This is a genomic window from Bifidobacterium sp. LH_512 (genome assembly GCF_056356435.1).
The window spans coordinates 691,696-922,381 of record NZ_JBKEUE010000001.1 but is presented as its reverse complement, the minus strand read 5'-3'; the positions used below and the strand labels follow the sequence as shown (position 1 = coordinate 922,381).

197 protein-coding genes, 9 tRNA genes and 2 pseudogenes (2 of these 208 running past the window's edge) are annotated in these 230,686 nt (G+C 56.2%); 134 read left to right on the top strand and 74 right to left on the bottom strand.

The annotated features are described in order from the left end of the window. Positions 1 to 94 carry the start of a xanthine phosphoribosyltransferase gene (locus AC1AWD_RS04050; protein ID WP_476563920.1) on the bottom strand. It extends 488 nt beyond the left edge of the window, so only the first 94 of its 582 coding nucleotides appear in the window; its start codon is at positions 92 to 94; its stop codon lies off the left edge, out of view. Between the two features lie 143 nt (positions 95 to 237). On the opposite strand from AC1AWD_RS04050, the gene AC1AWD_RS04045 reads away from it, so the two are divergent. The 3 genes from AC1AWD_RS04045 to rpsD all read left to right on the top strand — a co-directional run bounded on the left by AC1AWD_RS04045 (position 238) and on the right by rpsD (position 5,860). Beyond that, on the top strand, positions 238 to 2,280 hold the full coding sequence (locus AC1AWD_RS04045) for an acyltransferase family protein (protein WP_476563918.1): 2,043 nt from the start codon (positions 238 to 240) through the stop codon (positions 2,278 to 2,280). Positions 2,281 to 2,367: 87 nt separating this feature from the next. Further along, positions 2,368 to 5,010 carry an ATP-dependent helicase gene (locus AC1AWD_RS04040; protein ID WP_476563916.1) on the top strand — a complete coding sequence of 881 codons (2,643 nt, stop codon included), beginning with the start codon at positions 2,368 to 2,370 and terminating at the stop codon, positions 5,008 to 5,010. A gap of 223 nt (positions 5,011 to 5,233) precedes the next feature. After that, positions 5,234 to 5,860, top strand: coding sequence for a 30S ribosomal protein S4 (rpsD, locus tag AC1AWD_RS04035; RefSeq protein WP_476563914.1), 627 nt, complete (start codon positions 5,234 to 5,236; stop codon positions 5,858 to 5,860). A 119-nt stretch (positions 5,861 to 5,979) separates the two neighbouring features. Here rpsD and AC1AWD_RS04030 read toward each other — a convergent pair whose 3' ends face one another. After that, a complete protein-coding gene (locus AC1AWD_RS04030) occupies positions 5,980 to 6,345 on the bottom strand; it encodes a phage holin family protein (protein WP_476563912.1) in 366 nt (121 codons plus the stop codon). Positions 6,346 to 6,480: 135 nt separating this feature from the next. Between AC1AWD_RS04030 and AC1AWD_RS04025 the strand changes: the two genes are divergently transcribed. From AC1AWD_RS04025 to mltG, 6 genes are all read left to right on the top strand, one after another. Next, complete coding sequence (locus tag AC1AWD_RS04025) at positions 6,481 to 7,155, top strand: histidine phosphatase family protein (RefSeq protein ID WP_476563911.1); 675 nt, start codon at positions 6,481 to 6,483, stop codon at positions 7,153 to 7,155. Between the two features lie 93 nt (positions 7,156 to 7,248). Continuing rightward, entirely contained in the window at positions 7,249 to 7,638 is a 390-nt protein-coding gene (locus AC1AWD_RS04020; protein ID WP_476564575.1) for a DUF948 domain-containing protein, read from the top strand. Next, positions 7,638 to 7,865 (top strand): hypothetical protein, encoded by a 228-nt coding sequence (locus AC1AWD_RS04015; protein WP_476563909.1) that lies wholly within the window; start codon positions 7,638 to 7,640, stop codon positions 7,863 to 7,865. The genes AC1AWD_RS04020 and AC1AWD_RS04015 overlap by 1 nt, the downstream gene beginning before the upstream one ends. Positions 7,866 to 7,989: 124 nt before the next feature. Next, the gene (alaS, locus tag AC1AWD_RS04010) at positions 7,990 to 10,668 is read left to right on the top strand and encodes an alanine--tRNA ligase (protein ID WP_476563907.1); all 2,679 of its coding nucleotides are present in this window, start codon (positions 7,990 to 7,992) and stop codon (positions 10,666 to 10,668) included. 10 nt (positions 10,669 to 10,678) lie between these two features. Continuing rightward, entirely contained in the window at positions 10,679 to 11,134 is a 456-nt protein-coding gene (gene ruvX / locus AC1AWD_RS04005) for a Holliday junction resolvase RuvX (protein WP_476563905.1), read from the top strand. Positions 11,135 to 11,146: 12 nt separating this feature from the next. After that, positions 11,147 to 12,340: an endolytic transglycosylase MltG gene (gene mltG, locus AC1AWD_RS04000; protein ID WP_476563903.1), complete on the top strand. Its 1,194-nt coding sequence runs from the start codon at positions 11,147 to 11,149 to the stop codon at positions 12,338 to 12,340. A gap of 90 nt (positions 12,341 to 12,430) precedes the next feature. Here the strand turns inward: mltG and AC1AWD_RS03995 are convergent, their stop codons facing one another. Continuing rightward, positions 12,431 to 12,901 (bottom strand): peptidase A24, encoded by a 471-nt coding sequence (locus AC1AWD_RS03995; protein WP_476563901.1) that lies wholly within the window; start codon positions 12,899 to 12,901, stop codon positions 12,431 to 12,433. A 60-nt stretch (positions 12,902 to 12,961) separates the two neighbouring features. Here AC1AWD_RS03995 and aroC point away from each other — a divergent pair, with 60 nt between their 5' ends. From aroC to AC1AWD_RS03980, 3 genes are all read left to right on the top strand, one after another. Further along, entirely contained in the window at positions 12,962 to 14,149 is a 1,188-nt protein-coding gene (aroC, locus tag AC1AWD_RS03990) for a chorismate synthase (protein WP_476563899.1), read from the top strand. 65 nt (positions 14,150 to 14,214) lie between these two features. Then, positions 14,215 to 15,843: a bifunctional shikimate kinase/3-dehydroquinate synthase gene (locus AC1AWD_RS03985; RefSeq protein ID WP_476563897.1), complete on the top strand. Its 1,629-nt coding sequence runs from the start codon at positions 14,215 to 14,217 to the stop codon at positions 15,841 to 15,843. 102 nt (positions 15,844 to 15,945) lie between these two features. Continuing rightward, entirely contained in the window at positions 15,946 to 16,392 is a 447-nt protein-coding gene (locus tag AC1AWD_RS03980) for a type II 3-dehydroquinate dehydratase (protein WP_476563895.1), read from the top strand. A 643-nt stretch (positions 16,393 to 17,035) separates the two neighbouring features. Here the strand turns inward: AC1AWD_RS03980 and AC1AWD_RS03975 are convergent. Then, positions 17,036 to 18,052 carry a hypothetical protein gene (locus tag AC1AWD_RS03975; RefSeq protein ID WP_476563893.1) on the bottom strand — a complete coding sequence of 339 codons (1,017 nt, stop codon included), beginning with the start codon at positions 18,050 to 18,052 and terminating at the stop codon, positions 17,036 to 17,038. 306 nt (positions 18,053 to 18,358) lie between these two features. Here AC1AWD_RS03975 and AC1AWD_RS03970 point away from each other — a divergent pair, with 306 nt between their 5' ends. From AC1AWD_RS03970 to AC1AWD_RS03925, 10 genes are all read left to right on the top strand, one after another. Next, positions 18,359 to 18,604: a hypothetical protein gene (locus tag AC1AWD_RS03970; RefSeq protein ID WP_476563891.1), complete on the top strand. Its 246-nt coding sequence runs from the start codon at positions 18,359 to 18,361 to the stop codon at positions 18,602 to 18,604. Positions 18,605 to 18,694: 90 nt separating this feature from the next. After that, on the top strand, positions 18,695 to 19,726 hold the full coding sequence (locus tag AC1AWD_RS03965; RefSeq protein WP_476563890.1) for a DUF2142 domain-containing protein: 1,032 nt from the start codon (positions 18,695 to 18,697) through the stop codon (positions 19,724 to 19,726). A gap of 46 nt (positions 19,727 to 19,772) precedes the next feature. Further along, the gene (locus AC1AWD_RS03960) at positions 19,773 to 21,434 is read left to right on the top strand and encodes a CTP synthase (RefSeq protein ID WP_476563888.1); all 1,662 of its coding nucleotides are present in this window, start codon (positions 19,773 to 19,775) and stop codon (positions 21,432 to 21,434) included. A gap of 193 nt (positions 21,435 to 21,627) precedes the next feature. Further along, the gene (locus AC1AWD_RS03955) at positions 21,628 to 23,271 is read left to right on the top strand and encodes a L,D-transpeptidase family protein (RefSeq protein ID WP_476563887.1); all 1,644 of its coding nucleotides are present in this window, start codon (positions 21,628 to 21,630) and stop codon (positions 23,269 to 23,271) included. Positions 23,272 to 23,561: 290 nt separating this feature from the next. After that, positions 23,562 to 25,016, top strand: a complete 1,455-nt coding sequence (gene sufB, locus AC1AWD_RS03950; RefSeq protein ID WP_476564573.1) for a Fe-S cluster assembly protein SufB — start codon at positions 23,562 to 23,564, stop codon at positions 25,014 to 25,016. Positions 25,017 to 25,019: 3 nt separating this feature from the next. After that, positions 25,020 to 26,237 carry a Fe-S cluster assembly protein SufD gene (gene sufD / locus AC1AWD_RS03945; RefSeq protein ID WP_476563885.1) on the top strand — a complete coding sequence of 406 codons (1,218 nt, stop codon included), beginning with the start codon at positions 25,020 to 25,022 and terminating at the stop codon, positions 26,235 to 26,237. A 30-nt stretch (positions 26,238 to 26,267) separates the two neighbouring features. Beyond that, a complete protein-coding gene (sufC, locus tag AC1AWD_RS03940) occupies positions 26,268 to 27,047 on the top strand; it encodes a Fe-S cluster assembly ATPase SufC (RefSeq protein ID WP_476563884.1) in 780 nt (259 codons plus the stop codon). After that, positions 27,044 to 28,321 (top strand): SufS family cysteine desulfurase, encoded by a 1,278-nt coding sequence (locus AC1AWD_RS03935; protein WP_476563882.1) that lies wholly within the window; start codon positions 27,044 to 27,046, stop codon positions 28,319 to 28,321. The genes sufC and AC1AWD_RS03935 overlap by 4 nt, the downstream gene beginning before the upstream one ends. A 46-nt stretch (positions 28,322 to 28,367) precedes the next feature. Next, the gene (sufU, locus tag AC1AWD_RS03930) at positions 28,368 to 28,916 is read left to right on the top strand and encodes a Fe-S cluster assembly sulfur transfer protein SufU (RefSeq protein ID WP_476563880.1); all 549 of its coding nucleotides are present in this window, start codon (positions 28,368 to 28,370) and stop codon (positions 28,914 to 28,916) included. Between the two features lie 86 nt (positions 28,917 to 29,002). Beyond that, positions 29,003 to 29,611 (top strand): metal-sulfur cluster assembly factor, encoded by a 609-nt coding sequence (locus AC1AWD_RS03925; protein WP_476563878.1) that lies wholly within the window; start codon positions 29,003 to 29,005, stop codon positions 29,609 to 29,611. A 91-nt stretch (positions 29,612 to 29,702) separates the two neighbouring features. Here AC1AWD_RS03925 and glgC read toward each other — a convergent pair whose 3' ends face one another. From glgC to AC1AWD_RS03910, 3 genes are all read right to left on the bottom strand, one after another. Next, positions 29,703 to 30,947, bottom strand: coding sequence for a glucose-1-phosphate adenylyltransferase (gene glgC, locus AC1AWD_RS03920; RefSeq protein WP_476563877.1), 1,245 nt, complete (start codon positions 30,945 to 30,947; stop codon positions 29,703 to 29,705). Between the two features lie 251 nt (positions 30,948 to 31,198). After that, positions 31,199 to 32,068, bottom strand: a complete 870-nt coding sequence (locus tag AC1AWD_RS03915; RefSeq protein WP_476563875.1) for a TrmH family RNA methyltransferase — start codon at positions 32,066 to 32,068, stop codon at positions 31,199 to 31,201. 156 nt (positions 32,069 to 32,224) lie between these two features. Beyond that, positions 32,225 to 32,311, bottom strand: a tRNA-Leu gene (locus AC1AWD_RS03910). A 99-nt stretch (positions 32,312 to 32,410) separates the two neighbouring features. On the opposite strand from AC1AWD_RS03910, the gene AC1AWD_RS03905 reads away from it, so the two are divergent. From AC1AWD_RS03905 to era, 6 genes are all read left to right on the top strand, one after another. Further along, positions 32,411 to 33,208 (top strand): 16S rRNA (uracil(1498)-N(3))-methyltransferase, encoded by a 798-nt coding sequence (locus tag AC1AWD_RS03905; RefSeq protein ID WP_476563873.1) that lies wholly within the window; start codon positions 32,411 to 32,413, stop codon positions 33,206 to 33,208. Positions 33,209 to 33,290: 82 nt separating this feature from the next. Beyond that, entirely contained in the window at positions 33,291 to 33,626 is a 336-nt protein-coding gene (locus tag AC1AWD_RS03900) for a histidine triad nucleotide-binding protein (protein WP_476563872.1), read from the top strand. Between the two features lie 122 nt (positions 33,627 to 33,748). Next, positions 33,749 to 34,876 (top strand): PhoH family protein, encoded by a 1,128-nt coding sequence (locus tag AC1AWD_RS03895; protein ID WP_476563870.1) that lies wholly within the window; start codon positions 33,749 to 33,751, stop codon positions 34,874 to 34,876. After that, complete coding sequence (ybeY, locus tag AC1AWD_RS03890) at positions 34,873 to 35,418, top strand: rRNA maturation RNase YbeY (RefSeq protein WP_476563869.1); 546 nt, start codon at positions 34,873 to 34,875, stop codon at positions 35,416 to 35,418. The genes AC1AWD_RS03895 and ybeY overlap by 4 nt, the downstream gene beginning before the upstream one ends. Positions 35,419 to 35,572: 154 nt before the next feature. Beyond that, a complete protein-coding gene (locus AC1AWD_RS03885) occupies positions 35,573 to 36,994 on the top strand; it encodes a hemolysin family protein (RefSeq protein ID WP_476563867.1) in 1,422 nt (473 codons plus the stop codon). Then, positions 36,987 to 37,973 carry a GTPase Era gene (gene era / locus AC1AWD_RS03880; protein ID WP_476563865.1) on the top strand — a complete coding sequence of 329 codons (987 nt, stop codon included), beginning with the start codon at positions 36,987 to 36,989 and terminating at the stop codon, positions 37,971 to 37,973. Before AC1AWD_RS03885 ends, era begins: the two co-directional genes overlap by 8 nt. 111 nt (positions 37,974 to 38,084) lie before the next feature. Here the strand turns inward: era and AC1AWD_RS03875 are convergent, their stop codons facing one another. Further along, positions 38,085 to 40,121, bottom strand: a complete 2,037-nt coding sequence (locus AC1AWD_RS03875) for an AMP-dependent synthetase/ligase (RefSeq protein WP_476563863.1) — start codon at positions 40,119 to 40,121, stop codon at positions 38,085 to 38,087. Between the two features lie 249 nt (positions 40,122 to 40,370). Here AC1AWD_RS03875 and AC1AWD_RS03870 point away from each other — a divergent pair, with 249 nt between their 5' ends. The 3 genes from AC1AWD_RS03870 to AC1AWD_RS03860 are packed head-to-tail and all read left to right on the top strand — an operon-like array spanning position 40,371 to position 43,292. Next, on the top strand, positions 40,371 to 41,522 hold the full coding sequence (locus AC1AWD_RS03870) for an NAD(P) transhydrogenase subunit alpha (protein ID WP_476563862.1): 1,152 nt from the start codon (positions 40,371 to 40,373) through the stop codon (positions 41,520 to 41,522). A 19-nt stretch (positions 41,523 to 41,541) separates the two neighbouring features. Beyond that, a complete protein-coding gene (locus tag AC1AWD_RS03865; RefSeq protein WP_476508463.1) occupies positions 41,542 to 41,847 on the top strand; it encodes an NAD(P) transhydrogenase subunit alpha part 2 in 306 nt (101 codons plus the stop codon). Between the two features lie 17 nt (positions 41,848 to 41,864). Continuing rightward, complete coding sequence (locus AC1AWD_RS03860) at positions 41,865 to 43,292, top strand: NAD(P)(+) transhydrogenase (Re/Si-specific) subunit beta (protein WP_476563860.1); 1,428 nt, start codon at positions 41,865 to 41,867, stop codon at positions 43,290 to 43,292. Between the two features lie 163 nt (positions 43,293 to 43,455). Here AC1AWD_RS03860 and AC1AWD_RS03855 read toward each other — a convergent pair whose 3' ends face one another. Beyond that, positions 43,456 to 44,433, bottom strand: coding sequence for an alpha/beta hydrolase (locus AC1AWD_RS03855; RefSeq protein ID WP_476563858.1), 978 nt, complete (start codon positions 44,431 to 44,433; stop codon positions 43,456 to 43,458). 471 nt (positions 44,434 to 44,904) lie between these two features. Between AC1AWD_RS03855 and AC1AWD_RS03850 the strand changes: the two genes are divergently transcribed. The 7 genes from AC1AWD_RS03850 to AC1AWD_RS03820 all read left to right on the top strand — a co-directional run bounded on the left by AC1AWD_RS03850 (position 44,905) and on the right by AC1AWD_RS03820 (position 55,220). Further along, entirely contained in the window at positions 44,905 to 45,495 is a 591-nt protein-coding gene (locus AC1AWD_RS03850) for a 50S ribosomal protein L25/general stress protein Ctc (protein WP_476563857.1), read from the top strand. A gap of 236 nt (positions 45,496 to 45,731) precedes the next feature. Next, positions 45,732 to 46,859 carry a branched-chain amino acid aminotransferase gene (locus AC1AWD_RS03845; protein ID WP_476563855.1) on the top strand — a complete coding sequence of 376 codons (1,128 nt, stop codon included), beginning with the start codon at positions 45,732 to 45,734 and terminating at the stop codon, positions 46,857 to 46,859. A 334-nt stretch (positions 46,860 to 47,193) separates the two neighbouring features. Beyond that, entirely contained in the window at positions 47,194 to 47,970 is a 777-nt protein-coding gene (locus AC1AWD_RS03840; protein WP_476563853.1) for a trimeric intracellular cation channel family protein, read from the top strand. 324 nt (positions 47,971 to 48,294) lie between these two features. Next, the gene (locus tag AC1AWD_RS03835; RefSeq protein WP_476563851.1) at positions 48,295 to 50,619 is read left to right on the top strand and encodes a dynamin family protein; all 2,325 of its coding nucleotides are present in this window, start codon (positions 48,295 to 48,297) and stop codon (positions 50,617 to 50,619) included. 47 nt (positions 50,620 to 50,666) lie between these two features. Further along, complete coding sequence (locus AC1AWD_RS03830) at positions 50,667 to 54,188, top strand: ATP-binding protein (RefSeq protein ID WP_476563849.1); 3,522 nt, start codon at positions 50,667 to 50,669, stop codon at positions 54,186 to 54,188. Between the two features lie 16 nt (positions 54,189 to 54,204). Further along, the gene (locus AC1AWD_RS03825; protein ID WP_476563847.1) at positions 54,205 to 54,849 is read left to right on the top strand and encodes a DNA/RNA non-specific endonuclease; all 645 of its coding nucleotides are present in this window, start codon (positions 54,205 to 54,207) and stop codon (positions 54,847 to 54,849) included. Next, a complete protein-coding gene (locus tag AC1AWD_RS03820) occupies positions 54,846 to 55,220 on the top strand; it encodes an immunity protein YezG family protein (protein ID WP_476563846.1) in 375 nt (124 codons plus the stop codon). The genes AC1AWD_RS03825 and AC1AWD_RS03820 overlap by 4 nt, the downstream gene beginning before the upstream one ends. A 105-nt stretch (positions 55,221 to 55,325) precedes the next feature. On the opposite strand, the gene rpsT is transcribed toward AC1AWD_RS03820, so the two are convergent. Beyond that, positions 55,326 to 55,586: a 30S ribosomal protein S20 gene (rpsT, locus tag AC1AWD_RS03815; protein WP_476508483.1), complete on the bottom strand. Its 261-nt coding sequence runs from the start codon at positions 55,584 to 55,586 to the stop codon at positions 55,326 to 55,328. 198 nt (positions 55,587 to 55,784) lie between these two features. On the opposite strand from rpsT, the gene lepA reads away from it, so the two are divergent. From lepA to pyrE, 37 genes and pseudogenes are all read left to right on the top strand, one after another. Next, positions 55,785 to 57,665, top strand: a complete 1,881-nt coding sequence (gene lepA, locus AC1AWD_RS03810; protein ID WP_476563844.1) for a translation elongation factor 4 — start codon at positions 55,785 to 55,787, stop codon at positions 57,663 to 57,665. A 240-nt stretch (positions 57,666 to 57,905) separates the two neighbouring features. Continuing rightward, on the top strand, positions 57,906 to 59,174 hold the full coding sequence (hemW, locus tag AC1AWD_RS03805) for a radical SAM family heme chaperone HemW (RefSeq protein WP_476563842.1): 1,269 nt from the start codon (positions 57,906 to 57,908) through the stop codon (positions 59,172 to 59,174). 121 nt (positions 59,175 to 59,295) lie between these two features. Further along, positions 59,296 to 63,861, top strand: a complete 4,566-nt coding sequence (gene gltB, locus AC1AWD_RS03800) for a glutamate synthase large subunit (RefSeq protein ID WP_476563840.1) — start codon at positions 59,296 to 59,298, stop codon at positions 63,859 to 63,861. 2 nt (positions 63,862 to 63,863) lie between these two features. After that, on the top strand, positions 63,864 to 65,387 hold the full coding sequence (locus AC1AWD_RS03795) for a glutamate synthase subunit beta (RefSeq protein ID WP_476563838.1): 1,524 nt from the start codon (positions 63,864 to 63,866) through the stop codon (positions 65,385 to 65,387). A gap of 134 nt (positions 65,388 to 65,521) precedes the next feature. Further along, positions 65,522 to 65,983, top strand: coding sequence for a tripartite tricarboxylate transporter TctB family protein (locus AC1AWD_RS03790; RefSeq protein ID WP_476563836.1), 462 nt, complete (start codon positions 65,522 to 65,524; stop codon positions 65,981 to 65,983). Between the two features lie 189 nt (positions 65,984 to 66,172). Next, entirely contained in the window at positions 66,173 to 67,417 is a 1,245-nt protein-coding gene (gene glgA, locus AC1AWD_RS03785; RefSeq protein ID WP_476563834.1) for a glycogen synthase, read from the top strand. A gap of 249 nt (positions 67,418 to 67,666) precedes the next feature. After that, the gene (locus AC1AWD_RS03780) at positions 67,667 to 68,614 is read left to right on the top strand and encodes an ABC transporter ATP-binding protein (protein ID WP_476563832.1); all 948 of its coding nucleotides are present in this window, start codon (positions 67,667 to 67,669) and stop codon (positions 68,612 to 68,614) included. Positions 68,615 to 68,709: 95 nt separating this feature from the next. Beyond that, the gene (locus tag AC1AWD_RS03775; RefSeq protein ID WP_476563831.1) at positions 68,710 to 68,949 is read left to right on the top strand and encodes a hypothetical protein; all 240 of its coding nucleotides are present in this window, start codon (positions 68,710 to 68,712) and stop codon (positions 68,947 to 68,949) included. Positions 68,950 to 68,969: 20 nt separating this feature from the next. Then, positions 68,970 to 69,221 carry a hypothetical protein gene (locus tag AC1AWD_RS03770; protein WP_476563829.1) on the top strand — a complete coding sequence of 84 codons (252 nt, stop codon included), beginning with the start codon at positions 68,970 to 68,972 and terminating at the stop codon, positions 69,219 to 69,221. Between the two features lie 8 nt (positions 69,222 to 69,229). Continuing rightward, positions 69,230 to 70,285: a tRNA (adenine-N1)-methyltransferase gene (locus AC1AWD_RS03765; RefSeq protein ID WP_476563827.1), complete on the top strand. Its 1,056-nt coding sequence runs from the start codon at positions 69,230 to 69,232 to the stop codon at positions 70,283 to 70,285. A gap of 118 nt (positions 70,286 to 70,403) precedes the next feature. Next, the gene (locus tag AC1AWD_RS03760) at positions 70,404 to 70,961 is read left to right on the top strand and encodes a SixA phosphatase family protein (RefSeq protein ID WP_476563825.1); all 558 of its coding nucleotides are present in this window, start codon (positions 70,404 to 70,406) and stop codon (positions 70,959 to 70,961) included. 709 nt (positions 70,962 to 71,670) lie between these two features. Beyond that, positions 71,671 to 73,980: a 5-methyltetrahydropteroyltriglutamate--homocysteine S-methyltransferase gene (gene metE, locus AC1AWD_RS03755; protein WP_476563823.1), complete on the top strand. Its 2,310-nt coding sequence runs from the start codon at positions 71,671 to 71,673 to the stop codon at positions 73,978 to 73,980. 21 nt (positions 73,981 to 74,001) lie between these two features. Beyond that, entirely contained in the window at positions 74,002 to 74,847 is an 846-nt protein-coding gene (metF, locus tag AC1AWD_RS03750; protein WP_476563822.1) for a methylenetetrahydrofolate reductase [NAD(P)H], read from the top strand. A 208-nt stretch (positions 74,848 to 75,055) separates the two neighbouring features. Continuing rightward, positions 75,056 to 78,229, top strand: coding sequence for a bifunctional [glutamine synthetase] adenylyltransferase/[glutamine synthetase]-adenylyl-L-tyrosine phosphorylase (locus tag AC1AWD_RS03745; RefSeq protein ID WP_476563820.1), 3,174 nt, complete (start codon positions 75,056 to 75,058; stop codon positions 78,227 to 78,229). A 508-nt stretch (positions 78,230 to 78,737) separates the two neighbouring features. Next, a complete protein-coding gene (locus AC1AWD_RS03740; RefSeq protein WP_476563818.1) occupies positions 78,738 to 80,168 on the top strand; it encodes a competence protein CoiA family protein in 1,431 nt (476 codons plus the stop codon). Next, the gene (locus tag AC1AWD_RS03735; protein WP_476563816.1) at positions 80,168 to 82,273 is read left to right on the top strand and encodes a cell division protein ZapB; all 2,106 of its coding nucleotides are present in this window, start codon (positions 80,168 to 80,170) and stop codon (positions 82,271 to 82,273) included. Before AC1AWD_RS03740 ends, AC1AWD_RS03735 begins: the two co-directional genes overlap by 1 nt. Beyond that, a complete protein-coding gene (locus AC1AWD_RS03730; protein WP_476563814.1) occupies positions 82,266 to 83,039 on the top strand; it encodes a hypothetical protein in 774 nt (257 codons plus the stop codon). Before AC1AWD_RS03735 ends, AC1AWD_RS03730 begins: the two co-directional genes overlap by 8 nt. 107 nt (positions 83,040 to 83,146) lie before the next feature. Continuing rightward, on the top strand, positions 83,147 to 83,836 hold the full coding sequence (locus tag AC1AWD_RS03725) for a DUF1819 family protein (RefSeq protein WP_476563812.1): 690 nt from the start codon (positions 83,147 to 83,149) through the stop codon (positions 83,834 to 83,836). 114 nt (positions 83,837 to 83,950) lie between these two features. Next, positions 83,951 to 84,658 (top strand): DUF1788 domain-containing protein, encoded by a 708-nt coding sequence (locus AC1AWD_RS03720; RefSeq protein ID WP_476563810.1) that lies wholly within the window; start codon positions 83,951 to 83,953, stop codon positions 84,656 to 84,658. Positions 84,659 to 84,765: 107 nt separating this feature from the next. Next, positions 84,766 to 88,419, top strand: coding sequence for a BREX system P-loop protein BrxC (gene brxC / locus AC1AWD_RS03715; RefSeq protein ID WP_476563808.1), 3,654 nt, complete (start codon positions 84,766 to 84,768; stop codon positions 88,417 to 88,419). A gap of 67 nt (positions 88,420 to 88,486) precedes the next feature. Continuing rightward, positions 88,487 to 92,116, top strand: a complete 3,630-nt coding sequence (gene pglX, locus AC1AWD_RS03710; protein ID WP_476508505.1) for a BREX-1 system adenine-specific DNA-methyltransferase PglX — start codon at positions 88,487 to 88,489, stop codon at positions 92,114 to 92,116. 122 nt (positions 92,117 to 92,238) lie between these two features. Further along, positions 92,239 to 94,890, top strand: a complete 2,652-nt coding sequence (gene pglZ / locus AC1AWD_RS03705) for a BREX-1 system phosphatase PglZ type A (RefSeq protein WP_476563806.1) — start codon at positions 92,239 to 92,241, stop codon at positions 94,888 to 94,890. A 60-nt stretch (positions 94,891 to 94,950) separates the two neighbouring features. After that, a complete protein-coding gene (locus AC1AWD_RS03700) occupies positions 94,951 to 95,634 on the top strand; it encodes a sce7726 family protein (RefSeq protein WP_476508507.1) in 684 nt (227 codons plus the stop codon). After that, entirely contained in the window at positions 95,631 to 96,662 is a 1,032-nt protein-coding gene (locus tag AC1AWD_RS03695) for a sce7725 family protein (RefSeq protein WP_476563804.1), read from the top strand. The genes AC1AWD_RS03700 and AC1AWD_RS03695 overlap by 4 nt, the downstream gene beginning before the upstream one ends. Next, complete coding sequence (locus tag AC1AWD_RS03690; protein WP_476563802.1) at positions 96,659 to 97,750, top strand: RES family NAD+ phosphorylase; 1,092 nt, start codon at positions 96,659 to 96,661, stop codon at positions 97,748 to 97,750. Before AC1AWD_RS03695 ends, AC1AWD_RS03690 begins: the two co-directional genes overlap by 4 nt. Positions 97,751 to 97,812: 62 nt before the next feature. Further along, the gene (gene brxL, locus AC1AWD_RS03685) at positions 97,813 to 100,032 is read left to right on the top strand and encodes a BREX system Lon protease-like protein BrxL (protein ID WP_476563801.1); all 2,220 of its coding nucleotides are present in this window, start codon (positions 97,813 to 97,815) and stop codon (positions 100,030 to 100,032) included. Between the two features lie 97 nt (positions 100,033 to 100,129). Continuing rightward, the gene (locus tag AC1AWD_RS03680) at positions 100,130 to 101,314 is read left to right on the top strand and encodes a hypothetical protein (protein ID WP_476563799.1); all 1,185 of its coding nucleotides are present in this window, start codon (positions 100,130 to 100,132) and stop codon (positions 101,312 to 101,314) included. Positions 101,315 to 101,362: 48 nt separating this feature from the next. Continuing rightward, positions 101,363 to 102,388, top strand: coding sequence for a restriction endonuclease (locus AC1AWD_RS03675; protein ID WP_476563797.1), 1,026 nt, complete (start codon positions 101,363 to 101,365; stop codon positions 102,386 to 102,388). Between the two features lie 130 nt (positions 102,389 to 102,518). Then, positions 102,519 to 102,854: a rhodanese-like domain-containing protein gene (locus tag AC1AWD_RS03670; protein ID WP_476563795.1), complete on the top strand. Its 336-nt coding sequence runs from the start codon at positions 102,519 to 102,521 to the stop codon at positions 102,852 to 102,854. Between the two features lie 67 nt (positions 102,855 to 102,921). After that, positions 102,922 to 103,287 (top strand): annotated as a pseudogene (locus AC1AWD_RS03665) (DUF4186 domain-containing protein); the annotation flags it as partial. 220 nt (positions 103,288 to 103,507) lie between these two features. Next, entirely contained in the window at positions 103,508 to 104,470 is a 963-nt protein-coding gene (gene pyrB, locus AC1AWD_RS03660; RefSeq protein WP_476564572.1) for an aspartate carbamoyltransferase, read from the top strand. Further along, a complete protein-coding gene (locus AC1AWD_RS03655; RefSeq protein ID WP_476563793.1) occupies positions 104,470 to 104,898 on the top strand; it encodes an aspartate carbamoyltransferase regulatory subunit in 429 nt (142 codons plus the stop codon). Before pyrB ends, AC1AWD_RS03655 begins: the two co-directional genes overlap by 1 nt. After that, on the top strand, positions 104,898 to 106,292 hold the full coding sequence (locus AC1AWD_RS03650) for a dihydroorotase (protein WP_476563792.1): 1,395 nt from the start codon (positions 104,898 to 104,900) through the stop codon (positions 106,290 to 106,292). The genes AC1AWD_RS03655 and AC1AWD_RS03650 overlap by 1 nt, the downstream gene beginning before the upstream one ends. 32 nt (positions 106,293 to 106,324) lie before the next feature. After that, on the top strand, positions 106,325 to 107,287 hold the full coding sequence (gene pyrF, locus AC1AWD_RS03645; RefSeq protein ID WP_476563790.1) for an orotidine-5'-phosphate decarboxylase: 963 nt from the start codon (positions 106,325 to 106,327) through the stop codon (positions 107,285 to 107,287). 108 nt (positions 107,288 to 107,395) lie between these two features. Then, a complete protein-coding gene (locus AC1AWD_RS03640) occupies positions 107,396 to 108,208 on the top strand; it encodes a dihydroorotate dehydrogenase electron transfer subunit (RefSeq protein WP_476563788.1) in 813 nt (270 codons plus the stop codon). A gap of 19 nt (positions 108,209 to 108,227) precedes the next feature. Further along, complete coding sequence (locus AC1AWD_RS03635) at positions 108,228 to 109,193, top strand: dihydroorotate dehydrogenase (protein ID WP_476563786.1); 966 nt, start codon at positions 108,228 to 108,230, stop codon at positions 109,191 to 109,193. Positions 109,194 to 109,268: 75 nt separating this feature from the next. After that, positions 109,269 to 109,964 (top strand): orotate phosphoribosyltransferase, encoded by a 696-nt coding sequence (gene pyrE / locus AC1AWD_RS03630; protein WP_476563784.1) that lies wholly within the window; start codon positions 109,269 to 109,271, stop codon positions 109,962 to 109,964. Positions 109,965 to 110,071: 107 nt separating this feature from the next. Here pyrE and AC1AWD_RS03625 read toward each other — a convergent pair whose 3' ends face one another. After that, a complete protein-coding gene (locus AC1AWD_RS03625; protein ID WP_476563782.1) occupies positions 110,072 to 110,995 on the bottom strand; it encodes a LysR family transcriptional regulator in 924 nt (307 codons plus the stop codon). A gap of 153 nt (positions 110,996 to 111,148) precedes the next feature. Here AC1AWD_RS03625 and AC1AWD_RS03620 point away from each other — a divergent pair, with 153 nt between their 5' ends. From AC1AWD_RS03620 to AC1AWD_RS03610, 3 genes are all read left to right on the top strand, one after another. Next, positions 111,149 to 111,583 carry an LbetaH domain-containing protein gene (locus tag AC1AWD_RS03620; RefSeq protein ID WP_476563780.1) on the top strand — a complete coding sequence of 145 codons (435 nt, stop codon included), beginning with the start codon at positions 111,149 to 111,151 and terminating at the stop codon, positions 111,581 to 111,583. Then, positions 111,580 to 111,735, top strand: a complete 156-nt coding sequence (locus AC1AWD_RS03615; protein ID WP_476563778.1) for a hypothetical protein — start codon at positions 111,580 to 111,582, stop codon at positions 111,733 to 111,735. The genes AC1AWD_RS03620 and AC1AWD_RS03615 overlap by 4 nt, the downstream gene beginning before the upstream one ends. A gap of 68 nt (positions 111,736 to 111,803) precedes the next feature. Next, positions 111,804 to 112,685: an aldo/keto reductase gene (locus AC1AWD_RS03610; RefSeq protein ID WP_476563776.1), complete on the top strand. Its 882-nt coding sequence runs from the start codon at positions 111,804 to 111,806 to the stop codon at positions 112,683 to 112,685. A gap of 122 nt (positions 112,686 to 112,807) precedes the next feature. Here the strand turns inward: AC1AWD_RS03610 and AC1AWD_RS03605 are convergent, their stop codons facing one another. From AC1AWD_RS03605 to AC1AWD_RS03585, 5 genes are all read right to left on the bottom strand, one after another. Beyond that, positions 112,808 to 113,443: an HAD family hydrolase gene (locus AC1AWD_RS03605; protein ID WP_476563774.1), complete on the bottom strand. Its 636-nt coding sequence runs from the start codon at positions 113,441 to 113,443 to the stop codon at positions 112,808 to 112,810. Between the two features lie 136 nt (positions 113,444 to 113,579). Further along, positions 113,580 to 114,572, bottom strand: a complete 993-nt coding sequence (nrdF, locus tag AC1AWD_RS03600; protein WP_476563772.1) for a class 1b ribonucleoside-diphosphate reductase subunit beta — start codon at positions 114,570 to 114,572, stop codon at positions 113,580 to 113,582. 174 nt (positions 114,573 to 114,746) lie between these two features. After that, complete coding sequence (gene nrdE, locus AC1AWD_RS03595) at positions 114,747 to 116,939, bottom strand: class 1b ribonucleoside-diphosphate reductase subunit alpha (RefSeq protein WP_476563770.1); 2,193 nt, start codon at positions 116,937 to 116,939, stop codon at positions 114,747 to 114,749. Further along, positions 116,936 to 117,403, bottom strand: a complete 468-nt coding sequence (gene nrdI / locus AC1AWD_RS03590) for a class Ib ribonucleoside-diphosphate reductase assembly flavoprotein NrdI (protein WP_476564570.1) — start codon at positions 117,401 to 117,403, stop codon at positions 116,936 to 116,938. The genes nrdE and nrdI overlap by 4 nt, the downstream gene beginning before the upstream one ends. A 56-nt stretch (positions 117,404 to 117,459) precedes the next feature. Continuing rightward, on the bottom strand, positions 117,460 to 117,729 hold the full coding sequence (locus AC1AWD_RS03585; RefSeq protein ID WP_476563768.1) for a glutaredoxin family protein: 270 nt from the start codon (positions 117,727 to 117,729) through the stop codon (positions 117,460 to 117,462). 286 nt (positions 117,730 to 118,015) lie between these two features. Here AC1AWD_RS03585 and AC1AWD_RS03580 point away from each other — a divergent pair, with 286 nt between their 5' ends. After that, entirely contained in the window at positions 118,016 to 119,152 is a 1,137-nt protein-coding gene (locus tag AC1AWD_RS03580; protein ID WP_476564568.1) for an SLC13 family permease, read from the top strand. 44 nt (positions 119,153 to 119,196) lie between these two features. Here AC1AWD_RS03580 and AC1AWD_RS03575 read toward each other — a convergent pair whose 3' ends face one another. From AC1AWD_RS03575 to AC1AWD_RS03550, 6 genes are all read right to left on the bottom strand, one after another. Further along, on the bottom strand, positions 119,197 to 121,074 hold the full coding sequence (locus AC1AWD_RS03575) for an NAD(P)H-hydrate epimerase (RefSeq protein ID WP_476563766.1): 1,878 nt from the start codon (positions 121,072 to 121,074) through the stop codon (positions 119,197 to 119,199). 224 nt (positions 121,075 to 121,298) lie between these two features. After that, positions 121,299 to 122,414: a 5-methyltetrahydropteroyltriglutamate--homocysteine S-methyltransferase gene (locus tag AC1AWD_RS03570; protein WP_476563764.1), complete on the bottom strand. Its 1,116-nt coding sequence runs from the start codon at positions 122,412 to 122,414 to the stop codon at positions 121,299 to 121,301. 181 nt (positions 122,415 to 122,595) lie between these two features. Continuing rightward, the gene (locus AC1AWD_RS03565) at positions 122,596 to 124,197 is read right to left on the bottom strand and encodes an ABC-F family ATP-binding cassette domain-containing protein (RefSeq protein WP_476563763.1); all 1,602 of its coding nucleotides are present in this window, start codon (positions 124,195 to 124,197) and stop codon (positions 122,596 to 122,598) included. A 171-nt stretch (positions 124,198 to 124,368) separates the two neighbouring features. Further along, on the bottom strand, positions 124,369 to 125,733 hold the full coding sequence (locus AC1AWD_RS03560) for an MATE family efflux transporter (RefSeq protein ID WP_476563762.1): 1,365 nt from the start codon (positions 125,731 to 125,733) through the stop codon (positions 124,369 to 124,371). 130 nt (positions 125,734 to 125,863) lie between these two features. After that, positions 125,864 to 126,385 carry an NAD(P)H-dependent oxidoreductase gene (locus tag AC1AWD_RS03555; RefSeq protein WP_476563760.1) on the bottom strand — a complete coding sequence of 174 codons (522 nt, stop codon included), beginning with the start codon at positions 126,383 to 126,385 and terminating at the stop codon, positions 125,864 to 125,866. A gap of 119 nt (positions 126,386 to 126,504) precedes the next feature. Continuing rightward, positions 126,505 to 127,347, bottom strand: a complete 843-nt coding sequence (locus AC1AWD_RS03550; protein WP_476563758.1) for a TspO/MBR family protein — start codon at positions 127,345 to 127,347, stop codon at positions 126,505 to 126,507. Between the two features lie 251 nt (positions 127,348 to 127,598). Between AC1AWD_RS03550 and AC1AWD_RS03545 the strand changes: the two genes are divergently transcribed. Beyond that, on the top strand, positions 127,599 to 128,561 hold the full coding sequence (locus tag AC1AWD_RS03545) for a DMT family transporter (protein ID WP_476563756.1): 963 nt from the start codon (positions 127,599 to 127,601) through the stop codon (positions 128,559 to 128,561). A gap of 64 nt (positions 128,562 to 128,625) precedes the next feature. Here the strand turns inward: AC1AWD_RS03545 and AC1AWD_RS03540 are convergent, their stop codons facing one another. Beyond that, on the bottom strand, positions 128,626 to 129,165 hold the full coding sequence (locus AC1AWD_RS03540; protein WP_476563754.1) for a DNA-deoxyinosine glycosylase: 540 nt from the start codon (positions 129,163 to 129,165) through the stop codon (positions 128,626 to 128,628). A gap of 246 nt (positions 129,166 to 129,411) precedes the next feature. Between AC1AWD_RS03540 and uvrA the strand changes: the two genes are divergently transcribed. The 11 genes from uvrA to AC1AWD_RS03485 all read left to right on the top strand — a co-directional run bounded on the left by uvrA (position 129,412) and on the right by AC1AWD_RS03485 (position 144,085). After that, positions 129,412 to 132,351, top strand: coding sequence for an excinuclease ABC subunit UvrA (gene uvrA, locus AC1AWD_RS03535; protein WP_476564566.1), 2,940 nt, complete (start codon positions 129,412 to 129,414; stop codon positions 132,349 to 132,351). Positions 132,352 to 132,387: 36 nt separating this feature from the next. Continuing rightward, positions 132,388 to 134,778: an excinuclease ABC subunit UvrC gene (gene uvrC, locus AC1AWD_RS03530; RefSeq protein WP_476563752.1), complete on the top strand. Its 2,391-nt coding sequence runs from the start codon at positions 132,388 to 132,390 to the stop codon at positions 134,776 to 134,778. A gap of 50 nt (positions 134,779 to 134,828) precedes the next feature. Next, positions 134,829 to 135,755 (top strand): shikimate dehydrogenase family protein, encoded by a 927-nt coding sequence (locus AC1AWD_RS03525; protein ID WP_476563750.1) that lies wholly within the window; start codon positions 134,829 to 134,831, stop codon positions 135,753 to 135,755. 13 nt (positions 135,756 to 135,768) lie between these two features. Continuing rightward, positions 135,769 to 136,749: an RNase adapter RapZ gene (gene rapZ / locus AC1AWD_RS03520; protein ID WP_476563748.1), complete on the top strand. Its 981-nt coding sequence runs from the start codon at positions 135,769 to 135,771 to the stop codon at positions 136,747 to 136,749. A gap of 139 nt (positions 136,750 to 136,888) precedes the next feature. Further along, positions 136,889 to 137,836 (top strand): DNA-binding protein WhiA, encoded by a 948-nt coding sequence (gene whiA, locus AC1AWD_RS03515; protein WP_476563746.1) that lies wholly within the window; start codon positions 136,889 to 136,891, stop codon positions 137,834 to 137,836. Positions 137,837 to 137,966: 130 nt separating this feature from the next. Beyond that, the gene (locus AC1AWD_RS03510) at positions 137,967 to 139,172 is read left to right on the top strand and encodes a phosphoglycerate kinase (protein WP_476563745.1); all 1,206 of its coding nucleotides are present in this window, start codon (positions 137,967 to 137,969) and stop codon (positions 139,170 to 139,172) included. A gap of 93 nt (positions 139,173 to 139,265) precedes the next feature. After that, entirely contained in the window at positions 139,266 to 140,060 is a 795-nt protein-coding gene (gene tpiA / locus AC1AWD_RS03505) for a triose-phosphate isomerase (RefSeq protein ID WP_476563743.1), read from the top strand. 115 nt (positions 140,061 to 140,175) lie between these two features. Beyond that, a complete protein-coding gene (secG, locus tag AC1AWD_RS03500) occupies positions 140,176 to 140,424 on the top strand; it encodes a preprotein translocase subunit SecG (RefSeq protein ID WP_476563741.1) in 249 nt (82 codons plus the stop codon). Between the two features lie 111 nt (positions 140,425 to 140,535). Further along, complete coding sequence (locus tag AC1AWD_RS03495) at positions 140,536 to 141,486, top strand: L-lactate dehydrogenase (RefSeq protein WP_476563739.1); 951 nt, start codon at positions 140,536 to 140,538, stop codon at positions 141,484 to 141,486. Further along, positions 141,483 to 142,316, top strand: coding sequence for an HAD family hydrolase (locus AC1AWD_RS03490; RefSeq protein ID WP_476563737.1), 834 nt, complete (start codon positions 141,483 to 141,485; stop codon positions 142,314 to 142,316). The genes AC1AWD_RS03495 and AC1AWD_RS03490 overlap by 4 nt, the downstream gene beginning before the upstream one ends. A gap of 209 nt (positions 142,317 to 142,525) precedes the next feature. Further along, positions 142,526 to 144,085 (top strand): aminotransferase class I/II-fold pyridoxal phosphate-dependent enzyme, encoded by a 1,560-nt coding sequence (locus tag AC1AWD_RS03485; RefSeq protein WP_476563735.1) that lies wholly within the window; start codon positions 142,526 to 142,528, stop codon positions 144,083 to 144,085. Positions 144,086 to 144,242: 157 nt separating this feature from the next. Here AC1AWD_RS03485 and tal read toward each other — a convergent pair whose 3' ends face one another. Beyond that, positions 144,243 to 145,346, bottom strand: a complete 1,104-nt coding sequence (tal, locus tag AC1AWD_RS03480; RefSeq protein ID WP_476563733.1) for a transaldolase — start codon at positions 145,344 to 145,346, stop codon at positions 144,243 to 144,245. 95 nt (positions 145,347 to 145,441) lie between these two features. Next, on the bottom strand, positions 145,442 to 147,538 hold the full coding sequence (tkt, locus tag AC1AWD_RS03475; protein WP_476563731.1) for a transketolase: 2,097 nt from the start codon (positions 147,536 to 147,538) through the stop codon (positions 145,442 to 145,444). A gap of 302 nt (positions 147,539 to 147,840) precedes the next feature. Between tkt and hrcA the strand changes: the two genes are divergently transcribed. Both hrcA and dnaJ read left to right on the top strand, forming a co-directional pair. Continuing rightward, positions 147,841 to 148,956, top strand: a complete 1,116-nt coding sequence (hrcA, locus tag AC1AWD_RS03470) for a heat-inducible transcriptional repressor HrcA (RefSeq protein ID WP_476563729.1) — start codon at positions 147,841 to 147,843, stop codon at positions 148,954 to 148,956. A gap of 51 nt (positions 148,957 to 149,007) precedes the next feature. Further along, positions 149,008 to 150,156, top strand: coding sequence for a molecular chaperone DnaJ (gene dnaJ, locus AC1AWD_RS03465; RefSeq protein ID WP_476563727.1), 1,149 nt, complete (start codon positions 149,008 to 149,010; stop codon positions 150,154 to 150,156). A 153-nt stretch (positions 150,157 to 150,309) separates the two neighbouring features. Here dnaJ and AC1AWD_RS03460 read toward each other — a convergent pair whose 3' ends face one another. Continuing rightward, positions 150,310 to 151,101 (bottom strand): fructosamine kinase family protein, encoded by a 792-nt coding sequence (locus AC1AWD_RS03460; RefSeq protein ID WP_476563725.1) that lies wholly within the window; start codon positions 151,099 to 151,101, stop codon positions 150,310 to 150,312. Positions 151,102 to 151,331: 230 nt separating this feature from the next. On the opposite strand from AC1AWD_RS03460, the gene AC1AWD_RS03455 reads away from it, so the two are divergent. Continuing rightward, positions 151,332 to 152,213 carry an undecaprenyl-diphosphate phosphatase gene (locus AC1AWD_RS03455; protein ID WP_476563723.1) on the top strand — a complete coding sequence of 294 codons (882 nt, stop codon included), beginning with the start codon at positions 151,332 to 151,334 and terminating at the stop codon, positions 152,211 to 152,213. 157 nt (positions 152,214 to 152,370) lie between these two features. On the opposite strand, the gene AC1AWD_RS03450 is transcribed toward AC1AWD_RS03455, so the two are convergent. Further along, entirely contained in the window at positions 152,371 to 153,219 is an 849-nt protein-coding gene (locus AC1AWD_RS03450; protein WP_476563721.1) for a PAC2 family protein, read from the bottom strand. A gap of 190 nt (positions 153,220 to 153,409) precedes the next feature. Here AC1AWD_RS03450 and AC1AWD_RS03445 point away from each other — a divergent pair. The 18 genes from AC1AWD_RS03445 to purH all read left to right on the top strand — a co-directional run bounded on the left by AC1AWD_RS03445 (position 153,410) and on the right by purH (position 167,117). Then, positions 153,410 to 153,482 (top strand) — tRNA-Gly (locus AC1AWD_RS03445). Positions 153,483 to 153,513: 31 nt separating this feature from the next. Then, positions 153,514 to 153,584 (top strand) — tRNA-Cys (locus AC1AWD_RS03440). A 40-nt stretch (positions 153,585 to 153,624) separates the two neighbouring features. Continuing rightward, positions 153,625 to 153,696: transfer RNA gene (locus tag AC1AWD_RS03435), tRNA-Val, on the top strand. 32 nt (positions 153,697 to 153,728) lie between these two features. Then, a tRNA-Val gene (locus AC1AWD_RS03430) sits at positions 153,729 to 153,801 on the top strand. Positions 153,802 to 153,835: 34 nt separating this feature from the next. After that, positions 153,836 to 153,911, top strand: a tRNA-Gly gene (locus tag AC1AWD_RS03425). A gap of 266 nt (positions 153,912 to 154,177) precedes the next feature. Then, entirely contained in the window at positions 154,178 to 156,214 is a 2,037-nt protein-coding gene (gene thrS / locus AC1AWD_RS03420; RefSeq protein ID WP_476563719.1) for a threonine--tRNA ligase, read from the top strand. Positions 156,215 to 156,368: 154 nt separating this feature from the next. Then, the gene (locus AC1AWD_RS03415) at positions 156,369 to 156,980 is read left to right on the top strand and encodes an HIT family protein (RefSeq protein WP_476563717.1); all 612 of its coding nucleotides are present in this window, start codon (positions 156,369 to 156,371) and stop codon (positions 156,978 to 156,980) included. 9 nt (positions 156,981 to 156,989) lie between these two features. After that, complete coding sequence (locus tag AC1AWD_RS03410; RefSeq protein WP_476563715.1) at positions 156,990 to 157,640, top strand: CDP-alcohol phosphatidyltransferase family protein; 651 nt, start codon at positions 156,990 to 156,992, stop codon at positions 157,638 to 157,640. 105 nt (positions 157,641 to 157,745) lie between these two features. Beyond that, positions 157,746 to 158,501 carry a YebC/PmpR family DNA-binding transcriptional regulator gene (locus AC1AWD_RS03405; protein WP_476563713.1) on the top strand — a complete coding sequence of 252 codons (756 nt, stop codon included), beginning with the start codon at positions 157,746 to 157,748 and terminating at the stop codon, positions 158,499 to 158,501. Positions 158,502 to 158,507: 6 nt separating this feature from the next. Continuing rightward, positions 158,508 to 159,089 carry a crossover junction endodeoxyribonuclease RuvC gene (gene ruvC / locus AC1AWD_RS03400; protein WP_476563711.1) on the top strand — a complete coding sequence of 194 codons (582 nt, stop codon included), beginning with the start codon at positions 158,508 to 158,510 and terminating at the stop codon, positions 159,087 to 159,089. Positions 159,090 to 159,141: 52 nt separating this feature from the next. Next, positions 159,142 to 159,756 (top strand): Holliday junction branch migration protein RuvA, encoded by a 615-nt coding sequence (gene ruvA, locus AC1AWD_RS03395; protein ID WP_476563709.1) that lies wholly within the window; start codon positions 159,142 to 159,144, stop codon positions 159,754 to 159,756. Positions 159,757 to 159,766: 10 nt separating this feature from the next. Continuing rightward, positions 159,767 to 160,819 carry a Holliday junction branch migration DNA helicase RuvB gene (ruvB, locus tag AC1AWD_RS03390; protein ID WP_476563707.1) on the top strand — a complete coding sequence of 351 codons (1,053 nt, stop codon included), beginning with the start codon at positions 159,767 to 159,769 and terminating at the stop codon, positions 160,817 to 160,819. Positions 160,820 to 160,901: 82 nt separating this feature from the next. Beyond that, entirely contained in the window at positions 160,902 to 161,309 is a 408-nt protein-coding gene (gene yajC, locus AC1AWD_RS03385; protein ID WP_476563705.1) for a preprotein translocase subunit YajC, read from the top strand. Positions 161,310 to 161,408: 99 nt separating this feature from the next. Then, positions 161,409 to 161,990 (top strand): adenine phosphoribosyltransferase, encoded by a 582-nt coding sequence (locus tag AC1AWD_RS03380; RefSeq protein ID WP_476563703.1) that lies wholly within the window; start codon positions 161,409 to 161,411, stop codon positions 161,988 to 161,990. Between the two features lie 46 nt (positions 161,991 to 162,036). Beyond that, entirely contained in the window at positions 162,037 to 163,230 is a 1,194-nt protein-coding gene (sucC, locus tag AC1AWD_RS03375; RefSeq protein WP_476563701.1) for an ADP-forming succinate--CoA ligase subunit beta, read from the top strand. A 5-nt stretch (positions 163,231 to 163,235) separates the two neighbouring features. Beyond that, complete coding sequence (gene sucD, locus AC1AWD_RS03370) at positions 163,236 to 164,156, top strand: succinate--CoA ligase subunit alpha (protein WP_476563699.1); 921 nt, start codon at positions 163,236 to 163,238, stop codon at positions 164,154 to 164,156. After that, positions 164,153 to 165,538, top strand: a complete 1,386-nt coding sequence (locus tag AC1AWD_RS03365) for a cell division protein PerM (RefSeq protein WP_476563697.1) — start codon at positions 164,153 to 164,155, stop codon at positions 165,536 to 165,538. The genes sucD and AC1AWD_RS03365 overlap by 4 nt, the downstream gene beginning before the upstream one ends. Then, on the top strand, positions 165,486 to 167,117 hold the full coding sequence (purH, locus tag AC1AWD_RS03360; protein ID WP_476563695.1) for a bifunctional phosphoribosylaminoimidazolecarboxamide formyltransferase/IMP cyclohydrolase: 1,632 nt from the start codon (positions 165,486 to 165,488) through the stop codon (positions 167,115 to 167,117). Before AC1AWD_RS03365 ends, purH begins: the two co-directional genes overlap by 53 nt. A gap of 378 nt (positions 167,118 to 167,495) precedes the next feature. Here the strand turns inward: purH and AC1AWD_RS03355 are convergent, their stop codons facing one another. Continuing rightward, the gene (locus AC1AWD_RS03355; protein WP_476563693.1) at positions 167,496 to 168,530 is read right to left on the bottom strand and encodes an MIP/aquaporin family protein; all 1,035 of its coding nucleotides are present in this window, start codon (positions 168,528 to 168,530) and stop codon (positions 167,496 to 167,498) included. A gap of 160 nt (positions 168,531 to 168,690) precedes the next feature. Here AC1AWD_RS03355 and AC1AWD_RS03350 point away from each other — a divergent pair, with 160 nt between their 5' ends. The 3 genes from AC1AWD_RS03350 to AC1AWD_RS03340 all read left to right on the top strand — a co-directional run bounded on the left by AC1AWD_RS03350 (position 168,691) and on the right by AC1AWD_RS03340 (position 171,822). After that, positions 168,691 to 169,461, top strand: coding sequence for a pseudouridine synthase (locus AC1AWD_RS03350; protein ID WP_476563692.1), 771 nt, complete (start codon positions 168,691 to 168,693; stop codon positions 169,459 to 169,461). Continuing rightward, the gene (gene der, locus AC1AWD_RS03345) at positions 169,458 to 171,587 is read left to right on the top strand and encodes a bifunctional cytidylate kinase/GTPase Der (RefSeq protein WP_476563690.1); all 2,130 of its coding nucleotides are present in this window, start codon (positions 169,458 to 169,460) and stop codon (positions 171,585 to 171,587) included. Before AC1AWD_RS03350 ends, der begins: the two co-directional genes overlap by 4 nt. Positions 171,588 to 171,745: 158 nt before the next feature. Further along, positions 171,746 to 171,822: transfer RNA gene (locus AC1AWD_RS03340), tRNA-Pro, on the top strand. Between the two features lie 92 nt (positions 171,823 to 171,914). On the opposite strand, the gene AC1AWD_RS03335 is transcribed toward AC1AWD_RS03340, so the two are convergent. Continuing rightward, positions 171,915 to 172,121, bottom strand: a complete 207-nt coding sequence (locus AC1AWD_RS03335) for a helix-turn-helix domain-containing protein (RefSeq protein WP_476563688.1) — start codon at positions 172,119 to 172,121, stop codon at positions 171,915 to 171,917. A 45-nt stretch (positions 172,122 to 172,166) separates the two neighbouring features. Here AC1AWD_RS03335 and AC1AWD_RS03330 point away from each other — a divergent pair, with 45 nt between their 5' ends. Then, positions 172,167 to 173,435 carry a tyrosine-type recombinase/integrase gene (locus tag AC1AWD_RS03330; RefSeq protein WP_476563687.1) on the top strand — a complete coding sequence of 423 codons (1,269 nt, stop codon included), beginning with the start codon at positions 172,167 to 172,169 and terminating at the stop codon, positions 173,433 to 173,435. A 22-nt stretch (positions 173,436 to 173,457) separates the two neighbouring features. Here AC1AWD_RS03330 and AC1AWD_RS03325 read toward each other — a convergent pair whose 3' ends face one another. From AC1AWD_RS03325 to AC1AWD_RS03300, 6 genes are all read right to left on the bottom strand, one after another. Further along, the gene (locus tag AC1AWD_RS03325; RefSeq protein ID WP_476563685.1) at positions 173,458 to 173,916 is read right to left on the bottom strand and encodes a hypothetical protein; all 459 of its coding nucleotides are present in this window, start codon (positions 173,914 to 173,916) and stop codon (positions 173,458 to 173,460) included. Positions 173,917 to 174,316: 400 nt separating this feature from the next. After that, positions 174,317 to 175,477 (bottom strand): protein rep, encoded by a 1,161-nt coding sequence (locus tag AC1AWD_RS03320; RefSeq protein ID WP_476563683.1) that lies wholly within the window; start codon positions 175,475 to 175,477, stop codon positions 174,317 to 174,319. Beyond that, on the bottom strand, positions 175,474 to 176,244 hold the full coding sequence (locus AC1AWD_RS03315; protein WP_476563681.1) for an FtsK/SpoIIIE domain-containing protein: 771 nt from the start codon (positions 176,242 to 176,244) through the stop codon (positions 175,474 to 175,476). The genes AC1AWD_RS03320 and AC1AWD_RS03315 overlap by 4 nt, the downstream gene beginning before the upstream one ends. Next, positions 176,241 to 176,606 (bottom strand): hypothetical protein, encoded by a 366-nt coding sequence (locus tag AC1AWD_RS03310; protein WP_476563679.1) that lies wholly within the window; start codon positions 176,604 to 176,606, stop codon positions 176,241 to 176,243. The genes AC1AWD_RS03315 and AC1AWD_RS03310 overlap by 4 nt, the downstream gene beginning before the upstream one ends. A gap of 83 nt (positions 176,607 to 176,689) precedes the next feature. Next, positions 176,690 to 177,010 (bottom strand): hypothetical protein, encoded by a 321-nt coding sequence (locus AC1AWD_RS03305; protein WP_476563677.1) that lies wholly within the window; start codon positions 177,008 to 177,010, stop codon positions 176,690 to 176,692. 303 nt (positions 177,011 to 177,313) lie between these two features. After that, entirely contained in the window at positions 177,314 to 178,234 is a 921-nt protein-coding gene (locus AC1AWD_RS03300) for a helix-turn-helix domain-containing protein (protein ID WP_476563675.1), read from the bottom strand. A 140-nt stretch (positions 178,235 to 178,374) separates the two neighbouring features. Here AC1AWD_RS03300 and AC1AWD_RS03295 point away from each other — a divergent pair, with 140 nt between their 5' ends. The 4 genes from AC1AWD_RS03295 to AC1AWD_RS03280 all read left to right on the top strand — a co-directional run bounded on the left by AC1AWD_RS03295 (position 178,375) and on the right by AC1AWD_RS03280 (position 182,813). Then, positions 178,375 to 180,903: a bifunctional DNA primase/polymerase gene (locus AC1AWD_RS03295; RefSeq protein WP_476563673.1), complete on the top strand. Its 2,529-nt coding sequence runs from the start codon at positions 178,375 to 178,377 to the stop codon at positions 180,901 to 180,903. Between the two features lie 143 nt (positions 180,904 to 181,046). Beyond that, positions 181,047 to 181,457: a hypothetical protein gene (locus tag AC1AWD_RS03290; protein WP_476563672.1), complete on the top strand. Its 411-nt coding sequence runs from the start codon at positions 181,047 to 181,049 to the stop codon at positions 181,455 to 181,457. A 373-nt stretch (positions 181,458 to 181,830) separates the two neighbouring features. Then, positions 181,831 to 182,256, top strand: a complete 426-nt coding sequence (locus AC1AWD_RS03285) for a Panacea domain-containing protein (protein ID WP_476563670.1) — start codon at positions 181,831 to 181,833, stop codon at positions 182,254 to 182,256. A gap of 149 nt (positions 182,257 to 182,405) precedes the next feature. Beyond that, positions 182,406 to 182,813 (top strand): hypothetical protein, encoded by a 408-nt coding sequence (locus tag AC1AWD_RS03280; protein WP_476563668.1) that lies wholly within the window; start codon positions 182,406 to 182,408, stop codon positions 182,811 to 182,813. 204 nt (positions 182,814 to 183,017) lie between these two features. Here the strand turns inward: AC1AWD_RS03280 and AC1AWD_RS03275 are convergent, their stop codons facing one another. The 6 genes and pseudogenes from AC1AWD_RS03275 to AC1AWD_RS03250 all read right to left on the bottom strand — a co-directional run bounded on the left by AC1AWD_RS03275 (position 183,018) and on the right by AC1AWD_RS03250 (position 185,612). Further along, entirely contained in the window at positions 183,018 to 183,143 is a 126-nt protein-coding gene (locus tag AC1AWD_RS03275; protein WP_476564648.1) for a hypothetical protein, read from the bottom strand. A 60-nt stretch (positions 183,144 to 183,203) separates the two neighbouring features. Further along, positions 183,204 to 183,287: pseudogene (locus AC1AWD_RS03270) on the bottom strand (DNA methyltransferase); the annotation flags it as partial. A 100-nt stretch (positions 183,288 to 183,387) separates the two neighbouring features. Then, on the bottom strand, positions 183,388 to 184,296 hold the full coding sequence (locus AC1AWD_RS03265; RefSeq protein ID WP_476563666.1) for a hypothetical protein: 909 nt from the start codon (positions 184,294 to 184,296) through the stop codon (positions 183,388 to 183,390). Positions 184,297 to 184,457: 161 nt separating this feature from the next. Further along, complete coding sequence (locus AC1AWD_RS03260; protein ID WP_476563664.1) at positions 184,458 to 184,940, bottom strand: hypothetical protein; 483 nt, start codon at positions 184,938 to 184,940, stop codon at positions 184,458 to 184,460. Beyond that, positions 184,940 to 185,128 (bottom strand): type II toxin-antitoxin system RelB/DinJ family antitoxin, encoded by a 189-nt coding sequence (locus tag AC1AWD_RS03255; protein ID WP_217739923.1) that lies wholly within the window; start codon positions 185,126 to 185,128, stop codon positions 184,940 to 184,942. Before AC1AWD_RS03255 ends, AC1AWD_RS03260 begins: the two co-directional genes overlap by 1 nt. A gap of 184 nt (positions 185,129 to 185,312) precedes the next feature. After that, positions 185,313 to 185,612, bottom strand: coding sequence for a hypothetical protein (locus tag AC1AWD_RS03250; RefSeq protein ID WP_476563662.1), 300 nt, complete (start codon positions 185,610 to 185,612; stop codon positions 185,313 to 185,315). A gap of 363 nt (positions 185,613 to 185,975) precedes the next feature. Between AC1AWD_RS03250 and AC1AWD_RS03245 the strand changes: the two genes are divergently transcribed. The 8 genes from AC1AWD_RS03245 (at position 185,976) to AC1AWD_RS03210 (ending at position 197,527) form a co-directional block, all read left to right on the top strand. After that, on the top strand, positions 185,976 to 187,133 hold the full coding sequence (locus AC1AWD_RS03245) for a hypothetical protein (RefSeq protein WP_476563660.1): 1,158 nt from the start codon (positions 185,976 to 185,978) through the stop codon (positions 187,131 to 187,133). Between the two features lie 768 nt (positions 187,134 to 187,901). Continuing rightward, entirely contained in the window at positions 187,902 to 189,296 is a 1,395-nt protein-coding gene (locus AC1AWD_RS03240) for a UTP--glucose-1-phosphate uridylyltransferase (protein ID WP_476564565.1), read from the top strand. Between the two features lie 137 nt (positions 189,297 to 189,433). Further along, the gene (locus tag AC1AWD_RS03235) at positions 189,434 to 191,350 is read left to right on the top strand and encodes a helix-turn-helix transcriptional regulator (protein ID WP_476563658.1); all 1,917 of its coding nucleotides are present in this window, start codon (positions 189,434 to 189,436) and stop codon (positions 191,348 to 191,350) included. Between the two features lie 11 nt (positions 191,351 to 191,361). Further along, entirely contained in the window at positions 191,362 to 191,679 is a 318-nt protein-coding gene (locus AC1AWD_RS03230; protein ID WP_476563656.1) for a hypothetical protein, read from the top strand. 23 nt (positions 191,680 to 191,702) lie between these two features. Continuing rightward, the gene (locus tag AC1AWD_RS03225; RefSeq protein ID WP_476563655.1) at positions 191,703 to 194,294 is read left to right on the top strand and encodes a DEAD/DEAH box helicase; all 2,592 of its coding nucleotides are present in this window, start codon (positions 191,703 to 191,705) and stop codon (positions 194,292 to 194,294) included. Positions 194,295 to 194,385: 91 nt separating this feature from the next. Then, positions 194,386 to 194,733, top strand: coding sequence for an RNA polymerase-binding protein RbpA (locus AC1AWD_RS03220; protein ID WP_476563653.1), 348 nt, complete (start codon positions 194,386 to 194,388; stop codon positions 194,731 to 194,733). Positions 194,734 to 194,834: 101 nt separating this feature from the next. Continuing rightward, the gene (locus AC1AWD_RS03215; RefSeq protein ID WP_476563651.1) at positions 194,835 to 195,551 is read left to right on the top strand and encodes an HAD hydrolase-like protein; all 717 of its coding nucleotides are present in this window, start codon (positions 194,835 to 194,837) and stop codon (positions 195,549 to 195,551) included. A gap of 128 nt (positions 195,552 to 195,679) precedes the next feature. Next, positions 195,680 to 197,527 carry a DUF262 domain-containing protein gene (locus AC1AWD_RS03210; protein WP_476563649.1) on the top strand — a complete coding sequence of 616 codons (1,848 nt, stop codon included), beginning with the start codon at positions 195,680 to 195,682 and terminating at the stop codon, positions 197,525 to 197,527. Positions 197,528 to 197,559: 32 nt separating this feature from the next. Here AC1AWD_RS03210 and AC1AWD_RS03205 read toward each other — a convergent pair whose 3' ends face one another. From AC1AWD_RS03205 to AC1AWD_RS03085, 25 genes are all read right to left on the bottom strand, one after another. Next, complete coding sequence (locus tag AC1AWD_RS03205; RefSeq protein ID WP_476563647.1) at positions 197,560 to 197,985, bottom strand: hypothetical protein; 426 nt, start codon at positions 197,983 to 197,985, stop codon at positions 197,560 to 197,562. A 44-nt stretch (positions 197,986 to 198,029) separates the two neighbouring features. After that, positions 198,030 to 198,467 (bottom strand): FHA domain-containing protein, encoded by a 438-nt coding sequence (locus AC1AWD_RS03200; protein WP_476563645.1) that lies wholly within the window; start codon positions 198,465 to 198,467, stop codon positions 198,030 to 198,032. 5 nt (positions 198,468 to 198,472) lie between these two features. Next, positions 198,473 to 199,303, bottom strand: coding sequence for a DUF881 domain-containing protein (locus tag AC1AWD_RS03195; protein ID WP_476563643.1), 831 nt, complete (start codon positions 199,301 to 199,303; stop codon positions 198,473 to 198,475). A 3-nt stretch (positions 199,304 to 199,306) separates the two neighbouring features. Further along, positions 199,307 to 199,639 carry a DUF1290 domain-containing protein gene (locus AC1AWD_RS03190; protein ID WP_476563641.1) on the bottom strand — a complete coding sequence of 111 codons (333 nt, stop codon included), beginning with the start codon at positions 199,637 to 199,639 and terminating at the stop codon, positions 199,307 to 199,309. 4 nt (positions 199,640 to 199,643) lie between these two features. Then, positions 199,644 to 200,420 (bottom strand): DUF881 domain-containing protein, encoded by a 777-nt coding sequence (locus AC1AWD_RS03185; RefSeq protein WP_476564563.1) that lies wholly within the window; start codon positions 200,418 to 200,420, stop codon positions 199,644 to 199,646. 181 nt (positions 200,421 to 200,601) lie between these two features. Further along, entirely contained in the window at positions 200,602 to 201,231 is a 630-nt protein-coding gene (locus AC1AWD_RS03180) for a CDP-alcohol phosphatidyltransferase family protein (protein ID WP_476563639.1), read from the bottom strand. A 9-nt stretch (positions 201,232 to 201,240) separates the two neighbouring features. Further along, positions 201,241 to 202,092, bottom strand: coding sequence for an ATP phosphoribosyltransferase (hisG, locus tag AC1AWD_RS03175; RefSeq protein WP_476563637.1), 852 nt, complete (start codon positions 202,090 to 202,092; stop codon positions 201,241 to 201,243). A gap of 133 nt (positions 202,093 to 202,225) precedes the next feature. Then, the gene (locus tag AC1AWD_RS03170) at positions 202,226 to 202,489 is read right to left on the bottom strand and encodes a phosphoribosyl-ATP diphosphatase (protein WP_476563635.1); all 264 of its coding nucleotides are present in this window, start codon (positions 202,487 to 202,489) and stop codon (positions 202,226 to 202,228) included. A 30-nt stretch (positions 202,490 to 202,519) separates the two neighbouring features. Continuing rightward, positions 202,520 to 203,185: a ribulose-phosphate 3-epimerase gene (gene rpe, locus AC1AWD_RS03165; protein ID WP_476563633.1), complete on the bottom strand. Its 666-nt coding sequence runs from the start codon at positions 203,183 to 203,185 to the stop codon at positions 202,520 to 202,522. A 33-nt stretch (positions 203,186 to 203,218) separates the two neighbouring features. Continuing rightward, positions 203,219 to 204,193 carry a prolipoprotein diacylglyceryl transferase gene (gene lgt / locus AC1AWD_RS03160; protein ID WP_476563631.1) on the bottom strand — a complete coding sequence of 325 codons (975 nt, stop codon included), beginning with the start codon at positions 204,191 to 204,193 and terminating at the stop codon, positions 203,219 to 203,221. A 204-nt stretch (positions 204,194 to 204,397) separates the two neighbouring features. After that, positions 204,398 to 205,264: a tryptophan synthase subunit alpha gene (gene trpA, locus AC1AWD_RS03155; protein ID WP_476563630.1), complete on the bottom strand. Its 867-nt coding sequence runs from the start codon at positions 205,262 to 205,264 to the stop codon at positions 204,398 to 204,400. A 25-nt stretch (positions 205,265 to 205,289) separates the two neighbouring features. Further along, entirely contained in the window at positions 205,290 to 207,383 is a 2,094-nt protein-coding gene (locus tag AC1AWD_RS03150; protein WP_476563626.1) for a bifunctional indole-3-glycerol phosphate synthase/tryptophan synthase subunit beta, read from the bottom strand. A 114-nt stretch (positions 207,384 to 207,497) separates the two neighbouring features. Continuing rightward, positions 207,498 to 207,884: a phosphoribosyl-AMP cyclohydrolase gene (gene hisI / locus AC1AWD_RS03145; RefSeq protein WP_476564562.1), complete on the bottom strand. Its 387-nt coding sequence runs from the start codon at positions 207,882 to 207,884 to the stop codon at positions 207,498 to 207,500. Between the two features lie 21 nt (positions 207,885 to 207,905). Beyond that, positions 207,906 to 208,676, bottom strand: coding sequence for an imidazole glycerol phosphate synthase subunit HisF (gene hisF / locus AC1AWD_RS03140; RefSeq protein ID WP_476563624.1), 771 nt, complete (start codon positions 208,674 to 208,676; stop codon positions 207,906 to 207,908). Positions 208,677 to 208,789: 113 nt separating this feature from the next. Then, complete coding sequence (gene rlmN, locus AC1AWD_RS03135) at positions 208,790 to 209,989, bottom strand: dual-specificity RNA methyltransferase RlmN (protein ID WP_476563622.1); 1,200 nt, start codon at positions 209,987 to 209,989, stop codon at positions 208,790 to 208,792. 40 nt (positions 209,990 to 210,029) lie between these two features. Continuing rightward, positions 210,030 to 211,031, bottom strand: coding sequence for a phosphatidate cytidylyltransferase (locus AC1AWD_RS03130; RefSeq protein WP_476563620.1), 1,002 nt, complete (start codon positions 211,029 to 211,031; stop codon positions 210,030 to 210,032). A gap of 109 nt (positions 211,032 to 211,140) precedes the next feature. Next, positions 211,141 to 211,695, bottom strand: coding sequence for a ribosome recycling factor (gene frr / locus AC1AWD_RS03125; protein ID WP_476563618.1), 555 nt, complete (start codon positions 211,693 to 211,695; stop codon positions 211,141 to 211,143). Between the two features lie 94 nt (positions 211,696 to 211,789). Continuing rightward, positions 211,790 to 212,536, bottom strand: coding sequence for a UMP kinase (pyrH, locus tag AC1AWD_RS03120; protein ID WP_476563616.1), 747 nt, complete (start codon positions 212,534 to 212,536; stop codon positions 211,790 to 211,792). Between the two features lie 134 nt (positions 212,537 to 212,670). Beyond that, positions 212,671 to 213,114, bottom strand: coding sequence for a PH domain-containing protein (locus AC1AWD_RS03115; protein WP_476563614.1), 444 nt, complete (start codon positions 213,112 to 213,114; stop codon positions 212,671 to 212,673). A gap of 208 nt (positions 213,115 to 213,322) precedes the next feature. Then, complete coding sequence (tsf, locus tag AC1AWD_RS03110) at positions 213,323 to 214,174, bottom strand: translation elongation factor Ts (RefSeq protein WP_476563612.1); 852 nt, start codon at positions 214,172 to 214,174, stop codon at positions 213,323 to 213,325. A 75-nt stretch (positions 214,175 to 214,249) separates the two neighbouring features. Then, positions 214,250 to 215,056 (bottom strand): 30S ribosomal protein S2, encoded by an 807-nt coding sequence (rpsB, locus tag AC1AWD_RS03105; RefSeq protein WP_476563610.1) that lies wholly within the window; start codon positions 215,054 to 215,056, stop codon positions 214,250 to 214,252. 292 nt (positions 215,057 to 215,348) lie between these two features. Then, positions 215,349 to 215,831, bottom strand: coding sequence for a peptide deformylase (gene def, locus AC1AWD_RS03100; protein WP_476563608.1), 483 nt, complete (start codon positions 215,829 to 215,831; stop codon positions 215,349 to 215,351). Positions 215,832 to 215,841: 10 nt separating this feature from the next. Beyond that, positions 215,842 to 217,881, bottom strand: a complete 2,040-nt coding sequence (locus tag AC1AWD_RS03095) for an AMP-dependent synthetase/ligase (protein WP_476563606.1) — start codon at positions 217,879 to 217,881, stop codon at positions 215,842 to 215,844. Positions 217,882 to 217,932: 51 nt separating this feature from the next. Then, positions 217,933 to 218,481 (bottom strand): hypothetical protein, encoded by a 549-nt coding sequence (locus tag AC1AWD_RS03090; RefSeq protein WP_476563604.1) that lies wholly within the window; start codon positions 218,479 to 218,481, stop codon positions 217,933 to 217,935. A gap of 202 nt (positions 218,482 to 218,683) precedes the next feature. Then, positions 218,684 to 219,805 carry a GuaB3 family IMP dehydrogenase-related protein gene (locus tag AC1AWD_RS03085; protein WP_476563602.1) on the bottom strand — a complete coding sequence of 374 codons (1,122 nt, stop codon included), beginning with the start codon at positions 219,803 to 219,805 and terminating at the stop codon, positions 218,684 to 218,686. A 137-nt stretch (positions 219,806 to 219,942) separates the two neighbouring features. Here AC1AWD_RS03085 and AC1AWD_RS03080 point away from each other — a divergent pair, with 137 nt between their 5' ends. Further along, positions 219,943 to 221,160: an NADP-dependent isocitrate dehydrogenase gene (locus tag AC1AWD_RS03080; protein WP_476563600.1), complete on the top strand. Its 1,218-nt coding sequence runs from the start codon at positions 219,943 to 219,945 to the stop codon at positions 221,158 to 221,160. 142 nt (positions 221,161 to 221,302) lie between these two features. Then, on the top strand, positions 221,303 to 222,940 hold the full coding sequence (locus AC1AWD_RS03075) for a type 1 periplasmic-binding domain-containing protein (protein ID WP_476563598.1): 1,638 nt from the start codon (positions 221,303 to 221,305) through the stop codon (positions 222,938 to 222,940). A gap of 100 nt (positions 222,941 to 223,040) precedes the next feature. Here the strand turns inward: AC1AWD_RS03075 and AC1AWD_RS03070 are convergent, their stop codons facing one another. After that, a complete protein-coding gene (locus tag AC1AWD_RS03070; RefSeq protein WP_476563596.1) occupies positions 223,041 to 224,855 on the bottom strand; it encodes an AMP-dependent synthetase/ligase in 1,815 nt (604 codons plus the stop codon). A 150-nt stretch (positions 224,856 to 225,005) separates the two neighbouring features. Next, a complete protein-coding gene (locus AC1AWD_RS03065) occupies positions 225,006 to 225,608 on the bottom strand; it encodes a M23 family metallopeptidase (RefSeq protein ID WP_476563594.1) in 603 nt (200 codons plus the stop codon). A gap of 158 nt (positions 225,609 to 225,766) precedes the next feature. Here AC1AWD_RS03065 and AC1AWD_RS03060 point away from each other — a divergent pair, with 158 nt between their 5' ends. Then, positions 225,767 to 226,144, top strand: a complete 378-nt coding sequence (locus AC1AWD_RS03060) for a transcriptional regulator (protein WP_476563592.1) — start codon at positions 225,767 to 225,769, stop codon at positions 226,142 to 226,144. Positions 226,145 to 226,243: 99 nt separating this feature from the next. Here the strand turns inward: AC1AWD_RS03060 and AC1AWD_RS03055 are convergent, their stop codons facing one another. Both AC1AWD_RS03055 and AC1AWD_RS03050 read right to left on the bottom strand, forming a co-directional pair. After that, positions 226,244 to 226,999: a carboxymuconolactone decarboxylase family protein gene (locus AC1AWD_RS03055; RefSeq protein WP_476563590.1), complete on the bottom strand. Its 756-nt coding sequence runs from the start codon at positions 226,997 to 226,999 to the stop codon at positions 226,244 to 226,246. 27 nt (positions 227,000 to 227,026) lie between these two features. Then, positions 227,027 to 227,464 carry a cupin domain-containing protein gene (locus AC1AWD_RS03050; RefSeq protein ID WP_476563588.1) on the bottom strand — a complete coding sequence of 146 codons (438 nt, stop codon included), beginning with the start codon at positions 227,462 to 227,464 and terminating at the stop codon, positions 227,027 to 227,029. 108 nt (positions 227,465 to 227,572) lie between these two features. Between AC1AWD_RS03050 and AC1AWD_RS03045 the strand changes: the two genes are divergently transcribed. Genes AC1AWD_RS03045 through AC1AWD_RS03035 form a run of 3 tightly spaced genes read left to right on the top strand, consistent with a single transcriptional unit; the run spans position 227,573 to position 228,612 of the window. After that, positions 227,573 to 228,031 (top strand): MerR family transcriptional regulator, encoded by a 459-nt coding sequence (locus tag AC1AWD_RS03045; protein WP_476563586.1) that lies wholly within the window; start codon positions 227,573 to 227,575, stop codon positions 228,029 to 228,031. Between the two features lie 48 nt (positions 228,032 to 228,079). Continuing rightward, positions 228,080 to 228,436 (top strand): methylated-DNA--[protein]-cysteine S-methyltransferase, encoded by a 357-nt coding sequence (locus AC1AWD_RS03040; RefSeq protein ID WP_476563584.1) that lies wholly within the window; start codon positions 228,080 to 228,082, stop codon positions 228,434 to 228,436. Further along, on the top strand, positions 228,328 to 228,612 hold the full coding sequence (locus AC1AWD_RS03035; RefSeq protein WP_476563582.1) for a methylated-DNA--[protein]-cysteine S-methyltransferase: 285 nt from the start codon (positions 228,328 to 228,330) through the stop codon (positions 228,610 to 228,612). Before AC1AWD_RS03040 ends, AC1AWD_RS03035 begins: the two co-directional genes overlap by 109 nt. Before the next feature lie 218 nt (positions 228,613 to 228,830). Here AC1AWD_RS03035 and AC1AWD_RS03030 read toward each other — a convergent pair. The 4 genes from AC1AWD_RS03030 to rimI form a co-directional block, all read right to left on the bottom strand. Then, positions 228,831 to 228,903 (bottom strand) — tRNA-Asn (locus tag AC1AWD_RS03030). Positions 228,904 to 228,962: 59 nt separating this feature from the next. Further along, positions 228,963 to 229,035: transfer RNA gene (locus AC1AWD_RS03025), tRNA-Asn, on the bottom strand. A 135-nt stretch (positions 229,036 to 229,170) separates the two neighbouring features. After that, on the bottom strand, positions 229,171 to 230,214 hold the full coding sequence (tsaD, locus tag AC1AWD_RS03020; RefSeq protein ID WP_476563580.1) for a tRNA (adenosine(37)-N6)-threonylcarbamoyltransferase complex transferase subunit TsaD: 1,044 nt from the start codon (positions 230,212 to 230,214) through the stop codon (positions 229,171 to 229,173). Next, positions 230,211 to 230,686, bottom strand: the 3' portion of a protein-coding gene (rimI, locus tag AC1AWD_RS03015) for a ribosomal protein S18-alanine N-acetyltransferase (RefSeq protein ID WP_476564561.1). The gene runs 94 nt beyond the window's last position; 476 of the gene's 570 nt are visible here — the last part of the coding sequence; its start codon lies beyond the right edge, outside the window; the stop codon is at positions 230,211 to 230,213. The genes tsaD and rimI overlap by 4 nt, the downstream gene beginning before the upstream one ends.

Here is a 230,686-nt window from a genome sequence, read left to right as displayed (position 1 = left end):
CATCACACTGGTGGTTAAGAAAAGCGTCGACCTTCAGCACATTGCCCGGTTTGACCTTGCCCTCCAGGCGAATGCGTTCCTCAAGCTCCTTCATGAAACCCCTTTGAATAGTTGTTGATGAGCTATGACTGCTTTCACGCGAGCAACGCTCGCGTATTAAGAACTTCCAGCATACTCGCGTGAGATGACGTGATAACACCCTTACGCAATACACCGTGTTTCATAACACGCTGGGGCATGGCGAGAACGCGTACGTTGAGCAAACCCGAGGTGGACTCGGGCATGTTCGGCACGGCTGCGACTACCATATTCAAGGTCCACGGCGCTGAAAGCGCCGCGAGTATTAAGGAGAAACAAGAAGTCATGTCGCAGCGGCAGCGCTTCCATTGCATCGACGGCATCAAAGGCATCGCCCTTGCTGCCATCGTCGCCTACCATTTTTCGATTACCGGCGAATCCGGCGGTTTCCTCGGCGTGGAAACACTGTTCACGATTTCAGGATTCCTGCTGACATGGAGTATGCTCAATGAATACGAGGAACATGGCGGCATACGATTCGGACGATACTATCTGCGCCGCATCGTGCGCTTGCTGCCAGCAATCGTTCTGCTAATTCCCGTGGTCGCATTGCTCAGCGCCGCAATCGATGCCGATGCATTGGTCAAATACGGTGCGGAAAGCCTCGCCGCAATCACTTTCACCTACAACTGGTATGGCATCGCAAGCGGAACCAGCTATTTCGCGACAACCGCACCTCAGCCTCTGCAACATCTTTGGTATGTAGCGGTGTTCGCACAATTCGCGGTACTGCTGCCGGTGCTGGTGCTGCTGATTCGCAAATACGTTCCGGAAAAAATACAGTGGCTTGTTCCCACCTGTCTTGCCGCTATGAGCGCGGTGTTGATGGCAGTCATATATACGCCAGGCGAGGATGCGACCCGCGTCTATTATGGACTTGACACACATTCGTTCGGATTACTGGCCGGCGTGGCTTTCGCATGGGTATTGCACGGCAATCTGCATGTCGCATTGTCGGAACGCTTCGTCAACATTTGGCTGAAAGCCAGCCCATGGTTGGCTACCGCGGCATTAGCGGCGTTCCTCACCTTGACCCGATATATTCGACAGGATGCTTCGGCGTTTCGTTGGGGTTTGGCGTTGTCCGCAATACTGACGATTCTCATGCTGGTCGGTTCGATTGGCGAAGACTCTTGGATGAAAAGCCTGTTCGAATGGCAGCCGCTGCGTCTGATAGGCCGATATTCGTACGGCCTGTATCTGTGGCATTGGCCGCTGTACGTGCTTATCGGACGTCTGCTGCCGTCGACCGTTCACGGCGCGCAGCCGCAATTGCTGTTGTGGATTCTTGCCGGTAGCCTGACCGTGGCATGCGTCGCGTTCTCATGGCGTTTCGTCGAACAGCCGGCAGCGCGCATTCTTGAAGGTTGGCGTCCGGATTTGAAAGACGCACGCGATCGCTTGCACGTGATTATCGCTATTGTCGTCGCAGCGGCATTATGCACGGGATTCGCCTATACGATGCATATCGCGCCCGATAAAACCAAAGTGCAGCTCGCCTTGGAACAGCAGAAGGCATTGCTGAAGGAACAGCAGCGCAAGACAATTCAGTCCACTCCACAACAGGAAGAACCACATAGGGAAGCGCCATCCGACGGCAAACCCAGCGGCGGCGGATCAGCAAAGGATGAATCATCCGAAAAAAACGCTGGAAACAGCGGAGCGCCAGGTGAGACGAAAACTGCTCAGCGTCCGCCCGCGCCAATCGAACCCGTCAATGGCAGTGACGTCATCGCCATCGGCGACTCCGTCATGCTCGGCGCATCATCAGCATTGTCCGCAGCTCTTCCCGGCATTTATGTCGATGCCAAGGAATCACGCAGCATCATGGCAGTCCCCGATTTGATCGCAGCATATAAGGCGAACGGCCAACTCAAAAAGTACATCGTCATCGCGGCGAATACGAATGGAGTGACCACCGTCGAACAGTACGAAAAAATCGCATCAATGGCGGGCCCCGGCCACATATTATGTATTATCAGCGCCCACGGCGACCGAACATGGATTCCCGTTTCCAATCAGGCGTCACGCGACTATGTGGACGCTCACAGTGACTCATCGCTGCTGATCGACTGGGACGCTGTGGCGGCACCACATCCGGAAGCGTTCTATTCCGACGGCATCCATACCATGCCGGACGGCGCGAATCTGTACGCGGCCACCGTACGCGACGCACTCAACGCTTGGTCCGCGCGGCACTGACGTGCTTGTGTGATAGATATAAGAAGCCCTATCAAATAGGCAGCAACAAACGCTAGAAGCAACAAACCCAGGGGGAGGGCCACGCCAGTGCAGCAGGATCCTGATTTCATCGCGCGGCATGCCGAGGAACTTATCGGCGACTTGAATCCGCAGCAATCGCAGGCCGTACAATATGCGGGCCCGGCGCTGTTGATCGGCGCCGGCGCAGGCTCCGGCAAGACGCGTGTACTCACACGTCGCATCGCATGGATTCTGACGCAATTCGGTGCATGGCCCAGCCAGATCCTCGCCATAACCTTCACCAATAAGGCCGCGGCCGAAATGAAAGAGCGCCTTTCCGCTCTAATCGGGCCAGTCGCCGAGCGCATGTGGGTGTCGACCTTCCACTCCGCCTGCGTGCGCATTCTGCGTCGCGACGGCAAACAAATCGGACTTGATTCCGGCTTCTCCATTTACGACACCGCCGACTGCGAGCGACTCGTCAAACTAATCGGCGCCGATCTCAACATCGATTTGAAGCGTTACACGCCGCGCGCAATCCTGTCGCGAATCTCCGACTACAAAAACAATCTGACCGACTGGCGCACGCAGCTCAAGCAGCATGCGCCCGACTACCGTCCAGGCCAGCGTGGCTATCAAATCGGACGCATCGGCAATGTCGAAGAACTGTATGCCGTCGTGTATGCCGAATACCAGTACCGTCTGGCACAGGCCAACGCCGTCGATTTCGACGATTTGATTTCGCGCACCGTCGAACTGCTGCGCACCGATCCGATGGTCGCCGAATACTACCGACACAAGTTCCGCTATATTCTCGTCGACGAATACCAAGACACCAATCATGCGCAGTATGTGCTGGTGCGTGAGCTTGCCGGCGTGGACTCCGCGGAAGAAACTTCTCCCACTGCCGTCGCCGCGGGCAAGACAGGCCCCGCATGGATTACCGTCGTCGGCGATTCCGACCAGTCCATCTACGCTTTCCGAGGTGCCGACATCCGCAATATTCAGGATTTCGAACAGGATTTCCCGAATGCACGCACCATCATGCTGGAACAGAACTACCGTTCCACACAGACCATTCTGGACGCCGCCAACGCCGTGATCGCGCGCAATGAAGGCCGCAAGCCGAAGAAACTGTGGACGGCCTTGGGCAAGGGCGATCCGATTGTCGGATACGCCGCCGATAACGCGCAGCAGGAAGCCGCGTGGATTGCCGGCGAAATCGCGCGCGTACATGCCGAAGAGGGCGTCGCCTATTCGGATATGGCTATCATGTATCGTGCGAACGCGCAGTCGCGTTCTTTGGAAGAGGCGCTGATTAATGCGGGATTGCCGTATCAGTTGGTCGGTGGCACGAAGTTTTATGAACGTCGCGAAATCAAGGATGCCGTCGCGTATTTGCAGGCCATCGTCAATCCTTCCGACAGCGTCAACATGCGTCGTATTCTGAACGTACCGAAACGTGGCCTTGGCGCACGTGCCGAAGCATTGATCGCCTCCTATGCGGATGCGCATATGGGCCCGTTCTGGATTGGCATCGAACATGCCGACGAATTGGAAGGCATTACGGCGCGTACGGCGAAACCACTACGTGAATTCCGTGATTTGATGATCGGATTGCGCGCATTCGCCGCCGAACATGATGCGAAGCCGTCGGAAATCGTGGCTGAAGTGCTTGATAAGACGGGCATGTTGGAAGAGCTGCGACGTTCGGAAGACCCACAGGATATGTCGCGTGTGGAGAATCTTTCGCAGTTGCAGTCGGTGGCTGCCGAATTCGAACAGAACACGCCGGACGCCACATTGGCCGCCTTCCTCGAAACCACGGCATTGGTGGCCGATTCCGATCAGCTGCCAAGCGAGGGAGAGGATTCCGGCAAGGTCACATTGATGACGTTACATACGGCCAAAGGTCTGGAATATCCAATCGTATTCCTGACCGGCATGGAGCAGGGAACCTTCCCGCATTCGCGTGCGATGGAAGATACAAGCGAACTTTCGGAAGAGCGCCGTCTCGCATATGTCGGCATTACACGCGCGAAGCGCCGCCTGTATGTGACGCGCGCCGCCGTACGCGCGCAGTGGGGACAAGCTAATGAAATGCTGCCGAGCCAGTTCCTTGATGAGATTCCGGACGAGCTGATCGATTGGAAACGTCGCGAAACCGGCATGGAGCGCATGCAGGGCGGTTGGCGCAACGCAGGTTTCTCCGATGGCTTTGATGATGATTTCGGAGGATGGCGCGATGATGACGGGTTCGGATCATCATTCGGTGGCTCGTCCTATGGATCGTCTTCGTACGGATCGTCGCGCCGCGGGGGATCGTACGGCTCTTCTTCGTATGGTTCCTCGTATGGTTCGTCCGGCTCGTCACGTCGTCGTTCCGGAGGCTCCTCATACGGCTCGTCCTCGTCCTATGGGTCCCGTGGCGGATCCTCGTATGGTTCGTCCGGCTCATCGCGCTCCTCTTCTCGGTCCGGCAAGGTGACCACGCGTCGCGTCACTCCACTGGATAAGCCGAAAACCGCTCCGGCATCCGCATTGAGCCAAGACAATGCGCTTAACATCGCCGACTTCCATGTCGGAGACAAAATCACGCATGACCGCTACGGCTTGGGCACCGTGCTCGATACGCAAGACAAGGGCCGCAACTCGGTGATCACCGTCGACTTCGGTACTGACGGCGTCAAACGTCTGATGCTGCGTGTCGCTCCCATCGAAAAGCTGTAGACGACACGGCAAAGTCCGTACCCGTCGTGTATAGTTATCGATTGGTGTTTTTCCTCGAAAAACATCGTCTGGAGCCTTAGCCCATCAGCGGGACGGCGGCCAGGCCGCAAGGCCAGACCGTTCATGTCAACCATGACAAAGCGCTGGAGAGGCCGGCTCAACGCGAAACCTCACGTTTCGCGTTCCGTTCAGACAACGACAGAACAAACAAAGGATTAAACCAATGACGAACGTTCAGCGTTCTCGCCGTCAGGTGCGTCTTTCCCGCGCCCTCGGCATCGCACTGACCCCGAAGGCTCAGCGCATCTTCGAAAAGCGTCCGTATGCTCCGGGTGAGCACGGCCGCACCCGCCGTCGCACTGAATCCGATTACGCAGTGCGTCTGCGCGAAAAGCAGCGTCTTCGCGCTCAGTATGGCATCTCCGAGAAGCAGCTTCGCGCTGCTTACGAGAAGGGCACCCACACCGCCGGCCAGACCGGTAACGCCATGCTGACCGATCTCGAAACCCGTCTCGACGCCCTGGTCCTGCGCGCCGGCTTCGCCCGTACCACCGCCCAGGCTCGTCAGTTCGTGGTTCATCGTCACATTCTCGTTGACGGCAACATCGTGGACCGCCCGTCCTACCGTGTCAAGCCCGGCCAGACCATCCAGGTCAAGCCGAAGAGCCAGACCATGGTTCCGTTCCAGATGGCCGCTGAAGGCGTGCACCGCGATGTGCTGCCGGCAGTCCCGGGCTACCTGGACGTCAACCTGGCTTCTCTGAAGGCCACCCTGACTCGCAAGCCTGAAGCCGAGGAAATCCCGGTGCAGGTCAACATCCAGTACGTGGTCGAATTCTACGCCCGCTGATCTGGATTCACATACTGTAAAAACATACAGTGTAAGGACATACATACAGCAAGAGCCTCGCAGCACATCTGCGAGGCTCTTCGCTTTCTTCCCAATCTTTTTTCGGTTATGTAATCGGACTATTCGCCAATCACCGCGCCGACAATGCTTGACACAATCGACATAATCAGCGATCCGATCACCGACCACCAGAAACCGTCGATGACGACGCCGACATCAAACAGACTTATCGCAAGCCACGACGCCAATTCCATGAACAACCAATTGATGATCAGCGCAATCAAACCGAAACTCAAAATCGAAAACGGCAATGCCAGCATCTGCACAATCGGCTTAATCGACGCATTAATCAAAGCCATGAACAAAGCGAAAGCGGCGACACCGAGAATCGGCGGATCGCCGACCACTTCCATACCTGGCAATAGTGCGACCATAACGCCCGCGGCGATCGTCAGCACCAGCCAACGTGAAATAAAACTACCCATAACCGATATCGTACCGGCAATAACGGCGGATTCCGCGCGGGTCACCCCTGAAACGTCCCTGAATGTAACACGACATGTTCGTTCGATTACAGAATGGCGCCCTTTATCCAAGCGACGATGCGCTAATCTGAAGGCATGTTATTGCATCTGTATGTAGTCCGCCATGGGCAGACCCTGTTCAACCGATATAATCGCCTCCAAGGATGGAGCAATTCGCCGCTGACCGAATCCGGCATCGCCGACGCCGAACGAGCAGGTGAAAAACTACGCGGTATTCAATTCGCCGGCGCATTCTGTTCCGATACTACGCGCGCCATGGTGACGGCGCAGCGCATCCTCGATATCAACGAAGCCGCAGGGCATACACGTCCGGGATTGGTCAACGACATGCATTTTCGTGAACAATGCTACGGATATTTTGAAGGACAGGACATGTCGTTGGCATGGACGGCTGCAGGCGGGCCTCATGGGGCGAAGGACTACAACGACATCGTGCGCCGATTCGGGCTCGGCGCCACACGCGATTTCCTGAAAGAAGCCGATCCCTTCCATGATGCGGAATCAGACGCGGAATATTGGCAGCGCGTCGAAGACGCATTCGCGTTGATCGCCGCCGACCAGCGTTTGTGCGACGGCGATGATGTGCTGATGATTTCGCATGGCAACACGCTGCTCAGTCTCATGCATCGATTCGCACCGGAAGGATACGACTTAAGCGAGCGTCCGGCGAATGGATCCGTGACACGATTCGATTTCGATACTGACCGTGCATTCGATGAGGCGATAACCGTCATATCGTATAATCAGTAGGTTATGCTCAGCCTGTAGCGTCTGGGGCGTTCGTTAGGCTGGTGCGGGTATTGTGGTCGCGGTGCTGTGCCGTGATACAGAAAGAGGTACATGATGGGTGTAGGAGAGATTGCCGGTCTCATCGCCGCCATCGCGTTCGCGATTCTGGCCGGATTCATGATCTACCCGCTGATTCGCTTGGGCAAACTGTTCGACCAGCTCGCCCAAGTCGTCAAGGAAACCGGCGATCATGCGATTCCGGCACTTGACGAAAGCGTGACGACCATACAGCAGGTCAACAAGTCGCTTGATGACGTGAACAAAATCTCCGCGGCCGCTTCGGCCACCGCCAGCAACGTCAGCGCTTTAAGCGATTTGTACGGCTCGTTCCTAGGCAAGCCTGTCATCAAAATCGCCTCTGCCGCGTATGCGGCGAAGTCCACCGCCCAATCGTTCCTGCAGCACAAAACTGAGGGACGTGCGGATTCCGCTAAGGGGGAGTGATGTTCAAACGTCTGTTCTGGGTGGGCGTCGGCATTGCGATCGGCGTGATTGCAGTGACCAAGGCGCAGGCTTATGTGAAGGCCAACACCCCTGATAAGGCGCGTCAATTCCTGTTCGGCCCCGAGCAGGATCATGTGACGATGCGCACGCTCGAAGGTTTGATCAACGAATTCAATGCCACGCGCCGAGCCCGCGAGGCTGAACTGAACTCACGATACGCCCGCTGACATCCGCAGCCGCGAATGCGATAGCGGATGCTGTCGGCTTGATTACATCCATCAGGCGGCACAAGTCATAATCACGACAAACGGGACTATCCCCGGTCCCATCCATAAAGGAGCTCAAAAACACATGCGCACTTCTGAAATCGCGAAGCGCTATCTCGACTACTATGACCGACACGATCATCTTGTCGTGCCGTCGGCATCGCTGATCTCCCCGAACCCGACCACGCTGTTCACCATTGCAGGCATGGTCCCGTTCATCCCGTACCTGATGGGCGAGCAGACCCCGCCGTCACCGCGTATGGCATCGAATCAGAAGTGTGTACGTACCCTCGATATCGACGAAGTCGGTAAGACCACGCGTCACGGTACCTTTTTCCAGATGCTGGGCAACTTCTCCTTCGGCGACTACTTCAAGGAAGAAGCGATTCACTATGCTTACGAGCTGCTGACCACCCCGCAGAGCGAGGGCGGTTATGGTTTCGATCCGGAGAAGCTGTGGATGACCACCTTCACCGACGATGAGGAAGCCCGTTCCATGTGGCGCAACGAAGGCGTCGACCCGGAGCATATCCAGATCATGGGCATGGAAGACAACTTCTGGACCACCGGTGGCCCTGGCCCCGGCGGCCCGTGCTCTGAAATCTACGTCGACCGAGGCCCGGAATACGGTGTCGAAGGTGGCCCGATCGCGGACGAAAACCGTTATATCGAAATCTGGGATCTCGTGTTCGAAAACTACGAGGTCGACAACGTCAAGTCCAAAACCGACCTGCATATCGTCGGCGAATTGGAAAACAAGAACATCGATACCGGCGCCGGCCTCGAACGTCTGGCCTACCTGCTGCAGGGCAAGCAGAACATCTACGAGACCGATGAAGTCTTCCCCGTGATCGAAGCCGCGCAGGCCATGTCCGGCCGTCACTATGGCGATGACGAAGCAATGGATGTCAAGTTCCGCGTCGTGGCCGACCACGTGCGTTCCGCTTTGATGATTATGAGTGACGGCGTGCGTCCGTCCAACAACGGTCGTGGCTATGTGCTGCGGCGCCTGCTGCGTCGAACCGTCAAGGCCATGCGCGCCCTCGGCGTTACCGACCCGGTGCTGCCGACTCTGTTCCCGGTGTCCAAGAACGCCATGGTTCCGAGCTATCCGGAACTGGAAGACACTTTCCATGATGTTTCCGAATCCGCGTACGGTGAGGAGGACGCATTCCGTCGTACCCTCGAAGCCGGCACCGAAATCTTCGACATGGCCGTTTCCAAGGCCAAGGAAGCCGGCAAGAGCGTTGTCTCCGGTGACGACGCATTCAAACTGCACGATACCTATGGCTTCCCGATCGAGCTGACCCTCGAAATGGCCGAAGAGCAGGGCGTCAAGGTCGATGAGGCAAAGTTCCGTGAACTTATGGCCGAACAGAAGTCCCGCGCCCGTGCCGATGCTCTGAAGAAGCGTCACAACGTGGACCTGAGCGTTTACGACGATTTCAAGAAGACGCTGGCCAAGCCGCTCGACTTCCTCGGCTATACCGACTTCTCCGCACGCGCCCGCGTGCTCGGCATCATGCAGGAAGGCAAGGGATCCGTTCCGGCCGTTACCGCTCCGGCGACCATCGAAGTTATCCTCGACCGCACCCCGTTCTACGCGGAAGCCGGCGGCCAGCTGGCAGATGAAGGCGAAATCCTGTCTGATGATGGCGCAGTGCTCGAAGTCGACGACGTGCAGAAGCCGATCAAAGACCTCATCGTCCACCAGTGCCGTCTGACCGAAGGCACCTTGGTCGTCGGCACAGAAGTGAACGCCACCATCGACCTTGATCGCCGTGGCGCCATCGCCCGTTCCCACACTGCAACCCACATGGTGCACAAGGCATTGCGTGAAGAGCTCGGTCCGCAGGCCACCCAGCGTGGTTCCGAAGACGCCCCGAACCGTCTGCGTTTCGACTTCCAGTGGTCCAAGGCTCCGACCAAGACGGTGATGAGCGCCGTCGAAGCGCGCGTCAACGACCGTCTGCGCGACAACCTCGCCGTCACCACTCAGGAAATGAAGTTCGACGACGCCATCGCGCTCGGCGCGATGCACCTGTTCGGTGAAAAGTACGGTGACATCGTGCGTGTGGTGTCCATCGGCGAAGACGGCTGGAGCCGTGAGCTCTGCGGCGGTACCCACGTCGACCATGTCGGCAAGATCGGCGCCATCAACATCATGTCCGAAGCCTCCATCGGTTCCGGCGTGCGCCGTGTCGACGCTCTGGTCGGCCAGAGCGCATACGAGTACAACGCTCGCGAGCATGCGCTGGTCTCCCAGCTGAGCGACAAGCTCAACGCTCGCCCGGATGAGCTGGCTGAACGCGTGAACGCGTTGCTCGCCAAGCTCAAGGAATCCGACCGCCGTTTGGCCGCCATGTATGAAGGCCAGCTGGCAGCCGCAGTCCCGCAGCTCGTCTCCGACACCAAGGCTTCCGCAGCTCCGGTGAAGGTCGCCGCGAAGAACGTTGGGCATTTCGGTTCTTTCGACGCACTGCGTAAGACCGTTCTGGACGTTCGTGGCCAGCTCGGCGAAGACGCTCCGGTCGTCGTCGCACTTGCCGGCATTTCCGAAGATGATAAGCCGATGGTTGCGGTGGCCACCAATGAAGCCGCTCGCAAGGCCGGCATCAAGGCCGGCGATCTGGTCCGCGGCGCTTCCAAGATCCTCGGCGGCGGTGGCGGTGGCAAGCCGGACTTCGCCCAGGGCGGCGGTAGCGACGCGACTAAGATCGATGAAGCCGTCGCGGCGCTTGCTGAGCAGGCGATGAAGGCCTGAGCATACCCGCATGGTATGGCTTGGCATTGATTTGGGCGATGCCCGGGTCGGACTTGCATTGTCCGACCCGGGCCTTGCCCTTGCCCATCCCGCAGGAAACGTCCAAGTATTCGGTGATTCTTTCCGCGCAATCGATGACGTTATCGATATCATCGAGGATGAGCAGATTGAACACGTTGTTATCGGATTGCCGCTGCAATTGGATGGCACAGAAGGTAAAAGCGCGAAAAAAGCCCGACGTTGGGCTGCCAACCTCGAAAAGCGACTCAAGAATTGGGTTGAAGAAGGAGAGGTGGTCCTTGATCAGATGCCGACGGTGGAACTGGTCGATGAACGTTTGACAACAGTGGCTGCGCATAGGCAGTTGCTTGATGCTCATGTCGGCAGTCGGCAGCATCGTCCGAAGGTCGATCAGCAGGCCGCGGTGGTGATTTTGCAAACGGCATTGGACCGCGTGGAGAAATGAGGGAAGCGATCGATGTCACAGGATTTCGAGGAGTTCTTTGGCGAGAATGTTCGATGGGAAACAGACGGTACCGGTACCGCCGTCCCGATGCAGCCACCATCGCCTCCGCGATCTCGCCGAGACATGCGTCGTCAGCGTGAACGGCGCAAGCGCCGCAAGATGCTCACTATTACCGCAATCGTCCTGGTCGTTGCCTTGGTATTCGTTGGAGGCTATTTCGGCTATCGCAAGCTGATTCAATGGCGCGACGCCAACAATTCGTCCGAAACCGTTATCAAGGATTATCCGGGTCCGGGCGAAGGCGAAGTGCAATTCACTGTCGAACAAGGGCAGGATGCCACCACGATTGCCGAAAACCTGTATGCAGCCGACATCATCAAATCTCCGGAAGCATTCACCAGCGTTGTCATGGCAAATAACAGCGTGCTATATCCGGGAACCTTCTCGCTGCTGAAGCATATGAGGGCCGCAGACGTCGTCGCGATTCTGTCCGACCAGACTCAGGCCAGCGGCTTTCTGGAAGTGCGTTCCGGCGAACGAGTGTCCGACGTCATCGCAGCGGCCGTGGAACTGTCCGGATTGTCTCAATCCGACTTTGACGCCATCATCAACGGCGGCGGATCCGATATTCTGCCGGCTGAAGCGAACGGTGACTTCGAAGGCTGGTTCGAACCGGGCAGCTACGACGTGCAGAACAAAACCGCTGAGGAAATCATTTCCGCAATGGTTGAATCACGAATCGCAAAACTCGACTCCTTGGGAGTGCCCACAGGCGAAGAGCGTGAGCGTATTCTCATCATGGCATCGATTGCGGAATCCGAAGTGAATTCGCCCGAATACTACGGCAAGGTCACGCGTGTGATTCTCAACCGTCTGGAACAGGGCATCACGTTGGGTATGGATACGACCGTGGCCTACGGTTTGGGCATCACCGCAGACGAATTGACCGACGCCATGCTGCAGGACGACTCGAATCCGTACAATACGCGCCTTCATACAGGCCTGACTCCGGGACCGATCAGCAATCCCGGAGACAACGCCATCAAAGCGGCATTGAATCCCGAACAAGGAGATTGGCTGTATTTCGTTACTACGAATCTGCAAACCGGTGAAACCAAGTTCACCACCGGCACCATGGACGAGCAGAACGCACAATTCGAGCAGTACGTGAACGAATACAAGACGACCAACGAAAACGCCAACTGATAATCACACTGATATCAAGCGAACGGCATAGCAACATGAGCGTGTGATGGAATCATCGAATTTCATCACACGCTCATTGTCATATTGCAATCACATTATTGTCGACACCAGCAAAGCGACAACGCCAGCCAGTACGATAACCGGCGCAAATGGCGTTTTCCCCGCATACTGCGTGCCGTGTTGCGGATCAAAGCGCGTCCAAAACGCAATCCACAACACGCCAAGCAATCCCATAGCAAGCCACCAAATGACAATCGCCTGCAAACCGCACAAACCAACGGCCAAACCAATCACCAACGTCGTCGTCACATCTCCGAATCCCAAAGCGCCCGGCTTCATCAAAGCCAACGCCACCTGCACTGCGGCACACAGCAATGCAAACAGCAGCGACTGCAACACAACAAACAAATTATTCGTCAACAATGCGTACATGCATGTAGCAATCAACTGTGCGGCAACGCCGACCGCAATCCAAAGGCGCGGCACGCGACGGCAGCGAATGTCATTGACTGAGACGGCAAGTCCACAAATCAGACTTGGTATGCATGCTAGATACCACATAACGCTAAAATAGCCCGAAGTTGCACCGAAGGTGTGCATCAACGACGAAAAGGAGAAGGCATGTTGCGTTGGCAGACTGCAGGCGAGTCGCACGGCGAAGCGCTTGTCGCCATGATTGAAGGGCTGCCGTCCGGCGTCCGCATCACCACCGACGATGTGGTCGGCGCATTGGCACGTCGCCGTTTGGGCTACGGGCGTGGTGCGCGCATGAAATTCGAACAAGACAAGGTGCGTCTGCTCACAGGCGTGCGCCATGGTCTGACACTCGGATCTCCCATCGCCATTGAAATCGCCAATACCGAATGGCCGAAGTGGACGGAAGTCATGAGCGCCGATCCGCTCGACCACGAACTGCCGCGAGAAGGCCGCAACGCGCCGCTGAGCCGCCCGCGGCCGGGCCATGCCGATCTGACCGGCATGCGAAAGTATGCCTTTGACGATGCACGCCCTGTGCTGGAGCGTTCCAGCGCCCGCGAAACCGCGTCTCGAGTCGCTCTCGGTGAAGTCGCACGCCAATTCCTTGAGCAGTCGCTTGGCATTCACACCGTTAGCCATGTAATTTCCATCGGCGGGGCTGGCATCGAAGGCGAATATGACATGCCAACCGCCGACGATGTCGCCGCACTCGATGCTTCTCCTGTTCGCACTTTGGACAAGGACGCGGAAGCCCGCATGATTGCGCGCATCGACGAAGCGAAAGCCAACGCCGACACGTTGGGCGGTGTCGTCGAAGTCATTGCATACGGCGTGCCCGCAGGCATCGGCACTTATGTTGAATCCGATCGTCGACTTGATGCTGCCCTCGCAAGCGCACTGATGGGCATTCAAGCCATCAAGGGTGTGGAAATTGGCGACGGATTCCTTGAAACCGAGCGCCCTGGCTCCGCTGCACACGATGAAATAGCCGTTGGCGAAGACGGACGTATCACACGACTGACCAACCGTGCAGGCGGCATTGAAGGCGGTATGTCTGACGGCATGCCGATCCGCGTGCGTGCTGCGATGAAGCCGATTCCGTCAATCCCGCGCGCGTTGCGCACCGTTGACGTCGCCACTGGCGAGGCGGCGCAGGCCATCAACCAGCGTTCCGACTCCACCGCAGTGCCTGCGGCGGCTGTCGTGGCCGAGGCCATGGTGCGCCTGACCTTGGCCAAGTATGTGCTCGAAAAGTTCGGCGGCGACAGCATTGAAGAAACTCGTCGCAACGCTGAAGCATATAAGGCCTCCTGGCCGGAGCATATGCGCTGAACGTCGGGTTGGCGTTTCATTGAAATCGGTTTGACGTTTTCGCTTAAGCAAGGGGAAGGAATATCGTGACTTACACCCGTCCAGTGGCCGTGATCATCGGCATGATGGGGGCCGGTAAGACCCGAGTCGGACGTGAAGCGGCTCAAATGCTGGAACTGCCGTTCGCCGATGCCGACAATGAAATCGAACATGAAGTCGGAATGACGATTCCCGACTATTTCGCACAATATGGTGAGCCCGCATTCCGCAAGGTGGAAAACAAACTCATCTGCGACATGCTGGAGGATTTCGACGGCATCCTTTCCCTCGGTGGCGGTGCCCCGATGACGCCGGCAACACGTGAAGCGTTGGCCGAATACGTGCAGGACGGCGGGAAAGTCGTGTATTTGATGGCCGACCCCGAAGAGGCGATGGAACGCGCGCGCCGCAGCGGAGGCCGCCCCATGCTGGATGGCGATGCTGATGCGCGTTGGAAAAAACTGTATAAAGAACGCGATCCAGTATTCTGTGAAGTCGCCAACGTGCACGTGCGTACGCATGGTCAGACGCCACAAGCCGCCGCAAAGCGTCTGATCAACATGCTGCAGGAACGCTGCGTGCACGTGGACGGCAGCGGCATCGAGCCGTATGACGTGCGCATCGGAGAAGGCGTGATGCTGCATCTGGCCGAAGTGTTGGGATCCAAGCCCGTCAAGGTCGCCCTGATCCATACGCAGCCGGTGCAACGCCATTCCGACCACGCCCGAACCATGCTGCGTCAAGCCGGCTATGAAGTGCTCGACATTGTGATTCCGGACGCTGAAGCCGGTAAAACCATCAACGTTGCCAACGGTATTTGGGCGCGTCTGGGCAAAGCCGGATTCACCCGTTCCGACGCGATTGTCGGCCTAGGCGGGGGAGCGGCCACCGATTTGGCCGGATTCGTCGCGGCAACATGGATGCGCGGCATCCGCTACGTAAACTGCCCGACCTCGCTGCTGGCAATGGTCGACGCTTCAACCGGCGGCAAAACCGGGATCAATACCGACGCAGGCAAGAATCTGGTCGGTTCCTTCTATACGCCGGCCGGCGTGCTTGCCGATATGCGCACGCTCATGTCGCTGCCCAACGACATCTTCATTGAAGGTCTGGGCGAAGTCGCTAAATCCGGCTTCATCATGGATACGGAAATCCTGAACATTTTGTCCGCCCATGCCGGTCAGCTGCGCAATTTTGATGGGCACGAATTCGTCGGCAGCCCATTGGAGGATGTGGTCGCCGAACTGATCGAACGTACCGTGCGAGTGAAGGCGCATCATGTGTCCGCGGATTTGAAGGAAGCCGGCTTACGTGAATTCCTCAACTATGGCCATACGCTCGGCCACGCCATCGAAAAGCTGGAGCATTTCCGCTGGCGTCACGGCGATGCAGTGGCCGTCGGCATGGTATATGCTGCCGAACTTTCCTATTTGCTGGGGTATATCGGCGAAGACGTGGTCGACTATCACCGTTCGTTGCTGTCTTCTCTCGGCCTGCCGATTTCTTGGAACAACGGCAGCTGGGACGAAGTTCTTGCCTTGATGCATCGCGACAAGAAGGCGCGCGGCAACAAACTGCGCTTCGTGATATTGGACGAGATTGGCCATCCGATGCATTTGGACGATCCGCCCGCGGACGCGGTGCATGAAGCGTTCGAACGCATTCGCAATTGGTGACGTCTGCTGGCTGTCCGCTGCCGGCGGTTTTCCGGCAAAACGGCGGCGGAACAACGTCGGCACAACCTCGACACAGCCTCAGCACAACGGAAGGAATGATCTATGCGTAAGATAATCGTTGTCAATGGTCCGAATTTGGGGCGCCTTGGCGTTCGCCAGCCGGATGTGTACGGCCGTCAGGATCTGGAGACGCTTCGTCGCCTATGCATTGAATGGGGCGCCGAGCTGGGTCTTGAAGTGGAAGTGCGTCAGACCGATGACGAGGCCGAGATGATCGGCTGGATGCATAAGGCCGTCGACGAGAAGACGCCGGTTGTGATGAACCCCGCCGCCTTCACCCATTACTCGTATGGCCTGTCCGACGCCGCCCACATGGTGGGGGATGCCGGCCTGCCGCTGATGGAAGTGCATATCTCCAACCCGTCCGCACGCGATGAGTTCCGCAAGCGTTCGGTGATCTCCCCGGTCGCCACCGGCACTATCACCGGCATGGGCTTTTACGGCTACAAACTGGCCTTGGAGGCCGTCGCCCATCTGCTGGAAGACTGACTTCCCTCTGTTCATCGGGCATCTCAAAACCTTCGAGAGGCCGTTGCTCATCTGTCGGAAGACTGACTTCCCATTCAGCTGACGTTTTACTCCTGTTTGTCAGGTAGCGGCTTTCCTCTGTCGCTGCCTCTGTGAACTTGGGTATCCGATGTCGTAAGCGGCATCTTGTGGAGCATAATCAAAGGCCCTGCTCCACAAAGTGCTGCGAAAATTCCCTTTTGCAGCACTTTGCGGAGCGTCCCAGCCTTTTATGCTCCGCAGCGTGCCACAATGGAGCCGTTTTGCGGCAATCGGTACTGCACTGAAAGTTCAGTACCTTTTATTCTTGATGCGGCCCGATACCTCGTTGTTATTCCCCTGCCGATCCGTCTCCTCCGCGACGAAATGCGGAGGCCAAAACAAGGCCATCCTCCCCAAACCGTCGCGAAACACCATGTTCGCGACGGTTTGGGGAGGGCATAATGCCCGCGACCTCCGCATTCAGTCACAAAACACCACCTTTGCGACTGAATGCGGAGCTTACTCCGATTTTGTCCTCCGCAAGCCGTCACAAAAGAACAGATTCGCGGCAGCTTGAGCAGTCAGCAGTGAAAACATGCGCGGCGGAAGCCAGTCTAAAGCAATTACTGTTTGTGAAAGTGTCCTACGCCAGCGGAGGCTTTGGAATAGAGCGGTATCCCGGCCATGGAACACCCGCATTACGTAAACTGACCACTAGTGGTGTGCGCTGCATCGCTTCCTTATATGTGCAATGAATGATTTTGGTCACGCCAAACTGCCGCAATATATTGTCGCGTTCCATTTGATCGCCGACAACTTGTTCCACTGTGCGTTTATTGGTCATGCGAGGATTCGTGTACTTCTGCATTCCATCAAATTCAAGAACGATTAGACGACCATCATGCAATCGCCATATATAGTCGACTCGGAAACGTGTCGCAGGACAATCCGGATCGTAAAATTCAACCTGTAATTCTGGTACTGCAAAGCCTTCAAGAATAATGACGCCACGTACTAATGATTCACCACCATTTTCACTGGCGGCGTCTGCATAGTGCAGCAAAGTTTGTACGATCGAACAATTTGCTTTCATTTTGCTACATTCGGTCAGGATTGCTGTTGGCGATATTTTTTGCCGCAGGGCACAATCGAACATGCCGAGTGCATATTCAAAAGGTATACGCAATGCGCAATCGACTAGTGTACGTTCCGGTGACGTTACTAGGAGACCGGATTTATTGATAACGGGTATTTGTGTCATACAAATACGATTGAGATCGATTGCATTTGAAACCTGTAAAGATTGCGCTGACCGATGAGAACGTGGGGCTGCGTGATACTGATCTGCAATTGTTATAGCGTTGTTATGAAGATATCTTGCATGCCAGAAGCCGTATATGTCAGCTGCCGTAAGTCCTGCGAATACCCATTCAGGATGTTGCAGGGTAAGAGCGCGAGTGACGTACATTATTTGCTGACATTCATTCAATGCATTCCAGCATGATGCTTCGATATAAAGGCCGCGATATGGCGAGATGATTTCTCCTGATCTGCGGCGTCGTCGCAGAGCGCATTGGACAGCGTTATTCGTGGCGACGGCGCATCGTTGCTGTGCAGCCGCTTCCGCCAGAATGGATGTAACCTCGGCATGCTGTCTCATAACATGACGGTACAGGTAAACGAGGTATGCGCGCAACCGCTTCCGGCAAATGTGGATAACTCTATGAGTAGGGTATGTCTCACTATTTTCCAGCTATAAAGATCTATTTCTCGATGCTTCCCAGTCTGGTGATTGCTGCAACGGCTACTGAAATTGATATTTTTGAGGATTTTGTCTGGGGGGGGGGTAGCCTAAAGCGAATTGATGGGAGTGTGCTGTGACAAAGATGTTCATGCTTAAAGACTTGCCCCTTTACGAGTGAGAGGATGCGAGTAGTCAGAGTCATGGCCGGCAACTGGATTTTGCATGATGGAAAATACTTTTTTCGATAGATTACGGTGTTTCATGCCATTGATTGTCGCTTTAGGAACGCTGCTTATCGGTGGATGTTTTATGTTGCTCGCAATTCCGGGACACATTCCGGATGTTTGGGCGCATATATACCGTATTGATGGCATATTGAACGGGGATTTGCTCGCACGTCCAGTATCTTCAAAAAGCATGCTTCATGGAGGATCCGGTAATGTCGGCGGTCATGTGGCATGGAAGTGAATTGATTTTTCGCAGCAATATTACGATGGATACGATCCCAACGTTGTTCTACCGGAAACGATTACGGTGCAAGATTCAATAGGCGCGGACGTGCCCTATAACAATACAGCGACGAATACTCCGTTTGTATACCTGCTGCAGTTAATTGGTTTTGTAATTGGAAAGTTTTTCAATTTGCCGGCACTGATTACGTATAGGCTGACTGAAACGATTACGTTGCTGGTATATGCGGGGTGTATGGCAGCTGGGGTTGCGCTGTTACCCCATTGGCGTGTTTTTGTGGGACATATAATGTTGTGCCCTTTGATGCTGTTTCGTTATTCTTTTGCGATTTCAGCGGATTCAATGACACAGGCGCTGACTTTTCTTCTTTCCTGTATGATTTTTCGTACTCTGTATTGTCGAGTATCGGCATTGTATTGCATTGGCATCGTTGCGGTATGTGTAGCGGTGTCGATGTGTAAATTTATATATTTGCCCATTGTTGTGCTGATATTGTTCATTCCTTGGAACCAGCGTTGTCTTGATAAACAATCTGGTTTTGTGAATTACCGCAAGCAGGATGGAAAAACTTCAATCTCCGACAGTGTTCTATATGATATACGCACCTGGATATGCTGCGTAGGTGATACGCTTGCAATTGGATGGGTGTTGATTTGGCTAAAGCTGACTGGATGGTTTGTAACAACCCCAATGATTGTTTCATACGAAGAAATGTCGGCGCGCAAGCATGCTTTGATGACTGATCCGCAGGCGATGATTCATGCTCTACGGTCGATTGGATTGTCGATTTTAGAAGCCAAATCAAATCTCGACCGGCCTTTGGACAGTTTGCTGATTCGAATTTTCTGGATTTTATTTATTGTGATGCTGATTATTTTGATTGCTGCCTCTGTAAAACAGATTCAGAATCGCGAGCATGTTCTATTTTGGTGGGCATCCGTTTTGGTTGCTGGGGGAATTGTGCTCTTGACATATTTGGCCCTCTGGTTGCAATATACGTCATCAAATGCTGCAGTGGTAGAAGGCATGCAATACCGCTATTTTGTGCCTTTATCGGTGCTGTGCGCCTTGTGTATGTTCGAATGCGTACGAGGATTGGTGAATGAATCCGCAGTGTAAGATGTGCAACACGCCGCGTCACATGAGGGTGATATGCTGAAATTCCATGGTCAGAAGACAACATGGTAATTCTCAGGAACACGTCACCAAGCATATCTTCGTCACCGGTGGTGTCGTTTCATCTCTTGGCAAGGGCCTGACGGCCTCTTCTCTTGGACGTCTGCTTCGCTCTCGTGGCATCCACGTGTTGCAGCAGAAGCTTGATCCGTACATCAATGTGGATCCGGGTACGATGAACCCGTTCCAGCATGGCGAAGTCTACGTTACTGAAGACGGCGCCGAAACCGATTTGGACATCGGCCACTATGAGCGTTTCCTTGACGTGTATCTGAGCCAGAAGGCGAATGTCACCACCGGCCAGATCTATCAGGAGGTGCTGCGTAAGGAACGCGCCGGTGAATATCTCGGCCAGTGCGTGCAGGTCATTCCTCACATCACCAACGAAATCAAGTCGCGCATGCGTGCGCAGGCTTCCGACGATGTCGATGTGATCATCACCGAAATCGGCGGCACTGTCGGCGACATCGAATCCCAGCCGTTCCTTGAGGCGGCCCGCGAAGTTCGTCGCGATCTGGGCGCCGACAACTGCATGTTCGTGCATGTTTCCCTTGTGCCGTACATCGCCGCCGCTCATGAGCTCAAGACCAAGCCGACCCAGCACTCCGTCATGATGCTGCGACAGCTGGGCATCTCCCCGGACGCATTGGTGCTGCGTTCCGACCGTCCGCTGAACCAGTCCATCAAGGACAAGATTTCGCTGATGTGTGACGTGGACGCCGAAGGCGTGGTCAATTGTGTGGATGCTCCGAGCATCTACGACGTCCCGAAGATCCTGTTCGATGAAGGCCTTGACGCCTATGTGGTCCGTGAGCTCGGTCTGCCGTTCCATGACGTAGATTGGGATGAATGGGAGGACCTGCTGGAACGCGTCCACCATCCGAAGCACGAAGTGAACATCGCCATCGTCGGCAAGTACATCGACCTGCCGGATGCCTACCTGTCGGTCACCGAAGCCATCAAGGCCGGTGGTTTCGCCAACTGGGCCAAGGTCAACGTCAAGTGGGTCGCCGCCGATAAGTGCGCCAGCCCCGAAGGCGCTGCAGCAGCGCTCGATCAGGTCGACGGCATCTGCATTCCGGGTGGCTTCGGCATCCGCGGCATCGACGGCAAGATCGGTGCTCTGCGCTTTGCCCGTGAAAACGGACTGCCGGCGCTTGGTCTGTGTCTCGGTCTGCAATCGATGGTTATCGAATACGCTCGTGACGTGCTTGGCATCGAAGACGCGAACTCTTCCGAATTCGATCCGAATTGCGCGAACCCGGTTATCGCCACGATGGAAGAGCAGAAGGACATCGTCGCTGGTCATGGCGATATGGGCCACACGATGCGCTTGGGCTCCTATCCGGCGGAACTGCTCGAAGGTTCGATCGTCGCCGAATTGTACGGCACCACGCATGTCACCGAACGTCATCGTCACCGTTACGAAGTGAACGTGGCATACAAGGATCGTCTGCGTGAAGCCGGACTGGTTATTTCCGGCCAGAGTCCGGACGGTGAGCTGACCGAATTCGTTGAGCTGCCGCGAGAAGTGCACCCGTTCTACGTTTCGACGCAGGCACATCCGGAGTTCAAGTCGCGCCCGACGAAGCCGCATCCGCTGTTCGCCGGTCTGGTGAAGGCCGCACTTGATCATCAGCGCGAACGCTGAGCCGTGCGCGAACACTGAGCCGCACATGATTGAAGCTAGACATTTTCAATTGAATAGTCAGCTAAATCACACAATATAAGCGTCATGGCCATGGATTTTCTCCACGAAAATTCATGACCATGTTGCATAATTGGGGCGTTATCGGGTGATGTGCGTGCAGCACAAACAGAACGCAAACCTTTAGGAATTGCAGATGAGTGAAGCACAGGGGAGCGCAGCGGAGTTTCCTGAGGAAAACCGCAACGCGATGAATGATGAACAGACTATGAGCGACGCCGATACCACAAGCGTGTTCACTCCGATTAATGTTGTCGGAGACGTACAGCCGCTTGATTTTGCCGACGACGAAGCCTTGGCCACCAAGAAGAAGCGTAGTTTGCTGTGGCTGTGGATTCCGCTGACGATTGTGGTGGTGTTGGCTGCGATAGGTGCTGGTGGTGTCTGGTTTTTCCAGTCGCACACGCTTCCGGGCGTGAAATTGTGGGGCACTTCCATGCTTGGCCGCACGCAAAGCCAGATTGCGGCTAAAATCGATCAGCAGGTGTCTGATGTCGGCATGCAGGTGTCATACAACGATATGACGGTGAAGGTATCGCTGGAAGATTTGGGCTTGTCGGTCGATTCTGATGCAATCGCTTCCGAAGTGTTCGAAGCGAAGCGTGATCTTCCCTGGTGGCAGCAGTTCGCTTTCTGGAATACCATTGACATTGCCGACGCCCCGTTCAACGCGAAGGCCGCGGTTGCGGACGCGCTGAATGAGAAGCTGGACATTGAAGAGGCCAAGCCGGTCGACGCGTCGGTGCGATTGAACGCCGACGGCACCGGTTTCGAAACCGTCGCCGCTCAGCAGGGCGAAGGTCTTGGCGTTACGGATATCGCCGAGGAAATGCGTGACGTCATCGAATCCTTTGGAAGCCATGACGCGCAGACCATCGCGTTGAAGAAGCAGACCATCGATCCGGCCGTCACCGACGACATCGCCGATCAGGCGAAGAAAACGCTGAATGATTTGGTTGCCAATCCGATTCAAATCACCATCGACGACCATGCAATCGCCACATTGGACGCCCCCGCGCTATTCGCTTCCATGCGAATCGACGCGAACGATAACGCCGTACTCGCCAAGAACGAAACACGTAACGGCTATGTCGTATTCAATGCCGACAAATTGCAGCAGTATTATTCGGACAGCATCAAGCCAAATCTGAAAACGGGTCGCGAAGACCGCGAAACCATTGTCAATAATAATGGTGATGTGCTGGAAACCATTACGGAAGGCCATGATGGTGTGACTGTGGCCGACGGTGCCGACGCGAATATCGGCGTTCAGGGCGTTGAAGCGCTGGCGAATGGTGGTGGCAACATCGAAGTCGAAGGCACAGTCGACCCGATGAAGGAGATTACGACGAAGCGCCATGTCGTCGTCGATCTGTCCGATGGCAAGGTATATGCCTACGAAAACGACAAGCTGGTCAAGACGATGAGTATGTCCGCGGGCGAAGGCAATAATCGCGCCACTGGCGCATGCACTGGCGACCTGTGCACGCCGACCGGTGATTTCACCATTTGGCTGAAGTACCAGTCGCAGGACATGAGCGGTAATCTGACTCTGTCCGATGGATCCACGTCACAGTGGGATGTCAAGGATGTCGGATTCGTCAATTACTTCTCGAAAACCGGTTGCGCGATCCATCGTATCGTCTCCCCGATGACGGATGCGCAGATTGCCGCAATGAACGCCAACACTTCCCATGGCTGCGTCGGCATCGGTTGGGATGTTGCCGAATGGTTCTACGGTTGGTGTCTGTATGGAACCAGCGTGCACGTGCAGCAGTAGCCGTATGGTCCATGGGTGAATGCGGAAAGCCTCGCATGCGAAAGCGCACAAACAGTAAGCCCCGCCATGTCGCGGGGCTTACTGCATGTCAGAGAAACCGCTGCCATTGCACATCCATGTGGCTGTGTGTAAGCATGTGTTAGGTATGTCACGCTGTAGGCGAATCGTATTTTGCACTGAATACTGGCGTGGCCGTATAAATTCTGTTAGTTTGATTCAGGACTACATCGTGATTGGAGGCAGCGTAGGTGAGTGAGAACCAAGCGCCAAACGCGGCGGCAGACGTGGAGATGAGCCAGTATGTGGCAGACCGCGGCCGTGTGAATGAGGAAAAGCTTCGTCAGGACGAAGAGATCATCAGCCAGTTCGGCGATTACACGTATGGCTGGCATGATTCAGACGCTGCCGGCGAAGCCGCGAAGAAGGGCATCAGCGAGCAGGTCGTTCGTGAGATTTCCGCCGATAAGAACGAGCCGGAATGGATGCTGGAAAAGCGTCTTGAAGGATATCGTGATTTCATCAATCGCCCAATGCCGAAGTGGGGCGTTGATTTGGATGATTTCAACGCCGATGACTTCAAGTATTATGTCAAGCCGATCGATAAGCAGGCTGCGACGTGGGAGGACCTGCCGGACGATATTCGCAAGACGTATGACAAGCTTGGCATTCCTGAAGCCGAGAAAAGCCGTCTTGTTTCAGGCGTTGCCGCCCAGTATGAATCCGAAGTCATTTACAATTCGATTCAGGAAGATCTGAAAAAGCAGGGCGTCATCTTTGTGGATACCGATACCGCCGTGCAGGAGTATCCGGAACTTGTGCAGAAGTATTTCGGCAAGTGCATTCCGAGTAATGACAACAAGTTCTCCGCCCTGAACACGGCCGCATGGTCGGGCGGCTCCTTTGTATATGTGCCGAAGGGCGTACATGTCGATATCCCGCTGCAGGCGTATTTCCGTATCAACACCCCGAATATGGGCCAATTCGAACGTACGCTGATCATCGCCGACGAAGGCTCCTACGTGCATTATGTCGAAGGCTGCACGGCACCGATCTATTCCACTGATTCGCTGCATTCCGGCGTTGTCGAGATCTTCGTCGAACCGCATGCCCGCGTGCGTTACACCACCGTGCAGAACTGGTCGAACAACGTGTACAACCTGGTGACGCAGCGCGCGTATGTGCGCGAAGGCGGCACGATGGAATGGGTTGACGGCAATATCGGTTCGAAGGCCACGATGAAATATCCGGCCTGTATTCTCGCTGAGCCATATGCCAGCGCATCCACGATGTCGCTTGGTTTCGCCGGCACAGGTCAGTATCAGGATACGGGCGCGAAAATGATTCATCTCGCGCCTCATACAAGCTCCACGATTGTGGCGAAGTCCATTTCCCGTGGCGGCGGCCGTTCCGCGTACCGTGGCCTGGTCAAGATCGTCAAGGGCGCTGAGGGATCTTCCTCGAATGTGGTCTGTGACGCACTGCTGGTCGACGATTACAGCCGTACCGACACGTATCCACATGTGGACGTGCGCGAGGACGACGTTTCCATGGCTCATGAGGCCACGGTGTCGAAGGTGTCCGAAGATCAGCTGTTCTATCTGATGAGCCGTGGCCTTGAAGAAAAGGAAGCCATGGGCATGATCGTGCGTGGCTTTGTCGAGCCGATCAGCCGTGAGCTGCCGATGGAATACGCGCTTGAGCTGAACAGACTTGTGGAATTGCAGATGGAAGGATCGGTGGGCTGATCTATGGCAGCAGAAACCGAAATCAACATTCCCGTTGCGGGAAAGAACGACTCGTACGCGAATCCGGCCGGCATGCCGTCCAGCGCCGACCGTGCTCCGCGTTCGTTCGAATTGGATGATTTTTCCATGCCGGAACGCAATCAGGATGACTGGCGTTTCACTCCGGTCGATCGTATTTCTGAATTCTTCGACGTATTCGAGCCGAGCGGCCATACCGAAATCACGGTAGGCAATGTTGATGGCACGTCGTTTGATCCGGCGATCGTCAATGTGCAAACCGTGCGTATGGGAGAGATTCCCACGGGAACCGTTTCCAAGCCGAATGATCGAGCTTCGGTTGTGGAATGGCATTCCGGTCGCACCGCCACCGTTGTGCGCATCACCGCCGACACGCAGCAGCCTGTGCTGATCAACGTTAAGGGCAAGGATTTCGACTTGGATGCGCTGCACCTGGTCATCATCGCCGAAGCCAATGTGCACGCCGATATTGTCGTTGAGCATAATGGCCCGGCGTGTCTGGCTGAAGGCGTCGAAATCGTCACCGGCAAGGATTCACACGTGTCGACTACGTTCGTTCAGGAGTGGGAGCCGGGCAGCAAGCATGTCGGCAACCATCGCATTCATGTGGGGGAGGCCGCATCGCTGCGTCATTCGGCCGTGACCTTGGGCGGCGATTTCGTGCGCATTCGCATGGACCAGGATTTTGCCGGTCCTCAGGCGGATCTCAATATGCTGGGCATTTACTTCGTCGATCCGGGAGAACATATCGAACATCGCACGATGGTCGTGCACAATCAGCCCGAATGCAAGTCCCGCGTGGTCTACAAGGGTGCGCTCTCCGGCAAGGGCGCGCACAGTACGTGGGTCGGCAACGCTCTGATCGAGCCGAATGCGCCGGGCACGGATTCCTATGAGCTGAACCGAAATCTGGTGCTTACTCCGGGTGCAATCGCCGATTCCGAGCCGAATCTGGAAATTGAAAACGGCAATATCGTCGGCGCCGGTCACGCCAGTTCGGTGGGCCGTTTCGACGATGAGGAGCTGTTCTATCTGCAGTCGCGCGGCATTTCGGAAAAGGAAGCCCGCAAGCTGGTGGTGCGCGGCTTCTTCGGCGAGTTGGTTGAAGAGATTGGCGTCGACGCTATTTCGGAACACTTGATGAACGTGATCGATCGTCGTCTGACGCGCAGCGAAAACGTGAACGCTGCCGATGCGGCGTGAATTTGAGACTTGAATTGGAGGAAATACAGCATGTCAACTCTTGAAATCAAAGACCTGTACGCCTCGGTGGAAACCAAGGAAGGCCGCAAGCAGATTCTGAAGGGCGTGAACCTCACCGTCAATTCCGGCGAAGTGCACGCGATCATGGGCCCGAACGGTTCGGGCAAGTCCACGCTGGCTTACACGATTGCCGGCCATCCGAAGTATGAGATCGATTCCGGCCAAGTGCTGCTTGACGGCGAAGACCTGCTGATGATGACCCCGGACGAGCGTGCCAAGGCCGGCCTGTTCCTGGCCATGCAGTATCCGGTGGAAGTGCCGGGCGTGTCCATGACGAACTTCCTGCGCACTGCGAAGACGGAGATAGACGGCAAGGCCCCTGCGATTCGCACGTGGACGAAGGAACTGACCGAGGCGATGAAGCGACTGAAGATGGATCCGAAATTCGCCACCCGTTCCGTGAACGAAGGCTTCTCCGGCGGCGAGAAGAAGCGCGCCGAAGTGCTGCAGCTGGAATTGCTCAAGCCGAAGTTCGCCATTCTTGACGAAACCGATTCCGGTCTGGACGTCGACGCGCTGCGCATCGTATCCGAAGGTGTAAATCGCGCGAAGGAAGCGAATAACTTCGGCGTGCTTATGGTCACGCACTACACGCGTATCCTCAAGTACATCAAGCCGGATATCGTGCACGTATTCGCCGACGGCCACTTTGTGCGCACGGCAGGCCCTGAGCTGGCCGACGAGCTGGAAGAGAACGGCTACGACCAGTATCTGCCGGAAGGCTCCGATTCGGAATCGGCTTTGGCATGAGTACAGATCTTGCTTCCATCCGAAGCCAATTTCCGATTCTGCATCAGCTGATTCATGGCGTGCCGCTGGATTATCTTGATTCGGCGGCCACCGCGCAGAAACCGGAATACGTGATTGATGCGGAAACCGAGTTCTACCGCACCATCAACGCCGGCGTGCACCGTGGCGCTCATGAATTGGCGGCCCGTTCCACCATGGCGTTCGAAGATGCGCGCGCGACCATCGCACGTTTCGTCGGCGCCGAATGGCAGGAAGGCGGCGAGGAAATCGTCGTCACTTCCGGCGCCACAGGCGGATTGAATCTGTTGGCCAATGCATTCGGATTGGCATCCTTAGGCCGTGGAGGCAAGCTGGCGGAACGGTTCACGTTGAAGCCGGGCGATGAAATCGTCGTGTCCAAAGCGGAACATCATTCCGTGTTGCTGCCCTTCCAGGAGTTGGCCGCCCGCACCGGTGCCACGCTCAAATGGCTGGATCTTGACGTTGAAGGGCGCATCCGTACCGATGCGCTTGAATCGACTATCACCGAACGCACTCGCGTCGTCGCCGTCACTCATGTAGGCAACGTCACTGGTGCAATCACTGATATCGTACCGATTGTGCGGCGCACACACGACGTGGGCGGCCTGTTCATATTGGACGCCTGCCAGTCCGTTCCGCATCTGGCTGTCGACATGCATGCTTTGGACGTCGACTTTGCAGTGTGGAGCGCCCATAAAATGTACGGCCCGACCGGCGTGGGCTTCCTGTATGGGCGTCGCAGTCTGCTGGAGGCGTTGCCGCCTGCGAATTTCGGCGGGTCCATGGTGGAATTGGCTTGGATGGACGCACCCGCGCAATACATGACTCCTCCTGCGAAATTCGAAGCGGGAACCCAGCCTGTGGCTCAGGTCGTCGCGGCGGCCGCAGCCGCGAAGTGGATGTCGAATATCGGCATGGATGCCATCGAAGCGCATGAACGTCAAATCACCGATCAACTGCTGAAACTGGGTGATATCGATGGTGTACGTATCCTCGGTCCTCGTTCGGCCGAGCGGCGTATCGGCACGGTCGCATTTGACGTTGAAGGCGTGCATCCGCATGATGTCGGCCAATTCATTGATGCGAAGGGTATCGCCATTCGCGTCGGCCATCATTGCGCACAGCCTGTGCACCGTCATTTCGGCATTTACGCGTCGAATCGTGCATCGACGGGCGTATACAACACGGTTGAAGACGCCGAGAGACTGATTGATGCGGTCGCTCAAGTGCGGGACTTCTTCGGCGCCGCATAATCACAAAACACAGCGACTCCGAGACAGATAACGAAATGGCAGGAATATGAACGATTTCGGTATAGGTGACGCGGATCTTGAACAGATGTACCAGGAAGTCATCCTGGAAGCATCGAAGGATCCGCATGGTAAGGAGCATTTTGCGTCTGACCTTGCGCAGGAGGGCGCGTCGACGGGAACAAACAGCACCATGCGCGCGTTGCATGAGTATTGCGTACCCGGTGAATCACATCAATTCAATCCGACCTGCGGCGATGAGGCGACGGTTCATGTTGAAATTTCAACGGACGAGCCGCATCGCATCAGTCGTATCGTCTGGGATGGCCACGGTTGCTCCATTTCGCAGGCAAGCCTGTCCATTATGGTCGACCTTATTGAGGGGCAGACAATCGATGACGCGATGGCATTGGCCGCCGATTTCCACAAATTGATGGAATCACGTGGCGCAGGTTTGAACAATGAAGACGCTGAAGAACGATTGGGTGACGCCATCGTATTCCAGGGAGCCTCCAAATATCCGATGCGTATCAAATGCGCGTTGCTTGGATGGGAAGGCATGAAGGATTCGGTGGTAAAGGCGTTGGCGTCCGCCTGATACACGATTTCGGCTTTGTGTGACTGGCATGTCGCAAGGCGGTCGGATATGGTGGATACGACGTCAAGAACGATAATGGAGTGACAATGAGCGACAATCTGGTTCCGGAACCCTCCGCAACGGTATTCGATTCGGTGAACAAGGTGATCGGCAACGAAGACGCGGCCCGTCGTGTTATGGCCAATCCGAATCTGGCTGCACTGTATACGTCGAGCGATGACGGCAATCATGCTGCAGCCGCCGACGCTGCCGATAGCCGTGCCTCGGGCGGTTGTGGATGTGGCGGTCACGAGCACAGGGGAGAGGGAGCTTGTTCCTGCCAACAGCAGGAAGACGGCATCCCGTTGAAAGCCGTTGACGAAATCGGACGTGCCACGGCTGCGGATGTGCGTGAAGCACTGCATCAGGTCATCGACCCGGAATTGGGTATCGACGTCATCGATTTGGGTTTGGTATACGGCATTGAAATCGACGAATTGGGACGCGCCATCATCACCATGACGTTGACCACGCCGGCCTGCCCGTTGACCGATCTAATCGAAGATGAATGCGCCAGCACACTTGCCGGGCTGGTTGACGAATTCCGAATCGACTGGACCTGGCAGCCGCGCTGGTCGACGGCGAAAATCACACCGGAAGGTCGCGAACAGCTTGCCGCATTGGGCTTCAATCTTGATGCAATGCCGCAATACTGATCACCAAGCACCAAGCGTTATGGCATTATATTAAAATCGGCATAAAAAGTGGCGCTTCGAATAATCGAAGCGCCACTTTTCCATAAACACGTCAGTCGTCGACGACCGTACCCTTCGGCACAACGGTGATGCCTTCCGGAGTTACTGTGAAGCCGCGGGCGAGATCGTGCTCCGTATCGATGCCAACCGTGGAATTCTCGGTCAGTACGACGTTCTTATCAAGAATCGCCTTGTATACGCGCGCACGACGGTTGATTGTCACGCCGTCGAACAGAATTGAATCGACGACTTGTGACCACGAATGGATATGGACGTTCGGGGAGAGCACCGAATGATGCACTTCACCGCCGGAAACGATAACGCCAGGGGAGACGATCGAATCAGTGGCATGGCCGAGACGATCGCGGCCGGCATGCACGAACTTTGCCGGCGGCAGATTGCCGGACATCGTGTAGATAGGCCATTCCATGTTATACAGGTTGAATTCCGGCTCATACGAAATCAAATCCATATGCGCATCGTAGAACTGGCGGAGAGTGCCCACATCACGCCAGTACGCGTGATCGGTCGTGGTGGAACCTGGAATTTCATTCGTTGTGAAATCGTACACGCCGGCCTCATGGCGGGACGCGAAGTATGGGGCGATGTCGCCGCCCATATCATGCTTCGTGTTCTCGGCCTTCTCATCCAACGACAGAGCTTCGAACAGAGCATCGGTGTTAGCAACATAGTTGCCCATCGAGGCAAGGATCGAATTCGGGTCATCCGGCAGGCCTGTAGCGGTTTCCGGCTTCTCCTGGAAGGAACGAATCATATTTGGATGGTCGGGGTCAACATCGATCACACCAAACTGATTGGACTGGCTGATCGGCTGGCGAATACCGGCGACGGTGAACTCGGCTCCGGATTCGATATGCTGTCGCACCATCTGTTGGAAGTCCATGCGATACACGTGATCGGCTCCGACGATGACGACGATATCAGGCTGAACATCCTCGATGATGTTCACAGTCTGATAAATGGCGTCTGCAGACCCCAAATACCAATGCTTGCCCAGACGCTGCTGTGCCGGAACGGGGGACACGTAGTTGCCCAGCAACGGCGAGAAACGCCAAGTAAGAGAAATATGACGGTCCAGAGAGTGCGACTTGTACTGGGTCAGCACAATCACATGCTGGTATCCGGAGTTCACCAGATTGCTCAGCGGGAAATCAATCAAGCGGAACACACCACCGAATGGAACCGCCGGCTTAGCTCGGTCGCGGGTCAGAGGCATCAGTCGTGTTCCTTCGCCGCCTGCCAACACAATGGAAAGGATCTTGGGATTCTTTACCATCATTACTCCTCTCTAAGAGCGTCTTTCGACACCGCACTACGTTTGTCCTGCATCAGCCCGCATCGTTGCTGGCCAACCACACGCACAATAATTGCACAAAAATAAGTTGGGACAGGGAGATTTGATCGCGCGTCGAAAGATTTTCATCGAGATTTTGTTTATTCGACAAAATCAAAAGGAGAATGTGTGATTTTGTGCATATTAGCGCACAAAATCACACTGTATATCGCCAATACAATATGTGCAGCTGACTATTGATTGCGCACGGCGGTCGCGTAGAATGCAACGGCGCTGGATGCCGCCACATTCAAACTGTCGACATCGTGATACATCGGAATTTTCACCGTTAAATCGGCGCGTGAAATCGTATGATGCGATAGCCCGTCGCCCTCCGTGCCGAAAATCAGCGCAAGCTTGTCGATGTAATCAGGCGCTGTGGAATCAGTGTTCAAACGGCGAACTAGCTCATCCAACGAAATGGAATCGTCTTCCAACGCCATCGCAACCGTCGTAAATCCCAAATCATGTAAAGTCTGCATGCCAACGAACGGCCAGTCGTTCTTTTCCTTGCCGATACGCGTCCACGGCACTTGAAACACCGTACCCATCGAAACGCGCGCGGCGCGGCGGTACAGCGGATCGCCGCACGACGGCGTCACCAACACTGCATCAACGCCAAGAGCGGCCGCCGAACGCATCAGAGCGCCGACGTTCGTGTGGTCGACGATATTCTCCATCACCGCAATACGCCGCGCATTCCGGCACACATCCTCGACATTGGGCAGTGGCCAGCGTTTCATCGCCGACAGCGCGCCACGATGCAAACGATAGCCGGTCAAACGCTTCAGTTGTTCGGGGGAGGCGACATATACGGGAATATTCGTACCCCAACGTTCTTCAATCACCGCGAAAGTATCAGCCATGCCTTCAATCCACGGCTCTTCGACCAGCAGGGAAATCGGTTCACGACCGGCTGCCAGCGCACGGTCGATCACCTTCGGGGATTCCGCGATGAACAGGCCCTTCTCCGGTTCCAAACGATTACGCAGCTGCATCTCAGTCAGATTCACATACGGAGCGACGCGTTCGTCGTCAATGCTTTCCAAAGTGATGAATTGCATGCCACTGCCTTTCCCATGCCGAATGTTTCGCGTCGATTATTGCATCGGAGCGGTTTCGCCGAACGGTTCTCGAAGTGTCGAACGGTTTCACGAGACGTGAATTCGTCGGTAATGTGAAAGGCCGGCTCCCAATCTCTTGGGAACCGGCCTTACCTGTGTCCGGAGCGGGACTTGAACCCGCACGCCTGTATAAATAGGCACTAGCACCTCAAGCTAGCGCGTCTACCATTCCGCCACCCGGACTTATCTGCTGCTTTGCGCGGCAACGAGTTAAAAATATACGCGAGAGTAGCGGGTTGCGCAAATACGGCGTGTCGCGCTTCTTCTGTGTAGCCTGTAAGCATGACGAATCCTTTGTTTTTGCTTGATACCGAACATGATGACGTGCCGATTAACAGCGATGGTATGCATGCTGGATGGAAGCTGACGCTGCCGGCGTCCGTAAAACGTCACGCCGTGCAGTCGATGCGTTTGAAGGCAGGCGATGAATTGCAGCTGTCTGATGGCAAGGGATTGCGTGTACGCGCCGTGCTTCGTGACGAGCAGCAGGGTATTGCGGAGGTACTTGAATTCGGCAGGGAGCCGGCTCCGAAAGTCAGGCTGTCGCTGATTCAGGCATTGGCGAAGAACGGCCATGACGAGCAGGCCATCGATGTGGCCACGCAGATTGGTGTTGATGAGGTGGTTCCTTGGCAGGCTGATCGTTCGATCGCCAAATGGAAGGTGGGGCGTACCGACCGCAAGTGGAGTCAGGTATTGCAGGCGGCAACCGAGCAGTCTCGTCGCGCGTGGATGCCTGAATTGGGGGAATGCGTTTCCTCAAAGCAGGTCGTGGCGATTTGCCGGCGCGCCTGCGTGCGTGCAAGCCTGGTGATTGTGCTGCATCAGGATGCGACGCGCACATGGGATGAAATCGACGATCGGATTCGCGTGCTGTGCGACCGTTGCCTGCAAGACGGTCAGGAACGCACCATTTATGTGGTGGTAGGGCCGGAAGGCGGCATCAGCGATCAGGAGGTCGGCATGTTTACGGATGCAGGCGCGGAGGTATGCGTATTGGGCGCGAATATTCTGAGGGCTTCCGCTGCTGGTCCCGTCGCATTGTCGTTGCTGGCGCGTTCGGTGGGACGTTTTTCCTGAAAACGAAATGATCCCGCGCGTTATCCGCAATGCGCAATAGCATGGGTTGCGTAAATGCCATTGACTTGGTGGAGGGAGCATCATGACTGATTCGGATTGCCTGTTCTGCAAGATCATCGCTGGTGAGATTCCGAGCGACAAGGTGTATGAGGACGACACCACGTACGCGTTCAAGGACATTAATCCGCAGGCCAAGGTGCATGTGCTGATCGTTCCGAAGTCGCATTGCGAGAACGTCGCCGCTTTGGCGGATTCCGACAGTGTGCAGCTGTCCCATATGGTCGAAGTCGCGCAGCGGATCGCCGATAAAGAATTCCACGGCGCGTATCGCCTGATTTTCAACACTGGTTTGGACGCCGGCCAGTCCGTATTCCATGTGCATGCTCACGTACTGACTGGCGAAAAACTAGCGGAGTAGCTGACAATGGTCGGCTTGCGGTGCGCGGCATAAGCGCAGCATAGACGAACGCGGTATAAACAACGCAGCATCGACTACGACATCAATGCGGCAATACGCATAACGACATAAGAAGAGGTTCAGTGGCAACAACGACACGTACCATTACGATTCCTCAGCAGCTTAATCCGGTTACGGTTTTCGGTCCGGGTGATGAAGTGATTCGCGAGGTCGAACGCGCTTTCCCTGATTTGACGATTGTCATTCGAGGCAATCGCATCGGTGTTATGTCTCGTTCGAAGCAGACCGAGTCGCAGGCGGCGCAGGCGCAGCATGTGATTGAAGACATCATCCAGGCAGCATATGTGGCGCCGATGGATGCTGATACGGTTCGTCGTTTGATGGATCAGCGTGTGCTGCGCAATGATGTGCGTCGCACATATCCGGGACACGGCGAAAAAATGGAGCAGCTTCGTATGGATGCGGAGGATCGTCTTCCGCAGGCACGCACGACGGAGGATGGTCTACGCCGTAAGCCGCAGGTGCCTGGTGTGATCGCCTTTGCCACTGGCAAACCGGTTCGCGCAAAAACCGCTGGTCAGGTCGCGTATGTGAACGCCATTGAATCGCATACGATCACATTCGCGATTGGCCCCGCGGGTACGGGCAAAACCTATCTTGCTGTCGCCAAGGCAGTGCGCGCGTTCCAGGATCGCCGTGTGCGCCGCATTATTCTGACACGTCCCGCGGTGGAAGCGGGTGAGAACCTCGGCTTTTTGCCGGGCACTCTGAATGAGAAAGTGGATCCGTATCTTCGCCCGTTGTATGACGCATTGTCCGATATGCTTGGTGCCGATCAGCTGCATCGTTATATGGATGACGGTACGATTGAAGTTGCGCCGCTTGCCTATATGCGTGGCCGCACGCTGAACGATGCGTTTGTGATTCTTGACGAGGCGCAGAATACGACCGAACAGCAGATGAAGATGTTCCTGACGCGCTTGGGCTTCAATACGACGATGGTGATTACCGGCGACATCACTCAGGTTGATTTGGCGGTGCCGCGCTCCGGCTTGGCATCGATCGAGCATATTCTTGACGGCATCGACGATATCGCCTTCGCGCATTTGCAGGCCGAGGATGTTGTACGTCACGCTTTGGTGGGGCGCATCGTCGCCGCGTATGATCAGCATGCTGCAATCGTCGGCGATCATGGACGTGAGTATCGCCGCAACCTGGCGAAGCAGAATAATGAGGAGGATGCTCAATGAGCGTCGAAGTGACAAATGAAACCGTTTGGCAAATTGATGAGAAAGCATTCTCCGATTTGGGTGTGTGGGTGATGGATCAGATGCGTGTGAGCACGCAGTCTGATCTGACGATTATGTTCGTCGACCCTGATCCGATTGCGCAATTGCATATGCGTTGGATGAATCTGGAAGGCCCGACCGATGTGATGAGCTTCCCGATGGATGAACTTCGCCCGGGTGATGGCCGTACCGTTATGGAAGGCGTGTTGGGCGATATCGTGATTTGCCCATGGGTGGCCGCACAGCAGGCTGCGGCTGCGGGTCACAGCGTTATGGATGAAATGCTGCTGTTGACGATTCATGGCATCTTGCATTTGCTTGGATATGATCATGTGACGCCGGAGCAGGAACGTCAGATGTTCGGCTTGCAGCGTCAGCTGCTGCTGACATTCTTCGCGTTGAGGCAGGGCGCTGGTGCGCCCGCGGTTTTGCCGTCCGGCGCACGCGACGAGTTGACGCTGTGGGATGAGGAGCATGGCGGCAAACGTCAGTTTTTCAAGTGATCCGTGATGATGTGTGATTCATCGGACGCCGTCATTTGCGGCGTCTGAGATTCGCGGTTGTTTGTGCCTCCGATGCTAAACTGTTGCACGGTCCTTGTGAAGGGCTGCGAGAAGTCGCATTTTCGCCAAAACTATATGAAGGATTTACAACACGATGTATGACAGTACGACGATTACGTTGACTGTAGTGCTGAGCGCGGTGGCGCTGCTTTTGGTTTGGTTTTCATTGTCCATGGCTGCGACGGAGGGCGCTGTTGCTCGCGTGACCAGGGCAAGTTTGAACAATCTGATTCTGGAAGCACAGACGGATTCCGAAATCACACAGTTTGTTCGAATGAAGAAAATCGATCGCATTCATAAAGTGCAGAAGCTGATTGCGAATCGTTATGCCACGTCCGGTTCCTGCGCGTTTTTTCGCATCGTCTGCAATGTGCTGGATGGCGTGCTGGTCTCGTGCATCGTGTCGCTGTACGATGCGCCGCTGTGGATGGAACTGGTGTGCGGCGTGGCATTTGCACTGATTGCCGCAGTTGTTTCGATTCTTGTTCGTCCGCGTTCCACTGGCATGTCGAAGCCGGTCGACATTATGCTCAAACATGCTGGCATCGCCACGATTGCCGTTGTACTGACGCCGTTTTCCCGTGTCGGAGGTCAGGCGGATTCGCGTCGCCATAGGAATCAGGATCTTTCCGACGATGAGGAATTGGAGAAGCTGCAGATTGAACAGGGCCGCGCGATGATCGACCGTTTGGTCGAGTCGAATGATTTCGATCCTGAGCTTTCTGAAATGATGCGTAATGTGCTGTCGTTGTCGGAAACGTTGACGCGTGAAATCATGGTGCCGCGCACCGATATGATTTGCATTGGCCGCGACGATACGTTAGAAAATATGCTGAAGCTGTGCTCGCGTTCCGGTTTTTCGCGTGTGCCAGTGATTGGCGAGGATGTCGACGATTTGATTGGCGTCGCCTATTTGAAGGACGCTGTGCGTGCGACGGCGTTCAATCCTGCCGCGATGACGCGTGATGTCGCGTCGATTTGTCGTGAGCCGATGCTGGTTCCGGAATTGAAGCCGGTTGATGATCTGTTCCATCAGATGCAGCGCACACGACAGCATGTCGCCGTTGTCGTTGACGAATACGGTGGCATTGCCGGTATGGTGACAATTGAGGATGCGATTGAACAGATTGTCGGCGAGTTGGAAGACGAGCACGATCGCACGCAGCATTTGGAGCCGGAAAAGGTCGGCGAAAACCGTTGGAGTGTGCCGGCGCGTACTCCGATCGCCGATTTGGAAGAGATTTTCGAAATCGATATCGACGAAGATGACGTCGATACCGTGTATGGGCTGCTCACCAAACTGATCGGGCGTGTGCCGATTGTAGGTGCCACGTCGGTGACGCGTGGACTTCGTCTGACCGCTGTCGATTCCGCCGGACGTCGTAAGAAGGTGTCGACGATTTTGGTCGAGCCGGCGCACGTCGAGGCCGACGAGGAAACTGGCAGCGTGGATAATGGGTCCGAAATGGACCAGAACCATACATTGAATAAAGAATCCAAGGAGCAGCATGACTGATAGCCAGCAGCACACGACGAACACGGATACGGAATCGAACGCTTATCGTTCCGGATTCGTGGCCGTAGTCGGCCGCCCGAATGTGGGCAAGTCGACGTTGATCAACGCGTTGATCGGCACGCAGATCGCCATCGCATCGTCTCGTCCAGAGACGACCCGTAAGGCCATCCGCGGTATTCTTACCACCGAAAACGCGCAGATTGTGCTGGTTGACACTCCTGGCATCCATCGTCCTCGTACGCTGCTCGGTCAGCGTTTGAATGACGTTGTGGACGAATCTCTGGCGGACGTGGACGCCGTTGCGTTCCTGCTTCCGGGCGATCAGGAGATCGGCCCTGGTGACCGTCGCATTCTGAGCCGTCTGCGTTCCAATTTCGCTACGAAACGCGAAGATGGCACCTTCTCTTGGAAAGTGCCGCTGATTGCTATCGTGACGAAGATCGATGAATTGGATCGCGAGCAGCTGATTGCAAAGCTGATTGAGATCAACGAATTCGCTGATTTCGCTGAAATTGTTCCGGTAAGCGCTTTGAAGCATGACAATTTGGAAGAAGTGCGCAATGTGCTGATCGCCAACATGCCTGAAGGCCCGCAGATGTACCCGGCGGAGATGATTACTGAAGAGCGTCCGGAAGATACGATCGCCGAACTGATCCGTGGTGCGTTCTTGGAAGAATTGGATGACGAATTGCCGCATTCGTTGGCCGTCGTCGTTGATTCCATTGAATACCCGCAAGACAATGAGACAGGCGAAGGCTATGACGGCAAGGCCATAGTCATGGTGTCGATTTATGTGGAGCGTGATTCCCAGAAGCCGATCATCATCGGTAAGGGGGCGGAACATCTGGTGCGCATCAAGAAGAAGCTGCGTACCCCGGTGAACCGTATCATTGGCTGCAAGGCGAAGCTTGACCTGCATGTGAAGGTTGCCAAGGGCTGGCAGTCCGATCCGAAGCAGCTGGAACGTCTCGGCTTCTGACGCCCTGATTGTTCTCAAACGCGCAGATACGAGAAGGGGCGGGCGCGCGGATTTGATTCCGTGCGCCCGCCCCTTCTAGCGTTAAGCCATAAGGGCTTAATCTCTTCGAGGCTACTTGCGCTTGGTGTACATCTTCGTGTTCAGCAGCGTTGAGTAACGCTTGATGACCTTTGGACGAATCACCTTCATGGAGGCGGTCATCAAGCCGTTCTCCTGGGTGAATTCTTCAGGCAGCACGATGAATTTGCGCACCGATTCGGCGCGGGAAACACCTTCGTTGGCCCTGTCCACCCATTTCTGAATCTCGGCACGGACGGCGGCGTTTTCGGCGGCGTCCTCCGCCGACATGTTTTCATCAAGTCCCTTGGAGGCAAGCCATGGACGCAGTGCTTCTTCGTCGAGGGTGATCAGCGCGGAAATGAACGGACGCTTGTCGCCAAGCACCAGGGCCTGGGATACCAGCTCGCAGCGCCTGATTACTTCTTCGATCGGGCCTGGGGCGACGTTCTTGCCGCCTGCGGTGATGATCAGATCCTTCTTGCGGCCGGTGATGTACAGGAAGCCGTCGTTGTCCAAGCGTCCCAAATCACCGGTGGCATACCAGCCGTCTTCGGTGAACGAAGCTTCGGTCGCTTCCGGATTCTTGTGGTAACGCGGGAACACGGACGTGCCCTTGACCTGAATTTCCTCATCTTCGGCGATACGCAGCTGGAATCCCGGGAAGGCGATGCCGACGGAACCCTGGTGGAACGGCGTTCCCAACGCGCTGAATGCGCAAGGAGCCGTCGTTTCGGTCAGGCCGTAGCCTTCATACACAGGCACGCCTGCGCCGCGGAAGAACGCGAGCAGTTCCGGATCAAGCGGAGCGCCGCCGGCGACGATCCACTTGGCGCGGCCGCCCAGCACTTCACGCAGTGCCGAATAGACGATCGGATCGTAGGCTGCGCGCCGGGCACTGGTCAGACGTCCCGGCTTGCCCTTTTCACTGGATTCCTGCATGTACTTCTGGGCGGCGACCACCGCGGAGGCGAACACGACGCCCTTGGCGCCGTGGCCGGCCTTCTGGGAGGCTGCGTTGTACACCTTTTCCAGCACACGGGGGACCACGATCATCACAGCCGGCTTGGCGACCTGAAGATCGGAAATCAGGGTCTTGATGCCCTGTGCGATGTAGATGCGCAGGGCACTGGCCACCACGATATAGTTGACGGCACGTGCGAAGGAATGCGCCTGGGGAAGGAACAGCAGCACGGAGCCTTTCTTGTCGTGCAGCAGCTGCGGCATGTAGTTCGGCAGATTCAACGCGGTATTACAATAGTGTTCGTGTGTCATTTCCACGCCCTTCGGCGCGGCGGTGGAACCGGAGGTATACACGATGGAGCACAGGTCGGTTTTCTTCACCGAATCGATGCGCTCATCCAACTCTTCATCGCTTATGGAAGCCCCATACGCCATCAGCTCTTCCAAGGCTCCGGTTTCCAAGCACATCACGCGTTCCAGCGTCGGGCATTGCTCTTCGGCGTCAGCGGCTTCATCGCGCATGTCGGTTGTTTCGACAACTAGCAGTCGCGCATCGGAATTATCGACGATATTGCGAATCTGATCGGCTGAATCAGTGTCGTAGATGGTCGCCAGCACGCCGCCGCATGCCATCACGGCAGCGTCGAACACATCCCATTGATACGAGGTGCGGCACATAAAAGCGACGCCGTCGCCCTTCTTCAGGCCATAGTGCAGCAGGCCCTTGGCCACCGCGCGAATGTCGGCAAGCACTTCGTTACCGGTTTTGGTGATCCACTCATTGTTGACTTTATACGTATAGAGCGGGTCGTCGCCCATACGATTGGCGCGGTCGGCGTAAATGTCGTAAATCGACGTGCCTTCGTCCAGCGGAGGATTGCCTTCGGTGGACGATGTCAGCAGACCGGTCTGAGGGTCGATGAAGGTTGTGGTGGGGAATCCGGGGCCCCACTCGTCGGTGTGAGGCAACGCGATGCTGCCGTTTGGGGTCGAGTACTCGCCCGGGTCCACATAATCAGGGGTATTACCGGAGTCATCGCTGACCGGGTGGACGAAGTCACCTCCCAGACGCAGCGCCTTCTGCACCAGATTCGCAGCCTGCTTGTTCAATGAGGTGATAACAGACAAAATAACTCCCTTTACCGCATAACGATCTTTCTCAGCTAATGAATATTAATCGTTTCCGTCCGGTTCGTCACCTTACGCTACCGTAGGCAAGCGAACATCCAGGCATCGACGCATATGTTTGACGAACACGTAAACCAAGTTTGCAATATTCCGTACAACGAAACGAAAAACAAGATTTCGTCGAATTTGCCGCTAGACTGTGTGACGTCCATTACACATTTCTTCGAGAATACAGAGGAAAGGGCTCACATGGCTCAAACACCAGAAGCCACCGTGGTCTTCGGCGTCTTGAATGAGACGAGCGAGAACGAGTCCCGCGTTGCTTTGACGCCGGACATCGTGACTCGTCTACGCAAGGCCGGGATCACATGCCTTATTGAAAGCGGCGCAGGCGCCGCAGCACATTATGTCGACGCAGACTATGCGAAAGCCGGAGCTGAAGTCGTCTCCGCAGATGAAGTGATCACCCGCGCGGACGCGCTCGGATTCGTCAGCCGTCCAAGCCTCGATCTGGTCTCCCGCATCAAGCGCGGAACCTGGATCGTCGGCATGCTTGGCTCCTTCACCGATGCCGACTACGTCGTCGCACTGGAAAATGCCGGATTGGTCGGAGTTGCCATCGAAAAGCTGCCGCGTCAGCTCAGCTCCGCGCAGTCGATGGATGAGATGACCTCCCAAAACTCCGTCATGGGATACAAGGCCGCACTCGTCGCCGCGAACGCCTACGGATCTTTCTTCCCGATGATGACCACCGCCGCCGGCACCATCCGCCCGGCGAAAGTGCTGATCTTGGGTGCCGGCATCGCAGGCCTGCAGGCCATCGGCACCGCACGTCGTCTGGGTGCCGTCGTCACCGCATACGACGTGCGTCCGGCATCCCGCGGCGAAGTCGAATCCTTAGGCGCCAAGTTCCTTGACTTGGGCTTGGACTTCTCCTCAGGTCAAGGCGAAGGTGGCTACGCCCGCGCGCTGACCGCTGAAGAGCAGGCTCAACAGCAGGCTGCTGTCGACACGAAGGCTGCGGAATTCGACATCATCATCACGACCGCGAAAGTTCCGGGGCGCAAGCCTCCGGTTCTGCTGACGAAGGCCGGTGTCGACGGTCTGCATCGTGGTGCGGTTATTGTCGACTGCGCCGCCAGCGATTTGGGCGGCAACGTCGAAGGCTCCATCGTCGGCACGCAGGTCACCGCAAACGGCGTCACCATCATCGGCGCGCCGTATCTGGCAAGCGGCGTCTCCACGACCGCCTCCAATTTGTTGAGTCGCAACGTTGCCGACGTGCTGGTGCACTTCGTCAAGGGCGGCAAGCTCGGCATGGATCTGAGCGAAGAACTCGACAATGCGCTTGTGGTCGCCGGCCGCACCGAAACCGTCGCCTCCAACGAAACCGCAGCGTAAGAAAGCGAGAAGTGAGCACATGGATATTGTCGTAGCAATCACCCTGTTTGTTCTGGCGCTGCTTATCGGCGTCGAAGTCATCGGCAAGGTGCCTGCAACCTTGCATACCCCGCTGATGTCGGGCGCGAATTCCATTCACGGCATCGTCATTGTCGGCGTCGTCATCGTCGCTGCACACGCCACTTCGCCGCTCGCCTGGGTGTTCATCTTCCTGGCCGCGGTGCTGGGCACGATGAACGTCGTCGGCGGATACGTGGTCACCGACCGCATGCTGGAGATGTTCAAGTCCGATAAGTCAAAGAAGAAGGACGGAGAGGCCAAGTAATGGGTACGCTGTCTGAAATGCTGAGTGCACCGCTCGGCGTCATTGAATGGTTTGTCTATCTGTTCGCGGCCGTGTTGTTCGTCATCGGCCTGCATTTGATGAACTCCCCGAAAACCGCCCGCAAAGGCAATATGGTTTCCGCGATCGGCATGATCATCGCCGTCGTCATGGCGTTCATCGTGCTATTCGCCGATGAGATCGGCAACGGATTCCAGCATGGCGTTGCCGTCGTACTGCTGATCGTCGGCATCGCGATCGGCGCCGTAGCAGGTGTCGTCTCCGCCAAGAAGGTCAAGATGACCGACATGCCGCAGTTGGTTTCCATCTTCAACACCGTCGGCGGTGGCGCCGCCGCACTGGTCGCGTTGAACGACATCCTGACCTCCGAGGAACTGCCGACCATCGTCGTGCTGACCACCGCGGGCCTGGGCATCCTGATCGGTTCTGTCACCTTCTCCGGCTCTCTGATCGCCGCCGGCAAGCTGCAGGGCGTCAAGTTCCTGCGCAAGCTGACTTTGCCGGCCAAGGGCGTGTGGAATATCATCTTCATCGTGCTGACCGTGGCCTCGTTCGTCATGCTGTGCGTGCAGCCGCAGCAGCGTCTGCTATGGAGCATTCTGACCACCGTGTTCGCCCTGTGCTACGGCCTGGTCTTCGTCATCCCGATCGGCGGCGCTGACATGCCGGTCGTTATCTCCGTTCTGAACGCCTGCACCGGTACCGCAGTCGCTATGAGCGGTCTGGCCATCAACAACATCGCCCTGATCGTGGCTGGCGCCCTCGTCGGCGCAGCCGGTGTGACCCTGTCCATCGACATGTCGAAGGCCATGAACCGTCCGCTGATGAGCGTGCTCGCCGGCGGGTTCGGCGGTGGCTCCGCAGCTGCGGGCGACGCCGAAGGACCTGAAGGCACCATGAAGGAAACAACCGCGGATGACGTCGCCGTACAGCTCGTCTACGCGGAGAAAGTCATCTTCGTGCCGGGCTTCGGCTTGGCTCAGGCCCAGGCGCAGCGCGAGCTGGCAGACCTAGGCGAACTGCTCAAGGGCCATGGCGTCGAAGTCTCGTACGCCATCCACCCGGTGGCAGGCCGCATGCCAGGTCATATGAACGTGCTGCTCGCCGAAGCGAACGTGCCGTATGAGGAGCTCATCGACCTGGATGACATCAACCCGCAGTTCCCGTCCTCGAACGTTGCGCTCGTCGTCGGCGCCAACGATGTGACCAACCCGGCCGCACGCCGTCCCGGCACTCCGGTTTCCGGCATGCCAATCCTCGACGTCGACATGGCGCAGAACGTGGTCGTGATGAAGCGCGGCCGCGGCAAGGGCTACGCCGGCATTGAAAACGAACTGTATTTCAAGGACAATACGCAGATGCTGTTCGGCGACGCGAAGGCAGGCCTGCAGGCCGTCATCGCAGCCGTCAAGGAGCTGATCGCGTAACATCCGCGCATCCCGATAGTGCGCGCGCATATACGCATATAATGGCGCGCATATAACGATGTGGCCGCCCTCCGCTTGGAGGGCGGCCACATGCATTTGAAGCGGCATTGCGAATCAATCGCAATCAGCAGCCTGCAATGATCATTCAATGATCAATCAATCTTTATTTTCTTGCAAAGACGCGCTCCATAAAATGCGTCACCTTCCGCCAATACAAATCGGGCGCGGCAATGGCGCCCTGCGCGTGCGCGGCGCCGGGAATCAGCAGCATGTCGCGGTCAATCGACGAGCACGCATCATAATTGCGCCGCATCTGGGCGGGGGAGACGAATATGTCGCCGCCTCCATGAATGAACAGCATCGGAACGGTGGCGTGCCGCAAGGCATCCGCACAGGAAGCCTGCCGAAAATCGTATCCGGCCCGGCGTTTGCACAACAGGCTCGCCATATCAACGCAGGCGACGGCAGTGAGATGCGGCATATGCGTGGTGCGTTGCAAGCCGAAAATCAACTGGTCGCGGGCGCTTGCATAACCGCTGTCGGACACCGCGGCGACAACATTACGAGGAAGGCGCGGGCTGCCAGCGGCAATCATCGCCGCCGTCGCCCCCATCGCATTGCCATGCAACACGATTCGCGCATCCTCATCGGCTGCGACGACCAATTGAATCCAACGCAGCAGGTCGTCGGATTCCAGGTAACCTAATCCGGTATAGCGGCCTTCGCTCAGCTCATGCGCGCGTTGGGCCGGCACAAGCACCGTACATCCAAGCTTCGCATAATGGTGGGCCCAAGGCGCCATTATGCGCGGCTCCTCGCTGCGGCCATGCAGGCAAATCGCATAACGATGCGTGTCTTTGCAAACGCAATCCGGGTCGAACAACCACGCATGCAGACGCAACCCATCCGAACTGGTAAGCGTCACTGATTGCCTCGTTTGCGTAAACCAGACGTCAGTCTCCTCATCGGCGGCGTTGACATGTGTACTGGTATGCAGCGGAGCTTCAATGCCATCACGCAAATCAACGATGCGGCGGAAGAATTTGTCTGCGCCGACATACAGCGCGCCGGCGCAGATTGCCGTCGCGACGCCTGCGCCGGCGGCGATGTCACGAATAATAGTTGAAGTGGAACGCGTCATTGCTGCCCCTTCTTGTAATGCTTCGAAGATTCGAGTATTCGGGAATCTTGTTTCATTGTACGGTTTGCGCGCGGCGTTGCGGCGGAAGGAAACGCAGCATGAGGGCATTGCATGGGGCGGTGTGGTTCGTAATGACGTTGATTGTTGACGCGATGATGTTCGGATGGCGTATTGAGATGGTGTGACGATGTGACGTTGCGGCGTTGTGTTGCTGCGTTGCTGCACATGACGGTGCGAAACAATGATTTGTCCGAAGCATGATTATAATTAGTGACCGTTGTCTGGAAGCGACCTCAAATATTTGAGATCGGATGACGGATGACTGCTTTGGCGAGGGAAGCGCTATATGCGCGTTGTGCGATATGTGGCGACTTCCGTTATCGACTCGGCGTGTGCTCCACTCCTTTGCTGGTGTTCACGGCTCGTTGATGCGCCGAGAATGAAATAGACCAACCAGTAAAGGAGACCATTATGGCTACCACTATCACTCTTGAAGGTGCTGCTCGTACCGAATTCGGCAAGGGCGCTGCTCGTCGCATGCGCGTCGCCAACCTGATTCCGGCCACCATTTACGCCGGTGGTGAAGCTCCGGTGTTCGTGCAGCTGCCGATGAAGGAAACCACCCTGTCTCTGCGTCACACCAACGCTCTGTTCACCATCAAGTACGGCGAAGAATCCAAGATGGCCGTCGTCAAGGATGTTCAGCGCAACCCCGTCAAGCGCATCGTCGAGCACGTTGACTTCTACGAAGTCAAGGCTGGCGAAAAGATCGACGTCGAGGTTCCGGTCTTCGTCGAAGGAACCCCGAAGGGCGCTGCCATCGCATTCGTCGACATTCAGGAGCTCAAGGTCCGCGCCGATGTTGCCAACCTGCCGGAACGCATCGTGGTCAACGTTGACGGCCTGATGGATGGAGCCAAGATCTTCGCCAAGGACGTCGTGCTGCCGGAAGGCGTCGAACTCGACGTTGCCGATCCGGAAGAATCCGTCGTGAGCGTCACCGTTCCGGAAGACGCCGTTGAAGCTCCGGCTGCTGAAGCCGAGGCCCCGGCCGAAGCCTGATTCCAGGTCTTCCAGCTGTAAGCGATTGAATCGAGCCCGTCGCGTGTGCGCAAAGCCGCCGCGCGGCGGGCTCGATTCGTTCAGGCGCGGTTCATTTTCATATTATGAACGCTTACACCTGGTACGCAGTCTGCTTGTGGTTAAAGTATCAACCGGAACTTGCGCCACAAGCGCGAAATAACATAACAGAACGCAACGCCGTCATCTGGACGGCGGACCGATAAGAAGAAGTGACAATGACTGAGCAGAATCATCACGATCCGGCAGAACTTGACAAGCTCGCTGAAAAGTTCACCGTGCTGCCGAACGACAATCCGGCATCCGACGCCAAGCGTGCCGAACTGATCGACAAGCCGGCTTTCGGACAGCTGTTCTCCGACAATATGGCGCACATTACCTGGACGAAGGGCGAAGGCTGGACCGACCGCCGCATCGAACCGTATGCGCCGCTCAAAATGGATCCGGGCGCTTCCGTGCTGCATTACGCACAGGAATGCTTCGAAGGCTTGAAGGCCTATCGTCATGCCGACGGTTCCACATGGCTGTTCCGCCCGGATGCGAACGCTGAACGCTTCCAGAATTCCGCCAAGCGCCTGTATCTGCCGGAACTACCAATCGATGATTTCATCGGTTCCGTGGCTGCCCTCGTTAAGCGTGATGTGAACTGGGTTCCGTCCCGTCGCGAATACACGTTGTACATGCGTCCGTTCATGTTCGCTTCCGAGCCATTCCTGGGCGTGCGCGCCCCGCAGGAAGTCGAATACTGCGTGATCGCTTCCCCGTCCGGCCCGTACTTCCCGGGCGGCGTGAAGCCGGTGAGCATCTGGGTCGAGGACAAGTGGTTCCGCACCGGTCCGGGCGGCACTGGTTTCGCCAAGTGCGGCGGCAACTATGCCGCGTCCCTGCTCGGTGAGTACAAGGGCATCGAGAACGGCTGCGAACAGGTGTGCTTCGTGGATGCCGCCACCAAGACCTACTTGGAAGAACTGGGCGGCATGAACATGATGGTCGTGCACAAGGACGGTCATGTGGAGACCCCGTCCCTGACCGGCAACATTCTGCCGGGCGTGACCCGTCGTTCCCTGATTCAGCTCATCCAGGACAACGGCCATGACGTGGTCGAAACCATGATCGCCCTGGATCAGCTGCTGGAAGACATCAAGTCTGGCGAAGTCACCGAAGTGTTCGCCTGCGGCACCGCCGCCATCATCACGCCGATCGGCCGCTTCAAGTCCGACAAGTTCGATGTGACCGTCGCAGACGGCGGCTCCGGCGAGTTCACCTTGGCCCTGCGTAACCAGCTGCTCGGCATCCAGCTTGGCGAGATCGAAGATCCGCACAACTGGATGTGGAAAGTCTGCTGACGTTTTTTTAATATATTGTCAATAATACGCTAACGGTGGCCTCTGCGAATGCACATCATTCGTAGAGGCCACTTCCGTTTTGTTCCGCTCATGCCTGCTGCAATCACTTTTGCTGATATTGATGCACTCCTGCAGCAAATGTGACCGCCAACCGTCCACAAAAGCCGAAATTCACATTCCATGAATTTCGGCGTTGACATAAGCTGTGACGTTGTAGGCTTTTACGTGGTTGCAGACCGCAAAATTCATGCGGCTGACACAGCCGAAACGGGAAAGAACGCGGGCTCAAAATGGCGCGATGAGACAATGAGGGAAGACTGGGGGAAGAACGGCCATGGAATTGGCTTTGGAAAGCAATGCGTTTCTCATGGGCGTCGAATATGTGGCCGTGTTCTGCAGTGGGCTTATGGGCGGGTTGTCCGCGGTAAAAAAGAACTATGACGTGTTCGCCATGCTTATCACTGCATGGCTGACCGCGTTGGGCGGCGGCATCATTCGTGACGTGATGTTGGGGTCGCTGCCGCCGGTCGGTATCGCAGACAGAGGCTTCGTCATTACAGCATTGGTTTCCGGTTTGGTGATTGCAGTCATTCATCCGGAAGTCGACGAATTGAAGTGGTCGATGCTGACGATTGATGCGCTGGCTGTGGCGATGTTCGCCGTCAACGGCACGTCGAAGGCGATGCAGATGGGCACCTCAGGCATGACGGCCGCTTTCATGGGCATGTTCACCGCGTTGGGCGGCGGTCTGATTCGTGACATGCTGATCAATGAGGTACCGATGGTGATCCGTGACAAACATTGGTATGCCGTACCTTCAGCGGTCGGATCGGTGCTGACGGTATTCGTGTGCAAAGGCATGCAGGCCGGCTACATTAATTTTGAAATGGAAGTTGTGCTCGACGTCGCCATCGTTGTACTGGTCGTGGCGATGCGCCTGTTGTCCGTCAAATTCAACATTATGCTGCCCGGTGCATTGGAACGGCATCACACGTATTTGCCGAGTGATCTGCCGTATCTGAAACGTCCTGACTTGCATCTTCATGTAGCGAATGACGGCGAAAAGACAGGAAATGGAGATGAGCACTTTGCAGACAAGCCGAGACAGTAAAGCATCGCGAAGCATTAAGGCACTAATCTTCCAATCGGCATAGCTTGAATCACATCTTCGTGATGATAGGATGGACGCTGCCGTATGACTTATGAGAGAGGCAATGATGACCGCGGTCAAGATAATCAGCGACGCCTATCGACAGCAGACCTCATTTCAAAGCAGGAATGAGGCCGCTGAAGAATGGTCGGATATTAATATCCAGATCAATGCCGGCAGCAAACTGCTGCGCGACGAATTCAGAAGCGGGTTTTTCCGTTCAAGGCGAAGCAGATCGTTGACATCATCCTGGACGAATATGGGGACGGGCAGCAAGCCGTCGATGTGGTATTCGAAGGCACGGATGATGAATTCCGCGAACTCGCAGCGATCTGCAGCAGCGAGGATTATGCGGGAAGAATCAAAGCGGAACGCTCGTCGCGAGCATTGGAGAATGCCCGCGATATTCTGCCCGACGCCATCGAAACGTTCAGAAGACTTGAGCTGGTGTTCACCGACAGCAGTTTTCAGAAAGGCGATATACAACAGGATCTGAGGAAGTTCTCCGAGGCGTCCAATGAGACGATACCGGTTTGTGTGATCGGAAACTACAGTTCGGGCAAATCCACATTCATCAATGCTTTGATCGGTTATGAGCTGTTGCCAAGCAGCGATGAGCCGACCACTGCGAAAGTGTATAGGATTTCGCAATCGCTGCAAAGCGATCGGGCATTGATTTCGTTCCAGTACAACGGCGCCGGCGTTCGTTTGGAATTCACCGACGTCACCTGCAATGTCAGAACGGAATGCGATTCATGTGATTTCCTCGACAAACTTCGCGACCTGTGCGAAAGTCTGAATGAAACACCGATCAAGCATAAGCTTCATACGATTCTGACGTTTGTCAATCAGGAGGCGAATGCGACGACGGATGATTCCATTTCCGATCTGATCAGCATTGAAACGCCATTCGTCCGCGACAATTATGCGGAGATGTCATTGCGTCAATTCGTTATCTTCGATACGCCGGGCTCGAATTCCGCGTCCAATGAGAAGCATTATCAGGTGCTTCAGGATGCCATGCGGAATCTGTCGAACGGCCTGCCGATCTTCGTCTGCGAATACGACACGTTGGACAGTACCGATAATGATAGGTTGTATCAGGAGATTCATGGACTGAAGGAACTTGACAACCGTTTCACGATGATTATCGTGAACAAGGCGGATGCTGCCGCGTTAAGCAATGACGGCAAAACGGATGAGGGGCGCAGACGAATCCTGAATCTGGCCATTCCGCGCAAGCTCTATTCGGGCGGCGTGTATTTCCTGTCTTCGGTGATGGGATTGGGCGCCAAGAATCGCGGCGATTTCATCGACGATCACAGTGCGGAGATCTATGAGGATCAGTACAACAAGTACACCAATTCGGAATCGCGTTTTTACAAGCAGCTCTACCATTATGATATTCTTCCCGAGCAGATTCGCCGGGAATATGTGAAGTCCGCTGAGGCGCAAAGCAACCTGCTGTATGCCAACAGCGGCCTGTATTCGGTGGAGCAGGCCATCGTCACATTCGCCGACAAGTATGCGCCGTATAACAAGTGCCGGCAGTCGGAACTGTTCCTGAATAAGGCCATTGAAACGACCAAGCAGGCCATTGAAGACGCGAAAAATCAGCAGGCGGAAACACGTGATGCGGTGCGTGCGAATATGGAACGCGATAAGAGGATGCTGATTGAGCAGTTGGAACGGCGTCGTGATGAATTGGAGAACAATTTCAATACCGAATATCCGGATGAGATGACTCAGCATGCTTCCGAAGTGGAAGAGATTTTCAAAACGAGCGAGAACAAGCTGAAAGAAACGGAGAAGCAGTTCCTCGAACTACAGACAAGCGAGCATCATGTCGAAGACCAAAAAAGGCAGGTCGACAATGCGTACAAGGCCTTGAAAGACAATTTGACCGGTAATTTCGCGGATGTGGCCAATAGGCAATCGTTTGACGCAGTGAAACGTATGGGGGCAGATCTCGCTGCCGACGCGCACAACGTTATCAAGAATTTCGGCGAATTGAAGAATACGCAGAAAATCGTCGACCGTGAAGCTTCCGACGATTTGTTGGCACAAGTACGATCGCAATTCGCTGACGCCAGAAATCACGTGAGCCAATCGCTTGACCGGAAGTCCCAGGAATTCTGGAATGACTGTACTGCGCAGCTACGTGCTGAATTGTCCGCGATCGTCATGGGCTCCGAAAAACTGACCGAAGAAAAACGCATGGAAATCAATGAAATCATTCTTCGGCATCAGGCGATGGATTTCAGCGACAATCTCAGCCAGATCTTCAACAGGTACAAGTTGCAGAAGTTCCTCGGCGACGGTTTGGATATACGACGGATCGTCCAAATATACAACAACGAACTTCAACGTTGGCTAAAGCAGGTGCAAACCGATCTGAGCGGAGAGCATGCCGATGGCTTTCATCGTTGGACTCAGGAGTTGTTGGACGATATCACCGCCAATATCGAAGAGTACAATCCTCATCTTCGCAGCCAGAACCAGGCTATCAGCGATTTGGAACAGCGAATCGCCGAGCTGGAAGGCAAATGGCAGCAGATCAACGACGAAAGACGGCATATCACTGAACTGATGTCTTGGATGGAACGTTAAGGTCACCGGCATTGCCGTGGATGCAGGTGTGAGCGCAGGAGAGAATCATGGGAATCGGTAGGATCGTATCGCGTGTCGGCGCGAAAGCGGCTGACACCGTGGCGCGTGCTGCGTCGTTGAGCCCGGAGCAATTGCGTGACGTTGAACGCAAGCGCGAGGAATATCTGCAGCTCAAGCCGGATCCCATGGATCCGACCGCCCAGAAGCTGACCAAGCGGCTGCTGTCGGCAAGCGGCATCGAAATATTCCATGCATATCTCGAACAGTTGCACGAGCTTTACGTTCCGGTACGCGACGAGCAACCGTTTGACAGCGAACGTAATATTCGCTTCTTCAACATCACCTCCTGGGTGACGGACAAGAACGAGAACAGTCTGGAAAAGCTCGTCAACGTGTATGAAGTACTGTCGGGCGAACATTGCAACATCGCGTTGGTGTTCCATCGTACCCACGATGCGACACAGGTTTATCTTGCCGTCGTCAATACATGGAATGCCGACAACAATGTCGACGTGCGCAGGTATAGGCACCTGCTTGCCGGAGCTCTTGCAGGCAATTTTCCCGGAGCGCAGTGGGACGACTCCGAGCAGTCGGGAAAATTGCCGTGTCTTGATGATGACGTCGCATATTCCGTGGCAGCCGTATCGAATGTCCCCACAGAAAAATCGGAGAAATTCGTCAGCCAGACCATAGAAAAACTGTTGGACGGCATCGTTCCCGATACCGTGGAGCAGGACTATACGCTTATTCTGTTGGCGACGCCGATAGCGGATGTCAAAGAGCGGAAAACCGTTTTGGAAGGCTTGTATTCCGCACTGAAGCCATATGAATCATGGAGTACGCAGTTTACCTGCAATGAGAGCAATTCCATCGGATCGTCGGCCACTGTCAGCGTGAACGTCGGTGTCAGCGCAGGAACCCAGCAAAGCAGTTCGCAAGGCACCGGCAGCAGCACCGGCACGACACAGTCATCGGGAACATCGCAGGGATATACGGAAGGCACCGGTACCTCCGATACGACAGGCACGCAATACACCGACACGACCGGGCAAAGTACGGGCAACAGCATCGGGCGTTCGCAGTCGGATAGCACGGCCGTGGGCGTGAACGCGAATGCGTCTCTTGGCTCAAAGGACATCGGCAGCATCGGAATCGGAGGAAGCTACACCGATACCGCAACGGTCGGGGAAATCCTCACGCAAACAGTTTCCGACTCTATAAGCCATGCGCAGGGGAGTTCCCTTGCTCATGCCGTCACCAACAATGTGGCGCATTCCATCAACAATACGTTGGGACTCGCCGTGAACGCCGCAAACACGATCACCAATGCGGCATCCAAGGCTTTGAACGTCGGAGCGAACTTCGGTCTCGGCTTCGCGCGCACTTCGAATGTGACGGCGACCATCGGCAAAAGCGAAAGCATCAGCCAGAATTTCACGAATTACAGCATCAAACATGCCCTCCAATTGTTGGAATCCCAGATGAAGCGCATGGATCTCGGTTCAGCGCTGGGCATGTGGGATTTTGCGGCGTACGTGCTAAGCGAAGACCAGAACATCGCCAATAACGTCGCCCATTTCTATCTGGCGCTGACGCAAGGCGACGGATCGTTCATGTCGGCTTCCGCGGTCAACGTGTGGCGTGGCGACATGCCCGAACAGGATGATGCCGCCCAAACCATCTACTCGTATCTGCGTGATCTTCGCCACCCTCTGTTTGGTCTCAGGCCGGACGTCCTCGAACAGGGGGAGGACGGCGAAGTCTCGGATTTCGCAGCCTACCCGGCGAGCGTAACCGCAACTGCGATACTGACGGGTAAAGAGCTGGCCTATTCGCTGAATTTTCCGAAACATTCCGTTCCAGGCCTGCCCGTTCTCGAATGCGCCGGATTCGGGCGCAGCATCTCCACCTATGATGACGCATTCACATCCGGGCATGAACATTTCCATATTGGTCATATCTTCCACATGAACCATATGGAACCGACTCCGGTCCGGCTGAACAAAGCATCGCTGTCCGCGCACACGTTCATCACCGGCAGCACGGGATCAGGCAAAAGCAACACCGTATACACGATTCTTGAGGAAGCCCGACGGCATCACACCACTTTCTTGGTCATTGAACCGGCGAAAGGCGAATACAAACAGGTATTCGGCATGGACCCGGATGTGAACGTCTATGGCACGAATCCTGTAATGGGGGCATTGCTTCGTCTCAACCCGTTCTCGTTCCCTTCGGAAATCCACATTCTAGAGCATCTGGACCGTCTGATCGAAATCTTCAACGTGTGTTGGCCGATGTATGCCGCCATGCCTGCGGTATTGAAGCAGGCGGTGGAACGCGCTTATGAGGAATGCGGATGGGATTTGATGAATTCCACCAATTCGTATGGCGAACGCCTATATCCGACATTCGATGATGTCGCACAATGTGTGCGCAGCATCATCGACGACAGCGAATATGACAGCGACAATAAGGGCGCCTACAAGGGGTCGCTGCTCACCCGTCTGCAATCGCTATGCAACGGCATCAACGGCTTGATCTTCACCAGCGAACAGCTCGACACCGAACAGCTGTTCAATCACAATACAATCGTCGATCTGAGCAGAGTCGGCTCCAACGAAACGAAATCGCTGATCATGGGTATATTGGTGCTGCAATTGCAGGAGCACCGAATGTCTGAACATGTCGGTATGAACGCGCCGCTTCGCCATCTGACCGTTCTGGAGGAAGCGCATAATCTGCTGCGCAGAACCTCGCCTTCCGCTTCTGCCGATGGCGGCGACCTACGCGGCGCAAGCGTGGAAATGCTGTCCAACGCCATTGCGGAAATGCGCACCTACGGTGAGGGTTTCATCATCGCCGATCAGGCGCCAGGTCTGCTCGACGCTTCGGTCATTCGCAACACCAACACGAAGATCATCATGCGATTGCCGGATTTCTCCGATCGAAAACTGGTTGGCGAAGCGGCGAATCTCACCGAAGACCAGATAATTCAGTTGGCGAAATTGCCGCGAGGTGTGGCCGCCATATATCAGAACGAATGGGTCGAACCGGTATTGTGCAAGATCAACCGTCATGATGGGGGAGAGGCATACATGCCGGCACCTTCTTCGTTGCCGTCTTCCGACAATCAGGACAAGGCCTTAAAGGATACGTTGCTGTATTCCTTGATGAGCAAACTGCTGTTTGGTATGGATGATCGCAATGATCTGCTGCGCATGAAAGAGGATGTTCTCGCTTCACGATTAAGCACCAAAGTCAAAATCGAATTCATGGATTATCTGAATGCCGACGCTCGGAATTTCGAGGAACTTTCTTCGACTTTCGGGCGGTTCGCATACGAATTCCTCGATATGGAGCCGATTTACCAGAAAGCCCGCCGCTATACGCAGCCAAAGGAATGGGAAGAGCATCTGCTTGAGGAGATCAGACCATCTCTCGACGATTTCTCCTGCGAACAAGTCGACCGTATCATCGAATTGATGACGCGCGAACAGGTTTGGCGCGATGCCATATACGGAGAGTATCTGCAACGCTTCATGGATTTCCGAAGCCACATCGCGTGAAAGGAAAAGCAGCAGTATGGGCGAAATGCACAATACGTCCGACGCTCAAGGGCTTAACCGGCAAGCGGAGCGACTGGACGTCAAAAAACCGGAACAAAGTGTAGGCGTCGAGCAAGCCTTAGCCAATGTCGAATCCTCGGTTCCACATAATGTGGCCGAAGCGGAACATATGGCCAAGGAAAAGGTCTATCATGACGACAACGGCGAAATATATCGCATCGGCAACCAGCTCAAGCCGAATGCGGAATTCACCCGGAATGGATACAACTACGAAACGGATGAGTTAGGTCGAACAAAATCCGTGTCCGGAAAACTCAGATTGCCGGAGCAACTCAAAAATCGCAACATGGATAATATGGAAGCCGTGGCAAACGGTTCGAATTTGCCGGATGATCAACGAGGTCATATATTCGGGCGCCTGTTCGGAGGCAGCGACGGCATAGAGAATCTTGTGTCGATGAATAAAGAGCTGAATCTCAGTGACTACAAGAAAATGGAAAACAAGCTTGTCGGAGCACTTCAGGCTGGTAAAGAAGTATATCTAAAAGTGGAGCCGGTATATACGGATGATTCCAAACGGCCTACCAGTTTCACGGCGACATATTCTATCGACGGTGAAAAAACTATAACTACATTCTCGAATGAAGGAAAGCAATCATGATGGATGAAACAATCTACCAGCGTATTCTCGACGAATTGGCACAGTATCTGCCTCAGGATTGGCAGAAACTGGTTGTCTACCTTGAATACGGGGAAGCGTCGTATACCATCGCCTTTTTCGTCAAGCAATCAGGCAAATATCGTAAATGCTACGACCTTGCCGGCGTTTCCGATGCTGAATTACTCACATCCTTCAAGTGCATCAATGAATTCGTTGCGCCGGCACGCAAGAACGCTCCCGGGGGCAAGTGGACGACGATGACGATGGTGGTCGATGATACCGGCGACATGCATACGGATTTCTCTTATGAGGACTTGTCTGAAACTTCCTACGAGTACGAGCAAGAGTGGAAGAAGCAGTATCTGGTGTAATGCTGCTCGCCAAACGGGCAGCATCATCGTCACAAACAAAAAGTTGTCCCCGCAGATTCTTTCGAATCTGCGGGGACAAATATAAAAGCGACTTATTCAGTCAGATCACATAGCGTTGATCTTCACAGCCAGACCGGACTTGCGGTTGGCGGCCTGGTTCTTGTGAATCACGCCACGGCCTGCAGCCTTGTCGAGCTTCTTGGAAGCGACCTGGAAGGCGGCTTCAGCGGCGGCCTTGTCACCGGAGGCGATGGCCTCACGGGTGGCGCGGATCGCGGTCTTCAGGGCGGACTTCACCATCACGTTGCGCTTGTGCGCCTTCTCGTTGGTGAGGACGCGCTTCTTCTGCGACTTAATGTTTGCCACTATTTCTCCAAACGACGTTTACATATAAGGACATACAAGCAAATATGATAACACGGTGCACGGATAAACCACAGCGCCTTCAGGAGTGTCGCCACGCGGATGCCCATGGTTGCGGCTAAAATCGTTCCGTTACGCAGTTCGCGGCATGTTTGCGCCGCGTAAGTTCGCAGTACATGCAGTATATACGAGGAGGATGGCGTGGGCCAGCAGCATAATCAGCCCGGATACACCGATCAGTCGCTGATACGTAATTTCTGCATCATCGCACATATCGATCACGGTAAATCCACTGTGGCGGACCGTATTCTGCAATTGTCGGGCATCGTGCCGGAACGTGAGATGCACGACCGCTTCCTCGACCGCATGGATATCGAGCAGGAGCGTGGCATCACCATCAAGTCGCAGGCGGTGCGCGTGCCGTGGACGTTCGACGGCACCGAATACACGCTGGGCATGATCGATACCCCGGGCCATGTCGATTTCACGTACGAGGTCTCCCGCGCACTGGCGGCATGCGAAGGCGCTGTGCTGCTGGTCGACGCGACGCAGGGCATCGAAGCGCAGACGCTGAGCAACCTGTATATGGCCATCGACCATGACCTGGCCATCATCCCGGTGCTGAACAAGATTGATCTGCCGAGTGCGGAGCCGGATAAGCATGCCGAAGAAATCGCCGGCCTGATCGGCTGCGACCCGTCCGACGTGTTGCGTGTTTCCGGCAAAACCGGCGAAGGCGTCGCCGAGTTGCTCGACCGCATCGTCATGGATATCCCCGCACCGACCGGAGACCCCGACGCCCCGGCGCGCGCGCTGATTTTCGATTCCGTATATGACTCGTACCGCGGCATCGTCACCTATATTCGTATGGTCGACGGCGAGCTGAAATCGCGTGAAAAGCTGCACATGATGGGCATCGACATGACGCATGACCCGATTGAAATCGGTGTGATCAGCCCGGAAATGATGCCGACGAAGGCGCTTGGCGCAGGTGAGGTCGGTTACGTGATCACCGGCGCGAAGGACGTAAGCCAATCGAAGGTCGGCGATACGATTACGACGGCGAAGGACGGCGCCGCCGAGCCGCTTGCCGGCTATCGCGATCCGCAGCCGATGGTGTATGCGGGCCTGTTCCCGATTGACAATGCGCAGTATCCGGAACTACGTGAAGCGCTCGACAAGCTCAAGCTCAACGATGCGGCGCTCATCTATGAGCCGGAAACGTCGGTCGCGTTGGGATTCGGTTTCCGCTGTGGCTTCCTCGGCCTGCTGCATATGGAGATCGTCTCCGAACGCCTGAGCCGCGAGTTCAACCTGGATCTGATCTCCACCGCCCCGAACGTGCCGTACACGGTTACCGCCGAAGACGGTTCCGTGCATCGCGTCACCAATCCGAGCGAATTCCCGGACGGCAAGATCAAGAAGATCGTCGAACCGATGGTCGCCGCCGATATCATCACGCCGAAGGAATTCATCGGCGCGGTGATGGACCTGTGCCAAGACCACCGCGGCATCATGGGAACGATGGAATACATTTCCACCGACCGCGTCGAAATGCACTACCGCATTCCGCTCGCCGAAATCGTATTCGATTTCTTCGATCAGTTGAAGAGCCGCACGAAGGGCTACGCGTCGCTCGATTACCATGAGGATGGCGAGCAGTCCGCCGACCTGGTAAAGGTCGATATCCTCATCCAGGGCGAGAAGGTCGATGCGTTCAGCGCCATCGTGCACAAGGACAAGTCGTACAGCTATGGCGTGATGATGACGAAGAAGCTGCGTGAACTGATTCCACGCCAGCAGTTCGAGATCCCGATTCAGGCCGCGATTGGTTCGCGCATCATCGCCCGAGAGAACATTCGCGCGCTGCGCAAGGACGTGCTTGCCAAGTGCTATGGCGGTGATATCTCGCGTAAGCGTAAGCTGCTGGAAAAGCAGAAGGCCGGTAAGAAGCGCATGAAGATGCTCGGCCATGTCGAGGTGCCACAGGAGGCGTTCATCGCTGCATTGTCCACTGATGACGGCGCAAACGACCGTGATACGAAGGACAAGATTCGCGCCGCCCAGAAGACCGAAGGCTGATATTGCCAGCGATGCCGTCATCCGCACCATACTGTGGGTGGCGGCATATTTTGTGGACGATGCGATCCATGCGTCATCTCGAATCGCAATATCGAACGTCACCATTTGAATACCGGTATATCGCGTATTGCCGCGTCGCAATTGTCTTGCAATCATTTTGCAATCAGTAACTATCAATCATCAACCACCAATTTCAATCCTCACTCGCAAAACCGCGAAATATCAATATTGGAGGACACCATGTCGCCGAATCCTTTCGAAGTCTACGTGCATGTGCCGTTCTGCCTGCGCCGCTGCGGATACTGCGATTTCAACACGTATACGGCCGTCGATATGGGTGGAGGCGCCTCGCGCGGCAATTACGCGAATATGGTGATTCGTGAAATGCGTCTGGCCCGCCAATGGCAGTTGGATCATGGCATTGATGAGCCGCCTGCGGATACCGTGTTTTTCGGTGGCGGTACGCCGACGATTTTGCCGGCGCGTGACTTGAACGCGATATTGCAGGCGATCCGTGATATTTGGGGCGTCGCCGACGATGCGGAAATCACGACGGAGGCGAATCCGGATACGGTGAACGCCGATTATGTTCGCGAACTCGCGGACGGCGGCTTCACGCGCATTTCGTTTGGTATGCAGTCGGCTGTGCCACACGTGTTGGCCACGCTGGACCGCACGCATACACCGGCGAATGTCGAGATTGGCGTGCGCGCGGCCGAGACGGCAGGATTGCGCTCAAGCGTCGATCTGATTTACGGCGCGCCGGGGGAGAGCCTTGACGATTGGCGCACATCGGTTGAGACTGCGATTGGTTTGGGCGTCAATCATATTTCGGCGTACGCGTTGACGGTGGAACCGACGACGACGATGGGACGCAGGATTGCGGCCGGATTGCTGCCGAAACCTGATGACGACGATGAAGCCGCGAAATATGAGATTGCCGACGATTTGCTGAGCGCGGCGGGCCTGCGATGGTATGAGATTTCCAATTGGGCGAGACCGGGATTTGAAAGCCGTCATAATCTGGGATATTGGCGCAACGTCGATTGGGCTGGCATCGGGCCGGGCGCGCATAGCCATTATATGATACCGCAGTCGGCGGGGCAATCGCAGCAGGACGCATCTGATGATGACGCTGCAATGAGCGACGCCGTAATGCGCCAATCCGCGGGATTGCGCAGCTGGGATATCGCGCATCCGAAATTGTGGGGTCTTGCTATTGGGGAAAACCGTCTTCCGTGGGCGGACAGTGAAACGATCACCGCTGGCGAAAATCTGGAAGAAACCATCATGCTGGGATTGCGTTTGCGTGAAGGCCTGTCGCTGATGCGTGTTCGTAATGCGATGCGTGCCGCCGGCATTACACGCGATATCGATATGTCACACCTTGATGGCATGACGCAATCCGGCCTCGTCATCATAGACGGCGACCGCATCATCCCAACCAGAAAAGGCCGCCTTCTCAACGACGCTATCATCAACGATTTCTTTGACATATGCGGATTGTAAATGCCGAAATCTCCGTCATATGGACACCGAAACATTTCCGTCATATGTGTGGGCGTACCCTGTGAACGCATTATTAAAGAACCGCAGTTTCGTCTGCCAAAATGAGAAAAGGGTGGTTTCGGTGACTTTCCACGCTCCGCTTGATTTGACGATACACAGATCCGAAGGATTGTATGATCCCGGAGCTGAGCATGACGCTTGTGGCGTCGGTATGGTTACGACGCTCAACAAGCGTGCGGAGCGAAAGATCATCGATGACGCCATCGAGGTGCTCGTCAACCTGAACCATCGTGGCGCCGTTGGCGCGGAAGAGAACACCGGTGATGGTGCGGGTATCCTGATGAGCATGCCTGACGAATTCATGCGCGCCACCGTCGGCGTCGAGTTGCCCGAGGCAGGCCATTACATCGCCGGCATCGCGTTCCTTGACCGCGATATCGCCATTTCCGGACAACAGGAGCAGGCCATCGCCACAATCGCACGAGAGGAAGGCCTCGAAGTGCTTGCATGGCGTGTTGTACCGACCAATCCGAACGGCCTTGGCCTGCAAGCGCTGGCTTCGATGCCGTCCTTCAAGACGCTTGTCATGTCCGATGCGGAAGGTGCGCTGGGCGGCGTCGAACTGGATCGTAGGGCGTTCCGCGTGCGTAAACGCGTCGAACATGAGGTCGGCGTGTATTTCGCATCACTGTCGAGCAGCACGATCACGTACAAGGGCATGCTGACCACCATGCAGCTGCAGCCGTTCTTCCCGGATCTTTCCGATGAACGCATGAAGGCGCGCATCGCCATCGTACATTCCCGTTTCTCCACGAACACGTTTCCGAGCTGGCCCTTGGCGCAGCCGTTCCGTCTGTTGGCGCACAACGGCGAAATCAACACCATTCAGGGCAACCGCAATTGGCTCTCGGCGCGTGAAGGCAAGCTTAGCTCGAAGCTGCTCGGCGAATTGAAGCCGCTGCTGCCGATTGATACGCCCGGTTATTCCGATTCGGGCACCTTCGACGAATGCTTGGAATTGCTGTATCTGTCCGGACGCACGCTGCCGCACGCGATTTCGATGATGCTGCCGCCGGCGTGGGAGAAGAACACCGAGCTTGATCCGGATATTCGTGCGTTCTATGAGTACAACAACACGTTGATCGAACCGTGGGACGGCCCGGCGCACATTATTTTCACCGATGGCACGCAGGTCGGTGCGCTGCTTGACCGCAACGGCTTCCGCCCGGGACGTTGGCAGCTGACCGACGACGGCACGGTGGTGCTCGCTTCGGAGACCGGTGTACTGCCTCAGGTCGGAGAAGACCACATCGTCGCGAAGGGCCGACTGGAACCGGGCAAGATGTTCCTTGTCGACACGGCCGAAGGTCGTATGATTTCCGATGAGGAAATCAAGAAGACCCTCGCCTCCCGACATCCGTACCGTCAGTGGATCGAAGGCAACAGCGTCGATCTGAGCGAACTGCCGGCCCGCGAGCATGTGAGCCATTCCGGCCAGTCCGTGCAGCGCCGCCAGCGTGCATTCGGCTACACGGAAGAGGATCTGAAACTGATTTTGGCTCCAATGGCCAACACCGGTAAGGAGCCGCTGGGCTCAATGGGCAACGATGCGCCTTTGGCCGCATTGTCGAATCGCAGCCGCATGCTGTTCGATTATTTCACGCAGAAGTTCGCGCAGGTCACCAACCCGCCGCTCGATTGGGAACGTGAGGAAATCGTCACTTGCCTGGAATCCGCCATCGGTCCGGAACCGAATCTGCTGGAGGATTGCGAGCTGCATGCCAAGAAGATTCTGATTCCGCTGCCCGTCGTCAACTCCGAAGAAATGGCGCAACTGAAGCGTCTCGATCGTGCGAAGATTCTCGGCGGCTATTACAAGCCGTATGTCGTCAAGGGCCTGTACCAGGTGGCCGGCGGTGGCAAGGCTTTGGCGGAACGTTTGGAGGAGATTTTCGCTGAAATTGATGAGGCGATCGCCGAAGGCAAGAACTTCCTCGTGCTCTCCGACCGTGATTCGAACCATACGTGGGGCCCGATTCCGTCGCTGCTGCTCACATCCGCAGTGCAGCATCATCTGCTGCGCCGCCATACGCGTACGCAGATTTCCATGGTCGTGGAAGCTGGTGATGTGCGTGAAATCCACCATGTGGCACTGCTGATTGCCTACGGCGCGGCCGCGGTCAACCCGTATCTGGCGTTCGAATCCGTGGAGAACCTCGCCGCCGAAGGCTATCTCAACGTGGACGGCAAAACCGCGGTGAAAAATCTGACGAAGGCGCTTTCCATCGGCGTGCTCAAAATCATGAGCAAGATGGGCGTGTCCACCATCATGAGCTACCGCGGCGCTCAGCTGTTCGAGGCGGTAGGCCTGAACCATGACGTCATCGACCGTTATTTCACCGGCACCACCTCTCGCGTGGAGGGCGTCGGTCTCGACGAAATCGCCGAAGAAGTCGCCATCCGTCATCGCGTCGCCTATCCGAATCGGTGGACGGCCCGTCCGCATCGCAATCTGGAGACTGGCGGCGACTACAAGTGGCGTCGCACCGGCGAAGAGCATCTCAACGATCCTGAAGCCATCTTCCTGCTGCAGCAGTCGACACAGCGCGGCGACTATGGCATGTTCAAGAAGTATTCCGAACATATCAACGACACTTCAAACCGTCTGATGACGCTGCGCGGTTTGATGAAGTTCCGTCAAACGCGCAAGCCGATCGATATCGACGAAGTGGAACCGGCCAGCGAAATCGTCAAGCGTTTCTCCACCGGCGCCATGAGCTACGGCTCCATTTCGCAGGAAGCGCACGAAACGCTCGCCATCGCCATGAATCGCATCGGTGCCCGTTCCAATTCCGGCGAAGGCGGCGAATCCGACGACCGTATCAACGATCCGGAGCGTGTCAGCCGTATCAAACAGATCGCATCGGCCCGCTTCGGCGTCACCAGTGATTATCTGGTGCATGCCACCGATCTGCAGATCAAGCTCGCCCAAGGCGCCAAGCCGGGCGAAGGCGGACACCTGCCGGGCGCGAAGGTCCCACCATGGATTGCCAAGGTGCGTCATGCCACGCCGGGTGTGGAACTGATTTCCCCGCCGCCGCATCACGACATCTATTCCATCGAGGATCTGAAGCAGCTGATCAACGATGCGAAGATGGCCAATCCGAAGGCACGCATCCACGTTAAGCTTGTCTCCGAATTCGGCGTCGGCACCATCGCCGCAGGCGTGGCCAAGTGCCATGCGGACGTCGTGCTGATTTCCGGCTATGACGGCGGCACGGGTGCGGCTCCGCTCAACGCCATCAAGCATGCGGGCACCCCATGGGAGATCGGTTTGAGCGAAACGCAGCAGACGCTGATCCTCAACGGCCTGCGTTCTCGTATCACCGTGCAGTGTGACGGCGAATTGAAGACCGGTCGCGACGTGATGGTCGCAGCGCTGTTGGGCGCTGAGGAATTCGGTTTCGCCACTGCGGCGCTGATCGTCGAAGGCTGTGTCATGATGCGCGCCTGCCAGAAGAACACTTGCCCGCAGGGCATCGCAACCCAGGACCCTGAGTTGCGTGCACGTTTCCGTGGCAAGCCTGAGCATGTGATCAACTTCTTCATGTTCATTGCCGAAGAAGTGCGCGAGCTGCTCGCACAGCTCGGCTTCCGTACGCTTGAAGAGGCCGTCGGCCATGTTGAATGCCTGGATCAGAACGAGGCGATTCGCCGTTGGAAGTCCGATGGCATCGACCTAAGCAACGTGCTGATGCAGCCGGGGCCGGTTCCGGGAACGATTCTGCACAATACGGAACCGCAGAACCATGAGCTTGACAAGGCGCTCGACAACCAGCTGATAGACATGGCCAAGCCGGCGCTCGACAACCGCGAGCCCGTGCGCATCGACATGCCCATTCGCAACGTGAACCGTACACTCGGCACGATGGTCGGCTATGAGATTACGAAGCGTTACGGCGCCGAAGGTCTGCCGGATAACACCATCGACATGACACTGCACGGCTCCGGCGGCCAGTCCATCGGTGCATTCATTCCGCGAGGTGAAACGATGCGCGTGTACGGCGAAGTCAACGATTACGCCGGCAAGGGTCTATCCGGCGGTCGCATGATCGTTCGCGCGGAAGACGGCGTCACCTTCGATCCGCATACGAATGTCATCGCAGGCAATGTGACCGGCTTCGGCGCTACTTCCGGTGAAATGTTCGTGGCCGGCCGCGCAGGCGAACGTTTCGCCGTACGTAACGGCGGCGCCACCTTCGTGGTGGAAGGCGTCGGCGATCACGGCTGCGAATACATGACCGGCGGTACCGTCGTCGTGCTCGGTTCGACCGGTCGCAATTTCGGCGCAGGCTTCTCCGGCGGCCATGTCTACATCCTCGATCTGGACAACACCAAGGTCAATCCGGAAGCAGCCGAACATTCGCTGCGTTTCGAAACGCTCGACGAAGTGACCGAACCGATTGTGCATGATCTGGTCAAGCGTCACGCCGAAGAAACCGGCTCCGCATTCGCCGCCGACCTGCTGGCTGACTGGAGTGAGACCGTCAAACGTTTCACCCACATCGTGCCCAAGCAGTTCGTCGCCATGACCGATGCGATGCGTGATGCTGAGAAGAACAATATCGATTTCAATACGCCTGGCGTTTGGGAGCAGGTGTACGAGCAGGTAATGCAAGGAGTGTGAACATGGGTGACCCGAGAGGATTTCTGAAAGTCCGCACCCGTCGCGAATTGGCCGAACGCCCGGTTGAGGAACGTATCAAGGATTGGTTCGACGTGCATGCCGAATCCGGCATGCAGCCGTGGACCAGCGAGCAGGCCGCCCGATGCATGGACTGTGGTACTCCGTTCTGTATGACCGGCTGCCCGTTGGGCAATATCATTCCGGAATTCAACGATCTGGTCCGTCAGGAACAGTGGGAGGACGCGTACAACCGTCTGTCCGAAACGAATAATTTCCCGGAAGTCACCGGCCGCATTTGCCCGGCGTTGTGTGAATCTGCCTGCGTGCTTGGCATTTTCCAGCCGCCGACGATGATCAAGAACGACGAGTGCACGATCATCGACCAAGCTTGGGATTTGGATTATGTCAAGCCTCTGCCGCCGCAGCGCCTGACCGATCAGACCGTTGCCGTGGTCGGCTCCGGTCCGGCAGGTCTTGCCTGCGCCCAGCAGCTGACTCGTGCAGGTCACACAGTGGTCGTCTACGAGCGTGACGACGCGATCGGTGGCCTGATGCGTTACGGCATCCCGAATTTCAAACTTGACAAGCATCTGCTGGACCGTCGCGTCGAACAGATGAAGGCGGAAGGCACGCTGTTCCGCACCGGTATTGAAATCGGCCGCGATATCAGCTGGGATGATCTTCGTTCCCGTTACGATGCAGTGGTCGTCGCCATCGGCTCCACCGTGCCGCGTGACATGAATCTGCCCGGTCGTGACCTGGATGGCATTCATTTCGCCATGGAGTACCTGCCGGATGCCACACGTCGCGTGTATGGCGTGAAGCCGGTCAACGACATCACCGCCGAAGGCAAGCATGTCGTCGTTATCGGCGGTGGCGACACCGGTTCCGATTGCTTGGGCACCGCCTTGCGTCAGGGCGCCAAGAGTGTCACCGTGCTGCAGATCATGCCGAAGGAGCCGTCGGAACGTCCGGATAATCAGCCGTGGCCGACGTTTGCGCGCCTTTACCAGAAGACCACGTCGATGGCCGAGGGCGGCGAATACCTGTACAATACGGATTCGGTGAACTTCGTCGGAGACGACGACCGCGTCAACGTGGAAAACAGCGCCACCGCAGCTGGTTTCGTTGCCGATAGCAATGGTCACGTGACTGGCTTGAGGATCGTTGACGTGGCTCCCGGCGAGAACGGCCCGTTCACCCGTCAGCCGGGCACCGAGCGTGTTATTCCGGCTGATTTGGTGTTGATTTCCGTTGGCTTCCTGCACCCGGACACCGCTACGCTGGTCGATCAGCTGCCGGTGGAGTTGGACGGCCGTGGCAATGTGGCTCGCAATGACGATTTCGCTTCTTCCCAGGACGGCGTGTTCGTGGCCGGTGATGCCGGCCGTGGTCAGAGTCTTGTGGTGTGGGCGATTGCTGAAGGCCGCTCCTGCGCCGCCGCAGTGGACCGTTACCTCAACGGTAATACGGAATTGCCGGCGCCGATTGTCGCTTCGCAACGTCCAATGGCGTTGCCGCGATGAATGCAGAACCGCGAAATCTGATTGTACGACTGTAATATGACTGCAATTTTGGCTGATTAGCCTATTCGACGGATGACGCCGAGGTACAGTATTGCCCAGTGTCATCCGTCGATTCGTATATGAAGGAGAAAACGATGCCGAATCGGGCAGAACGTCGCAGGGCCGCACGTGACAGCCGTAGGGGAGTGCCGCAGCAGTATGACCAGACCCGCGGACGCGCCAGGGCTGGCATGATTGACGAATACGCGTTGCAGGAAAAGTCCCGCCGTCTGCAGGAAGGCACGGATGGCCCGTGGAAGCCGGCCGGCGCAACGGTTGAGGACGCGGAAATCCTGCTGACCACGAATCCGGATTACATGAATCCGAAGATGTTTAAGGCCCCACATTCCACTCGTCAGTGGTTCCGTCTTATCAGCTGGCTGCTTATCGCCATTTCCGTAATCGCGTTCTTCGTGGTGATGTGGCTGCCGAACCATCCGATTTGGCTGATTGTCACCGTTTCCGCTGTCTTCATCGTCGGCGTGCTGAGTCTGTTCTTCACCGCCGGTGATTCGAAGCACAATCCGAATCTAGACCAGAACGGTACCGCTGTGTGATCGTTCGCACCGTCGCGGTGCCTACATGCGTTGTTCCCTAACGTGTTGTGGTTCGTCAGAATCTGACGAACCACAACACGTTTTTGTTGCTTTTATGCGTGACACGACACTGAAAGCCACGTGTTTCACGGTCTTGTCGCCTAAAGTGGGTCATGGTCCCAACCGTTTGACTCATAGAGGAGCACAGCCATGAGAGTTGACATCCTGACCCGTGAATATCCGCCGAAAGTCTATGGTGGCGCAGGCGTGCATGCCGAAGAGCTTTCCAAGGTTTTGGCCGAACGTGTTGATGTGACCGTTCGTGCCTTCGATGGCCCTCGCACCGACGCTGATACTCCCACCATTCCGAGCAAAAATCCGAAGGGCTCTCTCAAATTGGTCGGCTATGATACTCCAGCCGAATTGAGGAACGCGAACGCCGCTTTGAAGACCTTCGGTGTGGATTTGCAGATCGCCAATGACGTCGATGCCGACATTATCCATGCGCATACGTGGTACGCCTGCCTGGCCGGCTATTTGGCCAAGATGTTGCACGGTACGCCGCTGGTCATCACCGCGCATTCGCTGGAACCGTTCCGCCCGTGGAAGCGCGAACAGCTGGGTGGCGGATACGAACTAAGCTCCTGGGCTGAAAAGGACGCCTACGAACATGCTGACCGTGTGATTGCCGTGTCCGCCGGCATGCGTGAAGATATTCTCACCGCCTACCCGAATATCGATCCGGAAAAGGTCGTTGTCGTGCACAATGGCATCACGCTGTCCGATTTCGCCACTCCTGCCGACGACGACCCGGGCTGGAAGGTGTTTGAACGTTACAACATCGACCGCAGCAAGCCCACACTGCTGTTCGTTGGTCGAATCACCCGCCAGAAGGGTTTGCCGTATTTGCTGCAGGCGCTGCATTTCGTCGACCCAGGCGTGCAGGTCGTGCTGTGTGCGGGCGCTCCGGATACTCCGGAAATCATGGAAGAAGTCAAGAACGCATTCGCCAAGCTTGACGAAGAACGCGGCAACATCATCTGGATTGAGGAAATGCTGCCGAAGCCGGAACTGAACGCACTCGAGCATGGTTGTGACGCGTTCATCTGCCCGAGCATCTACGAGCCGCTCGGCATCGTGAATTTGGAAGCCATGGCCTGCGGCCTGCCGGTCGTTGCCTCCGCAACGGGCGGCATTCCGGAAGTCGTCGTCGACGGCGAAACCGGTTATCTTGTGCCGATCGACCAGCTGCATGATGGCACCGGAACACCGACCAATCCAGACAGGTTCGTGCATGACATGGCTGACGCGATCAACAGGATTATGGCCGATCCGGAACTGGCCAAGAAGATGGGTCAGGCCGGCTACGAGCGCGCCCGCGACAAGTTCAGCTGGGAATCCATCGCCGACAAGACCGTCAAGGTCTACGAGGACGTGCTGGCTGAGCGGAAGTAATCGCAAACGGTAATCAATCGTAAGCACTGCTGAGCATACGCAAAGGCGGCCTCCCGACGTCGGGAGGCCGCCTTTGCGCGACCAAAACTTGGTCGCCAACAACATTCCTGCTTGAGAAGTGTCATTTTCGTCGCTGGTCGTAACCTTCTTTGGGGACAAGCATCGTTCTCGACCAGGTTTTCAGTCGAAATGATGACACTGTGAGACGCCGAGCGACATCGCACGCGGCACATGATTAGAATCACAGCCATGACGCAAAATGATTCCGCACAACACCTCGCCGTGCAGGACAAGCAAGTCGTGCAGGACGCTTTCGAACAAGCCGTCGCAAATTATGACGCCAACGATTCCAATCGCATCGTCCTGCAGCTTGACAATGTCGAATTCCGCCGTAATAGGCGTGTTATCATCACCGATGTGAATCTGACCATTCGCGCAGGGGAGAGATGGGTATTGTTCGGGCCGAACGGCATCGGCAAATCCACGTCCGTGGGCATGCTGGCCACGCGCACATTCCCGTCGGAAGGACGCGTTTTCGTACTCGGACACCAGCTCGGCAAATACGACGTATTCAAACTGCGCACACGCATTGGCCTGGCATCAGCCGACCTCGGCCGCCAATTCCCGGATTTCGAAGATCCGTTGGACGCCGTCGTCACCGGCCTAAGCGCGGTGACGGGCCGTTGGCAGGACATGTATTCCGATGAGGATTACGCGCGTGCACGTCAATTGCTGAAGGATTTCCATGTCGGATATCTTGAAGGCAAGCAGATGTGGCGCTTGTCGGAGGGTGAGCGCACGCGTGTGCTGATCGCCCGTGCGCTGATGGGCGACCCCGAACTGCTGATCATGGACGAGCCGACAACCGGCCTTGATTTGGGAGGTCGCGAACAGGTGATGCGTACACTGAGCCGCATCGGGCGTGAGGATTCCGAACGTGCCGTCGTACTGGTGACGCATCGACTTGAGGAGATTCCCGAAGGATTCGACCATATCGCCATTATGGGCCGCAAGCCGGTTTCCACCGAAGATGCGACCAATGACGGCATCGATGCGATGGGCAATCCTTCCGCCGGCACGATTGTCTACGCAGGATCTTTGGAAAACGGATTGACCAACGAACGCCTGTCGGAGCTGTTCGGCATGCCGATTGAGGTGGAACGCTCTCACAACCGCTGGTCCGCCTACGCCGTATAACATATGTGACCGTTTTAGGCCGGCTTTTCGGTCGCATTTGCTGAAGGGATGCGTTTAAATCAGCATATGTGACCGTTTTTGCGGGACTGAAATCTATGAAATCGAATCTGAAAGGTACTATGCCGAACAGAACAGACGACCGTTGGGCGCGCGCGTTGCAGGCTAAAGGAATCAGTACCGTGCGCGACGCCGGGAAACACAACGCCCACAGCAGTTGCAACAGCAACAAAGTCGCATATAGCGCCGCACAAAAGAAAGTGAATAACAAGGCGACGCGAGCGATGCCATTCAAAGCCACCGGCCACAAAGGCGGCATCAGTCGGCAGAACGGCTAAACCACACTTTGCTGACGCGGATGGCGAGCAGTGTGGAGTCGAAGAAGACCACCGGCGGCTCTTCGCTACTGGTGCCAGTCCGCACGTTGGCCGGTTCCATCGACTCTGCCATGTTCGTCGGCATCATGAGATCGCTGAGCGCGGTTTCCACTACTATCTATGGTGATGGCGCGATAATGCATTGCATGAACGTCTTGGCCTTGTACATGACGGCATGCCCGGTTGTATTGTTGCCGCTTTCGATTTTCACAGTCAGGAATACTCAGAAGTGAGGAGCATCATGCGTCGTGGACCGTTGCAGGCGGGGGAGAAGGTTCAGTTTACCGACCGGAAGTCCAACAAAATCACCGATCAGCTGGTTGCGGGCGGTTCCACACAGACTTCACACGGTCTGATTCTGCATGATGACGTGATCGGCAAAACCGAGGGCGTGGTCGTCGTTACGGTTACGGCGAAACGTGAGGCGCAGGTCAACCAACAGCATCCCGAGCGTGATGCGAACAAGCCGTGGAAGGGCACGCGCGCGATCGGCGGCTGGGAGTATGCGGTGATGCGTCCGCGCATGGCGGATTATGTGCTGTCGATGCCGCGCGGCGCGCAGATCATGTATCCGAAGGACATCGCGCAGGTGATTCAGCTTGGCGATATCCGTTCCGGTATGCGCGTGCTTGAATCGGGTGCGGGCTCTGGCGCGATGAGCCTGAATCTGTTGGATGCCGTGGGAGAGAACGGTCGGCTGACGACGATTGAAATGCGCAGCGAATTCGCACGCGTGGCCGAAGCGAATGCGACGCTGTATTACGGCGCCCGCCCGCAATGGTGGGATCTTTTGGCCGGTGATTTCGATTCGGTTGCCGCCGGCCTGCTCGAACATTCGTTTGACCGTATCATGCTGGATATGTTGGATCCTTGGAATCGCTTGGAACAGGCGTATCGCGTGATCGCCCCTGGCGGCGTACTGATCTGCTACGTGACGACGACCACGCAGATCAGCCGTTTGACTGAGGCGCTTCGTGAAGCCGGCTGCTGGACGGAGCCTGAGATTCAGGAGACGATGGAACGCAACTGGAAGGCGCAGGGCTTGGCGATTCGTCCCGATCATCAGATGATCGGACACACGGGCTTCCTCGTGGTCAGCCGTGCGATGGCCGAAGGCTGTACGGCGTTGCGCAAACGCGACCGCGCCACGAAGGACACTGTAACGGATGTTGATTCTCTGACCGCCGAGGAGCGCGCTGAACAGCTCGAAGAGCTGGAATTGCGCGATATTTCCGACCGCAAACTGCGTAAGGTGCTGCGTGATTTGGACGCTCAGGTGAACGCGTTGGATGAATAATGCGGAAATTGCAGACGACACGTGCGTTTCCACGCGCATTTGCCTGCAATAATGCAGTTGTAGAATTTGTAGAAGTTTTGTGTTCGCCTGTTCTTACGGCGGGGATGGAGCGTACGGCATGTCCGTGAACGTTAAGAAAAAGGCTAAGAAGGCCAAGAATTATCCGTATGTGCTGATTGTGATGCGTCATGCGAAAACCGAGCCGGCGAACTCGGGCGGCGATATCGAACGTGAACTGACCGATAAGGGCTTGAAGCAGGCGAAAACCGTGGCCAAGGGCTTGATCGGCATGGATTTGATGCCAACCCGCATCGCCTGTTCGGGAGCCACACGAGCACGCCAGACGTGCGAACGCATGTTAAAGGTGTTCGGCGATGACCCGAAGGTTGACTACCGTCAGAGCCTGTACGCAGAAGGCATTCAGTCGGTGTTCGACGAGCTGAAGCAGACGAAGGACAAGCATCACGTGCTGATGGTGTTGGGCCATGAGCCGACGGTATCGTACGCATGCCAATGGTTGGCGAGCGACTCGTCGGATCCGGCACTGCTTGACTTGCTGAATCTGGGTATGACGCCGGGGTCCGTAGTGATGCTCGGCTCGGATAAGCCTTTCAACCAGTGGCAGACACATGACGGCGAGGTGTTCGCCATCATTTCCCCAAAGGATTTCGAATAATTCAAAACGCGATTGCGGCTCGGTGGATGTCATCGCCGGACCGCAATCGTTTGCGTGTGCCTGAGCAATCCTGCGCGGTCCCGTGCCAGTCGTAAGCGTCAGTCGCAAAACCAGTTCAAAACCAGTCGTAAACTTCAATCGCGCGTATAATCACAACATCAATCCTGCACCAACCCCGCATGATCATCATATCTTTCGCATTGCCTCACCCGACGCAGAATCAGCTGAGATTATTTGTTGCCGCGATACTCGCCGGTCATGTCGGCTTCATGCTATTGGCAATGTGAAGTCACGTTTCATTCGATGATGCGCGGATTTTTCTGGTCTGTTTCAACTATTTCTCGGCATCAGAAATGGCTGTCGCCTTCTCGGTGACACAAATCTGTAGATAGATATTTTTTGCATGTCACTGACGTGAGCTCAGTGACATGCTAAACGGATTCTACCTACAAATTAGTGTCACTGAGAAAGCGGAGGATAAAAAGGGGAAGTAGGGAAAGACGCAAGAAGGATAGGGAGAATAAAAGGAGGAAAAAGGGAAGGGGAAGGAAAAGAGGAGGGAATGAAGGCGGATGTATCAGGGGAGGGAACCCAGATATAAGCTCAAGTTATAACGACACTCCGATTCAGTTGATGACTTATATCAAGGGGTTTTCTGTTAGTCTGACGGCAACGCACAACGAAGTTCCACTGCCGTCAGGAGGCCCACATGTCCACCATCACTTCCGTTTCCGGATTCCCACGCATCGGGCGCGACCGCGAGCTGAAACGAGTTATCGAATCGTATTGGAAAAGCGAGGCCACGCTTGACGATGTGCGCGCCACATCCAAGGAGCTGCGCGCCGCACACTGGAAACTGCAGGCCGAAGCCGGCATCACGCTGATTCCGAGCAATGATTTCAGCCTGTACGATCAGGTGCTCGACATGGCGTTGTTGATCAACGCGGTACCGCAACGCTACGCGCGTCTCGCATTCGAACAGCCGGAAGATATGTTGTTCGCCATGGCCCGCGGCTACCAGGGGGAGCGTGGCGACGTGACCGCGCTGCCGATGAAGAAATGGTTCACCACCAACTACCACTACCTGGTTCCGGAAGTCGATGAAGCAACCGACATTCGTCTCGTCGGCACGAAGCCGTTCGACGAATTCAACGAAGCCAAGACCTTGGGCATTCTGACCAAGCCTGTACTGATTGGCCCGTACACGTTCCTTAAACTGGCACGCAATCCGCAGGCGAAGGAATTGGAATATGATTTCGGCCTGATCAACGCGGTCGCCGCGGCCTATGCGCAGATCGTGGAACGGTTCGCCGAATTGGGTGCCGAATGGCTGCAATTCGACGAACCATATCTGACGCTCGACAAGGAGCCGGGGGACACGGAACTGTTCAAGAGCCTGTATGCGAAGATACTGCCGGCACGTCGAGGCAAGGTGCGCTTGCTACTCAACACGTATTTCGGCCATATCGCCGACATTTACGAAACCGTGAACCTGCTTGGATTCGATGGCATCGGCCTTGACTTGGTCGAAGGTCGCGATGAGAATCTCGCTGCCGTTGAAAAATATGGCGTCGCCTCGAACACGACGCTGTTCGTCGGAGTCGTCAACGGCCGTAATATTTGGCGTAACAACTATGCCACAAGCCTCGAATTGATCGACGTGCTGCGCAAGGCCACACCGAACATGGCCGTTTCCACCGCCTGCTCGCTGCTGCATGTGCCGTTCAGCGTCGCCGGTGAAACCGGTCTTCCTGAAGATGTGCGTCAGCATTTCGCATTCGCCATCGAAAAGATCGATGAATTGCGTGAAATCGCCGCGCTGTACGACGCCAATGCCGCAACGCGCACAGACGCCAATGTTTTCAAGGCCAACCAAGCCTTGTTCGACGGTACGCGTGTCGACGCCGACGTGCAGGTCGCCGCGCGACTTTCCGCCCTGCACGACAGCGACTTTACCCGCACCCCGGCCCGGGCGGAACGCCAGAAGCTGCAGCGTGAAGCACTCGGCCTGCCGGACTTGCCGACCACGACGATCGGTTCCTTCCCGCAAACCGCCGAAGTGCGTGCAGCCCGCGCACAATACCGCGAGGGCGATATCAGCCGAGACCAGTACGTCGACTTCGTCGAATCGCAGATCGACGCCTGTATCAAGCATCAGGAGGAAATCGGCCTCGACGTGCTCGTGCATGGCGAATTCGAGCGTAACGACATGGTCGAATACTTCGGCCAGCATCTCAACGGTTTCTTGTTTACCGACAACGCGTGGGTGCAGTCGTATGGCACGCGCTGCGTCAAGCCTCCGATTGTATGGGGCGACGTGTCCCGCGCCAAGCCGATTACGGTGGCATGGTCCGCGTATGCGCAAAGCCGCACGAATCATCCCGTCAAAGGCATGCTGACCGGCCCGGTCACCATTCTCAACTGGTCGTGGCCGCGCGAGGACATCACCCATGAGGAGCAGACCAAGCAGCTGGCCCTTGCTATTCGCGACGAAGTGCTCGACTTGGAGGCAGCCGGCATTCGCATCATCCAGATCGACGAGGCGGCATTGCGCGAAAAACTGCCGCTGCGCCGCTCCGACTGGCATAAGAAGTATCTTGACTGGGCGATTCCCGCATTCCGCCTCGTGCATTCCGGCGTCAAGCCGACCACGCAGATCCACACGCATATGTGCTATTCGGAATTCAACGACATCATCCGCGACATCGACGATATGGACGCTGATGTGATTTCGTTCGAAGCGTCCCGTGGCGATCTGGTCGTGCTCGACGCGATTTATGAGGCGAAATTCGAAACCGAAGCGGGCCCGGGCGTGTACGACATTCACAGTCCGCGTGTGCCGTCCGTCGCCGAAATCAAGGAGCGAATCTACGAAATCCTCAAGCGCATGGACGCCGGCAAAGTGTGGATCAACCCGGATTGCGGTCTGAAGACACGCGGCAATGCCGAAACATGGGCAAGCCTGGCCAATCTGGTGGAAGCGGCACGTGAGGTGCGCGCCGAAATCGGCAGGGCGTAACACTGGTAAGGCGCAGCAATCATGGCGAACAAACCGATTTTCTCACTGGAAGTGTTTCCGCCCAAACGCACGTCGCCGATCGGTGCGATCTACGATACGCTCGACGGCCTGCATGGGTTGGAACCGGCGTTCATTTCAGTGACGTACGGCACCGGCAAATCGGCCGACCGCACCGCCACGGCACGCATCGCGAACACGATCCGTTCCGAATACGGCATTCCGGCCGTCGCCCATCTGACCGCGCAGTATCTGGATCTGCAGACGGTCGACGAGGCGCTTGACCTGTTCGACCAGGCGCATGTGGCCGGCATACTGGCTCTGCGCGGCGACCGTGTGGAAGGCCGCGAACCGATCGGCGAGTTCAAGCATGCCAGCGATTTGGCGGCATACATTCGCGAGCATCGGCCCGACATGCCGATTTACGGCGCGTGCTACCCGGAGAAGCACCCGCAGGCGTCCACTTTGGATGAGGACATCGATTTCCTGAAACGTAAGGTCGATGCCGGCGTCACACATTTGATCTCGCAACTGTTCTATTGCAATGATGATTTCCTGCGATTCCGAGACAAGGCTCGTGCGGCAGGCATCGACGTGCCAATCGAGGCCGGTATCATGCCGATCACCACGCCGGTGTCGGTCAGACGCATGGCGGGCATGTGCCAGTCGCGCGTCCCCGCGGAAGTGGAGACGATGCTGCAACGGTGGGGCGACGACCCCGAAGCCTTGAAGGAGGCGGGCATCATCTACGCGTCCGAGCAGATCAACGGGCTGATGGCGCACGGCGTCGACGGCATCCACCTGTATACGATGAATCATCCCGTCGTGAGCCGACGTGTCTGGGCCAACGTCAAACCGTTGTTCGCGTAACATCGCCGGGCGTCACTCGCGAAAATCGGCGGACACATTGCGTATGTGGTATGCGGACACAACCCGCATACCACATACGCGTATTCGTTCGCCCCCAATTCACGCCTTCACGCCCACGTTCGTGGCTCCGCGCCGACATGCAACGGATTTTTCCATGCAATCACGCGTATGGCACGTCTTGCGGGTGGATGGCTAGTACATTGGAATCATGGAATCATCTGAAACGACGTATACGGCACTGCAGTTCAAAGCGATGGACCTCATCCGCGCGGGATTGCAGGACATCGATACAGCACGGGACATGTTGGGGGAGCTTTCCCGGAACGGCATCGACGACGACCGTCTCCGATATCTGCTCACGGCTCTTGGACGCTCCTGCGATCCGGACATCGCATTGCACAATTTCGTCGATATCATCCATGCTGCCGCAACGTCAGACGATGTCGCATTCGCCACCATCATCAACGACGACGATGCCTTCGCACGACTCGTCACCGTGCTCGGCGCATCCGACGAAATGGGCAAATACATGCGATTCCGCCCGGAAGCCGTGGAAGCGGTCGCATATGATGCCTGCCATAGCCGCGACTTCACCCACGATGAGCGCCGCGCGCATATCCTCAACGCCGTCGGCGCCGATCCGGCCGACCGCAAAGCACCACGCGCGACGCTGCCGCTGGCCGAAGCAACGACCGCATTACGCCGCACCTACCGCAAACAACTCGCATCCATCATGGCGCAGGATGTGCTCGCCGAAGATCCCGTCGAAATCCAACCCATGATCAGCGGCAAGCTGTCCGATCTGGCCGACGCCGCACTGGAGGGAGCGCTGGCCATCGCCCGACATGAGGTCTCCGGCAGCAGACAGGTCCGTTTCGCCGTCATCGGCATGGGCAAGCTGGGCGCACGGGAATTGAATTACGTGTCCGACGTGGATCTGATCTATGTCGTCGAACCGGCCGTGGAAGACGTCGATGGCGTGACTCTGACCCGTGTCGGCACGAAGATGGGTGTCACGCTGCAACGGGTCTGCCAGTCGGTCATCATGGGCGTCGCCGAACCTGCATTGTGGCAGATCGATGGGGGTTTGCGGCCGGAAGGCAAGGACGGTCCGCTCGTGCGCCGGCTCGAATCGCATCAGGCCTACTATGAGCAGTGGGCGGAAAACTGGGAATTCCAGGCATTGCTGAAGGCACGCCCCGTGGCGGGGGATTCGCAGCTCGGCCAAGCCTACATGGATATGACACGGCCGTTCGTCTGGACCGCGTCGAAGCGTGACAATTTCGTGCACGACTGCCAGCAGATGCGCAAGCGTGTCGAAGATCTCATCGCGCAGCCGTTGAAGGACCGTGAAATCAAGCTTGGCCGCGGCGGACTACGCGATGTGGAATTCACCGTGCAGATGCTGCAGCTGGTGCATGGCAGGTCGGACGAAACGCTACGCACCCGTGCCACGCTCGAATCCTTGCAGCATCTCGCCGCGGGCGGCTACGTGTCACGCAAGCAGGCGGCAAGGCTTTCATGGGATTACCGGTTCGAACGCGTGCTCGAACATCGCCAGCAAATGTGGTCGCTGAAACGCACGCACCTGTTCCCGGACCTGGGAGCCGCCAATGCCGGAGGACTTGACCGCAAGCGCGACATCGATCCGGATGAGCTCGGCCGCAACGCCGAACTGCGTAGGCTCGCCCGCGCATTCCATATGCATCCCGAAGAGCTCGTCGCCAAATACGATGAAGTGCGCCGCGAAGTGCGCCACCTGCACATGGACATCTATTACCGGCCGATGCTGCCGATCGCAGCGGGTCTGGATGATGAGCAGGTCACGCTCAGCTCGCAGGCCGCGCATGACCGTTTCGAATCCATCGGATTCGCCGACGCGGATGCGGCCATGCGTCACGTTGAGGCGCTGACCGCGGGCATCACGCGCGCCGCGAAGATCAATCGCATCATTCTGCCCGCCGTGCTGCAATGGCTTGGCGAAGGCCAGAATCCCGACATGGGATTGCTGAACTGGCGTAAACTGGAGGAGAATTTCGGCGACGAAAGCGAATATCTGGGATTCCTGCGCGACTCAATATCAGCCGCGCAACGTCTGTGCCATATCCTGTCGAATTCACGCTTCCTTGGCGACGCGCTCAACAAATCCGTCGAATCGGTGACATGGCTGGGCCATGAGGAACGTCTGCAGGCCCGTTCGCGCGAAAGCCTTGACGTCCAATGCCGTTCCGCATTGGAACGGCATCCTGATGTCATCGGCGATTTCGCGAATTCGATACGTTCGATGCGTCGGCATGAGATTGAACGTATCGGACTGGCATGGATGAGCGGCGTCATCGACGACGATGCATCGTTGCGTGGCATGACCGATGTGTATGACGCGATTTTGGATGCGTCGCTGGATTGGGCGATACGGCATCGAATGCGTGAACGGCTTGCGGGGTCGAGTCCCGATGGGGGCAGCGACGTTGAGAATGCTTCGAATGCCGAGGAAGTCGCAGCCCCGCCGGCTACTATCGCCATCATCGGCATGGGGCGCTATGGCGGGCGTGAAGTGAATTTCAGCTCCGACGCGGACGTGATCATCATCTACCGTCCGACCGAAGGCGCGAATGACGGTGAAGCGAACCTGTTCGCACGCAAGGTGCAGGAGGATGTGCGCGCCATCCTGCAAGGTCCGGTCAGTCTGGAGCCGAAGATCGAACTCGACATGGACCTGCGTCCCGAGGGCAAGAACGGGCCGGTGGTGCGCTCGTATGCCTCCTGTGAGGAATACTACCGCTCGTGGGCCAGCACGTGGGAGCATCAGGCGTTGCTGCGCGCGCGTTTCGCGGCGGGTGACGAACGGTTGGCGGACGATTTCCTCACCAACATCGCCGACCCGCTGCGATACCCGTCATCTGATTTGACCGACGGCGAATTGGGGGAGATTCGCAAGCTTAAGGCACGCATGGAGGCGGAGCGTCTGCCACGTGGCGTGCGTCGCGAACGACATCTGAAACTCGGCAAGGGCGGTCTGAGCGACGTGGAGTGGACCGTGCAATTGCTGCAGTTGCAGCATGCCGGCACGGATTCCGCGCTGCGTGTCAACTCCACGCTGGACGCGTTGGACGAGTTGGAATGCAAACGCTTCATCCGCAAGGACGACGCCATGGTGCTGCGCAAGGCATGGCGCATGTGCACCGCGGCCCGTAACGGCAACTACCTGTGGAGCGGGCGCGCCGCACAGGCCGATATTCTGCCTGACGATTCGTATTCGCTGGGCGGCATCGCCGTCTACTTGGGGTATGGCGCGAATCATGGGCAGCAGTTCGAGAACGATCTGCTCGCCGTCATGCGCCGCGCCCGCGACGTGTGCGAACGCGTGTTCTACGGGTTGTGAACGTGGAGAATGGGGAAGATCTCCTTCGACATTTACCCACGGTTATGGTGGACCTCCTTTTCAAATTCGGCATGTCTTCAGAACATGCCGAGTTTTCGAAGCCATCTTGCGATTGTGTGTACATGGCCGATGCATTAGGACCTCGAGACGTACGATTCCCCGCGGAATTCCAATGACGGGAAATCCGCTTCACTCGGTCCAGGTACACACAATCGAAAAATACCTTCGAAAAAATAACGTTTTATGCCCGGAGCCACACCGCATGGAAGCGAAATGCCGTCTACGTGTGCAGGGCCGATTCTCCGACCTTGCCTGTCCAAGGCATATCGCCACTTGCCCTCGTGCCATAACAGTCCATCAGCCCGTTCGCCTTATAGGCTGCTGACAGCCGTCAGCAGCCTACAGGAACACTTACATGTTGGGAATGTTCGGATTATCTCCCGCCGTTACATATGCTCGCACTGTATGATGAAAAACATTCAGTGCCGACGAAGAAGGGGCGGAAAACATGGATGTGGCCGTGCAGATGATGCCTTCAACGGCATCGCAGTTGGTCACTGCAGAAGAGACGTGCGAGCGGTATACTCGACGGAAGCCAAAACAGATTCGCTTCATCTGCCCATGTTGCGGACGACCGGTAGACGCTTTTGCTTTCCACAACGACATACGATCATCTTTGCACGGACATAGGTCGGCAGGCACTCAATCACCGCATTTCCGACATCGAAAGAATGATGATTGGGCGAAAAGCTGTGAACTGTATCGGACAGGAGTCTCACGCGAGTCCAACAACTACATTCCGCCTCTGCTCATGTTCCTACGCAGAATCTCCCCGTCTTCCAATCATTTCCGCATTGAAATCGGATTTCGCAGGCGCGGCATTCGCAAACTGCATCATCCTTTTCGGGAAAACGATGTCGTAACGATCGACGATGCCGCATATTCGTTGGTAACTTTGATGCAGTCACGCTCGAATCACGTTGTCATCAATAATCCGACATTCGATTTGCGAGAACGCATCACGATTCCAGCATGTTGGGAGAAAACGGTGGGCAGGGTCGAGAAGGCTTCCGACGTATTCATTTTCTCGGATGCTTTCGGCGGGAATGGCGGCCGTCGTCTACCGTGGGGATCCAGCATGATGCTGGGCGAATATTATTTTCTTGTTGTTGAACGTTCGCTTGAGCGCAAAATGTATTCGCTGTTCCGCAGCGCTTTGCCTGCTGGTACGATCCACCGCGATCGGTCCGGCGATCTTGGCGTATATCGCGTTCGTATTCAACCGGATGCCGGCAATATCAGAGATATTGATGATTGGCTGTATGACCGTGGATACAACCTTGCCGGCTTTAACAGGGAGGCACGTTTGCTGTGGCCCCCAAGCTTGCAAGCTTCCGGCATAGACGAGCCGTTGTTCCTGGAATCCGATCCCGTCTATCAGGCGCCGTTCAGAACCGGAACGAATCGTGATAAAGGTGGGAGGCTTGTTCGGAAGGATTTTACTGGTGCCCGCCAATCCGTTCTGCGTGCGGTCAAGCTTCTTGATTGCGATTTCGGTCCATCGTTCCGCAGCGAAATGCTTGGCGATTGCCTTCTATTCAGTCCTGGAGAATTCCTGCCTTGGAGCGCGGTCAATTTAGCGCACGCACAGCCGGATGAGATCCATCCAATGTCTGTGGACCAGCATATGGGCCAGACTATAGGCGATACCGCAAACCGCAAGGAGTCGCAGCCATCTGAATCCATCAAGTCAGATGCCGGCTCCGCAACTGATAACGGCAATATGGCAGAAGCGCCAGCTGTTACGAGCTCAATTGCCGCTGCGATATCTGTATACAGTCGAAGCATGTACATTGCGCGTCGACGCAACGGCGAAGATGTCACTTATGCAACGCCAATCGAAGTCAGCGTCGCGCAAAGACGAGGGGAGTCTGTTTGATGGTTTGGACGAATGATTCGCAGTTCACACGAGAATCAGTGTGTTTGGCTCTGCGCAATTCACACAGCGAAATCAACTGTTTGGTGCGCATCATGGATTACCGCACTGATTTGCAAGGCAATCCTTCCTATGAATGGGTGTACAAGCCCGTCTCGTATGGAGAACTGCAAAACGGCAGCGGCATTGCCGATAATCCGTTTTCCTTGTACAGCCGTGAATTGGTCGAATCCGTGGAACGTGCCGACACAGATTTCGCATTTGTGCAATGGGGACCGCGCGATGATGCGCCGAATCGTCCCTTAGTGCGGCCGATACCTGACCAGCCTTATGCGGATATGCCGAAAATCTATGAAGTGATCGATTGCCCTGCAGTCAATTCGTCGGCCGAACTTCGTGCCGCGCTTCAACGAGGCTGGGAGTATGACGGACTTCCTACCGACCAGGTGCTGTTCATCTATGCCGAACATGATGAAGACCTCGATGCTGCGCTTATCGACCGCACTTCATTGGATGCTTCCAATGGAAGAATTCGTTTGCGTGGCCGCGGCCCGGTAGATGTGCCTCGCTATACGTTTTCAAGGAAACATGTGAAGGTCTTGCCTAAGCATCTGTTCGGCAACCGCCTGGTATTCGATAGCCCTGTTCTTCCGGCCAGTGAAGGTAAGGTGCTGCTGCGGCCGTTTACGGAATATGCAGATGATTATGTGCAATGGTTTTTCGAGCGGGAAGGCATTCCTCTGAGTGAGCTCGAACTAGACCATGTACGCGTGATTCTGGATACCGCGTTGAATTCGCCTTCGCGATTGGAAGAATATACCGGTTTCCGCCCGTCTAATGCCGATAAGGCAGAGCTGAATACATTAGTGGCCCAATCGGTTGAACGTGATGGGTTGATGGATTCTATGATTCATGAATCATTGCAAAACAACGATGCGTTTGCGAATCATTTTCGTAATGAGCTGCTTGCCGGCTTGGATGAGAAGATCAATGCCAAACAGCAGGAGCTGCAGACGATTGAGAATAATGTGCGGCATGCCTCTGCCGACAATGAGCAGCTGATGAGCCTGCATGACGAACTCCAGCAGGAAATCGACAAGCGAACTACAGAGCTTGCCCGGCTGCGGGAAGAGCAGGATTCCTTTACCGACCGCTTCGAATCGGATATCGCATTGCGGCTAGGATTGAAAACCATCGCCAACGCGGTTGTGCGGACAAACACGCAGGCCGGAAGCAGCAACAGCGGTTCGCCGACGAAAAGACCTGTGGCGGCAACAGATATGCGATTACAGCCGCAGCCCTTGCGGTCATATACTTCAATTTTCGAACGAAGCACCGTTGACACGGCATTCAAAGAAAACATGCGTGCCGTAGGTTTGACGTCCGCGAATAAGGACGTGCTTCAGCGCGGCGAATTCGCGTCGAATATGATGCTCACGCTGCAGCATTGCCGCATTCTTGCTTTGGATTCGGCAATCGTCGCCCCTGTCGCCAGCGCATTATCATATGCGCAATATGGCACGGCCGCGCAGCATGTCAGTATTCCTCATGATTGGAATGACACCGGCGACCTGAATCATATGTTGAAGAACATTGAAGGGGGAGTACTTGTTCTGGACAATGTTTTCGATACCGTCAACGAAAGCCTGCTGTTCACTCTGGCACGTTGCAATCCTGCCGCTACGCTGATTGTGCCAATTGGCGCCTATGACAATCTGAAGCTGTTCGCCAAAGAAATCTGGAACAGCATATTCTATGTGCCGTCTGAACAGTTCATTCATATACCGGTGCATCCGAAAAACATGGCTCAATCGACTTTCAAACCAACCGCGGTGAACTTCGACGCGAAAGAAGTCGCGGGAATAACCAAGCAGCTGTACAGAGGCAAGCTAAAGACCGCTCTTGCAATGTCGTCTTTGGTAATGCCGGCATCCATTGTCAGCTCGTTTGCTGATCGCAATCAGGGTCTGCGTTGGATCACTCCGCATATAGCCTTGCAGCTTCGTGCTACCGTCGGCGCGCAGCAGGCTCGCGAAATCATGCAACAATGGGAATACGACGAGGGGTGTATGCTGCTCGACCGCATTGGGGAGAACATACATGAGTGACAGTCTTATCGATGATATGGCGCTCGATCTGCGTATTCGGCAGGCTGATGGCGAATCCTTTGATCATTTCAGCTGCCGCGTAGCATGGTCCAGCATACGTTTTTGGATGCAGGCCTACTGTTTGGATGATGGATATGGCGGCATCTACGGCGTAAGCCGCAGCACCATCGAGCGTAAAGCCGCTCGCTGGCTCAACAATCTTGCCGACAGCTACCCGGCAATACGCGAATGGTTCGAGCTAAAAGCGACCAAATCGCAATGTACAAGAAATATTTGTTCCATGCTGATTGCGGCAGGCGATTTGAAGTCCACGCCTGAAAATCTGTACCGCTGCACGCAGCCGCACACTACACCGATTACCGAACATTATGATGCGATACTCGGATTGACCGATCCCACGCATATGACCATGCCGGCATATCAGATATCCGGCATGGTGTATGCGACGCCACGTCATTCGGACACAAACAAAACCGACGCTGCGCAAGTGTGGAAGACTGCCCTTGCACAGTCACATTGGGAGTCGCGTTCATGGGCAAACTCCAGCAATTTCAAGAAGGCGGAATTTCAATCGGTAGATTCGCAGCACCTGCAGATTACACTGCCGAGAACGCTGCAGTCTCTGCCGGAAAAGCAACAACTATGGATCGCCATGATGACCTGGCCATACGAAAATGCCGCCGATCAGACAACACGATGGCTGCGCTCGCAGTATGAGCCGATTGTGCGGGAGTTGCTGGCACAGTGTGGTGTTGGCTGCGCCTAATTGCTTCCGAAGCGGAGCTAGACTAACTACTTTGTTGTCAGCAGTTGTAGTCGTGGGTGTATTCTGAAATATTTCGTGGGATTACAGTGACATAGAGGAGGAACCGGATGGCAGCCACTTATGGTGCTGAGAGGCCGGATACTGAACGGTATCGTTTGTCGTTTACCGTTGGCGGGCTGCTTACGGAACAAAGCAGAATCATTGCGCGGTTATTCCTCGAAGATCAGCCGGCACAAGACCTGCAGTCAGACGAGGCCAGCAGCAAATCTAATGTTGAGCTGGGGGACAGGATATGTGTTGTTCGGCAGCGAGCCATCAAGGAAAACGTATTAGCGATTCGCACGCAAACGGCAACGAGCCGTACGGTCAGTGAAGTACTCAAACGTTTGAGCGCACTGACTATCAAGGAGCTTGCAGCACTGGCCGACGGCGATACTTTCGCTCCGGATTGCCGCATTCTGATGTGGGTGGCGATGTGTCGTTACTACGCTTTCATCGGGGACTTCGCCGAAGAGGTGCTGCGTGAACGCTATCGAATCGGCGAAATGACCGTCGCATATGACGAGTATGAACGGTTCGTTTTCTCCAAGTCGATGTGGCATTCTGAATTGGACGGATTAAGCGAAGCGACGAGGCAGAAGCTTCGCGGCAACATTTTCAAGGCCATGCGAGAAGCGGATCTGATTGAAGCCGACGCCAATACGATTACGCCTCCTGTGATCAGCCCCGGCATGCATGATTTGCTGTCGCTCAGGCCGGAATCTTTTCGATTTTTGCCATTAAGAGGAACCTTTTAGGCAAGGCAGCGCAGTACATGAACAACACTTGCCGCCATTGAAGCATGTCAGCCGTTTAATATGCTTCAATGGACTATATTTATACGGTTATGAACTGACGCACAGGAGAGAACGATGACTGATTCCACGCCGGGATTGGATGCAGTGATAAGCGAACGGCGTGATCTTGACACCGAATTCAGCCAGCTGTTCGGCATAATGACGAACCGCAGCTTCCGCAACGGCACCAATATGGGCGGCGAGCAGGCATTCTATATTTACGATTATCCGCCTGCACAAGAGTTGGAAGCTCGCCAACATATCGCAAAGCTGTCTTCGCGATTGCAAGCCATGATCCCGGAAGATCCCGAAGATTATGCACCCAAAGTGTTGACCATCGACTTATATGACGTTGCAATTGATGTTCTTGAACAACGTGGCGTTCTGAATAAGGTGCTGAAGATCGAGCCGAAGCGCCATACAGTCATGTCTTCGGACGTCAAGCAGGATAAATTCTTATACACGTTGGACAATATTATTGGAGCTGACACGGATCCGCTACCTAATGCAATTCGTGATTGCTATGCCGATGCGAAGGAACAAGACAACGCGGATCTCGTGTTCATTACTGGTGTGGGCAAGGTGTATCCGATTGTCCGTGCGCATATGTTGCTGGAAATGTTGCAGGGACGTATTGATGATTGCCCGTTGGTGATGTTTTACCCGGGTCGTTTTGAAAGCAATTCCGTTTCCGGCTCGACAATGAGCTTGTTTGGCTGCGTACCTGCAGAAAACTATTACCGTGCGAGAAGCTTACGGGAGATGATTGCCCATCAAGCATGACACATCTCTTAGCCTGACACAGCATCGACAACAACAACTGATGCCGTAACACATGACAGACGCAAACGTCTCCATCACCCGTTATCAACAATAAAGGAACCTCAACCATGGCAAGCACTTCAACGAATATCAACGCTGATATGAAGCTCGAAGACCTGTTCGTCAAGGATATCGACCAGAAAATCAACGGCGTCATCAAAGCCAATGATGAAAAGGAACTTGACAGTGAAGTGAACGAATACGTGTTGACGCATGAAATTCAACAGAATCTGCGGAATTTTCTGGAGGAATACGCCGATCCGACGAATCATTCGTCCAATGGCGCTTGGATTTCGGGTTTCTTCGGCTCCGGTAAATCGCATTTGCTAAAGATGCTGTCACATATTGTGGGTGATGTGCCGCGCAACTTGGTCAATGGCAATAATGACTCGTTGACGCGTGACGACATTGTTCACAAGTTCATTCGTAAGGCGGATGAACAGAATGATGACATGCTCGCCGGCGCACTGGAACACACGCTGACGATTCCGGCCACGTCCATTCTGTTCAACATTGATCAGAAAGCCAGCCAAAGCAACGACGATGCTCTGCTGTACGCGTTTAGGCGCGTGTTTGATGAAGCATGCGGATATTTCGGCAAGATACCCTCTGTGGCGCAGTTTGAACGCGATCTCGATAATCGTGGTCAACTTGATGAATTCAAACGTCAGTTCGAACTTTATGCTGAGCAATCTTGGGAAGACGGCCGTAGCGATACGATTCTTGTGGATGATGAAATCGGCAAGGCATATGCTGCAGTAACCGGTGGAACGGAACGAGACAACATCATCGAACGATATGAGGACGCGGATAATCATTATGCCATTGATGACTTCACCAATACCGTGAAGGAGTGGCTCGACCGCCAAGCGCCGAACCACAGAATTATATTCCTGGTTGATGAAGTCGGTCAGTTCATCGGCAGAAATACCCAGCGCATGCTGAATCTGCAGACCATCGCAGAAGATTTGTCTGCCAAGACAAATAATCGAGCATGGGTGGTGGTCACTTCGCAGGAGGATATGGACACTATCGTCGGCGATATGGGAAAGGAGCAGAGTCACGATTTTTCAAAGATTCAGGCTCGTTTCGCCATCAAGCTGAAGCTGAACAGCGCGGATGTCATCGAAGTGATTCAGAAGCGTCTGCTTTCCAAGAAAAATAGCGTTATGCCAGCCATGGACGAACTTTGGGATGAGCAGAACGCGAATCTGCGTACCATGTTCGAATTTACCGGCGGTGAGAAGTTCAGCAATAGCCGCGCTTATGAGGCTGATGATTTTATTGCGTCATATCCGTTCGTGAACTATGAGTTTGAATTGTTCCAGTCGGCGCTTCGCGGCATGAGTGACTTCAACATGTTTGAAGGCAAACATGCGTCGGTGGGCGAGCGTTCCATGCTGTCCGTGGTCAGCTCCGCGTTACGCGAATCGAAGAACCGCAAGGTCGGCGACATTATTCCGTTTGACAAGTTGTATGACGGCATTCGCGATACGCTTCGCAGCACGTCGAATTTCCGTATTCATGACGCACAGGAGCGTCTTGAATCGGACGTGAACGAAATTGGCGTACGCATTCTTAAAGTACTGTTGATGGTCAAACATGTGGACAGTTTCGCTGCGACTCCTTCCAATTTGAGGATTCTTCTCATTGACCATTTCGATACCAATGTGGCCGAATTGGATGCGCGGATTAGTAAGGCGTTGGACAGTCTCGAACGGAATACGTATGTGCAGCGCAACGGTAATACGTATTGTTATCTGACCAATGAAGAGCAGGACGTCGAAAAGGAAATCAAGAACACCGACGTCGATCCCGTACGAGTATCGAGAACGATGAACCAAATCATCGTTCAGGATATCATCGGTTCGACGACGGTTCTTTATGGCCCGCAAAAAGCATCGTTTTCTTTCGGTGTGCGCATCGATCAGACCCCGTTTATGTCATCGGCCAAACGTCAAATCTGGTTGGATATCATCACGTCTCGTGATAAGGGCGATAGAGAAAACGCCGTTCTTCAATCATCCGGCGTGCGTGATTCCATCACTTTACTGTTGAGCGACCGTGACGCCACGTTGCTTTACGATTTGAATCAATATGAAAAGACGAAGGCGTTTCTTGCGCATCAGGGAGGCAAGAACCCTTCTGAAACACGCAAACGCATTATCGAAAACCGTCAGACAGCGAATGGGGAGTTGTACAAATCCCTGATAGAACGCTTTAAAGCCGCTATCAGCGAAGGTCAGTTTGCCTATAACGGCAGTTTGGTCGAAATAAAGGCTTCTGATGCTTTGATGCGCATCAATGAAGCGCTGCAACTGCTGGTCAGCAAATATTACACGAATTTCGCCCTACTTGACGGAGCAAAATATGAGGAAAAGGAATTGTCCGCTTTCCTTGCGAATGACGACACTCTCGACATCACCGTCCAGGAGAAGATCGAAACGCCCGCCGCGGAAGTATTGTCGTTCGTTCAGCGGAAGCAAAAACAGGAAAACCTGGATGCAACGGTTAAGACGATTGTGGAGGAATTCTCCAATGCACCGTACGGCTGGCCGTATCCTGCGACTTTGGCGTGTCTGACCTATCTGTACGGGAAGGATCGGCTTACGCTGATGCTGGACGGTAAACCGGTGGAGCGGACGGCTGCCATCAAAGTGCTGCGCGATACAAAAAAGCAGGAATCCATCCACGTTTCATTGCCGCGTACCTTTGATGAGCATCTGGTACGTAAATTGCGTGATTTTGCAACCGAGTTCTTGGACATGCATTCTTCTGACCTGCCCACGTCACCGCTTGACATGGCCATCATGATCAAAAGCGGATTGGAAGCCAAGGCGGAACGTCTATGCACGCTGCAAACGGCGAATTCATCCTTCACGTTCATGGACATGCTGGATGAGCCGATCAGTCGGATCCGATATGCGGCCAACCAGTCTGAAATCTGGCTGTTGGAGACTTTCACCGATACCGCCGACAACGACAATGTGAATGTTGATGAGCTGCTGGATGATAACGACAATATCATTAGGCCAATTTCCGAGTTCATCCATGGCTCGCAGTCCAAAATGCTGAAAGACAGCACCACTTGGCTGCAGAACAATGCCACGAATATCGAGGTCGCTTCCGCGGAAATCCAGCAGTTGAACGAGCAGGCCCGCATTCTTGCCACCGATCGCAATATTTTCCGCGGGAAAAAGATAAACCAGCTGAAAAATACAATTGATGAATTGCGCGAAAAGATCCAGAACTTCGTGGACAACAAGCGCGATATGGCTGTGTCGTCCATGCAGGATTTCCGCTCTCAACTGCAGGATGGCGAAACATTCGTGAACGCCACCGATGAGGTGCAGGCACAGGCGTTGCATTCAGTGGACAAGACCATTGATTCAATCAAACAAGCTTCACTTGTGGTGGTCATGCAGCGTGAGGTTAATACGTTCAAGGAAGTGACGTACCCTAAGCTGATCGATATGCTGGCGAAATCCGCAGAGCCCGTTCTTCCGGAAACACCCGCCGAACCGAATGACGTCTCACCGTCCGCTCCCGCGCCGGAGCCGGCACCGCCTGTTGTGAAGAAGACCGTGACGATTACGCAGATTCACCGTCCGCACACCAAGGATGTGCTGGAAAACGCCGATGATGTGGATGCGTTCCTGAATACGTACCGTCAGGAGCTGATCGCCGCCCTTGACGAAGGCAAGCGCATTCTTTTGATCTGACGCCGCCGGCAAGGCAACACAATAAGCAATATGACCAACCACACGAACCGATGAAGGGCATGGAGTGATGAACACCTCGAAATTACAGTCGTTTGCTATGGACGCTCGTCAGCAGTTGATGCGTGCGGTGCAGGCGAAGCTGAATGCCGCATTGCAGCCGAATTCCTCGGCTCGTGTGGACATGCCGGAGGTTCTCCAACTGCTTGCGAACGAAATCACAATGCATGGAGGCGGCAAAGAAGGCCAGCAGTATGTGGTGGAGCATTACGCGTATCGCTGGTTCAACCGTATTGTCGCATTCCGTTATATGGATGTGCATGATTACACGTCGCCGCATGTGGTGTCCGCGATGAACGTGACGGATACGGTCGCGTTGCCGGAGATTCTGACCGCCGCCAAACGCGGCGAATATGATCCGAATATTTTCGACGATTCCGATAAGGTAAACGCACGGCTGCGCAACACCATCGAGGGTTTGTTCAATGGCACGGTGCAGTCAGATGATCCCCAGGGCCAGGCGTACGGCTTGTTGATGCAGGCAGCCTGCCATTATTGGAGCAAGTCGATGCCGTTCATGTTCGAAAGCAGGACGAATGTGGATCGTGTGGACGAGCTGCTGATGCCTGCGGACTTGCTGGCTCCGGATTCCGCATTGCGCAAAGCTGTCGAGGTGATAACGCCCGAGGATTGCATCGTCGATTATGACGATGCCGATGAAGCCTCCAATGTCGAAATCATCGGCTGGCTGTACCAGTTTTATATCGCCGAGCGTAAAGACGAGGTGATGGCCGGTTTCAAAAAGAACAAGAAAGCCGGTCCAGCTGAAATTCCCGCTGCGACACAGTTGTTTACGCCGGATTGGATCGTGCGCTACTTGGTGCAGAATACGGTAGGGCGTTTGTGGATGCAGAACCATCCCGAATCCGAACTGTATCGTCAGTGGGAATACTATATTCCGCCCACTGATGGGAACACTCAGGACTATTTGCATATCACGTCGCCGGAAGAGCTGACGGTATGCGATCCGGCCTGCGGTTCCGGCCATATGCTCACGTACGCGTTTGATGTGCTGTATTCGATCTATGAAGAGGAAGGCTATAGTCCAAGCGAGATTCCCCAGCTGATTCTGAAGCATAACCTTTTCGGCATGGAGATCGACGAGCGCGCGGCCACACTCGCCAGATTCGCTTTGACGATGAAGGCCCGCGAAAAGTCCCGCCGCTTCTTCCGCAATCCGGTTGAACCGCATATCGAACAGATTACAAAGGTGGAGAATTTCACTGCATCCGAAGTGGACTCGTTGAACGACCATTACGGGGTTATGCTTGGCAGCGAGGAATGGAATCTGTATGCGAACGCCGACATATACGGTTCGCTGATTCAGCCGAGCAGAGCACTGGCGGAAGCAGCAGCGAAAGCCTGCGACACGGAAGAAAATGAATTCGGTACGAGCCATGTTGAAAGCTTCACACTCGTCGACCGCGCTGGCGTTGTTTTCCGACATACCCGATATCTGACGCGCAAGTATGCTGTCATGGTCGCCAACCCGCCATACATGGGTTCGAAGAATATGAATTCTGAATTAAAAAACTTTGTGAATGAGGTTTACACTTTAGGTAATAAAGATTTAATGACCTGTTTTATGCTCAGGGCAAGTATACTTGTTTTGCCGCAAGGATATTGGGGAATGATTAATCTTCCTTCATGGACATCACTATCATCTTTCTCTGAGCTACGTAATCATCTACTGACTACTTCACATATTGATTCTTTTATTGATTTAGGTCGTGGCATATTTGGTTCCGATTTTGGTAGCGTTGCATTTGTAATTCATCAATCAACTAGTGATGAATGCGCTGGACTTTACAGAAGATTATTTGAAAAACATGTCGATGTTCGTTCTGTCGAAACTATACGTCAGCTTTTCTTAAACAAAAAATACAATACTTATATTGTAGACCAACAGGATTTTGCTCAAATTCCTGGCAGCCCAATCGCGTATTGGGTATCTGATACATTTCGTGCCGTCTTCTTCAATAATCCTAGTCTTATAGAAATTGCAGCGCCTAAACAAGGACTGGCAACGGGGAATAACGATCGTTTTCTACGCTTTTGGTGGGAAGTATCGACTAATAATATCGGACTTGGAATGAATTCACGAGCTGCCGCAAAAGAAAGCGGACGCAAATGGTTCCCGTGTAACAAGGGCGGAGACTTTCGTAGATGGTATGGGAATCGAGAATACATCGTCAATTGGAAAAATGACGGATCTGAATTACAGCATTTTCGTCCCCATTCGGTGATTCGTAATGCGCAGTTTTATTTTCGTGGTGGACTAACTTGGAGTACATTATCAACGGGCGATTTTGCAATGAGAATCAGTCCTGAAGGAACACTGTTTGAAACCAAAGGATCCGTATGTTTCCCAAATGATATGAATCAAATATCATATTTGCTGGGTCTGCTCAATTCCTCTGTTGTTCAAGCTATCCTGCAAATATTATCTCCCACAATTGACTATCATGAGGGTCCTCTTGGGAAAGTACCCATTGCCATAGTGGCTCGAGACTACAAAGAAATATCGGCAAATGCCGATCAATCAGCGCAAACTGCAAAAAGGGACTGGAATTCATACGAAACATCGGAGGATTTCCAAAACTCAGAAATTATTTCTGTCGGTTTAAGAAGACTGACGGATAATAATTCATCGGACAAAACTTTAGCCGAAATTATTACGGCCTACACAAAACACCACAATCAATTCGCTGTCGAACAACAATCTCGTGAAATTGAAAATAACGAACTTGTTGCCGACGCGTATGGAGTGCGAGGCGAAGTGCCATGCGATGTGCCGATTGAACGAGTGTCGTTGAAACGTAATCCGGCGTTTACGTATCCGAATAAAACGCCGGAGGAACGCGATGCGTTGTTTGCCGTCGACCTTGTCAAAGAGCTTATCTCCTATGCGGTCGGCTGCATGTTCGGCCGGTATTCGCTTGACAAGCCAGGGCTGATTCTTGCTTCCCAAGATGAGACGATTGCCGATTATCATGCGCGGATTCCTGAACCAACGTTTGAGCCTGACGCTGATAATGTCATTCCGATTACGGCCGATGATTATTTTGAGGACGATATCGTCGCGCGTTTCCACAAATTCGTATCGGTGGTGTTTGGCGAAAATACGCTGCGACAAAACATCGACTATATTGAACAGGCTTTGGGCAAGGATCTGCGTTCGTATTTCATGAACGACTTCTATGCCGACCATGTGAAAATGTATAAGAACCGTCCGATCTATTGGCAGTATTCAAGCAGTTCCACGAATCGTGGAGCGTTCAAGGCCCTGATGTACGTGCACCGGTATACGACGAAGACCCCGAACATCGTACTGAATTATCTTCGCGATTTCGTCGCCAAGATAACGAATCAGGCGGAGCAGTTGGAGAAGTCCGAGCGTATGCAGGACAAGCGCGCTGCCGAAAAACTGCGTAAGGCCATCGCCGAGTGCGAAACGTATGAGGATCAGATTCTGTATCCACTGGCGACGCAGAAGCTTCCCATGGACCTCGATGACGGCGTTCTTGTCAACTATCTGCGTATGGGCGACGCCTTGCAGAAAATCCCCGCCATTGAAAAGAAGCGCAAAGACGTCCAAACCTGGACTTGGCCCCATTACCCACTGCAGCAGGAGCAGTAGGGGAGTATCTGCAGAAAGGCTGAGCATACGCAATACTTTTAGCGAACATGCGATGCCTTAGAATTTTACTGCGACCGGTACAGAAGACGCATCAAACAGGCACGGCAAAAGGAGTTGGAAGAGTGAGCGGAATCGATCAGGTGTCGAAACTGCTGGCGGAGCGATTCGCTCGGCCGGGGGAGCGCGGACGTATCGTATTCTGGCGCGACACCGCTGGGGATTATGCCGACACTGTCAGCGCCATCGTCGGCGAGGAAGCCACTGATCCCGCTCTGCGGAATGTGGAACTGATTCGCCCATACGACACGTTCGACGGGAAAACCACATACACACCTTTCGCCGCCCGTTACCGTATGACGAAGGAAGAGCCGGATAGTAAATTCCTCGTGTATCTGACCGGTCCTGTTCCGGACGCCAAAGACGATTGGCTGCTGGATATGGAACTGGCATACGGACCGGTGTTTTCGGCGGACCGTCTCACCATGATCGCCACCGAACTGTTGCCGGAGGCATCGCCGGACACCAAACGCGCATGGCTGGAGATCATGCAGCGGACAACCGAGTTCTTCACGAGCGATGCGCGCATCAGCAAGCTCGCTGCGCGACTCACGCCACAGGACGATGCACAGCTGTTCCAAGCGAAGATGATCGCCGTGCTGCTTAATCTCGAAAACGGCAAGCACAGTCTGCAGGATATTTGGCGCAAACTGCTGGAACAGTATGCCGATGACGACGATTCCGGCATCCAACTGATCACCGACATGGGTCTTGCCGACTTCCATTGGCAAGGCACCAAGCATATCTACCATTTCGTCGAAAGCGATTCGAAAGACAAGGCGCCTACGCCGGAGCAAATCGTCGGAGATTTCGTACTGTGGATGTTCGACCTTGCATGGCATGGATTCGACGGAGAGAAAACCGGCATCACACCGTATGCGAATATCAAGCGCGATTTTGAAAACTGGTATAACGACCGTACGTTCACAAGCACATTCAAAGAGCTTGCCCGACGTGCGGTGGAAGGCCTGTCACTGAGTTCCGCCATCGTCGACATGAGCGTTGATGAGCTCGTCACACATGACTATTTCGAGGGAGTCGACGACACGCTCGTGCACAAACTGTACGAGCTCATCTCCACACATGACATCAGCAACGAAACAATCCTGAACATCATCCAGCAGCGCAAAATGCGCCTATGGTACGACGAATACGCCAAGGATTATCAGGCCATCGCCCAAGCCAGCGCATTGCACCAGCAATTGGAGTCAAGCGGCGCCATCATCGATTCCATCAACAGCGCCGAAGACGGATTCGAAAAATACCGCAGGCAGCTGTACAAAGTGGATGCGGCATACCGTTCTTTCATCACCGCATGGAATCAGGTCGGCGATGAAAGAACGGCGATCGCCAAAGACCTCGAACACGACTACTGCGTCTATCAGCGGGAACTCAACCAGACATGGCAGTCGCAAATCGAAAAACTGCCGAAATGGGATATTCCGAACACACCCGCACAATCGGACTTCTACATGAACGTCATCATGCCGTTCACAAAATCCGGCCGTAAGATCGCGGTCATCATTTCCGACGCACTGCGATACGAAGTCGCCCGGGAATTCACGGAACGGCTGAACTCCGAACAGCGCTTCACCGTACAATGCGATGCGCGATACAGCGTACTGCCCTCGTATACGCAGCTGGGCATGGCCGCGCTATTGCCGCATTCCGAACTCGCCTTGGATTCGGACCACGAACACGTGCTAGCTGATGGGCGAAGCACCAAAGGCACGGACAACCGCAACCAGATTCTTTCCGAGGTTGACGGCAGGGCAATCCAAGCCGAAGACTTCAAATCATTGGATCGGATCGCGCGACGCGAACTGATGAAATCCTGCAGCGTGCTATATGTGTATCACAACGTCATCGACAGCACCGGCGACAAGGAAGGCACGGAAGGCGAAACGTTCAACGCATGCGAGCGCGCCATCGCCGATCTCATCAAACTGGTCAAGGATCTCGCCAATGCGAATGTGACGAATATGATCGTCACGGCCGATCATGGATTCCTCTATCAGAATTCCAATATCGGCGATGCCGACTGGCTGAGTGAACAGCCTCAAGGCGATGAGGTCTGGGTCAGGAAGCGTCGTTTCAGCATTGGCGCGAATCTGGCGAAAAGCAATGCTTTCCTGACGTTCACCAGCCAGCAGCTTGGCTTGGCTAATGATGCGGCCGAACATGTGACGGTGCAGATTCCCAATTCGATTCTGCGTATACGCAAGCAGGGGACCGGTACACGTTACGTGCATGGCGGCGCATCGTTGCAGGAGATCGTCGTGCCGGTTGTGCATATCAATAAGGGGCGTACCGCCAACGGTGATATTCGACCGGTTGAATTCGATATTCTGCAGCAGACCGACCGTATTACGTCCGGTCAGATTACCGTTGAATTCTTCCAAAAGGAGCCGGTCGGTGGCAAGCATGTCGAGAGGACCGTGTGGGCCGGCCTGTGGGGCGTGAAGGATGGTAAGCCGATGCTTATCTCCAATGAGACGCCTGTCACGTTCAACATGACGAGCAAGCATTCGCAGGATCGACATCAGCGTGCGACGCTTGTGCTTACCAGTGAAGCCGAACAGTTCAATGGGCATAACGTCGAGCTTCGTCTCCGTGAAGACCAGGCTAAGTCTTCGCAGAAGAAGGTGTTGGATCTGAAAGCAAACTACCTGCTGAAGCGCGGCATAATCACCGACGACGGCTTCGATTTCGACTAGTCGGCTTGTTTGCCGGGGATTCAAGGCTATACTTGCTATGAATTCCCGGCAGGAGTCAACATGGTGCGAGACGAGGCTTTTTATCAGGACGTGGTGGCGCGTCGCCTGTTGCTGCGTCCTTCCTGCCGCTTACGTAACATCAAAGGCTTCCGGCAGCTGCATGTGGCTGATTCCATTGCGGATACGGTCATCATCAACGGACATGGAACCGTGTATGAGATCAAATCCGACTTGGATACGTTCGACCGCCTTGGCAAACAGTTAGAGGATTACTACAAAGTGTTCTCCTATGTGAATGTTGTCATTCCGGAGGAAAAACTTACCTGCCTGCAACGCCGTCTCAACGATCTGAACGAGTTCGGCGAACATGTCGGCATTTATGTGCTGACCCGTCGCAATGCGCTGAGAAATGTTCGCAAACCACGCGAATACGACGGCATGCTGAGCGGCGCAGAATTGTTGAAGATGCTGCGCAAGCCTGAGTATTCCGCCATATTGAAATCCGAGTTCGGCAAGCTTCCGGACACCACTCCGGCGTTCTATTACGACGCATGCCGGAAATGGTTTCTCCGGATTCCGGTAGCGGAAGCACAGCAGAAGGTTATGCACGCTCTTAAGCAACGTAATACTTGGACGCGTGAAGAACTGGACCGTTTTCCTGCCGGGCAACGCGTCTCTCTGTACTTTGCGTACAATAGTGCACACAAGGTTCCGAAAGAGGGAGCAGTGCTTTCATCGGAATGATTAACGGGAGGTCGATGATGCCATATTATCCGTACTTGCGCGGTAGACAATACGAATTGTTGGCAGTCAGGGACCTGCTGGAATCCAATCGGCTGACATCAGAGGTTTGTCCCATCATCGAGCCGGTGAAAATGACTCCGCAGCTTCTTCAGCTTATCCAACTGTTTAAAGGCAGAGAGGGATATCAGCTGGGCGTGGTGCTCAACCCTGCGGTCGGTGATCTGACAGAATGCGTGGACTTGGATGCGCAACTGCACATATATTCCGATGTGGCCCAACCATCCTTTTCGGATGAAGAGCAGGGTGATATTCTTCCCGTTGTTCTTCTGAACAATGACGCGACCACTGTTGCACAGCGTGTCAATCAACATGACGACACCTTGCTCAAGGACAAAGGCATCGTTTTTATAACGGACAATGACCGTGCTCGAATCAAGCAACTGAGCAATCTTCCTTTCCATGCAATCGCGACATCCGGCAATGATCGAATCAGCAGGGATCTGGAACGCAATAAAGTCTCTGGTCTGCGCATATCATTCTCCGACCCCTTCATCAAACGTGAAAACAATGCGGCTTACTCGGATGAAGGCTGTCAGGACGAATTCTTCTCAGATGATCATCTGGCATTCATGGAGACGCCGGAAAACACTTTGGGATTTGGCGACTACTCAATCATCGGGGACAATTATAACGAGCATGGTGGCATGCCAAAAGCCGTAGCGATTCACATCGTCTACTTCGATGACGATTGGGCTCTACGAATTCATCATTTCGTTTCACGCGTCAGCAATGATTCGCATGAGACTCCTGCAAAATTCGTTGAAGCAGCGCAGCAATTACGCGATTGGTGGCATGGCTATGAATCGAAAATGGATTCCGCTTATACTCGCATGACATACGGTCTCGAAACGCTCATACGGTATGCGGAAGCCGAAGCATATCCGGGCCTGCCGATGATCAAGAAATTGTCAATGATGCATCATCTCGAACTCATGGGATGGTTCCTCGCAGAAAGGCCAGACCGATGAGTAGTTGCTGTCAACATTGTTTTCAAGATCCGCGTCTGCAAGGCATCATTGCAGTCTCCGGCGCTCGCGGCGATTGCGACTTTTGCGGCGCTACCGATACAGAAATTTATGACCTGCAGCAGCACGACGATATACAACGCCTAATCGCACAAGTATGTTCACTATATGAGCTTGATCCGAATCCTTCTCAACAGCAACAGCCCTATACTGTGCTGACGGCTTTGTGTGATACCTGGCAGCTGTTCAATCTTTCGCATCAGCAAAGCGCGCAACTGTTACAGGGCATGTATGGAAGCGGCAAGAACGGTATTTTCGGAATCGATTTGCCCGCCATGCTACACGAGTCTGTCCATCTCAGAACAGATGACGAACAACCAGAGCAACTGAGCTGGGATAATTTCACGGATCAAATAAAGCATCATAATCGTTTCTTCCCCTCGATTATTGACTTTAAGCATATCGCTCAATACATCACTCATGTCCGTGAAGTCTATGACAAAGGAACCATACTGACAAGAGCGCGTATCGCGCCTGACAGCAACGGTTTCAAACCGGAAGAAATGGGCGCACCGCCACGCACGAAAGCCAGTGCAGGAAGAATCAATCCTGCCGGAATCAGCGAACTATATACGACCATAGATACGGATAAAGCCAATGCCGACGATACCGCCGTACATGAAATACGTGCCGGCATGCACGACTATGTATCATTCGGCAAATTCGAACTCACTCGCGACATCACCATCATCGATTTAACACGCATCTCCACAATCAGCCCATTCGACTTCGATTCAGACGATCTCATGGATCTCGCCGTCTACAAAGACATACTCAACGGCATGGCCAACGATATCTCGAAACCTTTACGGCGTAGTGACAGCCCCTTGGAATATGTGCCCTCACAATATATCGCTGAATTCATAAAAAGCATCGACTCAGAAAACGATGGTCCCTATGATGGCGTGAAGTACAACAGCACATTACAAACAGGCGGCGTTAATCTATGCTTGTTTGACCCGGAAACATGCCATTGCATCGACGTTTATACCAAACAAGTAAGCGAGATTGCATATTCCATGCGAGAATAGCATCCATCATCACAGCAAGCAATGCCAGCAATATGCGTATTTCCCCACTAGTATAAGCAATCATGACGGTTGAAGACGAGAATTCCCCGATGATGCAGGGTTCACCAGCTCTCAGCGAGTTGGATAAGAAAATCACCGACGTGTTTTCCGGATATACGGTGCGCAAAGATCTGGTCAGCGCCGTAAAAGGGAATGCGATGGTGCCGTCATATGTATTGGAATATCTGTTAAGCAAATACGCCACCGTCACCGATCAGGCCAGCATTGAAACCGGCATCGAACGTGTACGCAAAATCCTGACCGACAATTACGTGCATCGCGAGGAAGCGAATCTCATTCAATCACGCATCCGCGAACGCGGGCATTATCAAATCATCGACAAAGTGCAGGTCACACTCAACGAAAAACTCGACCAGTACGAAGCATCATTCGAAAATCTTGGCATCAGTCGCGTCATTGTTTCTCCGGCGACGGTAAAGGATAATCCGAAACTGCTCGTCACCGGCATTTGGTGCCAGTGCAGCATGGTATACGCGTATTCAGGCGACTCGAAGGAAGTACCGTGGCGGCTGCAGCGCCTCGTACCGGTGCAAATGTCGCACGACGACCGCGAGACTTATCTTGCGCTGCGCCCGCAACTTACAGCGGAGGAGTGGATCGACCTGCTTATGCAGTCGATAGGTTTTAACCCGGACCTGTTCGGGGAGCGAGCCAAACTGCTGCACCTGGTCCGTATGATTCCGTTCGTCGAACGCAATTACAATCTGGTGGAATTAGGGCCGAAAGGCACCGGCAAATCACATATCTACTCGGAATTCTCGCCGCACGGCATACTGATATCCGGCGGCGAAGTGACCGCCGCAAAGCTGTTCGTCAACAATGCGAATCATCAGATCGGTCTCGTCGGATTCTGGGATATCGTCGCATTCGACGAGTTCGCCGGCAAAGCGAAGAAAGCTGACCGTGCGCTCGTCGATATCATGAAAAACTATATGGCGAACAAGTCGTTCTCCCGCGGTACCAACGTGATGCAAGCGGAAGCATCCATGGTGTTCGTCGGCAACACGTCGCACAACGTTCCGTACATGCTGAAGAATTCCGATCTGTTCGAAGAGCTGCCGGCACAATACCATGATCCGGCATTCCTCGACCGCATCCACTACTACATTCCAGGTTGGGAATTCGAGCAGATCCGTTCGGAAATGTTTACGCAGGGCTATGGCTTCGTCGTTGATTATCTGGCGGAGATTCTGCATAATCTGCGAGACGTCGATTATAGCTCGTTGTACGAGAAATATTTCACGCTCTCTCCGACATTGTCCACGCGAGACAAGGACGGTATTCGGAAAACGTTCTCCGGTCTGATGAAGCTCATCTATCCGACAGGCGAAGCTACCATGGATCAGATGGAGCCGCTGTTGCGCTGTGCCATCGAAGGGCGCAAACGTGTCAAAGACCAGCTTTGCCGCATCGATCAGACCATGGCGGCAGTCGACTTCTCCTACATGAAGGTCGGTGCCACAGAGCCCGTTCATGTGGAGACCTTGGAGGAGATCGAATATCCGTCGCTGTACCATCGTGGTGCGGCAGGCGTGCAGGAAGAAGCGTCTTTGGAGGAGACGGAACAGACTGAACAGATTATTGCGCAACCTTCTTCCGAATCCGATGCCGCTACTATCGCTACTGCTGAAGCGTCTACCGCTCAGGATTCTGCATCTGCGACCGATGCCGCGGCACAAGAGAAGCAGAACGGGCAAACGCAGTCCGCAGATCCGCTGGAACGATATGCCGCAAAAGCCAAGGCCGGACGTAAAGAGATCCAAGAAGGGCAACGCGGAGTCTCATATAATCAGCTGTTTGGCCCATGGATTGCCGGAGCCACGCAAATCACCATTCAGGATCCGTATATCCGATTGCCGTATCAGATCCGCAATCTCGCCGAATTCCTGGAAACCGTGCTCAGCGTCACTCGCCGCACCGACGAAGTCAAAGTGCATCTCATCACGGGGCAGAATGACGACGAACACGTAGACGAACAAATCGACAATCTGAAGTCTCTACAGGAAAGTTATCTTCAGTTCGGCGTCGCATTCACCTTCGAATTCGGCAACGGTACCATTCATGACAGGTTCATCAAAACCGACACCGGTTGGACCATCGATCTTGGCCGCGGCCTCGACATCTACCAACCAATCGACATGAACTGGTTCAACCCATTACTACGCCAGCAAAGACTGCGCCACGTCAAAGCGGCCACCTTCAACTATTCGAAAAACGAATGATGCGTAGCGGCCCATCATCGGCGATGCCTTTGTTTTATCGTCAGAGGACATAGAATATGACTGCAGTGACGGAATACTGAGTGAACGAGGAGAGACATTGGAATCTTCAAACGAAATCGTGGTCGTGCCGCTCACTCCCACTAGTGGTGAGTTGGATACGGAATCCATGCTGCGCATGCTCCTCAACCGTGATGCCGTCATGATTACGCGTACGAAGGCTACGCATGCCAATGCAGAAGATTCTGGTTTCCTTGCACAGACAGCAGGGGCTTTCGCGCGTGCAATGGGAACGGCTACGCAAACTTTCACACACAATGGGGGAAGCGCAGAAGGATTGTATAAGGTCATTCTGCCATCGGGAGCAACAGCTCGCGATCTGGTTCCGGCCGTAGGCGGAGGTTTTCGCGGCATCGTACGTACAGCCGAATCGACTAAAATCGCCGGACAGGCACGTCTGATTCCAGTCGCCGGCATCAACACCGCCGCTACTCTCGCGGCAGGCCCATTGATCGCCACTATCGCACTTGCCACTGCAAGTGAAATGTTGGCTCAGCATCAAATCAACAAAAAGCTCGACACGATTCAACGCAGCGTGCAGGCAATTCATGAACGTATGGATGAACATGATCGCGCCGTTCTCGACACGGCCAATACGCAGTCGAAGAAAGTCGCAAGCTATCTGCTGGATCAAGCCGAAATTCCCGTCTTCTCCTCAGCGTCACATGCTTTTGGCGAACTAGAAACGCTCACCAATCAATATGTCAATCGACTGGATCGGTGGACTGATAGTGTGAAAAAATATGGCAAAGAGTCACGTGTGAACAGCAAAGAGCTGCTCGAATCTTTGACGGAGGAAAAAGAGGGCTCAATACAGACGCTCGAGACCATGATCATACGCACGTATGAAGCTTTGTCCCTTCATGCGCAAGTCGTTGTTCTGGAGAAGATTGCAGCGGAGTCGCTCAATAAGAATCGTTCACTATCCAGAGTCCAGCAAGTGCTCCATAACGAGTTGTCTGATATCGCACAACGACAGCAGCAGCTTGTAGAACTAGTCGATGACTTGAACGCTCTGCCCCTTGACTCCAGTAAAATCCCCGTCGTGGCTTTCGCCATGCGCAAGACCATTGATATGCGTACCGATTTGGCAAAAATGGCCAAGGCTCTTCATCAAGCGCCTGATGCATTACCCGTATTGAATACTTCAGATCAGATGGTTTTGGACATCGAGGCGACGGCACAGGGATTCTCCATCAAAAAGTCATGTGAAGAAGCTCTGTAAATCACATGCCGGCGGCATGTTCAGACCATCTTGCATCCATCCATTAGGATGAACAATCAGAGCAGACGAACATGCCGCCAAGCAGGGGAGCGAACTGTGGTAATGCCAACTTGGGATCAGACGATGTTTCCGATCATGAAAGAACTATCTGACGGGGAAGTCAAGAATGCGGCGCAGCTTCGCTCCGTCGTAATCGACGTCTTCAACATGACGACTGCCGAGCAGAACGAAACGTTGAAAAGCGGGCAGACGCGCATCTTCAATCGTGTTAGCTGGGGCTTGTCAAATCTACGCAAAACACAACTAATTGAAAACAGCACAAAGCGTGGAACGTACCGCATCACCGACGCAGGCAAAGCGTTCCTAGAGGCGCATGTCAATGGATTTCTGCTGAAGGAATTGGAAACCGTTCCCGCGTTCAGCGAATGGAAGAAAAGTTATCAGAACAAAGACAAGGATCCTGTTTCTTCCAATATGACCGATACTGTGTATGCTTCCAAAAATCCGGCTGCAGCTTCCGATCTTGCCGTCGATGAAATCACGCCGGAAGATCAGATGGAGAAGGCCGCCGAACAGTTGAACGCGGTGCTTGCCAACGAACTGCTCGACCGCATCATGGCCAACGACCCGTATTTCTTCGAACGCCTCGTGGTCCGTCTCGTGTTGAAACTCGGATATGGGGATCTGTCGAAAAGTTCGGCCGAAGTGACGAAGAAAAGCGGTGATGGCGGCATCGACGGCGTGGTCAGATTGGACAAGCTCGGCCTGGATTCCGTATATATTCAAGCGAAACGATGGGGGAACGACCATACCGTCGGCGCGCCCGACATTCAAGGATTCGTCGGCGCGCTGATCGGCAATGGGGCGAGCAAAGGCGTATTCATCACCACTTCGCATTTCTCCAAGGACGCGCACCGATATGTTGAGGAAAGCATGCGTGCCAGCAATGTCAGCGTCGTGCTCATCGACGGCATCACTTTGGCGAATCTCATGATCGAATACAACGTCGGTGTCAACGTCAAAACCGTCTACGAAGTCAAAGCGATCGACAGCGACTTCTTCGACGGTGAATGAAAACGACTCATGCAAGGAAGCCTCAACCACCATGCGTAAACCAAGTCCGAGAATCGCTGCTATTGTGTTGGCCGGAGCATTGGCATTCACAGGATGCGCCGGACGGAATTCCGGCACGGGGGAGGAGAACATGAACACCGGTACATATTCGCGCATTTCCATGGATCAGGCCGTCGAAATGATGCAGGAAGAGACCGACGAAATCATTCTCGACGTACGTACCGTCGAAGAATACGAAAGCGGACATATTCCAGGCGCCATCAACGTTCCGCTCGAAACCATCGGCACGCCCGCGCCGAGCGAACTACCGAATAAGGATCAGCTGATTCTCGTCTATTGCCGCAGCGGCAACCGCAGCCGCCAAGCCTCGCAGAAGCTCGCCAACATCGGCTACACCAACATCGTAGAATTCGGAGGCATCCTCGACTGGACCGGCGACGTCGTCACCGGTTCCAATCCGGAATAGATAAACGAATCATAATTCCATGTTCAGCGAGCATGCTGTGGGATGACGAAAAGCACGTACATATATCATGAGCAATCAGCAATGGGTGGATGCGACGTTGGAGCGGCTGTCGCATTCCGCGTTCCGTTCCAGGTTCGAACTCAGCGACAGGGACCGCGCCTATGCGCGGGCGAAAGGCAAGGCCGTCATCGCACAGCATGCACACGATTTTCTACGCTCCCGCGTGGGTGATGCGGAGCCGTTGCATGACGGCAAGCAGACGCCTTGGCGTGGTCATCCCGTGTTCACCGCGCAGCATGCGACGGCGACCTGCTGCCGAGGATGCATCGAAAAATGGCATCGCATTCCCAAAGGCCGCGCATTGACCGATGAGGAGATCGATCGTCTCACCGCTCTGATCATGACATGGATCGAACGCGATCTGCTGCGCCACATGCCGGCCTCTGTCAGCCGGGCGACTCCACAAGCCGCGGATCAACAAGCGAAGTCTCCGGCACGGCATTCGGCGGCAACGAAGTGAACACGCGGTGAACGGGTGAGTCCCGTTGTCGGTCTATAGTTGGCTAGGTCACTTCCGGTGGCCACCTTCAACCACAAGTTGCATGAAAGGTGAGCCGTTGTCCTCTGAACACGTTTCGGCAGTCGAAACGCCGATGATCGGTAAAAGCGTTATCACGCTTGATGATCTGTCCGTTCCCCAGATTCGTGAGCTGCTGCATAAAGCACAGTACATTGATTCTCATCGTAAGGAAGTGGCGCACACCTGTGATGGCAGGGTGCTCGCCACTTTGTTTTATGAGCCGAGCACGCGTACTCGCCTGAGCTTCGAAACCGCCATGCTGCGTCTTGGCGGCAAGGTGATCGGCTTCGCCGGCGCACAGCTCGCCTCCGTTACCAAGGGCGAATCCATTGCAGACACGTTGAAGACCGTGTCCAATTATGTCGACGTCGTCGCAATTCGTCACCCGAAGGAGGGCGCCGCTCTGGTCGCCTCCCGCGCGGCAAATGTGCCAGTGATCAACGCAGGCGACGGCGGTCACATGCATCCGACGCAGACGTTGGCCGACTTGGCCACGCTGCAGTCTCGTTTCGGTCGCGTCGACAATCTGACGGTCGGCCTGTGCGGCGATCTGACCTTCGGCCGCACCGTGCATTCGCTGATCGAAACGTTGTGCCGTTTCGGCAACGTGAACTTCGTACTGATCAGCCCGGACGAGCTGAAGACCCCGCAGTATGTGCTCGACCGCATCAACGCCACGCCGTCCTGCTCCTACACGGAGGTGCGCGACCTCGTTTCCGTGATCGGCGACTTGGACGTGCTCTACATGACCCGCGTGCAGAAGGAACGTTTCTTCAACGAGGACGACTATCTGCGTCTGCGCGACACCTACATTCTCGACGAAGACAAGATGTCGCTGGCGAAGCCCGAAATGGCCGTGCTGCATCCGTTGCCGCGCGTCAACGAAATCGCCGTCGAAGTCGATGATGATCCTCGCGCCGCATATTTCGAACAGGTCAAGAACGGCATGCTGATGCGCATGGCGTTGGAAAGCACGGTGCTCGGTGATGAACTGCCGGGCTATGAACCGCTCGAAGCCAAGGAGGTACAGGCCTGATGGAGGTCACCAGCATTCACAACGGCATCATCATCGACCATGTGCCGGCCGGCACCGCGTTGAAGGTGTTGGAGTATCTGAAGATCAATCCGGCGAAGACCAAGCTCGCCCTGATCATGAACACGGACAGCCATCTGTATGGCACGAAGGACATCATCAAGATCGAGGACGAATCCGGCATGGAAAGCGTCGATCTTGATGTGCTGGGTCTGATTGCGCGCCAGGCGACCGTCGGCATCGTCCGTGATGGAAAGATCGTCGAAAAGATGCAGCCGACGCTGCCCGAACATGTGGTCAACATTATCAAATGCGTGAACCCGCGCTGCGTGACCACCACCGAACGTGGAATCGACCAGATGTTCCACCTGATGCACACCGAACGTCAGGAGTATCGTTGCGACTACTGCGACGAGGAGGCGAAGTTCTGATGGCGCTCACCCTGCACGACATCACGGTGTGGAACACCGGCGAGGTCATCGACTTGGTCGTTCCCGCCGACGAGGCGCGCGATATCGACGCTTCCGGTATGACGCTCGCTCCGGGTTTGGAAGATCCGCACGTGCATTTCCGCGATCCCGGCCAGACCTATAAGGAGTCGATGGTTTCCGGTTGTGCGGCGGCCGCCTCCGGCGGTTACACGAATGTGCTGATCATGCCGAACACGCTGCCGGCTATGGACGGCGACACGATCGACGCCGACGAGCCGGGCGCCGAGGAGGTGTCGAAAGCCGGTTACGACAACGTCATCGACTATCTGCAGCATTACGAGCAGGTGCACGGCGTCAGGCTGCCGGTGCGCTATGACCTGTGCGTGAGCGCGTCGAAGGATCGTGCAGGGCATGAGGCGTCCGATCCGGCCGATTGGCGTCGTTATATGCCGGGTGTGGATGACGCCACGAAGGATGAGGCGCAGCTGGCTCACCCGGTGACGGCGATGAGCGATGACGGCGCCGCGGTGACGCCACAGATCCTCGACCAGGTGTTCCGGAATTTGAAGGATACCGGTCTGTATCTGATCGAGCATTGCGAGCATCATGACACGGGCGCGGTCAATGAAGGTCCGGTATCGCGTGAGCTGGGCGTTCCCGGCATTCCCGAGGATACGGAATTGCGTATCGTCGAACGCGACATCGAAATGGCGCGCAAGACAGGCGTGCACGTACACTTCCAGCATGTGAGCACGGCCATTTCCTTTGAAGCGATCCGCAAGGCGAAGGCCGAGGGACTGCCGATCACCTGCGAGACCGCCCCGCATTACATCGCGTTGTGCGATGAGGCGCTGCTGGAATATGGCACGCTGGCGAAGATGAATCCTCCGCTGCGCAGCGAGGCCGACCGTCTGGCGACGATCGCCGCCGTCGCCGATGGCACGGTCGATCTGCTGGCCACCGATCATGCGCCGCACACGTTGGAGGAGAAGGCGTTGGGGTTCCTGGAAGCGCCGAACGGCATCATCGGCTTGGAATGCGCATACGGCGTGTGCCACAGGATTTTGGTCGACGGCGGTCATATTTCCGACCAGCGTCTGATCGAATTGATGGCGACCGAACCGGCGAAGCTGATGGGACATACGTCCACGGATATCACAGCCCTGCTTGGCGGCCCCGCCGACGGCGATGGCGCGAAGCGCGTGCTTGACCTGTCCGCCGCGGCCGATGCCGACAAGGCTGATCTGGTGGTGCTGAACACCGCGGAGGAGTGGACCGTCGATCCGGAACAGTTCCGTTCCTCCGCACGCAACACCCCGTTCGGCGGCTGGAAGGTCACCGGCCGTCCGCTTGCCACCGTCATCGGCGGCAGGCTCGCCTTCACCCGAATCTGATCTGGTATTTGACCGAATCTGAAAGGACAGTCATGGATCGTCTGATCGAAGCCATTGAAGCCAAGCAGAATCCGAGCGTCGTCGGACTCGACCCGACCGAAGCGCTTGTCCCGCCGCAGGTGGTGGACTCCTTCGCCGACGAAATCGCCGAACAGGTCGAAGACCCTCAGGAGGCGCCCGCAGCACAGCTGGCCGTCGCGTTCTTCGAATTCAACCGTGCGATCATCGATGCGGTCGCCGACATCGTACCGGCCGTCAAGCCGCAGATCGCCATGTATGAGGCGCTCGGCCCGGCCGGTGTCGACGCGTATACGATGACCTGCGAATACGCGCAGCAGCAGGGCCTGTATGTGCTCGGCGACGCCAAACGAGGCGACATCGGATCCACCGCAGCTGCCTATGCCCACCATCTGAGCGGCGTGACGGCAGGGGAGAGGATGTTCGATCCATGGCATGAGGACGCGCTGACCGTCAACCCGTATCTGGGCACCGATGGCATCACGCCGTTCGTGGATGCGGCGCAAGCCGCCGACAAGGATATCTTCGTGCTGGTCCGCACGTCGAATCCGTCCAGCAGCGAACTGCAGGAGCTGGAATTGGCCGACGGCGCACGCGTGTATGAGCATATGGCCGATCTGGTCGAAGGATGGGGAGCGAACGTCATCGGTTCCCACGGCTACTCCCGCGTGGGTGCCGTGGTCGGCGCGACGCATCCCGAAGAGGGCGCCGCATTGCGGGCGCGCATGCCTCACACGTTCTTCCTCGTGCCCGGCTACGGCGCACAGGGCGGCACCGCCGCCGGAGTGGCCGGCATGTTCGACCGCAACGGCTCCGGCGCGATCGTCAATTCCTCACGCGGCATCATCGGTGCTTGGAGGAAGTCCGGCAAGTACAGCGAATCCATGGACGTCGACTCCGCGCTTGACCTGGTCGCATCCGCCGCACGCGACGCCGCCATCGCCATGCGCGATGATCTGCGCGTCAACGCATACTGATCCGCGTAACGGCATCCACCCCTCATACAGGTGCCGACGTATTACGACATACCGTCGGCACCTCCCGATACACCCCAATCGCAACCATTCATAAGGATGACATCACCCATGAGCACCACGTTCCGAGCCACGGAGGCGGACGCGATCGCGGCGGGATTCGTTCCCAGCCGTCATACCGTGGAAGTGACCCATAACCGCGAATTGACCGACGGCGTATGGCGTCTGACTTTCCGCGATGAATACATCGCAAAGCATGCGAAGCCCGCACAATTTGTCGACGTATACACGTCCGATCCGATGAAGCCGATGCCGCGACCGTTCGGCGTCAGCGAAGTCGACGGCGATCAGGTCAGCCTGATGTTCGCCGTCGTCGGAAACGGCACCGACGAGTTCTCACGCCTGCGGGCAGGCGACCGTATTGATGTGATGGGACCGCTGGGCCGCTCATTCAATATGAAGCAGGACGCCAATTATGTGCTGGTCGCCGGCGGCCTGGGCGTACCGCCGCTGGTATATGCGGCGCAGCATATCGCCGGACTGGAAGGCTCCAGGACCACTGCGGTGTTCGGTTACCGTAACGTGCATTTCGGCGACGAATACGTGGCTCGATACGCCGATGTGGTGCACAGCATCGACGAGTCGGAAGGCAACGTCATCACGCTGCTCGACCGTTTGGAGAACGAACTGGCCGAAGGCGGGCTCAAGCCGGTGATCCTGTCCTGCGGTCCGTTGCCGATGATGAAGGCCGTGGCCGAATGGGCGGCTAAGCGCGACGTGGAATGCCAGCTGAGTCTCGAGCAGCGTATGGGCTGCGGATACGGCACATGCGTACTGTGCACGGTCGACACGAAGGAAGGCCGTCTGAAGGTCTGCACGGATGGACCGGTCTTTACCCGCGAACAGCTGGGATGGGGTGAGTGAATTGAGCGGAACGATGCACATGACACAAAACGGAGAAGACGCCAACGGTACCGTCGTCAACCTGTATGAGCCGCACGAGTGGCGGCATTCCACGCAGGTGGCCGGCGTCACGTGGAAGAATCCGGTGGGTACCGCCTCCGGTACGTTCCAATATGCCGCCGTCCGCTGGTTCTATGACGTGGCCCAGCTGGGCGCGGTCAGCACGAAGGGCGTCTCCCCGGTGCCGTGGGAAGGCAATCCGGGCGTGCGCACCGCCGAAGGCCCCGCCAGCAACATCAACGCCGTCGGCCTGCAGAATCCCGGCGTGGACCATTATCTGGTCGACGACCTGCCGAAGCTGAAGGCCGCAGGCGCGACCGTCGTCGCCAACGTCGCAGGCCACAGTGATGACGAATACGCGGAAGTCGTCGCGAAACTGGATGATTCCCCGGCCGACATGCTGGAAATCAACGTGAGCTGCCCGAACGTCAGCCACGGCGGCATGAGCGTCGGCACCGACCCGGTGACGCTCAGCAAACTGATCACACGCCTGCGCGCGATCACCAGCAAGCCGATGATCGTCAAGCTCACGCCGAACGTCACCAATATCACACTGCCCGCGCGCGCAGCCGTCGAATCCGGCGCCGACGCATTGAGCATGATCAACACGCTGATGGGCATGCGCATCAACACCCGTACCGGCAGGCCGATCATCGACCATGTGACCGGCGGCGTTTCCGGCCCTGCCGTGCTGCCGATCGGTCTTGCCTGCGTATGGCGTGTGCGTGAGGCCCTGCCGACCACGCCGATCATCGGCATCGGTGGCATCGATTCAGGAGAAAAAGCCTTGGAATATCTGTATGCCGGCGCGAACGCCGTCGAAGTCGGCGCAGCCGCATTGTTCGATCCGATCGCGCCGCTGCGCATCGCCCACGAGCTGGAAGTGCTGCTCGACGAGCGTCCGGAACTGGCGGCGAAGCTCGCCAAGGGCGAAACCTGGCGCTAAGCCGCGAATCGCAGCGCTGAAGTCGCATCATCCAAATCGTAATGTCATTTCAATCTTGTGACGAAAGGACAACCAATGACCGATAGTCTCGATATTCGTTTCACCCGATTCCTGCTGGAATCCCAGGCACTGAAATTCGGCGAGTTCACGTTGAAGTCCGGCCGTAAGTCGCCGTATTTCATCAATGCCGGCGCGTTCAACGACGGCCGTAAGATCGCCACGCTGGGCGCATTCTATGCGGAGAAGATCGTCGAGGAGATCAAGGCCGTCAATCTGCCCGCCGACATCGACACCATCTTCGGTCCGGCATACAAGGGCATCCCGCTGGGCGTCTCCACCGCGATCGCATTGACTTCCGCACACGATATGGAAGTCGGATACACCTTCGACCGCAAGGAGAAGAAGGATCACGGCGACGGCGGCATGATGGTCGGCACGCAGCTGACCGACGGTATGAAGGTGCTGCTCGTCGACGACGTGATGACCGCCGGCACCGCCGTGCGTGAGGTGATCCCGAAGCTCAAGGCCGAAGCCGACGTCGAAGTCGTGGGCCTGGTGCTGTCCGTCGACCGCATGGAGAAGACAAAGGACTCCGACATGTCCGCGGTGAAGGCCGTGGAACAGGAATTCGGCTTCCCGGTGTTCGCCATCGCGAACGTGCGTGAGATCTTCGAGGCCGGCCGTCAGATCGAAACCGCCGATGGCACGCCGTACGTGACCGACGATATCAAAGCCGCTGCCGACGCCTATCTGGCCCAATACGGCGCCTGATCGCAGCAGCCGCATATGGTGATGCGCCGTGCACGATGGTCCGTGTGCGGCGCATCACCATATGCGGCATCAGCCACGTGCGATTGGCAGCCGCAATCCAAAACCTACTATTCGATCAGCCCGTATCCATGTGATGCGATCACCGTTTTCAACTGTTTCAGATATCGTTCCGCCTCCCGTGACAGGCGTGCGCGACTGTGGCTGATCCAACCGAGCAACATCGTCTCATCGCTGTCCAAAGGCACTGTCACGATCTTCTCGTTGTTCAGGTCGCCATTATCAATGCCCGTGCACACAGTGTAGCCGTTCAAGCCGATGATGAAGTTCAGGATCGTCGCACGGTCGGTCACGTTGATCTGCTTCGGCGAATATTCCGGCCACACCGCCTCCTCGGCGAAATAGAAGCTACCTTCGTCGCCCTGCTCGTATTGGATGAACGGATATGGCTTCAAATCCTCCATCGTCACCTTGTCACGTGAGGCCAGAGGATTCGTCTTCGACAGGAACACGTGCAGGGGGGCACGGAACAACGGGTGGAAATCGACGTGCTTCTCTCGTAGCAGTTTGCCGATGACATGCTTGTTGAAATCCGACAGATACAGGATGCCAATCTCGGACTGAAGGCCCGCTACCTGATTGATGATGTCGCGCGTGCGGGTCTCGCGAATCGTGAACTCATATTCGTCGGAATCGCTTTCATGAATCATATTGACGAATGCTTCAACGGCGAACATGTAATGCTGTGTCGACACCGAACACAATTGCTTGCGCGGTTTCGCGTTCTTATAGCGCTCCTCCAGAAGCGACGCCTGATCCAACACCTGACGGGCGTACGTGAGAAATTCCACGCCGTCCACGGTAAGGGTGATGCCTTGCGACGAACGGGTGAAGATCTCGATGCCCAGTTCGTTCTCCAGTTCCTTGACGGCCGAGCTCAACGCCGGCTGCGACACATACAGTTCGCGGGATGCTTCGTTCATCGAACCGCATTCGACGATCTTCACAATATATTTCAATTGCAGCAATGTCATATATGTATCGCTTCCTTGGCCGGAATGGACGTTTGTGCGCTGGTTACACGGTAGGGCAGCGGATGGATATTGACAAATCGAAACACAATTTGACTTGAAGCGAACTTCAAATTGTAAGGTGCTGGGTGAATTTTCAAGAAAGGTGTGAAGTCCATGGAATACGAACAAGGATATGTCTACAGGCTCATGGATCAGGGAGGCCCCACCGATGTAAGAGAACCATATTTCGAGGAAGCCGTCGACGAAATGATGCGCGCTCGGACATTATGCGCAAAAGCCAACGCCACAATGCCGGACGACCCATCGTATATGCAGTATCTGGAAGAGCTTTTCGGCAGAAAACTTGACGATGTCCGTATTCTGACGCCGTTCATCTGCGATTTTGGCAATCGCGTGAAATTCGGGAAAAACGTGTTCATCAACCATTCCGCCATCCTGTCGGCATCCGGCGGCATCGAATTCGAAGACGGCGTCATGATAGCCCCGGGCGCGCGCATCGCAAGCATCAATCATGATATGAATGAACGTCACGCAGTGTACAAGTATGGGGGAAAGTCCTCATCAAGAAAAACGCGTGGATTGGTATGAACGTGACGATTTGCCCCGGCGTTACCGTCGGCGAATACGCCGTCGTCGGGGCCGGCGCGGTTGTTGCAAAAGATGTTCCAGACTATGCAGTAGTCGCAGGGGTTCCCGCGAAAGTTCTACGTTACCAAAATCCAACAGAACAAAAGGAATGATAGGCGACGCTTCGTAAACGAAGAGCCAGCAACATAACGATACACGACCCGACCATCAGGAGGAAAGCATGAGCATTACGACCATACTCAATAAAACCCATACGCTGTACAATGGCGTGGATGTTCCGAAAATCGGCCTTGGCACATGGTGCATCGCGGACGACCATGCCGCACAGGCCGTGCGTGACGCCGTGGAAATCGGCTACCGCCATATCGACACGGCACAAGCATACAAGAACGAACGTGGCGTGGGCGAGGGGATCCGCACCTGTGGCGTTCCCCGTCAACATCTCTTCGTCACTACCAAATTGGCGGCGGAAGCCAAAACCTATGACGCTGCCGCCAAGGCGATTGACGGCTCGCTGGAACAGCTCGGACTTGACTACATCGACCTGCTGCTCATCCACAGTCCGCAGCCTTGGGCGATTTTTCGAGAGAACCCGCGCAGCTTTGATGAAGGCAACCGCAAAGCATGGCACGCGATGGAAGACGCTTACAAAGCAGGGAAGCTGAAAGCCATCGGCGTTTCCAATTTCGAGCGGGAGGATATGGAGAACATTCTCGATTCCTGCACAGTGAAACCCATGACGAACCAAATACTATGCCATATTTCCAATACGCCGATGGACCTGATTCAGTACTGCAGGGACCTGAACATCGTCGTGGAGGCATATTCTCCCGTCGCCCATGGTGAGATGCTGAAAAACAAGGAAGTCGAAAGAATGGCGGAGAAATACGGTGTCTCCGTTCCGCAGCTGTGCATCCGCTATGATCTGCAACTCGGCTTGATCGTTCTTCCCAAAACCGAGAATCCGGAGCACATGAAGTCAAACGCGGAATTGGATTTCGTGATTTCCCCGGAAGACATGGGGCTACTCGGAAAAGTGGAGCGGATTAAGGACTACGGCGAATACAGCGGCTTTCCCGTATTTGGCGGCAAGAAAGCATGATGGCAGAGGGGCGGCATAAGACGGAAGCCTGACGAAGGATGCGCCACGAGGGATGAGGTCTTCCCTCGTGGCGCATCCGTTTCATCGTCGCAATGTTATAGCGGTCACACCGATTGTGAAAGTCATAGCGTTACGCCGAGCGTCGACAGGTCGGCGCGAGCCTGCTCGGCCGCAGTGAAGCGGAAAGCGTGCATGCCGACGGCCTGCGCGCCGGTCACGTTCTTGGCGGTGTCGTCGAAGAACACGGACGATTCAGGCTTGATATTGAAACGGCTCAGCGCCAGTTCGTAAATGTCGGCATTCGGCTTATGCATCTTCTCGACGCCGGAGACGACGGTGCCGTCCAGCAGTTCGCTCAGCTGCGGATACTTGTCGAAGGCGATGTGAATCGTCTCGTGCGACCAATTCGTCAAGCCCCAAATGCCGTATCCGGCGGCTTTCAGGTCACGCAGCAGCTGTTCCATGCCGGGCAGCATGCGGGGGAGGGCGTCACCATAATGGTCGATGTAATAGCGGAAAATCGCGGCGATCTCATCACCCTGCTCGCGCACGACATCCGGGAAGATGCTGTCAAAATCCTCGCCTGCATCCATGCGGTCCTCATAGGCGAAGAATTTGCACGGATCGTCGTTAGCGCAGATGCGTTCGACGATGGCGTCATCGAAATGCCCTTCCAGGCAGGCCCTGGTGCGCCAATCCAGCAGCACGCCGCAAAAATCGAACACAACGTCGGTGATTTTCGTATCAGCGGAACCCATGTCATACCCTTCACATAAAGCCCCGACGATCACATCAATGCAATACGAATGCAGCGAATCCACGAATCGTACGGCATCCCAATCGTCGGGGCGATATCATCAGCACGGCCAGTTTATCGTATTCTGCACGCAGGAATCAGAAATCCCAATCGTCGTCGTCGGTTTCGACGGCCTTGCCCATCACGTAGGAGCTGCCGGAGCCGGAGAAGAAGTCATGGTTTTCGTCGGCGTTCGGGCTTAGTGCGGCCAGAATGGACGGGTTCACGTCGCAGATCTCCTGCGGGAAGAGCGCCTGGTAGCCCAGGTTCATCAATGCCTTGTTGCCGTTGTAGCGCAGGAACTTTTCAACGTCCTCTTCCAAGCCGACCGGCGCGTACAGGCTTTCCGTGTATTCCACTTCGTTGTCGTACAGTTCGTTGAGCAGGTCGTACGTGTAGTCACGCATTTCATCCTGCTCCGCGGCCGACACCATGGCCAGGCCTTTCTGATACTTGTAGCCGATGTAGTAGCCGTGCACGGCTTCGTCGCGGATGATCAGGCGGATCACGTCGGCGGTGTTCGTCAGCTTCGCATGTGCGGAGAAGTACATCGGCAGGTAGAAGCCCGAGTAGAACAGGAAGGATTCGAGCAGCGTGGAGGCGACCTTGCGTTTCAGCGGATTGTCGCCCTCGTAATAGTCAAGCACGATCTGCGCCTTCTTCTGCAGGAATTCGTTGTTTTCACTCCAGTCGAACGCGGCGTCGATCTGCTTGGTGGAGCACAGCGTCGAGAAGATCGACGAGTAGCTTTTCGCGTGCACGGATTCCATGAAGGCGATGTTCGTGTAGACGGCTTCCTCATGCGGGGTCAGCGCGTCGGGGATGAGACTGACCGCGCCGACGGTGCCTTGGATGGTGTCGAGCAGGGTCAGACCGGTGAACACGCGCATGGTCAGCGTCTGTTCGGCTTCGCTCATGGCCTGCCAGCTGGGGATGTCGTTGGAGACGGGCACTTTTTCGGGCAGCCAGAAGTTGCCGGTGAGTCGATCCCACACTTCGAGATCCTTGTCGTCTTCAAGACGGTTCCAGTTGATTGCGGTGACGCGGTCGATGAGTTTCAGCGGCTGGCGCGGAATGGAGATGGGGGCCATGATGGTGTCCTTTCAGTGACGTTGCGGGTATGGGGGGGGGGATGTTACGGGTGATCGGGCAAAAGGTGAGGCATGTCGGGAGACAGGGGCGCACAATGCGCGGCAGTATGTGCGCATTGTGCGCCCCTGGAGCACGCGGCTTTGCGGCAGCATGGCGAGACAGGCCTCGCCGTCTTACAACATGCAGCTGACGCAGCCCTGCACTTCGGTGCCTTCCAGCGCCTGCTGGCGGATACGGATGTAGTACAGCGTTTTTATGCCCTTGCGCCACGCGTAGATCTGCGCTTTGTTGAGGTCGCGCGTGGTTGCGGTGTCGGGGAAGAACAGCGTCAGCGATAGGCCCTGGTCGACATGCTTGGTCGCTTCGGCGTAGGTGTCGACGATGGCCTGCCATCCGATTTCATACGCATCCTTGTAGTAGGCGAGATTGTCATTGGTCATGTACGGCGCCGGATAGTAGACGCGTCCGGTCTTGCCTTCCTTGCGGATTTCGATCTTCGAGGCGATTGGATGGATCGAGCTGGTCGAATGATTGATGTATGAGATCGAGCCGGTAGGCGGCACGGCCTGCAGGTTCTGGTTATAGATGCCGTCGCGGATGATGGCGTCGCGCAATGCGGCCCAGTCGTCGGCGGTCGGCAGGGCGACGCCGAACCGTACAAGCAGTTCCCGTACGATTTCGGTACGTGGAGCCAACTCGATTTGGCCGTTCACATACTTGTCGAAGTAGTTGCCCTCGCCGGCCGGCTTCGCATAGTCGGAAGCGGCGAAGCTGGCGAATGCGCGTCCACGTTCCACGGCCAGATCATGCGAGGCCCGATAGGCGTGGTAGGCGACGGTCATGAAGTACAGGTTCGTGAAGTCGAGCGCTTCGTCGGAGCCGTACATGATGCCTTCACGGGCAAGAAAGCCGTGCAGGTTCATCTGGCCCAAGCCGATGGCGTGGCCTTCCTCGTTGGCACGGCGGATGGATGGCACGCTGTTGATGCTGGTGTGTTCCGACACGGCGGTCAGCGCACGGATGGCGGTTTCCACGGTGGAACCGAGGTCGCCGTCCATGGCTTTGGCGATGTTCAGCGAGCCGAGGTTGCAGGAGATGTCGCGGCCGACGTGCGAGTAGGTGAGGTCTTCGTTGAAGGCGCTGGGCTCCTGCACCTGCAGGATTTCGGAGCACAGGTTGCTCATGGTGACGCGGCCTTCGATCGGGTTGGCGCGGTTTACGGTGTCTTCGAATACGATGTACGGGTAGCCGGATTCGAATTGGATTTCGGCCAGGGTCATGAAGAATTCGCGGGCGTCCACGTAGGTTTTGCGAATGCGCTCGTCGGCCACCATCTCACGATAGTGTTCGCTGACCGGAATGTCGGCGAAGGCCTTGCCGTATACGCGTTCGACGTCGTACGGGCTGAACAGGGCCATCGGCTCCTTGTTCTTGGCCAGCTCGAAGGTGATGTCGGGAATCACGACGCCCAGGGCCAGGGACTTGATGCGGATCTTCTCGTCGGCGTTTTCGCGCTTCGTGTCGAGGAATCGCATGATGTCGGGGTGATGCGCGCTCAGATACACGGCGCCCGCGCCTTGGCGCGCGCCCAGCTGGTTCGCGTAGCTGAAGGAGTCCTCAAGCAGTTTCATCACGGGAACGACGCCGCTGCTCTGGTTTTCGATGTGCTTGATCGGCGCGCCAAGTTCACGCAGGTTACTCAGCAGCAGTGCCACGCCGCCGCCGCGCTTGCTCAGTTGCAGAGCCGCGTTGATGCCGCGCGAAATGGATTCCATATTGTCTTCGATGCGCACGAGGAAGCAGCTGACCGCCTCTCCTCGCTGCGCCTTGCCCAGATTCAGGAAGGTCGGCGTGGCTGGCTGGAATCGACCGGAGATGATCTCGTCCACGTAACGCAGGGCGGCCTGTTCGTCGCCGGCGGCAAGTTCCAGGGATACGGCCACTGCACGCTGCGGGAAGTCTTCCAAATACTGCTTGCCGTCAAAAGTCTTCAACGCGTAGGAACGATAGAATTTGAACGCTCCGAGGAAGGTGGAGAATTCGAAGCCAAGGCTGTCGGCATGCTCATAGATGCGTTCCAGGAATTCGGAGGAGTACTGTTCGAACACGCCACCGTTGTAGTAACTGTTGTCGATCAGATAACGCAGACGTTCGACGACGGAGTCGAAATGTACGGTGTTGCCGGCGACGTGCACGGTGACGAATTCACGTTCGGCGGCCTTGTCCTTGTCGAACTGGATGAGGCCGTCCGCGTCATACAGGTTGAGCATGGCGTTCAACGCGTGGAAGTCATGCGCCGGATCATAGCGTTCCGCGGTGGTTGCCACCGTACGGTCGAGGTCGAGTGTGGTGTCGCTGAGGGTCATGTGTTGTCCTTGAAAAATGTGATGATACCGTTGCGTACGGTGTTGATGTCTTCCGCGGTGCCGAGCAATTCGAACCGGTAAAGCAACGGCACGTTGCATTTCGCTGCGATGATGTCGCCGGCCATGCAGTAGGCTTCGCCGAAATTCGTGTTGCCTGATGCGATGACGCCGCGTATCCATGCGCGGTTTTCCGGATCGTTGAGGAATCGTTTGACCTGGATGGGCACGGCCTTACGTGCGACTCCGCCGCCATAGGTCGGCGCGATGAGCACATACGGTTCACGCACGGCGAGTGGCGTATCCTGCGCCATCAACGGAATGCGGTACACGTTGACGCCGTTTTCGTGCAGCGCGCAGGATTCGATGAATCGCGCCGTGTTGCCGGACGCGGACGAAAAGTACACGATCGCACCGATTGCAGGCTGCATATTCGCCGCGTATTCAGGCACGGACGCGACTGTCATCCGTGCGGCGTCTTCACGCCTTACGGCATGTATCGCGATTTCCTTTGACATTGTGTTCACTCCGCCCGCACCGCGTGAATCGGCGCGGCTTTTACAACGCTCGCCGCTTCCAGTCCGCGGATCTTGTCGGGACGGTAGCCGGACCATGAGTCGCTGTCGGTGATGACGACCGGCGCCTGCATGAATCCCGCGTCCTGCAGTTTTCGCAATGCGGCGGCATCCTGCGTGATGTCGACCGTCGTATAGTCGATGCCACGCTTGTTGAACTGTCGCTTGGTGGCGTCGCACTGCGGGCAATGCGGTTTCGTGTACACGGTCACGTGCATGGCTGCTCCTTGGTTGTTTCTTTCGGACAACGGCTTGTTGAATGGATACGATACAGGTAAGCCATCTGAAATCAACACACTATGTTTAGTGGCGTGTCGTATATAAAAACACTAGATGTAGTGATTTTGGCGGTATTTCAGCAAAAAACAAACCCTGACTGCAGCACGCGAGGGAACGCACTGTGGCATTAATCACATACCACGCCGAAGTACAATCGGGAATCCGCCTTGCTACGATACGAATTCGAACAAAGCAAAGAGAGAAAGCCGGACAATGCGTAGCTTGGTGGAATTCGCGAAACGCGACATGGTGATGACGATCGCCTGCATTGCAGCAGTGATCTCCTGTTTCATCGTGCCGCCGGACGCACAATATGTCGGCTATATCGACTTTCATACGCTGGCGCTGCTGTTCTGCCTGATGCTGGTCGTCGCAGGCTTCAAGCATCTTGGCTTGTTCGAAGCGTTGGGCGGCGCACTGGTCAGCCGCATCACGTCGCCGCGCGGCATCGCGTTGGCATTGGTGATGCTGTGCTTTTTCGGCAGTACGCTGATCACGAATGACGTATCGCTGATCACTTTCGTCCCGTTTGCGATGCTGGTGTTAAAGATGATGGGATTGCAGTCGCAGGCTTATCTGACGGTCTGTTTGATGACGATTGCCGCGAATCTGGGCAGTATGCTCACGCCGATGGGCAATCCGCAGAATTTGTATTTGTATGCGTCAAGCGAATACGGTTTGACGGATTTCATATTGCTGACGCTGCCGTATTTCGCGGTCGCGGCGCTGATGCTGGCGGCCTGCACATTTCTGATTCGCAATGATGACCGCCATGACGATTCAAATGCGTCTTCGATTGGAAACAATGCCGATCATGCGACGATGCGTTCGTTGGATGATGTGATCGGCGTGGAATTGTATTGGTATGCGGCGTTGTTCATCCTGTGCCTGTTCGCCGTGGCCAAGGTGTTGCCGGTTTGGATACTGCTGATCATCGTATGCTGCGCGATTGCGATGAAACGCCGCAGTCTGTTGCGCAACGTGGATTACGGCCTGCTGGCGACATTCGTGTTCTTCTTTGTTTTCGTCGGCAACATGAGTCGCATTGACGCGATCAACACGTGGCTGTCCGCGTTGATGGAACAGCATGCGCTGACCGTGTCGATTCTTTCCAGCCAGGTCATCAGCAACGTGCCGGCCGCAGTGCTGCTGTCGCATTATACGGATGATGCCGCGTCGATGATTATCGGCACGAATCTGGGCGGCCTGGGCACATTGATCGCCTCGATGGCGAGCTTGATCTCCTACAAGCAGATCGCTGCGGAATATCCGGAGCGTAAAGGCCATTATCTGCTGGTCTTCACCGTCTGGAACGTCATATTCCTGGCTGTGCTGTGGGGGATGACGCTGGTACTGCGATAGTTTTACTGCAAGCTCTGGCGTCTTTATTGCACAACTTCGGCCGTTTACTGCACCAATTCCGCAAACGCCTGAGGGATTGCCGCGATGATGTCACCAGCCACAATCGGATGACCCAAAGACGAGAACCGCGACTTCGACGAATGGCCGTACAATTCCGGACGATGCCATCCGCGCTGTTCCGACTCCGCCGCCAACGCGCCGGCCAAGCCATGAATATAGGCTGCTGCGGCGGCGATTTCCGGCATCAATGCGGCATCCTCGGCCACCATGTCATCCTGCTGCGCCAATACAGCGCCCGTAATGCCGGCCAGCACGTCGCCCGATCCGGCGGTGCCCATCCAGGCTGGGGCACGGCCTGAAAGAATCACGCGAGTGTCTCCATTGCCATCGGCACCGGCCACAATGGTGACTGCACCCTTTAACAGCACGGTCGCGCCGATCAGCTCGTGGGCGTGGCGGGCGAAATACAGAGGAGAAGCGGTGACGTCATCGCCGGTCAACGTACCGTCCGATTCGTCGTCGATACGGTTAAGCAATCGTGCCAATTCACCCGCATGCGGCGTGATCACCACCTGTGGCGGCACACGGTCGGGCAGCAGATCCAATGCGCCGGCGTCCACGACGATCGGCGGCATGGCATATGCCTCTTCATCCGCATCCTCATCATCTGCATCGCGTGATGCAGAGTCGACGCCGGCTAAAGGTGCGGCATGACGCCCATGCCCTTGCATGTCACTCGTCGCAGCATCCATGTCCATGTCATCATCCGCGCCATCCGACAGCGCGTAATGACGCAATAGACGCGCGATTGTTTCGCTTTGCAAATCGGCACGGCCGTCATCGTCGTTCTGTGCGGGCACGCCGGAGCCGACCACCCACGACTGCACACGTCCCTTGCCGAGCACCACTTCCGGCAACGCGGAAAGTACCATATATCCGGCGCTTTGCGGCCCAAGATAGCGCACCATGCCGGTATTCGCGCGGGCCGCGGCCTTCGCCGAAAGCACGGCCGCACCAGGGTAGCGGTCCGATCCAGTAATCAGGCCGACGACGCCGCGGGAATATTTAGAATCGTCCAACCGCGGCAGACGAATCGAATCGGCGACGAAATCACCGTCCGTCATTTCCACTGCAGGCGTCGCATCGTCAATGTCAAAGCCGAAATCGACCAGTATCGTCTGCCCGCAGGCATATGAGGCCGGAGGTACCATCGTGCATGGCTTCATCGCGCCGAACGTCACCGTCACATCGGCGGGAATATAAGCGCCCGGCAGTGTACCGTCGTCGACGCCGACGCCCGATGGCGTATCCACGGCGACAACCAGCGGCAGGTCGCTGTCCGTCTCATTGTGGGGTAGCGCCGGGCGGTCAGGGGTCTCGCCGTTCAGGCCCAGTGACAAGGCAATGGTGGCCGGAATGCCATGCAAGGCGCCGTTCAACCCGATGCCTGTCATCGCATCGATGATCACATGGGAACTTTGCGCGTGCGCGATTGCGGCTTGCAGGCGCTCTCCGGCTTCGCCAGCAGAAAAGCCGGCTGTGCAGCCTGGAATATCGGCGGCAGGGTCCAACACAAGAACGCGCCCGCCCGCGTGGACGAATGCGTCGAACGCTTCCTCATGCAACGAGCGTCCGACTGCGACTGCGGTGACGTGTGCGCCTTCATTCGCCAGTTCGACCGCCGCATACAGGCCGTCGCCGCCGTTGTCGCCGGCTCCGGCGAGCACGACGATGCGCGCATCCTCCACGGAAAGGCCTTCGTCATCCAGAAGACGCATCGTTGTATGCGCGACGGCCGAAGCGGCGGCACGCATCAACGGCACGCCGTCGTCAAGCAGGGGGCGCTCCATGTCACGCACGGTTGCCGCGCTATAGGCGCTGTACAGTAAGGTACGCAGGCGATCATCGTTGACGATATCCATAAATCCCCCTTGGACGGTTGGCATACACATCCTACTGTAGTCCGGTTCGTATCGAGATGGCATCGGACACGCATCGCGCTGAACTGATCCGCGCATCGCGAAAGGCCCAAAGACGGCATCGGACGGCAAACGGGGTCGCAGGAGGGGAAAGCCCCTTCCTCGACCCCGGGTCGATCATACGTCTTTCGCTCCGCTCACCTGACGGCCTTCGGCGGCGCAGGCCGTCAGTCTTCGCCCCACACGTCCCGGGCAATGGAACGCACGAGTGTGATCTTGGCCCACTGCTGCTCCTCGGTCAGCACATTGCCCTCTTCGGTGGAGGCGAAACCGCACTGGGTCGACAGGCACAGGTGGTCCAACGGCACATACTGGGCGGCTTCCTTGATGCGGGCCTTGATGGCGTCGGCGTCTTCCAATTCCGGTTTCTTCGAAGTAATCAGGCCGAGCACGACCTTCTTGTCGCCGGTGACTTCGGCCAGCGGCGCGAAATCGCCGGAACGGTCGTCGTCGAATTCCAGGTAGTAGGCGGCCGGATGCTCTTCTCCGAACAGCACTTCGGCGACCGGGGCGTAACCGCCGGAAGCGAACCACTGGGACTGGAAGTTGCCGCGGCACACGTGCGTGGTGACCGTCATGCCTTCCGGAGCGGCGTCGATGACGGCATTGTTGATGGAAGCGTACTGGCGCTGCACTTCCTTCGGATCGCGGCCGAACACGGTTTCCTTGAAGGCTTCGGAGACGAGCATGCCCCACGTGCAGTCGTCCAGCTGCACGATGCTGCATCCGGCCTCATGCAGGTCGGCGAGCACCTGGGCGTATGCGGCCACAATGGCCGCGGACAGTTCCTCATCGGTAGTGTACGGGTTTTCGAAATGTTCGGCGGCACCGGCCTGCAGCAGGAACAGCGTCTGGGCCGGGGAGGGGATGGTCTGCTTGGCGACGGTGTTGTCGTCTTCGAACTGCTTGACGAATTTGAAGTGTTCGATGAACGGATGGTTCTCGCCGCTGATTGGACCGCACACTGCCGCGGTCTCCATCACTTCGGCGCCTGCGGAGCCTTCGACGGCTACCGGATTCGTGCCCTTGGCAACGCCCTGCAGGCCCCACATGAAGTCAAGATGCCAGTAGGCGCGGCGGAACTCACCATCGGTGATCACATGCAGGCCTGCGGCCTTCTGCTTGGCGACCAGATCTTCGATGCAACGATCCTCGACGGACTTCAGCGCAGCGGCGTCGATCGCGCCCGCGGCGAAATCGGCACGGGCACGCTTCAGGGATTCCGGACGCAGGTAGGATCCGACGACGTCGGCGCGGAACGGTGCGGTATGGGCATATGGCATGGTGTGCTCTCCTTGTTATCGGTAACAGTGAAATACCTTCGGCACGATACAGAACGCATCCCATGCCAAAACGGCGATGTCCGCATTGAGGACACCGCCGTCTATAGATAAAATCGATACATCGTAATCATCACGAAGCACCGCAAGGCAGGATGGGCATCGCTTCCGATGCAGCCCGCGCCTATTCCTCAGCGACCAACTCCAGATAGGAGTCGTTCCACAGATCCTCGTCACCGTCAGGCATCAGCAGCACGCGTTCCGGATTCAGCGCCTGCACCGCACCCTCATCGTGGGTGACGAGCACGATCGCGCCCTCATACTTTGCGATGGCCTTCAGGATCTCATCACGAGAAGCCGGGTCGAGATTGTTGGTCGGCTCGTCGAGCAGCAGCACGTTCGCACGCGACGTCACCAACGTTGCCAACGCGAGACGCGTCTTCTCACCACCGGACAACACACGGGCCGGCTTCAGCGCATCGTCGCCGGAGAACAGGAAGGAGCCCAGAATGGAGCGGGCTTGGGTGTCGTTCAATTCCGGCGCCACATGCACCAGGTTCTCCAGCACGGTGGCATCCAAATCCAGGGTGTCGTGCTCCTGCGCGAAATAGCCGATCTTGCAGCCGTGGCCGTATTCGACTTCTCCGGTGTCCGGATCCTCCAGGTGGGCGAGCAGACGCAGCGTCGTGGTCTTGCCTGCGCCGTTGTAGCCGAGGATGACCACGCGGGATCCCTTGTCGATGGCGAGGTTCACGCCGGCGAACACGATGTTCGAGCCATACGCCTTGGAGATGTCCTTCGCCATGATCGGCGTGCGTCCGCAAGGTGCCGGCTCCGGGAAACGAATGTCGGCCACTTTCTCCTTCTTCTGCGCTTCCGAGGTTTCTGACAGAAGGCGTTCCGCACGACGCATCATGTTCTGCGCGGCAACAGCCTTCGTGGCCTTCGCATGCAGACGGATGCCTTGCTGCATCAGACGCTCCGCCTTCTTCTCCGCGACTTCACGTTCGCGGCGGCGACGTTCCTCATCCACCGCACGCTGGTGCAGGTAGGCCTTCCATCCCAGCGAATACATATCGATCTGGCCGAGCTGCGCGTCCAGATGCCACACCTTATTCACCACCTCGTCCAGCAGTTCGGTGGAGTGGGAGATGACAAGGAATCCGCCTTCATATTTCTTCAGATAGCCGCGCAGCCATTCGATGGAGTCGGCGTCCAAATGGTTGGTCGGTTCGTCGAGGATCAGCGTATCCGCATCGGAAAACAGGATGCGCGCCAGTTCGATACGACGACGCTGGCCGCCGGACAGCGTGCCGAGCTGCTGGCTCATCACTTCCTGCGGCAGGCCCAGACTCGCCGCCATTGCGGTCGCTTCGGACTGGGCGGCATAACCGCCGGCCTTGTCGAAATCCTGCATCGCCTTGTCGTACCGGTTCATCGCACGCGTCATCACATCCGGGTCGGGGTCGGTCATCTCCTTTTCCGCCTTACGGATGCGGCTGATAATCGTCGCGATGTCGCGAGCGCTCATCATGCGGTCGAGTGCGGTCTGCTCCGGATCGGCGGCGTGCGTGTCCTGCGGCAGGTAGCCAAGCTTACCGGAAACGCGCACCTTGCCGGCGGTCGGCAGCAGGTCGCCGGTGATCACACGGGTCAGTGTGGTTTTACCGGCGCCGTTGCGTCCGACCAAACCGATTTTGTCGCCTTTGGCGACGTGGAAATTTGTGGGGTGCAGCAAAGTTCGCGCGCCAATCTGAATCTCAAGTTCCTGCGCTTCAATCGCCATGGTGTTGTTTCAGCCTTTTCTTCAACCGTTGTCGTCATCAATCACGTTCGCATCGCGGGAATTCATCGTATCCATCCCGCAAATCACCAATGGAACATCATAGCGAATGCCCGCCGACCGGCACAGCGGCGGCGTCGCGGGAAATCACAAGCCACAACACCGCAGGCGGCATCATTCCGACAGCAATGCCGGCGACAACTTCCAAAACAGGAATCCGGCCGTCAATGCGGACGCAATGTCGGAAACCGGCTCCGCCACAAATACACCCAACGTCCCGATGCCCGCGATATGCGGCAGAATCAGCGCCAGCGGCACCAACAGGATGATTTTACGGAAAATCGCCAAAAACAGTGACGGTTTCGCCTGCCCCATGCCGACGAACGCGCATTGCACGACGTTCTGAATGCCGAACACGCCCATGCCGCAGCAGAAAATCGGCAGCATCGCCACAACGATGCCGGCGATGGCGTCGTCCGACGTGAAAACTCCCGCAAAGAACGCCGGGAAAATCATAAACAACGCCACCATGGTGCTATTGATGGCAATCTGCACCACCAATGTGCCGCGGAATGCGCGGCGAACGCGATCGAAGCGACGAGCGCCGAAATTGTATCCGACGATTGGCTGCACACCCTGTGTGATGCCGTTGGAGAATACGGAAATCAACTGCATCAGACTGGTGATGATGGTCATGGCGCCCACATAGGCGTCACCGCCATACCGTTGCAGACTGGAGTTGAAGACGACTTGGATCACGCATTCGGTGAACTGCATGATGAACGGGGAGACGCCAAGCATCAGCACCGGGCCAAGGATGCGTCCGATGCGAACGTTGCACCAGCGTAGGCGGATAACGCTGCGTTTGGATGCAAGAAATGCGATCACCCATACGGCCGACAACGCCTGTGCGATGACATTGGCCAATGCGGCGCCATATACTCCCATGTCGAGTGCGAATATGAACAGTGGGTCGAGCGCCACCGATACGAGCGCGCCGATGAGCACGGACACCATGGCCACGCCCGCTTTGCCCTGCGCGGTGATGAAGGTGTTCAGGCCAAGCGCGAACTGCACGAATACGGTGCCGGAAAGATATACGGTCAGGAATTCCGTCGCATAGGGGACGGTGCTGGCGCTGGCGCCGAATGCCAGCAGAATCGGTTCTTTGAAGATCTGCAGGATGGTCGGCAGAACGACGGCGATGGCGATGAGGGCTGCGACGGACGAGCCGAGGATGCGTTCGGCTTTGCGCACATCACCTTGGCCAAGGGCGATGGAAGCGAGGGGAGCGCCGCCGTTGCCGACCAGGGCGGCGAATGACGAAACGGCCAGCAGAATCGGAAAGCAGACGCCGACACCGGTCATGGCGAGGTCGCCGGTTTCGGGAATACGCGCCAAGAACAGACGGTCGACGATGGTATACAGCGCGTTGCAGGCTTGCGCGATGATGGCGGGGAGCGCAAGAGATACGGCAAGCGTGCCGATGGGCATTGTTCCGAGCCGGTTCCCCTGTTGCGTCTGTGTCGCCGTTGCCATGTGCACCGCCTTTGTGTGTCATAAAAATGCGCATGACGCGCTCATGCGTCATGCGCATACTATGCGCCACTGTCCGACATTTTCGACGTGCGTCGAACGGTGACGCCGCAACGGCGAGTGCCACTTCGTCTTATTGCGTGATTGCCTTCACGTATTCGGCTGCGGCTTCGTTCAAGGTCTCATCGTCGATGACCGAACACCCCTGTACGAGGAACGGCTTAACAAAACGCATGTCAATCTTGCGAGCCACCACTTCGAATGGGCTGAGCAGCTCGTCCATGGTACGCTTGTAGTCGCCGTCCGGACTGAATTTACCGGCTTCGGAACCGGTCGTCACCACCAGCCTGAGCTCCTTGCCGAACAACTTACGAGCGCCGCCGAACGCCCATCCCGCCGTAAGCACGCGATCCTCCCATTCCTTGAGCAAAGCGGGGGAGCTGTACCAGTAGAACGGGAACTGCAATACGATGCGATCGGCCTGTTCCATAAGCCGCTGCTCCGCCTCGACATCGATGGTGAAATTCGGATTCTCGGCATATTCGTCGCGCACGGTCACATTGTCAGGTTTAACCGTGTCCAATGCGGCAATCAAACGGGCATTGACGCGCGACGACCCCATATCAGGATGAAAAAGCAATACAAGCGTATTCATATAGCGCTCCTCTAGCGTGTGGCATTCCGGTCGAACGGAATATTCGTCCGCGCCTCAGCTTAACGCCGTCATCATGACGACGGTGCCGTTCCTTTCCTGGCGAACGCCATCCCTTCGGTTCATGCTCGGAGGCTTCCTGCCCATTCGACGATGCGCCGCCAAGGAAGGTACAGCAGGACCGCACCTGCTACGGACGCGGCCAGCACCACGACGGCGGTGAGGGGAACGACACCCATCAGGCGTACGCCGATGCCGATGCTCGCCCATAGGATGACGAGTCCGAACACCCAATCACCGAACCTATGCTTCATCAGCAGAGCCGCGGCCAGGGCGAACAGCACCAGCGCCACCGTATATACGCTCGACCATGGCCATGAGATCTTGCCACCGGCCGCCCGAGTGGCCACATACGACAGATTCGCGAGCGAGGCGACAGTCGTCCACGCAGCATACACGGACAGTGGCGCCCAATCCCAAATGCCGCCTTTGCCGTTCCTTCCCGCAGACCGATGACGGCTGATGACCCGAAGCACCCATACCGTCGATGTCAGCATCAGTATCACGACCACGCTGGCCGAAAACCAGCGAAACTGCCAGACCGTCAGCCAAAGGACATTAAGCAGGCAGGTCAACACGAACAGCATCCCACGCAGGTCAAGGGGGAGTCCTGGCAAGCGTCTGCCGATGCGTTTCGCGCCGGTGATACGCACCAGCCAGATGGCCAATGCGATGTAGATGATTCCCCAGATCGTAAACACATACCCGGCCGGCGTAAACCAGACGAACACTTCATTCGAGATCTCGGCGGTCGTTCTTCCTCCCAATATGCCGAACTGCGCCAAGATGTTCACGACGAGCATCGCTGCATACGCCACCCACACCACGACCGCCTCCGACACGGTCCCGGTATCTGATCCGCCCTTGTGTGAGAGACCGTTTCGCTTTTCCTGTGCGCCATCCATATGATCACATCCCAACTCATCCCGGAGCCCACGAATCCGGCCCCGCATCGACGTCGGAATCCCGCTTCCTTACGGGATTCCCATCCGCCGCACCATCCACGATACGTCAAATGGTCTCCCGCCGCACGCGGATGCCGAGCAGAAGGCCTTCGCGACGCCGAAGGGTCGTTTCGACACGGTCGACATGGCACACGGTATCGGCTACGTTACGATGGCTCGCTGTAAGCGAGCATAGCGAGTTAGGAGACGATGTGGCATCTCTTCAGAATTCCGTGACTTCGACGACCGATGCCCAAGCGGAGTCGATGCACCGCAAGATGTCGCCGAATACGGCGCGCATCATGCTGATCATCAATGCCGCCGTGTGGGGTTCGGGGTATACGCTGCTGAAGATGATTCAGGACACGATTCCGACGCAGTGGATGATGGCGATCCGAATGTTCCTAGCGATCGTAGTGATGGGACTGGTGTTTCTGCCGCATCTGATGAAACTGGGACTGCGCCGATACGTCATTCCCGGTCTGATTCTGGCTGTCACCTATTGGGCGGGTTATATGTTGCAATTGACGGGGCTAAAGGATATGGCGCCGGGACGTAATACGTTCCTGGTCGACACGTATTGCGTTATGGTGCCGTTTTTCGTATGGGCGTTCACCAAACGGCGTCCCACCTGGCAGCATATTGCGGCTGCGGTCATCTGCATCGTCGGCATTGGATTCGTGTCTTTGGGCGGTGACGGCGCCGCGAACCTGCTGTCGGTGAATTTTGCTGATGCTATCACCATCGCCAGTGCGGTATTTTATGCAATCAATATGGTGAACGTCGGCATGCTGGGAGCCCGTTTTGACGCCATCGGCCTAGTGGTGATGGAATTCTTCTGGTGCTTCGTGCTGTTTCTTGTCGGAGCAGTTCTTACGGAGGGCGCACCTTCGCTGACTTGGGCGCGTTGGGATATCGCTTTGGGATACGCGTATCTGGTGATCGGTTCGACGGTTATCGGCCAAATTTTCCAAACGGTCGCCATTCAGAGCATTCCCACGTCGCAGGCGTCGGTGCTACTCAGCACCGAATGCATCTTCGGTGTTATCGCGTCCATGCTCTTCTACCATGAGCGGCTCGCCCCGCGTTCCGTCATCGGATTCGTCCTGATTTTCGGCGCGATTCTGCTCTCGCAGATCCAATTGAAAAAGCGACATCACACACAAAGCGCCTGAATGCCGCCGATACATAGAGCCCCGCCACAAGACGGGGCCTTATTTTGATGGATTTTCCGAAAAATTACGTCAAGGCAGGCAGTATTTCAGCCTTATACACTTTGGTTAATTGATTCAGATTCATGGCCGCATTGGCCGGGCTTGTCGATGGTAATGCGATCATCGGCATGTTGATATCTGCCTGCTGCAAATAGGGAAGACACAGGCGACGGTATAGTTGTGCGGCCTTCACGCCGGTGGTGAAAATCATACCGATTTCGGACCCGCGAAGCAGCGGCGTCAGATCATTGCCAACGGCGTTGCGGATGCTGGCATCGCTGGCGCCGGCGATATCGCATGAGGCGATGACATCCCATAATGCGATGTGGTGGCGCAGCACGAAATCGCGCCGCGTCTCGACGCTGCTACCTGGCACGTCATCCGGCTTGGCCGGATTGACGAACAACCGCTCCAACACCGGCCAGAATCTATTTCGCGGATGCGCATAGTAGAAACCGTCCTCACGTGATTTCGGACTGGGCATCGATCCTAGGACCAGAATGCGGCTGCTCTCATTCCATACAGGGCCGAATTCATGTTCGACATGCGTGTAGCGTTCGCTCATGCGCGACATCTTACTCATTACATGCTAGGACGATTCTGTTTATGTGAATTATCGTAGGGGCCGCGCACACGGATTCCTCCGTATCATCAGCCTTTATCGCACACAACACACCTCGAACAACTGTTCGAATTCTGGGTGGCGCATGCGGTATTCTTGTTCGAAGACATTATTCGAGCAGGGCGGAGGAATCCGATAGTGGTGAAGCATACGGCTCCCAAAAACAGTGAAGTGACGGTGGAACGCATCATGACCAGCGACGTGTTCCTGTCGCGCGAAATCAAAAAAGCGCCACTGGTCAACACTAATGGATCTCTGGTGGCGGATCTGAAGCATCTGCCTAACGATCTGAAAATCGTCGTCCAAGGTGCACGCGAGCATAATCTCAAGAACGTCGATCTGGAGTTTCCCCGCAACCGTATGGTGGTGTTCACCGGCTTGTCCGGTTCAGGCAAGTCCTCATTGGCGTTCGACACTTTATTCGCCGAAGGTCAGCGCCGATATGTCGAATCGTTGTCCGCTTACGCCCGCCAGTTCCTTGGGCAAATGGACAAACCGGACGTCGATTTCATCGAGGGCCTGAGCCCTGCCGTCTCCATCGATCAGAAAACCACCAACCGCAATCCGCGTTCGACCGTGGGCACGATTACGGAAATCTATGACTATCTGCGACTGCTGTTCGCGCGCACGGGCATTCCCCATTGCCCTGAATGCGGTTCGACGGTCAGCGCGCAGACGCCGCAGCAGATGGTCGACGCTCTGCTGGCATATCCCGAACGCACTCGTTTCCAGATTCTCGCCCCCGTGGTTCGCGGGCGTAAAGGCGAGTTCGAAGACCTGCTGAATTTGTTGAGAACGGACGGCTATGCACGCGCATTGGTCGACGGTGAAATGGTGCAGCTGTCCGACGACATCAAACTCACCAAGCAGAAGAAGCACACCATCGAAGTGGTGATCGACCGTCTGGTCGTCAAGGACGGTATCCGTCAACGCCTGACCGATTCCGTGGAGACGGCGTTGAAGCTGGCCAAAGGCATTATGGTGGCCGATTTCGTCGACTTGGATGCGAACGATCCGGAACGCCGCAAACCCTTCTCGGAAAAACGCGCATGCCCGAACGGCCATCAGCTTGAGCTCGATGAAATCGAGCCACGCACGTTCTCGTTCAACGCGCCGTATGGCGCCTGCCCAGAATGCACGGGCATCGGCTACAACCTGGAAATCGACCCGGAACTGGTGATCCCCGATCCGGAGAAGACGCTGAACGAGGGCGCCATCGAACCGTGGGGCATCGGCAAAGGCACCAGCGACTATTACCGCCATGTGCTTGAAGGCCTTGCCGACGAGATGGGTTTCGATTTGGATACACCGTGGAAGGATCTGCCACAGGATATCCGCAATGCGATCCTGTACGGCCATGATTTCCAAGTACAGGTGTCATACCGCAACCGTTGGGGTCGCATGCGCGAATATTCGACCGGATTCGAAGGTGTCGTGCGTACGCTGATGCGCCGTCATGACGAAACCGATTCCGATCAGATGAAGCAGTATTACGAATCGTTCATGCGTGAAGTGCCATGTCAGGCCTGCCACGGGCGCCGTCTGCGCCCGGAGGTGCTTGCTGTCACGGTGGGAGGCGAATCCATCGCCGACGTGTGCGACATGTCGGCGGAAAAAAGCCTCGCATGGGTGAACGGTTTGGAATTGGAAGGCTCGGCGGCTCAGATCGCCGGCGAGGTACTGAAGGAGATTCGCGCCCGTCTCGGCTTCCTCAACGATGTCGGATTGAACTATCTGACTCTGTCACGCGCTGCGAAAACCCTGTCGGGCGGCGAAGCGCAGCGTATCAGGCTGGCCACGCAGATCGGCTCCGGTCTGGTCGGTGTCATGTATGTGCTTGACGAGCCTTCAATCGGCCTGCATCAGCGCGATAATGAACGGCTGATCGGCACGCTGCATCATCTGCGCGATTTGGGCAATACGCTGATCGTCGTCGAGCATGATGAAGACACGATTCGCAATGCCGACTGGGTGATCGACATTGGACCGGGCGCCGGCGAGCATGGCGGCGAGGTCATCTATTCCGGTCCGGCGAAGCATCTAGTCGATGCTTCGCGTTCCGTCACCGGCGACTATATCGCCGGCCGGCGCGCCATCGAAGTGCCGCGGCAGCGTCGTAAGACGAATCGTACGAAGCAGCTGCGTGTGGTCGGCGCGCGTGAGAACAATCTGAAGAATCTCACTGTGAACTTCCCGCTGGGCGTCATGACCTGCGTCACCGGCGTTTCCGGTTCGGGCAAGTCCACGCTGGTCAATCAGATCCTCTACCCGGTGTTGGCCGACAAGCTCAACGGCGCACGTATCGTGCCGGGCAAGCATACGCGTATCGAAGGCATCGACCAGTGCGACAAGGTGATTCATGTCGATCAGAACCCGATCGGCCGCACACCGCGTTCGAATCCCGCCACCTACACGGGCGTATGGGATAAGATCCGCACCCTGTTCGCCAAAACCCCGGAGGCACAGGTGCGCGGCTACGGTCCGGGACGCTTCTCCTTCAACGTGAAGGGCGGACGCTGCGAAGCCTGCCATGGCGACGGCACGTTGAAGATCGAAATGAACTTCCTGCCCGACGTATATGTCGAATGCGAAGAATGCCATGGCAAACGCTACAACCGCGAAACCTTGGAAGTGCATTACAACGGCAAGTCCGTGGCCGACGTGCTGGACATGCCGATCGAAGAGGCGGCGCAATTCTTCAAATCGTATCCGTCGATTTCCCGCTATCTGGAAACACTGGTGCAAGTCGGTTTGGGCTACATTCGGCTCGGCCAGCCTGCACCGACGCTGTCAGGCGGTGAATCGCAGCGAGTCAAGCTCGCCACCGAATTGCAGCGTCGCTCAACCGGCAAAACCGTCTATATACTCGACGAGCCGACCACCGGTCTGCATTTCGAGGACGTACGCAAGCTGTTGCTGGTATTGCAGGGATTGGTCGACAAAGGCAATACGGTTATCGTCATCGAACATAATCTCGACGTCGTCAAATCCGCCGACTGGATCATCGACCTCGGCCCTGAAGGCGGCGACGGGGGCGGCACCATCGTCGCGGAAGGCACGCCGGAACATGTGGCCCAATGCGAGCAATCGTGGACCGGCAAATTCCTCAAGCCGATGCTCAAAGCGTAGCGAACATGCAGGTCGGGAACAGCGGAAAGGAAAGACGTGTCCTCTGGATTGGTGGAACGGCATAGTCCGGGTGAATGGCGCAAAACGGCGTCCGCATTGCAGGCAGATGCGAGCGCGTCGGTTCACGCCGCCGATACGCAGACGGGTGCGGCGGTCAACAAAAACGGCGCACCGCTGCTGGGTGACACCCGAGACCTGTTCCGTCCCAGAACCAGCGATATCCCGGCACAACCCGGCGTCTACAAATGGCGCGACGGTGAAGGGCGCGTGATCTATGTCGGCAAGGCGAAGAATCTACGTAACCGTCTGACCAATTACTTCCAACCGCTGTATCTGCTGCATCCACGCACGCAGACCATGGTGTTGACCGCCCGTTCTCTTGAATGGACGGTGGTCGGCACCGAATTGGAATCCCTGACATTGGAATACACGTGGATCAAGGAATTCGACCCACGTTTCAACGTCGTGTTCCGTGATGATAAAACCTACCCGTATCTTGCGGTGTCGGCGGGGGAGAACGTGCCGCGTGTGTGGATCACGCGCAGCCGCAAGCGCCGTGACACCCGCTATTTCGGCCCGTATGCGAAAGTGTGGGAGCTGCGGCATAGCCTTGACCGTCTGTTGAAGACCTTCCCTGTTCGCACCTGTTCGGACAGCGTGTTCCATAAGGCGGAGCTGACGAAACGTCCCTGCCTGCTTGCCTCGATCGGCAAATGTTCCGCGCCTTGCGTCGGCCGGGTCAGCGCCAAGGAGCATCGCAGGCTATGCGAACAGCTGGCCGGCGTATTGACCGGTCACATCGGCAAATCGTATATCGCTCAGCTTACGAAAGATATGAAAGCCGCAAGCGCCGAACTTGAATTCGAAAAGGCGGCCCGTATTCGCGATCAGATTCAGATGCTGCAGACCGTCGTCGAACAGAACGCAGTCGTACTTGACGATCAGGTCGACGCCGACGTGTTCGGCATGGACAGTGACGAGCTGGAAGCGTCGGTGCATGCGTTTTTCGTACGAGCAGGCACGATTCGAGGCGAGCGCAATTGGAGTGTGGAACGTGTGGAGGACGTCGGCGATGACGAGTTGATCGCCGACCTGATCGTGCAGGTGTATTCGGATATCGCGTCCGACAGCGTCAACCGCGCCAAGGCGGAACGGCTGCCGACGGCTCAGAGCGCGACGGTGATCAGCGAGCGCCGCAACGCCATCGGAGTCACGCAATCGGCTACCGCCACGGACGCGCTGGCCCGCGCGCAGGCCACCAGAACACGCAATGAGCGTCAGGAGCAAACTGGCCGTGACGATCTGCTTGCCCCTATCGCTCCGGTTCCGCGTGAAGTGATCGTGCCGGTCGAGCCTGCACGCCGTGAGGAGCTGGAATCCTGGCTTAGTTCGTTGCGCGGGGCGGGTGTGACGATCCGCGTTGCCGCCCGTGGCGATAAGAAGCAGTTGATGGATCGTGCCACGGAAAACGCGAAGCAGGCGTTGCAGCGCAGCAAGATGGGTCGCGTCAGTGATATGGCGTCGCGTTCGACGGCGATGAATGATGTGGCCGACGCGTTGGGATTGGAGCAGGCTCCGCTGCGCATTGAATGCTATGACATTTCCAATACGGTGGGTGGCGCTTTCCAGGTGGCGTCGATGGTCGTGTTCGAAGATGCTATGGCGAAGAAAAGCGAATATCGCCGGTTTGCGATTCGTGGCGCCGACGGGCAGGGGGCGTTGGATGATCTGAGCGCGTTGTATGAGACGCTGACCAGACGTTTCCGCCATGGCAATATCGCCGGTGATTCAGGCGACAGCATGGATAACGAGCGACGTGCGGCTTCGGCTTCACTGCAGAATGACGATAATGATTCCGCAGCGGATACCATTCAGCCGACGAACGGGGAAGCAGCAACGTCTGTGCAGCAGAACACGAATCGTCGTCATTTCGCGTACAAGCCGAATCTGGTGGTCGTCGACGGCGGCAAACCGCAGGTGATGGCCGCGGCCAAAGCGCTCGAGGATTGCGGTGTGGATGATGTCGCCGTCTGTGGTTTGGCGAAACGTCTGGAAGAGGTGTGGGTGTCGGACGATGATTACCCGATCATTCTCAAACGTCAATCCGAAGGCATGTATCTGCTGCAGCGGGTGCGCGACGAATCTCATCGTTTTGCGATCACGTATCATCGTCAATCCCGCCGTAAAGGCGCGTTGCGTTCGGCTTTGGACGATATTCCGGGCATTGGCCCGGCATATCAGAAGCGTTTGCTTAATCATTTCGGGTCCGTACGCGCCATGCGCCAGGCCAGCATCGAAGAGTTGGAGCAGGTCAAGGGCATAGGTCAGGCAAAGGCCGAAACGATTTATCAGGCGCTGCATGCCGAAGAGTCCGAAGAATCGCAGGAAGCCAAAGGCAAAACGTCAGCTGGACGGAATCCCTCGTGATTTCGCCTCGGCTGGTAGCATAGGGGAAGTGTTTTTAAGAAGGGGACGACATGTCGAATATCAATCATCGTTGCGCGGTATTGGGCCAGCCGATTGCACATTCGCTGTCTCCCGTTCTGCACAATGCCGCCTACCATGCTCTGGGTTTGGATGATTGGTTCTATGATCGTCACGAAGTCGGGCGGGACGATCTTGATGCTTTTCTGCATTCGCTTGACCCGACGTGGGCCGGTTTGAGTCTGACGATGCCGTTGAAGAAGACGATTCAGCCCTACGGCACGCCTGATGACTTGTGGGCGGGGGAGTTGAAGGTCGCGAATACGGCGATTTTCGACTGGGAGCATCGTCATGAGGACGGATTTCCGTATATTCGACTGTACAACACCGATGTCAAAGGCATCGTCAATGCGATTGGGCATGCCATTGGCGTCACGGCATCCGGCACAACCGCCACGGGGGAGGCTGTGGTTATCGGCAACGGTAACACCGCGACGTCCGCTGTTGCAGCCTGCACCGCACTGTCGAATCCTCTGATCACGCATATCACCGTCGCCGCGCGTCATCCTGACAAGAATATCGAGGAATTGCAGCATGTCGCCGGCATTCTTGAATCCACGCCGCTTGACGCAATCGCAATCGACGATATCGCGCCCGCATTGCAGGCCGCCGATGTCGTTATCAGCACGATTCCCGGTCATGCCGCGGATGCGATCGCCAGCATCATCGAGCAATATGATGTCCGCCCGCATGGTCTGCTGTTGGATGTGCTGTATGATCCTCGCCCGACCGCTTTGATGAAAGCCTGGCGAACCGCTGGAGGCCTTGCCATCGGAGGCGAAGAAATGCTGTTATATCAGGCAATCGGACAGGTTGCCCTTATGACCGCGAGAACCGATGTGAATGACGTATTCACCGATTTCAACGCCGACGCCGCATTGGAAACCTCCATGCGCGAGGCACTCAAGGAGGTGCTGTAATACGATGACGCATATGATGACGCCTACGAGTGGATCTTCCAACGAATCTTCCCCGAACGCGCCGAACGCAGGATATCTCGGAACCCCCGCGCCTGCGGAAGGCTTCGAAGTGCTGCTGATCACCGGCATGAGCGGCGCGGGCCGCTCCCATGCGGCCAACAGTTTCGAAGACATGGGCTGGTATGTGGTCGACAATATGCCGCCGAAGCTTATGGTCCCATTGGTCGACATGATGACGTCTTCGGATTCCGGCGTGCATAAGCTCGCCGCGGTTATCGACGTGCGCACCCGCGACTATTTCACTGACGTTTCCGCCGTGCTCAGCCATTTGGATGATTTGGGCGTCAAAACACGGATCCTGTTCTTGGACGCCAGCGACGAAGTGCTGATCAAGCGATATGAGTCCGTAAGACGCCCGCATCCGCTGCAGCAGGGCAATCGTCTGATCGACGGCATCCTTGAGGAACGCGACATGCTGGAAAGTCTCAAGGAGCGTGCCGACATCATCATCGACACGTCGCAGCTCAGTATCCATCAGCTGTCCACCAAACTGTATGAAGCCATGCTGGGAGCAGGCCCGCAAACGGTTTCAGTGCATATTTTCAGTTTCGGCTTCAAATACGGCATCCCGATCGACGCCGATTTCGTGGCGGATGTACGCTTCCTGCCGAATCCATTTTGGGTTCCCGCATTGCGTAATCTCAACGGACGAGACAAGCCGGTAAGCGATTATGTGCTTTCCAGCGAAGGGGCTCAGGATTTCCTGTCCGCATACGAGAAGGCCATAGCCGTCGCCATTGAAGGCTATGCACAGGAAGACAAGCATTACGTCACCATTGCCATCGGTTGTACCGGAGGCCAGCATCGCTCGGTGGCGATGAGCGAAGCCTTGGCCAAACGTTTAAGGGCCCGTGGATTGTCCGTTACGGTTTCAGCACGAGAACTGGATAAACTGGACGGCGGGCCCAATCACACCACAAAGACCGGATTGTGAGAAGATTCGTCCAAATATAGAAAATCGTTGGGACAGTTGTCCACTACGTTAGGTATCACAGTAAGCCGATAACAACGCGCGACACACCGATATGTTGCGCGGAAAAGACGAGAAGAAACGGGATGGAGGAGGCTGGCTCTTGGCTCTTCTGGATGATGTCAAAAGCGAACTGTCCGCAATCAATAACGAGTTGCCCGCCGCGAAGAAGGCGCAAGCGACGTCGATGATTCGTTTTGGCGGCGGTTTGCATCTGGTACAGCGTCAGATCATTGTGCAGGCGCAATTCGATTCGTTGGACGCCGCGCAATGGCTGCAAGACACCATCAGGAACCTGTATGGCCATGATGCCACATTGACTCAGGTCGCCCGCCAGACCCCTAACGGTGTCGTCCAGCGCTATCTGATCCGCGTTGAGCGCGGAGGCGCGGCGCTGGCGTTGCAGACCGGCCTGCTCGACCGTCGCAAGCATCTTGTGCTCGGTCTGCCCGCCGATATCATCAGCGGCAACATCGCTCAGGTCAAAGCTGCATGGCGTGGCGCATTCCTTGCGCACGGCGGCTTGTCCGACCCGGGCAAGGCCAGCTATCTAGAAATCGTCTGTCCGACCAACGAAGCCGCTTTGGCCTTGGCCGGAGCCGCACGTCGTCTCGGCATCAGCGCCAAGCCACGTCAGCTGCGCAGTTCCGAACGCATCACGCTGAAGGATCCGGATTCAATCGAGCGCATGCTCATCCTTATGGGTGCACCGCGTTCCGCGCGAGAATGGACCGGAAAGCGTTCCGACGGCGAAGCCCGTGGAAAGGCGAATCGTCTGGCCAATTTCGACGATGCCAACATGCGTCGTAGCGCGAAGGCGGCCGCCGAGGCAAGCGACAAGGTCCGTAAGGCTTTTGAAATCCTTGGCGATGACATTCCCGAAAATCTTCGCGCCGCAGGCCAGCTACGCCTCGACCACGGCGACGCCAGCCTTGAAGAGCTGGGCCGTTTGGCTGATCCGCCAATCACCAAGGACGCCATCGCGGGTCGTATTCGGCGACTGCTGCAGTTGGCGGAGAAAACCGAGAAGGCCCGCCGTCAGGATGCCTGACTTTATACATATCCCAAAACACCGTGTCCGTTTTCTTTCGGATGCGGTGTTTTGTTCGTTAAAGCCTGTATTATCATAAATTGGCAAAAATATGCCATTCCACGCATCATGCGGCTAGGAAAGGAAATTCATGAAGACACTCAAGGATCTCGGAGATCTCAAGGGCAAGCGCGTTCTCGTTCGCGCTGATTTCAACGTTCCGCTGGACGGCACCACGATCACCGATGACGGCCGTATCAAGGCTGCCCTGCCCACTATCAAGACCCTGCGCGAAGAAGGCGCCAAGGTCATCCTGATGGCCCACCTGGGCCGTCCGAAGGGCCAGGTCGTTCCGGAGCTGTCCCTCGCCCCGGTCGCCGCTCGTCTTGGCGAACTGCTCGGCATCGAAGTGCCGCTGGCAGAAGACACCTACGGCGAAGACGCACAGGCCAAGGTCGCCGCGATGAACGACGGCGACGTCGTTCTGCTGCAGAATGTGCGCTTCAATGCTGAGGAAACCAGCAAGGATCCGGCCGAGCGCGCCGAATACGCCAAGAAGATCGCCGCTCTCGGCGACGCTTTCGTGTCCGACGGCTTCGGTGTCGTGCACCGCGCCCAGGGCTCCAACTATGACGTTGCCGCCGACCTGCCGGCTGCCGCAGGCCTGTTGGTCGAGAAGGAAGTCACCGCCCTGTCCAAGGCCACCGTTGACCCGGAGCGCCCGCTGACCGTCGTGCTTGGCGGCTCCAAGGTCTCCGATAAGCTCGGCGTGATCGAGAACCTGCTGGGCAAGGCCAACCGTCTGGTCATCGGCGGCGGCATGGTGTTCACCTTCCTCAAAGCCAAGGGCTATGAGGTCGGCACCTCCCTGCTGGAAGAGGATCAGCTGGAGAAGGTCAAGGGCTACATCGAGACCGCCGAAAAGAACGGCGTCGAACTGGTGCTGCCGACCGATATCGTCGTGAATCCGGGCTTCCCGGCAGGCGAGACCCCGATCGCTCCGGAAGTCGTTGCCGCTGACGCCATTCCGGCCGATAAGATGGGTCTGGACATCGGTCCGGATTCCCAGAAGCTGTTCCATGACAAGATCGTCGATTCCAAGACCGTCGTGTGGAACGGCCCGATGGGTGTGTTCGAAATCGCCGAATTCGCCGATGGCACCCGCGCTGTGGCCCAGGGTCTCGTTGACGCCACTGCAGCTGGCGCATTCACCATCGTCGGCGGCGGCGATTCCGCTTCCGCAGTGCGTAACCTCGGATTCCCGGAGGATGGCTTCTCGCACATCTCCACCGGTGGCGGCGCTTCCCTCGAATTCCTCGAGGGCAAGGAACTGCCGGGCCTGAAGGTGCTCGACTGATCGCAATCATCATGAGCTGCGCCCCGGTCCTTGAACGAACCGGGGCGCAGCCTCGTTTATAGCCTGATTCATCCAAGGATTTACACTTTTTCTATGGCATCACAACGCATTCCGCTGGTAGCGGGCAATTGGAAGATGAATTTCGATCATCGCGAAGCCACCTACTTCGTTCAGAAACTGGCTTGGCTGTTGCGTGACGTGCATTTCAACTATCGCGCCTGCGAAGTCGCGCTTATGCCGTCGTTCACCTCCCTGCGCAGCGTTCAGGTGCTGGTCGAAGCCGATGACCTGAACATCCACTATGGCGCACAGGCCGTTTCCGTCACTTCGCAAGGCGCTTTCACCGGCGACGTGTCCGCCGACATGATCGCCCACTTGGGATGCCGATATGTGATTGTCGGCCATTCAGAACGCCGCAAATATCATCCTGAAGACGATGCGACCATCGTCGATCAGGTGCGCGCGGTGCTGGCCGCCGACATGCAGCCGATTCTGTGCGTGGGCGAAAGCTACGAGGAACGCCGTCAAGGCATTGAACTGGATTTCGCCGTCGGCCAAGTGCACGACGTGACCCGCGATCTGTCTGATGAGGAAGCCGCGCGTCTGATCATCGCATACGAGCCGGTATGGGCCATCGGCACCGGCATGGTGGCGACGCCGCAATCCGCACAGGATGCGGCCCAAGCCATACGAGCCGACCTGACCGCCACGTTCGGTCCGCAAGTCGGTGACGTCGTGCGCATTCTGTACGGCGGATCGGTTACGTCGAAGAACGCAGTGGAGCTGATAGGGGAGCCCGATGTGGACGGGTTCCTGATTGGCGGTGCTTCGCTGGATGTCGACGAATTCGCCCGCATCTGCCGTCTCACATTGAAGTCGTCTCGGTAATTCAACCGAATACATACCGTCATGTATTCCAAAAGCAATGTCATTGCGCCCATTTGTTCAATGGGTTGCGCTATTCTTGTCAGCAGTATTTACGAACTGGAGGTTCCTGACAGCTATGGATATCGTCAAGATTGTGCTGCAAATCATTCTCGTGCTCGCCAGCTTGCTGCTCACCCTGCTTATCCTCATGCATAGGGGTAAGGGCGGTGGCCTGTCCGACATGTTCGGCGGTGGCCTGACGCAGAATGCCGGCTCCTCCGGCGTCGCGGAAAAGAACCTGAACCGCTGGACCGTCATCATCGCCCTGATTTGGGTGGCGATTATCATCGCTTTGGGATTGATGTCAAAGTTCGGCCTCATCTGATCGTTATCACTGCTGTACGTCGGCCCATGATTCGTCTAAGAACCATGGGCCGACGTTTTGCGTTTATGCGGTTTGGTTCGTGAATGCAGAGTAAAGAAATGGAGCATCATCGTGGTTACCATGAACAGCAATAAAGTCGTAGTCGTCGGGGCTGGCACGGTCGGCGCCACTGTCGCCTTCAGCATTATCACCCAAGGCCTATGCAATCAGGTCGTTCTTATCGATCCCGCCCAGACGAAGACCTTGGGCGAATGCCATGATCTTGGTGACGGCAGCGAATTCCTTGACCGTCATGTGAAGGTCAAGGTCGGAGACTACAGCGACTGCACCGATGCGGATATCGTCGTCATCACAGCCGGACGCCGCCCTCCGCAGGACGCCAATCGTTTGGACGAGCTCAAATTCACGCTGAGCATCATCGACGGCATCGTCGACGGCATTATGGGATCCGGCTTCGACGGCGTCATCATCATGGTGTCGAATCCGGTCGATGTGATGTCCTGGTATGTATACAAGCGAAGCGGGTTGCCGCGCACGCAGGTGTTGGGCACCGGCACCGCGCTTGATACATCCCGTCTTAAAACCATCGTCGGTGAGGAAACCGGCTTGGATCCGCGCAATGTTGGAGGTTTCGTGATGGGGGAGCACGGCGAATCCCAGTTCGTTCCATGGTCGACGGTTTCCGTGGGTGGCAAGCCTTTCCCGCAGTTCCTCGAAGACAATCGCACCCGTTTCACTTCCGTGTCCACACAGGAAATCGAAAACAAAACCCGTGCGCGCGGCAATGTCATCAAGGAGGCGAAGGGCGGCACGAATTTCGGCATCGCTTCGACCGTCGCCGGCATTGTGCAGACGATTCTATGGGATGAACGCCGCATTGTGCCGGTATCGACATTGCTAGACGGCGAATACGGCCTGCATGACGTGTTCCTGGGTGTACCGACGGAGTTACGCGCGAATGGAGCGAATGAAATCGTGGAATTGTCGCTGACGGATGAGGAAATGGCCAAGCTGCATCATTCCGCCGAGGTCGTCCGCGCCCACTGCGAGGGTCTGTTGTGAGCGACGCCCCGCGTCTGGTAGTTGCCGACCTTGATGGCACGCTGCTGCATGATGGTGAGACTTTCGAGCAGCGTTTCATTACCGAACGCGCGATTCGCACCATCGAACGGCTTCATGAATGCGGCATTCGTTTTGCTGTGTCGACCGCTCGGCCGGTCAGCACGGGATTAGGCATCGTCGAAAAGCTCCCTGTTGACGCCTGCGTATATTTGAACGGCGCATTGATTGATTTCATGCCGTCGAAATCCGATTACGATCTGCTGATCGGTGCGAAATCCGCCGATGAAGGCCACTTGTTACAGATAGGGTTTTCGTCGCGGCGCGCATGCGAGGTCTGTCTGTTTCTGCTGGAGCGATTGCCGGATCTGAAAATCGGTATTGTGATGAATGACATTCGTTATACCAATTTCGATGTCGGTAAGATCTGGCAGACGCAGGCCTGGCAGTATACCGATTTCCATGATGTGCCACAGGGCGTTGCAGACAAGCTGATCATGTTTCCCGAGCCGGAGCAGTGGTCGCAGTTGCGTTCTTTGATTCCGCCGGATTTCGATGTGCATATTTCGGAAGGCTCGCTGTGGATGCTAATGAACCCGCAGGCAAGCAAGGAACATGCATTGAACATTCTGTGTGATCGCTTGGATATTCCTTTGGCGGATACCGTCACCTTTGGCGATGATTTGATTGATATCGCCATGATGCAACAATCTGGCCAGTCGATTGCAGTGGCCAATGCAAATCCTCAAGTATTGAACATCGCTGATGCGATCTGCCCGTCCAATAACGAAGACGGGGTCGCGCAGTGGATTGAGCGACATTTGCTGCACTGATTTTGAACTTTCGCAATATGCCTGCAGTATCGATAATACGATGCTGCAGGCTTTCTTTATGTTCAATATGATACCGCTTCCAAGCCTTTGAACTTTGGTTCAAAGCAACACTTGTTCAACATATGAACTTTGCCTCAGCAGTCACATACTTACCGCATATCGCATGCTAAACTTTGAACTGTTGTTGACCAGCAAACCGGAGGGGCGAGATGACGGATTCACGTTTCGCTGAACGATTGAACCAAGCGATGGCGCTGCGGCAGTTCAAACAAATCGACTGCGTACGTCATGCCTCCCTGCTTGGCGTCAAGCTCGGTAAAAGCCATATGAGCCAGTATGTCAGTGGCAAAATCACGCCACGCCCTGACATCGTTCGCGCGCTGGCACAGATTCTCAACGTGGATGAACACTGGCTGCACGGCGATGACGTCCCTATGCAACGTGGTTCAACACAGCCTGAACAACAGGTTGAACCAGCTGCTGAGTCCACAGTTCAAAACAACAATATGAATACTTCTGTTCAACAATCATTCGAATCTATGGAAGGCACGCCCATGCGTCGTTTTACGAAATCTCACAAACTCGACAACGTTCTGTACGATGTGCGCGGCCCGGTCGTGGAAGAAGCGGCGCGCATGGAAGCAGCCGGCACCCATGTACTGAAATTGAACATCGGCAATCCTGCTCCGTTCGGATTCCGCACGCCGGATGAGGTCATCTACGATATGGCCCAGCAATTGACGGAAAGCGAGGGCTATTCCGCATCAAAGGGCCTGTTCTCCGCCCGTAAGGCGATTATGCAATACGCACAGCTCAAGGGATTGCCAAATGTCACCATCGAAGACATCTACACCGGTAACGGCGTCAGCGAGCTGATCAATCTGTCCATGTCCGCCTTGCTTGACACTGGCGATGAAGTGTTGCTGCCGTCCCCGGATTACCCGCTGTGGACGGCATGCGTGACTCTGGCCGGCGGCACTCCGGTACATTACGTATGCGATGAGGAATCTGACTGGTACCCGGATATCGAAGACATGCGTTCCAAGATCACCGATAAGACGAAGGCGATCGTCATTATCAATCCGAATAATCCAACCGGTACGTTGTATCCGAAGGAGATCTTGGAAAAAATCGTTGAACTGGCTCGTGAGCATCAGTTGATGATTTTCTCCGACGAAATCTACGATCGCTTGGTTATGGACGGTTTGGAACATGTCTCCATTGCGTCAATGGCTCCCGACTTGTTCTGCGTCACGTTCTCCGGCCTGTCTAAGTCACATATGATTGCAGGTTTCCGTGTTGGCTGGATGGTGCTGAGCGGTAATAAGGCCATCGCCAAGGACTATATCGAAGGTTTGAACATGCTGACCAATATGCGCATCTGTTCAAATGTGCCGGCGCAGTCCATTGTTCAAACCGCTCTTGGTGGGCATCAAAGCGTCAAGGATTACATCGTTCCCGGCGGGCGTATCTACGAACAGCGCGACTATATTTACGAGGCGTTGAATTCCATTCCAGGTATCAGCGCGAAAAAGCCGAAGGCGGCATTCTATATTTTCCCGAAAATCGATACGAAGCGATTCAATATCACGAATGATGAGCAGTTCGCTTTGGACTTGCTTCGTGATGAGAAACTGCTGATTGTGCATGGCGGTGGCTTCAATTGGCATGAGCCCGACCATTTCCGTGTCGTCTACTTGCCGCGCATCGAAGTGCTGAAGGACGCCACCGACAAACTCACGCATTTCCTGAGCTACTACCGTCAATGACGAATATAACGGAATGAACACGGCCATGTGTGCCATATGCAATACGCATATGGCACACATATGTTTTATGGCGTTATATATATGAAATGGTCCCCTTGAAGATTGCTTCAAGGGGACCATTCGTTAGTAGGCGAAGCCTACATCAAAGGCGATAGTCTCAGCCGTTGACGCGGTCGATGCCGGCCTGAACGTCGGTCAGGACGGAATCCCAAGACTTGATGAAGGCGGCAACGCCGTCGGCTTCCAACTTGTCGGTGACAGCCTTGAAGTCGATGCCCAGCTCAGCGAGCTTGTCCATGATGGCATGGCTCTCTTCGTAGGTGCCAGCGATGGTCGGAGCGCCATTGCCGTGATCGGCCAGGGCGTTCAGGGTCTTCTCCGGCATGGTGTTGACGATGAACGGGCCGACCAGCTCGTCGACGTACACGCAATCGGAGTAGTTCGGGTTCTTGGTGCCGGTGGAGGCCCACAGCGGACGCTGCTTCTTGGCACCCTTGGCTTCGAGGGCAGCCCAACGCGGATCCTCGGCGAACTTCTTCTCGAACAGCTCGTAAGCCAGGCGGGCGTTGGCGATAGCGGCCTTGCCTTCGAGAGCCTTGGCTTCGTCGGTGCCGATCTCTTCCAGCATCTTGTCGACAGCGGTATCCACGCGGGAGACGAAGAAGGAAGCGACAGAGCCGATGTGCTTGAGGTCGTGACCGTTGGCGTCAGCCTGGGCGATGCCCTCGATGAAGGCGTCGATGACCTGCTCGTAGCGTTCGAGAGAGAAGATCAGGGTGACGTTGACGGAGATGCCCTTGGCCAGGGTGGCGGTGATTGCCGGCAGGCCTTCGAGGGTTGCCGGGATCTTGATCATGGCGTTCGGACGGTTGACCTTCTCCCACAGTTCCACAGCCTGGACTTCGGTGGCTTCGGTTTCGTGGGCGAGACGCGGATCAACTTCGATGGAAACGCGGCCGTCGACGAAGTCGGTGGCTTCAGCGATCTCACGGAAGATGTCGGTGGCGTTGCGAACGTCGGTGGTGGTCAGTTCGCGGATGGCGGTCTCAACGTCGACCTTGCCGAGTTCCTTGAGCTGTGCGTCGTACGGGCCGACCTGACTCAGAGCCTTCTGGAAGATGGACGGGTTGGTGGTGACGCCAACGACGTTCTTGTCCTTGATGAGCTCCTGCAGGTTGCCGGATTCGATGCGGGTGCGGGACAGGTCGTCCAGCCAGATCGAGACACCGGAGTCAGAGGTGCGCTGAGTTGCTTCAGTCATTTGTTTTTCTCCTTGATACCTAATTGGATCAAATCTTTATAAGAATCGGGGAGGGAGGGGCGAGGCTTCGATGCTGCATCGCCCCTCCCGACGAATCACTTGGCTTCTTCGATGGAGGCCTTGGCGGCTTCGACCACGTGCTCGGCGGTGATGCCGAGGTCGATCATGTTCTGGCCACCGTCGCCCTGCAGACCGAACTGCTCGATGGAGACCGGCTTGCCGTAGGAGCCGAGGTACTTGTACCACGGCATGGCCAGGCCGGCTTCGACGGAGACACGAGCCTTGACGGAAGCCGGCAGAATGGCTTCCTTGTACTCAGCGTCCTGTTCCTCGAACCATTCCATGGAGACCATGGAGATGACGCGAGCCTTAATGCCTTCGCCGGCCAGGGTCTTGGCGGCGGCCACGGCCCACTGGACTTCGGAGCCGGAAGCCATGATGATGACGTCCGGGGTACCTTCGGTCTCAACCAACACGTAAGCGCCGTGCTTGACGCCGTCCTTGGCCTTTTCGGCGGTTTCGGCGAGGGTCGGCACACCCTGGCGGGTCAGCACCATAGCGGTCGGCAGCGTGTTCTTCTTCTCGAAGAAGTGACGGTAGGCTTCAGCGGTTTCCCACTGATCGGCCGGACGCACGACTTCAAGCTGCGGGATGGCGCGGAAGGAAGCCAAATGTTCAATCGGCTGGTGGGTCGGGCCGTCTTCACCGAGGGCCACGGAATCGTGGGTCCACACGTACAGGTTCGGGATCTCCATCAGTGCGGCCAGACGCACGGCAGCGCGCTCATAGTCGGCGAACTGGAAGAAGGTGCCGTTGAACGGACGGGTATCGGAGCCCAGCAGGATGCCGTTGGTGATGGCGCCCATAGCGAATTCACGAACGCCGAAGTGCAGCTGACGGCCGTATTCGGAGCAGTTCGGATGCTGGGTGGTGGCGAACTCGGCCGGCACGAAGGAATCAGCGCCCTTGATATCGGTGTTGTTGGAGCCGCCCAGATCAGCGGAGCCACCCCACAGTTCCGGCATTACAGCAGCCAGCGCGTTGAGCACGGCGCCGGAAGCCTTACGAGTAGCGACCTTGGCACCGGCTTCATAGCCGGCTTCCAGCTCGTCGATGGCCTTGTCGAAGTCCTCAGGCAGCTTGCCTTCCTTGATGCGCTCGTACAGGGCGGCCTTGTCCGGGTTGGCGGCGGCCCAAGCGGCGAAGGCTTCGTCCCATTCCTTGTGGGCTTCCAGACCGCGCTCGGCAACCTTGCGAGCGTGGGCGAGGGCTTCTTCGTCGACCGGGAAATCAACAGCCGGGTCGAGACCCAGGGCTTCCTTCAGACCGGCGACGGCTTCAGCGCCGAGGGCGGAACCATGGGAGGACGGATCGTTGGTCTTGCCCGGGGTCGGCCATGCGATCAGGGTGTCGACCTTGATGAAATGCGGACGGTCGGTGACCTGCTGGGCCTTTTCGAGCACTGCGGTCAGGCCATCGAGGTCTTCCTTGTAGGAGCCGTCAGGCTGGATGAAGCTGATTTCGTCGGTGTACCAGCCGTAGGCTTCATAACGCTTGAGCACGTCTTCAGCGAAAGCGATCTTGGTTTCGCCTTCGATCTGGATGTGGTTGGCGTCGAAGATGACGAACAGGTTGCCGAGCTTCTGGTTGCCGGCGAGGGAGGAAGCTTCGCTGGAGACGCCTTCTTCGACGTCACCTTCACCGCAGATGACCCACACATTGTGGTCGAACGGGGAGGTGCCGGCCGGGGCTTCAGGATCCAGCAGGCCGCGCTCGAAGCGCTGACCGTAAGCGAAGCCGACTGCGGAGGCAACGCCCTGGTCCAGCGGGCCGGTGGTCATTTCGATGCCCGGGGTCAGACCGACTTCAGGATGGCCCGGGGTGCGGGTGTCGGCGCCGCCGCGGAAGTACTTGAGGTCATCCAGAGTCAGACCGTAGCCGGAGAAGTACAGCTGAACATACTGAGTCAGCGATGCATGGCCGCCGGACAGGATGAAGCGATCGCGGCCAGCCCACTGCGGGTCGTTAGGATCATGCTTGATGAAGCGCTGATACAGGGTGTAGGCGATGGGGGCCAGGGAAACCGGAGAACCGGGGTGGCCGTGGCCAGCCTTCTGAACGGCATCGGCGGAGAGAGCCTTCGCCATCTTGATGGCGCGCTCATCCAACTCGGACCAGGTGATATCGGTCATAGGTGATCTACTTTCCTTCCAATACTTCGGGAACCAGGCTTTCGGCTTGTGCCGAGCCGTAGGCACCCTCACATTGCTCTTACATACTAGCCACCTCAACCGACTAATTCGTTAACTTTTGACACGATTATGGTCGATTGTGTTCTGTTAACGCTCACAATTGACATATACGCACATTCAATACCCCTAAGGACGAACAGCTAGCACTCTACGCATAAGAGTGCTAAAACATTATCGTGCAGATCGATGCGCGAAAGCGCACAAATTCATTGCTGATTAACACAGCACGGGGGAGGCTCATCATGGCGCAGACACGACGCATGCTGGTGCTTCGTGCAATCGTCGAAGACTACATCCGGTCCCAAGAGCCCGTCGGTTCCACTGCGTTGGCGCGCGACCACAATCTCGGGGTCAGTTCCGCGACCATCCGCAACGATATGGCGGCTTTGGAAGACGAAGGCTATCTCATCCAGCCACATACATCCGCCGGGCGAATCCCCACGGAAAAGGGATACCGTTATTTCGTGGACAGGCTATCCACCGTCATGCCGCTGAGCGAAGCGCAACGTCGCGGCATCAACAGTTTCCTGTCCGGATCGGTCAATCTGCAAGATACGCTGCAGCGCGCAGCGCGACTGCTATCGCAGATCACCGGCCAAGTGGCGATCGTCGCGGCGCCTTCACTGGCGAAATCGGCAATCCGGCATGTCGAAATCGTCCCCGGTTCCACCACTACATTGCTTGCGGTCGTCATCACCGATACAGGACGCGTCGCACAACATATGCTGAGCGTGCCCGCGCTGCCAAGTCAGGAAACGCTCAGCCGCCTTGGAGATGAAACCAACGTCCAATGTGCGGGCATGCCATTGGCGCATTCCGCGGAAACATTACGCGCCATGGCGCTACGCCCCGACTACCGCGACGCGAAATCCCTTATCGAAGCGCTGGCGGAAGCCCTTGCCGGCATGGCCGATGACGAAAAGGCAAGCGAACTGTATATGGCCGGTACATCCCATCTCGCCCATCAGCGCACGCTTTCCGATCTCGCGCCGCTCTTCGACGCCCTCGAAGAGCAGGTTGTGCTGATGAAGCTGATGAGCGCTCTGAGCGAAACCCCTTCGGCGGACGGCGTGGGCGTGGCCATCGGTTCCGAAACCCATACTCCGGGACTGCTGCATGCGTCGGTTGTGTCCAGCGGATACGGAACGGCACGTTCCACAAGCCACGACGAAAACACAGCCGCAGACGGCAACGACGATTGCGACGATACGAACCACAACGAAGTCACGCCCTTGGCGTTCGTCGGATCCATCGGGCCGACGCATATGGATTATGCGGTCACCATGGCCGCAGTACAGGCCGTGGCCCACTATCTGTCGTCCATCATCACGCATGATGACGAACGGCAATCATTCTGACCCCGCCTTATGGCACAATAACTGCGAATCAACAGGAAAAAAGGAACGGCATTGGCAGACTATTACGAAGTTCTGGGCGTGGACCGCTCAGCCAGCGACGACGAAATCAAAAAGGCCTATCGCAAGATGAGCCGCAAATACCATCCCGATATCGCCGGCCCGGAATTCGAAGACAAATTCAAGGAAGTCAACAACGCCTATGAGGTGCTGTCCGACCCACAGAAGCGTCAGATGTACGATGCCGGCGTGGATCCGAACAACCCGAACACCGGCGGCTTCGGCGCTTCCGGATTCAGCGGTATGGGCGATATGGGAGACATCTTCGGCCAGTTCTTCGGTGGCGCATTCGGTGGCGGCTCCCAAGGCCCGGTTCCACGCACCCAGCCCGGACGCGACGCACTGGCCAGTACGACCATCGATTTGAAAACCGCAGTATTTGGCGGCACAGCGCACGTGCGTATCAATACATTCGGCCTATGTCAGGAATGCTCCGGCTCCGGCGCACAGGGCGGCGGCCAGCCAACGACTTGCCCGGACTGCCACGGTCAGGGCTTCATGCAGAAGGTCGTGCGCACCATGCTCGGTCAGATGATGACTTCCGCACCGTGCGAACGCTGCGAAGGGCACGGCACCATTATTTCGAATCCTTGCCCATCCTGCATGGGACACGGACGCGTGCGGACCACCCGTAACGTCGGCGTCACAGTTCCCGCCGGCATCCGCGATAATTCCCGCCTGCGCTTGGCCAATCAGGGCGAAGTCGGCGAAGGCGGAGGCGCAGCCGGCGACCTGTATGTCGATATCCGCATCAAGCCGGATAAGCAATTCACGCGCGACGGCGACGACCTGCACTGCTGGGTGCAGATTCCTATGAGCTGGGCCGTTCTAGGCCATGACGTCGATATCGACACGTTTGACGGCAAGCAGACGATTTCCATTCCTGCCGGATGTCAGCCCGAACAGACCGTCACCATGGATGGCTTGGGCGTCACCAGCCTGCAGTCCGGCGGCGAGCGCGGTGACCTGATCGCCCATGTAGCAGTGCAGATTCCGACCAAGCTCAGCGACGAAGAACGTGATTTGATCGAGCGATTCAGCGCCAGCCATGACACGCATGCCGAGCACATCACGCAAAGCTCCCGCCCGACTGCGGCTTCGAAGAAGAGCTTCTTCTCCAAGCTGAAGGATGCGCTGAGCTGAACTGAATCCGTTGCGGCGAATCCCGCCGTATGGCACCGCAGCGACATCGGCAGCAACTGCAGCACAGCGTAAAAATGGTGGCGTCACCTACATCAAGGTGACGCCACCATTCATATATCGCGCATGACGATTGCTTTGCTCTGCGGCTGACGATCAGTGCAGTAAAGAACGGCACATCGCGCGGTACTGGCTTACGTATCCGCCGCCGAAGAATACACAATGCCCAGCGATGGGGTAGAGCTGCCACAGTGTGGTGCGCTCTTCGTATCCGGCTTTCAACGGATGCACGCTTTGATAGCCTTCCGTGATTTCGGTCATATATGACATGCCAAACAAGTGCAGCATCGCCAGATCCTCTTCGCGATGTCCGCCATGCGCGGCCGGGTCGATCAGCACCGCTTCGACTTCGCCGCCGTCGGCGGCCCACATCACATTGCCGCTCCACAGATCTCCGTGCACACGTGCGGGCTTGTCGTTGGCTGCGCGCCCGAGAATTTCAGGCAGCGCGGCAATCACTTCCTCGGTCAGTTCCATATCGCTTTGACGCAGTTCGCCGCGCTGAACGCCCAGTTCGACCATCGGACGTAGCCTGCCTTCGGCCAGATATGTTGCGACGTCGGTCCACTGCCCGCAATCCATCGGCACAGGATCCTGAAGCGGACCGAAATAGCAGATGCCTTCATATCCGTCCGGGGCGGAGCCGAAATACTGTGCGCCAACGTCATGCATGCGCGCCAGCGCCGCGCCGAATGCGCGTGCGGCGGCAGGCGTGGGGGAGCAGGCGTTCACACGTTCGATATCGAGGTAATCCTTCCCCCATTCATACACGTCGACGACGCGGGGGCCGCCTTGGGCGTGCGCCTGTCCCAACCATTGCAGGCCGCGTCCTTCGCATTCAAAAAAACCTTCGGGGCTGAATGCCCTGCTTTTACGGTATTTCGCCATTGTATTGCCGCCTTATCGTCGATGCTCTTCCAGCGCCACGGCACGCGCATATGGTCAAATCCATACTCAAACGCGGCCGGACGATTCTCGGCTCCCATTGTGGAGACGCTGTGCGACAATCCCGCATTCCTATGTGCGCACTTAGAGGCTAGCCGCTAATCTATGTGTCATTGGCATAGGCACGCATAAGTACGCACACGTGCATACGAATCAACGACAAGAAGGGTCGTATGAATTTTCTCCAAGCTATTTTCCTAGGATTGGTACAGGCGCTGACCGAATATTTGCCGGTGTCTTCCAGCGCGCATATCCGCATTATCGGCGATTTGATGCTGGGCTCGGATCCGGGCGCCGCGTTCACCGCAATCATCCAATTGGGCACCGAACTGGCCGTTATCCTGTATTTCCGCCGCGACATCATCCGCATTCTAAGCGCATGGTTCGGTTCTTTGTTCGGCAAGGAAGGCAAGGATTGGAAAAACCGTCTTGGCGCGCATAATCGCGACACGCAGTTGGGCTGGTTCATCATCATCGGCACGCTGCCGATTCTGATCGCCGGCTTGGCGTTCAAGGACGTGATCGAGACGACGCTGCGCAACCTGTGGATCACGGTTACGGTGCTGGCTTTGTTCGGCGCTCTGTTGTGGTATGTCGATTCCCGTTTCAAGCAGGTGAAGACGATGGAGGAGATGACGGCCAAGGACGCACTGCTGTTCGGCATCGGTCAAATGCTGGCGTTGATTCCGGGTGTTTCCCGCTCCGGCGGTACCATCACATTCGGACGCGCGCTGGGCTATACGCGTGAGGCCGCGGTGCGTGTCAGTTTTCTGATGGCCATTCCTGCGGTATTCGGCGCAGGAATTTTGGAAACCGTTTCCGCAGTGAAGGATGTCGCTGCGGGGGACGCCGGCATGTTCCCCGGTTGGGGCGCGACGATTGCGGCCACCATCGTCGCTTTCATCGTGGGATATGTCGTGATTATCGGATTTCTGAAATTCGTGTCCACATTCTCGTATCGCGCTTTTGCGATTTACCGCATCGCACTTGCCGTCATCGTTGCGATTCTGCTGATCAGCGGCGTACTGTCGCCGATTGAAGCGACCGTCGCCTAGATCGTCCGGCTCATATACGAAGCGGGGTTGGGCGCCGTGCGAAAACCGCATGGCGCCCAACCCCGTTTCGTCATATCAATGCTGATGTAACGGTTCAGGCCTCCCTAAACCGCCCGTTTCGTCATATCAGTACGATTATGACGAAACGGGCGAGCGATTACGCCGTAACGTCGCCCTTGCCGAAACCATGCAAGAATTCTTCGGCTTCCTTCACCAACTGCTCGCAGGCGGGGGCACCCAGCGCAGCGATGTGCTCAGCCTTTTCTCGCAAGTCATAGTCATGTTCCATATGATGAACGAATTGCATCAAGTCATCGCTGCAATGCGTTAGCAGATCCGCACGTTCTTTCCATTGCGCGGCTTTTTGCTCGAGGTCTCCTTCATCCAGTGTCACGCCGAGCACGGTACCCAAGCCACGCAGCAGTCGCAGGGCTCCCGCAGGGCATTCATCCGCATCAAGATATTGGGGGACCGACACCCACATCGTCGCAGTCGTATAGCCCTCTTCACAGGCCATTACGTCAAGCACCGTAGGAATGCCCACCGGGCCGGAATATTCCCGATCCAAATCGCACTGGCACATGCAATCGGTCACGTCCAACGGCAATGGCCTTGTATGCGGGCAATTCGCGAACATCGACCCCATGGTGACGATTTCATCGACCTCGAATTCTTCGGCGAACCGCAGACTGATTCGGCAATAATCCTCCCACCGGTAATTCGGCTCGGGGGCGATTTGCACAAGCAGATGCAGATCGTCCAAAACAGTGACGTCATAGAACGTCGTCTGCGGCCACAGGATGCGGCGACGCCCCTGAACATTGCACAGCATGGGACGTGCCGCCTGATAGTCGTAAAAACCGTCGCGTCGAATATGCCGCACTTCACGCGACTCATACTGCGACACCAGGTGCATGGCCGCCGATGTAGAACATTGTGCCGCGTCGTTCCATCCCTCAAAGGCCGCCACCAATACGGTTCTTGGTTTGCTCACTTGCTCGCTCATAATTCCAATGTATCGTGCAGAACGTTGCTCAAACAACTACTTCGCAGTCGGCGAATCGTTGATTTTCCAACGATTCGTGATGCATGGAATAAGGGATCGCGATACTGCGACACGCCGGATTTGCAAAAGCTGACATCACGGTTATAGTAGTTACTCGTGCTCAGGCAGCAGAGAGTTGCCGGAAACACTTGCGGACATAGCTTAGTTGGTAAAGCGCAACCTTGCCAAGGTTGAGACCGCGGGTTCGAGTCCCGTTGTCCGCTCTAAGGTCCCGAAGAGTTAAACGACCTTTACGGTGGGTTAGCCAAGCGGTTAGGCAGCGGCCTGCAAAGCCGTATAGACGAGTTCGACTCTCGTACCCACCTCTCGGATTGTAATCTTTATTGCATGATGAAAGCCAACTTTGGGCGGTTGGCGCAGTGGTAGCGCACTTCCCTGACACGGAAGGGGTCACAAGTTCGAATCTTGTATCGCCCACTCAACATCAATTGATGCGCATAATTTAATATGGGTGATTGGCGCAGCGGCTAGCGCACTTCCTTCACACGGAAGGGGTCATAGGTTCGATTCCTATATCACCCACTGGAGTCTCGCTTCTCACTGCGAGAATCCTCACGCGGACATAGCTTAGTTGGTAAAGCGCAACCTTGCCAAGGTTGAGACCGCGGGTTCGAGTCCCGTTGTCCGCTCCAATGAAAAGGCCTCCCGATCGGGAGGCCTTTTGCGTATCCGCATTCATCTCGTCGTCCAATCATCATCCCAACCAAATGCCAAAACGGTCACACATGCTGAAGGAAAGCATTTTCGTCATCAAATGTGACCGGCATAACCATGGTGACGGGCACGTGCGGCGTGCTGCGTCGCGCAATGTCGAACCTCACATTTATCTTTTGTAATCGTTGATATGAAGTCCAGGCCTGCACATTGGTACCGCGGGCCCCGATAGCAAAGGACAACCATGGCTGAACAAACCATCTCCATCACACTCAACGGCGAAGCGAAGGAGGTGGAATCCAGCCAGACCGGCGTCCAGATCTTCGCGGAAGACAAGAACATCATCGCCGTTCGTCTTAACGGCGAACCTCGCGACCTGTACACTCCGCTGCATGACGGCGATGTCGTCGAACCGATCGCACTCGACAGCGAAGACGGCGTGGCCATTATGCGCCACTCCGCAACCCATGTCATGGCGCAGGCGGTGCAGGAAATCCGCCCGGACGCCAAACTCGGCATCGGCCCGGTCATCAAGAACGGCTTCTACTACGATTTCGATGTCAAGGATCCGTTCACCCCGGAGGATCTGAAGGAAATCGAAAAGCGCATGCAGCGCATCATTAAGTCGGCCCAGTCCTTCCGTCGCCGCACGGTCACCGAAGAGGAAGCCATTGCCGAAGAAGCCGACCAGCCGTACAAGCTTGAGCTGATCCGAGACAAAGAAGCGGCGCTCGATCCGGAAACGGCCACCGAAGTCAGCCAGTCCGAACTGAGCATGTACGACAACGTCGACCGCGACGGCAATACGGTCTGGAAGGACCTGTGCCGCGGACCGCACCTGCCAAACACCCGTTTCATCAAGGCTTTCAAGCTGGAACGCGCAGCCGCCGCCTACTGGCGTGGTTCCGAGGCCAACCCGATGCTGCAGCGCATCTACGGCGTGGCTTTCGCCAGCAAGGAAGAACTGAAGGATTATCAGACCCGCATGGAGGAGGCCGCCAAGCGCGACCACCGCAAGCTGGGTCAGGAGATGGATCTCTTCTCCTTCCCGGATGAGATCGGCCCGGGTCTGGCCGTCTTCCATCCGAAGGGCGCAGCCATCATCAACGCGATGGAGGATTACTCTCGTCAGCTGCATCGCACGCACGGCTACTCCTTCGTGCAGACGCCGCACATCACCAAGGGTCATCTGTACGAGATCTCCGGCCATCTGTCCTGGTATAAGGACGGCATGTACCCGCCGATGCGTATGGATGAGGAACACGACGAGAACGGCAATGTCACCAAGCAGGGTTTCGACTATTACCTCAAGCCGATGAACTGCCCGATGCACAACCTGATATTCAAGTCCCGTCAGCGTTCCTACCGTGAACTTCCGCTGCGCCTGTTCGAATTCGGCACAGTGTACCGTTATGAAAAGTCCGGCGTCGTACATGGTCTGACCCGCGTGCGTGGCTTGACTCAGGACGATTCCCACATCTACTGCACTCGCGAGCAAATGAAGGACGAATTGAAGAACCTGCTGTCCTTCGTGCTGAACCTGCTGAAGGACTTCGGTCTGAACGACTTCTATCTGGAGCTTTCCACCAAGGACGAGCACAAGTTCGTCGGTTCCGATGAGATTTGGGAGGAAGCCACCAACACGCTGGCCGAAGTCGCCAAGGATTCCGGCCTCGAACTCGTGGACGATCCGGGTGGAGCCGCCTTCTACGGCCCGAAGATCTCGGTGCAGGCCCGCGACGCCATCGGCCGCACCTGGCAGGTGTCCACGATTCAGCTGGACTTCAACCTGCCGGAGCGCTTCGGTCTGGAATACATCGCCGCTGACGGAACGCATCAGCGCCCGGTGATGATTCACCGTGCACTGTTCGGTTCGATTGAACGATTCTTCGCGATTCTGCTCGAACACTATGCTGGCGCGTTCCCGGCGTGGCTTGCCCCGGTGCAGGTGCTCGGCGTTCCGGTCGCGGACGAATTCGCCCCGCATCTGGAATCCTTCATCAAGGATCTGGAAGCCGACATGGTGCGCTGCGAAATCGATTCCTCCGATGATCGTTTCGGCAAGAAGATTCGCAATGCTTCCAAGTCGAAGGTGCCGTTCATTCTCATCGTCGGCGAAGAGGATATGAACAACAACGCCGTCAGCTTCCGTTTCCGCGACGGCAGCCAGCTCAATGGCGTTCCGGTCGCGCAGGCCAAGGAATGGATCATGCGTTCCATCGAAAGCCATGCGTTGATCAACAGCGCCGACGACTTCAAGGCCGCCACCGGCCAGGAATGATGCCTTAAAGCCGTATAGATTGTAAAGGGGGAGTCCTTTTCCAAGGATTCTCCCTTTCTTCGTATCACAGAATTTTTCTTGGGGATTTTCCGTCGAATACCGACGAAAGCTTTTCGACCGACTACATTGTCACATGTATATATAAGGAGTGACCATGAACGACGAACAACCACGCATCGATGATCCCACTGATTTCCCGCCTCAGGAGGACACCGTCGAACGCCTGTGGACACCGCAACGCATGACCTATGTGCTGCGTAATTCCGAGAATCGCCCGACGAAGCCGAAAACAAAGGAATGCCCGTTCTGTGCTGGGCCGAAGAAGTCCGATGAGGACGGCCTGATCGCATGGCGCGGCACATACGTGTTCGCCATTATGAATTTGTATCCGTACAATGTCGGCCATTTGATGATCTGCCCGTACCGTCACGTCGGCATGATCACTGAATTGGATGACGCAGAACTATTCGAATTCGAAAAGGCGACGACGCTGGCGATGACGGTGATGCGTGACGTGTCGCATCCGGACGGCTACAACATCGGCATCAATCAGGGCGAGGTCGCAGGTGCCGGCGTCGCCGCGCATGTGCATCAGCATGTGGTGCCGCGCTGGAACGGTGACGCGAATTTCATGCCAATCGTCGCGCAGACGCGTACGATGCCGATTCTGCTGTCCGACCAGCGCGCGGCATATGCTGACGCCTTCGAACGTCTGGCGCCGTCGTTTTCGTTGCCATTGTCGAGATCGGCACAAGTCGAACAGTAGGGGAGAGCCATGCTGGAACGTTTTCGATCGGGTTGGAAGCGCATTATCAACCCGATTGCGGTGCTGTGCGTGCGTTTGTCGATCAGCGCGAACGTGGTGACGATTGTCGGCTCCTTGCTGACCATTGCCGTGGCCGTTGTCACCGGTGTGACCGGTTGGATGTTCGCAGGCGCCTTTGTATTGACGATTCTTGTATTGTTCGATTCTTTAGATGGATCGGTTGCGGCATTGACGAATGGCGGCACCAAATTCGGCGCCTTTTTGGATTCGACGCTGGATCGCATTGCTGATTGGGCGCTGCTTGTTGCAGTGATGCTGTTTTTCATTCTGCATGCCGATTGGTGGCATGATGCCTCTGATACATCCATTGACTATGTCGCGATGATTGGCTTGGGCGCGGCGTTGGTGTCGATCATGACGTCGTTTGTGACGTCATATGCGAGGGCTCGCGCAGAATCCGTCGGATATGAGGTGAAGGTCGGCGTCGCCACGCGCGCCGACAGGCTAGCCATTATTTTGATTGGCATGGCCGTCACCGGATTGGCGCATCATGGCATCTGGCTGTGCGTTGCGATGGTGTTGCTTGCCGCGCTCGGCGTGATTACCGTGGGCCAGCGCATTGGTGAAGCACATCGTTTGATGACGCGGGATCAAGCATAAATATGGCCTTGGAGCGATGCGATTTTAGTCGTTCTGCACGTTTTGTCTACAAACCGCTTTAAAATCATGTCGTTTGTCTTATCCGTCTAACCTGATCGGAGCAATATGTCAGGGCATTCCAAGTGGGCGACCACCAAGCATAAGAAGGCCGCTATTGACGCCAAGCGCGGTAAGCTGTTCGCCAAGCTGATCAAGAACATCGAAATCGCAGCCCGTATGGGCGGCGGCGACCCGGACGGCAACCCGTCCCTCGCCGATGCGATCTACAAGGCCAAGAAGGCCTCCATGCCCGCCGACAACATCAAGCGTGCTGTCAAGCGTGGTTCTGGCGAAGAAGCTGGTGGCGCCAACTACGAAGACATCGTGTATGAGGGTTATGCTCCGGCTGGTGTCGGTCTGATCATCGAGTGCTTGACCGACAACCGCAACCGTGCTGCTGCCGACGTCCGTTCCACTCTGGGCAAGGGCGGTGGCTCTCTGGCCACCACCGGTTCCGTGAGCTTCAACTTCGAGCGCAAGGGCCAGATTGCCATCCCGTCCGAAGGCGTGGACTTCGACGATCTGTTCGAGAAGGCCGCCGAAGCTGGCGCCGAGGACGTGCAGGATGAAGGCGAAATGTTTGTCGTCGTCACTGATCCGTCCGATATCCACACCGTTCGTCAGGCGCTGCTGGATTCCGGTTTCGAATATGATTCCGCCGATCTGGTGATGGCCCCGAAGACCGAGGTCGAGCTGAGCTTGGAAGACGCCCGCAAGGTGTCCCGCCTCATCGACAATCTCGACGATCTCGACGATGTGCAGAATATCTACTCCAACTGGACCGCTTCCGACGAGGTTATGGCCCAGCTCGACGAGGAGTAGTCGAGAGTGATTATCCTTGGCGTCGATCCCGGGCTGACTCGCTGCGGGGTCGGCGTAATAGAAGCCGGCGCATACCGCCGGCTTTCGTTTATTCATGTGGATGTTGTGCGTTCTGATCCGAAAATCTCCCAGGATCTTCGTCTGCTGGCCATCTACAGCGGTTTGGTGGAGAAAATCGAACGTTTCTGCCCGGATACGGTGTCCATCGAACGCGTGTTCGCCCAAGAAAACCGCAATACGGTGTTGGGAACGGCGCAGGCGGCCGGCGTGGCCATGCTTGCCGCAGCGCAACGCGGCATTCCCGTGGCATTGCATACGCCGACCGAATCGAAGATGTCCATCACCGGCAATGGTCAAGCGAATAAAGCGCAAATGGAACGCATGGTGGCTCGTATTCTCGGATTGAACACCATTCCGACGCCTGCAGATGCCGCCGATGCCTTGGCCGTCGCCATCTGCCACGCACTACGACCGGCCGGCGCTTTGCAAGGAGGGGAGCGGGAACAGCATCTGACTGCGGCGCAACGGCAATGGGCGAAAGCTGCGCAACAGGCCGCACATCGCTCGGGGGTCCGTAGAGGCATGTAAGCTATCGAACAGATGTTCTATTCGATAGCTAGCAGCAAGGGAAGTGACGGTCATGATCGGAATGCTGACCGGCCGCGTCGAATCAGTTGATTCGGCAGCCGCCCTGATTGACGTTGGCGGCGTTGGATACGAAGTGCGCATGCCTTCGGCTGACTTATCCGCCATTCATGCGGGGCAGGAGCATCGCGTCTATACGTCCTTATCGGTTTCCCAGGATGCCGTGACGTTATTCGGTTTTCTCTCCCCCGCATCGAAACGCATGTTCCTGCGATTGCAGAAGGTCAGTGGGGTCGGTCCGAAAGTCGCGCTGTCGCTGTTGTCGGTTTTGCCTGCAGACCGCTTGGCAAAGGCCATTGCGAATGGAGACGCAAAAGCGTTGACGAAGGCTCCGGGGCTGGGAAACAAGGGAGCCCAGAAAATCATTCTCGAGCTCAAGGGGTCGATTGATCTCGAACAGTTGGATGAACAATCGGCCGGTCTTCCGGCTCCGGACACTGGCGCCCAACAGGTGGTTGAAGGATTGATGTCTCTCGGTTGGAGCCAGCAGGATGCTCATCGCGCAGTAGAGACAGTGCGTGCGGAACAGGGACTTGACGAACCACTGCGTGCGCAAGACGTACCGAACGTGCTTCGCCTTGCGTTGGCATCGCTCGACCGAGGTAGGTGATTAGCCCATCATGGCCAACGAAACAACGACGATGAAAAATTCCGGTGCCAACGAAGAATCGCTCCGTATGGTTTCCGCAGCTCCGATTGCGGACGAACCTGTGAGCGATGAGGAGCTCCGTCCACATGTGCTGGATGGCTTTATCGGCCAGCCGTTGCTCAAAGCCCAGCTGCAACTGTTTCTCGATGCGGCCCGTAAACGCGAGGTGCCGCCGGATCATATTCTTCTCGCCGGCCCTCCCGGATTGGGTAAAACCACGTTGGCGATGATCGTCGCCAACGAACTGGGCGTGCCCATTCGTGTCACTTCCGGACCGGCCATCCAGCATGCAGGCGATTTGGCCTCAATCCTCAGCTCGCTGGATGCCGGTGAAGTACTGTTTATCGACGAGATTCACCGTCTGCCGCGTGCGGCGGAAGAACTGCTCTATATCGCAATGGAGGATTTCCGCGTCGACGTTATGGTCGGCAAGGGCCCTGGTGCCTCATCCATTCCGTTGACGTTGCCGCGTTTCACCGTTATCGGCGCAACGACACGTGAAGGCATGTTGCCTTCCCCGTTACGTGCGCGATTCGGTTTCACCGCGCATTTGGATTTCTACCCGCATGAAGAGCTTGAGAAACTGATCGACCGTTCGGCGGCCGTTCTTGGCTTGCGTCTTGACGATGGATCCTCGCACCAGATGGCGATGCGTTCACGAGGCACGCCTCGTATCGCCAATCGTCTTCTGCGCCGCGTGCGCGACTGGGCCATCGTCCACGATCTTGACTCGGTATCTCCTCAAGACGTCAAAGACGCATTGGCCCTGTACCAGATCGACACGGAAGGTTTGGACCGTCTCGATATCGCGGTGTTGACGGCCATCGTCACCAATTTCAACGGCGGACCGGTCGGTTTGAACAATCTCGCCGCCATGGTGGGCGAGGAATCGGAAACCGTCGAAACGGTGTGTGAGCCGTACTTGGTGCGCGAAGGTTTTTTGGTACGCACTCCTAAGGGGCGTGTCGCCACCGCCAAAGCGTGGGCGCATCTCGGACTTCAGCCTGAGAATAATTCTCAATAAGATGTCAGACCGCTATCATAAAATCAACCGGTTGGGCAACCGACCCGTATAACCGTTCCTATCGGCAAAGGAGAACTCCGGTATGGCAATTATGATCATCCTGCTCGTCGTCATGGTCGGCATGATGTGGTGGCAGTCCCGCTCCGCGAAAAAGCAGCAGGAAGAAAAGAAGAACTTCCGCTCCAATCTCCAGCCGGGAACCCAGGTCATTACCATTGGCGGCATCATCGGCACAGTGGTGTCCGTGGATTCCGAATACGAGGAAATCGTCATCGACTCCGAAGGTTCGCTGATTCGTTTCAGTTTCAATGCCATCAGCCGTGAATACACGCGTCCGGCATACATTCATGATGACGAAGTCGACGAAAACGGCAACCCGCTGCCGCAGGAAGACGCCGGCATGGATCAGGTTCCGGCGGACGACGCTATCGAATCGACTCCGCAGGAAGCCGGAACCGACAACGTCGAATCCTCCGACGATAACAAGTGATACATGATGCGCTCAATTATGAGCGCATCAGTTTTTTGCCAACACATCATTGACACTTCAAATACGATTCATCCATATACTGAAGGATTGAGCTCACATATGACGCAAGCGGATATCATCCCCGCCGATTTGAACAAGATCGCGACCGAGGACGCTGAATATCTGATCTCCTTGGTTCGTTCCATTCCAGGATTTCCGAAAGACGGTATTATTTTCCGTGACTTCATGCCTGTGTTGGCGGATGCGCGCGGACTCGGCATCCTGATGGACGCCTTGGAAGCGGCATTGCCAGTACCGGTGGATTCCTTCGATGCCATCGCCGGTTTGGAGGCACGTGGCTTCCTGTTCGGTCCGGCTTTGGCTGCACGCCTCGGCAAGGGATTCATTGCGGTCCGCAAAGCGGGCAAACTCCCGCCTCCAACGGTTGGAGAATCCTATAATCTCGAATATGGTCAAGCAACTGTTGAGATTGAAGTCAATGCGGTACATGAAGGGTCTCGTATTCTGATTGTCGACGATTTGATTGCAACCGGCGGCACGGCCAAGGCGGCGGCTCATCTTATCGAACGCTGCGGCGGCGCCGTCGTCGGCTTCAGCTTCGTTATGGAGCTGCTCGGCATCAATGGCATTGCGTCGCTGGGCGAGTATCCGTCCAGCCGCCTTATCACCATGCCGGCCTGATTCAAATCAACGGCCGTTACGATTTCGTTTACAGGGGAGTCCAACAATGGATCTTTACGAATATCAAGCACGCGAGCTGCTCGAAGAGCAATCAATTGACGTTCCGAAGGCAATTTTCGCCCAGAATTCTCATGAGGTCGCCGAAGCTGCGGATGTCATCGGCTACCCGTGCGTAATCAAGGCACAGGTGAAAACCGGACATCGCGGGCAGGCCGGCGGTGTGAAAATCGCCAAAACACGTGATGAGGCGATTCTTCTTTCCGAACAGATCCTTCCAATGACCATTCGCGGCCACAAGGTCAGCGGCGTCCTGGTCACTGAAGCGAAGAATATTCTGCACGAATATTACGTTTCCATCTCCGTGGATCGTTCATCTCGCGACTACGATGTGCTCGCGACTGCAGCCGGCGGCACGGAAGTCGAAGAAGTGGCCCGCAAACATCCAGAAATGGTCAAGCGCCTGCATATTGACCCGCTCGGCGAGTTTGATATCGAAGCAGCCCGACGCATGGCGAAAAGCATCGGCTTCTATCATGCCGATGTCGAGCAGGCGGCGGAAATCCTGCTGAAGATGTGGCATTGTTTCATCGAAAACGACACCACACTGGTGGAGATCAACCCGCTTGCGAAAATCGGCGATCCGGACGATGAATCCTCGAAATCGCTATGCGCTCTGGATGCCAAAATCTCCTTGGATGATAACGCCGCATTCCGTCACGACGGTTGGGCTCGTTTCCACGATCCGATCGCGGCGGATCCATTTGAACAGAAGGCACACGAACACGGTCTACACTATGTGCATCTGCATGGCGAGGTCGGTGTCATCGGCAATGGCGCGGGCTTGGTTATGAGTTCGCTCGACGCTGTTTCCGGAGCGGGCGAAGCTCAAGGCACCGGCATCAAACCGGCGAACTTCCTGGATATCGGTGGCGGAGCTTCGGCCGAGGTCATGGATGCCAGCCTTACCATCGTGCTGTCTGACCCGCAGGTCTGTTCTGTGTTCATCAACGTGTATGGTGGTATCACCGCATGCGACGAGGTGGCCAAGGGCATTCTCGAAGCGTTGGATAAGCTCAATGCCGCCAAGCCGATTGTCGTGCGTTTCGATGGCAATGCGGCGGCAGAAGGATTGAACATTCTTGCACAGTCTCACAATCCGAATGTGCAGGTTGCGCAAACCATGGAGGAAGCGGCTCAGGAAGCCGCACGTCTTGCCGCAAACGGCATGGAAGGACGCTGAGAAGCATGACTGTGTTCATTGAAGACGATGCCCCGGTAATCGTTCAGGGCATGACCGGACACCAGGGCATGACCCATACCGCTCGTATGCTCAAGGCCGGTACCAACATCGTGGGCGGCGTCAATCCTCGTAAGGCTGGCACTGAAATACAGTTCGAAGGCATGGACGGCGAAACCCTTTCCGTTCCCGTCTACGCGACTTGCCAGGACGCGCGTCAGGCGACAGGTGCCGTCGCCAGCGTCATCTTTGTGCCCCCGCGATTCGCGAAAAACGCCATCGTGGAAGCAGTCGAAGCGGGATTGCAGACTATTGTAGTCATCACTGAAGGTATTCCGGTTGCAGACAGCGCATATTGCGTGGCTCTGGCCCGCAGCAGGGGCGTCCGCATCGTCGGGCCGAATTGCCCCGGCCTGCTGACAACAACTTCTTCCGAATCGTCGCATGGCGTCAACCTCGGCATTATTCCGGATGGCATCGTCGCTCATGGACCGCTCGGCCTGGTGTCGAAGTCCGGAACCCTTACCTACCAGCTGATGGGCGAACTGTCCGATATCGGATTCACCGCATGCCTTGGCGCCGGTGGCGACCCGATCGTTGGCACCACGCTTCAGGAAGCTTTGGAGGCCTTTGATAACGACGACAACACCAAGGCTGTCGTTATGATCGGCGAAATCGGCGGTAACGCCGAGCAAGAGGCCGCACAGTGGGCCCACGAGCATATGACCAAGCCCATCGTCGCCTATATCGCAGGATTCACGGCGCCGGAAGGCAAACAGATGGGTCATGCCGGAGCGATTGTTTCCGGCGGTAAAGGCACTGCACAAGACAAGAAAGACGCGCTTGAAGCGGTAGGTATCCGCGTTGGTGCGACCCCTGGCCAAACCGCGCAGTACGTGCGCGAAGTTCTTGCCTCATTGCCACGATGACAGCAACCCAACTGAAGCATTGGATCAGGGGAGTCGTTATAGCAGCCGCCACGACGATTGTCTACGGCGCAGCGTTGTGGAGTTTCCTCGCTTTGCTGCTACTGGTCATTTCCATGGAGGAGGGCGGAGAGAATATTTCCTCCATCTCCACGCCCTTGGCCCAATCGATTATGCTGCTCAGCCAAGGTGCCGGTTTTCATACCGGCAGCATAACGCTGACCATTATCCCGTTGTCGTTGACTCTGCTGCTTATCGGAGTGGTACGAACGCTGGCGCTGCGGTTCGATACCAATTGGCGGGCGTATGTCAGTGGCGTTGTGGTATGGAATATCATCACCATGGTGTTACGCAACAATGCAGGAGTCACACTGATTGACGCTCCATGGCTAATTCATGTGAAGACGTCCGCGGTGTTCACCATCGGCTTCCTGCTTGCCGCGTTGCGTTCCGAAACCATTCGTGAACTATTCTCCCGCATAACCGGTCGGATATCCGAAGAACTGCGTAAAGCCGTGGTATGGGGTGTCAGAATCGCGACTGTTCTACTGATCGTCTACGTCATCATCGGATTGTTGACCGTACTGGCGTGGACCGGTATCGACTGGTCCACGGCGGCGGAAATTTTCGATATTTCCGGTATGCAGACCGGATCATCGATTCTCACTTCCATCGCGTCTCTTGCCTGGCTGCCGAATTTCGCGTTATGGGCGCTGGCTTGGCTGTTCGGAGACGGGTTCACCATCGGGCAAACGGCCTCATACACGCTGTGGTCCAGGAATGTGGATGTGCTGCCGCCGATTCCCGCGTTCGGCATTTTCCCGGATGCAGTGCACAACGATCTGCTGAGAATACTGTTTGTTTCCATTCCCGTCATCTGTTCGGCAGCATGCGGTCTTGCAGTCATCATTTTGAAGCGCGGATTCAATCTGCGTATTCCGTCGCCGACGCAATCGCATATCGACTATAAGTCGCTGATATTCGCTTTCGCGTATCCCGCCGGAGCGTTCTGCATCGCCAGCGCGATGGTTTCCGTGGGGTCAAGCCTGCTGTTCACCATGTCGAACGGCTCGCTGGGTACCGAAAGACTGTCTCACATCGGCGTCGATGTGATCACCGCCACGCGCAGCGTCGGCCAACCGACCGCGCTCGGCCTGATATGCGCCTGGATGATTGCCGCAATTGGCGTCGCAGCGATTTTCGGGATACGCTGGATTTCTAAACGTGTTCGCGCACGGCGTGACGTCTCCGACGCTCAGCCGACGACCGTTCGTGAAGTTGCCACGCCTGCACGCGTAGCGACTTCAACCCCACAACATAAGGAGGAACAGGGTGACAACAACGAATCGTCCGATACGACGAGCTCTGGTATCGGTCTTCCATAAGGAAGGCATCGAGGTGCTTGCCGAAGCTTTCAAGCAGGCTGGTACCGAAGTGGTGTCCACCGGCTCCACTGCCAAGCGTCTCGCGGAACTTGGTGTGCAGGTCGTCGAAGTCTCCGAAGTCACCGGTTTTCCGGAGAGCCTTGACGGACGAGTCAAGACCCTCGATCCGCACATCCATGCCGGCATCCTTGCCGACATGACCAACGAAGACCACGCTCGTCAGCTCGAAAAGCTCGGCATCAAGCCGTTCGACCTGGTCGTCGTCAATCTGTACCCGTTCGCCGACACCGTTCGTTCCGGTGCCAACGAGGCCGACACCATCGAGAAAATCGATATCGGCGGTCCGTCCATGGTTCGTGGCGCGGCGAAGAACAGCGCCACCGTCGCCATCATCACCGATCCGGCCGATTACGCTCTGGTTGCCCAGCGCGTCGCCGACGGCACGGGCTTCTCCCTCGAAGAACGTCGTTGGCTTGCCGCAAAGGCCTATGCTCATACCGCAGCCTATGACGCTACGATCAGCGAATGGACCGCGAAGCATTGGCCGAAGCCGGCCACGGTTGTTTCCGCCGATGCCGAACCGGAAGAGACCCCGGTTGACGAGGTAAAGTTCCCGACCGCATTCACGCGCACTTGGGATCGCGCCCACGTTCTGCGCTACGGCGAAAACCCACACCAGCAGGCGGCTCTTTATCTTGACCCGCTGAATCAGGGTGGATTCGCCCATGCCGAACAGCTGGGTGGCAAGCCGATGAGCTACAACAACTACGTGGATGCCGATGCCGCATGGCGCGCCGTGTGGGATTTTGCCCCGAAGATCGCCGTCGCAGTGGTCAAGCACAACAATCCGTGTGGACTGGCTATCGGCGAAACCGCAGCCGAAGCGCACAAGAAGGCTCATGCCTGCGATCCGATGAGCGCCTATGGCGGCGTGATCGCCTGCAACACGACGGTCACCCTCGATATGGCAGAAAGCGTTCGCCCGATCTTCACCGAAGTCATAGTGGCTCCGGACTATGAGCCGGCTGCCCTTGAACTGCTGCAGACCAAGAAGAAGAACCTGCGCATCCTCAAGGTGGCCGAGCCGCCGAAGGCCAAGACGCAGTTCCGCCAGATCGACGGCGGCCTGCTGGTGCAGTCCACCGATCTGATCGATGCGGTCGGCGACAATCCAGACGCGTGGAAGCTGGTTTCCGGCGAGCCGGCCGACGAGCAGACCCTGAACGATTTGCTGTTCGCATGGCGTGCGATTCGTTGCGTGAAGTCCAACGCGATTCTTATCGCGCACGATCAGGCTACGGTCGGCATTGGCATGGGCCAGGTCAATCGTGTGGATTCCGCCAACCTGTCCGTTGAACGTGCGAACACGCTGGCTGACGGCGCGAATCGCACCAATGGCGCAGTCGCCGCATCCGACGCGTTCTTCCCGTTCGCCGATGGCGCTCAGATTCTGATCGATGCCGGTGTCAAGGCCATCGTTCAGCCTGGCGGCTCGATTCGCGACGAGGAAGTGTTCGAAGCCGCGCGTAAGGCCGGCGTCACGATGTACGTGACCGGCACGCGTCACTTCTTCCACTAAAGAGTATGTGACGGTGTCGTCGTCTCCCGACATGGGAGACGGCGACACCGTCACATCGCGTACAATCATTGACGGGATGCAATACGAGTATTATGATTCCCACGGTTTTTCGTATGGCATCATCTTTGATGTCGTATGGTTCAATGCGATTGAGACGGCACGCAGGAAGGCGCATTTATGGGAAATCACCCATTCGTTTCGGAAGATCACGAGGGTAAGCCCTGGTTTGAATGGGCGGTCGCCATTGTTCTTGTGCTGGCTGCTCTGATCGCGTTCCTTGGGTATACGTTGGCCGCCACCGCAATGATTGCGGCGACGGCCATTTTCACTGGACTTGTCCGCCTGATGTTCAGAGAGAAAAGCCCTTGGAAGGTTCGCTCAGTGGCGTTCGATTCCCTCGTCGGCATTCTGCTGGGCGTCGGACTGCTGGTTCTGTACTTCAGTTTCCCCAACAATCTGTGATGTAGCAGCCTGTGACGTCTGATCAGCCGGCATCGTTTCAGCCTGCGCGTTCTGCTGTGTGAAGCTTTCGGAAGTCTCGGAACCAGCGATTTCAAAGGATTCAGCTTCCTGCATGGCCGTGGCTTCGGCAGCGGCAAGCTGGGCGTCCTTCTTCTTGGCGGCAGTGTTCTTGGCCATCTGCGCGACGATAATCACCAGTGCGACGATGGCGGCGGCGAGCACCGGGCAAATCCAGAACACCCACAGCTGCGGCAACGGCTCCTGGGTCATGCCCTGTCCCTGAGCGACAATGGCGATGCCGGTGGAACGCGCCGGATTCAGCGCCGCGCCGGTGACGGGATATGTGATGGCGGTGCCGACGCCATAGGCAATACCCATCATCAGAGCCTGCCGGCCATTCATCTCATCGGATCCGTTCATCGTACGCATCGCAGTGGAGACGATCAGCAGTCCAGCGACGACTTCCACGACGATTGCCATAGTGATGCCGAAGGTGATGCCGTAATTGCCGAGTGTCGAATACGAGACAGAGCCTTTTTCGAAACCGTTGACGGCCGGCGTGTACCAGACGCTCGCCGTAACCTGTTCGGAAACGGGAAGCATGAATTTGATGCCGAATCCCGCACCGATGGCGCCCACGACCTGCGCGATGATGTACAGTACGCCGTCAAGAACATTCGTTTTGCCGACCAGCATCGCCGCGATGGTGACGGCCGGATTGAACTGTGCGCCGGAAATGCGGCCGAAAATATACGTCGCCAACGCGTAGATGCATCCGATGGAGATGGTCACAAACGACATGTATACGCCGAAAATACCCAGTCCCAGAGCGCTTGTCGTATAGATCGCGAAACAGATCAGAAAGCTGCCGATCAGCTCGGCGCCTACGCGCACGACCAACGGCTGAATCTCTTTCCGCGTAGCTACAGGAGTCGCTTCAACAGCAGTCATATCATTCCTTTATCATTGTGTACGTCGCGGGAATCATCCCGCCGAACGCAGCCATCCTACCAGTCAACCCTTACGGTAGTATGGATTAGCTCTCGTTTCGCCGATTCCGGCCGACGAAACGAATGATTAAAAAAACATGCCCGGCCACGTTGGGAGAACGATGCCAAACGCATATTCTCGCGCCGCGAAGGCGCATAATGACAATGAAGGTATCCGCCTGCAGAAGCTGCTTGCGCAGGCAGGATTCGGATCTCGCCGCAAATGCGAAGAGATCATTCTTGACGGACGTGTCGAAATCGACGGCGAATTGGTGACCGAATTGGGCACCCGCGTCGATCCGAAGCGTCAGCAGGTGAGGGTTGACGGTTCCCGCGTACGCGTGAACCCGAACCATATCACTCTTGCTTTGAACAAACCGCGTCGCGTGTTGAGCACGATGGACGATCCGAAGGGACGTTATACGCTGCGCGATATCGTCGGCGACAAATACGAGCGCATCTTCCATATGGGACGCCTCGACTATGATTCCGAAGGCCTGATTCTGATGACCAATGACGGCGAGCTCAGCCAGCACGTCATGCATCCGAAGTATGAGGTCGAGAAAACCTATATCGCCACTCTGCAGGGCAAGATCAGCGGTACCGTGTGCCGTCGTCTGGTCACCACCGGCGTGCAACTCGATGACGGCTGGACCAAGCTCGACCATTGCGCCATCATCGACGCGAACCGCGATACCACGCTGGTGAAGGTTGTGTTGCATTCCGGCAAGAACCGCATCGTGCGCCGTATTTTCGGTTCGATCGGTTTCCCTGTCAAGCGTCTGGTGCGCACGCAGATCGGCCCGATCAAGCTCGGCGATCTGAAGTCCGGCTCCTACCGTGTGCTGTCGCAGACCGAGGTCCGCTCCCTGTCTAAGGCGGTGGGACTGTGATTCGCGTTGCCATTGATGGACCCGCCGGCGTCGGCAAATCCTCCACATCCAAGGCATTGGCGAAATATTATGGTTTCGCCTATCTGGACACCGGTGCGATGTATCGCGCCTGTGCTTGGTGGTGCATGCAGCAAGGCATCGATCTTGATGCCGAAGCGCTTGACGGGCAGGAGATCACCGAAACCGTCGCCGCCTTCTTCACCGAAGGTCATTTCGACATCAGCGTCGATCCGGATGATGCTCGCGTTTTCGCCGATGGCGAGGATATCAGCGAGGAGATTCGTTCGTCCGAGGTCTCTGCGCATGTTTCCAAAGTGTCGAACATCATTCCGGTTCGTAATGTGCTGATTGCCGCACAGCGCGCCTATATCGCTCAGGAAGAGGCCGAAGATTCGTTCTCGTCCGGTTTGGGCGTTGTGGCCGAAGGCCGAGACATCACCACGGTCGTCTCTCCCGATGCCGAAGTGCGTGTGTTGCTCACCGCCCGCGAAGAGGTGCGTCAGGCACGTCGCGCCGGCCAGAGCGTCAAGGGCGTTGGCGTGGAAGACGTGGCCGCCCGTGACAAGGCCGATTCCAAGGTCACACAATTCATAACCGCAGCCGATGGCGTTACGACCATAGATAATTCCGATCTTGATTTCGAACAGACTTTCGATATGCTGGTCGAATTGGTCGACGCCGCCATCGAAGAGCAGGAATACCGCCGTTATGTCGCCAACTTGGAGGGCTATGAGCTTGACGAAGGCGATGAGGGCCTGATTGATGGTTCCGCCTTTGACAATCGTGCTTCCAATGCTGGTCCGAAGGCCGTTGGCGTGTTGGCTGTGGTCGGCCGTCCGAATGTCGGCAAGTCCACACTGGTGAACCGTATTCTCGGACGCCGCGCAGCAGTGGTCGAGGATACGCCTGGCGTGACCCGCGATCGTGTCAGCTATGACGCAGAATGGGCCGGTACAGATTTCAAGCTGGTCGATACCGGTGGCTGGGAGGCCGATGTGGAAGGCATTGAGTCCGCCATCGCTTCGCAGGCTCAGGTTGCGGTGCAGCTTGCCGATGCCGTGATTTTCGTGGTCGACGGTCAGGTAGGTCTAACTTCGACCGACGAACGTATCGTCAAGATGCTTCGTGCGGCTGGTAAGCCCGTTACGCTTGCCGTCAACAAAGTCGACGACCAGATCAGCGAATACTTGACCGCCGAATTCTGGAAGTTGGGTTTGGGCGAACCGTACGGCATTTCTGCCATGCATGGCAGGGGAGTGGGAGATCTGCTGGATGTCGCGATGGATTCGCTGCGTAAGGCCGAACGTACGTCTGGCTTCTTGACCCCGTCCAATCTGCGTCGTGTGGCACTGGTCGGCCGTCCGAATGTCGGCAAGTCGTCGCTGCTTAATCAGTTGGCGCACGAGGAGCGTACCGTCGTCAATGATTTGGCTGGTACCACCCGTGACCCGGTTGACGAAGTGGTGAATGTCGATGATGAAGATTGGCTGTTCATCGATACCGCCGGCATCAAGCGTCGTCTGCATAAGCTGTCAGGCGCGGAGTATTATTCGTCTCTACGCACGCAGGCTGCAATTGAACGTTCCGAATTGGCCCTTGTGTTGTTCGACGCCTCCCAGCCTATTTCCGATCAGGATCTGAAGGTGATGAGCCAGGCTGTTGATGCCGGACGCGCTATCGTGTTGGTGTTCAACAAGTGGGATCTGATGGATGAATTCGACCGCCAGCGTATGGAACGCTTGTGGAAGACCGAATTCGACCGTGTCACGTGGGCGCAGCGTGTGAATCTTTCCGCTAAGACCGGCTGGCACACGAACCGACTGGCCAATGCGATGCGTGGGGCTTTGGAATCGTGGGATAAGCGTATTCCGACCGGTAAGCTCAATTCGTTCCTGGGCCAGATTCAAGCGGCGCATCCACATCCGCTTCGTGGCGGCAAGCAGCCGCGTATTCTGTTCGCGACCCAAGCATCGACGCGACCTCCGCGTTTCGTGATTTTCGCCACGGGATTCCTTGAGCATGGCTACCGTCGTTACATTGAGCGTTGTCTGCGTGAAGAATTCGGTTTTGACGGTTCGCCGATCCAGATTTCGGTGAACATCCGAGAAAAGAAGAAGCGCAAGTGATAATCGCATTCACGTAAGCATATGTTGGGGCCGTCCAGTATGCGGTACTGGACGGCCCCAACATATGCGTGCTATGAAGCGACACGACTAAAGCGACACGACGGATTTTGTTTTTTTCATATTTGTGCTAAATTACCTATTCGGTGCTTCGCACCGTTCGGACCATAGCGCAGTTTGGTAGCGCACTTGACTGGGGGTCAAGGGGTCGCGGGTTCAAATCCCGCTGGTCCGACCAAAAGGGCGGAAAATCAACGATTTCCGCCCTCCTGCTTTTCGGGTGAAATGCCATCGGGTACAAATCGGGTACATTGCGGGAATTACATTAAATCATTCGACTGGGTTGACGGTATTGTCGTCGACCCATCGGTCGATGTCGGTCTGCCGGTATCGGATGAGCCTGCCGACGGTCACGTACGGCAGCTCGCGACGTTCGCTGCGCCAACGTGAAAGCGTCGAAACGGGAATATTCAGCTGCTCCGCAGCCTGTCCGGGAGTAATCAGGCTACGACCGGCATTATCGGCATTGTTCTTCATGTCGTGCTTCTATGCGACGTGCGTCAGGGCGCATAGGTGACGGTCATGGCGAAGAGTTGGATTAACGATCGATGGCTGACCGATGCCGTGAAGATATTGGATGACGGCTCAAAGGTGCATGTTCCTCCCTCGTCGGCGGTAAAGCGTGCGCTGTCGATGCATATGGACGATCCGGAAAAAGCGAAGGTCCCGGCTGAGTTTCGAACCAGCGTCTTCGGGAAGGGATCCAGATGGACGGTGTTCTGGACGGCGGATGGCGAACGTCATCGCAGGAATTTCCGGGACTACCGCAAGGCGGATGAGTTCCGGGCGGGCTTGGAGGACGATATTCGATCCGCCCGGTACGTGAATCCCAAGGATGCCGAACGTACCTTTGGCGAGGTCGCCGAAATCTGGATCGCGGGATTGCGGGGGAGCATCAAACAGTCCACGGAGGCCCGTTACCTGCGTGAGTTGCGGATCTGGGTGCTTCCGCGCTGGGGCATGGTGCCTTTGGGACGTATCGGCACGGCAACCGTGCAGCGGTGGGTGGCGCAGCTCGTCTCCGGGGACGCGCCCCGCGACGGGCGAATCGGCCAGGCAAGGCCGTTGGCCCCGAAATCCATCCGTTCGATCGTGAAGATTGTATTCAAGGCCGTGCTGGATCTGGCCGTATCGAATGGATGGCTGACGGCCAATCCCGTCGATCGGGTGAAACTGCCGCGGGCCCTGCCCGTGCATCGGCGCGTCTATCTGACTCCTATCGAGGTCAAGGCCATCGCCGACGAGATGAGTGACAACAATGCCATCGCCGTATACCTGTTGGCCTATACCGGGGTACGCATCGGTGAGCTGCTTGCATTGCGATGCGGCGATGTGGATCTTGACCGGATGACGATATCGATCACGAAGACCCAGTCCGTGGATGTGGGCAACCGGACGCTTGAAACCACGCCTAAGGGAAACCGGTCCCGCACAGTGCCGATCCCCGAGGGATTACGCGCCGGAATCATACGACTGATCGACGGGCACGGGTCAGATGAATATCTCGTTCGTGCGCCGCGCGGAGGCATGCAGACCACGCGAAACTGGCGGAACCGAATCTGGTTCCGGGCCTTGCGGGCCGCGGGTATGGACGAGATCGACGGGTTGACGATACACTCGCTGCGGCACACGTATGCGAGCTTGGCGATCAAGGCCGGGGCGGACGTGAAGACCTTGCAGGCGGTCATGGGCCATGCGTCCGCGGCGGAAACATTGGACACGTACGCGGACCTGTGGCCCAGTCGGACCAGCGAGGTCGCGGCCGCCATCAACCGGGAGATCCTGTTTTAGTACATAATCGCGGTTAATTACGTTACCTGCCCCAGCTGATGCCGTGGCATATCGCCGATATCACGATTGCGGCCAGCGACGTGTCCTCATCGATTTGCAAGGCGGTATTGGCAAGGTCTATCGCGGTTTGGTAGTTGCCGATTATCCAATGCAGGTAGGCCGCGGAGGCCAGCGGATGCGCCAGATGCCGGTTCTTCCCCTCCTGTGCCAGCCCGTCGGCGATGCGCTGTGCCCGGATATGCGGGATGCTGTCGGGATGCTGATAGGTGCGGGTTAGACGGCGTTCCATTTCAGCCTTCGTGCCATGAGGATCTTTGACGATTTCGGCAAACTTGTCCAGCGTTAGGGTATCGTCAATCGCTGCTAATAATACGGCGTCGCGCACTGCATAGCTGTGATTGATGGCTTCTGCCAGGTCTGCCAGGTTCCCCTTCTCCGGGGCCTGCATGTCATGCCAGATGTTGTTGATGGTGATGTTCATTGGTAGCCTCCTGCCTTTGTGACTTTGTTTTCTGCCGTTCCTCGGCGCCGCGAAAAGGACCGTGGGGTTCCGTCCGCGCAAAACGACGGACGGGTACATGCCACGCGTGGCGGTTTGCGCGGACGGAACCCCACGGTTACGATGGCGTGCGCGAGGAACGAAAGAAAACTGTCGGCCGTCGGCCGACAAAGATATATGACTACTGCCGTCCGGCCTCGACGCCGGACGTCCCTATCAACGGCGGGCCGTGCCCGCTCCGTATCCTGTCATCGCCAAACATTGTGTGTCTCGCCAGCAGGTTGCCGGATTGTCGGATACTGGTGTATGCCCGCGCGTAAGCGCGGGCGAGCCCCCGGCCGGCGTTAGCCGGCAAGGGGGCGGCTCGGTAATAGAATCGCACTTAATTGCGCGAAGGCGCGGTGCACTCGTCAATAATCTGCATGGCGATTGGCACCTCCCCGTCCTCGACGCGTTGCATCACATAAGCGTGGATGGATGGCGTGGTGCGCAGCATGCGGTATGCCTCCATGGTCAGGTCGATGACGGGGATGCCGTGTACTGATCGCTGGATAATCTGCTCGTCGGTCGGCTCCTCACCCGTGATACCTATGTCCCGGCGCAGGTCACGGCTCCATGTGATACTGCGTTTGCGATAGGTGGCATCCACGTATTCCACCCACAGACGTTTTGCCAGGTCCGGCCCCAGCCGCTGTACTATATCGTCGTCGAGCAACTGCAGCGGGTTGACTCCATCATCACTGCGGGCCTGTTTGCGATCCCCCCGGATGACTTCGGACGCAATATCCCTGCGTTTATGCTTGTCCGGTGGCTTGACCAGATAGTCGGCCAGTGCGATGTTGTCATCCGCGGATTCAATCAAAACTCCATGTCGTTTCGATGGGGATTTGTGATTTGGCGCAAGCGTATGAAGGACCGCCGCCCACATGCGGGTGATCTGTTTGCGCTCAGGCATCGTCGAGCCGGCGGAAAAAAGGAGTATGTGCAGGTGCGGATGCCAGCCGTGTCTGGGGCTCCAGATGATTTCCGCGGAGCGCACATAATGTTCGATGCCATGAGCGCGCGCGAATCTTCTCCACGCCTGACCGCCTCTCATATAGGACCACGCGTTGGATACCAGCGACAGCGTCGCATCGAGCGGATCAGTCTTATGATGCGGGATGGTTAACGTGACGAACCATATGTTGTGCCCGTCCGTTTCCTGCCACCGTTCGATTGCCGTGCGTAGATCACGGGCGCGACGCGTGCGGATGATGGGCGTGCATATGGGGCAGGCCCACGGGCTGGCGCAGCGCTCCGTGCCCGAAACATATGCCTTGCCGTCATGCAGGCGGATGGACGTGCTGGTCAGAGGCCAGCCGCAACGCGCGGGACGCGGCAACTCCCGCAACTGCCATGTTCGCAGCCGTCCCGCACCACCCGATGCGCGATCCAATAACCACGCCTGCGATCTGGCGCGACGTGCGTACTGTTCCTCTCTCCAATGCCGCAAATCATCCGATCTGCGCCGCGCATCCTGCGGCCCTTTCGTCTGTTCATTCATTCGAAACCCTCCAGACCGCGTGAGTCAACGGTCCGAAAACGTACGGCCTGTCTGTGCAGCGAGTCATGCCAGTATCCCGTGCCGGGCATATCCGTCGGTATCGTGTGCGGCGCGCAGCCGTCCTTGACCGCGTCCTCGCCCATCATCATGATGGTTTCGGCTTTCGATGTCAGGGCCAAAGCGATGCGATTTGGAAAACGATCTCGCAAGGGGACGGCCTCCTTGCGCGGATCCTGCGTGGCGCCGACGACCGTGATGCCCGCGCTCCGGCCCAACCTCAAAATCCGGTCCAATAAACGCTGGCACTGCTCCTGCCGGGACCGCTCCTCCTTGCCGACCGCTCCAGCTAACTCGGCCATCTCATCCACCACCAGCACAATCAGTGGCATGTCCGTGTCGATGATGACTTTTGTACCGCCCTGCTCGCGCAGGGTTCGGTTACGCTCCTTGCGAATAGCATCAACTTGTTCGAGCAGGGGTGCAACCTGATCAGGCTCTTCGGCAACTCTCTGCATCCAACGAGACCAGCCGCTTAACTCGACTCCGTCTTTCAGGTCAATCCCGTACAGAATCATCGAACCTTGCAGGATATCAGGCAGAGTATTGATCAAGAGTTGTGTAATCAGTCGGCTTTTACCCGCCCCTGTCCGGCCGACAACCAGCGTATGCATGCCGGGCGGGATAGCAATAATCCCGCCGTCCAGCGCATTGCGATACCACATGATCCCATGACCGGACGGCGGGGGCGAAACACGATGCATCATCATCGTGTCAACGTCCAATCACGGTAGCGGGCGCGATGCTTGGACGATTGCACGTCATCCATACCGAGGGACCGCATCAGCATTACGCCCGCTTCGACCGCATCCTCCGGCGTGGTGATGTGCGGAATCAGCTTGTCGGGCACATGTATGCGGATGGTGCGGGCGTAGCCCAGCGTGCAGGGCAGGCCAGGCCCGTACATGACTCGTACCGTATGGCGGTCCTCGGGCTTAATCCGCAGCAGCGAGCATATGGTCTCATGATTCTCACGTGTCTCGTACGCGGCGCGTGCGATCACAATGCCAACGATTATCAAGGGTATGACGATCGGCAGAAGACCGATGAGCTGGGCAACAAGATGGTCCATGGTGACTCCTCAAAAAACAAAGGACGCCAGCCGGTTGACTGACGTCCCCTGTCTATGCGGTATGACGCTGTATCAGCGTATCGTTATGGCTTTGGGACACCTCCGATCTGGTTGATCCCGGCCGCGGACCAACTGATCCCCGACCTGCCGTCGTTGCTCCAGGGCATTGCGGTCAGGTCATCGATCCGCACCTTGGCATTGTCATCCAACACGATGGGAGTGGCGCTGGGCACGTTAATCTCCAGGACCTCCGGTTTATCGCCTTTTGGCTTGACCAGCACGCTGACGCGCTGTACCGGTATGCCGTCGCGCATCACAATCGCACCATCCGGCGTGGTACGGGTTTCTGACTGTATGTAGCGCATATCTCCCAATGCTCCCTGATCGACCGGTATTCGACGCATGTCGTCCTCCTTACATCTGTCGAAACAAGCCGGCGGCCGCCGACCTTGGCATACGACTATGCAGGCAGGATCGATGCGTACGGGGCTGTCAAAATGTCAGACTCTTATACCCTCGACTATGAAAACATATATCGACTATAGGGGTCGATGACTTTGTGACAATATGCTGTAAGCCCTACTCCCGACTAGTGTCAGGCCGTCACAATCATGTATGACGCTTTTCTGACATGCTGACAAAGTATGCACTGTCGGCGGTGGAATATGTAGGTCCTGTCCGTTCGGTGGTCGTCCTACTGTCGCAGGCTACTGCCGTTCGACACTGACGTCCCCTTTCCTGCGAAGCCTTCCGCGGAGTCGGACCGCATCGGCATTCTTCACGGCCGGGGCAAAGACCACATCGCCATAGAGGCTCCTTCGCCTCTCCCTCTCCCTTTGCTCGTCCTCCCTTATGTGTGCGTTCGTACGTCGGTACCGTTTTGCCCGAAACAGTCGTATGACGTCGCGGTTGGCCATCGCCTGCAATGGCGGATAGTCACACATCCCGTCGGGCTCGAAGACATTGACCAGTAGGCAGATGGGCGGCCAGCCGACCGCGGCGGCCAGTCCGAGGAGAGCCTCCGCGCTGATGCGCGTCCGCCGTCCGGACTCCCACGACTCGATTGCGCTCTCTTTGACAATGCCTTCGGACCATTTTCTGATTTCCTGCTTGGAGTCTGGGAATATCATCAGACCGGTCCTGTGACGCGCGCATGCGAGACGCCTTCCGAAACTCGACAAATCCATGTCTTCCGGGTTCCCCGGCAATCCCAGGTCTCGCCGCATGTCGATATTTTCTATGGGTCGCAGGAACTGGTAGGCGACATCGCTGTTGCGCCATCGTCGTAGCGGCGGATAGTCGCAATATCCGTCTCCCGGTGCTTTGTAGTCGATCAGCAGGCGGATGGGAGGCATGCGCGTGGCCTTGGCCAGCAACAGCAGCTCGCCGATGCTGATGCTTGTACGTCGTCCCTGCTCCCATGCCTCGATGGCCCCCGCCGTCACATGCCCGCCGGTCATGTCGGACAGCTCCCGTCGGGACCAGTGCTTGCGCTTCCGCGTTGCCCTTATTCGTCTTCCCAATCCGGACACCGTTTTGCGGGTTTGTGTTTTTCTCGAGTTTTGCCCCGTCATAAAATTTTTTCCAAATTTTTTTATCGTTGGAATACCGCCGTTTTTGATACTCATATCCCGTCGTATCCGGCTTTTTGACCCCAATTTTATCCGATTTTCGGAATCCTGCATGAAAGGCGGTCTGCATAGGTCGCGGGCGCAAACAAAAATCGGCGGACCGAATACGCGGCCCGCCCGGATTGAAGGGAGTGATCATGACTGATCATGACGTTACGGACGGCAACGGCATCCTGCCGTGTTTCGATTCGCTGCCGCCCGCACGACCGGTACCAGACTATGCGGGCAAGATACGCCTTCACGAGCGATTGTTGGCGTCGGTGTCCTGCGCCGCGTCGGAGCTTGACGAATCGTGGAGGATCATCGGATCCGACGGACGGCGGATCTGCCCGCCGAGGGACGGGGACGGAAAGACTCTGTGTAGTAACGGTGTAGCGCTGCTGATGGCTGAACTGCGCGTGACCATGGGCGGCGAGGAGCCGTTGCTCGCCGTCCAGGAGGGGACCGGCAAGATCTGGCGGCGCGTGCGTGGCAACAAAGGACGCATGTACTGGCGTCCGATAGCGGGCGTCGACTCCGAGTATGGGATCCCGGCCTCGGAGCATATGGGCGATCTCGATACCTTCGTCCGCCGCTGCCTGCAAACCGTGCCGAAGGCGACGCTGATCCTCGGCGTCAGATATGCGCATATCGGCATCGCGCGTCGCTATGACGGCCTGCTGTCGCAGACGGACCTCGTCCTCGATACCAGTCCTGATTTCGGCCGCTGCTGGGCCCTCGACCTGCCCGATGTCGAGTGGGATCCGTTCCGTGCCGGCCGGTATGAGCAGGAGGCCGCGAAGATACTCGACGGGGATGCGGCCGTCAAGATGCTCGCACGCATCATCGCCGCGCCGGTGGCGCAGCCTTACCCCCATGGTTTCGCGGTGCTCGCGGGCCAGGGCGGTGACGGCAAGGGGCGTACGATAGACGCCATCGCCGCGATGTACGGCGAGCTCGCCAATCCCTTCAGCCTCGCGGCTTTGTTGGGTGTGGCGCGTTCCTCGTCCACGACCAACGACCAGGCCACGAGCGGCCTGCTGACCGGTTTGCTCGCGTATGATTCGGACGCCGTCAACCCCGGCCAGGGGCTGATCGAGAACTTGAAGAAGGCGTCCGCAGGCGAGTCCTTGTCGATGCGCCTACTGCAACAGAACGTGGTGTCGTCACCGGTCACCGCATTTATATTGATCGCCACAAACCATACCATCACGTTGCCTTCGACGCCTGAATGGCGGCGTCGTATCTGGCAGGTCCCCTTCAGGCGCGGCAACACGGATGAGGCCATACGTGACTGGAGCCGATACCTGGGTGACGGCAGCAACCCGGATGACGGCATCTACGACGCGCTGATCGCCGGGACGATGTCGTTCGCCTTCCTGGAGCCGGATCCGGTCACCACGAATAATCTGATCGATGGGCTCAGTGAGGGCGGTCGCATGATCTTGGATGCGGTCATGCAGTCCGGCCCGCAGGATGCGGACGGCATGCCCATCGACCCGCGTGTGCCCGTCAACAGCGAGGACATCGCCAGCGTGGGCCGCCGTGAGCGCAGCGAGCAGTACGCCGTGATGGGCTTGCAGACGAAGAATAGTCGCAACATCTATGGTGACAAGAAGCCGTGTCAGGTGATCACGATCCGTGACCGCAACAAGTTCGCCCCCTTCGCGAAACTCTGGCAGGAGGAGAATCGGGAGTGTTTGGAGGAGGAGGCTGCGGAACGGTCCATAGCCGACGGATTGGCCGCGCAGATCCGCCAGCGCCTGTACGATGTGACGCCCCCGCCGGCCGACGTGCCGGGCATCCCCGGCCAGGTCGGACTGCTCAAATCCGTCGAGGGCTTCGACGCGACGTTGCTCGTCGCTCCGGCCGACGCGTGGCGTGGGAAGGGGTTGGCCGTCAAATGGCAGGATCCGGCCTCCCGTGTCCGTCAGCCGCTCGCCACGGCCGACCCCGCGAGAATCCCCGGCGTGTACGGGCTATTGCCCGACCGGCACGTGATCATCATCGACATCGATGCCGCGAAGCATGGCGGGACCGACGGCATCGACACGCTCGCCGCCATCCCCGGATTGACGGCCGGGGATCTGGTGACGATGGTGATGCGATCCCCGCACGGCCTGCATCTCGTTTATCGTATGCCGGATGATTGGGTCGGGCGGGTGAAGGCGGCCACGCACGTGCACGGGTCGCAGATCGACCTGCGTACGGGGGAGCGCAGCTACGTCGTCGGCCCCGGCTCGCGGATCGTCGTGGACGGCAGTGTGGTCGAGTATCCGGGCGTGGTCGCCCTGCCCCCGATCGTCCGGGACGAGGATGGGGATGGTGGATGCCGTCGTCTGCCGATGCTGCCGCAGGCGCTTGCGCGTTGGATCATGCAGGACAAGTCCGTCTTCGACGATCCTTCCCCTGCGGCATCCGCCGACGGCAAGCAATCGCATCATGCCCCGGTGCCGGCCGATGACGGGCATGTGCCGATTCCCCCCATGATGCCGGGCGCGACGCACGATGCTTTGCGTGACACCGCGTTGCGGATCGCGGGCCGTGCCGCGCATCGCGGCTATGACAGGCAGTGGCTTGACGGCGAGATGGATCGTCTGCGTGCCGCCGTCCCGGCCGGCCATGATCCCAAGGATACGGATATGTGCATCACGTCGGCGGTTGACAAGGCGTATTCGGGCAGGTGACCGTCCCGCTTCGCGCGTCGTCCGTGGCTGTCTGATACCGGTCGCGGATGGCGTGCGGGGCTGTTGTTTGGCCGCGATTGCTTCCTTCTTTCCATTGCATAGATGGTGCCCGACACTTAATTTTGCATGGAAAGGATGCCGTTATGAACACGCCTGATGATATCGCTCGTCGCATCATCCTGTCCCTGCCGGACCCACCGTCTAACACTGATCTGGCCGAAATGGCTGAGACGGGTTTGGACTGGATCGTAATCTATTCATGCCCCAGTCGTTTTACGGATTACCAAGACATGTCCGCGCAGGAGCAAACGGAGGCTGACGGACGGTTTTGGAAATTTGCCGATCACATAGTCGCGGTAATGCAAGCGGTCGGTTGCGGCCCGTATTTTGCGGCGTTGGAACGGATGCTGCCGGATCTGATGACACCGTCGGTGCAGATCTTGATGGAGATGTGCGATCGTGAGGATTTCGACCCTCGCGCAATCGAAATCACGCGGGACTGCATCAATGCGTCGCTGCGATCCGAGGCGCGGCGACTGGGCGTGTACTGCTAGGCGCTTGTACCGTATGCTGCGTCAGGGCCTTGCCGTCCGGCGTGTCGCAGCCTGCGTCACCGTTGACGGCGATGACGGCATGTCGGGAGCGTCGTCGGCAATCGGCCCGCATGGTCCCGCAATGCGGGGGGAGTGTGGAACGACTGCCCCGTAAGGGTTCGGACGCATGCGTGGGGGCATGAACCATGCGAATCATGTGAAATGTTCGAAGCCGCCGTAGCGGATGGGCTTGGACGGTCGGAGTCCGGGAGGTCGCGGAACCCGGGATTGGAGGCGGATGGCCGATCGTCATAATGTCCGGCATTCAGGCCGGTGATGTCCGTTTTCCGCAGTCGCGTCCCGTGAGGGGCGCGTGGATTGAAACAACAAGCTTGTGTATTTCGCGCAGGTCCTTTCCCTCAAGAAGACCGGCATCCCGCTGTTCGACGATGCGATTGAGGCATGGGATCATGGCCCCGTCGAGCCGGGCGTGTATCGCCGGTTCCATCCGTACGGCGGCCGGCGCGTCGCCACGGCGGGGGAGTATGAGCGTTCGGAACGTCTGCTTGAGGTTGTGCATGGGGTCATGTCCCATATTGGGGGGTTGACGGCGTTCGATCTTGTGCGCCTGTCCCATCGTGGGGGTGGCGCGTGGAGGAATGTGTACCGGCGTCATGGGAACGCCGTGATTACCGTCGACGCGATCAGGGAGTCATCGGATATGTTCGTGTTCGATGCCATCGGACGTACTCTGTCCGATGGCATCGCGGAGGTCGACCGGTCGTGGCCGAACGCCTTGCGTATGCTGGAGAACGGTTGACCGGTGATGGTGCGGCGTGGCCGTGCCGACGATGACGGGAGGCGGCCGGCCTATCGTCGACGATCAACGGCCGCTCCCGGCGGCCGGAGGCGGACGGACGCATGCGTGGGGGCATGATGCCCGAATGCTTACAACCGTTTGATTTCGTCATGTCCGAACGGGCGGCGAACGTGCTGTATATGATTCCCACGGTCGCCTCCGTCGCGTTCGTCGTGTTCACGCTGGGTTTTGTGGCGTTTCATCTGATCCGGTATGATGGCTTCCGATCGGCGGACTGGTGGGAGTTCGGTGCGGAATTGAACGCGCTGACATGGTTTCTTGTTTTCATTCCACGTCCGCTTCCCGCAGTCGAGTTCGGCCTCCTGTTTGCCGTGCCGGTCATTGCCGTCATGTGGGTTGTTCCGGCGATTTGCCATTCGTCCGCGGCTCCGGACTGGGTGCCGTATGTTACGGGAAGAGGCTGGCTGTACGCGTTCGAGCTTTTGGGCGGATCCGTGTTCATCTTGATTTGCGGCGTTTATGCCTCCGTTTTCGGACGAATCTGCTACGCCATCTGACCGTCGACCCGCACAGCCGAACCGCCAGTCCCGCCAGCAGAAGCAGCAGCGCCGCGACGGCCAGGATCGGAGCCAGCGTATGCAGTATGGGATACAGGCATTGCAGATATCCGGTTTCGGAAGGCTCTGTTAAACCGGAATTGACATGTCATTTCGACTCTTAGCTGATATGAATGGGGCCGGGGGCATTATCCGGCCCCATTTTTAGCCGACTGATTTGATGATTGACAGAGCTTCGTCCGTCTTCGCGTGCTCGGAGAAGAGAGAGAAGCGAGTATCGTCTGTTTCGGTTTTCAATGTGAGTTCGGGCTGGTCGAATGGCTTACTCACGTAGTCGCCGTAATCCTGAAGCCCGTCACGAAACCTCCTGATGACAGCCGAGAGACTTTCTGGGCTATTGTCCGCTCCTATCCACCGTCTTCCCAGTTCTTGAGCTGCTCCAAGCGTGGTACCTCCTCCCGCGAAGCAGTCCATCACGTAATCCCCGCTTCCTCGGCATACCGTCGCTCATCCAACCGAATGGACATCCCCACTCACCCTCCTTTGCACTACCATCCCAGCGCACAACCAGCCGTCACGCCATGGGCAGCGCCGTACACACGCCGATGACGAACAACGCCTCGGCGGTGAGCCAGAACGCGGCCGGCCACTCGCCACACGACTCACGACGATTATCCACACAAAAACAGGCAGCCGCCAAATCCAACGGGAACCACAGAAGCCCGACGAACAAGGCGATGAACGGGGCAGCCACCAACGCGAAACCGCTCACATGACGGGTCAACGCGATGCCGATGGCCGCGACCAAGCCAACCACGCCGCCACCATACGATATGTAGCGAGGAAGAATGTTCGACCCACGATGCCGATCCTCCCGGTACAGGAACAGGGAACCCGACACCAGCAGTACACCGGCCACCAAGCCAATCACCCACCAACCACCCGACGCGGGTTGCGCCAAAGGCGCAGGCAGACGATCAGACGACCAATCCACGAAATCCCCCGGCTTCAACAAGCCCGTCGCCACATACCGGTCCCACAACCACCTACGACCAACCTCCTGACCCACAAACGAACCAGCCGCAAGCATCGCCAAGGAACCGAACAAAATCGACAAACCCCACAGTCGAGGCCAAATACCGCCGAACAACAACATGAGAAACGGGGATAGCGCCATCGACGTGAACACGAGAGCGAATACCACGACGTTGGGGACGGCCGCCAACGGCCACCAATCACCCGACCCATTCGCCTTCGCCACATCCATGAACACTACCTGCACCACCACGGACACCACAAAAACAAACAGGAACCACAAAGACTTCAACACCACGCCACGCATTCCGAACGCACGACGCCCCGGACGCGGACCATGCAGATGAGGAACCGTCAACGCCAACAAGCCATGACTCTCATACTCCAGAGTCGGACCACCATTCGCCGCAGACCGTTCATACTTGTCTCTATCAATGGTCTTTAACATATCCCTGACCGCAGGATCGTTCTGGTCTCCCTTAGCAAGCAGAAACTGACGGAACTCCTCATCAGACTCATCCTCCGAAGGAGACTCCGATAAACGTGCATATTGCTCCGGTTGCCGACCATCATTTCTAGAATGCTTACTCATCGTCAATCATCCATCCTTTATAGATCACTGATACCAACTCGAATGGCATTAGATGCCTCAGCCACCCCATCGGACAACTTCTTGCCTCTATCCTTGTATTCCCACAGCAGTGCGCACAACGCTTCGTCAGGCAATGGTCTGGAGTCGAATTTCGCTTGCACTACCGGTATTGCACGGAAGTCCCGACCGAAATCGCGGCAGATGCGCTCCGCCTGCGTTTTCTTCTTCAACATCTCCACGGGAGTCTCCGGCGACACGTATCTTTTGAATACCCGGCACAACTGCACGCGCATCCATGAACTTCGCTCTGCGGCGATGTTCATGAACAACTCCGTCGAACTCGCTGAAATCTCCAGCATCCGCCGGAAGCTCTGCAACACAGGCTCGTACAACAGACACGCCTGCTCAAGGATGTCCGGGTAAAATTCGCCAGAGGACAGCGTTATGTAGTTCCGCCTCTCTTCGTGCCCGTAATCACGGAACGACTTCTCTGCCATCATCACCCCTTCGCCTGTGTCCGCTGCGCCTCACCCTTGACCTCGAATGGCAGTCCTTTTTCTCTGATAACCGCCTTGAGGAAGATGTTGACCGCGCTGGTGAGGTTCAGCCCTAATGGCTCAAGAACTTTCAGCGCCTCGTCTTTCACCTCGGGGTCGAGGCGCATGGTGGTGGTCGGGGTGTTCGCCATGCTCGGTTCCTTTCATGCTTGCCGATTACAGTGTACATACAGTCTATGCCGTGATGCCCCAGTGGTCCATGTACGGCGGCATCACGTGCGCCCAGTCGCGCACCGTGTTGTCGCATGGGGTGACGTTGACCTGTCGGACGACGATGTCCTCCCGGTCCTGCGCGTAGGTGCACCACCACAGGAATCATCCCGGATACTCGTCCAACCGTTTCGTGCTGACCCCTCGGAATCCGGTGAGGAAACCGTGGAAGAGGGAGTGGAGTGTGTTGACCCGGTTGATGGCGTGGTCGTCCGCCTTTGTCCGGGTGAGCATGACGCCCATGGCCTCCATGGCCCCGGGATAGGCGGCGGCCTTGTCGGTGACGGCGAAGGCACCGGACGCGAGCTTACCGTCCAACGCGGCGAGGGCGCGGTCCTTGGACGGTAGTCCGCGTCCGCTCATGGTCAGGAACGCAGACCCGTCATCAGATACGCCGGTCACCACGCAGATCTGTTCCTTGCTTAGGCCGCGCTTGGAGGCGGGCGTGCCCCTGTGGTGCGCGGGGCGAGGCAGGCGGAACCTGCCGTTGGGTGAAGGGCAGCGGAAGGTGTGGGAGCTGTTCAAAGGCGTCGGATGGGCATGAAATCCCGTGAGGGGCGCGTGGATTGCAATCATGCATCCGTCGGCGGGGATCGTTTCGGCGCGTCCCGGCCTGTTCCCGCTGTGACGGGGATAGACTGAAATCGTGTACCGGTTTTCGGGGACGCATGCAGGTGGTTGACAGGTTCGGGCCTTCCCATACCCGATGACGGGATATGGGGCCGAATCGGGGAGAATATCGACCATTAGATTTAAGGAGACGAAGACATGGTTTGGAATGGGAGGAAGGCGACCGGAGTGATGGTCGCGTTTGCGTTGTCGGTGACGTTCGCGGCCCCGACGGCCGCTTACGCGGACGATGCCAGCGGTTCGGCTGAGAATCTAGGCGTACAGACCTACGCCTCGCAGTACGGTATTGAGGACCTAAAAAATGCGCAGGCTCTGTGGTTCGACTGGAATCCAAACGCTCCCGATTATGATCAGGCCCATGTAATCGAGGGTTTCGATTACAGAAGTTCCGGACCCTATTATTTCCCGTGGGGCACGACGGGTGATACGCATGTTGGCGTTAAAGGCGTCCCAACGAATCTAGGCTGGCGTGTGTGGATGGAGGCCGGCGATAATCTACCTAACGGCGATTCCTGCCCATCCTCGTGCGCCGCCTACTACGCTCAAAGCCCTGACGGCCAGTTCACCATGCACTGGGACTTCATCCAGGAGTCTCAGCCTGCCGCGGATGTGAGTGATCTGTCCGGCATCACGTTCACGGTGGCCGGCCGGCGTCTGCCGTTCAGTCAGGATGTGACCGATTATACGGTCAACGGGGATGTCATCATCAGCGGCCTGCCGTCGGGTTGGACGGCGAGAATCAGCAATGGCAACGGCTATGGCAGTGTGTTCTTCATCGACAGGGATGGCATGTCGAGCCGCAGCTACTTCTTCACCGGTGGGAACATATATCTGCAGGGTCAGGAGCCGGTCGAACCGTCCGAACCGGGTGGGGATGGCACCTTGCCGTTGTATCGTCTGTATAATCCGAACAGTGGTGAGCATCTGTATACGATGAACGCGACCGAGTACAATCATCTGGTTTCGATCGGCTGGCGTGGGGAGAACCTTGCGTTCCAGGTGCTGGACAAGGACGGTACGGAAGGCTATCCGGTGTATCGTCTGTATCATCTGAGTGGTTCGCGTCGGCATCATCTGACCGCGTCCGCTGCGGAGCGTGATCATCTGGTGGCGAACGGCTGGCGGTATGAGGGCGTCGCGTTCCGGTATGATGATTCGATGGCGACCGTGTATCGTGGCTATAGCAAGGGTCAGGATGATCATTTGTGGACGTTGAGCCGTCATGAGTTGGATGTGGCGGTCGGCAACGGCTGGCGTGATGAGGGCATCGCGTTCGGCCAGGGTGCGAGCAACTGACGGATGCCGGTCCGGTCCGGCCTGTGTGATCGGGTGCGTGCTCCTTTCTGTTGGGGGGGTGCGCGCCCGTTTTCTTGTTCCGCATAGTCCTTTCCCGCATCCGGCCTGAAACCGGGTCGGCGCGCGAAGGGAAGGATGGTGGCTTATGGCGGCACGTCAGACGGCCGCGATCGTTGCTTGTCTCCGTCGTTTTGACTCATAAATCGGGTACAAATCGGGTACATTGCTATCCTCAACAGCGCGAAACAGCGTGTCTCTACGCGCGGTTAGAATTGTTGGAAAACGTTGGAAAATAGCCAAAAAGGTGGTTAACGCATGATAGTGCAAAACAGCGCAAAAACCACCCGTTATAGCAAGGGGTCGCGGGTTCAAATCCCGCTGGTCCGACCAGAAGGGCGGAAATTCAACGATTTCCGCCCTTCTGCTCTGTATTGCTCAGTGAGCCAAATCTGTAGGCAGATTCCGTTTAGCAGCTCACTGGCAAGCGCCCAGCGGGCCAATTTCGCAGATGTCTCTACAGATTTGTCTCACTATTGAACATGTAACTTCAAAAAGTCCCGTAACCATACCTGCGAATTCCAGTCACACCCTAAAAATTGGCCGATATAATTCTGATGACATTTTTTCGCCCGATATCAGCCGTGATTAATGGCGTTCGCCCCATAGAGCGCGTAAGATGTCTACGTATCTATCGCACCGGGCAAGTATGCGTTCCGATTGGGGGAAATACCAGTGAGTGATGACGTGTTCGAGCTTTCGGCTCGTAAGATGCGCGATCATGGCATGAGTGACGTATCCATCGCACAATTTGAACGTCTTTATGATGTGTGGCATAACGAGGAAGACAGCACTTGGATTCGCGAGCAAGATGTTGAGCCGCTTACCGGTGTTCCCAGCTTCCATGCCGTCTACGAAACGATCAATCACGACAAGGCCGTGGATGCGTTCGCCAAAACCGCTTTTCTGAAGCTCAACGGCGGTCTTGGCACGTCGATGGGCCTGGATTGCGCGAAATCCCTGCTGCCTGTTCGCCGTCATAAGGCGAAGCCGATGCGTTTCATCGACATCATCATCGGTCAGGTGCTTACCGCCCGTACTCGTCTTGGTGTGGAATTGCCGTTGACGATGATGAATTCCTTCCGTACCTCCGCTGATACGATGAAGGTGATGACGCAGCATCGTAAATTCCGTCAGGAAGATATTCCGATGGAAATCATCCAACATCAAGAGCCGAAGCTTGTTGCGGCGACGGGGGAGCCGGTATCGTATCCGGAAAATCCTGAATTGGAATGGTGCCCGCCTGGTCACGGCGATATTTTCGCGACGATTTGGGAATCCGGGTTGTTGGATAAATTGGAGGAGCATGGTATCCAATACCTGTTCATTTCCAATTCGGATAATCTCGGTGCGCGTCCTTCCCGCACGCTGGCCCAGCATTTTGAGAATACCGGCGCGCCTTTCATGATTGAGGTGGCCAAGCGCACGTCCGCAGACCGTAAGGGCGGTCATATCGTACGAGATAAGGCCACGGGCCGATTGATGCTGCGGGAAATGAGCCAGGTCCATCCTGACGACAAAGCGGCGGCGGAAGACATCAGCAGACATCCGTATTTCAACACGAACAGCATTTGGGTACGTATTGATGCGCTGAGGGCAAAATTGGCGGCGTATAACGGCGTTTTGCCGTTGCCCGTGATCCGCAATCATAAAACCGTCAATCCGTCGAATCCGGATTCCGCCAAGGTCATCCAATTGGAAACCGCGATGGGCGCGGCGGTTACACTATTCGATGGCGCAACATGCGTGTGCGTCGACCGTATGCGTTTCCTGCCGGTAAAAACCACAGACGATCTGTTCATTATGCGTTCCGATCGCTTCCATTTGACCGACCAGTATGAAATGGAAGACGGCAACTACATTTTCCCCGATGTGCATCTGGACCCACGTTTCTATCGAAATATTCATGATTTCGATGAACGTTTCCCGTATTCCGTGCCGTCGTTGGCCGCCGCGAAATCGGTGACCGTCAACGGCGATTGGACGTTTGGACGTGACGTGTCAATGTATAGCGACGCGATTCTCGAAGACAAGGGTGAAGCGAGCTACGTTCCAAACGGCGAATACGTTGGACCACAAGGCGTTGAACCTGATGATTGGGTCTGAACAACAGGGGCGTTTATAAAAGAAAAACCGATTTTTTCATAAAATCGGTCCCGAAATGTGCAAAAAGCCTTTATCATAGAGTGAGAGCAGCAACAGCTGCACACTCAAACGACAATGTTAACGATACGTGAGGACTAATGGCAGAAGGTAGCAACGGAAGGCGTCGTTTTTCCGACAAGTGGGGCAAGCATGAGCTCGATGTCTTGGCTGTGTTGTCATCGGCGTTCCCGCAATGGCTTACTTCTCGTCAAATCGCACAACGCGTGAAGGCATATGCGGATTCGTATGGAGAGCTGGCCGATCAGGCCGCAAAGGCGGCGTTCGCCAAGCAGTTCCAGCGTGATCGCGCCAAGCTGGCCGCAATGGGCATCGCCATCGAATCAAGGCAGCCGGAGTATTCTTCAAAGTCCGAAGGCCAAGATTTCGCTTCCTACCGACTGCAGCTGGGCGACGAACCGCGTGTGCGCCTCCAGTTCGCGCAGGAAGATATGGGCGTTCTCGCCGCGGCCAACTATCTGGCACGATCGATGTCCATTTCCTCCGAGCAGCCTCAGCAGATTCAGCAGCATACGTCCCGTACTGCACCACGAGTGCCGCAGACACCGATTCCGGGACTTGGATTGGATTCCATTGCTCCGGGCCTTGGCACTCAGGTCATTCCAGATGAATTGATGCAGGTCGTGGATTCGCGTCGTTTCGCAGCAACGATTGACGTGGACGGCGAGCATCTCAACGTGGCCTACACCGATTCCGACGATTTGGCCATGTTCGTTCTGGAACATCCGGGCGCATCCATCGTCAGTCCGCCGGAAGCGGCTGCCGCATTCAATCGACGTCTTAACGCTGCTGCGCAATTCCAGCATGCCGACGAATCGGCTAGCGCTCAGGCGGCGGCGGTCGTCGCGCCTTCCATCAGCCGTGACACCTCCAACGAGCCGGATCCGGAAGATCTGAAGGCCCATCAGAAGAAGGGCGCGTCATTCCAGACAGGCAGCGAAGTGGATCGTCGTCTTCGCCTGATGCTGTTCCTGTCCGCGCATTTGGGTGAGGAATTCTCTCTTGCTGAACTCGCCGAACGTTTCATCGGCAAGCCGAAGAGCGAAGAGGAACTGAAGAAGTACATCAACGTCATCCATAAGGACATCAATACGTTGACCACGGTTTCCGACGACGGCGAAATGGCCGGCAGCCAGTTCTTCGACATCGATTGGCCCCTGTTGGATGCTGAAGGCATCGTGTCCGCTACTAATTCGCTTGGTTTGGAACGACTTGCCGGAATCTCCCAGCAGTATTTGAGTATGCTGACGGCTTCCGTAAGCTATCTGGCGCATTCGCCACTACTGCCTGACGATCAACGGATCAAGGCAGAATCTTTGTATAAGCGTTTGCGTCAGCATGTCGAACCCGGATCCACGCCATGGCTCAGCCTTACCGGATTCGAGGTGGAGCCACGCGCCTTCTCCATCGTCAAACGTGCGATTTCCACCGATTCCCTGCTGGACATGGAATACACGGATGGTGCCGGCAGAACGCATCGCAAGCTCGTCGCACCGGCCAAAATTTTCGTGGATGAAGGCGTGTACTATACAGCCGTTTGGACGGATGTCGCCGACGCCGCGCCGGAAGACAAACTCGACTTGGTCCGGAAAGACATGACCATCAACAAAGCCAACGGTAAACCACGCATCTGGCAGACCTTGCGTATCGCGCGCATCGAAAGGGCCGAACTGGTCACACCGACATGCCATGTCGACATTCCGGACGTACCCGTTTCGGAACTGCGACAGTGGAATTTCGACAACGGCACCGCCGCGGTGTTCATCACCGATCAGACTGGTCTGTCTTTCATCGACCGCCTGCCCGGGGCTTCCGTCGAACCATACGGAGAAGGTGAGAAAGTTCATCTAATCGTCTCCTCCGATTCCTGGTTCGTGGCCTTCTGCATCGCACATGCACGCCATATCACCGCCGTCGCCCCGGAAACGTTGCGCACGATGATCGTCGCCCGCGCCCAGCATGAGCTCAGCGTCGGCCAGCGCGACGAGGCGTGTTAAGGGGATCCGGTATGTCTTGGTGGATATGGCTGATACTCGCATTGTTCATGCTGTCCATGATTATCGCCGGCACGGTATACGTAATCGTGCATGCGATTCGCGCCGGTAAAGTCGCTATGGAAACCGGTATGGCGATAAGCGACCATATGGCGGCATTGTCGGAAAACACCACGCCGCAGGGAGATGAGCACGCCGTTTCCTTCACCGTGCCACTTAGCGAAGTCGCACAACGCTATGAGCAGGCGCAAACCCGCCGATATGAGCGTCGTGCCGACAAGCGTGAACGTCATGCCCGCATCTGGGCACGATGGTCGCATTACAATGACTGAATGATTTCAACAAAGCAGGATTAATGACCCGTCACCATCATCACAACAAACAACAAACAAACGGCGTGGCGAGCGAAACGTCATTATCTCCATCGCAACGATATGCGGCATTCCGTGATACTCAAAAACGCAGCCTGAGCGCAGCCGCACGATTCGCGAAATCCCTGCCGTTCGAATTGGACGATTTCCAAATCGAAGCGAACGAAGCATTGGAGGGCGGTAACAATGTGCTTGTCGCCGCCCCCACCGGCGCAGGTAAAACCGTTATCGCAGATTTCGCAGTCTTCCTTGCACAAGAGCGTAATGTCAAGGCCTTTTATACGACACCTATCAAAGCGCTAAGCAATCAGAAATATCACGATTTGATCGACATATACGGTCCCGATCGAGTCGGCCTGCTCACCGGAGACATCTCCATCAATTCCGAAGCGGATATCGTGGTGATGACCACGGAAGTCTTGCGCAACATGCTGTATGAGCATTCGGTGACGTTGAATGCGTTGCGCTACGTCGTGCTCGACGAAGTGCATTATCTTGCCGACAAATTCCGCGGACCGGTATGGGAGGAAGTCATTATCCATCTGCCGAAAAGCGTGAAAATCATCGGCCTTTCCGCCACTGTTTCCAATGTCGAAGATTTCTCCAGTTGGATCTCCTCAGTGCGCGGAGACACCACACTGGTGGTGTGCGAAAAACGTCCCGTGCCGTTGGAACAGCATGTGATGGTCCAGTCGGACGACAGCACCGAGCCGGAATTGATTGACCTGTATCGACGCAACGATATGGGGGAGCAGACCACGAAAATCAATGCCGGTCTGATCAGCCGAATCGACCAATTGGACAGAAGAGCCGCCAAACGCCAATCCGCGAATCATCATTCCGGTCGATATCAGGGCCGCGGCAAAGAACGTCGCGACTTCAAACGCCGTCCGGAACGACATATTCCACGCCGATGGGCGGTAGTCGACGAGCTTGACTATCTCGACATGCTGCCAGGCATTTTCTTCATCTTCTCCCGCAACGGCTGCGATCAGGCCGTCGATCAGTGCATCAACGCCGGACTGCGATTGACCACTGACAACGAAGCACAGCGCATCCGTTGCATCATCGATGAAATGATCGAAGGGCAACTCAGCCGAGAAGACCTTAAAGCGCTGCATTTCTCGCAATTTCGATTCGCGCTTGAAGAAGGCTTCGCCGCACACCATGCCGGCATGATTGCACTCTTCCGCCAAATCGTCGAACGATTGTTCGAAGAAGGCTTGGTCAAAGTGGTGTTCGCCACTGAAACGCTCGCTCTGGGCATTAATATGCCCGCACGTTGCGTCGTCGTCGAGAAACTCGAAAAATTCGACGGTACCGGGCACGTCGCATTGACACCGGGGGAGTTCACCCAGCTGACCGGCCGTGCAGGGCGCCGCAGCATCGACACCATCGGACATGCTGTCGTCGTGGACCATCGCGGATTCCTGCCGGCAACCGCCGCATCGTTGTCCAGCAAACGCGTCTATCCGCTGCATTCCAGTTTCAAGCCGACATTCAACATGGCGGTGAATCTGCTCAATGCCAGCGATTACGAAACCGCGCGAATCACGCTCGACCATTCCTTCGCGCAGTGGGAAGCCAACGAATCCGCATGGCAGCTCGAAGAACAAATGAAAACCTTGGAAAAGGCACTGACTGGATACGAAGCGGCCTTCGCATGCGATCATGGTGATTTCAAGGACTTCATGCGTATTCGCATGACGTTGAGCGATTTGGAGAAAAACGAACGCCGCAAGCTCAAGCATGAGCCGTTCAACACCGCGGAAGAACGTTCCCGCGCCTTCCGCGAGCTGGACAAGCGCATCGCCGCATTACGTGAAGACGATCGCAACCACCCATGCCGCCGTTGCCCGGATTTGAAAGAACACCTCAAATGGGGGCATCGCTGGGCTCGAGAAGCCCGCGAATTACAGCGTGTACAGCATCGTTTCGAATCACGTACAGGCTCGGTAGCACGACAATTCGACCGTATCTGCAGCACATTGGAAACATTGGGATATCTCACCAGACGCACCAATAATGATCGAATCGACTACCGTCTGACCGAACGCGGACAGCTGCTGCGCCGACTCTACAGCGAGCAGGATCTCGTGTTGGCGCAGGTCATCGTCAGTGGCATACTCGACAATCTGACGGCGCCACAGCTTGCTGCAGTGCTGTCGTCGCTGGTATACGAATCCAGACGAGGAGGCTCGGGGGAGCCGCGTCGTTATCCAGGCGGACTCTACGGCACGGTGTCCATGACCGCATTGGACATGCGACGTATCCACGGCCAAGTATCGGTATTGTGCGAAGACAATATGCTCAGCGAACTGCCGCAACTCGACTTCGGCATCGCCGACATCATCTACGATTGGGCAGCCGGCGAGACACTGTCCCGAATACTCGACGACACCGAACTCACCGGCGGAGACTTCGTACGCAGCACCAAACGACTCTCCGACGTGCTCCAACAAATCGCCGTCGCCGGACCATATCTGGGAAAAGGCCACGAACGACTCGCCGAAACCGCACGTCAAGCCGCAGAAGGCGTCAATCGCGGGATTGTAGCCTATTCAGGCATCGAATAAGCGGCGAAACGCGTAATCACAAGGGAATAAACCGCTCGTCCGAACTGTTCTGTAGCGTAGAACGAGCAGCAATCAAAGGAGGCAAAGCAACATGGCAGAACGCAGCCTGAGAGGCATGAGCATCGGCGCGAAATCACTCGAATCCGACGACAACGTCGACTTCGCGGCACGCAACGACGTCGCATATGTCTGTCCAAAAGGACACCGCACCATCCTGCCATTTGCAGAGGGCGCCGAAGTCCCCAACGAATGGGAATGCCGCTGCGGATCCACCGCACATCGTGAAGGCGGCAACGACGGCGAAGCCGACGAAATCAGCAAACCGACCCGTACGCACTGGGACATGCTGCTTGAACGCCGCACCGAAGAAGAACTGCAGGCTCTGCTCGAAAAGCGACTGCAAATGCACCGTGACGGCTGGATTCCCGACTACGAGTGAACCCTCGTCAAACAATACGTAACACCATGTGCCCGGTCAATAAAACCGGGCATAATTGTATTTTGCAACAATCACAAAAACAAGGGGAGAAACACCACATTATGGCCGACCAACCGCAGAAAATCGTCCTGCTCGACCTCGACGGCACACTCACCAAATCCGATCCAGGCATCATCGCATGTGTCGTCAAAACCTTCGAAGAACTCGGATATACCGTGCCAAGCGACGTTGAACTCCACCGATTCATCGGACCGGCAATCATCGAATCCTTACGTCGCAACAACGTTCCCGAAAACCAACTCGAACGCGCCATCGCAATCTACCGTGATTACTACACCAACCAAGCCATATTCGACGATCCGAACAATCCCGGCAACAAAGTGCCAGGCCGACTGTACAACAGCGTCTACGACGGCATTCCGGAACAACTCGCGATACTGCGCGAAGCCGGATACAAGCTCTACGTCGCAACGTGCAAGCCCGAATACCAAGCTGACGTCGTCTGCAAACATTTCCACATCACCGACATGATCGACGGTGTCTATGGCGCCAGCGAAGACAATTCACGTCTCGACAAAGACCAAGTCATCCGATACGCATTCGACCATATCGGATACAACGCCGACAATGGCGACAAAGCGCTCATGGTCGGCGACCGTTGGACCGACGTCGACGGCGCCATCGCATGCGGACTTGACTGCCTCGGATGTGGATGGGGTTACGCCGAAGACGGAGAACTGGCGGAACACGGCGCGTATACAATCATCGAAAACGTGGATGAATTGGCGGAAGCGGTGGCCGAGTATTTCAACCGATAATGTACGTTATGTCAGAAATTTTATTTCTGGCATAACGTCGCCTACGTTTTGCCGACATCCCCAGCACAAGTCGGCATAAAATATGTTTGCTAGTCCAACAACAGACAACGATGTCACGGAGGAACATTATGGCAAAACAAATCGACCCGAACCTTGTGAAGATAGGTGAATATCTTAAGTTAAAAAAAGGTACAGCTTTCAATATCCCTGAATATCAAAGAGCATATTCATGGAATATTGATAATTGTGATAAATTATGGCAAGACGTTGCGGATTATATAGATAATGATGATAAAGATAGTTATTTCTTCGGTACTATTATTCTTAATTGCCAAGACAACGATACAAAATACAGTCTTATCGACGGTCAACAGCGCACCACCACTTTTCTCCTGCTCTTAAAAGCTTTGCTTTTCAGAATCAATACTGCAATCAGCAATTTTTCTAGTGACGCGGATTCTGCAACTCTGCGTAGAGCTTTGCATGAACGTAGAAGAAGAATAATGAGCATCCTCTATCAAGTAGATGCAGAAGATGTTGAAGACAGCCCCGATCCAAATAAAGATAAAGAAATATATAAAACAGTAAATTTAATTGACAATCATTCCATCAACGAGAAGTATAGCTCTGATTTAATTGCTATTTTGAAAGCTGTCGACTTTGCCGAAGCTGAACGTAACATAATCAGAATACCAAGAAAACAAAACGACAATAAATACACAAATTTCTTTAGAAATTTTAAACATTTTTGCAATAAATGTAAAGATCTATCCGAATCTGAAGTAAATACTTTCACGAAAACTTTTATTGATAGCTGCGAAGTTATTGAAATTAAAAGTTGGAACGTTGAACAAGCAATCACGATGTTCAATTCGTTGAATTCAGACGGAATGCCACTATACGATTCGGATATCATATCTGCAAGACTGTATGCATCAGCGAGAAAACAAGACAAACTCGAAAAGTTTACCACTCTTTGGAAAGAGCTCAACACAGTTGTTGATGAAGTTGATGAGATTAAAAATGTTGACTCCATCCTCATGCAACAAATGTATTATGAAAGGGCCAAAAATAAGGATATTCTATACAGCAACAACACAGATTCCATCAACGTTACAGTCCCGGGACTAAGACGATATTTTACTGATATTAATAAAGATCTATTGGAAAATAATCCAATTGAATTATGCGAAGGAATGGTTAATCTAGCTAAAATTTGGAAAAAAATTGTAGAATATCCTATAGCTCAAGTGATGTTTAAATTTAATGAGAATTGTAAATTATTCTTGGCAAGCTATCTTTATCGATTCGATGAAAATGATATCACCGAAGAAATAGCTAAGCCGCTTTTTGAAAGTTTCTTAAAGTTGTTCACTATTCTTGAGTTGATTGACGCCGGCTATTCAAGCAAAAACTTTAAGACTTTCCTTTTCCACGAAGAAATAAAATTAGTCGACACTTCCATCACGTTTAATGAAATAAGAGAAGACTTCTTTGATCATATAAACAATAATTGGAATAAACAAAACATTAAAGAATACATTAGCTATTCAAAAGAAAACTCTCTTGTTTATTTAAATGAATATTTAGTTGCTAAAGAAAATAATATTTCATTTAATATAACTTCTTCTTGTGATATTGAACATATCATGCCATCTAGCGGAAAGGATCTTCAAGAAATACGCAAAGACGCTGGCATAGGAGAGGATGAATTTTCAAGCATTGTAGATGCTATTGGCAATAAAATACTCCTTGAAAAAAGAATCAATCGTTCTATTGGCAATGAGTGGTTTAGAACAAAGATATCAACGACGCTTACTGACAAAACAGGATATGTAGATAGCAATTATCCGATTGCACAGACCCTTGTTGAAAAATATAAAAACGAGTCAAAACCTTATTGGACGAAAGAAGATATTTTGACAGCGACTGAAGGGGCAAGCAACAGGATAACTGAGTTTATTTTTAGCAAATAAATATATGAGTCAGACCTCTGCTATCGTCTACTTCAATTCTGAGCATGGCGATGCAGGACCTGATTCATTTCGCTATCGGCGGCGCGTTTGGCTTGCAGGTACATCATGAGCAGTTCTGCGGCGATCAGCAGAATCATGGTGATGCCTGCAGGCCAACCAAATTGCGCATACCATGTGCGCATACCGTCAGTCATATCATCGGCAAGTGTCTTATATGCGATGAACGGCGTCATGGCAAACAGCAACGACAGAATGTGCAGCACAAAAATCGACCAAGCCACAGGTTTTACGGGATTGCTGCGGCGACCACCGATATAATGCGCGTTGACGGCGCACATCAAACAAATCAGGACAGGCGGCACAGCCGCGCAAGACCACAGCAGAATCGGCAGCATATCTTTCACAGCGTAGGACTCCCCCACATATTGCAATGCCGCCGATGATGTCATCGGCGGCATATATCAAATAATCGAACTGAATATTTCGCTCAATGCAATTCGTATTACGCGACGACGGCGGACTTGGTGAAAAACACCAGACGGAATTTACCGATCATGATTTCATCGCCGTTCTTCAACTGCGCCTGATCAACACGTTGACGATTGACATACGTGCCATTCAGGCTGCCGGCGTCAACCACATGATACACACCATCGACACGACGGAAAACAGCATGGGAACGCGACACCGTGGAATCATCAAGCAGAATGTCGGCACGCGGATCACGACCGACCGTGATTTCATCCTCGTCCAACAGATACCGCGAACCCGTCACCGCGCCACGCGTGGAAATCAGCAACGCAGTACCCTCCGAAAGACGCGCAATCGTATCCAAATCGCCTTGCGTCAACGGGCGGTCGCCAGTGGATGTAATCGGAACAGTAATGGCGGGAAGACCGATAATGGTCGTCTCGCCTGCACTTGGAATCGGATCAGTCATAAAGGTCATTCTACCGTCTTCGCGTACTGATATTGCGGAACTTCACGAATCTTGTCAATAACGACCTCATCCGACGTATTGACATTCACCGAAGAACCATACTTCACTTTCAACCGGGAGCCTACTCCCCCGGCAAGATTAATCGCATTCTGCAGATTATCGGGATCGCCGATCGCCTTCACGACAAACGGCGCATCCAATTCCTGGCCGTCACATTCAAGTCCGTTCTTCACATCACTGATATACGTGCTGGTCACCACACGAATATCATTGATCTGAATCACTTCGGCACCGGCATTGCGAAGCTCCTCAATCAGCGTGAACAACACCGAAGCGTCAACATCCTGATTCTCGCCCTGCGAAATACGGACCGTAATGCCCTTGCCTACAGCAGGCAGTCGACCAGACAGCAAGCCACTCGTCTCCTCATTCTGACGGGCGATCTCCTGAGCCTGCGCATTCTTATCAGCCGTATCCTTCAACGATTCAAGCTGATTGTTCAATTCATCCCTACGCTGCTCAAGCTTCTGCACTTGAGAATTGGTTTCGTTGATCAGACGAATAAGCTCCTCCTCACTCATCGACTCATACGTCTGATCCGTATTATTCAGCTGAATCACATAGCCGTATCCCAACAACGAGCACAGCACAACCACCAGAATGCTTGAATAAAGACGTGTTCGCGCGGCTTTCGCATCCAAAGCGACATTGCGCTTCGGCTTCTTGCGAATAATCGGAAACGAGCCAGTTTCAGTCCGGTCATTCGCCTTATCATTCGCATGCTGCCGATGCATCCGACTCAACACATCAGACTTGTGACCATTCTTGTCAATCATCGACTAGCCCTTGAAAATAAAACGTCTGATAGCGGAAACATTCGAGAAGATACGAATGCCCAGCACGACGATGACGGCCGTCTGCAACTGAGAGCCCACACCCAACTGGTTGCCCAACAGCACCAACAGCGTCGCGGTGATGACATTCGAAAAGAACGAAATCACAAACACCTTATCGGAAAAGCTGCGCTGGAAATACGCACGTGCCGCACCCAGCAACGCATCCAGCGCGGCGACGACCATAATCGGTAGATAAGGCTGTAATTCAACAGGAATATCGGGCTGCACGAACACGCCGATGACAATGCCGATAATAAGGCCCAAAATCGCCGCCATTCGATCACTCCCCTTCTCTCGTCGCATAACTGATATTACCAAGCACCGCCGCTTCCAGTGTAATGGAATTCGACTTCGCTATCCGCGGATAAATGCCAGCTTCAGAGAAAGACGCATACAAGTCAGGCAGCGAATCTTCGTCCATCTGATCCGCCAGCATGTTCTGATCGCCAATCGCTTCGATGCGATATGGACTTTGAATCGCGTTGACACCGACCAGAATCGACGAACCGGCCGTGCGAATCGAGGTCTGCACGCCAAGACGATATCCATTCACCGAAATCGCCTCCGCACCCGAACGCCACAACAGAGATACCAACATCTGCAAATCCGTGTCCTTCACCACACGAATCTCATTGCTCGATGATGAACCGTTCGTCCCCTCAATGGCGGCGCTCAAAGGATCGGCCACAGTCAACACGATGCCAGGTCCTTCAACAGGAAGCTGACCGTTCGCCATTTCATCAGCCGTCAACGCCGAGCTATCAAACGAATCACTCAGATTCTTCGAACGCGTTTCAACATCGGAACGCAAACCATTCACCGTTTCAGTCAAGGTCTGTGCCTGCGAAACCTCGCCCTCCAACTGGCTGACAAGCTGCTCACGCACCTCACGTCGAGGATCCGTACTCAGCTGCCTTACAAAAAGAGAGCCGGCCCAACCGACTGCAATACAAATCAGAAAAACGATAATACGTGTCGCCCACAATGAAACCGGCGACACAGGACGCTGCAGCAAACGCGCATCCGTATACAGCATATCCATCGGACGATTCGTCAAATCATCAATCAGACGAAGCGAATCATCATCGATTCTCCTACGATGAGGACGGGCCACGCCAATGCTGCCCTGCGCAGGAGCATGATGCGAGCCAAGTCCCGCAAAGGAATGAGAAAACACCGCGCGACGTTTCGCCGGCATATTCTCCTGCTGCACAGGAAAGACATTACGTACGGACGGCTCATCGACCATTGGCGAAGCGCCTATCCGCGGCAATCAAGGAAAAGCCCTGCCGCATATAAATGTATCCCGCAAGCCAATACAGAACAATGCCCCAAATACAAGTGGCGATGCCAAAATAATTCAACAATTGCGACGCAGGATTATCTTTGATGTCGGCGAAAATCATCACGACAATCGCCGCCATCAACAATGCCGTGCCTGTCTTACCGACAAAATGCACGGGCAGCGGGCCGTAATCATGTTGAGCGAGCATCAGCACCAACACCGCCATAATCAAATCACGAAGGCCGACGACAATCAACACCCACCAAGGAATGATGCCGGCACAGCCCAATGCGAGAATACTGCAGAAAATCAGCAGACGATCGGCAACCGGATCGAGAATCTGTCCGATCTTACTGACCTGGTTGAACGTACGGGCGATGATGCCATCAATACCATCCGAAGCAGCGGAAATCGCCAACAGCACCAGAGCCGACACCATTTCATGCCGGGCAATCAGCACGGCAATCACCGGAATCGACACAATACGAAGCAAACTAATGACGTTCGGAACGGTAAACAACACATCCCGAGCTTCCGGACTGTACTTCTGACGCTCTTGGCTACCCATCACCCGTTCGTTCATACCCTCACATCAAATTCGAGAAGCCTGCAATGCAGTGACAATAATACCGCGTGCGCCAACCTCATAGAGTTCATCCATAAGCTGATTGACCTTCGCCTTCGGCACCATCACACGCACAGCAGACCACTGCTTGTCATGCAGCGGAGAAATCGTCGGGCTTTCAAAGCCGGGAGTCACCGCGACGGCGGCGGAAACCTTGTCGACCGGAATGTCGAAATCCATCAGCACATAGCGCTGCGCGGTCAACACGCCCTGAAGGCGACGGCTCAGAATCGTCAGACGCTCGTCATCTTCAGACAAACGCGGGGAACGGATCAGCACAGCCTCGGAATGAACGATCGGATCGCCGAAAACACGAAGTCCAGCATTGCGCAACGTCGTGCCGGTCGACACCACATCGGCGATCAGATCGGCAACACCCAGCTGCACGGAGGATTCGACGGCACCATCCAGATGAATGGTTTCAGCGTTGATGCCTTGGGCGACCAGATAATCATGAACCAGCTTGTCGAACGACGTGGCGACGCGCTTGCCTTCGATATCGGCCAGGGAATTGATAGGAGAATCATTCGGAGCGGCGAAACGGAAAGTCGACGCGCCGAAGCCGAGCTGCATATGCTCCTGCGCGTCAGTGCCGGAATTCAGCAGCAGATCGTGGCCGGTGATGCCGACATCGATCGTGCCGCAGCCGACATAGACCGCAATATCGATCGGGCGCAGGTAGAACAGTTCCACATCATTGTCGGGATCTTCCACAACAAGCTGACGCGGATTGCTGCGCAGACGATAACCCGCTTCGGACAGCATGTTCCAAGCGGGTTCGGACAGCATGCCCTTATTGGGCACAGCGATTCTCAACATGATTCCTCCTCAAGCCGGATTCCGAACATGCATATGCTGCGCGCAAAACACTGCGACGACGTTTCGCGGAAAACGTTCCAGCAATGCTTCGCGCGCAGCGCACATCCGGTACCGCAGATGCAGCAATCCGGTGTTACAGGTTCTTATAGATGTCTTCCAGCGTGATGCCACGGTCAATCATCATGACCTGCAAGTGGTAGATCAGCTGGCTCATTTCCTCGGCGGTGCGCTCGGCCCCTTCATATTCCGCCGCAATCCAGGTTTCCCCGGCTTCTTCGACGATTTTCTTGCCGATGAAATGCGTTCCCTTGTCCAATTCGCCGACGGTCAGTGAGCCTTCCGGGCGGGAAGCGGCCTTCTCGCTCAGTTCAGCGAACAGCGATTCAAACGTCTTCATAGTTAAGACGGGTCCTTTCGACTTGGACGATCAGGCCTTGAATGCAGCCTGGGCCTCGTTACGGATGTAGTCGATGGCTTCAGCCGGATTCTCTGCGCCGTACACGGCGGAACCGGCGACCAGCACGTCGGCGCCCGCTTCGGCGACGATGTGCGCCGTGGACGGGCTGACGCCGCCATCCACCTGAATCTTCGTGTTCAGGCCACGACGGGTGATTTCATCACGAAGACGACGGACCTTGGCCATCTGATTGCCGAGGAACTTCTGGCCGCCGAAGCCCGGTTCGACGGTCATGATCAGGACCATGTCGAACTCGTCAAGGATGTCGAAAATCGGTTCGACCGGTTCTGCCGGGCGAACGGCGAAGCATGCCTTGCAGCCCATGTCTCGCAGCTGGCGTGCCAGACGCACCGGAGCGTGGGTGGCGCCCATATGGAAGCTGACAGAGGCGGCGCCCAGCTTGGCATATTCCGGAGCCCAACGATCCGGATCCTCGATCATCAGATGAACGTCCACCGGCAGATCGGTGACTTCGCAAATGCGCTTGACGATCGGTTCGCCCAAAGTCAGGTTCGGGACGAAATGGTGGTCCATCACATCAACATGAACTAGGTCGGCGTTGGCGATGGCCTTGAGATCACGCTCGAGGTTGCAGAAATCAGCGGACAGAATGCTAGGTGCGATTTGAATAGTCATGGTTTTCATTCTATGGAAGGTAAGCGACTTGAATCAGGCTTGTTGGGCTGGAATTTCACCCATCGGAACGGATTGTTCACCCTTTTCGGCGGGCGAACCGGCATCCGAAGCATCCGATTCACCGGATACGGCATCGACCACGACACCATTATCATCGTGTTCGGATGCGGATTGAGCGGCCACTTCATGAGCGGTCACCTCGCGCAGCATCACAGTAAGTTCGTCGGTCATACGCCCCATACGCTGAACTGCGATGAAGGCAATGATGCCGAGCACGAATACGACGATGGAGACCCAAACATTCACGCGAACGCCAAGGAACGTATGCGCGTAATCGATGCGCAGCGCTTCGATCCAGGTGCGCCCGGCCGTATACCACATCACATACATGGTGAACAGAGATCCGGCTTTCAGGACGTTCACGGTTCTGCGTCCGGCCCACACCAGCAACGCGGCGCCAATCAAATTCCAAATCAGCTCATACAGGAACGTCGGATGGTACAACGCGCCGCTGCCGTCGATCCTCAGGCCCCACGGCAGCGTCGTGACCGCACCGTACAACTCGCGATTGAACCAGTTGCCCAATCGCCCGATGGCCTGCGCGACCAGCAACGCCGGCGCGATCGCGTCAGCCAGCAACGCCATCGGATAATGCTTATGACGGCACCACAGCCATGCGGCCACCGCACCGAAGACGATGCCGCCCCAAATGCCAAGGCCGCCGTTCCAGATGCGGAACATTTCCACCCAGTCACCGTTCGGACCGAAGAATCGTTCCGGCGTGGTGACGATGTGGTACACGCGCGCGCCAATGATGCCGACCGGCACGGAAATCAGCGTGACGTCGAGAATCTGATCGAAGTCGCCGCCAAATCGCGTCCACCTCGTATTCACTATCCATACGGCCACAATGATGCCGGCCAGAATGCATAACGCGTAGATGTGAATCGTCAGCGGGCCGATGGTGAACAGCGAAATCGGCGGCGACGGAATAGATGCAAGTGTCATGATTCCTTATCCTATAGCCTTCACTCCGAGAAATCCGGCTTTTGCTGGCATAGTATGCCTGTAAAAACGATTGAGGCAGCATTGACCGCCCGTATATGCGATTGTTCATATGATTTCGCATATACAGGCGTCATATATGCCATCCAACAACGTTTTGGATTATTCGGTTATCGGATTCGTCGTGATTGTTGCGATACGGCTGATTCAGCGACGCGCGTTATGGACGCCTTCGGCAATCTGTTCGGTTTTTACCGCCAACGCCGACAGCCCCGCCTTCAGCGGCAACGTGCCACGACCGGTGTCGTCGAGCAGCGTATGCACCAATGCCGATCCGACGATGACGCCGTCGGCATAGCGCCCGACGATTGCGCCCTGCTCCGGTGTGGAAACGCCGATACCGACGCATACGTTCCCGGCTCCTGCGCTGCGCGTGCGAGCGACCAGCGTTTCCGGCGAGGTGCCGATGTCATCACGTTCGCCGGTGACGCCCATGCGTGCCGCCGCGTAGACGAATCCACGTGCGTTGCGCGCGACGATTGAAAGACGCTCATTCGTGGAGTCCGGAGAGACCAGGAAAACACGATCCAAACCGTAGCGGTCGGAAGCCTCAATCCATTCGCCAGCTTCATCAGGAACCAGATCAGGCGTGATCAGACCTGCGCCGCCGGCATTGGAGAAATCACGTGCGAAACGGTCAACGCCGTAATGGTAGATCAGATTCCAATAGCTCATGATCAGCGGAACACCGCCGGCTCCGGCCACCGCTTCCACCGCGTTGAACACGCCTGCGATCTTCTCCCCCGCATTCAGCGCAATCTGCGAAGCCGCCTGGATGACGGGACCATCCATAACCGGATCGGAGTATGGCAGACCGATTTCCACCATATCCACGCCATGCCTGACCATAGTGGTCAGCGCGTCGGCGGAAGATTCGGGATCGGGGAATCCGTACGGCAGGTATCCGATGAAAGCGGGCCTGTTTCCCGCCTTGAGGCGGGAGAACATCGTTCCTGTGTGGCCTTCCATGCCATTGCCTGCATGATTGCCGCGGTTCGTCATTGCATCGTTCATGTGATTCGTCCTTTTCCCGCTTTGCTTATCGTCCGCTGGTTTCGTTGCCGGGCGCGCCGTTGGCGTCCAATGCCGCCGCCTGCTCGTCGGTCAGATATCCGAACCACTTGCCTGCAGTGTTCATGTCTTTATCGCCACGACCGGAGACGTTGATGATCATCACCGGATGCTCGTAGCCTTTCGCCTTCAAATCGGCACAGGCCTTATAGGCGCCAGCCAGGGCGTGAGAGCTTTCGATGGCGGGAATGATGCCTTCTGTTTCGCACAGGTCCTTGAATGCCGACATGGCCTCCTCGTCGGTGGCCCACGAATATTGGACGCGCCCCATTTCCTTCAGCCATGCGTGTTCGGGACCGACGGAAGCATAATCGAGACCTGCGGAAATCGAATACGTGTCAAGGGTCTGGCCTTCTTCGTTTTCCAACAGGTAGCTCTTCGTACCTTGGAACAGGCCGAGCTCGCCGGTTCCCGGCGCGAAGCGAATCGCGTGACGCCCGCTTTCCGGACCGTGGCCTCCGGCCTCATAGCCATACAAGTTCACGCGTTCATCGTCCAAGAAGGCGTTCATCACGCCGATGGCATTGGAGCCGCCGCCGACGCATGCGCACACCGCATCCGGATGGTCGATGCCGTACCAATCCTTAAGCTGTTGTTTCGCCTCTTCGCCGATAATCTTCTGAAAATCGCGAACCATGGACGGAAACGGATGAGGACCCGCAACTGTGCCAAGCAGATAATGCGTGTCGGCGACATTAGTGACCCAGTCGCGCAACGCCTCGTTGATGGCGTCCTTCAGGATGCGGTCGCCAAGCGTCACTTCCACGACTTCGGCGCCGAGCATGCGCATGCGTGCCACGTTCAGGGCTTGACGACGAGCGTCGACCTGCCCCATGTAAATACGGCATTTGAGACCCATCATTGCGCATACGGTCGCAGTGGCGACGCCATGTTGTCCGGCTCCAGTTTCCGCGATGACGCGTGTTTTGCCCATGCGCTTGACGAGCAGCGCCTGGCCCAACGCATTATTGATTTTGTGTGCGCCGGTATGGTTGAGATCTTCGCGCTTCAAAAATACACGCGGAAGGATTCCGGTTTTATCAGCCAGTCGCTGAGCGAAACGCGGGGCTTCGGTCAATGGGGATTGACGGCCGACATACTGGCGGTTCAGACGGTCGAGTTCCTTGTGGAATTCCGGATCGGACTTCGCTTCGTTGTAGATGCGCTCCAATTCATCCAAAGCGCCGATAAGCGCTTCCGGTACATAGCGTCCGCCGAAACGGCCAAAATATGGTCCTTCATGTTCGCTAAGCGGCATTTTTTCGGATGCCTTAACGGTTTTACCCGCCGTAACCAGACGTCGCACGGCCAAAGCATGATCGCGAGACGTGGCCACACCTTCACCGACAAGCACGGCATCTGCGCCTGCGCGGCCATATTCGTCGATTTCAACGGATCCGAAAATGCCGGATTCCGCGACTTTGATGACGTTATCGGGCAGGCTTTCGCACAGCTGGCGATATGTTGCCGTGTCCACTTCCAATGTGCGCAAGTCACGCGCATTGATGCCGATGATTTGCGCACCCACACCGACGGCACGTTTGATTTCGTCGGCATTATGCGTTTCGACAAGGGCGCGCATGCCGAGTTGATGCGTCAAAGCGAGCAGGCCGCGCAGCTTGTCGTCGTCCAATGCAGCGACGATCAGCAGGACCAGATCGGCACCGTGGGCGCGGGCCTCCCAGATCTGATATTCGGTAACGATGAAATCCTTGCGCAATACGGGAATCCGCACAGCCTTACGCACTGCGTCCAAATCGTCGAGACTTCCACCAAAGCGACGCCCTTCAGTAAGCACGGAAATCGCACTGGCCCCGCCCTGCTCATATTCACGGGCAAGTCCTGCCGGGTCTGGAATATCGGCAAGATGACCCTTGGATGGAGAGGAGCGCTTGATTTCGGCTATTACCGGAATACTGTCGGGCTGGCGAAGCCATCGCGTCGCATCGAACGCTGCAGGGGCCGCAGCAGCGGCCTGCTTGAGCGAATCGAGCGACATGATGCGTTCACGGGCCTGCTGGTCTTCCAGCACACCCGCTACGAGTTCGTCCAATACCGACATATTTCTCCTCAAATAGTTGGTGATCGTTGAATATGATCACCAACACTGTATGCCGCGTAAATACTCCCAAAGCGGACGAATTCTACATTGTGGGCACGTTTTTGAAATATGCGATTACGGTCGGGAACCTTCCACAACCGGCAACGGCCCCCCTTCAAGGAAGCATGACCACTTGCCAGTGTGGCATGCGGCGCCAACCTGATCGACTTCAATCAGCAGCGCATCGCCGTCGCAATCCAGCGAAACCGACTTCACATACTGAAAGTGGCCGGACGTATCGCCTTTACGCCAGTATTCCTGACGCGAACGCGACCAAAAGGTCACACGGCCTTCCGTCAACGTGCGGCGCAGCGCCTCATCATTCATATAGCCGACCATCAGCACGTCCTTCGAATCGTACTGCTGGATTACCGCGGCCACCAATCCCATGCCGTCACGCTTCAAACGTTGCGCAATGCGTGGGTCCAACACCGTGGAATTATCGTATTGTTCCGTCACCATGGTTTCTTTCCCCATCTCGTATCAGCGAACGGTGTATCCCGCCGCGCGAATCGTGTCTTTCACCTCACCAATGGTGACCTTGCCGTAATGGAAAATCGACGCCGCCAATACCGCATCCGCTCCAGCCTCAATCGCAGGCGGGAAATCAGCGGCCTTGCCGGCGCCGCCGGATGCGATGATCGGAATCTTCACTTCACGGCGTACCGCGCGAATCATTTCCAAATCGAATCCCTGCTGCGTGCCGTCAGCGTCCATCGAATTGAGCAGAATCTCGCCCGCGCCCAACTCTTCGGCGCGCTTCACCCACCAAATGGCATCAATGCCGGTCGACTTGCGGCCGCCCATGGTAGTCACTTCAAAACCGGATTCGGTATGGCGCTCCCCCTGCTCGCGGCGAGCATCCACAGACAGCACCAACACCTGATTGCCAAAGCGCTGAGCGACGCGGCTGATCAGCGTTGGATCATTGATTGCGGCGGTATTCACGCCAACCTTGTCGGCACCGCAGCGCAGCAGTGAATCGACGTCCTCCGGCGTGCGCACGCCGCCTCCGACCGTCAACGGAATGAACACCTGCTCGGCGGTACGCGACACGACGTCCACCATCGTGCGACGATGCGAGCTGGATGCGGTCACATCAAGAAACGTCAGCTCATCGGCGCCCTGTCGGTAATATTCGCGCGCCAATTCAACCGGATCGCCGGCATCGCGCAGATTCTCGAAATGCACACCCTTGACCACACGACCCGCATCGACATCAAGACACGGTATGACTCGCACCGCCAGCGACATGATTCCCTCCTGACCGTATAAACCGACCGTATAAAAAATCAACGGACACATTCCCTGATACAGGGGGCGTATCCGTTGCTTATTGTTCGTGAGCGAAGCTGCAAGCCATGCGATCAGTCCATATTCTGGACCGGCTTCTCCTTTGCCGCCAACTGGCCGCAGGCGCCATCGATGTCTTGGCCGCGCGTGTCTCGCAAGGTCGCGGTAATGCCGGCATTATGCAGGATTTCAAGGAAACGCCGTTCGTCCTCCGGTTTGGAGGCCGTCCACTTTGAACCTTCAATCGGGTTGAGCGGAATCGGATTGACATGTGCCCAATTATCGCCGTAATGATTCAGCCTTTTAGCCAACAGTCGGGCATGTTCCGCCTGATCGTTGATGCCGCGCATCAGCGCATATTCGATACTGACGCGACGCTTGGAAGCGAGGAAGTAATCATGCGCCGCATCCAACACCTGTGTGGTGTTGAAACGCTTGTTCATCGGCACCAGCTCATCACGCAGTTCGTCGCTCGGCGCGTGAAGAGACACGGCCAGACGGACCGGAATGCCTTCTGCGGTGAGCTTTTTGATGCCCGGCACGACACCGACGGTCGACACGGTGATGTTGCGCGCTGAAATACCGAAGCCTTCCGGCGGCATCGCGCTGATCTGGCGGACGGCGGAAAGCACGGACTTGTAATTGCCCATCGGCTCGCCCATGCCCATGAACACGATATTGCTCAAACGGCCGGGCCCTCCTGCGACTTCGCCGTCACGCATCATTTTCGCGGCGACGCGCACCTGCTCGAGGATTTCACCAGCCGACATGTTGCGGGTCAGGCCAAGTTTGCCGGTCGCGCAGAACGGGCATCCCATGCCACAGCCCACCTGGCTGGAAATGCACAATGTGGTGCGCGTCGGGTACCGCATCAGCACTGATTCGATAAGGGACCCATCGAACAGTCGCCACAGTGTTTTGATGGTGGTGCCCTGATCGGCGACCTGCCGAGTCACTTCCTCAATCAGCGTCGGAAAGAACGCTCCGGCTGCTTCGGTGCGCTTGGCTGCGGGGAAATCCGTGAATTCTTCCGCGTTGACGTCGAAATGACCATAGTAATGATTGGCTAACTGCTTGACGCGGAATTTCGGCAGACCCAATTCTGCGGCACGCTCGATGCGTTCCGCTTCGCTCATATCGGCGAAATGAACGGGAGGCTTGCCTCGACGGGCGTGGTCTTTGGACAGCACGTCACGGAATGCGCCGGAAGTGCCGCCCGGTGTGATGCCGCTTTCCGGGGAGTCATTGGAAGCAACTGATCTGAATTCGCTCATTGATTCTTTCCGATGAGATGAATTGGTTGTTTTGATGTTTTCACAGGCCGGTGGCCCACAACAACACGCAGATGAACGGCGCGGACAGCAGGATGGAATCGACGCGATCCATGACGCCACCATGGCCCTTAAGCAGGTGTCCCATATCTTTGATGCCGATATCGCGCTTCAGCATCGAAGCGCACAGGTCACCGAATGTACCGACGACGCCGGTCATTATGCCAATGGCGATCGGAGCCCACCAATAGGTCGTGAATTGCGCGGAGTCATATGTGCAGGCGAAAATCACAAAAGCGCCGACCATGGCGAACAGCATCGAACCGACTAGGCCTTCCACTGACTTCTTCGGGGAAATACGGGGAGAAAGCTTATGCTTGCCCAGCCATGCGCCGGCGATCAGACCGCCGGTATCGCTTAAAGCGGGAAGGAACACCAGCATGATGGCGTGGGCGACAGGATGGCCGTTGAAGGTCAGAGGCATCACCAAACATGATGCCAAAAGAGCGATGTAGAGCACGGTGAACATTGAAACCGCAACATGGCTCAGACGGCTGTGATGCTGCTCGCCTTCCTCATGATTGAAGGAGGATTCCAATCGTGCGCCGGCGTCGGTATACGACAGCTTGTTGGCTACGGCCAAGCTCAGACGGCTGCCGATGGAGATCTTTGCGCTGGCTGCGATTGCGACCAGCAGCAGGGAGACCAGCACGCATACGGACATCGCCACGATATGATGCGGCGAATAGTATGTGATCAGCAATGTGGCCGCGGAACATAGCCACAGCATGACCACCGGAATATGCAATCCGGCGGTGGCGAAATCGACGCGCAACTCCCACAGCGCCAACATCATGAATGCGACAATCAACAGGACGAACAGGTCGATGCTGATCAGCAGACATGCCACGATAACCGCTACAAGCAATGCTCCTGTGGCGATGGCCTGAGGCATGTTGCGTCCGGTTTTCTTATTGATGTCGGCAAGTGTCTGCTCGGCTTCCCGTTCACGCTGTCCGCGCTGTTCCAATTCACGCTCCTTCATTGATGCACAAGCCGCAATCGACGTGGCAATTCGCAATCGACATGATAACTGCGCCCGTCAAACTCATATGAAGTCAGATTTTGACGGGCGCAGCATTCATCCATGGAGATCAGACCTCCATGATCTCCTTCTGCTTGGTTTCCAGCAGAGCGTCGAGTTCATCGGTCGTGGACTTGGTGATCTTGTCGAGTTCCTTGAGCAGACGATCGCCTTCGTCTTCTCCCATTTCGCCGTCCTTGACGGCCTTGTCGATGCCTTCCTTGGCCTTGCGGCGAATGTTGCGCACAGCGACCTTGCCATCTTCAGCCTTGCCCTTGGCAAGCTTGACGTATTCCTTGCGGCGTTCCTCGGTCAGCTCCGGCATGGTCAGACGAATCACGTTGCCGTCGCGGCGCGGGGATGCGCCAAGATCGGAGTCACGCAGCGCCTTTTCGACGGCGTTAGCCTGGGATGCGTCGAACGGAGTGATGGCCAGAGTGCGCGGCTCCGGCACACCGATGGTGGCAACGGCTTTCAGCGGCGTCGGGGCACCGTAGTAATCCACGGTGATGCCGTTCAGCAGTGCCGGGTTGGCACGGCCGGTGCGGATGCCCGAGAAGTTTTCCTTCGTCGATTCGATGGTCTTGCCCATCTGCTCCTTGGCCTGATCTACAAGATTCGCCATTGGTTGCTCCTTTGATAGGTGTTTAGGTTGAATTGTACTTACTGATTCGTCATTGAATGCGGTTGACATACGTCAACGGCCATATTCAACGTGGTCAGGCAAGCGTCGCATCGTACGAGGACACCAAAGTGCCGATATTGTCTCCGACAAGGGCGCGAGTCACATTGCCTTCTTCTTCCAGACCGAACACACGAATGCACTGCTTGTTGTCGCGGGCCATGGATAGCGCGGACGCATCCATCACCGCGAGGTTGTCGACAAGCGCACGGTTGTAGTCCAAAGTCTTGAAACGCTTGGCCTGCGGGTCCTTGCGGGGATCGGCGGTGTACACGCCGTCGACGCCGTTCTTGCCCATCAACACTTCATCGCAATGGATTTCAAGAGAACGCTGAATGGACACCGTGTCAGTGGAGAAGTACGGCATGCCGGCACCGGCGCCGAAAATCACAACACGTCCCTTTTCCAGATGACGAATGGCCTTAAGCGGAATATACGGCTCGGCGACCTGTCCCATCGTGATGGCGGTCTGCACACGGGTCGCCTGGCCTTCCTGCTCCAGGAAGTCCTGCAACGCCAGACAGTTCATCACCGTGCCGAGCATGCCCATGTAGTCACCGCGGGATCGATCGATACCTGCCTGCTGCAGTTCAGCGCCGCGGAAGAAGTTGCCGCCACCAGTCACGACCGCGACCTGTACGCCTTGCTGAACCGCCGGTACGATTTCTTCGGCGATGCGACGCACCACCTTCGTATCGATGCCGACGCTGCCGCCGCCGAACGCTTCACCAGACAGCTTCAGCAAAACCCTGCGGGGCTTGCCGGATGTGTTTTCGCCAGTCATACACAGCCTTTCTTGCCTGAAAAACCACGAAAATTACCGTCTCTCAGACTATCTGCAAACGAAGACAGTGGAGAGAAAATCCTTGACATCGCATTTGCCGCCGGGTGAATCAACAATGCGACGATGGACATCAATCATTGTTCGGAATCATCACCGTAGGAATCTCCGTACTCACCGTCATACGCGCCGCCGGCGTACGATCCCGCACCACCATCGATGAATTCACGTGCCGTCATGCCGTTTGCGCGGCGTGATTGGTCAACCGCTTCCTGAAGCAGCTGTCGAATCGCGAACCCGTCGATGACATTCGTCAAGCGGACGACGCCGTCCTGAGACGACCTGTCCCGCGTGTTCAGCACCAATGTCGACATGCCGAACACGCGCTGCAGCAATGTGCGTTCAATACTGATATCGACGATGCGGAACAGTTTGATCAAATTGAAGCGTTCATTGAGGATGCCGCTTTTAATCGATAATTCCTGATCGGTCAGTGTATATACGGTGAAGGTGAATGGCGTGCGACACCAGTTGCGTTTTCGTTGACGCCACAATATATTGCCGTTTGCTAGTTTGGACATTCGTTGTCCCTCCCATCATTAGACATGGAGTGTCCACTCCAGATTACCCGTCAATGATGCGGTCTTCGACTATTCAAGTCCGGAGTGTGTTGATTGCGTCTTTACGGCACCCCGGAGATTGATGTAACGTAAAGAGGCTACGCATCATTACGATGCGTAGCCTCTTTACGTGCAATTGTCACATCAGACGAGAGGAATGAACGTCAGTTCACTCAGCTTCGCCCTTGCCGACCTCGACGCGGGCGAAGGCCACAGCCTGGCCGCCCACTTCCTTAAACAAATCGCCGACGGTCTTGGACGGATCCTTGACGTAGGCCTGTTCCAGCAGCACGTTCTCCTTGTAGAAGGCGTTCAGACGGCCTTCGACGATCTTCGGAACAATCTTCTCCGGCTTTCCTTCGGCCAGGGACTTCTCGGTGGCGACGCGGGTTTCGGATTCCACGACCTCAGCCGGGACGTCCTCGCGAGTCAGCCACTGAGCACCCATTGCGGAGATCTGCAGAGCGGCTTCGTGGGCCACAGCGGCACCGGCCTCGTCGGTGGCGATCATGGCGACGATGCTCGGCGGCATCTCAGCGGACTTCTTGTGAGCGTAGATCTCGACGTGCGGGCCTTCGACCTTGGCGAACTGGCCGACCTTGACATGTTCGCCGAACAGAGCGGCGGCTTCTTCGATGGCTTCCTTCACGGTGCCGTTTTCGGCGGCGGCTGCGAGCAGCTCGTCGGCGTTGTTGGCTTCAGCCTTGACAGCGTAGCCCAGCACTTCGTTGGAGAAATCAACGAACTTCGGGGTCTTGGCCACGAAGTCGGTCTCGGAGTTCAGTTCGACGGCGTAGCCGGTCTGGCCTGCTGCGGATTCGACGACGGTGGAGGCGATGGTGCCTTCCTGAGCCTTACGGCCTTCACGCTTACCAGCGGCCTGGATGCCCTTGGCGCGGATGATTTCCTTGGCGCGTGCGACGTCGCCTTCAGCCTCGGTCAGGGCCTTCTTAACGTCCATCATGCCGGCGCCTGTCTCTTCGCGCACCTGCTTGATCAGAGCTGCAGTGATTGCTGCCATTGGTTTGTCTCCTCTAAAAAATTACCTATCCCAGGATGATGGGAGGTTGTGCACCTCCCATCATACCCAAGGTTTTCACTCAGCCTTGGCTTCGCCTTCAGCTTCAGCGGCCGGAGCGCCTTCGGTCAGCAGCTCCTTTTCCCAAGCGGCCATCGGCTGCTCGGATTCACCTTCGGCCTTGGCGCCCTTGCCGGAACGCTCCAGCAGGCCTTCGGCCACTGCGTCAGCCATGAGGCTGGTCAGCAGTTCGATGCCGCGGATGGCGTCATCATTGGCTGCGATCGGGTACTCGACGGATTCCGGATCGGCGTTGGTGTCGACCAGGGCGATGACCGGAATGCCCAGCTTGTGAGCTTCTTCAACGGCCAGGGCTTCCTTGTTGATGTCGACGACGAACATCGCGGAAGGCGTACGGGTCATGTTACGGATACCGCCCAGCTGCTTGGCCAGCTTGTCCTTTTCGCGCTCGAGGAGCAGCAGCTCCTTCTTGGTCAGGCCGGAGCCGCGAACGTCGCTGAAGTCCATCTCTTCGAGTTCCTTCAGACGGTTCACACGCTTGGACACGGTCTGGAAGTTGGTCAGCATACCACCGAGCCAACGCTCGGAAACGTACGGCATGTTCACACGGGTGGCCTGAGCGGACACAGCTTCCTGAGCCTGCTTCTTGGTGCCGACGAACAGCAGGGTGCCGTTGTGGGCGACGGTGGCCTTGATGAAGTCGTAAGCCTTGTCGATCTGCTCAAGGGACTTGAACAGGTTGATGATGTGGATGCCGTTGCGCTGGGTGAGGATGAACTGCTTCATCTTCGGGTTCCAACGGCGGGTCTGATGGCCGAAGTGCAGGCCGGCCTTCAGCATATCGCTCATATTGATCTGAGCCATGGTATTACTACCTCTTTCTTGTCGGTTCTTGCCTGGCCATGCGTACCTGCGTGCAGCCTTTCCGATTCGGAGACGGCCGACCGACACAGGTCGTCGCGAGCATGGCGCGAATTTTTGTGTGTCGGTTGACGATATCGGTTGGCTTTGAACGGTTGCGACTCCGCTCTTTGCCGGGATGACACACGAGGATTCACGATATCATATGGCCCCGCCATATCGCATTCGATAATGGCGGGGCCATGTGTTGTTTGCCGTCAAGCGGTCAGCTGCAAATCAACTGCGAAATCACGAATCAGCGACCCGATCGCATCATGCGCATCGCGGCGCGGCGTTCTTCCTTCTCCAGACGGTCAAGGTAGACGTGGCCGTCCAGATGGTCGCATTCATGCTGCAGCATGCGGCCCATCAGACCGGAGCCTTCCAAAACGACTTCGTTTCCTTCCAAATCGATGCCGCGTACGCGGGCATAGTCGGCGCGACGCGTCTTGTACCACAGTCCCGGCACGGACAGGCAGCCTTCGTCACCGTACTGTTCGCCGCTTTTCTCTTCCAGAACAGGATTGAGCACGTAACCGATTTTGCCGTCGATATTGTAGGAGAACGCGCGCAGGTTGACGCCGATCTGATTGGCCGACAGGCCTGCACGACCAGGATCGTTCACCGTGTCCAGCAGGTCCTGAACCAGACGTTCCACCGCCGGCGTAATTGTCTTGATCGGATCGCACGGGGTGCGCAGAACCGGGTCAGGTACGACGCGAATTTCACGAATTGCCACTATTGTCTCCTCACTGCTGTTCCGGACGCGACGCGGAATGCGATGCCGCGGCGTCGGCCGTATCCGATTCGTTATCGTCGGACTGCTTCTTGATTTTCTCCTGCACGCTGTCAAACGCCTGACGGACCTTGGGGGTCATGTTTTCGGATGCCTGGCGAACGTTTTCCGAAGCCTGCTGCAAACGCTCCGCGGTTTTGTCAAGCAGCTGCACCGTCTTAGGCAGCGGCTTAGCGGGATCCTTCGGCGCGTACAGCACATTGTCAATCACTTCGGCATAGCGTTGCAGTACCTTGGGACGAACCATTTTCATGCTGGCGGTCAACGTTCCGGCATCCTGCGTGAATTCCTCGCTCAGCACCGCGAATTTTCTTACCGACTCCGCGCGCGAAACCGTTGCGTTGGCCTTGTCGACGTACTGTTGGATGAATGCGCGCAACGCATCGTTCTGTGCGATGCGTTCCATCGGCATCTGCGCGTCCAATCCCTGATTGGCCAGCCAAGAGCGGGTCATTTCCGGATCGAGTTCGATCAGTGCGGAGATGAACGGCTTGCCGTCTCCCACGACAACCGCATGCGAAACAACCGGGCAGGTGTTGATGATGTCCTCCATCGGGGCAGGGCTGACGTTCTTGCCGCCGGCGGTGATGATGATGTCCTTCTTACGGCCGGTGATGTAGACGAATCCGTCATCGTCGATGCTGGCCAGATCGCCGGTGTGCAGCCAACCGTCCGACATCTTGACTTCGCTGGTCATCTGAGGATTGCGATAGTAGCCGAGGAACACGTTGGGGCCGCGCACCAAGAGCTCGTCATCGTCGGCGAGGCGGGCTCCCATGCCGGGGCCTGGCTTGCCGACCGAGCCGACGCGATTGTCGTCCTGCCAATTGACCACCATCGGAGCAGCGGTTTCGGTCATGCCATAGCCCTGAATGAAGGTGATGCCGTCCATGCCGTTGAAGAAATGCGCCAGATCAACATTCAGCGGGGCGCCACCGCAGGCAAGGTAGTGCAGGTTGGGACCTAGGGCGGAACGGATGGATTTACCTACGGTCTCCATGAAGAACGCATGCTGCAGCCGTTGAGCGAACGGATGACGCACGCCGTTCTGATCGTCCTTCGACCAACGCACGAAATGATCCACGGCCTTGGCGAAAACACGTCCTTGCAGACCCGCACCGGCCTTCTGCGAGGCGGCGTTGTATACCTTTTCGAATACACGCGGCACGCCCAGCAGATAGGTGGGCTTGAAGCTGCGCAGATCGGCCAGCAGATGTTTGGCACTGGGAACATAGCCGACCACGCCGTGGCCGCCGATGGCGACGTACTGAATGTATCGGGCGAAGCAATGCGCCAACGGGAGAAAAAGCATCAGACGATTCGGCTGATACAGCATTTCGTCAAGGATTTCATAGCCGTTGAGCACGATATGCGTGAAATTGCGATTCGACAGCATCGCGCCCTTCGGGCGTCCCGTGGAACCCGATGTGTACACGATCGTCAGCATATCGTCCGCACGAACGCCCTCAATCGCATGATCGAGCTCCTCCTGTGACACGGAATGGCCGAAATCAGCAACGGCGTCCAAGCCGTCGGCTTGGAAATTGAATACATATTCCAAGCCCGGATGATCGTCGCGAATCTGTTCCAGCGTCTGTGCGTGCGCTGCATCTCCGGCGAATGCGATCACCGGCTCGATTTCGTCAATAATCGAATCGGCCTGCGCGGGGGAATCGGTTTCATAGATCGGCACGGTAACCGCTCCGATGGCGGCGCATGCGAAATCGACGATTCCCCACTCATAGCAAGTAGCCGAATAGATGACGACCATATTGCCGGCCTTCACGCCGAGGCCAAGCAGGCCTTTGGCGACCTCCTGCACACGCTGAAGCATCTCCTGTGCGGTCACCGTATGCCATTGTGCTCGCTCATCCTGCCATTGGGCGATCGGATCGTCCGGCGTCTTTTCGGCACGATTGGCCAGTAAAGAGTAGACCGTATCGTTTTCGGTGGTCTCATAACCAGGGTCCGGTATGTATTCTCGCAACGTCATACGTTCAACTATAGCCCCGGCATGACGCAGCGCACGACGCTGTCGGCATGCTCATCCGACATCGGCCAAAGTGCACATCCACCGACTGCCCATACGTTTGAGCACCAGGTTGGCCCAGTAGTCGTCCGGCCCGATGGACAAGTACACCGTCATTTCCAAAGTACTTGCGCTGACCAGCATGCCATGGATCATACGTGGAATGACCGGCAGATAATGCAGACGCACCTTAAGATCGGGACTGTCGCGCATTTCCGTATCCATCAAATAGGTCATCGTTTCGAGTTTCTTGATGCATGACGGCGTCATCACCTGCTTGATGCGACCGAACGGCATACGCCCTCGCACGATATTGGTCGTATTGCACGCCATCCGGCATGTACTCATCATCAGCGCATGACAGTCGTCAGGATTCCAGTCGCTCTCAAAGCAGCATGCGACATGATACGGCACCGGCTCCTTGGCCAGCTCGACGACGATAAAACCGTCGAAACAAGGCAACGGACGTCTTGCCATGGAGAAAAACGGCACATGGAAGCCCGAATCATCATCCGGTTGAATCACTATGTCGTCACTCCGATTTTCAAAATATCCACCCATCATTGCTGTCTCCTTTACTCTCTCATGTCCGCATTGACATGTATCGCGCTCAATGTAAAAGCGCTTGATTCAAGTAGTACGCAAAAGGAGCGTCTCTCGTCAAATACGAAAGACGCTCCTGTGGATAAGTGGAAAACCTGATTGCGGCTTCACTGATCCTTACTGCGAATAATCACAGCCGAAATCGTCGCAAAAGCCCATGTTCTCAGCGATTATATGGGGTTACGGCAACTCCGCAGCGCTGGAAGCTCTTGATGTCCACATAGCCGGTGGACGCCATGGCGCGACGCAATGCGCCGATGAAATTCGTCGTGCCGTCGGCCTTGTGGCTCGGTCCGAACAGAATCTCCTGCAGCGGGGCGACGGTGCCGACATCCGTGCGGAAGCCACGCGGCAACGTTTGGTGACGCGCTTCGGCTCCCCAATGCTTGCCCTGTCCCGGAGCTTCCGCGGCGCGGGCCAGCGGCACACCCAGCATTACGGCGTCAGCACCAAGGGCAAGCGCCTTGATGAAGTTGCCGGAAGTGCCCATGCCACCATCGGCGATAACCTGCACGTAACGGCCGCCGGATTCGTCCATGTAATCACGACGGGCTTCGGCCACGTCGGCGATGGCGGTCGCCATCGGGGCATGCACGCCAAGCGTGGTACGGGTGGCGGAAACGGCGCCGCCGCCAAAACCGACAAGCACGCCTGCCGCACCGGTGCGCATCAGATGCAATGCAGCCGTGTAGTTCGCGGCGCCACCGACGATGACCGGCACGTCAAGATCATAGATGAACTTCTTCAGATTCAACGGCTCATGATCGGTGGACACATGCTCCGCAGACACTACGGTGCCGCGAATGACGAACAGGTCGACGCCAGCGTCGACGACGGTCGAATAGAACTGCTGCGTGCGCTGCGGAGACAGGGCGCCGGCAACGGTCACCCCGGCATCGCGAATCTCATGCAGACGCTGTGTGATGAGCTCCGGCTTGACCGGTTCCGCGTAAATCTCCTGAATGCGGCGCGTAGCCTCCTCAGCCGGCAGCTGTGCGATTTCATCCAGCATCGGCTGCGGGTTCTCGTAACGAGTCCACACGCCTTCCAAATCCAGCACGCCCAACGCGCCCATACGACCCATCGCGATGGCCGTCGCCGGACTCGTCACCGAATCCATGGGAGCGCCGATCACCGGCACGTCAAATTCGTATGCATCGACCTGCCAGTTGGTGCGCACGTCCTGAGGATCGCGCGTACGGCGAGAAGGGACGATGGAAACATCATCCAAGGAGTAGGCCATGCGGCCCTTTTTACCCAAACCGATTTCAATTTCCTGAGACATGCCTTTAAGGCTAGTGCCGAGTGATGACAGCGACGCAACAAGTAATGGACGTCATTTTGGACATATGCCATCACTCGCAACAATCATCCGCTAATACTGATGCCAGTAATCTTCAAACATGCGAGGAGTGCAATCCCATGGCCAAAATCAAAGTCGAAGGCAAAATCGTCGAACTCGACGGCGACGAGATGACGCGCGTCATTTGGAAAGACATCAAAGACCGCCTGATCCTGCCTTATCTCGACGTGAATCTTGAATACTATGATCTGGGCATCGAGAACCGCGACGCCACCGACGATCAGGTCACCATCGACGCCGCCGAAGCCATCAAACGAGAACATGTGGGCGTCAAATGCGCGACCATCACCCCAGACGAAGCACGAGTCGAGGAATTCGGTCTCAAACGCATGTGGAAATCCCCCAACGGCACAATCCGCAACATTCTAGGCGGCACTATTTTCCGTGAACCGATTGTAATCTCCAATATTCCGCGACTGGTACCAGGTTGGACCAAGCCGATCGTCGTCGCCCGCCACGCGTTCGGAGACCAGTACAAAGCGACGGATTTCAAGGTGCCATCGGCCGGACGCCTGATCATCACCTTCCAGCCGGAAGATGGCGGCGAGCCGATCGAACATGTCGTATTCGACTATCCGGGCGCCGGCGTGGCGCAGGTGCAGTACAATTTGGACGAGTCGATTCGCGGATTCGCTCGCGCCTGCTTCAACTACGGTCTGCTGCGCGGATATCCGGTATATCTGTCCACCAAGAACACGATTCTGAAAGCTTACGACGGCCGTTTCAAGGATATTTTCGCCGAAATCTTCGAAACCGAATACAAGGCGGAATACGAGAAGGCCGGACTGACCTATGAGCATCGTCTGATCGACGATATGGTGGCCAGTTCCTTGAAGTGGCATGGCGGTTACGTATGGGCCTGCAAGAACTATGACGGCGACGTACAGTCCGATACCGTCGCCCAAGGCTTCGGTTCGCTTGGCCTGATGACGTCCGTGCTGATGACGCCGGATGGGCAGACCGTTGAAGCGGAGGCCGCACACGGCACGGTGACTCGCCATTATCGCCGCTGGCAGAAGGGCGAGAAAACCTCCACGAATCCGATCGCATCAATCTACGCATGGACGGGTGGTCTGCGTCATCGCGCCAAGCTTGACGGCACGCCGGAAGTGGCGCATTTCGCCGACACGCTGGAGCACACCATCATCGAAACCGTTGAATCCGGTGTGATGACCAAGGATCTGGCCATGCTGATCGGCCCCGACCAGCCATGGCAAGACACCGAAGGTTTCATGAACGTTTTGGATGAAGGTCTGGCGCGCCGTCTGAACGCCTGACGTCGCGGCAACATCGCGAATCATTGCTACTGGAAGGGTCTGATTCTCGCGTGTCCACACGCGAGAATCAGACCTTTTATATATCCGATACTAAAATCATGTCTGCATTCGATGTCCATACATATACAGCAGAGGTCGATACATGGCATTGCACAACGCGGCGACGTTCAGACGATTGGTTGCTTTGATCGTTGGCATGGGACTGGTTCTGGCATCAGGTGCCTGCAGGAAACCCAACGGCACATCGACAAATGGCGATAAGCAGACAACGACTTCCGCCAAAAGCAGCGATCATGGAGAAGTCGCGATTTTCACGCCTTCGGATGTGCTTACCATCTCACAACAAACACCGCTGAATACGTGGAACGCTTTTACCTCCGACTTGACCGCAGCGCTTAAAGACGAGGATGTCAAGCAGAGAGACGTCACAACGCATACCAGCGACACACTGGAGAAGCAAAGCCAAGCAGTCCAAGATTACGTCGTCAAGCGCATTTCCGACGATAAGGCCGACGCCGGTGATGTGACGCTGGTAGTGGCACCCGTATATGAAAGCGACGACGCGGCGCAGCAATACGGTGATTATGTCAGTCGTCATATCGATTGGAGCGACGACGAGAATGCGGCAGTAGACAGCTCCGACAATACCAATGACGACGGGGACGCCGATGATATTAACGCTAATGACGGCACCGATACAGGCAACGCCAATGACGTCGAATCCGATGCCGCCAAGTACATCAGCGCCGCCTCTCGTTTGGTGTCCGCGTTGAATCTGGCTCAGAATTCCGGTATGCATGTCGTGCTGATGTCGAACACCATCGACGGATTCACGCCTGACGCACTCGTACAGGCGTCGGCCGCCGAGCAGATCGGCAACCTACAGGCGAAGCAGCTTGTCAACAAGCTTGCTTTGGATAAGGCCAGCTCAGACAATCCGAAATCCATTGAAGTGTTGCTCCCCTATTCCGATGCAGGTGCGACCGACATGGATTCGGACGCATTCGCTCAGGATGTGTTCCGCGGCATTTGGAAAGTGTTGCAGCCGTATTTCGCTGAAGGTAAGGCGTACAGCCCCTCCGGATTACTGGATGCCGATAGCACCAATGACGACTGGCGTTCCGTCTTGTTCGATGCAGAGGATTCCACTGCGGTGACGCAGGAGCTGGCGACCAGACTGTGCACCGAGGAAGACAGCAAAGACCGCACCACCATCGACGGCATCATCGCCGTGAACGACCGTGTGGCCTCCAGTGTCATCGACGGATTGCATGACATGGGATATGTCGGCTCTTCAGCGGACATTAATCCTTCCATCACCATTTCCGGCATTGTCGATAACATCACCGGCAAGCCTGATCTCAACAGGACCGCAGTCCCCGATCCTATTAAGGCTCCGGAAAACAGTACGGATGACTCAACGAATTCAGATCAATCGGCAGACACCGATTCCGGGGAATACAACGACGCAAACGACCAGTGGCCGATTGTCACCGGATACGGCGCCTACATCGATTCCATGCCGGAAATCGTCAACGGCCACCTGTGGATGACCGCCTTGGAAGACCGCAAGCAGCTTGCGGCAGACACCGCCAAGGTCTGCGTGTCGCTTAACGACGGAATCGCTTTGACCAGTCTGTCTTTCATCACCAAGAAGACCGTCAACGGAGTGAAGGACGTAGCGCTTGTTTCCGAAACCCCTTTGACGGTCAGCGCATCCAACCTGAAAGCGGATCTGATCGAACCGGGATACATTTCATTGGCAGACGCCGGACTGTGACCCGGTATCGTCGGCTAATCGCAAGACGGTTGCGGGCGGCATCGAATCATATCGATACCGTCCACAACTTTATGCTGACGTGATAGTCACTCCGTTCGAATCAACGCTTTACCGGAGCGTAAATCACATTATCGATCAGATCCCGGTAATACTCGTTCACCGCTTGTCGGCGAGCCTTCATGCTTGGCGTCACCAAGCCATTCTCTTCGGTGAACTCGTCTACGACGATTTCGAATTTGCGAATGGATTCAGCGCGCGAAACCAGCTCATTGGCCTTGTTCACTGCACGGTCTACTTCGGCGCGTACAATCGGATTTTTTGCCGCCTCTTCCAGAGAGGATACGGTTTCAGCGCCTTGCGAGGCGAGCCATAGATTCGTTTCGGCCAAGTCCGGGGAAATGATCGCGGCGATGAACGGCTTCCGGTCACCAACCACAACGCATTGGCTGACTACCGGCGAAGTCATGATCGAAGCCTCCATAGCACCCGGCGACACGTTCTTACCGCCGGCCGTGATGATCAAATCCTTCTTACGACCGGTGATGGTGACGAAGCCGTCTTCATCGACTGACCCCAAGTCGCCGGTATGCAGCCAACCGTCAACAATCTGCGACTGAGTGGTTTCCGGATGATTGTGGTAGCCGACGCACACGGCCGCGCTTTTGATGCACAGTTCGCCGTCATCGTCAACCCCCACGGAAACGCCCTGCAATGGCAGGCCGATAGTGCCGATTTTGTAGCCTTCAGTCGGGTTCACGCATGACGGCGCACAGGTTTCGGTCATGCCGTAGCCTTCCAACAGTGGCAGGCCCACGCCGTTGAAGAAGTGAGCAATGGACGCGTCAAGCGGGGCACCGCCGGAAACCGCGTATTCCACGCTGCCGCCGAACACATCCATAATGCTCGAATACACCAGCTTGTTGTACAACGCATGCTTGAATTTCAGCATTACAGGAATGCTTTCACCGGACTGCTGCGCATGCGACCAGTCCCGAGCGATCTGCGTCGCTTCGGCGAAAATACGTCCTTTGAAACCGGCACCCGCCTTCTGAGATGCCGCATTGTAGATCTTTTCGAAGATTCGCGGCACGGCCAGGATGAAAGTCGGCTTGAATGCCGCGAAGTCCGCCAGAATGGTTTTGAGGTTGCTGGACAGGCCTAACGTCACGTTACCGGCAAAGCAGAAGAACTGCATATAGCGGGCGAATACGTGCGCGAGCGGCAGGAACAGCAGTAGACGACGGTTCGGTTTCATCGCGATATCCGGCATGGACTGCACGCCGGAATAAGTGATGAAGATGAAATTGCCGTGGCTTAGTTCGATGCCCTTCGGCGTTCCCGTCGAGCCGGACGTATATACGATCGTCGCCAGATCGCCGCCTCGCACGGACTTTTCACGCTCATAGAATTCCGCATCGCTGACTCCGCGACCGTATTCGATAAGCGTATCGATGGCACCGAGCTGAATGACGTATACGTCACCAAGAGACGGGCAGTCCTCGCGGATCAGTTCGATTTTGTCTCGTTGAGCGTCATCTTCGGCGAATGCCATTTTGACGTCGGCGTCGTTAAAGATCATCTTGACCTGCGCTGGGGAATTTGTCTCATACACAGGCACGGTCAACGCACCGATGGACATGATGGCCATATCCAATGCGGTCCACTGCCAGCATGTATGCGCGATTACTGAAACGGAATCACCGGGCATGACGCCACGGGCTATCAGGCCTTTGGCGATGGCGATGACCTTATCTTTGAATTCGGCGGCGCTGAAAGACCGCCATGCACCATGCGCATCCTTGTATTCGACCAGAGAATCATTCGGCGAGCGCTGTGCTCGTTCTTCAAGGATCGAGAACAGGTTGTTGTCGGTGTCGATGGAGTGTTCCAGTGGACGCGTGTATTCGTTGCGCATATGCGGCTCCTTTATGGGTGTTGCGTTGGCGTCGGCGGGGCTGACGTGTCGCTATGCGGGATTATAGGCATGTGTGTTTTGGTTTTTCCGGACATACACGCTTGGCTCTGTGGCGGAACGTATGTGTGTGATTGTGCGCTGGTTTTCCGACTATGAGCTGTTGTGTATTGGTTTGAGTGCTATGCGTTGTGGTGTGGTGAGTGTTTCGGGGTCGAGGTATGTGTCTGTTCCTTGTTTGACGCCCCAGTGTAGGCATGTGTTACCGCAGTGGTCGGAGCCGCCGTTGATTTGTGCGATGTGTTGGCCGCGTGTGACGGGCGCTCCGGCTTTGAGGTGGGTTGTTGCTGGTTCGAAGGTGGAGGTGATGTTGCCGTGGTTGATGCTGACGACTGATTTTCCTGCTACTGTGCCTGCGAAGGATATGATGCCGTCGTCTGGTGCGAGGATGGTATCGTTGGTGGTTGCTTGCAGGTCCACTCCCCTGTGTCCTGGCAGCCATGGCTGTTCCGGCCTGTCGAATGCGCTTGTGACATGCGGCGAGATGACTGGCCATATGAGTGTGGCTCGGCAATCGTTGCCGCTGATGGTGTTCGCCCATGTTGTTGTGTGTAACGGGATGATGGCCAGCGCCGCCGTTATGCCGATGAGTATGAGCCAGATGATGGTTAGCGTTTGTAGTTTGCGGCGTTGCTGACGTTGCTGTTCGTGTTGTTGGTATTGGCGTGTTCGGCGGCGTTGCTGATTGTCGTCCACGTTCCGCTCCTTTTGCTGGACTTTTTCACCCCTGTCACACGTGTTTTCAGTTTGTGGGTTTGTGCTGTGTACGTCCAGTCGGAGTGGCTATTGTGGACGAAGAGACGAAGTTATCCACAGGCTTCGGGCGTGTCGCGAGATTGGTTTGGGAGTTGCGTATGTTTGACAACACGTCTGATCGTAAGGCGTTGCGGTTGCTGGAGGATGAGGATGCACAGGAACAGATCATGTATTACAGCAAGCCTTTTATGGTGTTGTGGGCTGCCGTGCAGGAGGCTGCCAGCGAAGTGGCCGAGGATTATGGGCTTTCTTCTGAATTGAGTCAGGTGTGGGTTGCGGAGCGGCTTCGTCAGGTGTCCGATTCTTTGGTGGATCGTTTGGCTGAGAATGCGGTGAATCATGGGGCGAGCAAGTCGAATGTCGCGCGCGCCGCGGATGCGAGTCCGGCCAATGCGTTGCGTCGTTTTCCCCGATTGCGCAAGGGCGGTAATCATGGTCGTCTGCTGATCGACGATATTCTGGACACTTTGGATTGATTATGTGAGGCGTGTGGCTGCCGTGATATTCGAAATCTCACGGCAGCCACACGCCTCGCGCAGTATTGATATCAATGTCAATCACGTATACGTCACCAATCACGCTTGCGTGACGGCATCAATGCAGGAAATCGCGTTCAACGCACGCGGGAAACCAATCAATGGCAGACATTGAATGATTGCGGCAATCAGTGTTTCCCGCGTATTTCCGATGCTGATATTCGCACCGGCGTGCGCTTTCGCTTGCGGCTCGCAACCGCCAAGGCAGCAAATCGCGCAGAATGTGACCAGCTCACGCATGCGCACATCCAACACCGTTCTCGTATAGAAGTCGCCGAAACAGTATGCGGATAGATAATCCTGCATCGTTTTCAATTCGGCAGGCGCGGCCGCGCGCATCGCATTGATATGGCCGACACCGAAAATATCCTGCTGTACTGCAAGACCGTCGGCAAAACGCGTCTCTTCGTTCACCGTTCCCCTGTTTTGAGCACTCTCCGTGACACCGGCCTTCGTGAATGCCTTGTTCACTTCCGTAAGCGTGCATCGCACTTTTTCCAGGCCGATGTATGGCGCGCACTGGTAGAGGGCTTCTTTGATTTCCTCCGGTTTGGCGCCCACGTTCAGTGCGGCATTAGTGTAGTCGGCAATCGAAGCGGTTGTCTGGCAGGTGGTCAATGCCACCAGCATGATAAGCGCTTTCTGCGTGTCGGTAAGCGTCGATTCGTTCAATACGTCTCCACAGAGGAAACGTCGGGCGATCTGTCGGAATTCCGGATCGGCCGTGCAGTCGGCGAAAGCGTTGCCGCCGAACCATTTCGTATTGTTGCGCTGTGCGGTTTCTTCTCTGCTCATCATAAGAACCCTTTCAAATCTTGTGTCTCAGTCGGAAAGACTGTTGTAATACTCGTCTTCCACTGGTTCCAACCATTCGTTGCTGGCATCGGTGCCGGGAATCATGAAGGCGATATGGGAGAACCAGCTGTCCTTTTTGGCACCATGCCAGTGTTTTCTATTGGCAGGTACGACGACGAGTGCGCCAGGCGTCATGCTGACCGGTTCTTCGCCTTCCAGCTGGCACCAGCCTTCGCCGGCTGTGCAGATCAGGACCTGTCCGCCGCCGGTTGTCGCATGGTGGACATGCCAGTTGTTGCGGCATCCCGGTTCGAAGGTCACATTGGAGATCGGCAGGGAGCATGTGTCCGGTGTGAGCGGATTCAGGTATGAGTCGCCGATGAAGTATCGGGCGAATCCGGTGTTGGGCCTGCCCCGCCCGAATACGTTTTCCCTGTCGAATTCTTCTTTGCTGGTGGTCTTCATCGTGTTCGCTCCTTGATGAGAAGTTTTCTGATTCCACGGCAGAGAATACAATGTAAACCTCACTTTAAGTCAAGGTTATGTCTCATTTTTTTGAAGAAGGAACGCATTATGGCCTACACGATTGGCGAAATGGCGAAACTTATGGGCGTCGCGCCTTCCACGCTGCGCTACTACGACAAGGAAGGCCTGCTGCCGTTCGTGCATCGCACCCCCGGAGGCAAGCGCACATTCGATCAGACTGATTACGAATGGCTGCAAATCATTGATTGTCTGAAGAAAACCGGCATGCCGATCAAAGGCATCAAGGAATACATCGACATGGCCTTGCAGGGGGACGACACCATTGACGAGCGTCTTCGATTGTTTCAAAAGCGTCGTGAGGCCGCACAGGCGCAGATGGCCGAATTGCAAAGCATGATGGACATGCTGGAATTCAAATGCTGGTTCTACGAAACCGCGAAAGCCGCGGGAACGACCGACGCTCCCAACAGCATGCCCGCAGAAAACGTCCCCGAACAATACCGCGCCGTATGGCATAAGCTTAAATCTCTCCCTGAAGAAAGCTGAACGGCGATATTACATCGCCCATGCCGCCGACTTGTGTGGAGGAATGACATGCAGTATACGAGTCATTACGATTCTCCTTTAGGTGAAATTCTTTTGGCTGCGGATGACGCTGGTTTGACTGGATTATGGTTTGTGGGACAGAAATATTTCGCGCTTCATTTAACCGAGGAGCATGAGGATAAAGAGATCCCCGTTTTGGCGACGGCGAAACGCTGGCTTAGCATGTATTTTGCGGGCGAAAATCCGGATTTCACAGTGCCGCTGCATTTGATGGGGACAGCTTTTCAGAATGAAGTGTGGAAGATGCTGTGCACCATTCCGTACGGGCAGATCGTGACCTATGGCGAGATCGCGCGGAGAATCGCCATTCGTCGAGGGCTTGCGAGCAGTCCGCCCAGGCCGTAGGCGGCGCGATAGGGCACAACCAGATTGCAATCATCGTGCCCTGCCATCGCGTAGTGGACGCAAATGGCAGTATGACGGGCTATGCCGGAGAGCTTGATAGAAAATTGAAACTGCTGGAACTTGAAAAAGTGGATGTGGAAAGTCTGTCTATTCCGAAAAAAGACACCGCCTTGTAAAATGGCCCGCACAACCACTCTTTGCGGTCACTTTTTCTGATGATGACGAAGCCCATCAGCAAATCTGACCGAAAACAGGCCCTAAAACGGTCACACTTGCTGAAGCAATGCATCCGCATCAGCAAAAGTGACCGGTACTTGTGTAGGGGATGCGGTGCCGATGCTGGTTCCACAATGCAAAAGGCCACCAACGACATGCTGGTGGCCTTTTTGGAAAGCTCCTGCGACTGGGCTTGAACCAGTGACCGTCCGATTAACAGTCGGATGCTCTGCCAACTGAGCTACGCAGGAATATTCAATTTTCATCATCAACCCGCGCCTCCCGAAAGAAGACCCGAACCAAATCCGAGCTCCTGCGACTGGGCTTGAACCAGTGACCGTCCGATTAACAGTCGGATGCTCTGCCAACTGAGCTACGCAGGAATGTTTTTCGTGTTTGAGGCTGTGCCCCGCGCACAAGTCACATATATTACATAAATCAGAATCGATTGCAAATCACGGCGCGTCGCACGTGTCGTCGGCGACGTTTTTCGACGACGACACGCGCGGCCGACTGAATCACATGCTGATTTTCGTCAACGGCATCGCCGAATCAATCGGGAAGTCCGGCGCCGAGGGCGCGACTCCCGCTTCGACCAGGTTGACGCCCAGCATCGCCACCATCGCTCCATTGTCGGTGCACAGTTTCAGCTGCGGGATGCGCACGTCCACGCCATGCTCAGCGCCGAATTCCAGCAATTTTGCGCGCAGCTGCGAATTGGCGGAGAATCCACCGCCGACAATCAATGTATTCGACCCGTATTCTTCGCAACCGTGCATGGCTTTGCGGGCGAGCACGGTCGCGACGGAGTCCGCCAAGGAGGCGCACACGTCGTCGATCGGGATTTCCAATCCTTGCGCGTTGCGTTCTTCAATCCAGCGGGCCACGGCCGTTTTCACACCGGAGAAGCTGAAATCGTACGGGTGTTCGCGGCCAGCCTTGCCTTGGGTCAGGCCTTGCGGCACTTTGATGGCCTTGGGATCGCCCTGCTGGGCGTGACGGTCGATATGCGGGCCTCCCGGGTATGGGAAGCCGAGCAGTCGCGCGACTTTGTCGAAGCATTCGCCCGCCGCATCGTCCAAGGTCGTGCCGACGACGTCGATATGCTTGGTGACGTCTTCCACGTGCAGCAGCGACGTGTGTCCGCCAGAGACGATCAGCGCCATCGTGTCGGCCGGGAACGGGCCGAATTGCAGCTGGGTGACCGCGATATGCCCGATGACGTGGTTAATGCCGTAAATCGGCTTGTTTGCCGCCCATGCAAGCGATTTCGCGCCGGAAACACCGACCGCGAGGCATCCGGCAAGGCCTGGGCCTGCGGACACTGCGATGGCGTCCACGTCGTTTAACGTCATGTTCGCGTCCGCGAGCGCTTTGGATACGCATGGAACGAATGCCTGGGCGTGTGCGCGGGATGCGATTTCGGGGATGACGCCGCCGTAGCGGGCGTGTTCGTCCATGGAGGAGGCGACGACGTTGGAGATGAGGGTGCGGCCTTGGACGATGGCTGCTGCGGTTTCGTCGCAGGTTGATTCGATGCCGAGTACGATTGGTTCGCTCATTGTTGCTGCTCCGTGGGCTTGTTGGTGTTCTCGTCGTTGCCGTTTTGCGTGTTGGCTGAGGTGAATCCTGCGATGCGTGGATTCAGGTCGAGGCTCATGGTGTATGCGTCGATGCCTTCCGGTTGGTAGTAGCGTCTGCGAAGTCCCATGCGGCTGAAGCCGAGTTTTTGGTAGAGGGTGAGTGCTGGCGTGTTTTCGACGCTGACTTCGAGAATCATACGTTTCGCGCCTTGTTCGCGCGCATTGTCGATCATACGCTCGAAGAGCATGCGTCCGATGCCTTGACGTTGGTGTGCTTTGGCGACGTCGATGTTCATGACTTCCGCGTCGTCACCGTCGTACCAGTAACCTGCGTAGGCGATGATGCTGTCTGCGCCGATGTTTTCTGGACCTTCATTTTCTGTTGTTCCCGTATCGACGGCAAGCAGGTAGGTGCGGGCGGGCGCATCCAGCTCTTCGCGGATGGAGTGTT

Coding starts and splice junctions, on each gene's coding strand:
- AC1AWD_RS04045 (WP_476563918.1), top strand. CDS start 238: ATGGCGAGAACGCGTACGTTGAGCAAACCCGAGGTGGACTCGGGCATG.
- rpsD (WP_476563914.1), top strand. CDS start 5,234: ATGACGAACGTTCAGCGTTCTCGCCGTCAGGTGCGTCTTTCCCGCGCC.
- AC1AWD_RS04030 (WP_476563912.1), bottom strand. CDS start 6,345: ATGGGTAGTTTTATTTCACGTTGGCTGGTGCTGACGATCGCCGCGGGC.
- AC1AWD_RS04025 (WP_476563911.1), top strand. CDS start 6,481: ATGTTATTGCATCTGTATGTAGTCCGCCATGGGCAGACCCTGTTCAAC.
- AC1AWD_RS04020 (WP_476564575.1), top strand. CDS start 7,249: ATGGGTGTAGGAGAGATTGCCGGTCTCATCGCCGCCATCGCGTTCGCG.
- AC1AWD_RS04015 (WP_476563909.1), top strand. CDS start 7,638: ATGTTCAAACGTCTGTTCTGGGTGGGCGTCGGCATTGCGATCGGCGTG.
- alaS (WP_476563907.1), top strand. CDS start 7,990: ATGCGCACTTCTGAAATCGCGAAGCGCTATCTCGACTACTATGACCGA.
- ruvX (WP_476563905.1), top strand. CDS start 10,679: ATGGTATGGCTTGGCATTGATTTGGGCGATGCCCGGGTCGGACTTGCA.
- mltG (WP_476563903.1), top strand. CDS start 11,147: ATGTCACAGGATTTCGAGGAGTTCTTTGGCGAGAATGTTCGATGGGAA.
- AC1AWD_RS03995 (WP_476563901.1), bottom strand. CDS start 12,901: ATGTGGTATCTAGCATGCATACCAAGTCTGATTTGTGGACTTGCCGTC.
- aroC (WP_476563899.1), top strand. CDS start 12,962: ATGTTGCGTTGGCAGACTGCAGGCGAGTCGCACGGCGAAGCGCTTGTC.
- AC1AWD_RS03980 (WP_476563895.1), top strand. CDS start 15,946: ATGCGTAAGATAATCGTTGTCAATGGTCCGAATTTGGGGCGCCTTGGC.
- AC1AWD_RS03975 (WP_476563893.1), bottom strand. CDS start 18,052: ATGAGACAGCATGCCGAGGTTACATCCATTCTGGCGGAAGCGGCTGCA.
- AC1AWD_RS03970 (WP_476563891.1), top strand. CDS start 18,359: ATGATGGAAAATACTTTTTTCGATAGATTACGGTGTTTCATGCCATTG.
- AC1AWD_RS03960 (WP_476563888.1), top strand. CDS start 19,773: ATGGTCAGAAGACAACATGGTAATTCTCAGGAACACGTCACCAAGCAT.
- AC1AWD_RS03955 (WP_476563887.1), top strand. CDS start 21,628: ATGAGTGAAGCACAGGGGAGCGCAGCGGAGTTTCCTGAGGAAAACCGC.
- sufB (WP_476564573.1), top strand. CDS start 23,562: ATGAGCCAGTATGTGGCAGACCGCGGCCGTGTGAATGAGGAAAAGCTT.
- sufD (WP_476563885.1), top strand. CDS start 25,020: ATGGCAGCAGAAACCGAAATCAACATTCCCGTTGCGGGAAAGAACGAC.
- sufC (WP_476563884.1), top strand. CDS start 26,268: ATGTCAACTCTTGAAATCAAAGACCTGTACGCCTCGGTGGAAACCAAG.
- AC1AWD_RS03935 (WP_476563882.1), top strand. CDS start 27,044: ATGAGTACAGATCTTGCTTCCATCCGAAGCCAATTTCCGATTCTGCAT.
- sufU (WP_476563880.1), top strand. CDS start 28,368: ATGAACGATTTCGGTATAGGTGACGCGGATCTTGAACAGATGTACCAG.
- AC1AWD_RS03925 (WP_476563878.1), top strand. CDS start 29,003: ATGAGCGACAATCTGGTTCCGGAACCCTCCGCAACGGTATTCGATTCG.
- glgC (WP_476563877.1), bottom strand. CDS start 30,947: ATGGTAAAGAATCCCAAGATCCTTTCCATTGTGTTGGCAGGCGGCGAA.
- AC1AWD_RS03915 (WP_476563875.1), bottom strand. CDS start 32,068: ATGCAATTCATCACTTTGGAAAGCATTGACGACGAACGCGTCGCTCCG.
- AC1AWD_RS03905 (WP_476563873.1), top strand. CDS start 32,411: ATGACGAATCCTTTGTTTTTGCTTGATACCGAACATGATGACGTGCCG.
- AC1AWD_RS03900 (WP_476563872.1), top strand. CDS start 33,291: ATGACTGATTCGGATTGCCTGTTCTGCAAGATCATCGCTGGTGAGATT.
- ybeY (WP_476563869.1), top strand. CDS start 34,873: ATGAGCGTCGAAGTGACAAATGAAACCGTTTGGCAAATTGATGAGAAA.
- AC1AWD_RS03885 (WP_476563867.1), top strand. CDS start 35,573: ATGTATGACAGTACGACGATTACGTTGACTGTAGTGCTGAGCGCGGTG.
- era (WP_476563865.1), top strand. CDS start 36,987: ATGACTGATAGCCAGCAGCACACGACGAACACGGATACGGAATCGAAC.
- AC1AWD_RS03870 (WP_476563862.1), top strand. CDS start 40,371: ATGGCTCAAACACCAGAAGCCACCGTGGTCTTCGGCGTCTTGAATGAG.
- AC1AWD_RS03865 (WP_476508463.1), top strand. CDS start 41,542: ATGGATATTGTCGTAGCAATCACCCTGTTTGTTCTGGCGCTGCTTATC.
- AC1AWD_RS03860 (WP_476563860.1), top strand. CDS start 41,865: ATGCTGAGTGCACCGCTCGGCGTCATTGAATGGTTTGTCTATCTGTTC.
- AC1AWD_RS03855 (WP_476563858.1), bottom strand. CDS start 44,433: ATGACGCGTTCCACTTCAACTATTATTCGTGACATCGCCGCCGGCGCA.
- AC1AWD_RS03850 (WP_476563857.1), top strand. CDS start 44,905: ATGGCTACCACTATCACTCTTGAAGGTGCTGCTCGTACCGAATTCGGC.
- AC1AWD_RS03845 (WP_476563855.1), top strand. CDS start 45,732: ATGACTGAGCAGAATCATCACGATCCGGCAGAACTTGACAAGCTCGCT.
- AC1AWD_RS03840 (WP_476563853.1), top strand. CDS start 47,194: ATGGAATTGGCTTTGGAAAGCAATGCGTTTCTCATGGGCGTCGAATAT.
- AC1AWD_RS03830 (WP_476563849.1), top strand. CDS start 50,667: ATGGGAATCGGTAGGATCGTATCGCGTGTCGGCGCGAAAGCGGCTGAC.
- AC1AWD_RS03825 (WP_476563847.1), top strand. CDS start 54,205: ATGGGCGAAATGCACAATACGTCCGACGCTCAAGGGCTTAACCGGCAA.
- AC1AWD_RS03820 (WP_476563846.1), top strand. CDS start 54,846: ATGATGGATGAAACAATCTACCAGCGTATTCTCGACGAATTGGCACAG.
- hemW (WP_476563842.1), top strand. CDS start 57,906: ATGTCGCCGAATCCTTTCGAAGTCTACGTGCATGTGCCGTTCTGCCTG.
- AC1AWD_RS03795 (WP_476563838.1), top strand. CDS start 63,864: ATGGGTGACCCGAGAGGATTTCTGAAAGTCCGCACCCGTCGCGAATTG.
- AC1AWD_RS03790 (WP_476563836.1), top strand. CDS start 65,522: ATGCCGAATCGGGCAGAACGTCGCAGGGCCGCACGTGACAGCCGTAGG.
- glgA (WP_476563834.1), top strand. CDS start 66,173: ATGAGAGTTGACATCCTGACCCGTGAATATCCGCCGAAAGTCTATGGT.
- AC1AWD_RS03780 (WP_476563832.1), top strand. CDS start 67,667: ATGACGCAAAATGATTCCGCACAACACCTCGCCGTGCAGGACAAGCAA.
- AC1AWD_RS03775 (WP_476563831.1), top strand. CDS start 68,710: ATGAAATCGAATCTGAAAGGTACTATGCCGAACAGAACAGACGACCGT.
- AC1AWD_RS03770 (WP_476563829.1), top strand. CDS start 68,970: ATGGCGAGCAGTGTGGAGTCGAAGAAGACCACCGGCGGCTCTTCGCTA.
- AC1AWD_RS03765 (WP_476563827.1), top strand. CDS start 69,230: ATGCGTCGTGGACCGTTGCAGGCGGGGGAGAAGGTTCAGTTTACCGAC.
- AC1AWD_RS03760 (WP_476563825.1), top strand. CDS start 70,404: ATGTCCGTGAACGTTAAGAAAAAGGCTAAGAAGGCCAAGAATTATCCG.
- metE (WP_476563823.1), top strand. CDS start 71,671: ATGTCCACCATCACTTCCGTTTCCGGATTCCCACGCATCGGGCGCGAC.
- metF (WP_476563822.1), top strand. CDS start 74,002: ATGGCGAACAAACCGATTTTCTCACTGGAAGTGTTTCCGCCCAAACGC.
- AC1AWD_RS03745 (WP_476563820.1), top strand. CDS start 75,056: ATGGAATCATCTGAAACGACGTATACGGCACTGCAGTTCAAAGCGATG.
- AC1AWD_RS03740 (WP_476563818.1), top strand. CDS start 78,738: ATGGATGTGGCCGTGCAGATGATGCCTTCAACGGCATCGCAGTTGGTC.
- AC1AWD_RS03735 (WP_476563816.1), top strand. CDS start 80,168: ATGGTTTGGACGAATGATTCGCAGTTCACACGAGAATCAGTGTGTTTG.
- AC1AWD_RS03730 (WP_476563814.1), top strand. CDS start 82,266: ATGAGTGACAGTCTTATCGATGATATGGCGCTCGATCTGCGTATTCGG.
- AC1AWD_RS03725 (WP_476563812.1), top strand. CDS start 83,147: ATGGCAGCCACTTATGGTGCTGAGAGGCCGGATACTGAACGGTATCGT.
- AC1AWD_RS03720 (WP_476563810.1), top strand. CDS start 83,951: ATGACTGATTCCACGCCGGGATTGGATGCAGTGATAAGCGAACGGCGT.
- brxC (WP_476563808.1), top strand. CDS start 84,766: ATGGCAAGCACTTCAACGAATATCAACGCTGATATGAAGCTCGAAGAC.
- pglX (WP_476508505.1), top strand. CDS start 88,487: ATGAACACCTCGAAATTACAGTCGTTTGCTATGGACGCTCGTCAGCAG.
- AC1AWD_RS03700 (WP_476508507.1), top strand. CDS start 94,951: ATGGTGCGAGACGAGGCTTTTTATCAGGACGTGGTGGCGCGTCGCCTG.
- AC1AWD_RS03695 (WP_476563804.1), top strand. CDS start 95,631: ATGATTAACGGGAGGTCGATGATGCCATATTATCCGTACTTGCGCGGT.
- AC1AWD_RS03690 (WP_476563802.1), top strand. CDS start 96,659: ATGAGTAGTTGCTGTCAACATTGTTTTCAAGATCCGCGTCTGCAAGGC.
- brxL (WP_476563801.1), top strand. CDS start 97,813: ATGACGGTTGAAGACGAGAATTCCCCGATGATGCAGGGTTCACCAGCT.
- AC1AWD_RS03675 (WP_476563797.1), top strand. CDS start 101,363: ATGAACAATCAGAGCAGACGAACATGCCGCCAAGCAGGGGAGCGAACT.
- AC1AWD_RS03670 (WP_476563795.1), top strand. CDS start 102,519: ATGAACACCGGTACATATTCGCGCATTTCCATGGATCAGGCCGTCGAA.
- pyrB (WP_476564572.1), top strand. CDS start 103,508: ATGATCGGTAAAAGCGTTATCACGCTTGATGATCTGTCCGTTCCCCAG.
- AC1AWD_RS03655 (WP_476563793.1), top strand. CDS start 104,470: ATGGAGGTCACCAGCATTCACAACGGCATCATCATCGACCATGTGCCG.
- AC1AWD_RS03650 (WP_476563792.1), top strand. CDS start 104,898: ATGGCGCTCACCCTGCACGACATCACGGTGTGGAACACCGGCGAGGTC.
- pyrF (WP_476563790.1), top strand. CDS start 106,325: ATGGATCGTCTGATCGAAGCCATTGAAGCCAAGCAGAATCCGAGCGTC.
- AC1AWD_RS03640 (WP_476563788.1), top strand. CDS start 107,396: ATGAGCACCACGTTCCGAGCCACGGAGGCGGACGCGATCGCGGCGGGA.
- AC1AWD_RS03635 (WP_476563786.1), top strand. CDS start 108,228: ATGACACAAAACGGAGAAGACGCCAACGGTACCGTCGTCAACCTGTAT.
- pyrE (WP_476563784.1), top strand. CDS start 109,269: ATGACCGATAGTCTCGATATTCGTTTCACCCGATTCCTGCTGGAATCC.
- AC1AWD_RS03625 (WP_476563782.1), bottom strand. CDS start 110,995: ATGACATTGCTGCAATTGAAATATATTGTGAAGATCGTCGAATGCGGT.
- AC1AWD_RS03620 (WP_476563780.1), top strand. CDS start 111,149: ATGGAATACGAACAAGGATATGTCTACAGGCTCATGGATCAGGGAGGC.
- AC1AWD_RS03615 (WP_476563778.1), top strand. CDS start 111,580: ATGAACGTGACGATTTGCCCCGGCGTTACCGTCGGCGAATACGCCGTC.
- AC1AWD_RS03610 (WP_476563776.1), top strand. CDS start 111,804: ATGAGCATTACGACCATACTCAATAAAACCCATACGCTGTACAATGGC.
- AC1AWD_RS03605 (WP_476563774.1), bottom strand. CDS start 113,443: ATGGGTTCCGCTGATACGAAAATCACCGACGTTGTGTTCGATTTTTGC.
- nrdF (WP_476563772.1), bottom strand. CDS start 114,572: ATGGCCCCCATCTCCATTCCGCGCCAGCCGCTGAAACTCATCGACCGC.
- nrdE (WP_476563770.1), bottom strand. CDS start 116,939: ATGACCCTCAGCGACACCACACTCGACCTCGACCGTACGGTGGCAACC.
- nrdI (WP_476564570.1), bottom strand. CDS start 117,403: ATGACAGTCGCGTCCGTGCCTGAATACGCGGCGAATATGCAGCCTGCA.
- AC1AWD_RS03585 (WP_476563768.1), bottom strand. CDS start 117,729: ATGCACGTGACCGTGTACACGAAACCGCATTGCCCGCAGTGCGACGCC.
- AC1AWD_RS03575 (WP_476563766.1), bottom strand. CDS start 121,074: ATGGATATCGTCAACGATGATCGCCTGCGTACCTTACTGTACAGCGCC.
- AC1AWD_RS03570 (WP_476563764.1), bottom strand. CDS start 122,414: ATGCCATATGCCCATACCGCACCGTTCCGCGCCGACGTCGTCGGATCC.
- AC1AWD_RS03565 (WP_476563763.1), bottom strand. CDS start 124,197: ATGGCGATTGAAGCGCAGGAACTTGAGATTCAGATTGGCGCGCGAACT.
- AC1AWD_RS03560 (WP_476563762.1), bottom strand. CDS start 125,733: ATGGCAACGGCGACACAGACGCAACAGGGGAACCGGCTCGGAACAATG.
- AC1AWD_RS03555 (WP_476563760.1), bottom strand. CDS start 126,385: ATGAATACGCTTGTATTGCTTTTTCATCCTGATATGGGGTCGTCGCGC.
- AC1AWD_RS03550 (WP_476563758.1), bottom strand. CDS start 127,347: ATGGATGGCGCACAGGAAAAGCGAAACGGTCTCTCACACAAGGGCGGA.
- AC1AWD_RS03540 (WP_476563754.1), bottom strand. CDS start 129,165: ATGAGCGAACGCTACACGCATGTCGAACATGAATTCGGCCCTGTATGG.
- uvrA (WP_476564566.1), top strand. CDS start 129,412: ATGACCAGCGACGTGTTCCTGTCGCGCGAAATCAAAAAAGCGCCACTG.
- AC1AWD_RS03525 (WP_476563750.1), top strand. CDS start 134,829: ATGTCGAATATCAATCATCGTTGCGCGGTATTGGGCCAGCCGATTGCA.
- rapZ (WP_476563748.1), top strand. CDS start 135,769: ATGATGACGCCTACGAGTGGATCTTCCAACGAATCTTCCCCGAACGCG.
- AC1AWD_RS03510 (WP_476563745.1), top strand. CDS start 137,967: ATGAAGACACTCAAGGATCTCGGAGATCTCAAGGGCAAGCGCGTTCTC.
- tpiA (WP_476563743.1), top strand. CDS start 139,266: ATGGCATCACAACGCATTCCGCTGGTAGCGGGCAATTGGAAGATGAAT.
- secG (WP_476563741.1), top strand. CDS start 140,176: ATGGATATCGTCAAGATTGTGCTGCAAATCATTCTCGTGCTCGCCAGC.
- AC1AWD_RS03485 (WP_476563735.1), top strand. CDS start 142,526: ATGACGGATTCACGTTTCGCTGAACGATTGAACCAAGCGATGGCGCTG.
- tal (WP_476563733.1), bottom strand. CDS start 145,346: ATGACTGAAGCAACTCAGCGCACCTCTGACTCCGGTGTCTCGATCTGG.
- tkt (WP_476563731.1), bottom strand. CDS start 147,538: ATGACCGATATCACCTGGTCCGAGTTGGATGAGCGCGCCATCAAGATG.
- hrcA (WP_476563729.1), top strand. CDS start 147,841: ATGGCGCAGACACGACGCATGCTGGTGCTTCGTGCAATCGTCGAAGAC.
- AC1AWD_RS03460 (WP_476563725.1), bottom strand. CDS start 151,101: ATGGCGAAATACCGTAAAAGCAGGGCATTCAGCCCCGAAGGTTTTTTT.
- AC1AWD_RS03455 (WP_476563723.1), top strand. CDS start 151,332: ATGAATTTTCTCCAAGCTATTTTCCTAGGATTGGTACAGGCGCTGACC.
- AC1AWD_RS03450 (WP_476563721.1), bottom strand. CDS start 153,219: ATGAGCGAGCAAGTGAGCAAACCAAGAACCGTATTGGTGGCGGCCTTT.
- thrS (WP_476563719.1), top strand. CDS start 154,178: ATGGCTGAACAAACCATCTCCATCACACTCAACGGCGAAGCGAAGGAG.
- AC1AWD_RS03415 (WP_476563717.1), top strand. CDS start 156,369: ATGAACGACGAACAACCACGCATCGATGATCCCACTGATTTCCCGCCT.
- AC1AWD_RS03410 (WP_476563715.1), top strand. CDS start 156,990: ATGCTGGAACGTTTTCGATCGGGTTGGAAGCGCATTATCAACCCGATT.
- AC1AWD_RS03405 (WP_476563713.1), top strand. CDS start 157,746: ATGTCAGGGCATTCCAAGTGGGCGACCACCAAGCATAAGAAGGCCGCT.
- ruvA (WP_476563709.1), top strand. CDS start 159,142: ATGATCGGAATGCTGACCGGCCGCGTCGAATCAGTTGATTCGGCAGCC.
- ruvB (WP_476563707.1), top strand. CDS start 159,767: ATGGCCAACGAAACAACGACGATGAAAAATTCCGGTGCCAACGAAGAA.
- yajC (WP_476563705.1), top strand. CDS start 160,902: ATGGCAATTATGATCATCCTGCTCGTCGTCATGGTCGGCATGATGTGG.
- AC1AWD_RS03380 (WP_476563703.1), top strand. CDS start 161,409: ATGACGCAAGCGGATATCATCCCCGCCGATTTGAACAAGATCGCGACC.
- sucC (WP_476563701.1), top strand. CDS start 162,037: ATGGATCTTTACGAATATCAAGCACGCGAGCTGCTCGAAGAGCAATCA.
- sucD (WP_476563699.1), top strand. CDS start 163,236: ATGACTGTGTTCATTGAAGACGATGCCCCGGTAATCGTTCAGGGCATG.
- AC1AWD_RS03365 (WP_476563697.1), top strand. CDS start 164,153: ATGACAGCAACCCAACTGAAGCATTGGATCAGGGGAGTCGTTATAGCA.
- AC1AWD_RS03355 (WP_476563693.1), bottom strand. CDS start 168,530: ATGACTGCTGTTGAAGCGACTCCTGTAGCTACGCGGAAAGAGATTCAG.
- AC1AWD_RS03350 (WP_476563692.1), top strand. CDS start 168,691: ATGCCAAACGCATATTCTCGCGCCGCGAAGGCGCATAATGACAATGAA.
- AC1AWD_RS03335 (WP_476563688.1), bottom strand. CDS start 172,121: ATGAAGAACAATGCCGATAATGCCGGTCGTAGCCTGATTACTCCCGGA.
- AC1AWD_RS03330 (WP_476563687.1), top strand. CDS start 172,167: ATGGCGAAGAGTTGGATTAACGATCGATGGCTGACCGATGCCGTGAAG.
- AC1AWD_RS03325 (WP_476563685.1), bottom strand. CDS start 173,916: ATGAACATCACCATCAACAACATCTGGCATGACATGCAGGCCCCGGAG.
- AC1AWD_RS03320 (WP_476563683.1), bottom strand. CDS start 175,477: ATGAATGAACAGACGAAAGGGCCGCAGGATGCGCGGCGCAGATCGGAT.
- AC1AWD_RS03315 (WP_476563681.1), bottom strand. CDS start 176,244: ATGATGATGCATCGTGTTTCGCCCCCGCCGTCCGGTCATGGGATCATG.
- AC1AWD_RS03310 (WP_476563679.1), bottom strand. CDS start 176,606: ATGGACCATCTTGTTGCCCAGCTCATCGGTCTTCTGCCGATCGTCATA.
- AC1AWD_RS03305 (WP_476563677.1), bottom strand. CDS start 177,010: ATGCGTCGAATACCGGTCGATCAGGGAGCATTGGGAGATATGCGCTAC.
- AC1AWD_RS03300 (WP_476563675.1), bottom strand. CDS start 178,234: ATGAGTATCAAAAACGGCGGTATTCCAACGATAAAAAAATTTGGAAAA.
- AC1AWD_RS03295 (WP_476563673.1), top strand. CDS start 178,375: ATGACTGATCATGACGTTACGGACGGCAACGGCATCCTGCCGTGTTTC.
- AC1AWD_RS03290 (WP_476563672.1), top strand. CDS start 181,047: ATGAACACGCCTGATGATATCGCTCGTCGCATCATCCTGTCCCTGCCG.
- AC1AWD_RS03280 (WP_476563668.1), top strand. CDS start 182,406: ATGTCCGAACGGGCGGCGAACGTGCTGTATATGATTCCCACGGTCGCC.
- AC1AWD_RS03265 (WP_476563666.1), bottom strand. CDS start 184,296: ATGTTAAAGACCATTGATAGAGACAAGTATGAACGGTCTGCGGCGAAT.
- AC1AWD_RS03260 (WP_476563664.1), bottom strand. CDS start 184,940: ATGATGGCAGAGAAGTCGTTCCGTGATTACGGGCACGAAGAGAGGCGG.
- AC1AWD_RS03255 (WP_217739923.1), bottom strand. CDS start 185,128: ATGGCGAACACCCCGACCACCACCATGCGCCTCGACCCCGAGGTGAAA.
- AC1AWD_RS03245 (WP_476563660.1), top strand. CDS start 185,976: ATGGTTTGGAATGGGAGGAAGGCGACCGGAGTGATGGTCGCGTTTGCG.
- AC1AWD_RS03240 (WP_476564565.1), top strand. CDS start 187,902: ATGCGCGATCATGGCATGAGTGACGTATCCATCGCACAATTTGAACGT.
- AC1AWD_RS03235 (WP_476563658.1), top strand. CDS start 189,434: ATGGCAGAAGGTAGCAACGGAAGGCGTCGTTTTTCCGACAAGTGGGGC.
- AC1AWD_RS03230 (WP_476563656.1), top strand. CDS start 191,362: ATGTCTTGGTGGATATGGCTGATACTCGCATTGTTCATGCTGTCCATG.
- AC1AWD_RS03225 (WP_476563655.1), top strand. CDS start 191,703: ATGACCCGTCACCATCATCACAACAAACAACAAACAAACGGCGTGGCG.
- AC1AWD_RS03220 (WP_476563653.1), top strand. CDS start 194,386: ATGGCAGAACGCAGCCTGAGAGGCATGAGCATCGGCGCGAAATCACTC.
- AC1AWD_RS03215 (WP_476563651.1), top strand. CDS start 194,835: ATGGCCGACCAACCGCAGAAAATCGTCCTGCTCGACCTCGACGGCACA.
- AC1AWD_RS03210 (WP_476563649.1), top strand. CDS start 195,680: ATGGCAAAACAAATCGACCCGAACCTTGTGAAGATAGGTGAATATCTT.
- AC1AWD_RS03205 (WP_476563647.1), bottom strand. CDS start 197,985: ATGCCGCCGATGACATCATCGGCGGCATTGCAATATGTGGGGGAGTCC.
- AC1AWD_RS03200 (WP_476563645.1), bottom strand. CDS start 198,467: ATGACTGATCCGATTCCAAGTGCAGGCGAGACGACCATTATCGGTCTT.
- AC1AWD_RS03195 (WP_476563643.1), bottom strand. CDS start 199,303: ATGATTGACAAGAATGGTCACAAGTCTGATGTGTTGAGTCGGATGCAT.
- AC1AWD_RS03190 (WP_476563641.1), bottom strand. CDS start 199,639: ATGGCGGCGATTTTGGGCCTTATTATCGGCATTGTCATCGGCGTGTTC.
- AC1AWD_RS03180 (WP_476563639.1), bottom strand. CDS start 201,231: ATGAACGAACGGGTGATGGGTAGCCAAGAGCGTCAGAAGTACAGTCCG.
- hisG (WP_476563637.1), bottom strand. CDS start 202,092: ATGTTGAGAATCGCTGTGCCCAATAAGGGCATGCTGTCCGAACCCGCT.
- AC1AWD_RS03170 (WP_476563635.1), bottom strand. CDS start 202,489: ATGAAGACGTTTGAATCGCTGTTCGCTGAACTGAGCGAGAAGGCCGCT.
- rpe (WP_476563633.1), bottom strand. CDS start 203,185: ATGACTATTCAAATCGCACCTAGCATTCTGTCCGCTGATTTCTGCAAC.
- lgt (WP_476563631.1), bottom strand. CDS start 204,193: ATGACACTTGCATCTATTCCGTCGCCGCCGATTTCGCTGTTCACCATC.
- trpA (WP_476563630.1), bottom strand. CDS start 205,264: ATGAACGATGCAATGACGAACCGCGGCAATCATGCAGGCAATGGCATG.
- AC1AWD_RS03150 (WP_476563626.1), bottom strand. CDS start 207,383: ATGTCGGTATTGGACGAACTCGTAGCGGGTGTGCTGGAAGACCAGCAG.
- hisI (WP_476564562.1), bottom strand. CDS start 207,884: ATGGTGACGGAACAATACGATAATTCCACGGTGTTGGACCCACGCATT.
- hisF (WP_476563624.1), bottom strand. CDS start 208,676: ATGTCGCTGGCGGTGCGAGTCATACCGTGTCTTGATGTCGATGCGGGT.
- rlmN (WP_476563622.1), bottom strand. CDS start 209,989: ATGAGCGAATTCAGATCAGTTGCTTCCAATGACTCCCCGGAAAGCGGC.
- AC1AWD_RS03130 (WP_476563620.1), bottom strand. CDS start 211,031: ATGAAGGAGCGTGAATTGGAACAGCGCGGACAGCGTGAACGGGAAGCC.
- frr (WP_476563618.1), bottom strand. CDS start 211,695: ATGGCGAATCTTGTAGATCAGGCCAAGGAGCAGATGGGCAAGACCATC.
- pyrH (WP_476563616.1), bottom strand. CDS start 212,536: ATGACTGGCGAAAACACATCCGGCAAGCCCCGCAGGGTTTTGCTGAAG.
- AC1AWD_RS03115 (WP_476563614.1), bottom strand. CDS start 213,114: ATGTCCAAACTAGCAAACGGCAATATATTGTGGCGTCAACGAAAACGC.
- tsf (WP_476563612.1), bottom strand. CDS start 214,174: ATGGCAGCAATCACTGCAGCTCTGATCAAGCAGGTGCGCGAAGAGACA.
- rpsB (WP_476563610.1), bottom strand. CDS start 215,056: ATGGCTCAGATCAATATGAGCGATATGCTGAAGGCCGGCCTGCACTTC.
- AC1AWD_RS03095 (WP_476563606.1), bottom strand. CDS start 217,881: ATGACGTTGCGAGAATACATACCGGACCCTGGTTATGAGACCACCGAA.
- AC1AWD_RS03090 (WP_476563604.1), bottom strand. CDS start 218,481: ATGATGGGTGGATATTTTGAAAATCGGAGTGACGACATAGTGATTCAA.
- AC1AWD_RS03085 (WP_476563602.1), bottom strand. CDS start 219,805: ATGTCTCAGGAAATTGAAATCGGTTTGGGTAAAAAGGGCCGCATGGCC.
- AC1AWD_RS03080 (WP_476563600.1), top strand. CDS start 219,943: ATGGCCAAAATCAAAGTCGAAGGCAAAATCGTCGAACTCGACGGCGAC.
- AC1AWD_RS03075 (WP_476563598.1), top strand. CDS start 221,303: ATGGCATTGCACAACGCGGCGACGTTCAGACGATTGGTTGCTTTGATC.
- AC1AWD_RS03070 (WP_476563596.1), bottom strand. CDS start 224,855: ATGCGCAACGAATACACGCGTCCACTGGAACACTCCATCGACACCGAC.
- AC1AWD_RS03060 (WP_476563592.1), top strand. CDS start 225,767: ATGTTTGACAACACGTCTGATCGTAAGGCGTTGCGGTTGCTGGAGGAT.
- AC1AWD_RS03055 (WP_476563590.1), bottom strand. CDS start 226,999: ATGAGCAGAGAAGAAACCGCACAGCGCAACAATACGAAATGGTTCGGC.
- AC1AWD_RS03050 (WP_476563588.1), bottom strand. CDS start 227,464: ATGAAGACCACCAGCAAAGAAGAATTCGACAGGGAAAACGTATTCGGG.
- AC1AWD_RS03045 (WP_476563586.1), top strand. CDS start 227,573: ATGGCCTACACGATTGGCGAAATGGCGAAACTTATGGGCGTCGCGCCT.
- AC1AWD_RS03040 (WP_476563584.1), top strand. CDS start 228,080: ATGCAGTATACGAGTCATTACGATTCTCCTTTAGGTGAAATTCTTTTG.
- tsaD (WP_476563580.1), bottom strand. CDS start 230,214: ATGAGCGAACCAATCGTACTCGGCATCGAATCAACCTGCGACGAAACC.